Raw genomic sequence first — 230,686 nt, forward strand, 5'->3', positions numbered from 1 at the left:
TCTTTTGTGACAATCCACGACGTACCTACGGAATAAAAATCTCCGAATCGTTGGTTGGCACCAAATCTCGACGATCCGTCGCGGCGGTACGAAAGCTGCATCATATACTTGTTTTTGTACACGTATTGCACATTCGACAAAATGGATAAAAAGGCCGATTTTGATTTACTTCCTCCAATGGATTTTGACTCTGAGGCTCCGTTTAAAATTTCGAGCGAGGGGTAAATACCTTTCCCTTCGCCGTTCATTCCATCAATGTACGACTGCGTATACTCGTAAGCTACAATTCCGAATACCGAATGATCAGTATATTCTCTGTTAAAACGCAGCACATTACTGGTCGACAAATCACGCGTATATCCATAAGCGTTGTATAGAATTCCGGAATCAGCTTCTCCATCCGGTGTACGCGAATCAGAGAGCTGTTCAAATCGCGATGTTCTTGTTTTAATCCGGTTGTTCGAAACAAATGTAAGCCAGTCGGTGAGTTTGTATTCCACTCCTACGTCGTTCATGTACTGGGTGCTTCGGCTTTTAATGTAGTTGTATTGCATTTCGTACAAGGGATTGCCCTGATTTCGGCTATACCACTTAACACCATCGGCTTCTGTCCGGCCAACTTTTATTGTGCCGTCGCTGAAGTAAGGATTATCCCACGGAAGCAGCACATACGAGCCAAACACCAAATCGTTTTCGTTGTTGAAATTATTTTGGAAGATCCCTTCCACTTTCAGTATCAATTTTAATTTATCAGAAGCTTTATAGTCGAGGTTTACGCGGCCCGAGAACTTTTCCCATTGGTGCCCGCGCGCAGCTCCATCTTCGTTAAAGTAGCCCAAACTAGTGTACAACATTGTTTTTTCATTTCCGCCGCTGTACGATAAATTATAATCGTGCACAATGCCGTTTTGAAAGGCAATATCCTGCCAATCGACTCCATTTATTACATTTTCAGAATTGGCCGGAGGAAACTGCCCCGGTAACTTATCGCCATCCATCGACATCACGTAATCGTACAACTCCTGCCCGTTCATCAGGGTTAAATTACCGTGATTCACCTGCGTAATTCCGGTACTGGTTTTTAAGTTAAAACTTGATGAGTTAATTTTTCCGGTTTTGGTTCTAACCATGATGACACCATTTGAAGCCCGCGAACCGTACAAGGCAGCAGCTGCAGCATCCTTAAGTACCGAAACCGACTCAATATCATTAGGATTTATATCGGGCGAAGTGGTGCCGAAAATTACCCCGTCAACCACCCAAAGGGGTTCGTTTGTGTAGTTGATCGATCCTTCGCCGCGAATGCGCAGACTGGGTTTTTCGCCGGGTGTTCCTGACGAACTGGAAACCAGGACTCCTGTTGCTTCACCCTGCAACTGATTCAGCAAGTGTGGGCTGGTTACATTCGCCAACTGTCGCTGGTTAAATGCCTGAACAGAACCGGTAAGCGAAGATGCCGACTGCGTGCCGTAAGCCACAACGATTACCTCATCAATATTGCGGCTCAACTGGTTCATGGTTACAATTAAAAATTGCTTATCGGTATAAGTCACCGTCTGGCTTTCCATACCAACAAACGAGAATTCGAGAATTGCCGGTGTTTTAATTACGTTAAGACTAAAATTTCCTTCAGCATCTGTTACGGCACCCAATATTGTTCCGCGAACGATTACTGTAACTCCCGGTAGTGCTTGCCCCGCCTTGTCAACGACTTTCCCTTCAACAATAATTTTATCGCTATCGATTTCATCCACATCAACAGGAAACAGAATTACGAGCCGGTCTTTTATAGTAAAATCCACATTCTGCCCCTCGAAAAGAAGTTCTACAACTTCAATTATGCTCTTGTTTTGGATATTCAAATCAACTTTTCGTTCAACATCCATTAAATTGTTGTTGTATAGAAAATAATATTGATTTTGATTTTCAATTTCCAGCAAAACTTCTTTAATGCTTACATCAACCAGATTTAGGCTAATGCGCGAATCCTGCGAATTAGCCTTTATTGAGATAAATGAGAGGGCTAGTAATGTTGCTACAAAAATTACCAGTTTCATAATCTAATACACTTAAAATAAAATGGTACCGACAGAATACACCTGCCGATCTTCTTTTTTTATTATTTTTGGCGTGAATTAGATTCAATCAAATTTATTACCTGAGGGCAAATCAGGTAAGTTACACAGGGAAGAGTTCCAATCCTCCCTGTGTTTTTTCCTTAAAACTTAAAAACTACTTCTATTTACTGCGCTCCTTTAATATGATTTTTCTTTTCGAATAAGTACCGTCCTGATCTTTCGATGCCGGATTTATGGAGTATTCAATAGGCGATGAGATACTGAGGTAATCAAGCACCTGATCGATCGATCCGTTAATGAATGTTGCTGTAAATATCAACTCATTCAAACCGTCGTCAGCAAGTTCAATATCCACATTGTACCAATTTTCCAGTTTTTGTACTACCGTTTCAATTCCATCCTCAAAAAATACAATCTTTCCATCTTTCCAGGCATTGTACTTATTCAAACTCTTTTCTTTTTGAATTACGATATTATGTTTCTCGTTATTGTAAATAGCCACTTCGTTTGGTGTTAACGAAACCAAAGCATCCTCATCGTCGGAATTTGCTTTAAGAAGACTTACTTTTCCTTCTTTTAGTGCAACCGTTAACTCAGGTGCATTCTCGTAGGCCGAAACATTAAACGCCGTTCCCAGCACTTTAACATCAAGCGCCGATGTTTGCACAATAAATGGTTTTGCTGCATTTTTTGTCACCTCGAAAAAGGCTTCACCAACCAATTCAATACGTCTTTCTTCCAAATTATCGAAAGAGTTTGGATAGTGCAGGCGGCTTCCCGAGTTTAACCAAACTTTGGTACCATCAGCCAATTCAAGCTGTGTTTGTGTGCCAAAGGCAGTTGATATATCCTGGTACACAACATGCTCTTTCTCGTATGACGAAATATGATTATATAGCGAAGAGATGGCAACAGACACCAATAAAACAGCAGCTACCTGCCTTGCAATTACCAACCACCGTTTCTTTGAATCGGAAAATGAAATTCGCTCTTTAGTTTTTAGCAAAGAAGCTTCCACATCAATAGCGCCACCAACAACCAAATCTTCCGATTTTTTCCATAACTGTTGGTAAGCCTCGTATTCCCGGGCATTCTCTTCCGATTCTGAAATCCACGTGTTGAGCTGCGATTTCTCCTCATCACTCAAACCGCCAAAAACGGATTTCGAGAGCAGGTGTTCGATATTTTTATTCGTATTGGACATTAATTACAATTGATTCCTTTTTATAAGACGTATCCCGCTTGTGCACCCCCTGCATCAAATTTTAAATTTATTTGAGAATAAGGCACAAGTTCTAATCTTTCAGGCCATTAATAATGGCTCAAAATTATAATTCTTAGGCAGAATACTTCAGTCAGCACAGGTATTTTTACCGGGCTGCCTATTTTACGTTTAACTGTCCTTCCGAGTTCGCTTTACCAAGGTTGTGCACTTTAGTTGTACCGCCACCTTTTAACGTTAATTCAACCGGTTTGTTTGTTTTCCAGGCACCGCGGGTAAAATCAGGAACGTCAATCGGTTTCGAACCATTTGCAATTGACCATTCACTTAATGGAGTAATACACGACCATGTAGCTGCATCATAAACATCCATATCCATGGGTAATCCGTTGCGTAAACAGTCGATTAAACGCCAGTCCATAAGGAAGTCCATTCCTCCGTGACCTCCAACTTGTTTTGCCATGGTACCAATTCGTTTTACAATCTCAGGCGTGTATTTTTCTTCCAACTCCTTCATTTTTGCCTCGTCGGCCACCTCGTGCCCGAATGCAATGTGTTGCAGTGGCCATTTCTGTGCGAAACACTTTGTACCGCTCAACATGTGAATGCGTGAGTACGGGCGCGGAGATGAAATATCATGCTGAATCATTATTGTACGCCCCTTAACGGTACGAATCATTTGCATATCCATATTTCCACGCATTTCCACACCTACAAACTGCTGTAAATCCGAACGGTCGGGTGCTAGTTCTTTTATGCGGTTTTTTAACGTAAAGTCGTCCGATATCATTGCAGTAAGGTAATCCAAACGGTCGCCCCTGTTAATATCCATTGCCTGGCAAATCGGGCCTAAACCATGGGTTGGGTATACATTTGCTTTACGTGTGTTTTCGTGCAAACGCCATAATTTATCGTAAGCACCATCGCCACGTGGTTTATCGTCTTGAGGTTTATTAAAGTGCCAGTAATCCAGATCATGAATGTAAGCACCTTCACCATGCACCAGGTCTCCAAATACGCCCTGGCGAGCCATGTTTAAGGTTAACAGTTCAAAGAAATCGTAACAACAGTTTTCAAGAATTACACAGTGTTTTTTGGTTTGTTCCGAAACCTCAACCATTTCCCAACATTCGTCCATGGTTTTTGCAGTTGAAACTTCAACAGCTGCATGACTTCCTCCACGCATTGCTGCTAAAGCAACAGGTACGTGCCACTCCCAGGGGGTAGCAATGTAAACCAGGTCTACCAGTCCGCTCTCGCACAATGCTTTAAACGCGGTATCGCTTCCTGTAAATTCTTTTGCTTTAGGCAAGCCGGATTTTGCCAAAGAAGCCTGTGCACCATCAATGGCCGCCTGACGTGTATCGCAAAGGGCGGTAACTTCAACACCATCAATAAAACCCATGCGATCTACTGCACCAATACCCCTGTCACCAATTCCTACAAAACCAATTCGTACTTTATCCAGTTTTGGTGCGGCGTAACCACACATGTTAAAGTTCATTGCAGGAACTCGATCAGCCGATTTGCGGATAAATTTAACCTGTTCTTTTTCACTAACACTACCCGATGCCATTAGTGGTGTACTGGCAACCACACCAGCTCCAAGTCCAATATTTTTTAAAAATGTTCTACGATTTGTACTCATCTTATTCGTTAATTTTAGTTTTCGTGTAACTGTTTTGAATTATTGACGAATATTTAGTGGCTCTACCCTACACTGAAATGCAGTATATCTTCATTTTAAAATATTGATCTGAGTCAGAATTTCAGCCACCAAATTATCTACATTGCTCCTATGAAATAGCTATGTGAAAGCCATCAGCATCAACTATTCGGGCTTAACAATATTGCTTATGTTTACTATAAGAATTTGAGCTTCATGCTCTGTTTCCGCTTCGGCATAAATCCTGATAATAGGTTCAGTATTCGACTTGCGCAAGTGAACCCAACCCGTAGGAAAATTAATTTTTACCCCATCGATACAGTTACATGGATATTTCGCATATTTTTTGCGAACTCCATCAAGAATTATATCCAGATCAATATTATCTTCCAACTCTAATTTATGCTTTACCATCTTGTAATCGGCATATTGCGCCCTTAATTCTGACGACGATTTTTTTGAGTTTGCGAGGTGAGTTAAAAACAAGGCAACGCCAGCCAAGGCATCCCTCCCATAATGAAGTTCGGGATAAATTATCCCACCATTACCTTCTCCACCAATGGCTGCTTTTTGCTCTTTCATCTCTTTTACAACATTTACTTCGCCTACTGCAGACTCGAAATACCCGACACCGTGTTTTTGGGCAATGTCTTTTAATGCCATAGTTGATGACAAGTTCGCCACTAAAGAACCTTTAGAATTTTCAAGAATATAGTCGGCAACAGAAACCAGGGTGTATTCTTCTCCAAATGGTTCGCCGTTTTCGCAAACTAAAGCCAGTCGATCTACATCAGGGTCTACTATAATTCCAAGATCAAGCTGTGTGTTCTTTACCAGCGAGCATATTTCATTTATGTTTTCAGGCAAAGGTTCCGGGTTATGTGCAAACTCTCCATCGGGTGTGCAATTAATTTCTTTTATGGTTTTAACTCCTAAAGCCTTTAATAGCTTTGGAATTGCAATGCCTCCAACAGAGTTTACGGCATCAACCGCTACAGAAAAACCGGCTTGTTCAATTTGTTTTACATTAACGAGTGGAAGATTTAAGATATGCTCGATGTGCTTATCCAAATAATCTTCTTTTGAATAAGTGCCTAAATCATCCACTTCGTTAAAAGTATATTCCTGGCTTTCCACCATATTTAGTAAATCCTTACCATCTTGGTCAGAAATAAATTCACCCTGCCTATTCAATAGTTTTAAGGCATTCCAGTTTTTAGGATTGTGACTCGCAGTTATTATAATTCCTCCTCCTGCATTGTAATCGGTTACGGCCATCTCAACAGAGGGTGTTGTTGCCAAACCCAGGTCGATCACATCTATTCCTACAGAAAGTAAAGCACCTACAACAAGCTGATTTACCATTTCACCGCTTATTCGTGCATCGCGGCCTATTATTATCTTTTTATTACCACCACTTTTCTTTAACCAAACACCAAAAGCACTTGAAATACTTACGATATCCATTGGTGTTAATGCCTCTCCTGGCTTTCCGCCAATTGTTCCTCTTATTCCGGAAATTGATTTTATGAGTGTCATCTATCAGATCTTATTAAATAATATATTATCCCACAATTTTGATGGGTAGATGCCTTTTTCTACCAGTGCATCTATACATGCCACTGCCTTTTCCTTATCCTCTTTATAGGTAACGCCAAACCACTGTGCATCAGATCTTATCATTTTCACTCTTGTTTCACCTTCACTAATAATTTTACTTACAACAGATGGAATAAAAAACTCTGATTTTAATTCCTGGCCGTACTCTTTAATGAAAGCGGAAAATTGAGAGTCCAAATAACGAAACAAAGCAGGAGTAAAACCCCAAAAATTCATAGAAACAATTGTTTGGGTGTCCATAAAAATCCACTTTTGGAGCTCGCGATAGGCAATTCCGTCATTCTTCTTTTCGATATGCGTTCTTTCGATAACCGACAACAAATGATCGTTCTCATCCGTACTACAAACACCTCTGGAAACAAATCCATTCTCAGATATTGTATTTTGTAACTGATAACCAATCATTCCAAACTTACTATCAGCACATTCATGCTTTAAAAATTCGGCCATTGTAAAAAAGGCCTCCCTCCCGTAATAATCGTCTGCATTAATTACCGCAAATGGCTCGTTTATACAATCTTTTGCCATTAAAATAGCATGTCCGGTGCCCCAGGGTTTCGATCTTTCCGGCGTATATTTGCATCCCACAGGAACTTTTTCTATTTCCTGCGTTACAAATTCTGCCTCAATTTTGCCCTCCAGCTTTTTATTAAAAAGATTTATGAACTCTTCTTTAAAACTTTCGCGGATAACAAAAACTATCTTACCAAATCCGGCATCAATAGCATCATTAATCGAGTAATCAATAATTGTCTCACCGGAAGGGCCAATGGGATCTATTTGTTTTAAACCTCCGTAACGGCTTCCCATTCCTGCAGCTAATACTAATAATGTTGGTTTCATTTTATTATTTTTTGATAGCTGTTTGTTATTAAAGAATTGACTTGACCACTATTTTCATCTCATCATATTGCTTTTCAATACTTTGCAATAATTTGTATTGAGCATGTGTACGCACCAGGTTATGCCCGGCATACTTTATTTTATAGTAATTATCGCCATCGATATAATCCATTAAAAACCTCAACACCTGTTCGTATGTAATGTATTTGGCCGAGAATGCCAGGTGATCTAACTCCACTGGGGTTAAAAATGATTTCGCTTCTGAAAGATACCCCCGGGTATACGCCTCAAAAATTTTCACATCCATTGTAACCTTATCCAGATCTTTATCATCCTCTGATCCGGTATTTGCATAAGACCTAATGGCATCTCCGAAGTCGTTTAAAGCGGTGCTGCTTAACACGGTATCCAAATCAATTACACAAAGCACCTCTCCTTTATCGTCGAATAGGATATTGTTAATTTTGGTATCATTATGAGTAACTCTTGTTGGTATAACGCCAGCTTCAACTTTCTTCCAGAATTCAAGCATCTCCTCCCTTCTTTCTTCAATCCAGGCGATCTCCTTGCCCAGAACCTTTTTACGATTAACCGGATCTTTAGCCAACACTTCGTCCCACTGCTTAAATCGAAAACGTATATCGTGAAAACCAGGTAGGATATCGGATAGTTTTCCTGTAAAGTCCGAGGTCATTCGCTGAAATTTACCAATCCCCTTGCCACCGGAATAGGCTAATTCAGGAGTATCGGCAGCTTCGTATGTTACACTGCCTGCAATAAACAAACAAACCGCCCAGTATTCTTCCTCTTGATCGATATAATAAAGTGCTCCTTCTTTTGTTTTAATTACAGTTAGTGCCTCACGCATTACATCACCTCCCTGGGCGCTAATCTTTTTCTTCAGATGTGAGGTAATCCTTTCAATATTGTCCATCATTGCAGGTACATCCGTGAAGATATTCTTATTCTTTCGCTGCATCAGGTAATTGGGAGAATCATCCGCTTCCGTTTCAATGATATATGTGTCATTGATAAAACCTTCTCCCAGAGGAGTTATTTTTTTCACTTCGCCTTCCAGTTGAAAGTACTTAGCTATTTCGTACAAATTCGCTTCCATATTTATTTATTTTCTGATTGTTATTTTCTGATTTTATATCCTTTTACTGCAAAAAACAGAATGTAGAGGTATGATGGAATGTAAATCCAAAAAGCACTTTTATAATTGGCTACTGTAATCAATTCAGTTGTTTTTACCATATCGATAATAAATCCAAATATGAATGGAATGATGGCACCTCCCACTATACCCATTACAAGTAACGAAGCACCGGTTTTGGTAAATTTGCCCAAATCAGCTATTGCCAATGGCCAAATGGCAGGCCACATTAATGAGTTTGCAAAACCAATTAATGCCATTGCATAAATCCCTAATTCACCTGGTAACAAAATTAGCATCAAAGCTGCCCCAATACCAATAAAACTAAAAGCTTTTAGTGCGGTTGACTGCGACATATATTTGGGTATCATAAACACACCAAATAAGTAACCAATAACCAAGCCTAATGGAACATAAACGGAGAAGCTATCCAGGTTTCTGGCCGTATCACCAAACACAGCTTTGGCATAACCAATTATCGAAACCATTGGAAGTGTTTCAACTCCTACGTACACAAATAAAGCGGCTACTCCCAGCAATAGATGCGGAAACTGAAAAATACTTGACTTAGATGAAGCATCTCCGGTAGATCCATCTGTGTTGTCGTCTTCCTCTCCTTCTGCTTTTACTTCCGGTAATGGAGCCCAAATCATAAAAACACCTAACGCCAATAATATACCGGTTACGATATAAAAAGGCAGTGTGACATCTTCCAGTTTTACATTTTTCAGGTCAAGGAAGATTCCCAAAAATAATGAAGATAGCCACCATGCTGATTTGTTCATTATTCCCATCAAACTCATCCTCATTGCTGCGCTTTCTTTTGGGCCAATTATAGTTACATAAGGATTTACTGAAGCCTGTAATACTGTATTACCAATACCTCCAATAAACAAGGCCAGTAAAAACAACGGAAAACTTAAATATTTTGAAGAAGGAATAAACAAAAACATACCCAATGCCATAATAAAAAAGGCAATTACCATCCCGTTTTTATAGCCTACCTTTTTAATAATGGCTCCGGCCGGGGCTCCAAATATTACAAAGGCAGAAAAAATGGCGACTGTAACCAGATAGGATTGAGAGGTTGACAAATGGAAAGCATCTTGTAAAAATGGTGTTAAGAAACCACTAATTCCGATTCCAAAGCCTATTACAAAAAACAGTATACTAACAATTGCCAATGGCAACAAATAATTACTCCGATTCACTTGTATCGATTTTTTCATGTTTTTATTTTTTAATGTCGGTTATGCTTTAAATTATATTTTGCTGACAAATACATACAACTGATATTCAGGAAGATTAGCACTGGCTCAATTCTGTAACGACAATTGTTTGCCAATTAAATTTCTTCCGTCATTTTCATTCATTAATAAAAATTACGCTGCAAACATATAGATATTTTTTAAATTGTTCACGTGATCATTTTAATTTTATTTAAATGTTTGACTCTCTATCAGACCAACACATCATTATAATATCAGCAACAACAGGCCACTTAAGGCTATTTCACCTGAATTCAAACAACATCAATTGTTCTCGTGATCACATTAATAAATATTATTCTTACGCAAGTACACTCGGAATCGTACAAGTAGTGATATGTTTACAAGGTGATTTTGGAGTTTTGTGTTGGGATAAAACGCTTTCAAAAGCTTCTACCGAATGAAGCTTAACTATTACAGGTTATCATGTAAAAAAAAGGACATGAATTATTCCAGAAAATATGAATAATTTTCTTTCACTATAATTTCTATCGGGAGTAGTTTTTGTTTCGGAACATTTTTGTTAAATGCAAGGTGATCAACCAGCAGGTTGATAGCGCTACTTGCCTGTAACCCCGGATTTTGAAAAATAAGAAATTCAATGTTGCCTTTTTGCAAATGATCTAAGTTGTCCTTTACCAAATCATAGCCAACAAGAACCAAATCAAGCTTATATGCTTCAATTACATCGGCCACGTAGTGTACTTTTGATGTGGTTACAATTACTCCTTTTATTTTAGGAAATTTATCCAGTAATGCCAACAACTGCTTTTCGATAGATCTGCGGTTTGCAACTTTGATAATTTTGATATTATTCAGCTCTATATTATTTGTTGTTAAATAACGCAGGATACCTTTTTCCTTTTCCTGCATGTGTTTTGCATTGGAAATATCCTCATCAATATGAACGATCAGGTATTCATCTTCTTTTTTTAACAGCCTTTTTAGCAAGCTTGCTGCAATCTCACCACTATTCAATAAATCCTGACCTACATGACATAGCGTATTGATTTCTCCAATGTCGGTATTAAAAGTGGCATAAGGAATATTTTTGGCTTTACACTCTTTAAAAAAATCGAGAGCTTCGTTGTAAAATACCGGAGCCACCAAAACTCCATCGCATCCCTCTTTTAAAACCTGCTTTGCATTAAATGTAAAACTTACTTCTTTGAAAGGATTAAATAAATAAACATCAATATTGATACCCAGCGAGGAAATTTCATCAATTGTCTTTTCAACACCCTCAATAGCCCTTTTCCAATACATATCCTGAGATCCGTCAGGCACCAGTACCGCAATTTTAAACAACTCTCCTTTTCGTAGCGATCGGGCAACCAAATTGGGCTGATATTCAATTTTATCCAGAATCAACTTAATTTTATTATACGTTTCTGTAGACACAACACCGCGGCCATGAATAACTCTGCCTACTGTTGCTCTCGAAACTCCTGCCATTTCGGCGATATCTTTTAAAGTATAATTGGATTTTGATTTCATTACTTATTCCGTTGGATGCAAAATTATTTCAACAAATCTCTAGAAAAAATTCAAGGATTGTCCTTTTGGAATTGCAACAAATTTAGTTTAAGATCTAAATACTGCAAATAAAGTCTAAAAGTGAATAAGGAAATAATTATTGTACTTCAAGACTCTTCTCACAGAAATAAAGACAGTTTAGAAGTTCTAAATAGGACAATAATAAGCATCAAAGACTTATCCCCCGATCTCTATTCTTAGCCCTATATTTCACATTTGCTTCCTTTTTAGGTCGTTTCCTTTTCTCGACCAATCGATTCAGATCTCTCGCCCATTGTGCTAACTGAAATTCGTCAATCATAGGCGAAGATATTTGCAGTTCCTGTTCTGCGCTTTGTGTAAGATAAAATCTCGGCCGCTCCTCAAACGCTGAAAGCCGGATAGGATATCGAACCGGATTCCCTATTTCATCTGTGATTAAAACAACGTGCCCCCTTCCCGATCTCCGCACCTCCACTTCAACACTACTTAAGTTCCGGTACAAATTTGATACAAAAACGTTCTAAAAATATACGAAAAACCAATTGCCACAATCAATCATATACAAACAAAAAGCGCAGCAAGTTGGAACTTACTGCGCTTTAATCTATTGATTATTTTACTAATTGAAAACTTATTTCACTTCTTCAAAGTCAACGTCGGTTACTTCTCCGTCGTCTTTTGGTTGGTCTTGTGTACCGGCTTGCTGACCGGCATCAGGACCTGGCTGAGCACCACCCTGCGCTTGCGAAGCGTTGTACATCTCCTGCGAAGCAGCCTGGAATACAGTGTTCAACTCGTTCATTGCAGCATCAATTGCAGCCAAATCTTTTGAAGCGTGTGCTTCTTTCAGCTTTTTCAATGCATCTTCAATCGGACCTTTTTTGTCAGCAGGCAATTTATCACCATATTCTTTCAACTGCTTCTCAGTCTGGAAGATCAAACTGTCAGCCTGGTTGATTTTGTCAGCAGTTTCTTTTGCTTTTTTATCGGCTTCAGCATTTGCTTCTGCTTCCGATTTCATGCGGTTGATCTCGTCATCCGAAAGACCTGAAGAAGCCTCGATACGGATTGACTGCGATTTACCTGTCGCTTTATCTTTAGCGTGTACGTGCAGAATACCGTTTGCATCGATATCGAAAGTTACCTCAATTTGCGGGATACCACGTGGTGATGGTGGAATTCCGTCTAAATGGAAACGACCGATTGTTTTGTTACCCGATGCAATTGGACGCTCACCTTGTAGCACATGAATCTCTACTGAAGGCTGATTGTCGGCAGCGGTTGTAAATGTTTCCGATTTTTTAGTCGGAATAGTTGTATTCGACTCGATCAGCTTGGTCATTACACCACCCATGGTTTCAATACCTAACGAAAGCGGAGTTACGTCAAGCAGAAGAACGTCTTTTACTTCACCGGTTAAAACACCTCCCTGAATAGCTGCTCCAATTGCAACCACCTCGTCAGGGTTTACACCTTTTGAAGCTTCTTTACCAAAGAACTCTTTTACTTTATCCTGGATAGCAGGAATACGTGTTGAACCTCCTACAAGGATTACTTCGTCGATATCGCTTGCTGTCATACCTGCATTTTTCAATGCCTTACGACAAGGTTCGATTGTAGCGTTGATCAACGAATCGGCCAACTGCTCGAATTTTGCACGCGACAATGTTTTCACCAGGTGTTTTGGAATACCGTTAACCGGCATAATGTATGGCAGGTTGATCTCGGTTTGAGAAGAGCTCGACAATTCGATTTTTGCTTTCTCAGCGGCTTCTTTCAAACGTTGCAGTGCCATTGGATCTTTGCGCAGGTCGATGCCTTCTTCGCTGTTAAACTCGTCGGCCAACCAGTCGATAATTACCTGGTCGAAATCGTCACCACCAAGGTGTGTATCACCGTCGGTTGATTTTACTTCGAAAACGCCGTCACCCAACTCCAAAATAGAAATATCGAAAGTACCACCACCAAGGTCGAATACTGCGATTTTCATATCTCTGTCCATCTTATCCAAACCGTAAGCCAACGATGCAGCAGTAGGTTCGTTAATGATACGACGCACTTTTAAACCGGCAATCTCACCGGCTTCTTTTGTTGCCTGACGTTGCGAATCGCTAAAGTATGCAGGAACAGTTACTACTGCTTCAGTTACTTCCTGTCCAAGGTAATCTTCAGCTGTCTTCTTCATTTTCTGAAGTGTCATTGCCGAGATTTCCTGTGGTGAATATTTACGGTCGTCAATTTCAACACGTGGTGTGTTGTTGTCGCCTCTCACAACTTTATAAGGTACACGGTTTACTTCTTTTGATACCTGGTCAAAAGTTTCTCCCATGAATCGTTTAATCGAGAAGATAGTTTTTGTAGGGTTAGTGATAGCCTGACGTTTTGCAGGATCACCAACTTTGCGTTCTCCGTTTTCTACGAAAGCAACGATAGAAGGTGTTGTACGTTTTCCCTCGCTGTTAGGGATAACTACAGGTTCGTTACCTTCCATTACAGAAACACAAGAGTTTGTGGTTCCTAAGTCAATTCCGATAATTTTTCCCATTGTTATATTTTTTAAGTTTTTATTGTTTCAAAAATTTACGTCATGAAATAATCAATGATTGTGCCATGGAAAAATCAGTGGAATGAATGTAAAATCTGACATAGTATTGCCCCGCCACGGTAAAAAACATGTCAGTTGTGGTGACAAAACGACAGAAACGAAGGAAGTGTAACACTCAAATAAATATCTCGTCAGTTTCATCAATCAGAATGTTTACTATTTTTAGAAGCATAAACAATATCCACTATGGCAACTAAATCATTAAGAACTGAACCACAAAAAAGACTTGAATCATTAGACGTACTTCGCGGATTTGATATGTTTTGGATAACCGGAGGCGGTGTTTTGGCAACAGCTATTTCGCAAATTACCGGTGCCGACTGGCTTGGCGAACAAATGCACCATGTTAAGTGGGCCGGCTTTCATTTCGAAGACCTGATCTTCCCGCTTTTTATGTTTATCGCCGGAGTTGCGACACCATTTTCGATAAAAGCAAAAATTGAAAAAAACGTACCTAAAAAACGACTGGCATTAAAAGCCCTAAAACGGATGGTTATTTTAATCATCCTCGGAATTCTTTACAATGGTGTTTTCCAAAACGGATTCGCCAATGGCCGCATAGCCAGTGTGCTGGGGCAAATTGGTATCGGGTACTTTTTCGCTTCGCTTATTGTTATTTATTTCCATTCGTTTAAAAGCCGGATCTACTGGCTGGCGGGTATTCTTGCAGGTTTCGGAATCATCCAGTTGCTTATTCCGGTGCCGGGAGTTGGTGCCGGAGTACTTACTCCCGAAGGTTGTATAAACGGCTACATCGACCAATTGTTTTTACCCGGACGATTATATGGCGGGACCTTCGATCCGGAAGGAATAATGTGCAGTCTATCAGCTACAGGAATTACCCTGATGGGCACCATTGCCGGCAACATCCTTCGAAACCGTAAAACCACCGACTGGCAAAAGATTGGCTACATGGCTGCCACCGGAATTGGGTTGATCGTTCTGGCACTTGCCTTTTCTACCTTCTACCCTATTATAAAAAGCTGTTGGACTTCAACTTTTAATCTGCTTGCCGGTGGAATTAGTTTTCTGCTGATGGCCTTGTTTTTCCTTATTATCGACCATTGGAAAATACGTGGTTGGGCATTCTATTTCAGGGTAATTGGTATGAACTCCATTTTCGTTTACCTTTTTGTGCGCATCATTGATATGCAATTTGTTACCGAATTCTTTTTCGGATGGATTACCAAACCGATGGGCGACGCAGGCCAATTCCTTATGCTACTGTTTGGTCTTGCACTAATTTGGGGCTTACTTTATTATATGTACAAAAAGAAGATTTTCCTGCGGGTTTAAGTTCTAATATTTACTGCGGTAAATCGACAAGGAAAATTCCGGTCCCGGTACAACAAACTGTTCGCCATCGGCAATGCGCCATGCAAAGTTTAGTTTTACCCTCGACTTGCTGTTCAATTGCGTGAAGTAGGCAACATAAGGAATAAAATTATTGCTTAAAGAACCAACTTCATCAAAATTGTTTAGCTGAATACCGGGCACATAGCGCATTCCAAAATCGAACTGTGTTTTTAGGTTGGGGTAATAACTCCATCCCAGGTTAATATCTGCCATTGCCCAGTCGCGGCTCACATTTGAGTTCACAAGGTGCTCATCAATGTATTCCATATTCGTTTTGGTGTAGCGGTTATACACCAACCCGGCCGAGAGATTACGGTTCCATTTTACGTTCACATATTTGGCATTGTCGTATTGAATATATCCGCCAAACAGAAAATCGGGCTCCTGGTTGTAATACTTAAAATGCGGACCAATCTCGAAACGATTTCCCTGGTAACGCGGGTCAAATTCGCTGAAATGCCATTCGGCAGCCATTGATTCAGGAGAAGCCAGCACAAAAGTACTGCGGATAAAATCGACCACTTCCTCCATTTCTTTTTCAGGAACGTGTCCTCCTTTAAAATTGCGGTTGTGTTTAATATTGGCAATAACCTGGGCAAACTGTGCAATTTCATAATCCGAGAACAAACGCCCCGGGTAATATTTTTCGAGCAGATAGTGTGCGGTCATTAAATGGTTCATCGGGCTTAAACGTCCCGCCCCCCAACCTACTTTGGCATTTAAACCATAACGCAGGCGGTCTTTGGTATCACTTACGTCAACCGGCGTAGTTACACCCAGCGAGTCGGTGCTGGTTCCATCCAGGTTTTGTTTATACACTTCGTAACGCCCCCAGGCGCTTACGTCAATTACGGTATAACTTTTTGTATCGTAATAAAAACGGTAACTGTAATCGATATTCGCCGAAGTTCTTACGCCATAAAAATCCTGATCGGCAATAATGTATTCCACTTTCGAGCTGTCGATCCAATCGCCATAACCGCCATACGGACCAACTTCGAATCGCATATTCAAACGTTCCTGTTTGTAATCCAATAAATTCCAATAGGTATTTTCAATTCTGAATTTGCCATTCAGCAAAGTACGATCTTCATCAAAACGGCTTTCGTCGCTTAACAATTCTTCCGTTTCTTTGCTCACTCCCAAAATCAATCCCCAGTTCAGTTCGTGCTTTTTAAACGAAACCACCTCGTTATTGATCTGCTGCTGCTGCGCCCCGGCAATAGACACGGTAAAAACAAAAATAAGGAGCAAACAAATGTGAGGGAATACGCTATTTAGTTTTCTCATTTTCCGACTTTGAAATTAGCCACAAAGAAAATAAACCTTCTGAAAACTACGCGCATAAACCGGTTAATAAAAGTTAAGCACCTACCATTGGCGAGCGAAAAAATGGCTGCTTTTGGGTTAAAATGAAAGGATTGGTTAATTTTGCTGTCTAATTTGAATACAAACAGACATGTCAGTACATAGCGAAGTTCGAAAAGTTACCACGCACCGTTTATCAGAAATGAAACTGCGCGGTGAAAAAATATCGATGTTAACAGCCTACGATTACAGTATGGCACAGTTGGTTGATGAAGCCGGAATAGATGTTATTCTGGTTGGCGATTCGGCCTCGAACGTAATGGCGGGCCATGAAACCACCCTGCCCATTACCCTTAATGAAATGATCTTTCTGGGGGCGTCGGTGGTGCGTGCCGTAAACCGTGCACTTGTGGTGGTAGACCTTCCTTTCGGAACCTACCAGGGCAATTCGCGCGAAGCATTAAATTCAGCCATTCGCATTATGAAAGAAACAGCTGCCGATGCGGTAAAACTGGAAGGTGGCGAAGAAGTAATAGAATCGGTAAAACGTATTCTTTCGGCCGGAATTCCGGTGATGGGACACCTGGGATTAATGCCACAGTCGATTCATAAATTCGGGACTTATACGGTGCGTGCCAAGCAGGAAGCCGAAGCTGAAAAGCTGATCAACGATGCCAAACTGCTGGAAGAAGCCGGTTGTTTTGCAATTGTGCTGGAGAAAATTCCTGCATCACTTGGCGAACAGGTTGCCAAAGAGCTGAAGATTCCGGTAATTGGAATTGGTGCCGGTGGCGGTGTTGACGGTCAGGTACTGGTAATCCACGATATGCTGGGAATTACACAACAGTTCTCGCCACGTTTTTTACGTAGATACCACAACCTGGCAGCCGAAATTAAAGGTGCCGTAGGAAATTATATAAACGATGTGAAATCGCAGGATTTCCCGAGCGATAAGGAACAGTATTAAAAAAACGGAAGACAGAAGTTGCAAGACCGAAGAACAAAATTTGAAGTTCGGTAGAATTTTTCTTACTTGTAGCTTGAAGCTAATAGCTAGCAGCTAATGATGGAAGTAATATACGAAGACAACCATATTATTGCAATAAACAAGGCATGCGGTGATGTTGTGCAGGGCGATAAAACCGGCGACGAAACCGTTTTGGACAAGGTGAAAGATTACCTGAAAGTGAAATACAACAAACCGGGAAATGTTTACCTTGGCCTGCCTCACCGCCTCGACCGCCCAACAAGCGGTATTCTTATTTTGGCGAAAACCAGCAAAGTACTGCCACGGTTAAACAAACTTTTCCAGACTAAAGACGGCATGCGAAAAGTATACTGGGCAGTGGTTGATAAACGTCCGCCAAAATACACCGACACGCTGGAACACTACCTGCGCAAAGACGAAGAGAAAAACCGAAGTTACGCCTATACCGAACCGCGTTCTGATTGTAAATTTGCCAGCCTCACCTACCGTCATGTGGCCAGTATCGACCGCTACCATTTGCTGGAGGTGGAAATTCATACCGGACGTCATCACCAGATAAGGGTGCAGCTGCGCCAGCTAAAAATGCATATTAAAGGTGATTTAAAATACGGTGCACCACGGTCGAATAAAAACAAAGGCATTCACTTGCATGCACGCAAAGTAGAATTGATGCACCCCGTGCGCAAAGAACCGCTTACTATTGTTGCCGACCCGCCAAAAGATCCGGTGTGGGACGAGTTTATGAAAATCTTTAAGGCAGGGAAATTTAGTCCGGTGGAAGTTTAAAGGATTGATGAAGATTGATATTTAGATTGATGGAGATTGAATTAGATTGGTGGGAATGCGTAAATGCTGCAATGCTTTAATCGCTAATTCAATCTTGTTTTCAGCTTTGTGTAACTTTGTGGTTAAAGCGCTTCAATGCAGAAATGCGTCAATACCCTACCATTATTTCTGCTATAACATAAAACTCGCCACTCGTAGCTAGCAGCTCGTAGCTTCTTTTACTCCAAATCACCAGGTTTAAATGCAAAGGGCAGAAGATTATCGGCACCTTCAAAAACCTGAATATATTTACGGCCATCCATAATTATACGAATGGGCTGATTGTAGCGCACCTCAGTTTCAACCATTACCTGGCGGCACGAGCCACAGGGTTGCGCCGGAAGTTCCAGAAATCCATGCGAATTTTGTGCCGTAACGGCAATGGCTTTTACAGCCTGGTTGGGGTATGTAGAGTTAGCATAAAACAAGGCTACCCGCTCGGCACACAGTCCATCGGTAAAGTCGGCGTTCTCCTGGTTGCTGCCGGTAATTACTTCGCCGTTTTCGAGCAAAAGTGCAGATCCCACACAAAATTTCGAATAAGGTGCGTACGCATTTTTACTGGCTTCGCGGGCTGCCTGCAACAATTTCTGATCGCTCTCAGGTAATTCCTCTACCGCATCGTATTCGCAAACCTTTATTGTGAGTTCCTTCTTTCGCATAAACGGGTATTTTTCTCAAATGTACAATTTTATATTAAATGGAAGTATGTTCTTCACTATGGTCGCTTTTTATACTTACAGAAAGAATACGTGAGAGCAGGACACTACCTGATACAAAAAGATTTCATGGCATAGGCAGCCTTTTGTTGTTCTTCTTTTTCTCAATTAAAATCCACATGGCAATGAAAACCGCGTTTCCCAATTCCCCCCACAATAATCCAATTGGTTTAACCAAGTTTAAATCAGCGATTAAACCATTTTACATTTCGGAGTCAAAGCATATTACAATACCAGATCAGAACGCACCACTATCTGGTTAACAAACAATAAAATGAGATTTCAGCAGTGTATTGAATAAGATTTAAACCTAAGTAAATTTAAAAGTATGAAACGAATAGTTAAGGTTATTTTCTTTTTTGCCCTAACAGCCGGATTTTGCTTAACGGCTTGTACGCCAAATCCAAACATCAATCAGCAACCGGTTATAAAAACCACCGCTGGTGATATTTCGGGCAGTATTAACGACAGTGTATACGCTTTTAAGGGAATTCCCTACGCCAAAGCCGAACGGTTTATGCCTCCGCAGGATCCGGATTCCTGGGAAGGAGTTCGCGAATGTACCGAGTTTGGGCCGGTAGCCCGACAAGTGGTACCCTGGTATCCCGATTCTGTTCAAAACGAAAAAGAACTGTTTAGTGCAAATGTTTGGACACAGGGAATACTGGATGGTAAAAAGCGCCCGGTGATGCTTTGGTTGCATGGTGGCGGATTCCACACCGGCGCCAGCAACGATCCGATGACCTATGGCGAAGCAATGGCAAAAAAAGGTGACGTAGTGTTTGTATCCATAAATCACCGTTTAAACATTCTTGGTTTTCTCGACCTCTCGGCATGTGGCGATAAGTATGCAAAATCGGCCAATGTGGGTGTGCTCGACATTGTAAAAGCCCTGGAATGGATTCATAAAAATATTGAGCAGTTTGGAGGTAATCCGTCTGATGTAACCATTTTAGGTGAATCTGGAGGCGGCGGGAAAGTGGGTACCATTATGTGTATGCCGGCTGCAAAAGGTTTGTTTCACAAGGCCATTATCCAAAGTGGAACACTGATAAACACAATGACTAAAGAGAAATCGCAAGCTTTGGGATTAGCCGTACTTGAAAACCTGGGACTTATACCGGATGAGGTTGAAAAACTGGAAACAATTCCTTATAAAGACCTGGTTAAAGCAGGAAACGATGCCATTGCCAAAACATCGGGTCCGAGAATACCGGGCTCGCCAACCATGTTTGGATTTGCACCATCGGCCGATGGCGATGTTTTACTTCAGCAGCCTTTCAGCCCGGGATTTGCAGACATTTCAAAGGATATTCCGCTGATGATAGGTACCACACTAAATGAACTGATGCGTACCGCTTATGGCGAAAAAGACCTGACTTTGGAAGAGGCTAAAGAACGCCTGGCAAAAGAATATGGCGACAAAACCGATGAATACATTTCGCTGTTTGCAGAGGCTTATCCCGATTATACACCTCAGGATCTGCTCTCGGTTGACAAGACTTTCAGGCCTTTTACCATTCGAACTGCCGACGCGCGGGCAAAGGAAACAGATGCCCCGCTGTATGTTTACTTTTTGGCATGGAAAAGCGCTGTTGACAATGCCTCGAAAGGTTCATTTCATGGCCTCGACATTCCATTGGCATTCAATACGGTTGACCTGAGAGCAGACTGGACCGGCAATACGGAAGAAGCCTGGAACTTAGCTGACAAAATGAGCTCGGCATGGATAAACTTTGTGAAAACAGGTAATCCAAATGTTGATGGTGTGCTTCCAACCTGGGAGCAATACACTCCGGAAAACGGAGCTACTATGTATTTTGATAACGAAAGCAGAATTGTAAATAACCACGACAGAGAATTGATGCATTTCATTAAACCTCTTGACTAGTTGGCTCCCTTGTTTATAACCGAATCTTGTTATGGCTCCAAGCTGTATAAATAAAAACAGTTGTCGGAGATTACATAAAAACATAGCGGTACTAATTCGGTTATAAAACACTGAAATTTGAAGATCTTATTCGGATCTTGGTTCTCCATCGAAGTTATTACACCTTAGATGGAGAACCGGCTCCGAATTCCAAATGTTTACAAATTCGACTTCAGACCAAGTAGTAAAACTGCCAATACAGCCATTTACTGACATAATATTGTGCTTCCCTCACCAATTTCTTTTCATCAATAGCCAATAAACCCATCTTACTCACGTTTCATTGTTTATAAAATGCTCTGCATTTGGTAGGCAAATGCCCCAGGGTATTTTATTTTTGGCATCAGCAAACGTTGTAACAGAAACATGAGACACATAATTTCCTTTATCCTTTTTATTTTACTGGCCACAAGCGCAATTTCTCAAAACATTACCCGCGATGAGTACATCAGGCAGTGGCAGCTGGTGGCAATTGAAGAGATGAACCGCAGCGGAATACCGGCCAGTATTACCATGGCGCAGGGTTGTCTGGAGTCGGGCAACGGCAACAGCGAGTTGTCGCGAAAATCGAACAACCACTTTGGTATTAAATGTAAAAGTAGCTGGAAAGGCAAAAAAGTGTATTACGACGACGACCGCCGTAACGAGTGTTTCAGAAGTTACCGCTCGGTAAAAGATTCGTATGAAGATCATACCGACTTCCTCATGAACAATCCGCGCTATGCTTCACTTTTTTTGTTAGATCATACGGATTATAAAGGCTGGGCAAAAGGATTGAAGAAAGCGGGTTATGCAACTGCACACGATTACGACAAACGTCTGATTCGAATAATTGAAGAGAACAAACTGCACCGCCTCGACAAGAAAATGACTTTTAGCCCCATGGATGTTCAAGCGGCACACAATGTGCTTGACACCGATAAAACAGGAGCGCTTACTATCAGGCCATTCTACACACACAAGGTTACCAAAATTAATGGTGTAAAGGCTGTGGTGTCACAAAAAGGCGACACCTACGAAATACTGGCCCAGGAACTTGGATTAAAAGACTGGGAGTTGTATAAATTTAACGACCAACCACCGGCACACCGCCCAGTTCCTAACGAGGTGGTTTACGTTCAGTACAAAAAGAACAAAACAAGCAAAAACCAACTTACACACCGAGCGCAGGAAGGCGAAACCATGCATTATATTTCGCAACTGTATGGTATTAAACTAAAACCGCTTTATCGCCGCAACAACATGAAAAAAGGTGAGCAGCCCCGGGTGGGCCAGGTGGTTTACCTGCGGAAGAAGAAGGATTGAGGGACTGAAGGATTGAAAGTTTGAAGGTTTGATTGGTGAATGGGTAATTGTGTTAATTTGGAAATGCATAGATCCATGAATCATCCTCATTTTCTCCGTGAAACTCTGTTGCTTCTCTGTGTAACTCTGTGGTAAAAATGCGGAAATGCGTTAATGATTAAATGCGTTAATAAATCATCACAGATTTTTCTATTTATCTCCAACTTGTGGCATGCAACTCTATTTCCACAACCATTTCAACCTGCTTCTCGTAAACAGCGATAGATAACCAAAAATCGCTGCTTCAGCGTTCTTTAACCGAAAGGAGGAACCACTATGAGAACATTAAAATTTTACAAAACAGTTTTTCTTATTGCTGCCGCCTACGATTTTATTCTGGGCGTTTCTTTTTTTCTGCTGTATCCAAATGTGTACGCCATGTTTAACATTCCGCTGCCCGAAACAGAAGCTTACCTGCAACTTAATGCCGCTTTTGTTTTTGCACAGGGAATACTGTACTGGTTTGTTTACCGCAACATTAAACGAAATGTCGACATTGTAAAAGTAGCGGTAGCCTACAAATTGGCCTATGCCTGGGTAGCGTTGTACAACTGGGGAATTGGCGAATTGCCACATGTTGTTTTTGCCGTATTTGGCCTGATCGATATTGCTTTTATCGCACTTTTTCTTCTTTTCCTTACCGATTACAGGAAGGTAACCGAGTAAAAGGCGCTTATTTTCCTAAGCACTATTACAAATTGAAAATCGAGGTATTATTCTGTAGATGCCTTGTACATGAAATACCTTAACAGCACCCGATCGGCAAACAAAACGAACACCAGCAAAAGGTTTATGCCAACCACCAGCGAAGCATTTTTTGTAACGAACTCCATCCAGCCCGAAACGGTAACATCGTACCAAACAAAGGCCAGTACTGCAGCAACCAACATAATTCCGAGTATAACGGCCAGGTAAATAGCAAATTCCCTGAGGTATTGTTTCCAGGCAAAACGCCGCTCCACCTGCTTAACAAGGGCATCGGTAAAATTCTCCGACAGCATGAACTCAGGCTCCGAAGTGAATGCCTCTTTCAGCAGTTTGTCTGTGTCAAAATTCCGATCTTCGTTATACATAGTCAACAAATATATTAGTTTGTTCCAAACGGGCAACTTTTTCAATCTTGCCTTTTAATAATTTTCGTGCCCGGCTCAGGTAACTTTTAATGGTTCCTTCGGGCATTCCTGTAATCTCTTCTATCTCTTTGTACGAGAACTCCTCCAGATGAAATAACGTAATCACCGTTCGGTAGTTCACCGGCAACGACTCGATCAGTTGCATGAGATATTTTTTAGCTTCTTCCTTTTCAATACTTTTCTGGTTCAGCCCCGGGTCTTTTTCAGCAAGAATAAGGTTTGGCTCTTCGCTGTATGACAGTTCACCTCTTCGTTTTAGTTTTCGGTAATGCGTAATTGCCGTATTGTAAGCAATGGTTGCAATCCATGTCGACAGCTTCGAATCGCCCCGAAAACGTTTCAGTGTTTTAAACACTTTTATAAAAACCTCCTGGCAAATGTCCTCCAACTCATCTTCCTGCTGAATAATGCGTCCAACCACGTGCGTTACAAGCCGTTGGTACTTCGATACCAAAAACCTGAACGCATGGTTGTTTCCGTTTAAAACCTGTTGAACCAGTTGCGCATCATTCATAATTATCTCATCAGACTAAGCAAGGTAGGCAAATGTTACAATAATTTTTGAAAAGTTTGAAGAATGAAGTCGGAAGACCAAAGCCGGGAGTCGGAAGCGGAAGAAGATGGTGGTTTGCAAATCGTTAATTTCCTTTGCAGGATTTGATTTTGAACGGAAAGCCAACGAATAACACTCAGCATTTTATACATACTCAAAACAAACAGCTTTTCGGGTTTTTCATTTGTTCTTTTTCCCTTTTTCTACACCAAAATTTTAAACCGTAGCTACGGCTATGCTTGAAAATTTTGACTTGAAAAAGAAAAAAATAACTTCGTCAAAATTCCCGAAAAGCTGTCCGCATTGAGTATATTTGCGCAGATTTTTAAGAAACGATTGATTCGATCACGATCATAAATAAATTTTACACTGATGAGTTTTGTACAAGAGCTGAAATGGAGAGGCATGTTGCACGATATAATGCCGGGAACTGAGGAACAACTGGAAAAAGAATTAACTGCGGCTTATGTGGGTATCGATCCAACTGCCGATTCGTTGCACATTGGCCACCTGGTAAGTGTCATGATGTTGAAACATCTTCAGATTGCAGGTCACCAGCCTATTGCATTGGTTGGTGGTGCTACCGGAATGATTGGCGACCCATCAGGAAAATCACAGGAGCGTAACCTGCTCGACGAACCAACACTGCGCCACAATCAGGAATGTATTAAAGCTCAGCTGGCGAAATTCCTCGATTTTGAAAGTAAGGAAGACAACGTAGCACTTTTGGTAAACAACTACGACTGGATGAAGGAATTTTCATTCCTTGATTTTATCCGCGACGTGGGTAAACGTATTACCGTAAACTACATGATGGCAAAAGATTCGGTAAAAAAACGGTTGGGTGAAGAGTCAAAATCGGGTATGTCGTTTACTGAATTTACTTACCAGTTGGTGCAGGGCTACGACTTTTACCACTTGTACAAAAACAACAACTGCCGTCTGCAAATGGGTGGATCAGACCAGTGGGGAAACATCACAACAGGAACTGAGTTGATCCGCCGTATGGACGGAGGTGAAGCTTTTGCTCTAACCTGTCCGCTAATCACCAAAGCCGACGGTACCAAGTTTGGAAAAACAGAATCGGGCAACGTTTGGCTCGATCCGGAACGCACTTCGCCTTATGCATTCTTCCAGTTTTGGCTGAACACTTCGGATGACGATGCCGAACGTTACATAAAAATATTTACGTTGCTGTCGAAAGAAGAGATCGACACATTGGTAGCAGCGCACAAAGAAGCACCACATGCCCGTGCGTTGCAGAAAAAACTGGCTGAGGAAGTAACCATTATGGTTCACTCGCGCGAAGAATATGAAATGGCTGTGGAAGCATCGCAGATCTTGTTTGGAAAAGGTACTGCCGAACAGTTGCGCAAACTAAACGAAAGTACTTTCCTTGCTGTGTTTGAAGGCGTTCCTCAATTCAATATCTCAAAAGACGAATTGGCTACCGGTATTAACGTTATCGATTTGCTGGCTGAAAAAACAGAGGTTTTTCCATCGAAAGGTGAATTGCGCCGTACTATACAAGGTAACGGACTGAGCATTAACAAAGATAAAATCAACGATCCTGAGCTGATTGTAAACAACGACTATTTAATTGGCGGTAAATACATTCTGGCACAAAAAGGAAAGAAAAACTACTTCCTTATTATTGCTGAATAATCAGGTGTTTAGATACTAAAAACAGTTCGGGTGCGTTGAAATTACACGATCAAATTGAAACCACACTTTATGGATAACTTTTTTGACAACCAACGTATCCTGCAACTTATATGGAAACGCAAATTTCATTTTGTACTAATTGGTGCAATTGCTGTTGTTTTATCGGCCATTTTTTCGGGCCCGGCGTTTATTACGCCCAAATTTAAATCAACGGCGCGCCTTTACCCTACAAACATCTGGACGATGAGTGATGAGTCGGAGACCGAACAGATGCTTGAGATACTGAATTCGAACGACATCAAGTTCAGAATGTTCGATTCGTTTGATCTCGCCAAGGTGTACGACATTAAAAAAGACGATCCGCAGTACACTACGTATATGCTTGGCGAATACAACACCAATGTGAGCACCGGCAAAACCGAATACGAAACTGCTGAGATAAGAGTGTTGGATGAAGACCCGCAACGTGCTTCAGATATGTGCGATTCGATCATTTCGTTTTTCAACCAAAAAGTGCAGGAATTGCATAAAACCAAAGAAAAGGAAATGGTTGACATAACCGGCAGACAGCTCGACAGGAAATATAATGAGCTGAAAGCTTACGAACACCAACTGGATAGCATCCGTGATAAATATGGCATTATCAGTTATAACAACCAGGTGAATGAAATTACCCGTGGTTATATGAATGCCCTGGCAGCAGGACGTGGATCGGCAGGCGATACAAAGAAAATTGAACAGCTTTACGACAACTTTTCTAAAGAAGGCTCACGTGCTTACATGCTTGAAAACAAATACAATAAAACTATTCAGGTTATTGATTCACTCTCGATCGTTTACGACACCTACTTAACCGAATACGAAAAAGAAATTACTTACAGCCATGTGGTGGAATACCCGTTTCCGGCTGATAAAAAAGCATACCCTGTTCGCTGGCTGATCGTTGCTTTTACAACGCTGTCGGCAGTATTTTTTGCACTATTAGTTTTCCTGGTTCTCGAGTACAGAAAAAAAGACTAAAGTGCCACAAAAAGCGGTCATACGAATTGCACTTTTTTATCTCATTTCCATTGGATTTATTGCATTGAATCTTTGGTTTATGGTAGAAAAACATATGCTGTATGCCAATGTGCTTCCGCTTGTTTTTGCTGTTGTTTTACTGGCCGTTTATTCGTTTGACAAAGTTATTTACCTCATCGCTTTTCTGGCGCCCTTATCCATTCCTCTTCGGGAATATTTACCTGGGATAGGATTCGATATGTACATTCCCACTGAACCGATGTTGTTTGGGCTGCTGCTGCTTTTTATTCTGAAAGTTTTACAGGAACGTCAATTCGATCGTAAAATATTACTTCACCCGGTATCACTGGCCGTTTACCTGAACCTCTTCTGGATTCTGATTACCAGTGTCACCAGCACCATGCCCATGGTTTCGTTTAAGTTTTTGCTGATGCGCATTTGGTTTGTAGTAGGTCTTTACCTGCTTACCGCCAAAATATTTAAAGACGGCAAAAACATGGAAAAATACGTGTGGCTGTACGTTATTCCTCTGATGCTGGTAATTTTCTATTCTACGTACCGGCATCTCGGTTATGGTTTGTGGGACAAACAAGCTGCGCACTTTGTGGTTTCGCCGTTTTACCGCGACCACACTTCGTATGGTGCTGCCTCTGCCATTTACATCCCGTTTTTGGTTATGTTTATTCTGAGTAAAACCTATTCGAAAAACGTCCGCTTACTGGCAGCCGGAGCGCTTGCCGTTGTAACGCTGGGATTTTTGTTATCGTATAGTCGGGCAGCGTGGTTGAGTATAATCGTTGCTTTTGGCGTTTGGACCATCATAAAATTACGAATACGCTTTAAGCCTCTTTTTATAACCGTGGTTTCTGTAATTGTTTTGTTCTTCACCTTTCAATCTCAAATTGTTATGAAACTGGAACAAAACTCGGAAGAGTCGTCGGCAAATATAATGACACACATTTCCTCGATGTCGAACATCAGCTCCGATGCCTCGAACATGGAGCGTATTAACCGCTGGAGTTGTGCCGTGCGCATGTTTGCCGACAAACCTGTAGTAGGCTTCGGCCCGGGAACCTACATGTTTAAATATGCCAAATACCAGTTGAGCAAAGACCGCACAATTATCAGTACCAACTCTGCCGACGGTGGAAATGCACACAGCGAATACCTTGGCCCCATGGCCGAATCGGGAGTGCTTGGTTTGGCCACATACTTGTTAATTATAATCCTGGTGATTTATACTGCGGTTAACACTTACACGCGCTTAAGCGATTACAGGCTGCGGTCGATAGTTTTAGCGGCGCTTATTGGGCTGGTTACTTATCACATCCACGGATTTCTGAATAACTTTTTAGATACCGACAAAATTTCGGTGCCGTTTTGGGGGTTCACTGCCATGATCGTTGCCATTGATATTCTTTCACGAAAGCAGGAAATGGATACTGAACTGAAACAAGATTAATTCAGGTAAGCACTCAGTTCTGCTATTTTCATTTGGCGGTCCATTGAAAAGGAAATGCTTTCGCGTTCCACCTTTTGTAGAATGAAATATGACTTTCTGAAAAAATCCAAACGTTTATCATCCGAGGCGGCCAGTTCTCCCTGTTCTTTTAGCACAAAAGCCACCATCTCCAATTGTTCGTTTACCAGGTTTTTATCTTTCTCCAATAAATCGATCAAAGCTTCAACCGAAAGTTTCTCCACATCTTCATCAATTTTCAGGTACTCGTAAAAAAACTGAATTTGCTTTTCAGCCTCTTCATCTTCGCCTTTTCTGCGGTGACGTAAAATTTTCTGGATGACTTCAAAAAGCATCATCAGCTGACGCATTAAATAATCTTTCTCAACTCCCATGGTAAAAACTGTGATTCGTGTTCTGAAAGATAAGTCAATTTGGCTACTTTTGAAAAAAATTTGAGAATGGGATATTTCGACGACCTTTTTCCTGACCGATACGAGGAAGAATTAAAGGAAGGGAAAGATTTTTACATGGAAAATGGTTACCGGGTGATGACCGAATCATACCTGACAAACCGCGGCTACTGTTGTGCCAACGGATGCCGCCATTGCCCGTACTGGCCAAAAGCGCAAAAAGGAAATACCAATCTCAGAAAAAAATAGTTATGCAAGGAAAAGACCTGAGAATCGTTTTTATGGGAACGCCCGATTTTGCCGTGGCCAGTTTACAGGCCCTGGTTGAAGGCGGTTACACTATTGTTGGTGTAATTACAGCGCCCGACAAACCGGCAGGACGTGGAAAAAAACTCCACGAATCGGCAGTAAAACAATATGCTGTTGAACAAGGACTAAATGTTCTGCAACCCGAAAAACTTAAAAACCCGGATTTCCTGGATGAACTAAGAGCTTTGGAAGCCGACTTGCAGGTGGTTGTTGCCTTCAGAATGTTACCCGAAGTGGTTTGGGATATGCCGCGTTTGGGAACTTTTAATTTGCATGGATCTTTACTACCACAGTATCGTGGTGCGGCCCCGCTAAACTGGGCCGTAATAAACGGCGAAACAAAAACCGGGGTAACTACTTTTTTGTTGGCACATGAAATTGATACCGGTAAAATACTTTTCCGCAAAGAAATTGACATTTGGGAAAACGACACCGTTGGAACCATTCACGATGCATTAATGGGCATTGGCGCCAAACTGGTTGTTGAAACTGTTGATGCACTGGCTTCCGGCGATTACAAAGCCATTCCGCAGGAAGAGCTGGTTGCCGAAGGTGAAGAAATAAAACATGCTCCGAAAATTTTCAAGGAAGATTGTAAAATAGATTGGTCGGCCGATGCTGATGCGGTTCGTAACCTTATTCGCGGACTATCGCCTTACCCTGCTGCCTGGAGTACCTTAAAACACAAAGAAACGGGGCAAGAAACTGCCACCAAAATATTTATGGCCATGCGTGTTGAAGACAATAAAAACACGCCTCCGGGAACATTGGAAAGCGATGGCAAACACTTTTTAAAAGTGGCCTGCGCCAATGGCTGGCTGCAAATTACCGATCTGCAAATTGCAGGTAAAAAAAGAATGAAAGTTCAGGATTTTCTTCGGGGATTTCAGCAAATAGGAGATTATACATTTCAATAAGCAAAAATTAGTGATAGTATCACTTCCGGTGATACTATCACTAACTAATAAGCTACTTCTTAACGGCTTTCCCGTTCATAATAAAGAAATAGATCAGGAAACCCAATGAAATACAAACCATCAAAATTCCCAGTGGTAAAACGGCATCACGACCTCTAACCATGTCACGGTTAAATAATCCCATCACTTCAATGATTATAAATCCCAAACCTGTCATTAAGGCAACCAAGCCCCATTTCAACGAAGGATAACGGTTCGATTCATCATTTTCAACTTTTGGCTCTTCCAGAATACCAACTCTGTCGTACTGTTCGGCTTTAATCAGTTTTCGTTTTAATAAGTGAGTAGAAAATAGTTTGATAATGTGATATGCTCCAAAAAATACTACGCCTACTGCAATTAATTCTTCCATAATTATTGTTTTAAAATTTATTTTCTGACCGTTTGACTACACGGAAGAATGAAATGTTGCAACTTTTTTAAAATAATTTTCAGAGCACATTAATTGCATCCAGCGAGGCCAGAAGAATAACCGTAAAAAAAACCATGTTATAGATAAACGAGAGGGTGAAGAATTTTAGCACCACCTTACCGATTGATTGCCCGTAAAATTTCTTTAAAGCTATTATAATATAAATGGGAACCGACAAGAACAAAATACCTGACACAGTAGCAAAGTCTTTGTCAAATAACAAATACAGGCCAATTATAGTAGTCATTACCAAAAAAATAAACGAATGGATGTGAATGGAAAAAACCAGGTGTCGCATGTAATTATGGCGCCGGCGAATATAAATAAGCTTTAAAATAAGTGCAAAAAGCGGCAGCAACAGGAAAAATGCATACGAAATGTATTTGAGTATTTTAGCCATGGTAGCTTCGGGCGAGCGCAACATTCGAATATTTTCCTTCAATTCAGCGCGTTTCCCCGGATCTGTTTCCTCTGCCAGTTCCTTTTCCATATCGTCGGCATAATTATTCAGTGCCAGTCTTATATTTCGTGCACCACCCCAACTTCCCAAATCTAATTCATTGGCTGATTTGGCCACATCGATACTATCCAGCTGAATATTTCCTTTACTCAGAACTTTGTCCAGAGCCTGCTTTTCCTGCGGAGAAAGCTCTTGGTTTACCTCGGTTAAAATCGAATCGGCAGCAACTATCGATGTAGAATCAAGTCCAATTTTTGCATCTTCTAAATCCGAGTCCAGTACGGTTGACAAACCACGATTAGTAACAATTTGTAACAACAAAAACAGTATAAAACTCACAAAAATAAAAATGCGCAATGGAGGGGTATAGCGAACTCTGCGACCGGCAAAATATTCTTTGGTAAGAAAGCCGGGGCGCGCAATTAATGCAAAAAGTGTTTGAAAAAATCGGGTGTCGAAGGCAAAAAAATCGCCCAAAAAATTGTAAAAGATAAAACCAAAAGGTCTGTCGTATTCTTTTACCGCCTGGCCGCAATTCGGACAATAATGCCCCGAAAAATTTGTTCCACAGTTTAAACAATCAACATCGATTTGCCAGTTGGAATTGTCTTTCCCCTTAAAACGCTCTGTAAGTTTAGACCACATCTTCATATTCGCGATTCTCTTTCATATCAATTTCCCATCCTTCAATAAACGGGAAGATCGATGGTGCAAACGATCGGATCGGTTCATACATCCGCGAATTTTCTTTGGCTTCGCGCGAAAGAATATGAACGTCCTCATCGATCTTGTCAAAAATAACCAATATTATGCTTAATATCAAGGCCGATTTTAAAACTCCAAAAACCAAACCGGCCAGTTTATTGGCAAATCCCAGCAAAACGGTTTCGGCCATTTTACTTACCGCGCTGCCAACAATGTGCACCAGAATAACAATAACTACAAAAGTGATGACAAACGAAATAATATTCATGTGTTTCGAATGCATGTTGAAATTCTCAATCAGAAATTCGGTGGTCACATATGAAAATTTGATAGCTCCCCAAATTCCTAAAATGAGCGCTGCAATTGATGCTACCTCAGAAATAAGGCCTTTACTAAAACCATTTATTGCTGACAGTATCAACAAAATGCCTAAAATAATATCGATGTAGTTCATACTAAAATTTCTATGGATGTTAGGTTTCCCGAAACAATTTGACGCGGTAAATATAAAAATTCGCGATCAGTTAAAAAACCGGCCAATCGGCCAGCGAACAGATTTTATGGTTAAACGAACTTTTTCCTTAATTTATTTTTCCGGGCGGCGCAATTATTGCCCCTTGCAAGATGATTTTTGATTGTTTATTTGATACAATTATTCATAAATTTGGACTTCATAAAAATAAACGTAACAGATGCCTCTAATAAATTCAGTTATCAAGTGGGTAAATATAAAACGTAACTACCAAATACAGTATTACCGCGAATATCCACATGAAATCCAAAACGAAACCTTATTTGAACTGTTGCAAAGTGCAAAAGACACGCAATGGGGCAAAGCACACAATTTTGATGATGTAACATCGTACCGCGAATTCCAAAAAGCAATGCCTTTGCAAACCTACGAAGATGTAAAACCATACATCGACCGCTTGCGCCAGGGCGAAAAAAACCTGCTTTGGCCGGGCGAGGTAAAGTGGTTTGCCAAATCGAGCGGAACCACCAGCGACAAAAGCAAATTTATTCCGGTTACCAACGAAGCTTTGGAAGAATGTCATTTGCGCGGCCCAAAAGATATTTTTGCCCAGTATATTACCTCTAATCCTGAATCGAAAGTTTTAAAAGGAAAAATTCTGACTTTGGGAGGAAGCCACCGTGTTAGCACTTTAAACAATAATTCGTTTCATGGCGATCTGTCGGCAATTATGATCGAGAATGAGCCTTTTTGGTCAGATCTGTTCCGGACACCGGCTGCGGAGATTGCCCTTATCGAAGAATTTGAAGAGAAAGTTGAAAAGATAATAGATACCACCCTCGACCAGAATGTCACTGCTTTTGCAGGTGTTCCGTCGTGGTACCTGGTACTTTTTAAACGCGTGCTGGAAAAAACCGGCAAATCGAACCTGCTGGAAGTGTGGCCCAACCTGGAAGTTTTTGCTCATGGAGGTGTAAATTTTGAGCCCTACCGCGAGCAATACCGTAAAATTATTCCATCGCCACAAATGCATTACGTGGAAACCTACAATGCTTCGGAAGGTTTTTTTGGCATTCAGGATAACGAGCACCAGGATGACATGCTATTAATGCTCGACTATGGCATTTACTACGAGTTTATACCGATGTCGGAATTTGGCAGCGAAAATCCTACCGTTGTTAATCTTAAAGACGTGGAACTGGACGAAAATTATGCCATGGTAATTTCGACCAACGCCGGATTGTGGCGTTATATAATTGGCGACACCATAAAATTTACCTGCAAATACCCGTTCAAGATAAAAGTTACTGGGCGCACCAAACATTTTATCAATGCTTTTGGCGAAGAGGTGATTATCGAGAACGCCGAACAAGCGCTGAAAGTTGCCTGCCACCATACCGGGGCAATCGTAAATGAATACACCGCCGGCCCGGTATTTATGAGCGACAACAACAAAGGAGCACACCAGTGGATTATTGAATTTGCAAAGGAACCAAAAGACGTTGATCACTTTAAAACTATACTGGATAATTCGCTAAAAACGTTAAACTCGGATTACGAAGCCAAGCGCCATAAAAATATGACCCTTGAAATGCTGCATCTTACGGTGGCGCCAAAAGGAACTTTCTACAATTGGATGAAACAACGCGGCAAAGTTGGCGGGCAAAATAAAATTCCGCGACTGGCCAATAACCGAAAATATCTCGACGAACTTATGAACATTCTGGGGGCCGACAGGTAATTTTTTTATACTTTAGAATTTCAAAAAAAATAATTGAATATGCACATTGCTATAGCGGGTAACATTGGTGCCGGAAAGACTACACTGAGCGAGCTTCTGGCTAAACATTATAAATGGACCCCACATTACGAAGACGTAGACGAAAACCCTTATCTGAATGACTTTTACAACGACATGCAACGCTGGTCGTTTAACCTGCAGATATACTTCCTGAATTCGCGTTTTAAACAGATCATCGATATCCGCAAGTCTGGAAAAACGATTATACAAGACCGTACAATTTATGAGGATGCCGAAATTTTTGCTCCCAACCTGCACGCCATGGGATTGATGAGCACCCGCGATTTTGGCAACTACAAATCGTTGTTCGACCTGATGGCCAGCCTGATTCAGCCACCTGATTTGCTGATTTATTTACGCGCTTCGATTCCAACCTTGGTAAACCAGATTCAGAAACGGGGTCGTGAATACGAAAACTCCATTCGCCTGGATTATTTAAAACAACTTAACGACCGTTACGAGAACTGGATTAGTGGTTACAAAATGGGGAAATTACTGGTGATTAATGTGGATGACCTTGATTTTACAGCTAATCCTGAAGACTTGAGTTTTGTTATCGATAGGATCGATGCTCAGATTCACGGTTTATTCCAGTAATAGATTATTATAAAAAAAACTGTCATTTCGAAGAAAGAATGACTGAGAATTGAAAATCAGCGGAGCTAAATCCGTTACAGATTTTTCTCCGTCAGCCGACTGATCGAAATGACAGTTTTTTTTATGCTTTAATTTTAACCAACAATCTTTGCAATTTCAGCTTTTACTTCCGGCCATTGTTCGTCGGCCAGGTTTGGCCCCATAACTTCAACAACTTTACCTGAAACCAGTGCAGCTATTTTACCACATTTTTCCAGGTCGTAGCCATTTGTAAGGCCATAAAAGAAACCGGCGGCATACGCATCGCCCGCTCCGGTGGTATCCAATGCTTTGGCAGGAATCACTCCAACACGGGATACAGCGTCTCCTTGTTTTATCATAGAGCCGTCTTTACCCACTTTTACAACGGCAATTTTATCGCCTTTTGCAATTTCATGAAGTGCGGCTTCCGGATCCAGCCCGGTGTATGATTTGGCTTCCTCTTCGTTGGCAAAAACAATATCTACATAATCACGGATCAGCTCTTTCAGGAAATCGAGGTTGGCTTCCACTACGTTAAAGCTCGACAGGTCGACAGCAATCTTTACACCGGCTTTTTTGGCAGCTACGGCACAGGCTTTAATCAGGTCGTGATTAAAAACCAGGTAGCCTTCGATGTAAACATATTCATATCCGGCAAACAGCTCTTCGGTCACCTCTTCCGGTAGCATTTCGGCAGCAGCACCCAGATAAGTTGCCATGGTTCTTTCCGAATCAGGACTAACCAGCCCCATCACTCTTCCGGTAGCATTTTCGCTGTGGAACAAGTGTGTTCTCACACCACGTTTTTCAAAGTCGTTACGAAAAAGATCACCCAGTTCATCGCGACCGATTTTCCCCATATATCCGGCATTACCGCCAAGGTTGGCCAAAGCACGAATCGAATTGGCGACGGATCCTCCGGTAGCCACTTCACTCTTTTCGGAGTAAGTAGCATCGTAAATTGTTTTCGACTGATCGGCATCAACCAGCGTCATACTGCCGCGTGGTAATCCAAACTGTTCAAGCAAAGCATCGCTCTCTAAAACAGAGATTACATCAACCAAAGCGTTACCCATACCCAGCACAGCAGGAATATTTTGTTTTGTCATTTTTATTAAATTTTGTGTGCCGCAAATATCAGCATTTTTATCGAAGCGAAAAAAACAATGACTCAGATAAATAGCTCTCCCATTTCCCTTCAACTTTTCCGGGTTCAATAAAATAATCCTGAAAATTTACATCTTTTTGTTATTTTTACAATATCAAATAAAAATATTCATGTTTTAAAAGAAAGGAGTGGTATCTTGCGCCGCTACATAAGCCGAAAGTATCATTAAACCGAAATATATTATGAATTACAAAATCACATTTGTAATGCTTCTTGCAGTACTGCTAGGAGCGTGTACACAGAAATCTCCACAATCAAAAACTTTTACCTCATCGTTGCTGCAGTACGATGAACAAATTGACGGTATCATTTCGCAAATGACACTGGACGAAAAAGTAAACATGCTTCACGGGAAATACATGTTCGTATCGGCCGGAGTTGAGCGCCTTGGTATTGCCGATATGGTTTATGCCGATGGGCCATTTGGTATTCGTGAGGAAATGGAGCCCAAAAGCTGGGCACCGCTTGGCTGGGAGAACGACAAAGCCACTTTCTTCCCTACCGGATCGGCGCTGGCAGCTACCTGGAGTCCGGAGCTGGCTTATGCTTACGGTACAGGAATGGCAAAAGAAGCCCGTTTACGCGGAAAAGACGTCATCCTTGGGCCGGCCATTAATATTCAGCGAATTCCTACCGGGGGACGTACTTACGAGTACATGAGCGAAGATCCGTTCCTAAGCTCGCAACTGGCAGTTCAGTACACAAAAGGTGCGCAAGATAATGGTGCTGCAGCCTGTTTAAAACACTATGCACTGAACAACCAGGAGAACAACCGCGGAACGGTAAACGTAATTATTGGTGAGCGTGCAATGCGCGAGATTTACCTGCCACCATTTAAAGCGGCTGTGCAGGAAGCAGATGCTTACAGTGTTATGTCGGCCTACAATAAAGTAAACGGCTGGTGGTGCGCCGAAAATGACGTACTGCTAAACCAGATCCTTCGTGATGAATGGGGATTTGGTGGATTTGTGGTGTCGGACTGGAACGGCACACACTCTTCTGTTGAATCGGTAAAACACGGACTGAACGTTGAAATGCCCGACAGCAGATATTTAGGCGCTGCCTTGCTCGACTCGGTAAAAGCCGGTGCAGTTTCGGAAGAAGTGATCGACCAGCGTGTTCGCGAAATTTTGCGTGTGCGTTTGGCCATCGATCCGGTTCCTGCCGAAGAGGCCAACCAGGTAGTTACATCTCAACCCGAAAGCCAGCAAATTGCCTATGAAGTGGCTTGTAAATCTGTAGTTCTGCTGAAAAACGAAGGCATCCTTCCGCTCGATTTGAGCAAAAAACCACAGATTGCAGTAATTGGCGAAAACGCCGTTCGCGAAATGGGAAGCGGCGGTATTGGTGCAGGCGTAAAAACGCTGTACGAAGTTACTCCGCTTGAAGGATTGAAAAACAAAATTGGCGACAAAGCCGACATTCAATATGCACAGGGTTATGTTCCGGTAGAGCTGGATTACGCACGTATTTTCGGAGCCAAATCACAGGAAGATATTGACCGAGAGGATAAAGAAAAAGCAGTTCTGAACAACAAACTAAATGAAGAAGCAGTTGCACTGGCCGCCAAAGCCGATATTGTGCTGTTTATTGGTGGCGACAACCGTGCTGTGGAAACCGAAGCCAACGACCGCGAAAACATCTTCCTGCCATCGGGTCAGGATGAATTGATTAAGCAATTAAGTGCTGTAAACGAAAATATAGTTACTGTACTGGTTAGTGGCGCACCTAACGATTTGAACACCGTTAAATCACTGTCGAAAGCGTTGTTGCAATCGTGGTTTAATGGTACCGAAGGCGGAAATGCACTGGCCGATATCCTGGTTGGAAACATTTCGCCAAGCGGACGTTTGCCGTTTACACTACCTATTAAACTAGAAGATTCGCCGGCATATGCGCTGGGCAATTATCCGCAGGGAGCCAAAAAAGGCGACATTTTTGTTGACCTTGTTGAAGAGAAAGAATCGGAAGCACATGCTGCCGATGGCAAGCAGGAGAATGATCCGAACACGGCTTACTATTCGGAAGAATCGCTGGTGGGTTACCGCTGGTTCGATACCAAAAACAAACCGGTAATGTATCCTTTCGGCCATGGTTTATCGTACACCGAATTTGCTTATACCGACCTGAATACAAGCAAAGAAAGTTATGGCGCTGACGAAACGATTTCGTTGTCGTTCAACTTAAGCAATACCGGAGAAATGGCTGCCGAAGAGGTGGTTCAGGTGTATGTGCACCGCATTAACCCATCGGTTGAATGGCCACTTAAAGAGTTAAAAGCATTTACACGTGTGGCACTTGAGCCGGGTAAAAACCAGACTGTAACTTTGGAAATTCCAGGAGAGAAACTGCAATACTGGAACGAAGAGAAACACGCCTGGGACAACGACCTTTGCGATATTGAATTATTGGTTGGTGCCTCTTCAGGTGATATCCGTTTGAAAAAACAAGTTGCGTTGAAATAATATTATTCTCAATAAAATTTCAAAAGCCCGGTTCTGTGCCGGGCTTTTTTCACACCCCCAAATCATTCATTACAAGTCACTTCTACCAAATTCCAAACCACAAATTTCTTAAACCCGTTTAATTTTTAGAACAATTGCCCCTACTTCCTTTGTTACCTTGTGTAAAAGATAAATTCGCGATGAAAAACACAAAAAAGATTGTTGTTGTGGGAGGAGGTTTTGCAGGTTTGGAACTTGTAAAAAGGTTAGGGAATTCAACCGAATACCAGGTTGTTTTGGTCGACAGCAACAACTATAATTTCTTTCCACCTTTAATTTACCAGGTATCAACAGGTTTTATGGAACCGTCGGCAATAAGTTATCCATTTCGTAAAATTCTGCGAAAATTTAAAAACGCCGGTTTTCGACTTGGCTCTCTTGAAAAAGTTGTACCCGAAGAGAACAAAATAATACTGAGCAACGGCGAGATGGAATATGACATTTTAGTAATGGCTACCGGTACCGAGACAAACTTTTTTGGGAACAAAAACATTGAGAGAGATAGTTTGCCAATGAAAACCATAAGCGATTCATTGTCGCTACGAAATGTTATTTTAACCCGCCTTGACCGCGCTACAAGAATACCCGATGAAGAAGAGCGGAAAAAACACCTGACATTTGTTATTGCAGGCGCGGGACCTACCGGAGTTGAACTTTCGGGTATTTTAGCCGAAATGAGAAGTTCGATTATTATAAAGGATTATCCGGAATTAAAGAAAACAGATCTTGGAGAAATTAGCCTGATTGACGGACAAGCATCTGTATTAGCCCCCATGTCGGAACATGCCCAGAAGTACACCGCTAAAAAATTATCGGAACTGGGTGTAAATTTAATCATGAATACAATGGTGAAGGATTTTCACGACGAAACCGTGTATTTATCCAATGGCAAGGAAATTCCATCAAAAAACCTGATTTGGGCAGCCGGAGTTTCGGCAAAAACTTTTCCGGGTTTTTCTGAAGAATGTTTTGGAGCTGGCAAACGATTAAAAACGAATCAATTTAATCAAGTCCACTCCTACGATAATATTTATGCGTTAGGAGACTGTGCACTGGTGCTCGGCGATAAAAATTATCCCAACGGACACCCACAATTGGCACAACCGGCACTACAACAGGCAAAAAATCTGGCAGAAAACTTAATGCGGAAAGACAATAACTGGAAGCCATTTCATTACACCGACAAAGGCTCGTTGGCAATAATTGGGAGAAATAAGGCAGTGCTTGATTTCCCGGGGCAGAAATATTCTGTAAAAGGTTTTAGCGCCTGGCTTATTTGGATTTTTGTGCATATAATGGGACTTGTGAATTTTAAAAACAAAACAAGAACCTTGTATAACTGGTTGGGATACTACATTTACAAAGACCAATATTTCAGAATGATTATTAAACCAACAGAAAGAGACAACAGATAATATATCGATATTAAATAGCTTGGCCTTTTTACCAGAATATTTTCGCAACAAATTTTGTTGCGGTCAACAAATTATTGACAGAATTAGCGAAGCTGGGCCAGTGCTACTCTGCAATACTCAAAAGACAGAATTAAAATGCCAAAAGCCGGGCTCAACAACTTAACAACCTGATGTTTGGGTGTTCAACAAAAAACAATTTATACATTTCGGGGCGGCTCCAAACTGTAAAGTTAGTATTTTCACAACAACTACTTTTCATCCTAATACTGTAACAAAATGAGTAACAAAAGCATCTTCCTGTTAATAGTCGGAATAATTACAATCAACTTTTGTTATGCGCAAACCGATGACAAAATTGAGATAGATGATAATATCCAACTGGTACATCTTCAGGATTCGATCTTTCTGCATGTTACCTTTGATGAACTGGAAAACTTTGGCCGCTTTTCTTCCAATGGTTTGGTAATTATCCGAAACGGACATGCCTTGCTTATTGACTCGCCGATGGACAATGAGAAAACCCAAAAGCTTACAACATACATTCAGAATTCGTTCTCTGCCCAAGTGGAAAAACATATCGCCTGCCATTTTCACAACGATTGTTTGGGGGGTATCACCTATCTTAACAGTATTGTAGTGGAATCAATTGCAAATTCTATGACCATCGAAAAATGCAAAGAATTGGGAATTCCGGTTCCGTCAACTGCTTTCACCGACTCGCTGATTTTTGATTTTTACGGTGCACCAATTGAATGCCGCTACTTTGGTGCCGGACATTCCTTTGACAACATTACGGTTTGGCTTCCCACGGAAAAAATTCTGTTTGGTGGCTGCCTGGTAAAATCGGCCAATTCTCCAAATCTTGGAAATCTCAGCGATGCTGTTGTCAACGACTGGGATGCAACGGTTCAGCGGGTAAAAACAAAATATCCTGATGCAAAAATTATAGTTCCCGGACATGGTGCTTTGGGAGGATCGGAGCTGTTATGTCACACTATAGATTTGGTTGCTATCGAGAAAAACAAATAAATCCACGCCTTAACAAACCATAGCTCTGTTAAAATGTTATACCAATAAATTCCACCAATATAGTTGAGCAGAGGCACAAAGAATGTTTGAAAGACTTTACCATTACCTGAATAAAGGAGACAAACAAGGTGTTTGCACCGACATTACCGAAGACGCCTGCCAATATGTTCCCCACAATTTCTTTTTACAAATTTTCAGTAATGTGTTTACCCAGCTTGGCGATACGCTGAGCAACCCAAAAACCGTTTTAACCTGGTTAATGACCTATGTAAGCGCGCCGGTTTACCTCATTAGTTTAATTGTGCCGTTGCGCGAATCGGGATCGATGGTGCCCCAGGTATTTTTTGCCCCCTTTATTCGCAAACGCTACATCCGAAAATGGGTGTGGGTAATTGGCGCCTTGCTGCAGTTTCTGTCCATCGGGGCCATTGGAATTATTGCGCTCAACTTTAAAGGCTTTACTGCCGGATGGCTGATTGTTGCCGCGGTTGTGCTGTTTAGTTTATCGCGAAGTATGAGCTCGCTAACTTCAAAAGACATTATCGGGAAAACCATTCCAAAAACCCGCCGCGGACGCATGAAAGGTTATTCCGTTTCGGTGTCGGGCGTGTTGGTACTGGCGGCAGGTTTGTTTATGCTATATCAGTCGAATGATGCTACCATAAACTTTTACACCAACATTATCTTTTTTGCCGCCGCAACATGGCTGGTGGCTGCGTTTATTTATTCACGAATTAAGGAATTCCCAGGTCCGTTTGAAAACAAATCTTCTGATAACGACAGCATCCTGGCAAGTTTTAGATTGTTAAAAACCGATAATCATTTCAGGGATTTTATCATTGCCCGCACCTTGCTTTTGTGTACCGCTTTGTCGGCCCCCTTTTATGTTATCCTGGCACAGGAGTATGTGGGAAAAGAAGCCTACCTGCTTGGATTGTTTATTATTGCCAAAGGTGTTGCATCGATAGTAAGCTCGCCGGTTTGGGGAAAATATGCCGATAAATCGAGCAAAAATATTATGGCAGTGGCGGTATTGATCGCATCTGTTTTGGGCATTTTTATCTTTTTAACCATTTCGTATTTCGATACATTACGAAGTGCAAAATGGCTTTATCCTGTTGTACTGTTTATTTTAGGCATTGCTCATCAAGGCGTTCGTTTAGGGCGCAAAACCTATGTTATCGATATGGCCACCGGAAACGAGCGCACCAGTTACGTGTCGGTTAGTAATACCGTTATCGGCATCATACTTTTGATGGTAGGAGGATTAAGTGCTTTGGTTTCGCTGTTGTCGGTTGAAGGCGTGATTTTGCTTCTGTCGCTACTTGGTTTAGCCGGCGCTTACAAAAGCTACAAACTGCCTAATGTGGAGCAAATATAAGAAACTGCCGGATTGAGTTCTTTTTCCCGTCAAAAAAGCATATGTGTTCTGAAAAATGAACCTTTAATAAGCAAAACTACTGCCCCCTAAAAACTCCCGAAGTAGAGAGGTTGGCGGAATTTCCTCGTCACTAATAGGTTTAAAGTACGACAGGAATTCCAGTAAACGAGTCGACTCCATGTACTCCGGCTGGTTTTCGAGCACTAACTTTAATATCGGCTCGGCATATTTTTTCAAAACCGCCAGCTCATATATGGTTGCCGAGTTAAACATTACATCCGCATTTTCCTGGTAAGGGAATATATTTTTCTCCTCGCCTTTTCGCACCGACGGCCAGCGTTTTATCGTATCTGAAGCACGGTATCCACGGTATCGGCTGTCGCGAATCATTCGCCGCAGCAAGCGGTTATCAGCCGTAGAGATGTGCGTATGTTCATCTACTGAGATTTGGGTAAGCGCCGATATGAAGATCTTAAAGGTGTTCTGTTCCTTTACATCGGTCAATAAATTCGGATTCATTCCGTGAATACCTTCCACGATCAGAATATCATCTTTGTCGAGTTTCAGTGTTCGTCCGTTTGACACGCGTTTGCCGCTATGAAAATCGAACCTGGGCAAGCGCACCTCCTTGCCTTCAAAAAGTTCGATCAGCTGATGGTTAAAAAACTCAATGTCGATGGCTTCTAGTGCTTCAAAATCGTATTCGCCATGCTCATCTTTTGGGGTATGCTCGCGATCAACAAAATAATCGTCGAGCGACACCTGGTACGGATGCATTCCGTTTACCGCCAGTTGCACACCAAGTCGTTTGCTAAATGTGGTTTTCCCCGATGCCGACGGCCCGGCAACCAACACCACCTTGGTTCCGTTTCCGCGTGCCGAAATCTGGTTGGCAATTTCAGCGATCTTTTTCTCGTGCAGCGCTTCCGATATTTTTATGATATCGCCACTGCGGTTCTGAAGTGCGAAATCGTTTAAACTGCCAATGGTGGAAACGTTCAGAATTTCGGCCCAGTCTTTTTGTTCCTGGAAAATTTCGAACAGTTTGTCGTTGTACACGACTTTATGCAACTTCTTGAAATGTTTTCGCCGGGGAACCTGCAACAACAAACCATCAAAATACGGCACCAGTCCATAATTCGAAATGTATCCGGTTGAGGGCAAAAGGTTGCCATAGAAATAATCGCCAAGATCGTTCAGGAAATAAAGATACGAGTACATACGCCCCTGCTGCTCGAACAGTTGCGCTTTATCCTCCAGACCCTGTTTTGCCAGCAGATCAACGGCGTGCGACGTAATAATTCCTTTCTTTACAAAAGGAATATCGGCCTCGATTAGCGCATTCATTTCCTGTTTAATGGAAAATATATCAGAGTCGGAAATTTCGCGTTCCAGTCCCTGCAATTCACAAAAATAGCCGTTGCTTATGCCGTTTTGCACTTTGAATGCCACATGCGGAAAAACTTCCTTAACGGCGGCGTACAACACAAAAATCAAACTCCTGATGTACATTCTCATTCCATCGGGATGTGTAAAGTCAATAAACTCGATATGCTTGGGTTTTACCACGCAAAACGACAGCTCCTTAACCTGGTGATTCACAATAGCACCGCAAACCTGGTTTTGGAGTTTTATATTCAAATCTTTACTGATTTCTAGTAATGAGGTGCCCATAGGATAAGTATGGGAGGTATGTGTATTTCGGCAATAAATTTCAATGTCTTTCATAGTAACTGTCATCTGTTTCTACGGGTAAATGTATGAAAATGCGATGAGCAATTACAGTTGAAAACAAAGTTTTTCGCAGATAACAAGCCTTTGCGAAAGAATAAAATTCAAAATAAAAACACGAAGTCATAAAGACACGAAGAAATCTTTTCGAGTCAATTTGCGATACATTCTGACCTGGTGTTCTTTGTGGTAAAATCAGAGAACAGATTTTACAATCCCAACTCTTGTTTCAGATATTTCGCGGTATGCGATTTTTTGTTTTTGCAGACCTCTTCAGGTGTTCCGGTACAGAGAATTTTGCCACCGTGTTTTCCGCCTTCCGGACCAACATCAATAATGTGATCGGCAACTTTTATAACATCCATATTGTGCTCGATAACGATCACCGTATTTCCTTTTTCCACCAATTTATTCAGCACCTCGAGCAGTACACGTACATCCTCGAAATGCAAACCGGTTGTAGGTTCATCCAGAATATAAATGGTTTTTCCGGTGTCGCGTTTTGCCAGCTCGGCCGCCAGTTTTACACGTTGCGATTCACCTCCCGAAAGTGTTGTTGACGACTGCCCCAGTGTGATGTAGCCTAAACCAACATCCTGCAAAGTACTCAGCTTAGTGGCAATCGACGGAATATGTTCAAAAAACTCCACTCCCTGGTTGATGGTCATGTCCAGCACATCGCTGATGGATTTTCCCTTGTAGCGCACTTCCAGCGTTTCGCGGTTGTAGCGTTTGCCATTACATTTGTCGCAATGCACATACACATCGGGCAGGAAGTTCATTTCAATAAGTTTCAAGCCTCCACCCTGACATTCTTCGCAGCGTCCACCTTTTACGTTAAACGAAAAACGACCAGGTTTATAACCACGGATTTTGGCTTCAGGCAATTGGGCAAACAGAGTTCTGATATCGCCAAAAACATTGGTATAGGTAACCGGATTCGAGCGCGGTGTGCGTCCAATCGGAGATTGATCGACACGAATAACTTTATCGATAAGCTCCAGTCCTTCCACCTTTCTGTAAGGCAGCGGATCTTTTAATGAGTTATAAAAATGCTGGCTTAAAATGGGCTGCAGCGTTTCGTTTATCAGCGTTGATTTTCCCGAGCCGGAAACGCCGGTAACGCAGATAAATTTACCCAGCGGAATTTCAACCGTTACATTGTTCAGGTTATTGCCCGAACAACCTGTGATTTTTAAAATATCTGAATTTCCGTTTCTGCGTATGGCAGGCACTTCAATTTTTTTTCTGTCGTTGAGGTAATCGGCCGTCAGCGAGTTCGATTTCAGCACTTCCTGCGGTGTTCCGGCTGCCACTACTTCACCACCATGACGACCGGCATGCGGTCCCATATCAATCAGGTGATCGGCATGTAACATGGTATCGCGGTCGTGTTCCACTACAATTACCGAGTTACCCGAGTCGCGCAGTTGTTCCAGCGCCTGAATTAGTTTCAGGTTATCGCGGTGGTGCAGCCCGATACTTGGCTCATCCAAAATATAAAGCACGTTTACCAGCTGCGATCCAATTTGTGTAGCCAAACGAATACGCTGCGATTCTCCACCGGAAAGGCTTTGTGCAGTTCGGTCGAGTGCCAGGTAATTTAATCCAACGCCTAACATAAAACCAAGACGATCGCGGATTTCTTTAATCACCTCAGCACCAATTTTTAACTGACGTTCTGAAATACGCTTTTCCAAACCATTGAGCCATTCGCCCAATTCGTCGAGATCCATTTTTGCCAGCTCCGAAATGTTTTTTCCATCGATTTTAAAATGCAACGATTCATTTTTCAGTCGCATACCTTTACACTCGGGGCACTCAATGGTTTTTACAAACTGGTTGGCCCATTTCTGTGCCGTTTTCGATGTACTCTCCTCGCGCTGATTGTCGATGTATTTTATCACCCCATCGTAACTCATCATATAGTTCAGACTGTTACCAAGAGGTGTATTTTTTAGCTGAATGCGGTCGTTGGTGCCAAATAAAACTTCGTTCAGTCCTTCTTCCGGAATATCTTTTACCGGCGTTTTTAGCGTAAAACCGTGCCTCTCTCCAAGCGCTTCGATCTGCCAGAAAATGAGCGTGTTTTTATAAGGACCAAGCGGAGCTATTCCACCTTTGTTAATGCTTTTGTCTTTCTCGGGTATAATCTTATCCAAGTCGATCTCGGTAACGCGGCCAAGCCCGTTACACTTTGGACAAGCGCCCTGCGGCGAGTTGAACGAAAAATTATGCGGTGCCGGTTCGTTGTACGAAATTCCGGTAGTCGGACACATCAATAAACGGCTGTAATACTTGGCCTCATTGGTATCGTGATCGAGGATCATCAAAATTCCGTGCCCGTGTTTCATGGCAGTCTGCACACTGTCTTTCAAGCGTTTTGTACTGGCTTCGTCAACCACCAGCTTATCGATCAGAATTTCAATAAAGTGATTTTTGTAACGGTCAACTTTATGGTTGTGCATCAGTTCGGTCAATTCTCCATCGATACGCGCAGTAAGGAATCCTTTCCTACGAATTTGCTCAAACAGCTCACGGTAATGCCCTTTACGGCCTTTTACCACAGGTGCCAGAATATTGATGCGTTTCCCGGCAAAATCACTTTTAATCAGGTTAATGATCTTTTCTTCGGTGTACTTCACCATTTTTTCACCGGTGTTATACGAAAATGCTTCGCCGGCACGGGCATACAACAAACGCAAAAAGTCGTAAATCTCGGTTACCGTGCCTACTGTCGATCGCGGATTTCGGGTGGTCACTTTTTGTTCAATGGAAATTACCGGGCTTAAACCGGTGATCTTATCCACATCGGGGCGTTCCATGTTTCCCAGAAACGAGCGCGCATAAGCCGAAAATGTTTCGATGTAACGACGTTGCCCCTCGGCATAAATCGTGTCGAATGCCAGCGATGATTTTCCGCTTCCACTTAACCCGGTTATAACAGTCAGCTTATTTCGCGGAATATCAACATCAATGTTTCGGAGGTTGTGCACACGGGCTCCCTGAACGATGATCTTCTCTTCCGACTCAAGTTCTGCCAGTTGTACTTCGGTATCTGTTTCTACTTTCTTTTTTGTCATTTTAAGCAATTTCGCGCTGCTAACAGTTCAGCATCACAATCAATACAAGTTTGGGCCAATGTAACTTTAGTAATCTGCTTTTACAATTCCGGAATTTCCACCCAATATCTTTTCCTGCCCGAATAAGTGAGTTCATTTTCACGCAGCCACGGGTTAAAATCCTTCAGCACTTTGTAGCTCACACCGTGTTGTTTTGCATAGTCGGTAAAATTGGCTACCGAACCTTTAATCTCCACTTTTTTGGTTGGAATAATCTGGTATTTATCCTCTTCAGGAATAAAAAACTTATACTTCTCCGGATTTTCAAGTAACAATTTCAAGGCAACGATGCGGTACACATATCGAGCTGTTTCAGTGGTTATCAGCAAATCGTAATAATCATCTTCTTTTTGCCTTTCAATTTGGCGGTTAACCCCCGTCATTCCACGATTATAGGCAGCTGCAACCATTGTCCAGCTTCCGAATTTTTCGTAGGCGTCTTTAATGTACTCGCAGGCTACATGTGTTGCCTTTTCAATGTGGTAACGCTCGTCGACTTCGCTGTTTATTTCCAGCCCGTAATCTTTTCCTGTTCCTTCCATCAACTGCCAGAAACCAGCTGCCCGTGCAGGCGAAATCGCCCGCGGATTCAGACCACTTTCGGCTACCGCCAGGTATTTAAAATCATCAGGAATTCCGTGTTCTTTAAGAATAGGCTCAATAATAGGAAAATAGCGTGGCACCAATTTTATGTAGCGAATGGTTTGAGAATGAAAATAAGCGTTGGAAAGAAGTTCGCGGTCGAGTGCTTCTTTCACATAAAACCGTTCGAGTGGCATTTTTTCTCCGGCAAAACTAACCGCTTCGGGTAACTCAACAGGCTCGTATTTTACCGCACTATTCACCACTACTTCGGTACTCCCCGATTGCGCTGATACCAGAATAACCACTACCACTGCAATGTTCATCACCACCAAAAAAGGTGCTACAAATCTCCTCCAAATTTTCTTCTTCATCCGTCTATTCTTCCTTTAGTTACTCAATCAGCAAAAATACAATTTTGCCTTGATTACTGATTGAATATTACCGATTTGTATTTGAAAAACACCAATAAATTTACGTTGTTGTTTATTGTGTTTCAAATAGCTATCGGCAGATTATTAAATTAAATCAAATCCTTAAACGGTATAACAATAAAAAGGCCCGACAGTTTTGCCGAGCCTTAAGATATCTTAAAAGAGTTGGAGGACCCAAAGTGCCTTCACCTGTCAATCTTCGCGATAAACAGGAATGTGGCTTACCTGGGTAATATTTTGCAAATCAGAATAATCATACTGGTAAAATCCATCGTCGCCAATCATAAAGAGGTAACCGCCCAAAGGAATCACGTCGTAAGTGTTAATGTTGGCAAAATGCGAGATCATATGGTCGTCGATGGCAGTTTTATCCTCGGCATCGTAAACTTTAAGTCCGGCATCACCATCACATACAAAAAGCACATCGCCATCAATTCCCAGCCCGTACGGGCCATGCAGCGGATAGGATGCGATTAAATCGTTGTCCACATAATCATCGGCCAACTGTAGTACATCCAGTCGGTTAACCGTGCTTCCGCAAGTAGTTCCGCCACGCAGGGTAACGTATGCGTAACCATCGGCAATTACCACCGGATCGCAGCTGGTGACGTGCCAAAAATCGCTTACATAAACGGGGTAGGTAGGCACTTCGATATTAAAAATGCGCATGCCCGATCGTGTTCCCAAGAACATATGGTTATCGTATATAAACATAGTTTCGACATTCCAACCAACGTTTTGCTGCCCGATTTCCGATGGACTTCCGGGAACTTTTACATCAAAAACATGAAGGTTGGCTTCATCAACTGCATACAAATAATCGTCGTACAAACCAAAGCGCGCCATTGATCCCCCAACACCAAATGTACTTTGTCCTCCTGCGCTGCTCAATTTCGGAGCGGCATTAAACATCGCATCTTCGGCGTAGCCCCAACGATATATCGGGTAATAATGGTATTCCATTTCCTGGCGTACCCTTTTTATTTCCCAGCCGGTTACCACACCTTTTTCTTCATCCACTTCGGCAAAACGGTAATCTTCGTCGGCAGGAGGCAAAGTATAAGGCAACACATCCTCAACACGGTCAACTTCTTCGGGGTTATTTATATCGCTGATATCGATGGCCACCAGGTCGATGTAACTATCGGCATATAAAATATCCTCTTTTATCGCAATATCCACATTCCCGGGAATTTCGATAAACCCCACATTTTGCGGATCGGCCGGATTTTGATTGTCGATAATATGCACGCCTTCAAATTCTTCAACAATAAACAGGTAACCATCTTTAAAATAGATTTTACCCGGGTTTACAAGATCGCGTGAGTCGACAGATTTAACGCCGGCGCGCAAATCTTCATACGACAGATAAACAGGTGAATTGGCCGTAAACTCTTCGGTGTATTCGTCCATACATGCTGAAAAAGCCAGCGCAATAAACAGTAGCAAGAATATATTTTTGATTGTTCTCATTTTCTGTGGTTTTTTAGTTGAAAATAATACCGATTTTAACGGTTACGCGGTTGTAGTCGATGTCGAGCGAGTAGTCGTTTTCTCCATCATAATTCAGGCGGTGAAACTGGTAGCCCACGGCAAAGTTTATCCCTAAACCATTGGAAAGCATTTGCTGATATCCAAGTCCGGGATTAATAAGCACTCCCCCCTTGCAGTCGAAACCGTTTTGCCCCATATCTTGCGGCCAAGGTGCAAAACTGCTCCAGATGGGGTACACATCGTAATAAATTTCGTTGGAGTCTTCGATAGGAACCTGGTAACCGGCTTTTAAAAATACATAGGGGCTTGATAACTGTTTCTTAAAACGGTATTCGAAATTGGCGAAAACGGGCATATACGACTCTTTCAGAAATTCAACCCCAAAGCCAAGACCGACCGATAAATTCTGATCTACCAGGTAGTTTGCCGATCCGGTAAGGGAAAATGGCGCCGACTGGCTGTTATCCGAGTTTCCGGCTAAAACACCCATTTCGGTTCTGAAAAACCATTTTACATCCGTTACCGTTTCTTCGTCGAACATTGTATTTACTTCGCGCTTTGAGGCGATGTGATCCACTTCGTCGGCATCGAAAATCCATACATTTCCGGCCGACTCTACTTTCAATTGTTTTCCGTCGTTTGTATACGTGTATTTTCCTTTAAGAATGGAACCGTTTTTCAGGTAGACATGACCTTTTTCGGATTGCGCAAAAACGGAAAGCGACAATACCGACATGCACAGCAGCACAAGTAGTTTCTTCATAATGTTTTTTGTTTTTATGAAGATGTAATGTGATGTGTTTTGGTTGCGTTAAACAGAAATTTTTATTCTGTAAGATTGTTTTCGATCAACAGGCGGAGGGCGTTAACCATTGAGAATTCGTTGTTTATGTGTATTCCATTTTGGCGCAGAAGCTTTCGTATTTGCTTCTGATTTTCCGGAAACCGGGAGAGCAAAGCGGCTCGATTAAGTCGTATTTTCGTTAAACCATCGTGCTCGGTATATAAATAATAATCTTTGTGCAACTGGTATTCAACGGCTCGTGTTATCCCGTTTCTATCCTTATAAGGACTAACCGATTGTTCAAAAATATACCAGTTAACCATTAAACTAACGGCTCCTTTATACAGCTCTTCCAAATACATATTGGTTTGCTGATTGTTGTTTTTTGTGAGGCGAACAAACTTGCGCGTTTTGTTTCCGTCCTGAAACGAAAAGCTCTCTACCAACTCTTTCTCAACCTGGTATAAAAAACGTCCGTTATCGTTATACGAAATCAGTTCATCGCTATAAGCCTGGTAGCGCAGTCGCAGGTTTTCGAACACATTGCCGTTTACAAATTTTACCGCGCCCGGAACCCAATCGTCGGGATACAAAAAATAGGAATTAACTTCAGCGTTTAGCGTAAGAACTTCGCCAAGCATTTTACCCTGAAGTTTATTGGATTCGCTATTCAGATTATAGGTGTCGATTCCCATGTCCTGAGCCTTCGCAATAAAAGCAAACAGAACTCCCAAAACCACTCCTGTATATTTTATTAAGCCGCTCATTGTACCGATATTATTTTTGACGTTCTGTACAGTTTTCCCGATTTTGATACCGCTTCAACTTTTATTTCCAGGTCGCCTTTTACATCCGAAAGCTGAAAACTAAATGGCCACTCTTTATCATTATCAACCACCTCGTTTAAAAATTGTCTACGGGTATCGGGTTGTGTTCTGCCCTCAGCATTCGGGCTGTAGTTCGCTTGTTTAGGGAATTCGATACACGGTACTTTTAGCTGAAAAATATTGGGTTGTTGCGCCAGCCAGCCATTCGATTTATCTTTTAACGACACGAAGAGCACGCCATTAAAACGCAGGTCGCCAAAAATACGCTCACTTTTTACCAAATCAATGAAGGTTATATCTGTAGATTTTAAATCCTGAAAGAATGAATTTTTAAACACCGGAATTCCGTTGATAAGGCGTAGCGGCTCTGTGTCGAAAAACCGATCCTGCCCGTAGTCTAACATTCTGAAAATAACCTCATCGTTTCTGTCGCGGTACTGAAACCCTATAAGTAATTCGCGCGATATTTCCTTAAAACTGGGCAAATCGATAAACAGATCGGGAACTATATGATTATCGGGCCTGCCGTAAAATGGCATTCCGTAAGGATTTGGCATCTCGAAATCATCCTTACTTGTGATTGAAACGCCTCTGAAAAGTTTATTAAAGAATGTACCTTTTATGCTGTTCTCAATAATTTCTGCCTGCTTTGGATTAACAAAAGTGGAGTCGAATTTTAGTTGTTCTGCGGCTGACATAAAATTCGGTGTCAGCTCAATATCGAACAGTTTATCGCCAACAGCAAGTGGCTGAAGAATTAGATTGGCATTACCTCTTGCATCAGGCAGGAAGAAATGAAACAGCCCTGTTGAATCGGGATAATAATAATCAAAATATGTTTCGTTTCCGGTAACTGTTAACAATACCAGATTGTTGGCTGCATCACCTGTTTCCCGGTCGCTAAGACTACCACTTATCAATACCCCGTCTTCTTCAGGGAATGGTGGAATACCTGCATTCCGGTCTGTCATCCCGAAGTTCATAAAACCTGAATTTTTATGAGAAAAAGGTTCAATTATCCGCGCACTTGCCACCATGTATACAAACTCGTTATCTCCGGTATTAATACTCCCCTTTACCTCATCGCGCCGGCGGTAATTTTTATCCTCAAGATAAATATCGATCTGGTTATCGGCACTTTCCGGTGTAACAACGGCTGCTTTATCTTCCACAACCGGTAACCGTTCAATGGCTTCCTCAAAACGATTATAAACGTATACCGACCTGCCTGTACATTTCAGAACGCCATTGTTACGTTGCGCATTAAAAAAGGCATGCACAAAATACAATCCGGTCTGCAGGGAATCGGGTACAGCAATAAAACCTTCGGCTTGTGTATTGTTGTATTTTACGGCACGCGAAGCAATTAAATTTCCGGTTTGCGATTCCAGCTGCAAATGAACAATATTACCATATCGTTGCAACTCTTTTGGTACATATGCTTTTAACCATAGCGTATCTCCCGAAATACAAAAATCGCGATCGGTAAAAACTACAAGTTCCCTGTTGGCGGTGGTTTGCGCCATGGATTTTAACCCGGCACATACCATTACAACAAGAAATAATATTTTGAATGCTCTGCTCATTAGTTCTTTATTTAGGGATGCTCCCACCATTCGGGCATAATACTCACTTGTTCCCCCGATGAAGGGATGTGGTAACGCTCCTCAATCTCATGTAATGCAAATCCTGATGTTTCAGAAATATATCGCAAAAAATACCTTGTTTCGCTATTCACTGATATTTCAAAATTTCCGAGTATCTTCTGATCACTGTTGGTTGTACATCTCAAATTACTTCGTGCCTGCACATACAAGGGATCAAATATTTTTCCACCGGCTTCAAGCTGCTTGTTCAAATCATCGTAATAGTTGTAAGCACTTTTAGTTATTCCGTGTTGATACAGGATCACAATCCAACCCGAGAAAATATGTTCCTCTTCGTATTTCACTCTATTTTTTAAAAAGTATAAGGGGTGCTTTTTAATTTCTTTAGAAGCCGAATATTCAGGTGGTGCAGCAATATTAAATGTCTTCTGCGGATAAGAGGATTTCCATCCATACACGGTTTCAGGCATCGTACTGCCAAAAGGCCCGGGAACCTCAATTACATAGTTATATTGCAAAACAAAGCGGGTTGTAAACCGGCAATAAGGATTTTCGTTATTGGGAGTTATATCAGCATACAAACGAACTCCTTCCAACCGATCCACATTGTCAACATCGTTATCACCGCTTTCCTGTCTTATTTCAACTTCCTCAAATCCATAAACACTGTCAATCGATGGTTTTTGGGGCACAACCTCAAAGGCCGATTCATATTCTTCTCCCCGGTATTCAATTTTCAATTTATACTGTAAATTCGGGTTAAGAAGGCTATTTAACCTGTATCGGCCTCCGGAATAATGCGGCAGCTTCAGTTCACTACCGTTATTATCAATAAGCCGAACGACAGCATCGGTAACAGCAGGGCCGGTGCTTGCATTGTCGTAGTAAGCTACCGATTCGTATAAATCAATGTAATTAACCGATTGGTCGGCAGCTATTCGTGCATCGGCTACCAGAACATTGTCAACCACATCAATTTCAGGCCGGTAAACATCCTCACAGCCTGCCAGCAGAATGAATAGTATAAAACTATATGTTACAATGCGCTTCATAAAAACTTAAAATTATACGTTAGCGAAGGTACCGGAATACCGATTACCGACAGTTTAAACAGCGAGTAACGCGTGTAATTATTGCTTTCGCCCGGCACCGATTTTTTGTAATACACCGAATACGGATTATTGCGGCCGTAAACATTGTATACCGACAAGGTCCAGCTGCCTTTCCACATCCGTTTTTTACGCAGGTTCTGATCGAAAGTGATCGACAAATCCAATCGATGATACGATGGCATGCGGTATTTATTTCTATCGGAATAATAAACCAGGTCTTCGCCGGCAAATCTGTATTTAATTTCGGGCAAAGTGGTTGGCCTTCCTGAAACCATAACAAAGTTACCGGAGAAACGCCACCTGCGACTAATATTATAAGTTGCCGTAAGCGAAAAATCGTGTGGTTTATCGTAAATCGACGGATAATAATCGCCGTTCCACAAATTTTCTTCGCCAAAATCGCTGGTATTTTTCCGCATTGTTCGTGAATACACGTAGCTGGCATAACCGGTTAAGCGGCCGGTATTTTTGCGTGCACTCAGCTCAATTCCATATGAATAACCTTTTGTAGGCACAAGTGCCGTTTCAACATGGTCGTTCATAATCAGCTGAGCACCATTTTTATACTCAATCAGATTTTGCAGGTATTTGTAGTACACTTCGGCTGAAAGGTCAACACGCGATAACAAGGAGTTATTTTCAACACCAACTGCCACCTGATCGGAAATGAGTGGTTTTAAATGGTAATCGGCTGCCTTCCATGTTTCGGCCGGCGAGATTACCGCATTATTACTAAGCTGAAAAATATTTTGTCGTGTGCGCTGATAACTGAACTTCAGCGAGGTATTCATATCAAGATCGTAGTTCATTGCCAGCCTTGGTTCAATTCCTCCGTAAGTTGCAGAAGCCTCGTTTTTGCCAAACTGCAGCGAGTCGACCACCGTTCCGGGTTCTTTAGGCTGACCCTCATCGTACAAATAAACAACCGGAGTGCCAATATTACTAAAATGATTATAACGCAAACCGGCCACAATCGAAAAGTTTGGCAAAACCTGAAATTCGTCGCTTATATACACCGACCAGTCCAGTGTTTTTTCCATTGCTAATTTACGACCAACAATTACCGTTGTATCCTGTTTCGGAATAATTTCACCGGGACTGATTTCGTTGTAAACAGCTTTAAAACCGGCTTCGGAATTATGCAGCTCATCGGGATGCCATTTAAAGTTATACGCAACAGAACTGTACTGCAACTGATTATCGAGATAATAAGCTTCAAAAGGTTTATTGTCGGCCAGGTCGGTAAGTCGGTAATCATAACGGCTATAGGCTGCATCCAGCTCGCCGTAAAATTTTTCGCCAAAACGGTTGTTCAATTTTAGGTTGCCCAGCAGGTTTCCGTATTCGGTTATCGATTGCGAACTGGTACTAAACTCATCGAAACTGGTATAAGCCATTACACTTAATTTGTTGTGTTGATTGAACTTATAAGTAAGTTTCCCCGACACATCATAAAAATGGGTAACTCCCTCATTCAGGTCGAGAATAGGAATTTCCTGTAACAACCAGTCGGTATACGAACTACGGCCGCCAACAGCAATGGTAAACTTTTTATTTTTTGTTAGTGGCCCGTCAAGCGCGAGGCGCGAGTTTATAATTCCAATTCCTCCATAAAAGCGTATGGTTTCGTCATTCCCTTCTTTAAAGTCGACCTCCATTACCGACGCCACCCGCTCGCCGTAACGCGCCGGCATGCCGCCTTTAAACAGTCGTACATTCTCCACAACATCGGGATTGATAAGCGACATAAAGCCAAAAAGGTGCGACGAATTAAATACCGGGCTGCCATTTACCAGAATTAGGTTTTGATCGGTGTTTCCTCCACGCACGTTAAACCCCGATGACAATTCGCTTACCGTTTGTACCCCAGCCAAAATGGTAAGCCCTTTTAACACATCAACTTCGCCCATTAATGCCGGCAATTGCTGAATCTGTTTACCACTCATTTGCACCATACTCATTTGCGCGCGTGGCACATCACCATCCGATCCGAGCACAGTTACCTCATCAATATTATGCGACTCTTCAAACAAGCGAAAATCTGCTGTGCCATCTTCTATCAGGCGAATATCTATTAAAGAGCCTTCGAAACCGATGTAGGTGATCGTTAATTTAAAATCACCGGTAGGCAAATCCAGTTCAAAACTTCCGTTTGCATCAGATGTTGTGCCTTTTTGCAGCTTATTGCAATAAACCACGGCACCAACCAGTGGAGTCCCGTCTTTTCCATCAAGGATACGCCCTTTTAACTTTGCTGTTTTGTACCGTCCTAAATTCATTGGATCGCCAACCACCAACGTTTGAGAGTAATCATCAAACTTCGACCGGGTATCAGCCGACCTTCGAAAAATGACAATTCCATCATTCTGAAAGAAATCGTAGCTCAGTTCAGAATCATAAAATACATTATTTAGCGCCTGCAATAAAGGTGTATTTTCAAACTGATTGGAAATGGTAGTTTTATCAACCCACGATTTTTTGTAGTAAACCCGTAAGTTATAATTGTTTTCCAGGTCATTCAAAAATTGCTCAAGTGGTTGATTTTGGTACGAACCAGTTATTTTTATCTCTTCAATTTGCTGGCCATACAAAAAAGTATTATTCCCCAACAAAAGAGCTAAAAACAGGAGCACATAACTAATTAAAGACTTTTTCAATTTTTTTGAACCTTGGTTTAGAATTTATTTGACTTTGATTTCCTCTGTAGGTTTAAGCCTCTAAGAATTTTATACAATTTGTTTAATAAGTTTAATAAACAAAAACAATCATCCATTGCAACAAGGCTTTTTTTAGCATCTTTATTTGAAATGTCTGATATTTTTTCAATCTTCGAAACCAATAAACCAATTACCCTTCTTCTTATTTAACAATAGTATAAAAATGAAGCGATCTGTTACAACAATTTTTATTTTATTTCTTATTATTTTTTCACAAGCGCAGGAAAAACTATCCTACTTTCTACCTGACGACGTTACTTATAATAGTGAAATACCCACACCTGAAGAGTTTTTCGGGCAAAAAATGGGAGAATGGCACCTCTCCCACGACCAGGTTTTGTACTATGCACAAACAATTGCCAAAAGTACCAACCGGGCAATTCTGTATGAATATGCCCGATCGTATGAAAACAGACCGCTGGTTCACCTGGTTTTTACTTCGCCCGAAAACCAGCATAATCTTAACGAACTAAAAGAGCTACATTATAATTTCTCGGAGCCGGGACAAGATATTGCCAAAAGCGATGTGCCGCTGGTGGTTAGTTTAACTTATGGTGTTCATGGAAATGAATCGAGTGCCACAAATGCCTCGGTGCTAACCGCCTACTACCTGGCTGCCGCCGAAGGGGCAAAAATTGATAAACTCCTGGAAAAGAACATCATTATTGTTGATCCGTGTTTAAATCCCGATGGATTTACACGTCACAGCATGTGGGCCAACATGCACCAAAGTGCAACACCCAACGGCGAAAATAATTCCCGCCAGTTTCAGGAAGTGTGGCCGGCCGGACGAACCAATCATTACTGGTTCGACCTGAACCGCGATTATTTGTTGTTGGTACATCCCGAGAGTAGAGGTCGCGTGCAGAAATTTCACGAATGGAAACCAAACATTGTTACCGACCACCACGAAATGGGCGCCAACTCCACTTTCTTCTTTCAGCCGGGTGTACCAAGCCGAAACAATCCGCTTACTCCCGAAAAGAACTACGAGCTTACCCATAAAATAGGCGATTACCACGCAAAGTTTTTGGATAAAATCGGTTCAACATATTTTACTGAAGAACAATTTGACGACTATTATTTCGGCAAAGGATCATCATATCCAGATGTGAACGGAAGCATTGGTATTCTTTTCGAGCAAGCTGGTTTTAGAGGCCGATACAGAAATACATCGAATGGACAAAAGACACTGGCATTTGGTATACGCAACCAGTTTGTAACGAGCCTGTCGACATTGGAAGCCGCCATGAATTTACACGACGAATTGCTTGATATGCAAAAAGAATTTTACAGCTCGGCACTCGACCTTGGGGCGAAAAGCAAAACCAAAGCCTACATTTTTGGCAGCAGCACCGACCGCGTTAAAACGCAACATTTTGTTGATTTGCTAAACCGCCATCAAATTGAAGTTTACGAGAACGAAAGTAAGCAGGAAGTCGATGGACAAACTTTTGAAAGCGGCACTTCTTATGTTGTTCCGCTTAATCAAAAGCAATACCGCCTGATCCATTCAATTTTTGAAGAAGTGCATGAGTTTACCGACACTACTTTTTACGATGTTTCCACCTGGACTTTCCCGCACGCCTACGATCTGCACGCTGCAAAACTCGGTAGTCTTAACGGCGTTTCACTGTCCGACGAGCCGGTTGAAGCTCAAAAAATTGCAGGAAAACTTATTGAAGCAGATAATCCTGTTGGTTACCTGTTCCGCTGGGACGAATATTCAACAGCCGAAGCACTTTATAAAATTCAGAATGCCGGGTTGCGAACCTATGCAGCCACAAAAGAATTCACGATTGCGGGCAATGATAATGAAGAAGCATTTTCGTACGGAAGTATTTTTATTCCGGTTCAGGACCAAATTATGTCGGGCAACCAGGCAAAGGCGTTTCTGGAAAATGTTGCACAAAATACCGGAGTTGATATCTACGCCGTATCGAGCGGATTAACACCCACAGGCATTGATTTGGGAAGTAACAGCTTTGAGCCGCTTACCAAACCAAAAATTTTAACTTTTGCCGGAGGTAGTGCCAGCAGCCGCGATGTTGGCGAGATCTGGCATCTTTTCGATCAACGTTATCATATTCCTTTAACACTTGCCGAAAGCAGTTCGCTAAGCAAAATAAAACTTAGTAGCTACACCACTATTATCCTGAGTGGAAATTTCACGGAATGGGGAACAACAGAGATAAACAAGCTAAAAAGCTGGGTTAGCGAAGGCGGAACTTTAATCGCCTATAAAGAAGCAACCACCTGGGCTGCCAAAAACCAAATCGGCAACACCACTTTTAAAAAGCCCGTTTCGCCCGATTCAACACGTTATTTAAGCTATGCCGAACGCAGTAAAGAAGAAAGTCTGAATTACATTAGCGGCGCTATTTTCGAAACCGACATCGACGTAACACACCCATTATGTTTTGGCTATTCCGATAAACAACTGGCTCTTTTTAAATCGAGTACAACAGTTGCCAATTCACTCGAAAAGAAATATGTCGAGCCGGTTAAATTCAGCCAATCGCCTTACCTCAGCGGATGGGTTTCGGATGACAATATAAACCGGCTAAAAAATGCGCCTGTTGTTACTGTTCAAAATATTGGCAGAGGTAAGCTGATAAGCTACCACGACAATATGACTTTCAGAGGAACATGGCTGGGCACCAATAAACTATTTTCGAATTCAGTATTTTTCGGAGACATAATCCGCTAATTGCCTAGATCCTTTTCAAAAAACCTTAAATCGGTTAATTACAAAGCACTACAGGATTACCTTTTGGCAATTTGCAGAATATATAGTAGAAGGACGTTTTAACATACTTATATAGGCAAATTAATCAGGCACCACCAAAAGTGGAGTTATGATGAGTTAATAGTGTTACGACTGGCTATAGTCGATATCAATATCAATTGGTTCAATACGCTTATTGATACATTTTAATTTAAAAAGATATGAAAGCACTTGCAAAAATCATTCACCAAACCCCCGCATCATACCTCCCTACTGCTTTTCCGGCGCATTATTACGGAATGCCCAACGGAAGGATTTACATCGTTTTCTCGCGTTTCTACGATTTGGCAATCGGACAATCAGGTATTGAGTTTGTGTTTGCCGAGCATGATGACTATACGTACAACTACGAAACCGGTGAAATTATTCCAATGCAAAATGTTCCGCGAAAACTTAAAGTTTTTTCAGAAGAGGTTGATCACCCTGATCTGAAGATTCATATTTTCACCACAAAACGAAACCTGCAATCTTATGGTCAGGCACAGGCCTTTTTAAACGAAGAAGCCATGCGAATGTGCGCCGTTCCTGCTTAAAAATAGTTTGCAGAAAACACTGAACCTGTCTGCTTTCCCAAATTTCCATAAAGTGTTAGCAGCGCCTTTTTACTAATGTCATTTGCCCGGCTTAAGTCAAAGTTCCCGGCACCTCAGCTTTTCAATAAAACCAGAAATCGACTAACCTCAAAACACTTAATTTCAACAAACTGCCACCCCAAACAAACAGATTTTGCCAACCACTCCCCGGCAAAAAATATTATGACGAAAAACTTTTTTCTTTTAAATTGTTATGGTTTATAAATAAAAACAATAGCAAGATGTCGAATCTGCAGATTTTGATCAAAGAACTTGGAAAACCGTATTCCGATCTCAAATTTCTTTTAACCTGTTTCCGCGAAGTACTAATCGAAAATGGCGAAAACGAAGTAGCAGCTGTAATGCCGTGGATTGGTGATGAAAACTCACAAAATGCCGGGCATTTTTCGCAAAAACATTTTAATATGTATTCGGTTTGTTTTCAGCTGTTAAACCTTGCCGAAACAAACGGAGCCGTGCAACAACGGCGAAAAACCGAAGAAGTTAACTCACTACTGGCAACAAACGGACTGTGGGCCAACAGCATAAATCTTTTAAAAGAAAAAGGAATTGCCGAAGAGAAAATACTTGAATCGTTTGATAACATTTCGATTCAGCCGGTTTTAACCGCGCACCCCACCGAAGCCAAACGTCCGGTGATTCTGAAAAAATACCGCGAACTGTACCTGCTTTTGGTAAAACGCGAAAACTCGATGTACAACTCGTACGAACTGCAGGAAAACCGCGAAGAAATGAAACGTGTTATTTCCTCCATCTGGCACATCGACGAGTTTTACATGGAAAAACCAACCGTTGAAAACGAGCTGGATAATGCTATTCACTACTTTGTAAATGTATTCCCCGAAGTGGTTCCGCTGTTAAACCGCCGGCTTGTTCAGGCCTGGGAATTTTCCGGTTTCGACTCAACTCAACTCATTCAGAACAACCATTTTCCGCGATTAAAATTTGGAACATGGATTGGCGGCGACCGCGACGGACATCCGCTGGTTACTGCCGAAGTAACCCAAAAAGCGCTGCATAAACTTCGGTTAAATGCCTTTATTACAGTTAAAAATGAACTGAACAGATTGTCCGACGACCTGAGTTTTTATTTCGAGATATCGGATTTGCCTGAGTTTATGATTAACCGGTTTAAAGAGCTGGTGGCCGAAACGGGTAATAAAACGAAAAAGATTATTTCGGCATCGAAAAACGAAGCGTTTAAACTTATTGTACAGCTTTTTATTAATAAGCTGCCGCTGAATATCGGAAACTCGCAGTTGTTTGAGCTGGATGAAAAAAAAGGCACCTACGATAATTCAAAACAATTGCTCGAAGACCTGGAATTACTAAAACGCGCCTTGCTGGAAGCAAATTATAACGACATTGCCCACCAATCGGTTAACCGCTCGATATATTTTATCCAGTCCTTTGGTTTTCATCTTGCCGAACTCGACATCAGACAGAACAGTCGCTATTACCATCTGGCCTTACAACAGCTGGTTGAAAAATCAGATCCGTTTAACGCCAAAGATACCGAATGGACCGGGGAGGCTAAAAAAGCATTTCTGGAAAAGGAATTACGCTCGGCGCGTCCGTTTACGCACGACTACAGCCAGCTCGATACCGAATCGAAAAACACCATCGAATGTTTTCAGTTGCTAAACAACCACATTTCAAAATATGCGCACTATTCCATCGGCTCGCTAATTATTAGCATGACCCAAAGTGCCAGCGATTTGCTAACGGTTTACATTCTGGCACGCGAAGCCGGCCTTACGCTTTTCCGCGACACCATGATCATAAAACTGCATGTTGTTCCGCTTTTTGAAACCATTCAGGATTTGATTGACAGTCCGGCCATACTGGAAGAATATTTTAGCTATCCTGAAGTTCAGAACAGCCTGGAGTACCAGCGCAAGGCACAAAACCTGCCGGTAAAAACACAGGAAATTATGATCGGTTACAGCGACAGCAATAAAGACGGAGGAATACTGGCCAGTGCGTGGTTTTTATACAAAGCGCAAAAAGAAATTACGGAAGTGGGTAAAAAATACGGTATCGACATTAAATTTTTCCACGGAAAAGGAGGTTCGATAAGCCGCGGTGCCGGACCAATTCATTGGTTTTTGCGTTCGTTACCACACGGAACGCTTTCGGGCAATTTTAAAATTACCGAACAGGGCGAAAGCATTGAAAAGAAATTTGCCAATAAAATAAATGCCGTTTACAACCTCGAGTTAATGATGTCGGGGAATGCATTGAACACGCTGCTACACAAAATGCCAGAAGAAGATGGCGACGATATTGCTGAGATAATGGAATTTATGGGGCAGGAAAGTTTCAACACCTACACCGAATTGCTTCAAAATCAGCATTTCCTTGATTTTTACCAGGAGGCCACCCCCATCGATGTAATTGAGCAAAGTAAAATTGGTTCGCGCCCGGCACGACGAACCGGCAAAAGAAGTTTCTCCGATCTCAGGGCCATTCCATGGGTATTTAGCTGGGGACAATCGCGTTACCACATTACCAGCTGGTACGGGGTTGGATCAACACTTGAAAAAATGAAAAAAGAATACCCAGACAAATATCTAAAACTAAAAAAGCTGATTCCGAAAAACCAGTTTATCCGCTATGTTTTAACCAATGTTGATACCAGTTTGGCCAGTACCGACAAAGACATTATGAAGCTTTACGGCGGCCTGGTAAAAAATGCAGAAACACGTTCTGAGGTTTTAAACCTCTTGCTGCAGGAGTTTGAAAAAACACAGCAAATTATGAATGAATTGCTGGGACGCCCTATGCAGGAGCGGCGAAAAAGTCATTATTATTCCACGCAGTTACGTGCCGAAGCGCTTAATACGCTGCACAACTACCAGGTACATTACATTAATAAGTGGCGCGCACAACAAGATGCCAATGCCGACGAAAACAAAGAAATGCTTAACCAGTTGTTGTTATCGGTAAACGCCATTGCAAATGCTATGGGAACTACCGGCTAATTATTTGTATCTGGTAAGCAGCGCTTAAAACTCTCATAAAACATTTCCTGCTGCTCGCGCGACAGGTTTTGTTCAAAACGGTAACTTTTGCCTGTTTTATCAAACAACACTTTCAGGTAGGTTACATTTCGGTTGTAGGCCGAGTAATCGGGCGAGGTTGTAAGAGTTGAGTTGTTCCAGTTCTGAGTACGGTACCTCGTTTGCGCTCCGGGAGAATTTATTACAACCGGAGATTTGTCAGGTACCAATGAAATGTCTCTACCGTAGAATTCGTAAATCATTTCTTTCCCGCCATCAGCAATGGGAACTGTTTTGGCAGGCTGCCCCAATCGGGCATATATTTCCATTTCACTCTTCCCGATCAAGGTAGATTTAAACACCTCATCGGTTAATTTCCCGGTAGTAGAACACGAAAACAAAAGTGCAAATAACAAAATGACGGATGTGTGTTTCATGACTGGTAGCGTTTTTGGAAAATCATTTTTTATTATAAGTGAAATTACAAAAAAGTTGGAAAAACCAATACATTCATTAACCTACCAAACAACACATTCAGCCAGCCCTAAAGATCGACATAAACCAATTCACAAACCTGTTTGTTGAATTTATACTAACAGAAAAGATGATGTAAGAGTCCGCTTCGGGCAGGAAAAACCACCATCGGAACAAATAAAACAAAAGCTATGAGTGACAAGAAAAAAGGTACCGTGATGCAGTTTGTTCGCTTAAAAACAACATTGTCTGAAGAAGAATTGCTTCAGGTAGCCCACGAAAGAGAACCGCAATTTAAAGCCCTCTCCGGCATTGTTCAAAAGTACTATGTAAAACTTGGAGCCCCCGGCGAATTTGGTGGTGTTTACATCTGGGATTCACATGAATCACTGAATGAGTTTCGTCAATCCGAACTAGCCCAAACCATTGGCAAAGCCTACAAAGTTGTGGAACCAACCTCGGTTGAAATTATCGATATCCTTTTTGAATTAAGAGACTAAATCAAAATATTCTAATCTGTTCTATTCATACCTCAGGCGAACCAGATTCAGAAATATTAAGCAAAAAAAAGCCGCCGGAAACCCCGGCGGCTTTAACAGCTACAGTTAACTATTACAATTTAATGAAGGTTTTACTCACAACATCATTGTCAGTAATAATTTGAATATGATAAGTTCCTGAGGTCAACCCAGAAACGTTGTATTCGAAAATGTCATTGTTCAACTCGTTTAGCAGTTTGCTGTAAACAACAGCTCCCTGGCTATTGAAAATACGCACGGTTTGTTTCCCGGTATTTTCCAATCCACTGATATGGATAAGTTCAGTAGCCGGATTCGGATAAACATTTATTTCAGGTTTATTATTCAAATCGTCGATGTCAGTTACTGTACTGCCCGATTTCAGAACATCTACCTTAATTTCGTGGTAAACAGTGTTATTGTCAGCATCTTCCGTTGCCAGGCTGACAAAATACTCACCTTCAACATTCATATCCGGATCCATCTCTAGCACGATGTCTTTTCCATTCAACCTTGCAGAAACAAAATCAGGACCTTCAGCAATGTAACTCTCTACAACTTCGGCTGATTTTGTTATGGTAACACCAAATGATTCTTCGAAAATACTTCCCGACTTGATTACAATTGCATTCGGATTCCAAACACTTGGCACCCAGGCTTGCTTACCGGGTTTGGTTGAAACAATGAAGCTGGTTTCAGCCGAATCGCCATAGATATCGGTTGCAGTTATTCGTAATACAGTCTCCAGGTGTTTCTCGAACGGCACAATTATAGCTTCCGATCCCATTGTGAAAATTTCAACCACACCATCAACATCAGTGGTTAATGTGTACGTTAACAAATCACCATCAGGATCGGCAAATAATTTACCAAAGTTAAAGCGGTAATCGTAGTTCACATGCAGTGTCTGATCGCTCAAATCAGTAACTACCACGGGTGCACGGTTGGAATTTTCAACCCTTACTTCGCAAGTGTATTCTTTTGCTGCCCCATACTCGTCAGTAACCTTATAGGCAAGTGTGTATGCTCCTGCTGCAAAATGATCAGGCGATAAAGTTACTGTCAGTATTCCATCGGCAAAATTGCTTTTGGCAAAAATAAGTGGTGTAGTTTCTTCAACCGAAACAATATCATCTCCTTCAGAATCCGTAACCGGAATTTCCAGCACTCGAACCTCTCCTTCTGCAATCGTTAAGGTATCAGGCAACTCGATAAGCGGTGCCGAATTGATTCTTAACGCTACCGGAACGTTAAGATTCTTCTGTGTTGGATCGTTGTGAACAATACTCATTCTTGCCTCGTACGAGCGGGCTTCAAACAATGAAGCATCAACCGTAATATTGATGTCTTGGGTTGCGCCGGCAACAATTCCTCCTGTTCTTGGGTCAATAGTCAGCCACTGTCCCGGATGGGCAGAAAGCGCGTGTGTTTTGCAGGTATAAGTAAAAGGCAGCTCTTCCCAGGTTGTCGATCCGTCGTACGATATCCAGTATTTTCCTTCTGTACTTGGAGATCCATAATCGAAACCAAACAACGATTGCATTTCCATTGGGAAATCGATTACAACAAAAAACTGGCTTCCCTGCTCAAAGTAGAAGGATTGAGATAGCGGGATGGTATACACTCCAAATTCCGTTTTATCGGTAAAATACTCTTCCGAGTAGATCGTTTCGGCAGTGCTCAGGTCGTTTCCTTTCAGAATTCGGATCACGTATGGTGTGGTTGTTTCGCCACGTTTAAAGTAGTCTCTGATGTGCGTTAAAGTAAATCCTTCAGGTTGCGATACAGTAAACAAAGTAGCAGTGCTAACTTTTGCTTCGCCACCATTACCATACAGTCCCATTGGTTCGCCTGCCATATCGTAGTTCAGCGAGTCGGCAAATATTTCACCGGTTTGGCTTGCTTCGCTAATTCCATCGGTTCCCCAGCCCTGACGCAGAATTCCCATTGTTATGGAATAATTCAACACACTTTCAGTTCCCTGGTTAGCCAATTGAATAAGGAAATTGTTTTGCTCATTCTCGTTAACCACCAGTTTCATGGTATCGTTTTCGAGTGTTTCCAACAGGTCGTATGCAAATACCGGAGGAAGAACCGCATCGCCGGAAAGCGCTACGTTTAGTTCAGTTCCATCTTCAAAAGTCAGTATCAGTTCAGCCGTATTGGCTTCTGCATTTTCAGCTGCAAAAATCACTTCAAAAGCAATTGTATCGAATGCCGGAACTTCAGCGTTAACAGCCAAATCGGTAGAGAATAACTCAGGATTTGCACCTGCAAATTCAACAGAAATTAATTTTGCCGGTTTGCTTCCGCTGTTGGCCAACAACAATGTTTCTGTTCCGCTTAGCGGATTTGCTGACAAATAACTTACATCATTAAAAACAACTTCGTTGCGGTTGATTGTAACATTTGATTCACCGGTTACGGCAAGCGCCACAACAACAACTTTAGTTGAATTATTAACGTCGTTGGTAAGTATATTCACTTTCCCGGTGTAATCGCCCACCTCTAAACCTTCGGATGTGTATTGCAACTGAATGTTTTTTGATTCGCCTGCTGCAAGTGTTCCTGAAAGTGGCGGCTGAATTCTAATTGCTTTACCCTGGTAGGCAGCATGTCCGTACCTGTAATCTTCGTTCTCTGTTAAACCATAAATTCCGTGAGGTCCTTCAAATCCTACGCGGTAATATGGCAGGTAGATTTCGCCGGTTGTCTCCATGGCTTTGTACTGGAATTTGAGATCGCCATTTGGATACAAAACAGCCTGAAAAGTGAAATCGCCACCATAACCACGGTAGTAGTAGCCAATGTGGTTCCACTGAAGTATAACATATTCGTCGGTTTCGTAAATCAACAGATCCGATTCGTTGCTTAAAAAGGCTCCATTGCTCACCCAAAACGGAGCAACAACAGCATTTGCATAGCTTGAGCCGGCTGAACTGTTAGGAAGATCGTGTGGAGTGCTTCCGAAATACGCTCCTGGTGCCGGATCGAAACTAAACCATCCGTTTCTTGAAACAACAAGAGAAGTGTATTCATTTCCGAAATAAGGAAATTTAAATCCATCGAAGCTAAGCGTAGCATAACGCTGACTTGAATTTGTGAAGTTATCGGCCAAAGACGTTCCCTTCTCTGAAATCTCAATCCATTCGTAATCGGTATAATTGTACGAGTAGCCATATCCGTTATCAAAACCATCGGCTTCTGCTTTTTTACCATCGATTGTTATGAATCCGGGAGCCGAAACCGACCAGTTCAGGTCTTTTTCCGATCCGGTATTGCTAATAGTAATATTGGCCGATTTACCCAGATTATTGCCATAAGCCAGTGTATCCTTGCTAAAATCGCCTGCAAAATTGTATCCGGCTTCAGGCGAAGTACCTCCTGTTCCATTAAGGCTAACAATGTATGATTCAACTACTGAACCACTGCGTTCTGTTAGCAGATTGAAAACAATTTGATCGGTGAATGTTCCAACACTCTGAGGAGCAAAATCAACCGTAAAGGTTTTGCTGGTTCCCGGAGAAATTGACGAATATGCACTAACATATTCGCTGTTCGAGAACGGTGCCGACGGTTTGTCGAGCGTGTAATAAGCGCTTGCAGTTCCGGTGTTTGTAACCGTAAATGATTGTGCTGCAGTAATACCACTACCGGCAATAAAACTACCAAAGTCAAGCGAATTGGTGTCGATTGTAATTTCAGGATCGCCCAAAATTTCAACCTTGAAAGGAATACTTAAACGTTGATTTCCATCGTAATAAACAGTCATTGTTGTATTCGATGAATTTGTGGCTGAACGGTCGGTTAAATCAACAGTAAGATGAACGACTACACTGTCGTTGGCAAGAATAACACCACTTTCAGGAGTAATATTCTTTATGTAGCTATAAGCCGAAATACTGAAGTTTGCAGGATAAGTTCCAATGTTACGAATAACAAAGGTGGTATCGATAATATCGCCTGATAACCGGGCGTTTTCGCCTAACCATTCCATTGATGCAGTGGCTTCCAAAACCGGACCTTCAATAAAATTCGCCAGTACCGGAATTTGCAACTGACCATCGTCGCTGCCAATGGTTAGTGCTCCCTGGTAACTGGCCACTGTATTTTGTGGTTTTGTTGTTAAAGTAACAACTGTTTTGTGTCCCGCTTTCAACGCCGGAATTGAAGTTGGATAAACGGTTACATACTCGCTGTTTAATCCGCTCAGGTTAATGTTTTTCAGGTTTCCTTTGCCCTTGTTCATTAACTCCAGCTCAATTTTTTCTGTAGTTCCGAAGAACTGGGTGCCAAAATCAACTGCACTCAGGTTGGTTTCCAGCTTAGGTTCCTGTCCGCTTATATTAACTTTTACAAATTTCGATAAAGCTCCTTTTTTCGGATCATCGTGTCGCATCATCAGTTCAACCAGATGTGTACCATTATCGAAATAGTTACCGTTTACTTCAATGTCGATCTTTTGAACAGAATCAGGTTGAATATCGCCGTTTCTTGGAGTAAATTTTACCAGATTGCTGTTGCGTACCGACTCGTATGCACGAATCATAAGGTATTTGCCAAAAACAGAACCGATATCGGTCATGTAGTTTTGCTCAGGAGCGACACGGGCATAACTTTTCCCTTTTCGTAGGTAGCTGTATTCTGTTGCATTTTTAGCTCCAAGAGGCAAGTAAACACCTCTTGGCGCAGTTACGGTAACCCAGAAAATGTCGCCTTCGTTCACGGCCACATTTTTCGAAAGCGTAGTGTGGTACCAGCCTCCATCGCGGTAACCGGTTATATAACTTCCTCCTGATGCCACCGGTTCGCCTCCGGGGTATTCTTCACCTCCAACGTGAATAGAAAAATTAAACATCGATCCATCGTACATTTCGGTTGCGATATAGGCTCCCACATGCGAAAGTTCCATATCATGATCTGCCACGAATTTGTTGGCATACATCCAGCTCTCGTAGGTCGTTTCCTGGGCATAACTTAAGTTTCCGGGGCCCACCATTTCATCAGGTGTACTTATATCTTCATGGCTAACCGAGTCGGTAAAACTGTAAGTCGACGTTTCTTCGTTCCAGCTTGGGCTGGCATACATTCCAATACTAATTTGTCCACCGTCGCTTAATTCCTGCATGGCCAGGCGGAATCCGTATGTTGAAGGCAAGGTCTCTGCCGATTTTAACTCTAAAGTTTCGTAACCTTTAACTACCCAATCATAACGCGAAAATGCCTCTCCTTTGTTTCGGAAAGAATAATTATCGTAGCCCAGATTACTTTCCTGAACATCGATATTTACTTCCAGCGTGTCGTTTGACAGTAATTCCACATCGGCAGCTTTCCAGGTTGTTGCTGTAAACAGTTCTGAAAGACCTGATAAATTACCAAAACGGTCTTTGGCACGAACAGCTATTGTATAAGTTGTATTTGGCTCCAGGTTTTCGATATAAAACTGATCGAATGAATACCTGGCTGCTGAATGGAAAGCAGTTGCAGTTGCGGTTGATTTGAAGAAAGTAGTATTGGTGATTTCACCGGGAGCAACTAAAATTTCGTAATCCGTGATGGTGATTCCCTGAATATTTTCTACGAGCATCCAACCAATGTGGAAAGTATTTTCATCAATGCTGTAAAATCCCCAGTCATCAATTGCCGGAACAACTCCTGGGTTATCAACCAATGCGGCGTAGGCATCCAAACGTCCTTTTCCAAGGTAGCCTGTAAATGACGGATTCAGGTGATAAATATCTTTTGCAGTGCTTAACAAACGTTCTGTGATTTCATCAGTAGTAATGTGATAGGCATATTTTGATGCAATAAGAGCAGCTACACCGGTAACGTGTGGCGAGGCCATTGATGTTCCTCCCCAGTGCGGACCACCGTAGCGGTTACCCGGTAGTGTTGAATAAATCTGGTCGCCTGGAGCAGAAATATCAACCACCTCGCTAAAGTACGACGATGTTGATTTCATATCGTAGTGGTTGGTGTTAGCCACCGAAATTCCAAGATCGTATTGTGATGGGTATGCAGCACGGGGCAAACCAATGTAGTCGCTGTAGCTATTGAAGTTACCTGCAGCAAAAATTGGAAGTCCGCCACCTTGTACCGGGCCGGTTGAATTACCGTTTTCGTCGATACCGGCATTATCAATGTAATAGTTGATGGCATCAAGCATTACCTGGCTTGGAGCACCACCACCCCACGAGTTATTCGAAATGGTGGCACCATTATCGGCAGCGTAAATAAACGCTTCTTCAAAACCTCCTGCGTACTCATCAGTACCTCCCGGAACTGCACTAAACACCTGGCACGACATAATGCGAACACCATCGCCGTTGCCACTTCCACCGGCAACACCGGCAACACCTATACCGTTATTGTTTACCGCGGCAATAGTTCCTGCTACGTGTGTTCCGTGTTCGTGCGGAACAATGGTTGGAACACCCATTACAAAGTTCCATCCGTAAAAGTCATCGATGTAACCATTGTTATCGTCATCAATTCCGTTACCCGGAATTTCGTCTTCGTTGGTCCACATGTTGGCAGCCAGATCTTCGTGCTGATAATCCACACCACCATCGATAACAGCAACCACTACATCAGGATTTCCGGTTTCAAGTTTCCAGGCTTTAATCAGGTTAATATCAGCGCCCGGAGTACCGCCGCTTTGTCCAATATTTTCGTAATGCCACTGCGTATAAAGCAGCGGATCGTTGGGTTTTTCATCTAAAGTTCTTTCTGTTGCAGGTGAAGTTTCAACCATTTCACCACCCGAAAAACTAAAGTAGTGGTTCTTTGATTCGGCTGATTCAATAGCATCCAGATCTCCGTATTTCGAAAGTGCATCGCTTAAATTTGTGGTGCTGTCGATATTGATCTCGTACCACAAATGCAAACCATATTTTCGTTGACGTTCGGCAAATTTTCCGGCTACACGAAAAACCGGCTTCATGCTTGTTGCGTTGTATTCTTTGTTCAGAATATTAAACCCGGGAATAGCAGTTTGAAGCGGGTTTAACTGGGAAACATCTGAGTGTCCCTCCATTTGAAGAGCAGCTTCCTGGGTTAGTTTTACCCGGATAACGCCTTTCACCGGACTGGCATCCGGCTCTTGCGCAAATAATTTTCCTGCTACCAGAAACAGCATCAGGAAAACAAAAGCAATTTTTTTAGAGATGTAGAAATTTCGCATTTTTAGAATTTTTATATTTTATGGAACACAAATATCAAATTCACGAGATATTATTATATAAGATGCTCCTTAGCTTGTGCACTACAACCTAAAAAACGACCATAACAATACCACTCACACGAAATTTACCGCCTGAAAACCAGCAGTTATAAATTCGCGCAAAACACTATCCACATGACACTTACACAACACAAGTTTCCAGTTTTTAACGAAAAAGAAGTAAAAATTAAAAGAGAAAATAAGTTCGTTTACAGATTGGCGAGAAATGTGCTTAAATTAACATTGGTATTGGTAAGATTTAGCTTTTTTCGCAACCTCGAGCGGGCAACTTCAACACTTTTTACACTTTGTTGCGACAGCTCTGCAATTTCTTTCGACGACATTCCGAGTCGCAGTAAAGCACACAATTTCTCTTCAGTTGGTGACAAATCAGGGAATCGTTCGCGAATTTTTTCATAAAATCCTTCGTGCACCTGCTGATACCTGGTTTCAAATTCTTCCCACACCGAAGTGTTTAAACTTGCCTTTAACAACTTCTCCGAATCTTCAATTATGGCTTTCACTTCCGCCCTGGCCTTACCCCTGGCATCCGAAAGTTGTTTTATAACTTTTTGTAAGGTTTGGTTTTTCTCCACCAGGTAAAGTTCCTTCATTACCAGTTCTCTTTCGCGTAATTCCAGATCCTTTTCCAGTGTTTTCATGGCCAGATACGCACCTTTGTCTTTGCTTTTATTTAGCCTGAAATACAATACAAAAATGATAAGGCCAAGAAGCAGTCCCAGAATTATTATTCCGTATATCAGTTTTACTCGAGCATTTTGGTTTTTGTATTGTTCCTGCTTCTTTTCAAACTCGTGCGTCATCTCAAGACGCGTAATTTCCTTAATGGTTTGCTCGTTGAAAATGCTATCCTGGCGGGTAGTATAATTTTTAAAATAATCCAGCGCATTGGAGAAATTTCCAGCGGCCTGCTCAATCTCGTATAACAGATAATAGGCTTCACTTTCCAACACAAACGACTTTGTTTTTTCGGCGGCCTGTAAACTTTGTAATGCTTTTGTCAGCGCCTCTGCAGTGTTGTTTTTCTCATAAAGATACTGGCCAATCTGCCGGTTTGCCCGCGATAGTTCGATCATGTCGTCGAATTCCTCGCTAAATTTTACAGCCAGTTGCAAGGTTTGCAGCGCTTCTTCCTCAATATTTAATCGAAAATAATTCTCTGCCATCGAATTATAAATCGAAGCCAGCCTGTTTTGGTAGTTGTATTTGGTCGCGTTTTCAACCGCCATTTCAAAAAACGACTGTGCCTTTTTCAGCTCTCCCCGCTTTTCGCTGATAATTCCCATGCTATTATAAAATACATGCATTTGCGGGAGGTTCGACGAATCGCCACGTGCCAGCAATTCGTTCTGTTTATCAAACAATTCCTGGTATAAAATCCAGGCTTTATCGTATTCTTCCAATTGCAAATGCACCCCGCAGATGTTATTGATCTGCCCAATCAACAGGTTATCTTCGCCGGTATTTTCATATATCTTTTTGCTTTCGAGAAAATGCTCCAAAGACCTGTCGTACCCGCCAATATGATACAAAATAATGCCCATGTTATTGTGCGCCTGTGCTGTTAACAACGGATCATCAAGTTCTTCAGAAGTAGTTAAAGCCTGTTGTGCATAACTCAAACTTTCGGAAAGGTTTTGGGCCCGGGTTTGTCGTGAAAGTTCGATGAGTAACTCGGTCCTGGTCGCATCATCATCAGCCTGCTGAAGTTGCTGCAAAAGCGAACGAAACCCGGTATTATTTTGTGCTTTGAGGGAAAACGAAAAAAGAAGTATCAACAGCAAGCATACAATTTTATTCATTTTATCTCTCTTCAGTTTTATCCGGTACTTCACCTACGAATTCGAAGCAAATATAGTTATACTGTAGTTGTGTAACATCCGAAAAATCGTAATTTAACAAAAAACAAAACAGAAATAATATTAATCACCATTCTGTTAATAAACCACTTAGCACAGCCCCATTTTTTAAACTTAATCCTGAATTTGAAATTATGCGGGTAATCGCTGCTTCGTAAACTAATTCGAATTGAGTTTTATAATCACATCAAAACCACTTTCGCTCGACGAGTTATTTAGCTGAAGAAACAGGAACCGGAACAGTTCGTACTCCAGTTTTACTTCGTACTTTGAAATATCTTTTTCATCGGTTTCGCCAAAACGCTGTTCGTAGCTTACAAACAGGTCGTTGGTAATGTATTTGCCCACAACAACAGTTGCATTTTCAAAATCACCTTCACCTTTTAGCTCAATGTAGTCTACATCAAGTTTCTCGCCCAGTAACTCGGTTAATTGCGACGAAAGCACCGACATGGCAGCCGAACCTGCAATTTGCCCAGCTCCAGAAACGTTCTCTTGTTGTGCAATGCTTAACTCGTTCATTGCCGTACCAAACAAGATATACGAAAGGGCATCACCTTCACTGATTTGGCTACCATCGAGAGTAAAGCTAATCTCCGGCTCACCGGCAGTTCCCGACACCCGGGCCGTTAGTTCCTGCTTCACTTTTTCTGGATTACGAAAAGCATACACTGCCTGAATATTCAGCCGCGGCACCAGTTCTTCTCCGCCCTGAAAAGTGATGCTTCCCTCATCAATTTTGAAGGTTTTTCCAAGAAGCTGATACTGTCCGCGCACCACATTAATACTTCCAAAAAGCTCGAAAAACTCAGGGTTTTTTATAACCTCCAGATCTCCGGAGACCTCCACATACAGCTCCTTATTTCGTATCCATGTATTCTGCGGAATTTTAACAGAAAGCCGCCCGGTTAAGTTAGAAAGCGAACCAAGACTGAGCGTATCATTTACAGAAATCGTATCGTTTACTGCCACGGATACAATTGTTGTGTCTTTTAGTTTTTGTATTTCGCGCATCAATACCGGTTCAGGTAATTCCGGTTTGGTAAACTGCCCGGTTAAATTCATAATTGCCGGCAAATAAATATTGGCTTCAGGTATTTCCAGATCGCCGTCAAAAACCATTTTCCCGCCCTCGGCCTTTAAACTGGCATCGCCCGATAATTCCATATTAAACTGCCGGTGATCAACCGGATTAAAGGAGTTGAAATGAATATTTATTTCAGATTGTTTGATTTTTCCGTTGTAAATGGCAGATCCAAAATCAACAGCACCGGTGGCTTTCAGATTTCCGTCGTCCGTTTTTATGTAAAACGAATCGAGACGGGCAGCATCTTCCGAGAAATGAAGATCGAATACAATGTTTTTGTATTCAATTCCGTATTTTGGAATTAAAACCTCGGCATTGTTCAGGCTCAGATTTCCATCCGGCTCAGGAGATTTTAAGGTACCGCCCAAATTAAGCTGCCCGTCTAAAAATCCTTCCACTTTTTCAGCCTCTTCTAAAAACGGCATTGCCGACAATGGAAAACGCTGCACAGTTACCCCACCACTAACCGCAGCATTTGAGTCTACTAAAAAGCTCATACTGTCGAAACGGGCTTCCAATGGAATATTGGCGTTTATTTCAAGCATGCCTGTATCTAGCGGAACAACTTGTCCGTCAAAATTCAGACGGTCGTCTTTTAAGTTAAACGTTCCGCCTAAATCGGTAAATTTATAACCATAAACCAGGGCCTCATTAATTTCCAAACTTCCATTCAACTCCGGCAACGACGCTGTTCCGTTAAGTCTCGCTTCAGCATTTATTCTTCCGGAAATTTCGGCATTTACCCCAAAACTTTCCAACAAAGCGGCAATATTTACATTGGCAACTTCAAACTCAAAATCTTCATCGTCGTGCTGCGAAAATACGCCACCGGCTTTTATGTACTGGGCTGAATCGGAATCACCGGAAATCATTTTAAGATTACTCAGCCGGTATTCCAACGAATCCAGTTCAAGTACCGCTGGTGTTTCAGCCAGGTGCAGATGTTGGTTTTTAAAATCCAGATCCCATTCCGAAAGAGCAATCCTTATCACATCGTTAAGTGCGATTTCCGACTTCAGTTGCGTTTGAAATTCGTTGCCATTTGCCTGCATCTCCAACTGTAATGAATCGATAAAATAATTGGCAGCGGCACGAATGCTATCCAACTCAAAACTTCCGGCTTTAAAATTTTCTACCTGAGCAATTGCTGAAAAAGTGGTATCACCCGGAGTAAGTTGCCCTGTAGCGTCTATCATAATTTTTTCGGATGAAATATCTGTAAATCCTGCTTTTTGTAATTCTACGTTTGCTGCCAACAACAAAGAGTCTTGTCTACCTGAAAGTTGGGCATTTACATTTCCCTTCCCGTAGACACTATCCAGTGGAATAAAAACTGAAAAATCCTCTAAATTTTCAAATTCTGCCAACAACTCAATAGCTGAACTTCCGGCGAAATTGTAATTCCCCGAAGCGTTTAAATGCAGCGATTCTGCTTTTGCCCAAAGTGAATCGATTTCAATATTTTGCCGGCGGTAATTAACCTGCCCCACCAAAGAGTCAATAGTATAACCGTAGAAAGTTGATTGAATCAGTATCATATTTGCACGAGCCTGCAGTATTTCAGGATCAAAATCTTCACCACTCAAATCGGCTTTTAAGTTAATATCCGATTGTAAAGAATCGTTACCCAACATAGGCGCCAGGTTCAAATTTTTTGTCACCAGTTGCATTTCGTATGTTGGACGCTCCAAAAGATCTTTTATTTCCGGCAGTACGGTAACCGATCCAAAATTTCCTTTGGCATTGATCCTTCCCGAAAGATCTCCATGATTCATCCGGATTTTCATATTTATCCTTTTAACCGGCTTTTGCGCAAAAACACAATTCTTAAAATCCGCAGTTAAGTTTATATCGGCAGTTTTCGGATCAATTCCTTTGCCATCAGCATTAAAGTCGCCATTTATCGTATGATCCAACTCCGGGTTCCCAATCCAGTGCGCCAGATTAATATTTTCTATGTTCCCGGAAACGTTGTATTTCAGCCCTGTTTTATCACTGCCATTGATAAACTGCAACAGATTTTCAGAGAAAAGATCGAGGTTTACCTGCTGATTTTTATCCCGAACGGAAAGTGTTGCTTCAACGCCCTTTTGTGTAGAATTTGCCTTGAAACTAATTTCCGGGTGAGCAGGAAGAGTAAAATTTGGCAACAAAAACTCAAACTCATTAATGGTTATAGGTTTCGTTTGCATTTCAGCAAAAATTTCCTTCGTTTCATCACCGGAGTATTTAGCTGTTGCATCCAACCCATTTTGTGCTGTTTTTAAATGGAAATCGCTAAGCGATATATTTTCTTCTGTGCGTCGGGCGGCAAAGCTTAATTCGCGTAAATCAAAATCAGGACTGTGTGTTTGTAGACCAAAGCGCTTTAAAGTTAGCGTTTGCTCTTTGGAGGAATAAGCGCCGTTTGCCTCCAGATTTATATTTCGCACTTCGTTAGGAATAAGCGAATCGAGCGCCTGAATTTGCATCCGGCCTTCATTTATTTGAAAATTAGATAAAAGCAATCGGAAATTACCGGACGCAGAAGTAGTATCCGTTGAACTTTCAGCTTGTTCTTTCACTAAAGAGTTGAAATTCCAGGTGGAGTCTTTGTATTGCTGAAAGTTTACGTATGGTTCATTTATACTGGCCTTTGCAAGTTGTAATTCACCACGGGTTAGCGGCCACAAACTGTATGATGCAGCTACCGAATTGATGTATATAAAAGTATCTTCCCGGTACGTCCAGAGCACATCCTCCAATGATAAATTGGAGAAAAAGTTGCCGCTTATTTTACCAATCGTCAACTCACCATTTACAACTTTCTCAGCCTGTTTTACAACCATACGCGAGATCTTGTTTTTTACCGGCTGTGTTTGAATCAGCAAGCCGAAAAGGAGCAGCAAAATAATGATGCCGGCCAGCAGCCAAACCATAACGAGCAATATTTTCCAAACTATACTTTTCATTCTTTTCCTTAAAATGCCTGTCCGACACTGATAAAAAACTGCAGGCTTTTTTTCTCGTTCCACAACGGAAATCCAACATCAAAACGCACCGGTCCAATTGGAGTGTCAACACGCAAACCGCCACCGGCAGCATAAGCCAATTCGTTTATTTTGTAGCTAAATGCTTTCTCCCAAACATTACCGCCTTCAAAAAATGCCACACCACTTAAGCACCAAAAAAGCGGATATCGAAGCTCTGCATTTCCTTCCAAAATACTTTTACCGCCCAGGGGAGTTCCGCTTTCGCGTTTTGGGCCCAGATCCGAGCGGCTCCAACCACGGATTGAGTTGCTACCTCCGGAATAAAAACGGTCTTCAACAGGAATAAAACCACTTTCGTCAGAGGAGTGAATTCCCCCGATCATGCCACGAAACGCCAATACCAGATCATCAATTTTTTGATAGGTTCGGAAATCGCCCCAAAGACGCAGATAGCTAAAATCGCCACCAAATTTATAACCGTTCAACTTCATTCCCATCGACAGGTTAACACCTTGATCGGGCGAAAATTTCGGGCGCGCTGTTGAAAAAACCGAACTTAACAATACCCCCGATTTATTGTAGAGATAGTTCTCATCTTCCGGATCGGGAAATTCAGGATCGCCCTCTTCTATTTGCTGTTTCACTTTCTCGTAATAATACGTGAGTGTTGCATCAAGCTCTTTGCTAAAACGATAGGTTACGGGCAGATTTAATCCATAGGTACGCGTTTGGTACCCCGGCTCTTTATTACTCCCCAGAAACGGATTGATGGAAACGCTTCCTTTTTTATCGAACACCTGTGGCTGCGTCCATTTCACACTCAGGTAATAAGGCTCGATTGCCGAATGTTTTGCGTAAATATTGATGCGCGGGGCAGTACCCAAAAATCCGAGATAAGTTAAATCGACAAAGGCACGGAATTTATCCTCGGTACCATAACCGGCACCAAACTCGGTGTTCAATCGTGGCGCTTCTTCAATGTATAAATTTACCGGAATCGGGTCGCACAAAGTTGTTTTATCTTTTTGTGGAAGTACCGAAACCACACTAAAAAGCTGCAAGTGATACAAGGACTCGCGTGTTTTATCTAAAAGCGATTTATTATAATCTTCTCCTTCCCTGTAGTTAAACTGCTTCCGAATAAATTCCTCATCAACATGTTTATTTCCCTTTATGGTTGTGGCTCCAAAATGACTGACAGGCCCGGGATTTATTAAATAAGTAATCCCAACCAGCTGCTGTGTGGTATCGAGCTGAATTTCATAATCCACATCAACATAAGCATAACTCATGTCTAAAAAAATATTTCGGATAGCGACGATGTCTTCCTTCAGGGCCTCATCGCTAAATCGTTTTGAATGATTTAAGGAAAGTTTTCGGATGTTGCGTTCGGCAATGGAATCGATGTTTATCTGAGGATTGGCTTTTTTCAATTTAAAAATTACCGTATCAATGGTGTATGGTTCGCCTTCGTTGATAATAAAACTGAGTTTTACGGTCTGTTTCTCATCGTTTACTTTTAGCGAATCAAGCACTACCCGCGCTTTCACAAAACCTTCGCTTTGATAGGTTTTTCTCAGGCGTTCCAAATCCAAATCCAGTAACTCGCGGCTAAACAACGAAGGATCGTTATCGGTTAACAATTTCTCCAGGTACGATACTTCATCAACCACCATTTTATCGAGCAAATAGCTACTCTCCAACGATCGGTTTCCTTTGAAACTTATCTTTCTGATTTCGTAATTTTCCTGGGCTTGCAGACCGAAGCCAAACAGGTGCAGGATTAATGAAAGGAAGAATATGTTGACTATTTTTTTGATCATAATTATTGCATGGAAAACATAAAACACCTTAATCGGTAAAACTGTTTTCGATAATTGGTTTAACTGCAGATTCGGCAATAAGATTTATACTTTGCGCATGCTGAGCTGCATTAATTGTATCGGGTGTAAATACCATTTGCACATTCAATTCTTCCATTTCCGCAATCAGTTTTTTCATGTGCCGGTCTTTCCTTTTCCGCACCGTTCGAATATAAATGGCCTTAATACGCTGTGGAAATAAACGTGCTACACGGGCATAAATATCGGGGTCGTGCTGTCCGTTATCGCCCACCAGCACAAACGACAGCCGGGGATAGGTTTTAAAAAGCCTGATTATTTTATCAAATTTATGCTCATGATTTCCGCCACCCTGTTTCCATAAATTTAAAAGCCCCGGATTAATTTCGCGAAGCAAATAAACGCCCTTCGGAAACTGGTTGTACGAACAAAAATCATCAATAAGGTCGTACAAATTCCATTCGCTGCTCGACAGGTAAAAAAACGGATTGTTGCTGTTTCCGCTGGCCCCCTTGTGCAGCGCCCGGTAAAAAGCTTCTACACCCGGAAATGGTTTTCGGGTTCGCGAATTATGGGTAAGCATTAACCGCAACTTTCGCAATGTTTGTGTAGAATGGCTGATCATTATCGTATCGTCAATATCTGAAATCACACCAAATGCAGCATCGTTTCCCGGAATTAAAATTTCACCCGGCACCCTGGAATTATTTGTTTCAGGCCCTATCTGATCCATCAACTCGGCCTGATAAGGAATCCATTTTGTTTTCCGTTCACCGTTCATTTCATTTAAGGGCATTGTTACTTTAAAAATACCGTTTTCTTCGGTTAATCGTTGCTTTTGCTCGTTTCCTAAATAAACTTTTATTCGTGCTCCGGGAATCTGATCACCTGAATACCGCTTTAACATGGCCAGTATATTTTCGCGCGATGAGTTTTTCCCTTCAGGTTTTTCCAGTCCTTTATCCTCGTACAATGCCCCGGTAATGATGGCTTCGGCCGATGCGTAAGATCCAAATCCACGATAAGGAACAACCTGTGGAACGCCAAGCCAACCCAGTTTACTTTTTAGCCTGAACTTTTGCTTTTTCAGGAAACCTTTGTTTTTCCGCTCAAAATAATCGGTCATTTCATTTTTGTCTGTCATAGCTGTTTTCGGCACAGAATTTATACTATTTACGGGAAACAAATACATAAGATATGCCAGAAGAAAAGTTACTATTCGTAATAAATCCTATTTCGGGAGATATTAAAAAGGACGATTTACAGGACGAGATTCGCCGTTATATGAAAGAACACGACCAGGCTGTTGAATTCTTTTATACCACCGGAGAAAATGACAAGCAAAAAATTAGTGCTAAAATCGAAGAGTTACAGCCATCGACTGTAGTAGCCGTAGGTGGCGACGGCACCATCAACCTGGTAGCTCAAACATTATTAAACCAACCCACAAAAATGGGTATACTCCCCATGGGCTCGGCAAACGGAATGGCATCGGAACTTAACCTGCCAACAGGCGTTGAAGAAAACCTAAAACTGATAACAAAAGGAAAATCGAAAAAGATTGATGTGCTGCAAATAAACGAAAAGCACATTTGCCTGCATTTAAGCGACATAGGCTTTAACGCGCAACTAATTAGCACTTACGAAAAAAGCGACAGCAGAGGATTATTGGGATATACCAAATCGTTTATCGAGGAGTTTGGAAATGCAGATCCGGCAGCCTTTGAAATTACTTTAGAAGACGCTACCGTATCGAAAAAAGCATTTATGGTGGTTTTGGCCAACGCCTCGAAATTTGGAACCGGCGCGGTTATCAATCCCGAAGGAAAACCTGATGACGGTTATTTTGAGTTGGTAATTCTGCGCCCTCAAAATGTTAGCGAATTTCTGGAGATGCTTGTACCTTTCTACACCCGCCAGATTCACAACCTTGATTTTGTTGATACTTACAAATGCAAAAAGGTAAAAATCAAAAATCCGGAGCTGCAGAACTTACAAATTGATGGGGAAATTATGGGTCAGCCACTACATGTAAATGTAGAAATTTTACCCCGCTGTGTGGAGATGATTATTCCGTAGACAAAATTTTTCGTGGGCAGTTTATCGCCCTGCGTTTTATACTCAACCGATAGCTCTTAGTTATTCCGTAAGGCCTCAATTAACTCTTCCTTATTCATCTTACTTCGGCCTTTAATCCCCACTTGTTGGGCTTTTTCGTACAACTCTTGTTTTGTGCGTTCTTCGTATTTACTGCTTTTTCCGCCTTTTATTCCCGAATCCGGCGTATTGGCTATTCGTGCCGACTTTTGTTTGCTGTAGCCTTTTTCTCGTAAGGCTTCGTATTGTTCTTCGTTTTTCACTTGTGGAATATTGTTCTTTTTTGCCATAACTAATTTGTTTTGATTTAACTAACAAACAGAAAACACCTTGCCAGATTCAAGAAAAACCGGAAAACTGCATTGAAATCATATGCCTGTTTTTCACCAAACGTAATTGCATGCATGGCGAGCTTATAGTAAATCCGAGAATTGGCACAATTATTACAATATATCCTGCAAATACACCAACAGCATGAATAGCACAGGATTAACAAGAACAGCACTTTTTATGGTTATAATCTCACTATTTGTGACTTTTATAATCCTGACCAAAAATATTCTTATCCCAATTGTAATCGCGATGTATTTCGCCTATTTACTTTACCCGGTGGTATGGAAAATTGAACGATGGGGAGTAAACCGGGCTATTTCCATTTTAATGGTATTGCTGGTGGTAATTACTTTTATTGGTGGTATTGCACTTTTATTCTCGTTAAAAGCCTCAAATATTGAAATTGATTTTAATGATGTAAAAGAGCAGTTTGACAAAAAAAGCCTTAATGTACAAAATGTACTAACCGATAAACTGGAAATTGATGTGTCAACAGTGGAGCAATATTTCGACCGGGCAGTAGAAAACTTTATTGACACCTGGCAAGCCGGAATAGGAAATCTTTTTACGACTACAACAACAACAATTTTTCAGATTGGTATTTTGCCGGTCTTCACCTTCTTTCTTTTGTTTTACCGAACAAAAACAGCACACTTCATTTTACGTATTACCCCAAAAGACAAAAAATTTGTAACGCTTACTATTTTACGCGAAATATCGAAAGTTATAACCAAATACCTTGGCGGACTTTTTTTGGTTGTTGCTATACTGGCTGTTCTCAATTCGGCAGGGCTGTTAATAATCGGCATTAAACATGCCCTGGTACTTGGAGTACTGGCGGCGCTTCTCAACCTTATACCTTACATTGGAACGTTTCTGGGTGGTTTTATACCGTTCATGTATGTCTTTTTTACTTATCCGCATCCGTTGCCAACAATGCTAAAAGTTGTGGTATTGTTTATTATTATACAATTTATTGAGAATAACTTACTAACACCAAACATCGTAGGAAACAGTATTAAAATAAATCCATTGGCGATTATAGTCAGTTTACTGTTTGCCAATATAATCTGGGGTATAGCAGGTATGTTGGTGGTAATTCCGGTATTGGCCACGCTCAAAATTATTATGCGGCAAATCGATAGCTTAAAACCTTATGCATACCTGATAAGCGATAGAGGAACCGAGCAATATCGGCTCAAAATTTTTAAACGAAAAAATAAGAATAAAAAATGATGCGAATACTCAGAGATCACCTAAAAATAGTTTTGAAAGCAATAAAAAGATTCGCGGCGAATAATCCGGTTGGAATTGCCGCGACAACATCGTTTTTTGCTATTTTTTCCATTGCTCCTATGCTTATCATCATCATTTCGGTGTTTGGTATGTTTACCAACGATGCCATTATCCGGGCAAAACTTTTTAACGAAGTATCGGGGCTGATTGGTAACGACAGCAGCCGGCTTTTACAAACCGCCATCGACAATTACAACATCAGCGAAAAAAGCGGTTTGGGAGCACTTATCGGAGGCGGCCTTTTTCTGATTTCGGCAACAACACTTTTTAGCATTATGCAAAACTCGATTAACTATATCTGGCGAATTCGGGTAAAATCGAAACTTAAATTAAATGTGCTGAAATTTTTAAGAGACCGCCTGTTCTCGTTCGGACTGATTTTAAGCCTTGGGCTGGTATTGCTTATTTCGCTGGTTATCGACGCATCGATGAGCATTTTTCAGGACTGGTTATCCAGCACCTTCGATCCAGAGTTTATTACCCTCTTTAATCTCCTGGAAATGAGTGCCGCTTTATTAATTACGGTGGTCGTATTTACGCTAATCTTTCGTTATCTCCCGGATATTGAGGTAAAATGGAAAGCAAGTTTATTTGCTGCCGTTTGTGCTTCGGTGCTGTTTTTTATTGGTAAATACCTCATTAGTATTTTTATTGGTAAAAGTCAACTTGGAGTAATTTACGGGGCTGCCAGTTCGTTTGTAGTTATTCTTCTTTGGATCTATTATGTTTCATTAATCTTTTATTTTGGGGTACAACTTAGCCATCAGTATTCGGTATATTATAAGCACGACAATAAACCATTAAAATTTGCCGAACCTTTTAAAATAAGTGCGGCAAACGACTAGCTTTACAGGTATTAAAACAGGAAGTTCTTTTTACATATTCTGCGCCAATTAGCACCAGGAACTTTAAACATAAAAACGCAGTTGCAATGCTTGTTGCAACTGCGTTTTTATGTTTAAATGAGTAAGTGTATATATTGAAAATTTACGCCAATTTTTTCTTTTTCACCGATAGTAAAACAATCCCCAACACCGCTACGGCGCCACTTATAATTACAGGTGTCCAGTTAGCACTGCTTAAGGCAACATCAACGCCTAAGAAGCTAAATGTTTCTGAGTTATTTATGGCCTCTATTCCAAAAAATACTGTTCCTGCTAATCCAATTAAAAGTAAAATAGTTCCTATTGCTTTCATAATTTTCATATTTAATGTTTCGCTTAACAAGTGGGAAAATTGTGCCATGCACAAAAAAGCTTTAAAAACACAATGGTTCAACACTTTTGCACCTGAAACAATTCTACACAATACACAAAAACTGTAGAATATTCTCAACAATGCCGGCATGCAACCAAACTACACGAAACCTCGTACACCTCTTTAAATCTGGCCCTTATATCAATTCAAAACATTAGACTGGCACAGTGGAATGGAATTTTCTATCAGGGAGTACAGAGATTAGAAACAATTTAATAATAACCTTAAAAACTTTTATCATGAGTAAAGCAACAAATGTATTGATGGGATTTATTGCCGGAGCAGCAGCAGGAACTTTAACCGGAATTTTAGTAGCTCCGGACAAAGGCGTGAAAACACGTAAGAAACTAAACAAACAGATCAGGAGAACGTCGAGAGATGTTTCAGAAACTATTGGAGACAAAGTAGAAGAAATTAAAGAAAAACTAAACGACGTTGTTTCAGAAATGCGAACGAAAGCCGAAGAAACAGAAGAAAAAATTAAAGAAAAAGTGAATTCGAAGGCTAAAACAACGAAAGATGCAGCCGCGAACTAATAATTGTAATTAATAACAATTAGAAGTAAAAAAATGAGCGACCATTTAACAGAAAGTATAGCAGGGCTTAACGAAGCCGTTAAACAATATGTGCAAACAAGAATCGACTTAGTTAAGCTCCTGTTTTTAAAGAAAACATCGAAATACATGAGCATTCTGTTCGGGATGCTCATTATAATTTTATTGTGTACGCTAATACTGGCTTCCGCCGGGGTTGTGTTCACCTTTTGGTATGGCGAAACCTACGGCAGTTACCTTGATGGTGCATTTATCGTGCTCGGCAGTTTAGTTGTACTTCTTATCGTTTTTCTTTTATTCCGAAACAAACTATTGACCTCGTTCTTCATTTCAAATTTCTCGGAAATATTGTTCGAGGATGATGAAGTAGACCATAAATAAACTAACCGGGAAGAAAAAATTTGCATAAACCATTACAAATATGAAGCGAGTAAAAAATATGCGGGAACTGGAGCTGATGAAGGAAAACCTGGAGTACCGCCAGAAATTAAACGAAAAGCAGCTGTTGGGTTCGTCGGTGGGGATAATTAATAACTTTACCGATGGGCTAAAAGACTGGGCATTTGAATTTGGCACTCACTTATTTCTTGATTTAATTCGCGGCCGCAAAAACAGTGCTCCAGAAAGCGAGGAAGAAGAATAAATCCATCACATCATTTCATCAATCATAAGCTAAAACAGCATTTAGCCGGCGCATCTCTCCTTAACAAGGGCAATTCGTTAAAATCGTATAAATAATAGACACTTTATTCCTTAATCCGCAAAAGTATCTTTATCTTATGCTTTTAATAACAGTGTATTTCAATTATAATCAATGCCCGACAACTCAAATAATTTCAAACTTTCCCTTAGTTCACTTTCAAAAACGATTAACAGTTTACTGAATAAAAAGGAACTGAACGAAGAAAACCTGATTCAGATAGAACAGTGGCTGTCATTTCATCTCAATAAAATACGCATAAGAAAACTCGAAGATGTTTCCATTGTTGGGGAAAAGGAAACCGAAGAACGCACAAAAAAAGATGGCGTTTTTATTTTAAATACTGCCGGAGATATACTTCTCGACCCCGGATTTCAGAATTATCATAACGACTATACCGAGCGTCCGGAGAAACTGAATCTAGCCGATTTGGTTGAAGAAAGTACGCTAAACGAATTTAATTCAGCATTTCTTGAAGCTTTGAGCGAAAAAAAGAACACAAAAGCCGAAGTGCTGCTTAAAACGGGTATAAACCGGCAGCGCGAATGTGTTCTTGAATTTGATATGTTGGCCAGTAATACCGATAACAACCGGGTTATTGTTTATTATTCGTTCAAGGATCTTCAGCATGTGCACCTGGCCGATTTCCAATCAATTGTTTTAAATAACCTGCCTGGAATGGATGTATTTCTGTTCGACCCGGAATACCGTTATATCCTGGCGGGTGGCAAAGAAAAAGAGAAGTACAATTTAACCAACTCTAGCTTTATCGGGAAAACACTTTTTGATGTGTATACCAAACAAGACCAACGCCGGTATTTTCCGTTTTACAACAAAGCAATAAACGGCGAATTTACCGAAGGAGAAGTTCGTTATAAAAAAGATGTGTATTACATTGCTGCAGCTCCGGTAAAAGACATTGAAGGGAATACAGTGGCCGGAATTCTTATATCGCAGAATGCTACAAAAGACAAAATACTGGAAGAAAAGCTGATTAAAAGTAAAGAGGAAGCGCAGCGTGCCAACAAGGCAAAATCGATATTTCTGGCCAATATGAGCCACGAAATCCGCACTCCGCTTAATTCAATTATCGGATTCACCGATCAGCTAAAGAAAACAAAACTGGATGCACAGCAGCAGAAATTTATTTCGCTAATCAATAACTCATCCGAGCACCTCCTTTATTTGGTTAACGAAATTGTATTCCTTTTTAAACTGGGAATGGATAAGGTTTACATTGAAAAAACCAGCTTTTCGATTAAAGAATTACTCAACGAGCTGGCTGATGATTATACCAAACAAGCTGCCGCGAAAAACCTTGAATTTAAGATGGCAACCGACAATGCACTCCCCGAATTTGTACAGGGAGATCCTTTCCGCTTACGTCAAATACTGATGAATTTGCTGGTTAACGCATTAAAATATACCGAAAAGGGTGAAATTAAATTTAGTACAACGGGTACCCGAAAAACAAAAAAAATGGTTGAACTGGTTTTTGAGGTAAGCGATACGGGAATTGGAATTGATGAAAAAGACCTGCCTTATATATTCGATGTTTTTGAGCAGGGCAACAAACGAACAGAAAAAATTCGCGGCGGTGCCGGGCTGGGTTTGGGAATATGCAAAAAGCTTGTTACTCTTTTTAAAGGCGACATTACCGTGAGTAGCAAAAAGAACGAAGGCAGCACATTCAGAGTAAACATCCCTTTGGAAATATCAAAGGCAAAACCGCGGAAAGAAAAAGTAAAATCGTACGATCTTGACGAAAGTCTTCTGCGTGGAAAAAGAATTCTTTTGGCCGACGACGACAAGCATAACCGCATGTTATCCGAATTGATTTTAAAAGGCTGGCAAACTGATTTCACGCTGGTAAAAGACGGAGCAGAAGCTTTAGAAGAACTAAAAGATAAACAGTTCGACCTGGTATTGCTGGATATTCACATGCCACGAAAAAATGGCGTTGATGTGGTAAAAAAAGTACGCGCTAATAAAGGGTTGAATGCCGATACACCATTTGTTGCATTAACGGCAAATGCGTTAAAAGCCGATATTAATACCTATCTGAAAGTGGGTTTTAACGATTATGTTATTAAACCTTTCTACGAGCTTGATTTATACAATAAAGTTTGTAACATTTTGCAGATTGAGCATAACGAGAAACCGAGTGCGGTAATCAGCGAAACCATTGTTGAAGAACCGGAAACTGGCGATACATTTAATGTACACGACCTGGAAAAAACAGCTGCCGGCGACAAGCAGTTTTTTAATTCGATGATTGACAATTTTACCGATAATGCAGCAACATTGCTGGCAGAATTTGAAGTTGGATTGAAAAACGAGGATTGGGAAACTATTGGAGAAAGAGCACATAAAGCCATTCCTTCGTTTAAATTTTTTAAACTAAACGGCACAGCAAACGTACTGTCAAAAATCGAGGATCTGGTGTTAAGAGACCGGCAGTTTGATGCAATGCCCGATACGGTGCTAAAGGTTTCCGCCCAAATAGAAAAGATAGTAAAACAGGCAAAAGCAGCTAAAAAATAGACACCAGGTCGGGTAAACTTTTTAGTTACACTTTTGTATAAACTTATACCAACATAAATTCAATATATGAAGAAGATATTGATTATTGACGATGATACATTCATCTGTGAGCTATTAAAAAAACATCTTCAAAATAATAAGTACGGTGCCGAAATTGCTTTTAACGGAAAAGGCGCACTCAAACTTTTTAAGGAGAATAAATTCGACCTTGTTTTATGCGATTTCAGGTTGCCCGACACCAGCGGGCTCGACCTGATGCAACAACTAAAATCGATAAAACAGTCGGTTCCGGTAATTATAATGACAGCCTACGCCGATGTAAGAATGGCTGTAAAATTAATGAAACTGGGTGCCAGCGACTACATTACAAAGCCCATTCAGCAAGAGGAACTTTTGGGGCTGATAAAAAAACTATTGTCAAAACCTGAGCCTTCAGTGGCAAAAAAAAGCCGGAGAACGGTTTATTCAAACGGCGATTTTATTATTGGCGACAGCCCAAAAATAAAGTACGTAATTAACCTGGCACGTAAGGTAGCACCTACCGATATGTCGGTAATTGTTTCGGGCGAAACCGGAATTGGAAAAGAATATATTGCGCGTTTTATTCATGAAAACAGCCTGCGAAAAGACAAACCATTTCTGGCAATCGATTGTGGTGCCATTCCGAAAGAGCTGGCAAACAGCGAGCTTTTCGGACATATAAAAGGGTCGTTTACAGGTGCAATTTCCGATAAAGTGGGTGTTTTTCAGAAAGCCGATGGTGGCACTCTTTTTCTTGATGAAATAGGGAACCTGAGTTATGATGTTCAGTTAAAACTTTTACGGGCCATCCAGGAACGGGTTGTTTCGCGTTTGGGAGATGACAAGCAAAAAAGTATTGACATACGCATAATTGCAGCAACCAACGAAGATTTAAACCATGAGGTAAAAGAAAACAAATTCAGAGAGGATTTGTATCACCGCTTGAACGAATTTAAAATTACCCTGCCCCCACTGCGCGAACGCCCCGAAGATATAAAGGTTTTTTTGAGCCATTTTATCGACAGTGCCAATAAAGAACTTAAGCGAAATATTAGTGGCGTTACGCCCGAAGCCGAATCGGTTATTTTAAAATATCCGTGGTACGGCAACCTCCGCGAACTGAAGAATGTGATAAAAAGAGCGGTGTTAATGGCTGAAGGAGAACAAATTGACACCGAATGTTTCCCCTCAGAGATTTTACATCCGGAGACCAGCAGCCACCATACTCAAACCGTTACTGTACAAAACATTAACACCGATTCGAAATTAAAACATGCGTCTTCGGAAATTGAAAAAAAGCTGATCATTGAAACCATCCAGGAAGCCGGTTACAATAAATCGAAGGCGGCAAAAATTCTGAATATCGACCGCAAAACACTCTACAACAAAATAAAATTGTATGATATAAAACTATAGTTTAAATGCATTTAATAATGAAGTTTGCTGCTTGGTTTTTGGAATAGTATTTGGATTACCAATAGCAAAACAAATTATAAAATGGAGATGAATACAGGATATAAGAAAATTATATTCATAGATGACGATACGGAGATGGTGCGTATTTATAACTCTATTTTGGAACAAAAAAAACTATCGGATTATCTCATACATTTCGAAAACGCTCAGAAAGGTATCGACTATTTAAAACAAATAAAAAACAAGGAAGATCTACCGGATTACATTCTTTTAGACCTGTATATGCCGGTTATGGACGGATTTAAGTTTCTGCAATATTTTAACGAGCTGAAAAAATTGAAAAAATCGATAGAGGTTTTTGTGTGTACATCTTCACAAAAACAAGACGACCGGAATAAGGTTATGCAATATCCATTTGTAAGTGCATACCTTGAAAAACCCTTGTCGACTGATTTTCTTGAACTGTTGATTGAAGATTGCGAGCACTAGAAGCTGTTTCCTCAATTTGTATAAAAAAATCTACAACACCTCCTCTTGCCTGAAAACACCGAGGCAATTTTTTATGCTGAAATTTTCCCGATATACACTGCTATTGATTCCCGGTGGCTTTCACAAAAAAAGGCAGAACCAATTGTCTGCCTTGAACGATCGTACTATTCAATCTATATATTACTTCCCCATCTCAAATTGTTTCTGGGCCACATGATTCATAAACTTCGAAACGGTTTCCGAACCGTCAACACCGAAGGCATCTACCACTGTCCCCTTTGCTCCTGTATCGGTTTCAACAGCATATAAAATGCTCATGTCTGATGGATTTGTTGCTCCTTCGAATCGGTGCAACTCATGCAACACAACACTCGATGGCAAATATTTTCGCGAACTTTTCCCTTCAGAAAGTACCCCGTTCGACTCAACGTTAAAGTTGTGCGTAAACCCTCTTAATTTTAAATCTTCAATGGCTTCCACCATTGTATCGTAATTATTATTTACTCGTTTCATTTCTTTAAATTTTATAGTGTTACTATTCGAGAGAATTCCTACAGCTTCTTATGTTCATCAAATTCCGTAACTCTCTCTTACTGTACTATATGGTAAAATCCTGCCATTTTGGTAATACAAAAATTTGAGCATTGTTTTTAAATAACAAACAAGCCATTATATCTTGAGTTTCAATGCAAAGCCAGACATAACAGACTAGTTATCTGACACTTTCAATAGCAATCCTCTTTTAATTTCAGAATACAAATCATTCAGGAATAAAAAACGGAGATACTTTCGGGCAGATAAACGACATTAATTAATTCCCCAAAATGAGTAAACAAATCCACAATTTAACCCGGCAAATTATCCGGTATTATGAGACAGAAGCACTTGGGATAAATCGGAGAACAGAATAAGCCCACTCCATCTAAGTTTGCACAAAACAGAATCTAACAGTTTTATTTACAATTATATAATACAAAAAAAGCAACCATCAATTCCGGAATACGTTTACAATTTTGATTAGTTGAATTTTGCTACTAAAAAAAGTAGAATTATAATGAAATAAAACTGAAAACAGAAAGCCTGAAATGAGATGTAATGACTCAACGAACTAATAAGATTGCCTCAAAATAACAAGACACTCTTTTATCAATTCTAATGACTACGATTTAGCCTTAAAATTGAATGCGAAAATTCATCTGTTAAAGCATTTAATTTCAACAACATGAAAACATTTTTACACACTTTTAAATTCATCGCCATTTTTATAATTGCCATAACTCTTTATGGCTGCCCGGTGTTTAAGTCGATTAAGTACCCAAAAACGGTTTACCTTGGCGATACAGTAACCGTTCGAGTGAATGTCGACGTTAGGGAGGCTCCCAACAATTATGGAGCCCTCCTTGAAGTTTTTCTCCCCGAAGGATGGGAACTTACTGACAGCGTAATTGAGCTTAATGGACTAAATTATCCGACTAAAACCTTAAGACATCATCTGTGGGATGACGACGGATACTGGAGCGTAACGGTTTCGGATGAAATTATAGCAGATAACGTTCTATTTGATCTGGAAATGCGAAATACAAAATCAACTCCATCAGTAGATACATTTCGTATAAGTTTTATAACCGAGGATATGTTCTATCAACGCGAAAAGGAATTTGCAATTCGTTCCGTAAACGATGATAATGTTCCCACTCAACTGATTTGCAATGACGGTATGCTTGAATGGAAGAGTCCGAATAATAATACAGATACGAAAGGTTATTTTGTTTACGATAACTACAATTCGTGGTTTACTAACGATACTAAAGTTAATGTAGATGCAGGAATGCAGCTGCACCGTTATTCAGTATCAGCAGTAACGAACGACAACACGGAACATGCAATGAATGATACCCTGTTCATATTTCATGGAGATACACTTTTTGTAGCCGAATCGGGAAATTACATAAATGAAGGAACGGCAGTCAACCCACTGAGATCATTAAAAATGGCCTTGAATATAATTGATGAAGACTATATTCTGGACAAGGATAAATGCATTCGCCTGCTGGATGGTGATTATTATCTTAATCATAGTGTAGAGTTGCGCGACCGGATTTCTCTTATTGGCAACGGCCCGCAAAACTCTCAAATTTTTTGCACAAATACAGGAAATGGCATCATTTCAATGGATGTGAACAACGGATTCACGATTGCAAACCTAAGTATCCTTTCTCAGCAAAACCATACTATCCTCGACCTAAGTACCTTATTCCCAGCGGAACCTAAATTAACACTAAGCAATGTTCAGCTTTACAATACCGGAAGTGCATCATTTGGATTAAGAAGTATTTCCACAAATTTGATTCTTGATCATTTTCTGGTAGTAGGAATGGATAGTATCGGAGTTATAAGTTCATCAGGTCAAATTACAAACTCTGTAATTGTAGAAAATAATATTGGGTTATCTCCAATCGGTAACATATTAGTAACCGGCTCAGTACGAATTGTAAACAGTATATTTTTCGACAATCAAACCTCCATAACAGAGAGTCCTTCACACCTTACAATCGATAACACGATTATAGATCAGAAATGGACAAGCTACGGAGAAGGAAATTTTTATGCTGATCCACTATTTATCGATGATGAGAATTACCCTTATTTACTTGATCCGAACAGCCCGGCCGTTGATGCTGCCATTGATTCGGCAAAATACTGCGATCCTTCCTCTTTGGAAGACGTTCAAATGGCGCGATTTCCCGCGCGTGGAACCATTGTTGGTGACCTTGGCATATATGGCGGTGGAGGAAATGACTATCGCACAAATATTATTTCACATCGTGTATATCATGATTTGGAAATTTATCCCAACCCTGTAAAAGATGTTTTAACAGTACGTTGGCCAAATAACAAAAACCCGGATAGAATGTGGCTTTCGAATGTTAATGGCATGAAATTAAAGCTCATCTATCAGAACAATCAAATTGATTTAAACACTTATGCTCCGGGATTGTACATACTGTTTGCCGAAATTGACGGGAAGTATTACAGATCGAAAATCATTAAAAATTAAACAAGCTTATTCGTTAACGCGATGTTAAAGTTTATTTTTTGTGCCTCACATCACAACATTTCAAAATCAAATTGTGTTATATAGTACTGTTTTTTGATTTTACGGTACCGATAATAGAACATAATGATTAGGAATTTACTATATAGTCTGTCCCCCAGGCGCTTATTGATATTAAACCGATATTACCGCATTACGCAGTTTTATCCGTTTCTGAAAAGCACTGCCTACAAAGCTGCAACAATAGCAGCAGTTTTTGTGCTGTTGCTGGTTAGCCTCGAAATTTTTCTGTTGGATTTCAATTTAATTCTCAATAATCTGGTGAATACCTATTCGCCGAAAATTATTTATTCGGTATTTCTGTTATCCGAAACATTTTTAGGATTGGTACCACCTGAAATGTTTATCGCCTGGGCATCGAAACTGGAAATTCCATGGGGAGCGCTGTTTATTTTAGCAACCTTATCGTACATTGGCGGCGTAATTTCGTACTTCCTGGGAACACGCCTGTTTCTCATTCCTTCGGTTAAAAATCACATCGAAAATAAAATTCAAAAACACATTGTCAATCTGCGAAAATGGGGTGGAATTTTCGTTTTTCTTGGGGCTGTTTCGCCTGTTCCCCACTCTGTTGTAAGCCTGGCATCTGGACTTATCGGATACAATTTCAAAAACTACTTGCTGTGGTCGCTCTTTAGGTATTTTCGCTTTGTAATTTATGCGTTCGTAATTTTCGGGATTTTCTAAGCATTTCTTAGCCTGTCCCGTTTATCTGGTGAATCGAATACGTTGAGAGTTTCCAGATTCATTGCCATCGAACAGCTTCGTATCAGATTAATAATAAACATTCCATTTCGCTTTATTTCATTAATATAAAACGAAACTACACAGCTCCATTTTCCTTTTTTTGTTGAGAATTTATTTTACTTCTAGGCTGTTCAAATATCTGTAACCAGATAATAACTTAATAATACAACCACTACTCTTTTACGCGTTTTATTCGGGTTTATAAATTTCTAATTGTGTTCAGAAGCAAGTCGGGATTTTAAAATTATCAACTAAACTTTCAATGAATAAAGAATCCAATTGTGTTTTAATCCATGAAAGGATATGCAAATCCCAAAAAACGGCTTTATTTTTTGAACCTATATGATTACAGAAATAGTTATTCTGTTTTCGAGATTTACTGTGAACAAAGAAATACGCTTTGAACATAAGCATATATCTTTTCTTTTGGTGTTCATTTATATATTTCTATATTTGACATTATTGATATGGACAGACCAACAGCCATACTAAACCTAAAAGACCTTAATCTCACCGAATTAAACAATTTGATGAGTTTGTATTCTGATTCATTGTATCTTTTTGTATATGGAATTACAAAACACAAAGAGACCGCAGAGGAATTGGTAAGTGATGTATTCGTAAAACTATGGAACAATCGAGATGAATATTCGTCAATTAGAAATATTCGCTCGTATTTGTTTGTTTTAGCCCGGAATGAAAGCATTTCTTTTCTTCGAAAGAAGAAACAACAAACAATAAATATTGATGAATTTGGCGACTATTGGGTAACGCCATTGGACACCGAGGATTCTGAGACTTTCCCTCCAGAAGTAATCGAAAAAATTAATGAGGCAATTGAGTTGCTGCCTTCAAAATGTAAAATGGCATTTAGTTTAGCCAAAATTAACGGGCTGAAATATAAGGAGGTAGCTGAGATAATGAAAATATCTCCGTGGACAGTAAAAAATCATGTGGCTTATGCTCTCGAAAAGATTTGCAAACATGTTGGAATTATCAACAATAATCAAACCGTTTCGAGCTCAGATATATGTCTTTTTATGATTTTATTAAACCAAAAGGAAGTAACTCGTTAATGTTTTACCCCATAAAACTAACTTCCGCCAAAAAAAACATTTTTTTTTATAGCCCATTTTTTTGCTTCCGCGTCATATGAGTATATGATGCTGCACAACCATCTAATCAAAAAAAAGCAAGAAGCTAAGAATTTATTAATTGGGCTTAACTTAAAATGACGGAGAACAATCAAAATCTACATAAAATATCTGAATACTTTTCAGGAGAACATGAACAGGAAACGGTGAAAAGTGAACTTGACCAGCATCCGGAATCTTCTGAATTATTTAATTGGGTTAGTGCATTCTGGACAAAACTTCGTCCTCACTCACCGGAAAGTTCTGAAACAATCAGACAATTAACATTGCAAAAAATTAATCAGAAGAAGAAATCGAAAAATCTTTTGTTCTGGAACTTCGCAAAGTATGCTGCAATATTTATACTTCTGATATCCACTGGCACTGCTACCTATTATTTTATCAACAAGGAAACAAATCCAAATATAATCACTGTCTACAGTGGTATTGGAGAAATTAAAAGTGTGAGTTTGCCTGATGGATCTGTGGCCTGGTTAAATGCTCAGTCGCAAATGAGTTATCCGGAAAAGTTTACGAACAAACGAGCAGTTAAAATTACCGGCGAAGTATATTTTGAGGTTGAGCACGATGAAAAAAATACATTTACTGTTCATTCAAAATATGTAAACATTGAAGTTTACGGAACCAAATTTATGGTGAGTACATACGGTGATAATCCGAATGTTTCTACCTGCCTGTTTGAAGGGAGCATTGCAATGGAAGTTCCGACAATTAAGAAAACTTTGGAGTTAAGACCTGGCAATTTGGTTACTCTGGAAAAATCAACAATGAATATTACAAAAGAAGAGAATGGTGCAGAAGGGCTAAACAAGTGGATTTCAGGAGGCATATCATTTTATAATGAGCCGCTTAGCGAAATTGCCAAAAAGCTACAGCGCAAATTTGGAACAGAGATTGCAATCGAGGGAAGCAAAATTCAATGCATGAAACTAACTGCTGATTTCGAAGAAGAGAATCTGCATCAGATTCTTACTTATATGTGCAGTTACGCAGGATTAAAATTCGAAAAAACGAAAAAAGGATATTTAATAAAACTAAACTAATTGCCTATGTAAAACGCCAAAAAAGGGCAACGATAAATGCGCCACATTTTCGATGCCCTGATTCCTAATTAACGATAAAGGTATAATCGCTAATCAAACAAATTTATGAAAAAAATTAACGTATGGAAGGTGTACCATTGGAGTATACCTTGCAAATTGCTACTAACAATGAAACTAACGTTTGCATTTACATTTTTCTTAACATTTGCACTAAATGCAACTACAATTTATTCGCAGGGAATAAAGATTGATACAGATGTTGAGCAGACGACACTTAAAGACCTGTTTGAACAAATTAAAGCTCAGTCTGAATACCGCTTTTTATACAACAATGACCTGGTTAACGACGAGCAAAAGGTTGACATTAATTTTGAAGAGGGAACAATAGAAGAAGTTCTGACAAGTTCACTGAAAAAGTTAAATCTGTCGTATCGCATATTCGACAAGCAAATAATGGTTTATCCTACACCACTACAGCAGAAAGAGCTACAACAAAAACACGTTGTAAAGGGAATTGTAACTGACGCTTCAGGAGCTCCATTGCCTGGAGTAACGGTTGTAGTTGTGGGAAGCAGCAGAGGGGTTATCACCGATGTTGATGGAAATTTTGAAATAGATATTGATCCTGCGGGTCAGCTTCTTTTCTCGTTTATTGGAATGTCCGATCAACAAATCGAAGTAAGTAACAGAACGGTTATCAACGTAATTCTGCAAGAAAAATCAGAGGAACTTGAAGATGTTACCGTAGTTGCTTTCGCGAAACAAAAGAAAGAAAGCGTTTTAGCATCTATCACAACAATTGATGCCGGAGACTTAAAAGTTCCTTCAAGCAACCTTACTACTGCCTTTGCCGGTCGTGTTTCGGGATTGATTTCCTATCAACGAAGCGGGGAACCTGGCCAGGACGACGCAAGCTTCTTTGTGCGTGGTGTTACTTCTTTTACTTATGCACGCGGGCCACTTATTTTGATTGACGGAGTTGAAATGTCCTCATCAGATTTAGCGAGAATTCAGCCGGATGACATCGCCAGTTTCTCGATTATGAAAGATGCAGCTGCAACCGCACTTTATGGCGCCCGAGGTGCAAATGGTGTAATCATGGTTACAACAAAGGAAGGAAAGGAAGGAAAAGCACAGATATCTTTCCGTTATGAAACATCCTTTTCCATGCCTACCCAAGAGGTAGATTTAGCAGATCCGCTTACCTATATGAGATTAAACAATGAAGCGGTTTTAACACGAAATCCACTGTCTCCGATTCCATATTCAATGGAAAAAATAGAAAGTACCGAAAGAGGTGCTAACCAATTGGTTTATCCTGCAACTGACTGGTACAATACATTATTTAAGAATTACACTATTAACCACCGGGCCAACTTCAATGTAAGTGGTGGTGGAAAAATTGCCAGATATTACATTGCTGCGACGTACAACCAGGATTACGGTATTCTCAAAGTAGATAAGCAAAATAATTTCAATAACAATATCGACCTGAAACGTTACCTGCTTCGTTCGAATGTGAATATAAATATCACGCCAACAACAGAAGCTGTTGTCAGGTTGCATGGAACGTTCGACGACTACACCGGACCTATTGACGGAGGATCTGACCTGTACCAAAAAGTAATGCGAACCGATCCGGTACTGTTTCCGGCTTATTACCCACATACCGAAGAAACATCGCATATAAAACACATCCTTTTTGGTAACTACGATCAAGGCCAGTACATAAATCCATACGCTGATATGGTAAAAGGATATAAAGACTATACAAAATCTCTTTTCCTTGCTCAGTTTGAGGTAAAACAGAAGCTCGACTTCATAACACAAGGGTTAAATATTCGAGGTTTATTCAGTACAAACAGGTATTCATTCTTTGATGTATCTCGTTATTACAACCCGTTCTATTATAACATCACAGGTTACGACAAATACGAGGATACTTATCAACTTTACAGTTTAAATCCCGAAAGCGGAACTGATTACCTCACCTATAACGAAGGAGATAAAAACATTACAACTACTACTTATTCTGAAGTGGCGATCAATTACGACCGTACGTTTAACGATAAACACTCCATAAGTGGTTTGTTGGTTTCAACCATGAGAAACTATCTTGAAGCAAATGCCGGTTCTTTGGCCTTGTCTCTTCCTGCAAGAAACATGGGAGTCTCTGGTCGTTTTACTTATTCTTATGACAGTAGATACTTTACTGAATTCAACTTTGGTTACAACGGTTCAGAAAGATTTGCAAAGAAAGAGCGTTTTGGTTTTTTCCCATCGATGGGTCTGGCATGGATCGCATCGAACGAGAAATTTTGGACAGACGGCCTCAAACGAATCGTCTCGAACTTTAAATTAAAAGGTACGTACGGTTTGGTGGGAAATGACGCCATTGGCGATAAAGATGACCGTTTCTTCTACCTATCAGAAGTTAACATGAATTCTGGAAACCGGAATTTTGTTTTCGGAGAAGACCTTCAGTACTATTCGAATGGCGTAGAAATCAGCAGATACTCTAACGACCTGATTACCTGGGAAACGGCAAGAAAACTTAATCTGGGTGCAGAAATCGGACTGTTCGAAAAAATGGATATCATAGTTGATGTATACCGGGAACACCGAAGCAATATATTAATGAACCGTTCCAGTATTCCAACAACAATGGGACTAAATGCAACTCCTCAGGCAAACATTGGAGAGGCAATTGGCCGTGGAATAGACTTCTCTCTCGACTATAACCAAGCATTTGATAATGGATGGTGGCTAACCGGAAGAGTAAACTTTACTTATGCAAAAGCAGAATATAAAGTTTACGAAGAAGTAGATAATACCTTAACTCCATGGTTGAGCCATATCGGACGCCCTGTAACACAACAGTGGGGATATGTTGCCGAACGTTTGTTTGTTGATGAATATGAAGTAGAAAACAGCCCTACGCAAACTTTTGGCGAATACATGGGGGGAGATATTAAATACCGAGATATAAATAACGACGGTATTATTTCAAGTTTAGACCGTGTTCCAATCGGATATCCAACGGAGCCGGAAATTATCTATGGATTTGGATTTTCTTCCGGCTACAAAGGCTTTGATTTCTCCTGCTTCTTCCAGGGCCTTGCACACGAATCATTTTGGATCGATGCAACGAATACTTCGCCTTTTATTGACACCGACGGTAATGGCAGCGTAGTATCGAAAAACTCGTTACTTCAGGTTTATGCCGATGATTATTGGTCGACATCCAACCGAAACATCTATGCCTTGTGGCCAAGATTATCCGACCATATTATACAGAATAATATGCAGCGAAATACGTGGTTTATGCGCGATGGCTCTTTCCTTCGTTTAAAATCGATGGAGTTTGGATACACTATTCCCCAGCGAATCTTAGATCGATATATGATCAGAAACCTTCGCTTTTACGTAAGCGGAACAAACTTACTCACCTTTAGCAAGTTTGATCTTTGGGATCCGGAAATGGGAGGTAACGGCTTGGGATACCCCATCCAGAAAGTGTTTAATTTAGGAGTTCAACTTTCATTCTAAAATGCTAAAAATGAAAAAGATACAATATATATTCATATTAGTGATACTGACAATGTCGTCGTGTAATGATTATCTTGATGTTGTTCCGGATAATGTGGCGACATTAGAATATGCATTCCTTGACAGAGTTGGAGCTGAAAAATTTCTCTTTACCTGCTATTCATATTTGCCCGATTTTGGTAGCCCGGGAGCTGATCCGGCAATTTTAAGCGGAGATGAGTTGTGGATACATGCCGAAAATGAGTGGTACAATAGCCACGTTGGTAATTTTCACACCTACCACATTAAACTTGGGCAACAAAACATAACCAACCCGTTGGCAAATTATTGGGATGGCGGCTACAGTGGAATTAACCTTTATAAGGGCATCCGCGACTGTAACATCTTTCTCGAAAATATTCATTTAGTTGGAAAAGACCTTGATAGCTTAGAACGCGCAAGATGGATAGCCGAAGTTAAATTCTTAAAAGCCTACTATCATTATTACTTACTAAGAATGTACGGGCCTATTCCTATAATCAAAGAAAACCTGCCGGTTTCTGCCAGCATTGACGAGGTTCGCGTGTACAGAGAGCCTGTCGATGAATGTTTTGATTACATCGTTAGTCTGCTCAATGAAGCTGTGCCCGATCTGCCGCTACAGATAAGCAATGTTGCTACAGACTACGGGCATATAACACAACCAATTGCACTTGCAATAAAAGCAGAAGTTCTCGTAACTGCTGCAAGTCCGTTGTTTAATGGCAATCAGACATACGAAAATATGGTAGATTCTAGAGACATCCACTTATTCAATTCTACCTATGATGAAAATAAATGGAAACTAGCAATGGATGCCTGTAAAAACGCGATAGACACAGCTCTGCTTGCAAACCATAAACTTTATGAGTTTAATGACAGCAGGTATCCTGTTACCGACTCAACAAAATTGATCATGTCGTTGCGAAATGCATTTACCGAACGCTGGAATCAGGAGGTTATTTGGGGAATGCCGGCAAACACTGCTCAAAGCTTGCAACATTTGTCCTTACCTTATTTCACAACCAACGACATCTCAGGCTCCAGAACACAGCCAATACTGTCTCCAACCCTAACAATGGCAGAACTTTTTTACTCAAACCATGGAGTACCTATCGATGAAGATACCGAATATGATTTTGAGAATCGATACAAAACGTCAATATCAACCGACGAAATGTATTACATCAACAAGGGCTCTTTAACTGCCAATTTGAATCAGCACCGTGAACCTAGATTCCATTCGAGCCTGGGATTTGACAGCGGAATTTGGTTTGGAAACGGTCGCTACAAAGATGTTGGACAAGGAAACTCAAGTGAAGTTTCATGGGTTCTGCAAGCAAAATCAGGAGAAGTATCCGGAAAAGCTTCGTCGATTAGATACTCGGCAACAGGATATTTTGTAAAGAAATACTCACATTTCGAAACAGCTACCAATTCAACCGGAATTACTTATGTGAGAATGGTTTTCCCGATTATGCGTTTAGCAGACTTATATCTTTTATATGCCGAGGCACGTAACGAATACATGGGGCCTGATGCTGAAGTTTATCAATATCTTGACTTGGTAAGAGAGCGCGCAGGATTGAATGGCGTTACTGAAAGTTGGTCGCAATATTCGAGATTCCCCGATAAACCTTCCACAAAAACAGGATTACGCGAGATAATTCAGCAAGAAAGAAACTCTGAATTAGCTTTTGAAGGAAAACGATTCTGGGATTTAAGAAGATGGAAAATTGCCGACCAGACAATGAACACTGCGATTAAAGGTTGGAATGTTGAGGGTAATACCGAAATTGACTATTACAGCCTCGTTACCTACGATATTCTTTCATTTACAACAAAAGAATATCTCTGGCCTCTGAAACAAGCAACGATCAGGGTTAATCCGAATTTGATTCAAAATCCTTTCTGGGAGAATTAATATGAAAAATCGAAAAGGAATTTAAAGATGAAAAAACAATATACAATATACTTACTTTTATTTTTGACATTCGTTCTGCTAAATAATTGTAGTGAAGAATCGATCGGGCAATACCCGGTTGATGACACCCCTCCTCTACCGGTGTCAAACGTCGTTGTAGAAAATATTCCTGGAGGAGCAATATTAGATTATGATCTCCCTGATGAAGAAGATCTGTTATACGTTCAGGCAGAATATGACCTCCCGAACGGAACAAAAGGGATCATGAAAACCTCTGTATTCAGTAACGACATGACGATTAAAGGTTTTGGAAGGTCTGAAAAACGAACTGTGAACCTGATTTCGATAGACAGAAGTCGTAATGAATCTACTCCTGTTTCCGTTGAGATTGAACCAGAAGATTCTCCGATATACGGAATTCTTGACAGTCTTGAAGTTCAGGAATCGTTCGGTGGTTTTAAGTTAAACTGGCCCAACTCTGTTGAAGAAGACATTGTTTTAGGTGTATTGAGGAAGAATGAAGAAACTCAAGAGTATGAATACATCGATAACTTCTATTCCTCTGAAAAATTAGCTCAAAAAGCAGTTCGCGGTTTGGATTCAACCAGGGCAACTTTCGGCATATGTGTTAGAGATACCTACGGAAATAACACTGACACCCTGGAACTAAGTCTTAAACCATTTTACGAAGAACAAATTCCTAAAGATGGATTTGTTGGCCTTAGACTATCTTCGTGGTTTAAACTGCATAGTTACGGTGGTGGAATGGATCGTATGTGGGACGGAGTTACCAACGTTGACAACAACATCTATTACATTCAGAACGGCAATGAAATTATGCCATTCTTCACTTTCGATATGGGAGTAAAAGCAAAATTATCCCGATTTAAAATGTGGCAAAGGGTTAACTTCTTGTTTGCGCTACACAACCCACAACTATTTGAATGGTATGGAACAAACGATGCAGCATTGGCCGCAGATTCTGAAACATTAGACTGGGAAAACAATCCTGCGTGGATTAAAATTATGGACGGCGAATCTAAAAAACCCTCAGGTTTACCGGCAGGAGCTACGCTTACACCTGAAGATGACGCATACGGACGTGCAGGCGAGGAATTTGAATTTCCACTGGATGCTCCAGCCATTAGATACTTAAGATTTAAAGAGCTTAGAACCTGGAGCGGCTCGTCAGGCTGTTGTATTGGAGAGTTAACTTTCTGGGGACAAATTGAAAAATAATCATGATAAAGAATAATACCATGAGAAAAACATATCTATATATATTCTCCATTATATCGATCGTCGTTCTGTTTTCCAGATGTTCTGAAATGAACGATATCCACGATATGTACCTTGAAGACGGAGAACGCATTTATATCGGAAAAGTAGATTCACTAAAGGCTTATCCGGGAAACGAACGCGTGAAACTTGTATTCTGGGCTGCCGACCCAAGAGCAAAAACAGTAGGATTTTACTGGTACCCGAATAACGATTCTATGTTTGTTGATATTGAACACACCTCAGGTCTGGATTCGTTTGAAGTATTTATTGGAGGTACAGGCAGCGACAAATCAATTCCGGAAGGGAACTATACGTTAAGAGCTATCACAAGAGATAACAAAGGTCACTTCTCTGTTCCTTATGAAAAGATCATGTCGATCTATGGCCCTCAATACCAGTCTTCACTTACTAATAGAATCATCAAATCGTTAGTTTTTGAAGAATCAGAAGGATTGCTTTCTGTTTTCTTTTCCGGCCCGGTTAACGACAACGAGATTGGACTTGGAATCAGCTATACCGACAAAGATGGCATTCCACATAATCTTTATATACCGGAATCATCAATAGGCGATCAAACTGATATAACAAATGTTGATCCGAGTAAAGGTGTGAAGTATCAAACTTACTTCCTACCAGATCCTACAGCAATCGATACATTTGTTACCGAGTTGGAACGCATAGAAATTGTACAAACAGTAAATGTTGCACTCAATAAACCGGTAATCGTTAGCGATATATTGCGTGAAGACTTCCCCGGCACAAACGCCGTTGATGGTGTAATCGCAGATAACTCAAGATGGGTAAGTTCTGCATCCGGAGAACATTGGATTGAAATTGATCTGGAAGGCGATTATCCCGTTCATTCATTTGAAGTTTGGAATGGTTCAGGAGGCCAGGTAAATACGCCGCTTCCCGATTTAAGGTTTCAGGTGTTCGTAAACGACGAGTGGCAAACCATTGTTGAGGAAACCGCAAATACAAATGCAAACTATCTTGCAGTATTTGATGAGATTACAACTAGCAAAGTTAGATTCTTAACAAATACACAAACGCGAATATTTGAGCTCGCGGTTTATGTTACTTTCAGATATTGATACGTATTCCTTAACCAACTAAGTAATGGCTGCAAGCATCTCGGCATGAGCTTTCTTGCAGCCATTTCCATTTAAAGACGATCAGTTATCGAAAACGATAACTAACTTGGAAAATCAGAAAAATTATCGTTATGAAAATTCAGATTCAACTACTCGTCCTCGCGCTTTTTATTTCTTTTAGCGGAACAGCCCAGTCACAGCTGGCAAAAAACCTGCAAGAAGGCAAAGATCAGACAGTGGTAGTATACGGAACCAGTTTATCGAGTGGCGGACATGGAAAAGCCTGGATGCAATCAGTTGCCGATTATTTTAATGGCCAATACGGAGATCACCTTAACTATTATCTCGCAGGAAAAGGCGGTATGTGGTCAACCTGGGGCGTTCAGCATTTAGAGGATAGCTTAATTGCCAAAAAGCCAGATGCGGTAATTATTGAATTTGGAATTAACGATGCATTCTACAAATACGAAACGTCTCCTGAATTGGCACAATTAAACCTTGAATACATGATAGACCGGATTCATCTGGCCTATCCAAATTGCGAAATTATTTTACAGGTTATGAATATGCCAATCCGCAAGTCTGCCGGTTATCGACCAAATCTGACAGCTTATTACAATATGTACAGAAAAGTAGCTAAAAAGCGAAAACTCTTACTGATTGACCACTACCCCAACTGGCAGAAAATTTTGGATAAAGGCGAAACAGAATTTCTGAAACATGTGCCCGATGGAATTCATCCAAACGATGCCAGCGGAAGAGAAATAATTGCGCCGTTTATTATAGAACAACTGGAAAATGCAAAATAACCAGTTAGTACTAAAACTCAAATTGAACAACCATGAAATTTCACAAAATATCAATTTTTATATTAAGCATTTTGCTGTTCTCATGCAGTAGTAAAACAAAGCAGAACGAATCTGAAACGGCAGACATAGAATTGCAAAGTGCTGATGTAATTATTTATGGAGGAACCTCTGCAGCTGTTACTGCAGCCGTTGAAGTGGTCCAATCTGGCAAATCAGTAATCGTGGTATCACCCGACACACACCTTGGCGGACTTTCTTCCGGCGGACTCGGTTTTACTGACACTGGTAATAAATCAACAATTGGCGGACTTTCCCGCGAATTTTATCATCGGGTTTGGCTGCACTACAATGATGATGTTGCCTGGATTTGGGAAAACCATTCGGAGTATGGAAACAAAGGACAAGGCACTGTTGCCATGGACGGAGCAAACCGTACCATGTGGATATTTGAACCACACGTTGCAGAACAGGTGTTTGAAGACTTCATTGCTGAAAACGAAATTACTGTGCTCAAAAACGAGTGGCTCGACCGCGAAAGTGGTGTAAAAATGGAAAACGGAAAAATCGTTTCAATAACTACACTTTCAGGTAAAGCATTTACAGGTAAAGTATTTATAGATGCAACATACGAGGGCGACCTTATGGCTGCGGCGGGAGTTTCCTATCATGTAGGCCGTGAGTCATGTTCTGAATATAACGAACAGTGGAATGGCGTTCAGGCGGGAGTGTTTCATCACGGTCATCATTTCAAAACCAAAATCGATCCGTATGTTGTTCCTGGCAATCCTTCCAGTGGCTTGCTACCAAAGATTTCTGCAGAAAAACCGGGACCAAACTGCAGTAGCGATAAAAAAGTTCAGGCCTACTGTTTCCGTTTGTGTATGAGTAACCATCCTGATAACAGGATTCCATTTCCAAAACCGGATAACTACGATCCTAAAGACTATGAATTACTTGCACGTGTTTTTCAATCGGGTTGGAAAGAGTGGTTTAATAAGTTTGATATGATTCCCAATAAAAAGACGGACACCAACAACCACGGACCGTTTAGTAGCGACAATATTGGCATGAACTACGATTATCCCGAAGCTTCGTATGAAAGAAGACAAGAGATAATAAAAGAGCACGAAGACTACCAGAAAGGATTACTGTATTTTGTTTCTACCGATTTACGGGTTCCTGCTGATATCAGGGATAAAATGAAAAATTGGGGTTTGGCAGCCGACGAGTTTGCGGACAATGGAAACTGGCCACATCAATTGTACATTAGAGAAGCCCGCAGAATGGTTGGCGAATACGTAACCACCGAAAATGATGTATTGGGCAAACGAGCTGTTCCAAGCCCTATTGGAATGGGTTCTTACACTATGGATTCGCACAACATTCAACGCTATGTTACCGCTGAAGGATATGTGCAAAATGAAGGCGATTTGGGAGTTCACCCGCATGATCCCTACCAAATCTCGTACGGATCAATCATTCCACAAAAAGAAGAATGCACAAACATGTTTGTTCCGGTTGCCGTTTCATCCAGCCACATAGCATATGGCTCAATACGAATGGAACCTGTATTCATGATTTTGGGTCAGTCGGCGGCTGCAGCAGCTTGTATATCTATCGACGAAGAAATCGACGTTCAAAGCGTACAATACGAGAAATTAAAAGAAATGCTGCTTTCAAAAGGACAGGTACTAAGTTCTGATGGATCAATTCAATAAACATACATTTGCATACTTGATCCGGGGTTGAGATCAACTCTGAGGTCAAGTACTAGCATTACATAGTCAATTTTAGTTTTTCAGAACAGTTCGGGTGCAATCTTTAAGATCATGCACCCGATCTTTTTATGTGTACTTTTTAGTTTTGGTCTTCCTCTTCAAGCTGGTGTAAAAGCCGTGCATATTTGCCGCCGTATTCCAGAAGTTGTTCGTGATTACCGTGTTCGATGATTTGTCCGTCTTCCAGCACCAAAATCATATCCGAATTTTTAATGGTACTTAGGCGGTGTGCCACTGCAATTACCGTTTTTTTGGAGAAAATATTGGCAATAGCTTTTTGTATGTACTGCTCGGTAATTGAATCAACCGCACTGGTAGCTTCATCAAGAATGATCAACTCGCTGTTTCCGGCAATGGCACGTGCAAACGAGATCAACTGTGCCTGTCCTTTCGAGAGGTTGTCGCCATTATCCTGAATAACAAAGTTGTAGCCTTCGGGCAACTGGTCGATAAAATAATTCGCATAAACAAACGATGCCGACTGTTCCACATCGCCTCGGGAAATAGATTTCCTTCCGAGCGAAATATTGAATTCAACCGTATCGTTAAACATGTAAATATCCTGCTGCATTATGGAAATCGTTTCGCGAATTTGCCCAATCGGGATCTCGGACAATTCGGTTCCGTTAATTTTTATGCTTCCGCGATAACCGGTGTAAGTTTTTGCCAATAAACGGATAATGGTAGATTTTCCCGATCCGGTTGTTCCAACCAAGGCCAGCCGATCGCCTTTTTGTAATTTAAACGACACATCTTTCAGCACGTCGGGAGTATCTTCGGAGTAACGGAAAAACACATTTTTGAACTCGATTTCCTGCAAAGCAATTGCCTCGGGAACTGTGTCTGACGATTCTGCTTTAGGATCTTCCACCTGCTGATCGAACATTTCGCTGATATGCTCAAGCGCCGACATGGCCCGCTGGATGGTTGAAATTTGCTGGGCAAACTGTTTTACCGGCACAAAAAGGCGCTCTAGGGTGGTTACAAAAACAATCAGGATTCCAAGCGTATAACCGTAATCCCAAATTTGCACAGCGCCGTACCAAATCACCAAAGCCGTGGCCACCGAAGTAATTCCTTCCACAATCGAATAAAGAAACGAATCGTAAACATTCGATTTGTTTTGAGCGTCGCAAAATTGTTTGTTCATGTCGTCGTACTTATTCAGCACTTTATCCTCAGCGGCAAAAAGCTGAACGGTTTTCATTCCGGTTAATGCCTCCTGCAAATAGGCGGCCGATTTTGCCAGACTCGTGCGTGATGTGTTGTATGCCTTTCTGATTTTTTTCCGTAGAAAATTTATTGCCAGAACAATTACCGGAACGACCAGTAACAACACCAGTGTAAGACGCCAGTTGATGTAAAAAAGATAGCCCACCAGCGCCAAGGTTTTTATACTGTCGGCCAGCAAACCAAGCACTCCGGCAGCAAACGAATCCGAAACAGCTTCCATGTCGCTCGTAAGGCGCGACAAGGTTACTCCAATAGGCTTTTTATCAAAATAACTCAACGGAAAACGCAGCGATTTGCCAAACAAGCGCCGGCGCAAATCAACCACTGCCAACCCTCCAGCTTTTGAAAAAGAGTAACTGTAAACACCGTCGAATAATATATTTAGGACCAATGCCGCAGCCAGAAAAAGACTTTGTCTGATCAGGCCGTCCACATTGCCCGGAACGATATAATTATCAACGATATCTTCAATCAACCAAAGAAATAGAATGCCTGTTCCGGTGGTAACCGGAATGGAAGCAAGACTCAGAAAGAACCATTTTTTGTGCGGTTTAAAATAGCCGGCAAACTTTCGGAACAGCTGCCAGTCGACATTTTTTATAATATTGTTTTTGCCTCTGTTCATTACTGCATTTCTTTTTTCGTTTCACCTTCCTGTTGCAGTTTTGCAATGTCGCGGTAGAAATCCGATCGTTTTAACAATTCCTCGTGATTTCCTATGGCCGCCATTTTACCATCTTCCAGCACAATAGTAAAATCGGTTTTCTCCAACACACTCACCCTGTTCGAAATCACAACCATACTTTTCACCGCATAGTTTTCCACAATTTGTTTGATCAGAAAACGCTCGGTATCTGTGTCGACAGCTGAAAACACATCGTCGAGAATCAATAATTCGCCCTGTGTATAAAGTGCCCTTGCCAGGCTAATTCGCTGTTTCTGTCCACCCGAAAGCATAATACCTTTTTCGCCCACCATAGTTTTCCCTTTTTTAGGGAAACGCAACAGTTCGTCGGCAAAAGCACTTTTGTAAATCACATCGTCAAAACGTTTCTCGTCAATCGCTTCGTTCGATGTTAACCCAATATTGTTTTCGATGGAATCGGAAAACAGAAAAACCTCCTGACTTACCGTATTTACCACCGACCGGATGTCTTCGCTTCGTATTGAATCGGCATCAATATCGCCATAAAAAATCTGTCCTGCTCCGGGTCGTAGGTAACCATTTAAACACTGAATCAAGGTGGTTTTTCCTGATCCAACTTTTCCGGTGATTCCAACTATCTGACCGGGTTTTATCGAAAATGATATGTCTTTCAAAACCGGTTTATCGCCGTTATGATAGGTGTAATTCAGATTTTCTACGCGAATTCCTTCTTTAAAAAGTCCTTCCTTTTTGGATTCGGGCAGCGATTTCCGTTCATCATCGGTTCCTTTTCGGTCCATAATGGTTTGAATACTGCTGATTCCCACAAATCCTTGCTGAAAAATTGTGAGTACCCAGCCCAGCCCCATAATCGGATGGGCTAGTAGCGCGGCGTAGGCAATGTATTCGGTTAACTCACCTATAGTGAATTTGCCGTTGATAACATACATGCCACCCACAAAAAAGATGATGATTTTTAAAATCTGCCCTAGATTACCAAGCAAGGGAATAACAAATGAGCGAATCCACGAAATTTTTAGCGAGGCCTCGTAATAAGAAATATTATCGGTCTCTACCTTATTTTCGGCATGCTCGTAAATATTATAGCTTTTTATCACACTGTTACCCGAAAGAAAAGAGATGATCTTTCCGGAAAGCATTTGCAAGGTATCCATTCTGGCGTGTGTGTTTTTAACCATCACCTTCATGCCATAACGAACAATAAAAAAAACCACCACCATTGGAACGATACAATACAACGTGAGCATCGGCGACAGCTTCCACATCATGTATGGCGTTAGCGACAAGGACAAGAGTATATTACCGATTTGCAAAATGCCAAACCCGGTAATCATTCGAACGCCGTTAATGTCGTTATTCACCCTCGAAATGATATTTCCGGTAGAGTTTTTATCGTAATAATCCTTTCCGAAAGAGGCCAGCTTTTGGAACATTTCGCCTTTTAACTGCCGTTCAATAAGGCGGGCCGGGAAAAAGATCAAAATCCGCGAAAGTGTTCTTACCAAAATCAGTCCGACAGCCAGAGCTACAATGATCAATACATTTTTATGAAACTCACTTTCATTTCCTGCGCGGCCGGAGGCTATCAGGTCAATGGTTTTCTGTATAAATCCGGGTATCGTAATCGAAGTCCAGACGGTGAGCACCAGAAAGAGAATTCCGCCTGTGTACCACCACCGGTATTGATGGGTGTATTTTAATAAGAATTTTAGTTTCGATAACATGATCCGGTATCCAGTTTTTGCCGTTTAAGCATCAATATATTTTTGCATTTGTTCGTTTTGCCAGTTGTACACCAGTTCGGGCAAGGTCTCTCTGCCTTCGTGGTAGCGTTTCAAAAGCTTTTCGGCCACCGTTATTCCGCTTTCGGTAATTTCGCGAACCGGAGCCAAAAACCGGCTTTCATCCTCCGAACACCTTACTTTCGCACGTCGGGTAAGTCCATCCGAAGCAATCCGGCAAATTTGTTTTGCTATGGTTCCCGCATGCAAATTACCACTTTCTGCATTAAGTGCTTTTACAGGCACCTGCGCACGAAGCTCCTGCATGCTGTCAACGTCCCATTTCGAAATTAGTTCATCGGCTTCTGCCAGACTATCACCGTCGTATAACAAGCCAACCCACAAAGCCGAAACTGCTGCAATATGCGACACACAACTGGCATCGGCACCTCTCATTTCAATAAATTGTTTGAGGCGTACATCGGGGAAAGTCGTTGAAACATGCGTCTCCCAATCTTCCTGCGTTGGTTTTAGCGGATGTTTACCCTCAAAAAATCCACGAAAGGTAAGGCCATTTGCCGAAATATATTCGCCATCGCGCAAAATGTAATACATCGGAACATCCAACAAGTAATCCACCCAGCGCTCAAAACCAAAGCCCTCATTAAAAATAAAGGGTAAAAACCCGCAGCGATCCGGATCGGTATGGTTCCAAATATGCGAACGATAAGTTAAATAGCCGTTCGGCTTTCCGGCTGAAAATGGTGAGTTAGCAAAAATAGCCGTAACAACAGCTTGCAGCGCCTGCGACACGCGCATCTTTTTCACCATGTCTCTTTCGCTGCCAAAATCGAGATTTACCTGCGTTGACGCAGTGTTTGTCATCATATGCAGCCCAAGCTCGCCTCTTGTGGGCATGTAATTGCGCATCCAACGGTAGCGTTCTTTGGGCACCCACGGCACATCGGCAACTTCCGACAACGGATCAACGCCCATCGGCAGACTAAAAAAATTGTAGTGCTGACTTATGGTGTTAAGTTCCTGAAAATGCTTTTTGGTTTCGCGGTACGTTTCGTGAATCGTGCTAAAATTATCGCCCGAAAGCTCAAATTGCCCACCGGGTTCCAGCGTAATTGATGCACCATTTTTCCGTAGACCGATTGCGATATTGTTTTCAAGAATTGGCTCCCAGCCGTCCTGTTGCATCTTGTTCAGGATCTTCAGAATTCCGCCGTCCTGATCAAAACAAAGGCGCCCGAAATCTTTTCTTCTAAATAAAAACTTTTCGTTTTCTGTACCGATTCCCCATCTTTCCGGCGGTTTGCTCCCCCGTCCAAAATAGTCGACCAGTTGTGATTTATGGTTTATTTCTACTCTTTTCTCTTTTTCTGTCATCTAATTGTTTTTTGCTTTCAGCTTTTACTTTGCATTTAAAATGCTGTCGAGAACATATTTTTCCACATGGCGGTTTTTCCCGATGTACGGGTAATCGTGCATCGACAACATTGCAGGAGCATTCAGCTCAACCACAATGTAATTATCATGCGAGGCTGGCTGCTCCATATCTTTGATTATAATATCGATTCCGGCAATTTTCAGGCCTGCCGATTTTGCCGCGTCGACGGCTACATTTTTGTAAAAATCCGGAATATCATCGGTTACATCAATGCTGTCGCCGCCGGTACTCAGGTTTGAATTTTTACGCAAGTACACCTTCTCCCCTTCTTTCAAAATCGTTTCCGTAGTCATCGACTGCGCATTCAAATGCCTGATCACTTCCTCATCAATATTTATTTTTAATAATGGGTGCGTGTAATCCGTTCCGCGCCCTTTATTCTTTTCATTTACCAATTCCTGAATGGAAGATTTCCCATCGCCTGAGACGTTTGCCGGTTCGCGCCAGGCAATGGCACGCACCACATAATCGATTACCAGAAAGCGGTATTCCTGCCCCGGACAAAATTCTTCAACAATTACTTTATCCGAAAATTTAAATGCATTGTTGATGGCGGCAATTTGCTCCTCGCGGCTTTGGATATTTGTACTTACTGCAATTCCATGATCGGTGTTAGCCGGTTTTACCACAGCGGGCAAAGGAATCGCATCCAGCACATCGGCTTTATAACCGGATTTCAGCAAAATGCCTTTTGCCTGGTGAATACCTTTTCGCTGAAGGAACTGCCTGGTCATCCATTTATCATCCGATATCCAAAAGGCAATCAAGCTGTTGGCATCCGAAATGGTTCCTTCGTGAATAATGTATTCTTTATTATTGTACTGCACCGAAATGAGGTTATTATCGGCATCAATAATCTCAAAATCCAGTTTGCGACGGAGAATTTCAGCAATAATAATCTGAGTGGTGGCTTCAAAATGCTCATAACCAGGTAGCGGTTTAAAATTATAGTTGCTTTTATCCATCATAACAAATTGCTTTTCGGGAAATATTCCAATGCGGCGAAACATCCCTCTTCGTAATAACATTTGAAATTAACACATTGTGTTTAGAATAGTTTTCGAAAGCACGAATTATTGCCTGTAATTTAAAGTTGGGTTGAAATGTGAAAGGAAATCCAATCCAGATCCGTTTGGTTATGCTTACTGGATAACAATTCACAAATTAATGTTATAAAAAAAGAGGCCTTATAGTAAGGCCTCTTAAATATTTTGTGCGATAATTTGCAGAAAGCTGCAACTTTCTAGTTAACCGCCGGAGTAACAGTAAATTTACGGAATTCCACCGGTCCGTGGTCACCCTGAATCTGAAATGGACCAGGTTCTCCTTCATTGCTATCCAACGAGCCACCTGTAATTCCTGGAATAGGACGGTTAGAAATAACTTCTATTCCATTAAGCAAAACGGTAACATGGCGCCCAACAAGTGTCACGTCATAAGTTTGCCATTCGCCCGGGGCATTAGCGGCATAAACCGCAGGTGCAATAAAACCGTAAATACCACCAATACTAACATCATCAGTTCTTCCTTTTGAATCTTCGATCTGAAGTTCGTGACGGCCGCGAAGATAAATTCCACTGTTACTTCCTGCCGGATAACGGAACTCAACATGGAGTTTGAAATCGTCAAATTTATGGATACTAATCAGGTTACCACCCGATTCGGTATTCACCATTACACCGTCAATCATCTGGAACTTGCTGTTCTGTGGAATAACCCATTTTTCCATGTTATTGGTTATCATCTCAATAGGATTTCCCCAAATCGGTGGTTCTGTTCTTTCCAGCGAAGGAGCACGAACACCTGTCCATTCCAGTTTATTACCATCAAGCATTTGATAACCTGTCAGTTTATCATCTTTCAATGAAAACTCAAAATACAGATCATCAATATCCATCCATTGCGGTGGAATGGTAAAATGATATTTATCCGTAGCTTCATCGTAAACCACTTCCGAAATTGGTCGGGCACTTCCCTCATAACCAACGTAGTATCCGGTTAGCGTAGAGAAACCTGATAATTTAACCATAAGCCACCCTGGGAAACCGTTGGAAGTCATTAATCCATGGCGGAAAAGACCTAGATTCTCGATCTGCTTTTCAGTCATATTTATCGTAAGATCCCACTTGCCAATTAATGGCGAGTCGCTTTCAACACGCTGTGCCTGTGCCGGCACAATAGCCGTAAATGCAATTGCAATTAATAAAATAATAGGTTTTAGTTTGTTCATTGTTATTTATTTTGATGATTAAACTTGATCATCTTGTTTCTAATAAACACAAAACTACTTAAAAACAGTGTTCGTTAAAAAACAAATAGGAAAATTATCTCTCCAAAATAGCGGGAACACTCTTATTCAACTATTTATGCAGATACGCATTGGCAACAGGAAGAAGTTGTTCCCAGATTTGCAGAAACAGGTTATCAGTTTCTCAACAGGCTATATACATTTTCAATTCAACAAATAGATATAAATGACTGTTTTCTACCTATATTTCATACAATTTTTTTATTCGTGCCAATTAAAAACTAAATTGGAAGGAAATACCTGCATGACTAATTAAGATAAGATATGACTGTTGTTTTAAATATCGGAATTGTACTCTCATTCTTTTTGGGTATTCTCCTATTTTCGAAAAAAGACAAAGTGCTTACCGACAACATACTATCGTTGTGGCTGGTCGTTATCGGAATTCATCTTACCGGGTATTTTCTAAATTATAAGGGATACTGGGATTTATATCCTCACCTGATTGGAATTACCGCGCCTTTCCCGCTTTTATACGGCCCTTTTTTGTACCTCTATGTTCGGTATTCGTTAAAGAGTAAAAAGCACATACAAAAAAGAGATTATATCCATTTTGCCCCGGCACTGGTTTCTTACTTGCTAATGATGCCCTTCTATTTTACATACACCGCCGACGAAAAAGTTCAGGTTGACAAAGGCCTGATTGACGATTACGGCCTTTTTTCAACAATTCTTCTCCTATCCTTCATTATATCAGGAATCGCCTATGCAATTTTAGCCTACAGAATGTTGCTGAAAAGACATAAAATTGTTGAGGACAATTACTCGTACAGTAACCGCATCGATATGAATTGGCTGCGTTTTGCCATTCTTGGAATTGGCTCTGTGTTTATAACGGCTGCTGCAGTTACTATTATGCGCGAAATGCTGGGCCTTCAGTTTCCGTTTAACGCCGACATTTTATTTTATTCAATTATCGTAGCATTTGTGGTATTTATCGGATATTCGGGAATTCGCCAACAGGATCTTTTTACCAATACTGTGAAAAATGAAATTGACTTGCTGAGAACGGAAAGCGAATACAAAAGATCGGGATTAAAACAGGAATTAGCTATCCAGAAACACAGTGAATTGCTGGAATTAATGCAAAAAGAAAAACCCTATTTAAATCCCAAATTAACTTTAAGCGAACTGGCGAACACTTTATCATTGTCTTCGAATCATCTGTCGCAAATCATTAACCAATATGAGCAGGTAAACTTTCACGATTTTGTAAATAAATACCGTGTTGAAGAATTTATTCAGCGGGTTCAATCCAATAAAAATTTTAGTCTGCTGGCACATGCGCTCGATTCGGGGTTTAATTCAAAATCGTCGTTTAACAATGTTTTCAGGAAACACAAATCAGTCACTCCTTCGCAATACATTTCAGAATTAAAGTCCTGAATCACATTTTTCAGTCTAAAAATTACATTTTAGCAGAAACCAGCCAAAACACTCATTCACAACCTATTTAGGGTACACTCCTGTATGTTTGTACCTCAAAAAAGTTCAGCCTTTCACGTTTGGGCGATGCGCCTTTGTTTTTGATAAATCTTTGCGTCAGAAACAATTTTAAAACGCGAAATTATGAACACCAGGATTTACAACAAAACAGCTTTATTTTATGGTCTGGCAACACTAATTCCATGGATATTATGGTTCATGGCAGGCCATATAAGTCACATCGAAAACAATGGTTCAACACCACAGTCATTGGCCAGCATTATTGCATTTTTGGGTTTACTGGCTCCGATTGTTACTACGCTCATTATGGCCAGCCACAATAAAAAGCTGGCACACGATTTAAGCCGAAGGATTTTTAATTTTAAAAGAATCCGTTCAACCTACATCGTTCTTACAATCGTATTAATGCCATTTAGCATTTTACTTGCACAGGCTGTATCGCTTTTATTTGGTTACAGTATTGACCAGTTTCTATTTGCAAAATCTTTTTCGTTTACATCTGGCGTTTTCCCTGTATGGGTGATGCTGATTGTTGCACCGCTACTGGAAGAATTGGCCTGGCATTCGTATGGGACTGATTCTTTGCGGGTTCGTTTCAATCTATTTACAACATCATTATTATTCGCTTTATTCTGGGGAATATGGCATGTACCACTCAGTGGCATTAAAGATTATTACCACAGTAATCTGGTTGAGGCAGGTTGGATTTATTCGCTCAATTTTATAGTAAGTCTTTTCCCCTTTGTACTTATTATGAACTGGATTTACTACAAAGCCAACAGAAATATCATTTTGCCCATCATATTTCACATCGCAGCCGGTTTCTTTAACGAAATATTTGCCACCCACCCGATGAGTAAGGTCATTCAAACGGCATTATTAATAATGTTTGCACTTTATATTGTAGCAAACGACAAATCTTTTTTCTTCTCAAAAGAAATAAGAACAGCAAGTCAAAAAAACAGAACAATTTGGTTAAACAGGACTTCGAAATTGATCGTCGCCTTTATGTTTCTGGGATTGCTTTTAGTTGGATCAACCGGCCGTTTGTCGGCACAGAATCTTACGCAAACCATTAATGGGGAAGTGTTTGATGACATCACAAACGAATCGTTGCCTTTTGCAAGCATTGTAGTTAATGGAAGCGAACCGTTAATCGGCACTGTTTCAGATACAGAAGGTAACTTCATTCTGGAAAACGTTCCGGTTGGGCGCCAAACCATAAGTATTTCAATGGTTGGTTACGACACCTATGAGATGAAGGAGTTATTGGTGAGTTCGGGGCAGGAGATTAACCTGAATATCGGGATGCAACAAAGCAATGCTGAACTTGATGAAGTTGTGGTTCGGGTGAACAAATCAACACCACTAAACAGCATGGCAACTTTAAGCAGCCGACAGTTTACAGTGGAAGAAACGCAGCGATATGCAGGAGGATTGGATGATCCGGCGCGTTTGGCAGCTTCGTTTGCCGGTGTGGTGAATCCTTCCATCAGCGATAATGGTATTTCGGTTCGCGGAAACAACCCTGATGGTTTATTGTGGCGCATCGACGGCGTGGAGGTACCGAATCCGAACCACTTTGCCAACCTTACCATTGCCGGCGGGGGGTTAATGTCGGCCATTAGTAACCAAATGATGGCAAACAGCGATTTTTACACCGGTGCTTTTCCGGCTGAATACGGAAATGCCTCATCGGGTGTTTTCGATATAAAACTACGCGAAGGAAACCGCAACAAACGGCAATATGCTTTCGAAGCCGGAATTTTAGGTGTTGGCGCAATGGCACAAGGGCCGTTCAAAAAAGGTTCAGATGCTACTTATATTGTCAATTACCGCAATTCAACCATGGCACTTTTAGCCCCGCTTTTACCCAATGATGCAGGAGTTTTACGGTACCAGGATCTGTCGTTTAAAACCAACTTCCCAACTAAAAAGAGCGGAACTTTTACGCTTTGGGGAATTGGAACAATCGATGACGTTAATATGGACGCTGCTGATAGTATTGATTGGGAATCAGACTTTGATCGCGACAACTCTGAAACATCAATTTATATGTTTGCAACAGCCCTTTCGCATAAAATAAACTTGCCCGGCAATGCATTTCTGAAAACGGCTGTATCGTATTCGGGAAGCGGATTAGAGTTTGAAGAGGAGCGTTTGGACTTTAACCTGCAGCCTCATCCGCAATCGAAAGCCCAAAACACCACCAGTCAAATTACGGTTCAAAGCGATTTAACCAAACGATTTAACGAAACACACAGCAATAAAACCGGCGTTCGGTACAGTCATCTTTCTTTTGATATTGATGTGGCAGAATCGCTTGCCGAAGGAGAAACTCCTACCCAGATTGCTAACCAAACCGGCAGCACCGATTTTGTTCAGTTCTATACGCAATCGAAAATTAACCTGTCTCAAAGCCTTGTTCTGAATGCCGGTGTTAACGCCCAATACCTACTACTCAATGATAATTTTTCGATTGAACCACGAATTGGATTAAAATACAACATCAACAAAAAACACAGCTTCGGAATGGCTTATGGATTACACAGCCGCCTAGAGCAATTGCCCGTATATTTTGTTTTGCAAAATGGTAACACAGCAAATAAGGATCTCGACTTTATGAAATCTGCCCATTATGTATTTTCTTACCAGGCAAAACTCTCCGACAACCTTCATCTACGAATTGAACCCTACTACCAGCAATTAAACAATGTTCCGGTAAGCCCCAACGGTTATATTTCAACCTTGAATAATAACAACACACTTTTCTTTAACGAAGTGCTGGTTAGCAAAGGAAAAGGACGAAATGTAGGAATTGATTTTACACTTGAGAAATTTTTAAGCCTCGGATACTACTACATGCTAACCGCTTCGGTTTTCGATTCGAAATACACAGCAGCCGATGGTATTGAACGAAACACCCGTTTTAACCGAAATTACGTTTTTAACCTGATGGCCGGAAAAGAATGGCAAACCGCTAAAAACAACATTTTCAGTGCCAACATGAGGCTAAATTACCTGGGAGGAAACCGCATTGAACCAATTGATTTGGATGCCTCGCTGCAGCAACACGATGTGATTTATGGTGAAACAAACAGGAACATTGCTTTTAGCAAAAAACATGATGATTTGCCGGTTGTATCGTTTACCCTTTCGTATCGAAAAAATAAAGCAAAATACTCATCCGTATGGTCCTTGCAGGTGCTCAATGCCAATGGCAGCGAAGAATATTCAAACGATTTCTACAACCTGAAAACAAACCAGATTGATACAAAATATGATGGACTTGTTATTCCAAATCTTAGTTATAAGATTGAGTTTTAAGTATAAACATTTTTCTTACGATACAAAAGGTCGTCAATTTTGGCGACCTTCAAATTTGTCCTTCTTATCACTGAATCAAATTTTCGAAACACGATAATGCAAAACCTTTACAATTAAAAGAAGTGTCATATTTTGAAATTTATCTTGTTCGTAATCGATTTGTCGATTCATATTGCAAATTGAAATTCTCAACCAGATTATAGCTATCTGAAATTTGAGGGCTGTCAGATTTGAAACCTCTCTGTTTAAAGCGATCGATCCATTCTTCATTAGTAATTAAATATTACTATTTTCGTTTAAATACTATTTTTATTCAATGGAATTAAACTTCTTAAATATCGCCTCACTGTTTTACATTTTTGCATCGCTAATTTTAATTGTATTTCTGCTTTCTTCAGATACAAGAGGCCGACTTAGTAATATTATGCTTTCTTTATACCTGTTGCTTACCATTCAGGATAATGGTTCGCAGTTTACGAGCATATATATTTACGAGCAGTGGCCAATCATTGGCATGCTAATCAGTCAAACAACTTTTCTAATTATTCCCTCTCTCTATTTATTTGTAAAATCATCGGTTTACAGTGACTTTAGATTAAGATACAGTTCCTTGCTGCATGCGGGGCCGATGATAATTTTTAATTTATTGCTCATTCCCGTTTACTACAAACCATTGATTGACAATCCAGAACAGAACTGGGTCGATCTTGTATCAACCGCGTATTTTGTAAAACTGATATATATATCGATACATACCCAGATTTTTGTTTATTATATTTTTATTTTCAGAATGTTATTGAAATATCGAAACATCCTTCTCGAGAATTATGCAAGTCCAAAACTTGATAACTACAAATGGTTGTTTCAATTCATTTCCATTCTATTTTTTGCTGAATTAATCGCCACCGTTAAAAATATTTATCGGTTTGGAGATAATGAATTTCTGTATTCCGTATTTGTTGTTATCGTAAATATTCTGGTTGTAATTATCATTTTTTGGCTGGTAATAAAAGCATTAAAAAAACCTGAATTATTTATTGGTGTAAATGCGAATACGATACCGGTAAATCAAATGATTAAGGAAATTGAAGAAAATACGGACGACAATTTTGATGAGGAACTCTCAGGCTATAAAGAGATTATTAAAAAACTTGAAAACCATATGAAGGTAAATGAACCTTTTATGGATTCCTCATTAAGTGTTTACGATTTGGCAAAACAGATAAATGTTCCATCCAGAGACTTATCCATTGCAATAAACCATATCGTGAAAAAGCATTTTTTCGATTATGTAAATGAATACCGGATAAAAAAAGCGATGGAAATTTTCAAAAATACCAACGATGAAAAGCTGACCGTGCTTGAAGTTTTGTACGAAGTTGGTTTTAATTCCAAATCATCGTTTAATACCGCCTTTAAAAAATTCACCGGAACAACACCTTCCGAATTCAAGAAAAAGGCCTCGAATTCAGCTGCTTAACAAAAAGTCGAACTAATCTTGAATAATAGTCGAACCAATTCCCTTCTCTAAAAAACGTTTGACTTTACGCAATCGGTCGCACAGGTCTGGTGACTTCCGCAATTTTGTTTTCATAAATCGCAACACAATTAAAAAATCATAGTTATGAAAACAATTAAACGTTCAGCACACAGATTCAGAAAAAAAGACACAAGTTTATTTAACCTTCTTTTTTTAGCGATCATGTTTATACTATTTGCGAATAGCAATGTGAATGCAGAAGGATTGGAAATTAAGAAGGGAACATTATCAGGAACCATTACTGAAAGTGGGACAAATGCTCCCCTGCAATATGCACAGATTGCAATTTTTAACACGACAGATTCTTCTCTTGTAAACGGTACCATTACAAACGAAGAAGGGAATTTCAAAATTGAAAAAATACCTTTTGGACAATATTATCTGGTTGCTGAATATATTGGATACGAAAAAGAAGTTCAAAACGATATTATTATCGATAACGAAAGAAATACGATTGAACTAAACAATATCCGCTTGGCAGAAAAGAATACCGAAATTGATGAGGTAAATGTTGTTGGTCAAAAGAGCAATATGAATATCAGAGCGGACAAGAAAGTAGTGAATGTGGATAAAAATTTATCGGCAACTGGCGGAACAGCCATCGATGCACTCAAAGTATCTCCTTCAATAACCGTCGATCAGGAAGGCAAAGTTTTACTGCGTGGTAGTACAAGTTTTAAAGTACTTATTGATGGTAAGCCAACTGCCTTAAAGCCAAATGAGGCCCTTAAACAAATTCCGGCCGGTAGAATCGACAACATTGAAATTATTACTAATCCTTCAGCAAAATACGATTCGGAAGGCACCGCCGGAATCATCAACATTATTACAAAAAAAGGAATGGGTGCAGGCACCAGTGGACAAATTAATGCAGCAATTGGAACTGGTGATAAGTACAACGCCGATTTGAATTTAAATTATACAAGCGATAAATTAAGCTTTACGGTTGGCGCCAAATGGAAAGACAACAAGCAGTTTTATGACATGGATGAGATTCTTGAAACAATAAAAGATGGCAAAAAACGCAGGAACGATGTTGTTTTCTACCGGCAACAAACTGACAAAGATTTTGGAGGAAACATTACATTGGATTATAATTTCAATTCGAAAAACAACTTGTCGTATTCAGCCGAACTGGGTTACGCCGATTTATATATCAATGCTAATTTTAAATACGATGAAACCATTGAAAATCAAACCGGACATACTTATGTTTATGAAGATTTAGGGGGAGCATATTTAGCCGATTATTTTACAAACAACTTAGCACACACATACAATTTTATCGATAATTGTAATTGGACAAATTCTGTTTTTTATTCGAAAATAAATTATTTTATGGATAATAAACAGGACAGATATTACACCGATTCTGACTTTGATTACAATGTAACAACACCTTACTATTCCATGCGTTACGAGAACGACAATTTTAGTACAGAAATAAGGGCAAAAACAGATTACACAAAAACGTTAGAAAACAGTTCGAAATTAGAGTTGGGTGGACAGTACCATAAATACCACCGCTATTTGGACCTGCAGGCAGAAAATTTTGATTTTGATTCTAATAATTGGCAACCTGACCCAATATTCACCAATGAATTTGATTTCAACGAACAAATTTCCTCTGCTTATGCAAATTTGAGTGGCGAAAAAAATGGATTTTCGTACAATTTGGGATTACGTATAGAATATACCAACCGCCTGATTGAAAGCTTCACAATTAATAAAAAATACGAATACAAAAAACTAAACTATTTTCCTACGCTATCCATCTCAAAAGCTCTTGGCGAAACCAAACAGCTGGCTTTCAATTATTCGCGGAGAATCGATCGCCCCGATGAATTTTTCCTGAATCCTTTCCCGGATGTAAGTAATGAATTTCAGGAAGCATACGGAAATCCATTGTTGCGCCCTAATATAACCGACTCTTACGAATTCAGTTTTCAAAAGCACTTTGAGAAAGGTATGTTTAGCTCACAAGCTTATTGGCGTGCTACAAACGATGCTTACACACAGGTAATTGGGACAGATAAAGATGGAATTATGATATTAACTTTTGACAATATTTCGGATGACAAAGAATTCGGGATTGAAAATATGTTGAATCTGCAAGCCCTAAAATGGTGGAGTTTGAATGCCAGCCTTAATTTTTTTGGACAAAATTCAAAAGGGAGAATGAACGAAGAAGCTTTTGACAGAAGTGCTTTTACTTTCGACACCCGATTAATAAACTCATTTACTATTGGAGAAAAAACCTCGGCGCAGTTAATGGCCTTTTACTTTCACGACCGGCTTGGAAATTCGATTGGAAATGTGGAAGGATTTTACTGGATCGATGCATCGGTGCAACACAATTTTTTAAACGACCGTTTATCCGTAACTCTGCAGGCAAAAGACATTTTTAATACCAACCAGTTAAAATTTGATATTAATCGTTCGGACTACCGTTTTTACGTTCACCAAAAACCTGAATATCCTACAATTATGCTCAACCTAAGTTATAAATTCAATAACTACAAAGACAACATTAAAAAAGTAAAAACAAAACTGAAGATTGGATAACCCTGATATTTTAAACTTTCTCTATCGTGTTGGAAGCTTTAGGTTTTGATGAAGAATGAATCAAATGCGGAGGCGGGTTTATTAGTCTTCCCAAAAATGAAAAAAGATAAAGTCGACCAAATTTCTATTCATGAAACAGTTCGACTTTATTTATTCGGTCGTACAGAAAAACTTTTTGATGCACTTTTATCAAATCAAATTAAAAAAGGGTTTTTAAAATGACGAAAAAGAAAAAAATTAACTGGCTCTATTATTCGATTGAACTTCTGGTAGTTTTTATTGGTGTAACAGCAGGTTTTCTGTTAAACAACTGGCGCGAAGATAACTCGAATTCAAAACTTGAACAAAAGTATTTAAACGGCTTTTATGCCGACCTTTTATCGGATAAAGACGATCTGGATTCTTTAATACAACGTACTCAGATAAAGACGGATGGTTTATTGGAAGTGCTGAAGAAAGCAGACTACGATAATAATGCTCTCACCCGAGAAATGGCTGATGAAATTATCGGTGAGATCTTGTTTTTGGAATGGTTCACCCCCGCTGACGATACCTACGACGATATTATTAACAGTGGCAACCTGAATTTAATTTCAGATTACCGGGTTAAAGAAGCCATTAGCTCGTATTACAGCCTCCTGAACGAAGTAAAAAACGTGGAACAGTTTTACCTGAACCATATGAACGATTACGGTTTCCCTATTATCTATAAAAATTACCACATTCTTAAACGCGAATTTATCGATGATAAATGCTACAAAAGTTTGGAGTTCACCAATATGTACCTGGGGATAATTTCTTTTTATCAGCAAAACATAAAAATATACAAGCAGGCACTTGAAAACAACCTGGAATTAGTACATGAAATAGAAAAAATAATAAAAAATGGAAACGAATAAAACGAATACCTTAACATTGCGAGAACGGCTGGCAGCGGTTATGACTTCGCCATTTACAGTAATAACTGCAACCTCGGTAATTTTCACTTTATCAGTAATCACAAGCAACTACGGAACAATTTTAGGATTTGTAATTGCACTTTTCACACTTTGGGCAATAAAATGGAAATGGAGCTATTTTGGCTTTCAACGAAATCCATTCTTTAAAACATTGGGAAAAGCAGTGATTTACACGGGTATAATAATTCTTGTAAATGATTTTCTGTTTCAACCTGTTATCGAACTTTATTACGGTTCAACCGATCTTTCTTCGTTTGAAGGAATTAAGGGAAACGTAGCGAATTATGTCATTTTTATATTGATAATGTGGGTGGTTGCCGCTTTTGGAGAAGAGTTTCTTTTTAGAGGATACATGATCAAAAGGCTGGCAATAATATTTGGCGAATCAAAAAAAGCCTGGTTTGCAGCCATTATCGTATCGTCGGTAGTATTTGGTTTTGCGCATACTTACCAGGGAGTCTCAGGTATTGTATCTACCTTTTTTGTAGCGCTTATTTTTGGATTTATTCTGTACAAAAATCCGAAGAATCTTTGGGCAGGCGTACTTACCCATGGAATTTACGATATGTTTGGCATCGCCATGATCTTTCTCGACAAAGAACGGGTAATAACGAACTGGGTTCTCGAAAATCTGCTAACATTCCTCTAAATGACTCAAGCAAACTATTTTATTTTAACAGGGTGAAGAAATTGCATTAACTAAACAAATTTCATCCACAATGCATTTATTTGTATTATTGTAGATAGCTGACAGCAATTGACAAATAAATGGAAATAACACTTTTACATGCCATTGAGTTATTGGCCGGATTTCAGGCCTTTTTATTTGCCATTTACCTCGTTATTAAAAAAGACGGACAAAAATCGAGTAATTATTTTATTGCCCTGTTTATTGCTCTTTTGGCTTTAAATGTGCTCGACTATTTTGCCAAGTTTATATTAAATCCTTTCTCCGAAAATATTACAGTATTTATACAAACCTCCATTTATCTGGCAGCACCTGCTCTCTACTTTCATATCAAGACTTTCCTGTTTCCAGACAGTAAATTTGAGGCGAAGGATTTGATGCATTTAACGGTATTTGTAATTACCAATATCGTTATTATTATTTTGATTATTACCGAAGTTCAAAAGGGCGACATACCTGAAGAGATTGAATATAAAGTGGGATTAATTTTTTATTCCATTCTTTATATTCAAATGTATACTTACCTGTTCTTATCGTTTCGCGAGTTACAAAAGCACAAACAAATATTCTTCGAGAATTATTCAAATACAAACACAACGCGATACGCCTATCTCAGAAACCTGATAGTTGGAGTTGGTATTTTATTTCTTTTATCGTTCATAAATATTCTTACCAAGCTTGTACTGCAAATACAGAGCTTGTCCTTTTTCTCTTATGTAGTAATCAGCACTGTTCTGTTTCTATTTTGCTGGCTGATATTCAGTGGCCTTCGTTCTCCCGAGTTGTTTATCGATGAACTAAACGCCCAGCCACCGGTAAAAAAACTGGTAAAAAATTCACAGTTCCAGAACGAATTGGATTTTGAACCGGAAATAAAGGCCCAAATTGAACAGGTTCAAAAAGTTATGGCAAGCGATGAGCCATTTTTGGATCCCGCCTTAACACTTCATACGCTTGCCAAAGAATGCCATATTCCCAGTCGCGAACTCTCGATATTGATCAACCACCACCTCAACAAACACTTTTTTGATTTTGTTAATGAGTACAGAATTGAAAAAGCAATGGAATTACTGGCTGCTCCCGACCGGAAAGAATACACCGTTTTGGAAATATTATATGAAGTAGGATTTAATTCAAAATCGTCGTTTAATACAGCTTTCAAAAAATATACAGGATTTACACCGACTGAATACCGTCGAAAAAGCTCCATGGCAGTCGCATAAAACAAACTTTATAGCTGAAAACTTATGGAAATAATCATAACAACTTTAATTTGGGCTGCTGTCTTTCAGGGATTTCTTCTGGGCTTCATCTTCATCTTTTCGAAAAAGCACAAAAGTTTCTCAAACAAGTTGTTAGGATTGTTCCTGATTGCATTTATTTTCGGCGCCATAAGCGACCTGATACCCTTTGATTTTATAGGAAAATACAACATCGCCCAGTTGTTCTCCTCGCCGGAAGTCAAGATGCTTTTTCCGGTGCTGTTTTTACATTATGTTCTCGAAAAAATTGGGAGATCCGGGCACTTCAAAATCTTCCTTAGAACAATGTATATTATTGCCTGCGGAATACTCTCGATTACAGTCATCAACATTGCCATATTTGTGATTGGAAAAATAACCATCTATGATATTTTCGAATCCGGATCAATTGAGTCGTTCTATATGTTCCAGCAATATTTAGCCTATCTGCTAACCATCGTTGCTGTTGTAATTTCTATTGTTGAGCTTGTTAAGTTTCAAAACATGGCAAGAAATGAATATTCCGACATCACCATGTTATCCATAAACTGGCTCTGGCAATTTGTATTGATCTTTATTCCTGTTGTTCTTTTATGGGGCGCTGAGCTGATACGCATTTTAACAGGAGGATTAGGCCAGTCGGATATAGTTTATATTATTTGGGGAATTGTTTCCATCATTATTTACATAGTCAGTTATAAAGCATTTACTCAACAGGATTTATTTTACCCGAAAGCTGAAACCACTGAAATACAGGCTCGAAAAGCGATATCCGAAGAAGACAAATCCAAATCATCGAACACAATATGTCAAACCGTTAAAAATTCGATGGAAAGCGGACAATACTATTTGAACCAGGATTTGTCGATTCACGATTTTGCGAAAGAAATTCATGTTTCGGCTCGCACCATTTCAACCTGCATCAATAAGAGTTTTGGCTACAACTTTAACGAATGGGTAAACAATTACCGGGTTGAAAAGGCGCTGGAAATTCTGAACGACAAGAATAACGATCATCTATCGATCGAAGGAATCGGTTTGGATTCCGGATTCAAATCGCGCTCGGCAATGTACATTGCATTTAAAAAGAAAACCGGAAAAACACCCGGCAATTTCCGAAACAATTAAAAACATCCTCCTTTTCACCATATTCCCATGTCCTGATTTCTGCAGACACGATTTTCCATTGTCCTGATTCCTGCATTTCAAACCCCCTTTTGTCCTGAATTCTGCATTCCGGTGTTTAGCTTGTTCTGATTTCCGAATGCGCGACACCAAAAACTTTCATAAACCACTGATACACTTGATATTTGCATTAACGATTTTTCAATGCAAAAATATTTAATGATGAATCAGAAACAGGAAATACAAGAAACAAAGTTGCAACAGACAACGAAAAAGAACAGAATAAACTCTGTTGATGCCTTGCGCGGATTTGCCTTATTAGGGATAATAATTGCCAATATTCCTTATGAGTATAACACGCCGGTAACTGGAGAACTGGATTCATTAATGACTTTCCTGTATCACTTTTTAGTAGATAAAAAGTTTATTACCATTTTCTCCATTTTGTTCGGTTTTGGATTTTACATTCAAATGCAACGGGCTGCCGAAAAGAGTGTAAACTTCAATAAGTATTTTATCGTACGAATGCTACTTTTATTCGGAGTGGGTTATGCACACGGCCTGTTGTTGTGGAATGGCGACATTCTACGCGCCTATGCTCTAGGTGGTATATTTCTTTTAATACTGCGAAAAGTATCGGTTAAAAAACTGGTTGTTTTGACGGTACTGCTAAATGTAGTATTAACCGGAGCCATTTATATCGGTTTAACTGCTTTGGGCTGGGCTTCGCGTAATTTCGATTTTGAACTGGCTCGCGAATTACCTGTAGCCACATCGTTTCTGCGGTATTTGAAGTTAAATTTTATGTTCGACCCGTGGACTAATTTCCTTAGAGATATGCCCTTAACACTTGTATTTGCTTTTGGGAATATGCTAATTGGGTTTATCCTGGCAAAAATCGATTTCTTCAAACACCCGGAGAAACATGCTAAACTAACAACATGGTTTATCACACTTGGTCTTACTTTTGGCCTGGCAGCAAGTTTTATATTCTATAAGATATCAGTTGGCGATCTGGAATTGGATTATTCATTAATCTGGGTGCCGTTTGTTCTTGTAGCAGGAATGATTTTGCAAAGCCTGTTTTACATTTCGGCATTCCTGAAATTATACCAGTATAAATCCTTTCGAAAAGTATTACAATTTTTTAATCCGGTTGGCCGCACAGCGCTGAGCAATTATATTTTGCAATCGTTTCTCTACGTTTTTGTATTCTATCATTGCTTCAACCTCTTTAATCTTTTCGGAAAGCTCACAAATTTTCAATCGTGGATGATTGCCATCGGATTTTATGTATTCCAAACCATAATCACTCATTTTTATTTGCAACGATTTAATCAGGGGCCCATCGAATACATATGGAAAAAATACAGCTATAAAATGGCCTTACCAAAAAATGAACGCTATGAAAACGAATCTATTCAAGACAGCAGAATATACATTAAACACCAGGAAAACTAACTGTTACAACATAGTCGAACCAATTATGCAACGATGAAACAGTTCGACTTTATGCAGTCGGTCGATTACAGGCCTTTAATACCCCAAATTTGACCAAGAGATTTAGAACTTAAAACAGAAAACTTAAACAATATCATTAGTAACAATTAAAATTTAAAGTCATGAAAACAAAAGTATTTTTATCAACAATTTTAGCAATCGGAGTTTTATTCACTTCATGTGAAAAAGATCATTTAGAAGTAGTTCCATCATCAAATGTTACCACCATCGATTTTTCGTCGTCAGGTGTTAACCAGTTGGCCGTTTCAGATGTCTTCCATGTGTATGTTAGCTTCTCGGAAACAGAGGAATCAGTTCGTATTGAGGCCAATGAAAACTTACACTCAGTTATCGAAACAGATCAAACGGGCGATCTTTTATCGGTAGGATTAGAGAAAAACACCAACATTCGCGGGGTTCCGGTTTTAAACGTTTACATTACAACCTCTTCCCTTTCAAAAGTTATGGCAGAGGGCGCCACAACCGTTGAATTCAACGATGTTTTACAAAACGATCAGTTTGAAATAGAATTGATTGGAGCCAGCCAGTTTAAAGGATCGATCGAAACCGGAACAGTAAGCGCATACCTTGAAGGTGCCTCAACAATGGAAATCGATGGCGCTTGCACCAATTTCCATATCGATGCAACAGGAGCTTCTGAAATGACCAGTTTTGATTTTGTCAGCGATTACCTGAATGCCAACCTGGATGGGGGCTCTGAAATCTCGCTAAGCGTTCAGCAAAAACTTGATGTTACTGCCAAGGGTGCTTCAAAAGTTTATTACAAAGGTAGTGGAGTCATCGAAGAGCAGGACTTGAAGGACGCCTCCGAAATCATCAAAGTAAACTAGAAACCAGGCGACAGAAAACAGAACCCGATTGAAAACAAGAAACAAAAAGCTATGAAAACAATACTATTAACCATTTTGATATGCATCCTACCGGCGTTTATATTCGCCCAGGAATTATCTCAAACCGTTAAAGGAAAAGTAATTGATGTGGATACAAGAGGACCGCTACCGGGGGCAAATATCATTTTGCTTTCGGGCGGAACTATGGCAAAAGCCACCTCATCGGATGCCAATGGGAACTTTAAACTCGAAAAAGTTCCTGTTGGCCGACAAACCTTTAAAATTTCATTTCTCGGATACGAAGAGATTTTTCCTAATGAAATAATGGTTGGCTCGGGTCGCGAGGTTGTTCTAAATATTGAAATGAAAGAATCGGTTGCCGATTTGGACGAAATTACAGTTTATGCGTACGACGATAAAAGCGAACCGATCAACCAGATGGCAACCATAAGTGCCACTCAAATCACTGTGGAATCAACGTCCAGAATAGCAGCCGGAATAAACGATCCCGGAAGAACAGCACAATCATTTGCAGGCGTTTCATCAGCCGACGACGAAAACAACGAACTGGTTATCCGGGGTAATTCTCCGCGCGGGATGCTGTGGCGGATGGAAGGAATCGAAATTCCGAATCCCAACCACTTTACCAATGGCGAAGGCGGCTCCGGAGGTGGTGTTTCGGCACTAAGCACTCAGGTTTTATCCAATTCCGATTTTTTCACCGGAGCATTCCCTGCAGAATATGGCAATGCACTTTCGGGGGTGTTCGATTTAAAATTACGGAATGGTAACTACGAGAAACACGAATATGCTTTTCAACTGGGCGTGCTGGGAGCACAGGCAGCTCTTGAAGGTCCGCTAAAAAAAGGCAGCGAAGCTTCTTACCTGCTAAACTATCGTTATTCAACATTAAAAATTTTAAGCAAAGCTGGTATTGATATCAGCGGAGGCGACATCACTCCCGAATGGCAGGATTTGTCGTATAAATTTTATATTCCTACAAAAAAAGCCGGGTACTTTTCGGTTTGGGGATTGGGAGGAATTAGTTCTGCAGGTTCCACTGTTGCTCCGGATACTTCGTACTGGAATTACAGGTCTGATCGTTTTCGGGATACCGAAGATCATCAACTTGGAATTGCCGGGATAACACACAATTATCTTTTCCCCAACTCGAAAACCTATATCAAAACGGTGGCTGCCTATTCGCACACCAAAAATGAAGCTACGGTTGATTCGCTGGATTACAACCTGCAACCGGCAACCACAGAAAACGAAAATTTCGCCTATAACACATTTAGTTTGAATTCATTCATCAATCACAAATTCAATGCGCAGCACGTGTTGATGGGCGGTTTCATTTTCCATAACCGCGGCTATAATCTCGATGCTTTAAGTTTGAATTTTGATACAGGCAATCTGGAACAACAAGTAAAAAGTAAGGGAAGTACCCAGGTTTTTGAATCGTACGTTCAATGGAAATATCGCCTGAATGAGAAAGTTGATATCAACTCTGGGTTACATTCTTCCTTTCTGGCACTGAACAAGGATTACAGTATTGAACCTCGTTTGGGAATCCGCTGGGATATAAATAAACAGCACCGTATTAATTTTGGAGCCGGCCTGCACAGTAAAATTGAACCGGTCTCAGTATATCTGGCAGAAAGGGAATTAAACGATGGCAGTATTATTCAACCCAATAAGGACTTAAAAATAACGAAAGCAGCCCACGTGGTTTTGGGGTACAACTGGAATTTTGCACGCGATTTCCGATTAAAAGCAGAAGTGTATTATCAGCATTTGTATGATGTTCCGGTTGACCCGAATGACTCGACAAATACTGTAAGTTCCCTTAATTTTAGCAGCGGCTTTACCAACGAAAAACTGACTAACCAGGGAACCGGGAGAAATTACGGATTGGAACTGACACTTGAAAAGTTCTTCTCCAACAACTGGTATATGCTTACAACGGCATCGCTCTTCGAATCGAAATACACCATGCCCGATGGAGTTGAGCGAAACACCGCATTTAACAGCAAATACATTTTAAATGTGCTTGGCGGAAAAGAGTTTGAAGTGGGTAAAAACAAACAAAACATACTTGGATTAAACGTGAGAACCATGTGGCGAGGAGGTTACCGCACCACCCCTCTTGATTTGGAAGCATCCCTTGCCCAAAACCGCGAAGTGAGGGATTATTCTCGCGCATTTGAAACAAAAGTACCCGACTACTACAGGGTTGACTGTGGAATCAGCTACCGGAAAAACAAACCTTCCTGGTCGTGGATCGTTTCGCTCGACATTCAAAATGTAAGCGGCCGTTTAAACGTGTGGGATGAATTCTACAGCCCGGAAACCGGAAAAGTTGAAAGAAACTATATGAATGGAATGATTCCGATTTTGAATTACAGGATTGAATTCTAGAGATTAATAGTTTACACCGATAGAACAAAATAGCAGATCACTGAAGTTGCTATTCAGTTTAGACGAGAGCACCCATAAAAATTAGGAATTAAAAGAGACCTCTGATTCAGAGGTCTCTTTTAAACTTCTGGTTAAGTCTATTTTTTGTCGTAAACCATTGTAGTGGTTACGTTATCTCCGTCTCGGTTTTGCCTGGTTGATACTATTGAAAGCGTTTTAGCATCGTTCAATGTCCAAACCTGAGTTGATATTCTTTCGGTACCGTTGAAGTTCATTTTTGTAACGATAGTTAGCGATTTTCCATCGTCAGACCACTTGGCTGTCGACTTGCTTTCGCCTCTTCCAAAAGAATTTACACTTTCTTTACCATCAAGTGTGTACTTACTTGTAAAACTCTGATCGTTAAACGATCTTTCAACCGAAATAAGATTGGCCTCTTGTTTTACAACAAAGTCGCCACCTCCAAATCGGCGGCCGCTATCGTCCAATTTACTTTTCGATTCATTGAAAGCCCAACTGCCTGCAAAGTCAGCTTTACCCTGTGCATTTGACATTGCCGGAACAATAAGCAATAAGCACATTACAACTGAAAACATCCGCAAGAAACTCATTTGTTTGATTGTGTGATTTCTTTTCATGACAATTAAATTAGTTTGAATGATTGAATTGATTTAATTATTAATTAGGCGCGATCCTGGCATAAAAAAATACAGCATGCATTTTCACCAATTTCATTCCCCATTATATTATCGAGTTTAACTTTTCCATCCGATTCAGAGAACAACACCACAGCTTTGGCAGAGCAACATTTTTTTAGATAAACAAACCACGCCACCCAACGGAAGATGTCATTATTTGTTTGTTTTCAAATACTTGGTGTTTGACTATTAAAAACATAAAAAGTAAAATCGTAAACTAAAGAAAATAAAATGATGCTCATAATCCGGCTTAATTGTAGAAACCATCGATCCGATTACAGCAATATTGAAATCTGCGGACAAAAGAAACAGGCCGAAAAAAAACAATGCTTTAGAAAGGGCATTGCCTAGCTGATGTATAAAGACCTTTCCACATAATCTGCTGATTCAGAAATGAAATTGGATACCACCAAAAGAGGCACTACAGCTGCCAAAGAGTCTACATTCGGGAAAGTATTAACAAAACGACTTTTGGCAGAAATCAAACGCAACTTTTCAAGTCGATTTCAGTACATATAAAAAGAGTAATTACTCCGTTTTATTAATTTAAAATGGATACCCATTTAATAAATCACGCCATGACTTATTATTAATCATTAAAACAGACAGAAATGGAAACAGTAATCGAAAAAAATGGCGTAAATGTTGACCAACTATTTGGTACAATTGAGTCGGTAAAAGGGGATGCAGAAGTTGCAAAATTTCAATTTAGGTCGCACACCGATTGGATAAGCGGGGGACACTGCAAAACAGAAATTAAAGATTTTTACGGGGCAAAAATGGAAGATACATCGCGCGAAGAACCTTTTGTTTTTGAAGGTGACGAACCTCCAGTTCTACTTGGCCAAAACCATGGAGCCAATGCAGTTGAGGCAGTTTTACACGCCTTAGCTTCCTGTTTAACAGTTGGCTATGTCTACAATGCATCTGCAATGGGAATTACGATCAATTCCCTCGAATTTGACATGGAAGGCGATATTGATCTACACGGTTTTCTGGGATTATCAGATACAATCAGACCGGGTTATCAGGATATCAAGGTTGTTTATAAAATAAGTGCAGATGCCCCAACGGAAAAACTGGATGAGCTGTGCAACCATGTTCAAAAGACATCGCCAGTTCTTGACATTATCAGAAATCCGGTTCAGGTATCAATCGAAAGAGTAAGTGCTTAATAGTCAATTTTTGGCACCGGTTCAGAATTTATAATGCAAAAAAAATGAGGTCATTTTAGACCTCTTTTTTTTGCTCCCCTAACTGTCAGAAGTTGCCATCTATTCAATTTTATGTAAAAATATTTAACCTATTCATTATTCGGAAATATAAAATTACCCGAACAACTAATGCGTTTGAATAAATGATTTCGAGCATTCAATAAATAAGTCATTACATATCAGTAAATTTGTTTCAGCAAAGAGTGTAACGTTCCATATATTATACTTTAATAATGAACGTTGAAAATAAATATCTGGGGATTGATGTCGGGTCGGTTGCCATATCAATAGTTATTTTGGACGATAAAAAGGAAATAATTGATACGGCATACGATTTTCATGAAGGAAAAATTGCCGATAAATTAATTGAACTTCTATCTCCATTAAACCTCAAAAATATACGTGGAATAGCCACAACATCTTCTACTCCTTCTTATATCAAAAGTTCTGCAGTTTACGATAGTCGCGTAACGTATATTACAGCGTCGAAATCAATGCACAAAAAGGTTGGTTCGATTCTGATTGTGGGAGGTGAAAGATTTGGCCTTGTTTTGTTCGATGACAAACAACAGTACCGGACATTTAAAGGCAACTCATCCTGTGCTGCCGGAACAGGTAGTTTTTTAGATCAGCAAGCCAAACGCCTAAACCTGGATAGCATTTCCAGTTTTAGCGACCTTGCAAATCAAAATCAGGGAGACTTTCCGAAAATCGCATCGAGGTGCTCCGTTTTTGCAAAAACCGATCTTATTCATGCCCAGCAGGAAGGTTATTCGCTTTCTGAAATTTGCGACGGATTGTGTCACGGCTTGGCTAAAAATATTGTGGATACATTATTTAATGCCGGTAATATAGCATCTCCAATGATTTTTACAGGAGGAGTTTCATTGAATGTAGCAGTAGCCCGGCACATTGAAAACCTTACCGGAATTAAACCGGTGATTGGAGAACATTCGCATCTTTATGGAGCAATTGGTGCAGCTATTAATCTTATCGGTGATAAAAAGGGAAAATTAAGTTTTGATTTTAAGGTACCGGGTGATATTCTCTTGGAGGATAAAAAGGAAAGGACCTATTTCTACAAACCTTTGAAACTGGAGTTATCCGAATATCCTGATTTTACAGCTTTTGACAAATACAATTTCGAATCCAAAATAGTAAAGCATGTTACAGAAGTTGAAGTTGATATTTACACTGAAATTAAAAACCGGGAATATGACGTTTTTATGGGTATTGATATTGGTTCAACGAGTACTAAAGCACTTCTTCTGAATGAAAATAAAGATGTTCTGGCAGGTTTTTACACACGTACTTCCGGTCAGCCCGTAAATGCGGTTCGCGCCATATTTGAAACCATTCAGGACATTATTTCTAAAACGAACTGCCAGTTAAATATTTTAGGAGTTGGCACAACCGGTTCAGGCAGAAAGTTTATCGGTAAAATTATTGGTGCCGATATTATTCCTGATGAAATTACTGCACATGCAAGGGCTGCCATTGAGTTGGATGCCGAAGTGGATACCATTATTGAAATTGGCGGGCAGGACGCAAAATTTACCACATTAAGTAATGGAAGAGTCACTTTCTCGATAATGAACAATGTTTGCGCTGCCGGTACAGGTAGTTTTATTGAAGAACAGGCAAAAAAACTGGGAGTGAACCTGGATGACTATTCAGAAAGAGCCATGAATACAATTGCCCCGATTGCCAGTGACAGGTGCACTGTTTTTATGGAGCGCGATTTAAATCATTACCTCAACGAAAACTACGCGACCAACGAAATACTGGCATCTGTCCTACATTCGGTTCGCGAAAACTATCTGCTCAAAGTTGCTATTGAAAAAAATATCGGGAACAAAATTTTCTTCCAGGGAGCAACGGCGAAAAACCAGGCATTGGTTGCCGCATTCGAGCAAAAACTAAATAAACCGATTCTGGTTTCGAAATATTGCCATTTAACCGGTGCATTAGGAGTTGCACTTGAATTATCCGACAAAAAAATAAACCAAACAAAATTCAGAGGAATAAAACTTTATAAGAACGAAATACCTGTACAAACTGAAATTTGTGACATATGTACCAATCATTGCAAATACAAAATTGCGGAAGTGGAAGGTGAAAAAGAGGCATATGGATTCTTATGCGGCAGAGATTACAACTCCACCAGTTTTGTCGACAACAATACCTCCGATTTCAACCTTGTAAAAGAGTACAACAAACACTTCAGGTTTAAAGCCCTGAATAAAGGAGAATCAAAAATAGCAATTGGAATTCCGGCCGGTTTATATCTATTCGAAGACCTGTTGCTGTGGCAGCGATTTTTCGATTTGTTAAATATAAAAACGGTTACCAGCGCAAACTTTCGTGATGCAGTAAAGACAGGAAAACGAATTTCCGGTGCCGAATTCTGTTCCCCGATGAATGCGATACAGGGACATGTAAAGTATCTCCTCGACAAAGCCGATTACATATTTTTGCCAACCTATCTTGAAGAACGTCAGAAATCTAAAAGCTTACGCCGGCAATATTGCTACTACAGTCAGTTTGCTCCTCCTGTTGTGGCTTCGATCGATGAGATTGCCGAACAGAATAAAATTATAAACCCGGTTCTTTTCTCCCTTCAAAATGAAGTGCTTTTAAAAAATGAATTGTTCAATTCCCTAAAAAAGGCCGGGTTTACAGGTATAAATCTGATAAGCATTTCAAATGCTTTTAACAAAGCCAAACGAGAGAAGGAGGAAAAATTAAATTCATGGAAAGCTAAATTCCAAACTAAATCGTCCACAGATCCGAACCTAAAAGTTATCTTACTGGGAAGGCCTTATACGGTTCTCACACCGGTTATGAATAATAATATTCCGGATATTTTTGCGAAGAAAGGAGTGAAAATCTTTTATCAGAATATGTTGAACGTAAATGAAAATGAGATTGATAGCATCAGTGAAATTTTAAGCTCTACAAAATGGAAATTTGCATCAGCCATTCTGACTGCTGCCGATTATGTGGCCCCGAAAAAGGATTTATACCCCGTATTTATTTCTTCTTTTAAATGTTCTCCCGATTCGTTCACGATTGAATACTTCAAACAAATAATGGATTTTTATAAAAAACCTTATTTGATTTTACAGCTGGATGAATACAATTCTAATGTAGGTTATGAAACGCGGATTGAAGCTGCGCTCCGTTCTTTTCAAAATCATTATCATTCTATCGAAACAGTGAAAAGTAACAGCGCTAAATCGACTAACAATTTGATAACCGACGCTGCTGAACTTAAAGGTAAAATCCTGCTAATGCCATCTTTGGGCGAATATGCCTCGAAATTGCTTGAGGCCAATTTACGCCGGATTGGAATTGAAGCACATACCCTTTTTGATTCAGAAGATTCGATAAAAAGAAGCCTTAATTCGAATACCGGTCAGTGTTTGCCTCTAAATATTATCCTTCAGGATGCATTCGATTATATCGAGAAAAATAACCTCGATCCGGCAAATACAGTTTTATGGATGATCGAATCTCCGATTTCCTGTAACCTGGGAATGTTTATAAATTACATGGCTAAACTTCTGAGAGAGCAAAAGGAAGAATTCCAACAATTGCGGATTTACTGCGGGCAAATAACTTTTGCCGATATTTCAATAAACACTTCCATAAATTCCTACCTGGCATTTCTGTTTGGTGGTTTTCTTCGCAAAATAGAGTGTAAACTAAGACCATACGAAATACAAAAAGGCCAGACCGATATTTTTATAAAAAAGTCGATGGAACTTCTTTATCAAACTTTCATGGATGGAAGCTCGAAAGAAGAAGCTTTGAAACAAGTTATTACATGGAGTAAAACAATTAAAACAAAAAAACAACACCGCCCAAAAGTGGCAATTTTTGGAGATTTGTATGTCCGCGACAACGACGTGTTTAATCAGAATTTAATCCGCTTTATTGAGAAAAACGGGGGAGAAGCAATTACAACTCCGTACAGTGAGTATATAAAAATTATAGCTTTTGCTTCGAACAACCGTTTAATAAAAGAAGGTTTTTATATGAAAGCATCGTTACAACGTTTCCTTATAGCACTAGCAACTCAGTTGGAAGAGAGATATTTGAACCTTTTTAATGAAATTTTACACGAACCTATTTCCAAACCACTAAAATCATACAACGAGAATCTGAAAAAATTAAACCTTACGACCTCCTACAATGGAGAATCACTTGAAAACGCACTTAAAATTATACATCTGATAGAGTATTACCCGGATATTGCTTTATTCGTACAAACAAATCCATCGTATTGTTGTCCGTCACTTGTAACGCAGGCAATGAAATCGAAAATGGAAAAAATAACCGGGATTCCCATTGTTACGATAGAATATGACGGCACGAGTTCGTCTAAAAATGAAGATATAATTCCTTTCTTAACGTATACAAATAGAGCAAAATAAAAACAGAGCCGTCGGAAGTTGCACGCTAATCTGTAATTTTCTTGCGTACCAATCAATTAGGCATACACTCGTTTTGATAATCTGTAATTTATTTCAAGTCAAATTTTGATATTCCAAGTTTTATTAGAGGTTTTTCTAACAATCTATTTGCCAAAACTATGTATTCTAAGACATATTATTATATTTATGCCTTCTGAAAAGCTGTATAGCTTTATTATTTAAAAACCAATAACAATTACCTATTTCATTATGGCTAATATTAAATTTTTTTTAGGCGAAGAACTTCCATTGGAAATGCATAAAGTTAGAATGGTTCAACGCCTTGATTTAGTTCCGGTTGAAAGAAGGCTGAAAGCCATTGAGGAGGCCGGCAATAATACATTTCTCCTCTACAATAAAGACATTTACCTTGATATGCTTACCGATAGCGGCGTAAATGCAATGAGCGACAAACAAACTGCTGCAATGCTCACTGTGGATGACAGTTATGCGGGTTCTGCAACATTCACCCGGCTACAAGACAAAATAGCTGAAATTTTCGGAAAAGAATATTTTTTACCTGTCCACCAGGGACGCGCTTGTGAGAACTTGCTATCGTTGGCCTTTGTAAAAAAAGACACCTACATTCCGATGAACTACCACTTTACCACAACAAAAGCCCATATAATGATAAATGGTGGCAAGGTGCTGGAACTGTTTTTACCCGACGCTTTAGATTCGGTTAGTTCGAAGCCTTTTAAGGGGAATATTGATTTAAATCAGTTACAGAAATTAATTGATGAGGAAGGTGCTGATAAGATTTCATTTATTCGTATTGAAGCCGGTACCAACCTGATTGGAGGACAACCTGTTGCTTTGGACAACTTTATTGAAACAGGTAAAATTGCAAGAAAATACAAGATTCCGTTTATTGTTGATGCAAGTTTGTGGGCTGATAACCTGCATTTCATCAAAACACGTGACGAAAAGTATAAAAACCATTCCACCCGTGAAATTACCAGGATTTTATCTGATTCTGCTGATATCGTTTATTTCTCAGCACGTAAACTCGGACACGTAAGAGGTGGAGGTATAATTACCAATGATGAGGCTGCCTACAAAAAACTTTTGGAAATGCTACCGCTTTACGAAGGCTTCTCTACTTACGGAGGTATGTCAACCCGCGAGATGGAGGCAATGGTAGTTGGACTGGATGAAACCATGGACGAAGAAATGATCAACCAGGGGCCTATTTTCATTAAATATATGGTTGATGAATTGGTTAAACTCGGAGTTCCGGTAATAACTCCTCCGGGAGGACTGGGAGCCCACCTTGATGCCATGGCTTTTCTTGATCATGTGCCACAAAAGGAATACAGGGCAGGTTCATTAGCAGCCGCTTTATACATTGCCAGTGGTGTACGAGGCATGGAAAGAGGTACAATTTCGGAGGAAAGAGAGGAAGATGGCAGCGACCATTTTGCAGCTGTTGAGCTTTTACGACTTGCTCTTCCCCGTCGTGTTTTCACCTTATCGCAGGTAAAATATACCATCGACCGGATTGCATGGCTTTACGAAAACAGAAAGCTTATTGGCGGACTCGAATTTTACGAAGAGCCAAAAGTGCTTAGGTTTTTCTTTGGTAAGCTAAAACCAACCTCCGACTGGCAGGAAAAGCTTGTGGAGAAATTTAAAGCCGATTTTGGTGATAGTCTGTAGTTAATATTGATTATTAAATATTCTAAATCCTGTTCAAATAGAACAGGATTTTTTTTATCTCAATATTTGACAAACTGACCTACCTTCCAAAAAATAAGATATCAAAAAGGTCAACCGAATTCGATTGACCTTTTTGATTTATGTTGTGCAAATCCCGTGAAGATTAATGAACTGATACTTGAACATCAGTCGGATTAATCAGAGAATTATATACAGGTGACTGTTTGGCAAAACTTATCAATTGTTCTTTTTCTTCATCGCTTGCTCCCTCGATTTCGAAATTAACACGAATCTGACTGAACGCTTTCGGCACATTTGGATCCATTCCTAAAAATCCCTGAAGATCGACATCGCCTTCGATACTTGAAGAAACTCCGGAAACTTCAATTCCTTTCCCTGCCGCCAACAAAACCATTGCCGTTGTCATACAGGCAAGCAAACCATGTAATAGAATCTCGCCCGGATTAGCTCCCTTGTTTTCACCCAGTAATACCGGAGGCTCATCATTGTCAAATACAAAAGGAGTTTCACGCGAAGTATCTTCATGGCAGGCGCCATAAAAACCCTGAACAAAACTTCGGTTGTGTCCACCAGATATCCAGGTATTTGTTGCTCGCAATTCAAATTTTGCAATTTCCGGATTACCCTGAATTGCAGTAACTGTGTTCATAATTCCTTCTGCATTGAAGCCGTTAATCGTTTTTACTTTTGTTTCCATTTTAATTATTTTTTAAGGTTAAAAAATCAAGTAACAATGCAAAGATAGAGGCGAACAATGCCTTAGAGATAGACACTTTGGTCCATAAAATCTACAAAAAAGCCCAAATGGTCTTTTTTATAGTTTTATGAAGGATTTTTAAGTTGAAAATAAAGGATATCGTGTGGTTCAGGCTTTAACTGATCGATACTGCAGCGGAGTACAATTAAGTTTTTGTTTGAATACACGAATAAAACTGGAAGGTTCTTCAAAACCGCTTTCAAAAGCAATCTGACCTACTGTTTTATCCGAGGTTTGCAAAAGATGGGCAGCAAGGTCGAGCCGTTTTTGGGTTAGCCACTTCCCGGGGGATGTATTATAAACGGAGTTAAACATTCTTTTAAAAGAGCTCAAACTCATGTTGCACAGTTTTGCAAATTCCTCCAGCTTGAGATTAAAAGCAAAATTGTCTTCCATTACCTGTCTCAGTTGTGTGCTTTGATCTTTGCTGAGTGAATGAAGGTATTTGGCAACATTTTTATGCAATGGGCGGGTAAAAATATTTAGCAACAATTCTTCCAGTTTGTGAACCAGCAAATTTTTATCGGGAACGAACTCAGCCCCTAGAAAATGTGCCAGGGAATTGACGTATGCTTCCAAATACTCATCAAGCTGGATGCGAATTACAGAATCTAACTCAGATATGTCTTCGGATGTTTTACGAACGACTTCAGTAAAGCGGGCCATGAATTTTTTAATAAAATCGTCGGGAATAAATATCATCAATGCACAGTAGTCCTCCTCAAAATACTGATGAACTAAGTTGGCCCCCTTTTTTACAAATAACGAATCACCTGTTTCAACAACATACTCATTATATATGCTTTTCCACATTTTTTTCCCGCTGGTAACAAACACAAAATAATTTGTATCCGACCAAATACCCGCCCTGGTCTCTTCATATACACATTTGTATTCAACAAATAGCAAGTCATCTATAGTTAGCTTTTTATAGTGGCTGTTATTTCTGATATATGAATGCAAATCAAGCATGTTTATAAGGTATTTATTCGTGCTAAAACTGATTATGAGAGCTATTCAAATTTCAGTTTATACATTAAGGCATAATGATTTAGTACAAATAACATGATTATTTGTTCAATCTTGAAGAGTAGTTTTGTGTAAGTTTCAAACTAATGAGGAAGAGATAATTGTAACCTGCTAATTCACGACAGTATTCAATATTCTCATCCATTTCGGTATGGGTTTTCAAAAATCCGGGTATAAAAAAAGAGGTCAAAAAAAATTGACCTCTTTAATTTTGGTGGCTCCCCAGGTTGGACTTGAACCAACGACCTACGGATTAACAGTCCGCCGCTCTAACCAACTGAGCTACTGGGGAAGGTTTAATTCCCTTTGTGAGAACGTTTGCTTTTCAAAAGCGATGCAAAAGTAATAGCTTTTCTTAAAAGTCAAAACTTTTTTCTAAAAAAAATCAATTAAAAATTCTATCCCCCATCAAAGGAAAATATGGAACAAACTCAAACCATATTCTTCTTTTATTGTTATACAGACAGTTATTAAATACAAACATTCAAAATAGAGAAATGAAAAAAATTACAAAACTTTTTTCCGCGGCCTTAATCGTAGGCATTATAGCATTTTCAAGTTTCCAGGCAAAAGCACATTGCGAAATTCCTTGTGGTATTTATGGCGACTCGGTTCGCATTGCCCTGTTATACGAACATATTGAAACCATTGAAAAATCGATGAACCAGATTAACGAATTATCGAAATCAGAAAACCCCGATTACAACCAGTTGGTTCGCTGGGTAATGAACAAAGAAGAGCACGCCAAAGAAATGCAGGAAATTGTAAGCCAGTATTTTTTGCATCAACGAGTAAAAATTACCTCATCGGCTGATGAGGCTGCTTACCGCAAATATGTAAAACAACTGGAACTGCTGCACCACCTTTCGGTATTTGCAATGAAAAGCAAACAAAGCACCGATTTAAGCATTATAGATGCACTGCGCGAAAAGCTTCACCTTTTTGAACACGCTTATTTTGGCGACGATCATTAAAAAGCACGACAGAAAAAAAATAGAAAAAGGGCCTTAATTAAGGTCCTTTTTTGTGTCTGCTAACCAACATTCAATCTTTAAAATCGTTTGAACAGGAAAGGTTCTCCGGTGAATTAACACTCCGCTGTCAACTGTTTAATTTGTTTCCGTCAAAACAACTTGTTTTTAATCGTTATTTTAGCTTAAAATTAGAAACTATGATCCCAAAAATATCCATTACCTCAAAAATAGCGGGCGAGCATTCGCTGGCCTGCTTATGCACCGACTTAAAGGAAACAGCTACTATTCAACTCTCGGAAACAGAAAAGTCGTTTCTGCAAAAGAAGTTTGAAAAGGAAGATACCTGTGTGATTCCCCGTATTCCACATATTCTTTTTTTTGGCAAAATAAAAACCGACAAAGAACCCTACCAGCAAGCCGAAATGGCAAGGATTGCCGGCACTAAACTTTACGATGCCCTAAAATTAGCCGGCGAAACATCCGTTCAACTTACCAATTTTTGTGAAGCCGGGTTTTTACCTGATTTTTTAGAAGGATTGCTGCTTAACTCTTACACATTCGAGAAATACAAAAAGGAGAAAGAGACATTTCTTATCGAAAATATTTTAATCGTTGATGAGAAGATCACTAATGAGAAGATCAACGAGATTATAAATACAACAAAGGCAACTTTCGTTGCGCGCGATCTGGTTAACGAACCGTTGTCGTTTCTTACGGCAAACCAGTTCTCAAAAGAAATTGAAAAACTGAGTGACGAAGCCGGTTTTTCACTCGAAGTTTTTCACAAGAAAAAAATTGAAGCGCTAAAAATGGGAGGACTGCTTGCCGTAAACAAAGGCAGTATCGATCCGCCAACTTTTAATATACTGGAGTGGAAACCTGAAAATGCCTCCAACAAACAAGCCATTGTTTTGGTAGGAAAAGGAGTGGTTTACGACACCGGCGGACTAAGCCTGAAACCAACTCCCAACTCGATGGATTACATGAAGTCGGACATGGGTGGAGCTGCAGGAATTGTGGCAGCCATATACGCCGCCGCCCTCAATAAACTTCCCTTGCATATTGTTGGTCTGGTTCCGGCAACCGACAACCGCCCCGATGGAAATGCTTACGTTCCGGGCGATATCATAAAAATGTTTGACGGAACCACGGTGGAAATAAAAAACACCGATGCTGAAGGTAGGCTCATCCTGGCCGATGCATTAAGCTATGCAAAAAAATACCAACCGCAACTGGTAATTGATTGCGCTACCTTAACCGGATCGGCCGATATTATTGCAGGCCCACACGCAGCAGTGGTTATGGGAAACACCACTGAAAACTTGGAACAACTAAAACAATCGGGATTAAACACCTACGAACGTTTGATAGAAGTACCGCTTTGGGAGGAATATGCCGCGCCGTTAAAATCGCCGATTGCCGACCTGAATAACCTTGGCGTACGTGAAGGACAAACAACCATTGCCGGAAAATTCCTGGAACATTTTACTGATTACAAGTGGATACATGTTGATATGGCAGGACCCGCTTTCAGAAAAGAAAAGGAGGCATACCGCCCTGCCGGAGGAACAGGTTTTGGCACACGGTTACTTTATGATTTTCTAAAATTGCAAACAAAATAACAAACACTCCGCTTGAGCACAAACAGCATGGTAATCACTCAGAAATAAGATCATGCTTATTTAAATTAAATAAATTAACTTTGCGACACCTTATAAAAAAGGGCAAATTTTCTGAAATAAAATACAATGGCAAAACAAGATACAATACGCATAGGAATTACTCACGGAGATATAAACGGAATTGGATATGAAGTAATCTTAAAAACACTTTCGGATCCTCGTATTCTCGAAATGTGCACACCGGTTGTTTATGGTTCACCCAAAGTTGCGGCTTACCACCGTAAAGCACTCGATATAAACGACGTAAGCTTTAACCACATTCGCAGCACCAAAGAATTACTCCCCAGAAAAGCGAACATAATAAATTGTGTTGACGAAAACATTCGGGTGGAATTGGGTAAATCAACCACTGAAGCCGGAGTTTCGTCGTTTGAAGCGCTTGACCGTGCTACCAACGATCTTCAAAAAGGATATATTGATGCACTGATTACGGCACCAATCAACAAAGACAACATTCAAAGTGAAGAATTTAATTTCCCCGGACATACTGAGTTTCTGGCACAAAAATTCGACACAAAAGACTACGCCATGTTAATGGTGAGCGAATCGCTGAAAATTGGTGTGGTTACTACACACATTCCTATTTCGAAGGTGTCTGAAAGCCTGAATAAAGATCTAATCCTTTCAAAGATCAGGATCATTGCCAAATCACTTCAGCAAGACTTTGCCATTACCAAACCGCGTATTGCCGTTTTTGGATTAAATCCGCATGCCGGCGACAATGGTTTAATTGGAAAAGAAGACAAGGAAATCATTCTTCCCGCAGTAATTCAGGCCAAAAAAGAAGGCATTATGGCACTCGGACCATACCCTGCCGACGGATTTTTTGGGTCGGAAGATTACCGGAAATTCGATGCAATTTTAGCCATGTACCACGACCAGGGTTTAATTCCGTTTAAGCTGGCCTCGTTCGAACGTGGTGTAAACTACACCGCCGGACTTCCTGCCATTCGCACATCGCCGGCTCACGGTACCGCTTATGCCATTGCCGGAGAAGGCAAAGCATCGCCCGAATCATTCCGCCAGGCTTTGTACCTTGCTATCGATGTTTATAAAAACAGAAGTATTTACAGCGAAATCAGTAAAAATCCGCTGAGAAAATACGACATCAACCCCAACCAGGTTGATGAAAGTGTTGATATTGAAGCATCAGAGGAGGAAGATACAATCTAAAAAAGCGTTGCTATGTACGAATTCATTAAGGGTAACATTGCCGAAATAAGCGCAACGCATGTTGTGGTAGAAGCTTCCGGCGTGGGCTACTTTGTTCATATTTCGTTGAACACTTACAGCACTCTAAACGGTAAAAAGGAAGTGAAAGTTTTTTTGCACCAGGTAGTTCGCGAAGATGCTCATATATTGTATGGTTTTGCCACCACCACCGAACGTGAATTATTTCGTAACCTGATTTCGGTAAATGGAGTTGGTGCCAGCACAGCAAACATGATGCTTTCGTCGTTAAATCCTGAAGAATTAAAAGCAGCAGTAACCACCGAAAATGTGGCGGTATTAAAAGCCGTAAAAGGAATTGGTGCAAAAACGGCGCAACGTATCATAATAGATTTAAAAGATAAACTCGGAAAAATACCCGATTCGGGGCAAATTTTAACCGTGGCAGACAATACTATAAGGAATGAATCGTTATCTGCATTAGTCATGCTTGGTTTTGCAAAGAAAGATGCAGAAAAGGTAGTAACGAAGATACTTCAGGAGCAACCTGATGCAAACGTCGAAAGCGTTATAAAACAAGCATTGAAAAGGTTATAAAATTTACCATTTTCGAAAAAGAAAACCTAACGGGAAGTAGCAACCATTTTTTTCGAAAAGCCTTTGTTGTAGTAATTTTAAAGAAATGACACTTAGCCGAAGTTTACCTAAAATATGCTTCATTCTATTTGTATTTTTTGCCCTTTCAGTTCCTTTCAACGGAGAAGCTCAGGAAGTGCCGGAAATAGATACAACAGGCACATTACCCTATCCTTTTAAAGACCAGCCGGCTTTTGGATATACCGATCAGGATTCAGCGAAATTATACCTCAACAAGCCCAGCAACATAAAATACGAAATTGAGTACGACCCGATTACGGGACAATACGTGTTTTACGAAAAGGTGGGATCGCTGAATTACCGTCTGCCTCAAAGTATGTCGCTCGACGATTACCTTGAATATGATTTCGACAAATCGATTCAGGATTACTGGCGAATGAGAACTCATCAGGAATCGGTTGATGCCCGCGGCGGACTGCTGCCCAAACTGACAATTGGCAGCGAGGCCTTTAACCGTATTTTCGGAGGAAACACCATCAATATTCAGCCGCAGGGTTATGTTGAAGTAAGTTTTGGTTACCAGGTAAATAAAACCGAAAACCCGTCGATTCCCGAACGCTTGCGAAAAGTTCCGACTTTCGATTTCGACGAGAAAATTCAAATGAACGTTACCGGCCAGATCGGTACAAAAATGAATATGCGGGTGAACTACAACACCGAGGCTACTTTTGATTACGAAAACAAAATGAACCTGGAGTACACCGGCGACGAAGATGAAATTCTACAACGTATTGAAGCCGGTAATGTGTCGTTGCCCTTAAACGGTTCGTTAATAACCGGAGCCTCGAACCTGTTTGGTGTTAAAGCCGAAATGCAGTTCGGCAAACTTACACTTACCACACTGTTTTCGCAACACCGCGGCGAATCAAAAACCGTGGAAACCGAAGGAGGCGCCCAGGTGGCCACTTTCGATATGTCAGCAGCCAATTACGATGCCAACCGCCACTTTTTCCTGGCTCAATATTTCCGCGATCACTACAACGAATGGTTGCAAAGCACGGCTGTTCCGCGTTCGCCCATAACCATCAACAAAGTAGAAGTTTGGGTAACCAACAAATCAAACGATTTCGATGATTCGCGAAACATTCTGGCCTTTCAGGATTTAGCCGAACACGATCCGCATATTTACAATCCTATTTCGCAGTTTCAGCAAAATAACGGGCTGCCCTACCCTCAAAATATTTTCCCAAACAACGAGGCCAACGGCCTTTACAATGAAATGAACACCACCTACAACAGTGTTCGTCAGGTACAGAACATTACTAATGTAATGTCACAATTTGGAGAGAATTTTAAAGGCGGAACCGACTTTGAAAAAATTGAGCAGGCACGAAAACTGAACGATTCTGAATTTACCATCAACAAACAATTGGGATATATTTCGTTAAACAGTGCTTTAAATACCGATGAAGTTTTGGCAGTAGCCTTTAACTTTACCTACAACGGGCAAACTTTTCAGGTGGGTGAATTCTCAACCGATGGTATTGATGCGCCGCAAACACTTTTTATGAAGTTGTTGAAAGGCACCAATTTGTCGCCGGGAAAACCTACCTGGAACCTGATGATGAAAAACATTTATAACCTGAATGCCTACCAGTTAACCAGCGACGATTTTGAGTTGAATGTGGTATACCAAAACGACTCTACCGGAACCTACATCAATTACCTGCCCGCATCACGAATCCAGGGACATATTCTTTTGGAGGTAATGCGGCTGGATATGCTTAATTCGCAGCTCGACCCAACAAAAGACGGGGTGTTTGACTTTGTTGAAGGCATTACGGTTAACTCAAACTCGGGGCGTATTATTTTCCCAGTGGTTGAACCATTTGGCAGTCATCTGGCCGATTCCCTTCAAAATCCGTCCGACATTGAGCAATTCACTTTCCAAACGCTATACGATTCTACCCAGGTAAAAGCAGAACAAGATGCCGAGCACAATAAATTCAGGCTTACCGGTAGTTACAAAGGTTCGTCAAGCTCCGATATTGCGCTGGGAACTTTAAACCTTACGCAAGGTTCGGTTACCGTTACCGCCGGTGGACAGGTACTTACCGAAAATGTGGATTATACGGTTGACTACACGTTGGGCCGGGTAAAAATTATTAACCAGGCACTATTGGAAGCCGGAACTCCGATTCAGGTAGCAACCGAAAGCGAAGACCTGTTTACCATGCAGCGCAAAACCCTGATGGGAACACATGCCAACTATGCTTTCTCCGATAATTTTAACATTGGAGCAACCATGTTGTGGATGAACGAACGCCCTTTAACTGAAAAAGTGGATTATGGTGAAGATCCGATTTCGAACATGATATACGGAATGGATGCCCGCTACAACACCGAAGCGCCTTTTATCACAAAAGCATTAGACGCACTGCCTTTTTATAGTACAACTGCCACTTCATCAATTGATGTTGAGGCAGAATTTGCCCAACTGATTCCGGGAAGTTCAAAATCGATTAACGGAGCTGTTTATATTGATGATTTTGAAGCCACTAAAACAGCTATTGATATGCGAACCCGTTCAGCGTGGATGTTGGCAAGTACACCGCAGAACCAAAACAATATGTTTCCGGAAGCCAACCTGAGTAACTCGCTCGAGTACGGTATGAACCGTGCAAAGTTGGCGTGGTACAATATAGATCCCTTGTTTTTGAGAAACAATTCGCTGACTCCCGATTATATAAAAGATGACCGAAATTTACAATCGAACCACCTGGTGCGTGAGGTGTTCGAACAAGAGATATTTCCGGAACGTGAATTTACAACCGGCGAGCCAACAAACATTGCAGTACTCGATCTGGCTTTTTATCCAACAGAGCGTGGTCCGTATAACTACGATACCGGTAACTCAAGTAATGCGGCAGGTGTAAACCCCGATGGTACTTTACGCGATCCGGAGTCGCGCTGGGGGGGTATTATGCGCGAAATACAAACCAGCGACTTTGAAAATGCCAACATCGAATACATCGAATTCTGGATGATGGATCCATACGTTGATCCGGATGATGATTGGGGCCCACTTGAACCGATGGAAAATGAAGGAGAACTGTATTTCAACCTTGGAGAAATTTCGGAAGATGTATTAAAAGACTCGCGAAAATCTTTTGAGAACGGATTACCTACAACTGCCGAACCGACGAATGTCGACACCACCATTTGGGGACGCGTTTCAACACAACAATCGCTGGTAAATGCTTTTGATAACACAGTAAATTCGCGCGAGTATCAGGATATTGGTTTTGACGGACTGAACGATGACGATGAACAGTCTCACTTCCAGCAATACCTGCAGGAACTTGAACTAAAAGTAAATAACGCGGTTTACCTGAAAGCATTGGACGATCCATCCTCAGATAACTTCCACTATTTCCGCGGATCGGATTACGACAGGGATCAATTAGGCATTTTAGCACGTTACAAACAATACAACGGCCCCGAAGGTAACTCGCCAACTACGGAAATGTCACCGGAAAGCTATCCTACGTCGGCAACCACACTGCCTGACATCGAAGACATTAACGATGACAATACGCTCAATGAATACGAACGCTATTTTCAATACAAGGTTAGTATTAGAAAAGAGGACATGGTTGTTGGACAAAATTACATTGTTGATAAAAGAAGCCGGCCTGTTCAGCTAAAAAATGGGAAAACAGGAGAAGCAGCGTGGTATCAGTTTAAGATTCCGGTAACTAAACCTGATGCAGTAATTGGCGGTATCAACGATTTTAGTTCCATTCGTTTTATGAGGATGTTCTTACACGGTTTCCAGGATTCTGCTGTTATGCGTTTTGCCACACTCGACCTTGTTCGTGCGGATTGGCGTCGTTACACCGGCGATATTTTGGAAAATGGCGGAACTCCTTCACCAAATGCGCAATTCGATATTTCGGCAGTAAGTATTGAGGAAAATTCAGGCCGCTCTCCGGTTAACTACATATTGCCTCCTGGAGTATCAAGGGTAATCGATCCGGCCAATCCACAGTTGCGCCAGTTAAACGAGCAGTCGATTGAAATGAAAGTAACCGAACTGGAGCCAGGCGACGCACGTGCGGCATACAAATCGTTGTACATGGATTTCAGAAGGTACAAAACCCTGAAAATGGATGTGCATGCTGAAGAAATTGAAGAATACCCGCTGGAAGACGATGAACTGTATTTCTTTATTCGTTTGGGTTCAGATTATAATTACAACTATTACGAATACGAAGTACCATTGACCTTAACTCCACCCAGTGATAAATATGATGGTAACGTTGAAAGCGACCGTTATATAGTCTGGCCCGATCAGAACCGGATCAATATTCCGCTCGAACTGTTTACCAACCTGAAACTGGAACGTAACGATGCGATGAGAGTCGAAGGCTCAGCCATTTCGATGCAGGATGTTTTTGAAGGTTCGCACAAGGGATGGAACGACGGTAAAAACCGGGTAAAAGTGAAAGGTAGCCCAAACCTGGGTAATGTTGAGGTAATGATGATGGGTGTTCGCAACAAAAGAGGCCAGGTAAACACCGGACCAAAGTCGGTGATTGTTTGGGCCAACGAATTACGCCTTACCGATTTTGATGATGAAGGCGGATGGGCGGCTAATGCACGTGTTTCAACACGTTTGGCCGATTTGGGTAGCGTGGTGGTTGCCGGACGAAAACGTACTGCGGGTTTCGGAAGTATTGATGAAAATATTAACAACAGGATGATCGACGATCTGGATGAAATCGATGTGTCGGCATCAATCGACTGGGGACGCTTCTTCCCTGAACGGGCCGGTGTTCGTATTCCGATGTATTATGGTTACTCCAACAGTACAGCAACACCAAAATATGATCCGGTAAATCCGGATATTGAGTTAAAAGAATCGCTGTCTCATGCACGAACCAGCAGCGAGAAGGATTCGATAAAAAATATATCGCAGGATGTAATTGAGCGAAAAAGTCTCAACTTTACCAACGTGAAAGTGGAGCCACAGCGCCAAAAAGAGAAAACACATTTGTGGGATCCGGAAAACTTTGCTGTTACCTATTCGTACAATGAAACTTCGAAACGAAACATTACTACGGAGTACAACGTGAACAGAACGCACCGTTTTATGTTCTCGTACAACTACAGCAGCCGGCCAAAATTGATTCAGCCGTTTAGCAAAGTTCAGTTGCTGCAAAAAGGGCCTTTAAAATTGATTGGCGACTTTAACTTTTATCCGCTGCCAACACAAATTTCGTATCGTACCGACCTCTTCCGTAAGTACCACGAGCGCCAATCGAGAAATATTACCAATCCAAACCTGATTCTCCCGTCTACCTTCGACAAGGATTTCCTGTGGAACCGTTACCTCGATATCCGATATGATGTTACCCGTTCGTTGAAATTCGATTTCTCATCACGCGGAACTTCGCGAATTGATGAACCAGAAGGCCGGATCAATAAAAATGACGACGATTACGAATGGAAACGCGATTCGATTCTCACAAACCTGTGGGATTTAGGACGGCCAACAATATACAATCACAGTTTTAATGCCACTTACCAGGTGCCACTCCGAAGTATTCGGGCATTAAATTTTATGAGTGGAACAGTTCGCTACGCGGGAACTTACGAATGGGCTGCCGGATCGTTAACCAACGATGACATTAACGTTGGAAATATAATAACCAACTCGCGTAACCTTACTCTTACCGGTAACGCCAACTTCCAAACCCTGTTTAACAAAGTGCCTTATTTTAAAGAGGTTGACCAAAAATTCAGGCGAACAGGACGTGGGCGTGGCAGCCTCAACAGCCGGAGTACAAGAGGAGGTGCAAACCAGCAAACCGAACCACTGCAACGGAAACAGGAAGAAACATTTAGCCGAAGTGCAAAATTTACAGCCGACCAGGGCCAACAATTTGCCCACAAGCTAAATACCAAAAAAGTAAAAGTTCTGGTTACTGATGTGGACGGGAAAACTGTTCCCGGACGAACAAATATAATAGATGCTAATACCATCGAGTTTGTTCCATCGGTTGATGTGCAGCAAGCAATGCTTACCGTTACAGGAAAACGAGGCGATCAGTCATTCATGAAAGACATGTTGGACCTGACCACAAGAATGGTGATTGGAGTGCGGACCTTCACTGTAAACTACAGCAAAAACGGAGGTACTGTTTTGCCGGGATTCCTGCCTGAACCAACGTTGTTTGGAACCGGTAATTTTAGTGGCGATCCGGAATGGGGAACACAAACACTCGATCCGAAGCTGGCTCCGGGACTTCCATTCCTGTTTGGCTGGCAAGACCGAGATTTTGCAATAAAAGCTGCAGAGAACGGCTGGCTGACCATCGACTCAACGTTAAATCAACCGTTCCAGATTATGGAAAACGAGCGGATTAATCTGCGTACATTGTGGGAACCGCTGCCCGATTTGCGAATTGACATCAATGCCAACCGCTCGATATCGAAAAATATCACTGAGTTCTACAACTACGATACAAACTCCGGTAGTTTTGTTGCCAACAGTTATTCCGAAAGCGGAAACTTTAGTATGTCGACTCTGACATTGGGAACTGCCTTCTTTAAAATAGGAAAAGAAGAAGTATCCAGCTCGGATGCTTTCGAAAAAATGAAAGAGAACCGCCTGACTATAGCCAGACGTCTGGCTCAACAGCGTGGCACAAGTGCAGGTTATGATCCGAATGCTCAGAACGAAAACTATCCGGGATACCCCGATGGTTACGGGCCAAACTCGGTGGAAGTTCTTGTTCCGGCATTCCTGGCGGCATATCAAAATAAAGATCCGGAAAGTGTGTCTTTGGGCTTGTTCCCGTCATTAAAATATATCCGTCCGAACTGGAGCATTCGTTACGAAGGAATGGTATCGCGTATTCCGGGGCTGAATAAAGTAATGCGTTCGATGAATTTCCAACATACCTATCGCTCAACCTACAACGTTGGGTCGTATGCCACCAACCTGAATTTTATTGCTGCAGAAGATGGCTACACCATGGTGCGCGACCTGGCCGATAACTTTGTTCCTGCATACGATTTTAATACGGTAAGTATCGTTGAAGCTTTCAATCCGCTGATCAATATCGACATCATGTGGCTTAGCGACCTCACTACACGCGGAGAGATCAAACGTGCTCGTAACCTGAACCTGTCGTTATCGAATAACCAGCTTACAGAGATACTGAGCAACGAATATACTTTTGGATTAGGTTACCGATTTACACGAATGGATTTGATCATTAAAACAAAAAATTCGCAACAGGCTTACTCTAACGATTTAAATGTTCGTGCTGATATTTCGTACCGGAAAACAAAAACACTTTTACGCCAGTTGGACGATGACAGCAACCAGATTACTGCAGGACAAGGTAACTTTACCTTAAAAACCTATGCCGACTACCGCTTGAGCGATAAATTTGAAATGCGTGTGTATTACGATCGTATTATTAACGATCCGTTTACCTCGCTATCGTACCGTACAACCAATGCGAATTTTGGGGTAAGTTTCCGTTTCACACTGGCTAACTAATTGTTAATCCAACTTTATTTGAGAAATAGTTTTTTGAAGCTTCTGCCAACAATATTTTGATATTTCAAAAAAAACGTTTTTCTTGCAGAAGATTAAAATTAAAAAATGCAAAAAATAAATACAATATGGCTTCCGTGGTGGGGTCTTCTTACGTAAGTTAGGAGTTAAGAGCCATATTGCTATTTTTAAAGATATGACAGGCCTGCTTCTAACAAAAGCAGGTTTTTTTGTTTTATAGATAAATTATTATGAGAACAAACAATAACATTTGGTGGTGGCGTAACAACTTTTTACAAATATCGTGAAGAGAGGATACGTCATTGCATAAACTTAAAGCGGCTCATCGGATTTCACGGTGAGCCGTTTTTAGTTTAAACCAGAATATAACAACACCCCTCCTGACCTCCCCGAAGGGGAGGAAATCTCCCCCTTCGGGGGATAAAGGGGGTCAAAAAAATAAACAAAGAACAAAACATAAAAACAAAATGGAAAAACTCAATTTTAAACCTGTCGTACGTAAAATACTTGCCGACACCGTAACTCCGGTTAGCATTTATTTACGACTTCGCACGCTTTATCCTAAGTCGATATTGCTGGAAAGCTCCGATTACCACGGAGTTGAAAACGCTTACTCATTTATTGCTTTTAACCCAATTGCCAATTTTAAAGTCACAAACGGCGAGGTTGGCATCGATTTGCCGGGCAGAGCGCAAGAAAACTTTAGCCTTTCTCCCGAAAAGAAATTGCATGATGAGCTGGACAAGTTCTTCAAAACATTTAATGTTGATTCGGATGAAATTGAATTGCCGGCCAACGGTTTATTTGGCTACCTGAATTTCGATGCCATTCAACATTTCGAAAGCATTCGTTTTTCGTCACCAAAAACCGAAGAATATCAGACGCCGGAAGTACACTACAGCTTTTATAAATATGTAGTGGCCATCGATCACCACAAAAACCAAATCCACATTGTAGAAAACTTGTTGGAAGGCGAAGAGTCGCAAATGGATTACGTTCATCATTTGTTGGTGAACCTCAACTTTTCAACGGCAAGTTTCGATGTACGCGGCGAAGAAAAATCGAATATCACTGATGAAGAATACATGCACATGGTAACCAAAGGCAAAGAGCACTGCTACCGTGGCGATGTTTTCCAAATCGTTTTGAGCCGCCAGTTCTCGCAGGAATTTGTTGGCGACGATTTTAATGTATATCGCGCACTTCGTTCAATCAATCCATCGCCGTACCTGTTCTACTTCGACTACGGCACTTACAGTATTTTCGGATCGAGTCCGGAAGCTGAAATCAGAATAAAAGACAACAAAGCATACATTCACCCCATTGCCGGAACGTTTAAACGAACCGGAAATGATGATCAGGATCGTGAGCTGGCTGAAAAGCTGAGCAAAGACCCCAAAGAAAATGCTGAGCACGTGATGTTGGTAGATCTTGCCCGTAACGATCTGAGCAGAAATGCCAATAATGTAATTGTGGAAACCTACCGCGAGGTACAATTCTTCTCGCATGTGATTCACCTGGTTTCGCAGGTTTCGGGAGAAATTACCAGCGATACCAACCTGATAAAAGTACTGGGAGAAACGTTCCCGGCCGGAACACTTTCGGGTGCACCAAAGTATAAAGCCATGGAACTGATCGACAAATACGAAAACCAGAACCGGGGTTATTACGGCGGTTGTATTGGTTATCTTGGTTTTGATAATTCGGTGAACCATGCGATTATGATTCGCTCGTTTTTGAGCAAAGACAAAAAGCTGTTTTATCAGGCGGGTGCAGGTATTGTCGCCGACTCGCAGGAAGAGAGTGAACTGCAGGAAGTGAATAACAAACTGGCTGCCTTGAAAAAGGCTATTGAAATGGCTAAAGGAATTAATTAAAAACTTGAAACGATGAAGATATTAGTTATCGATAATTACGACTCATTTACCTACAACCTGGTACATGCCATAAAAAAGATTTCAGGCCAGCCGGTTGATGTATTTCGCAACGACCAGATTGCGTTGGAAGAGATTGACAAATACGACAAAATCGTTCTTTCTCCGGGTCCCGGAATTCCTGAAGAAGCAGGTCTTTTACTCGACATTATCAAAGCTTATGCACCAAAGAAAAGTATGCTGGGCGTTTGTTTGGGGCATCAGGCGATTGGAGAAGCTTTTGGGGGCAAACTACATAACATGAATCGTGTGCTGCACGGAATTGCCACCCCCGTAAAACAAACCGGAATTAAATCGCCGTTGTTCGAAGGGCTACCCGAATCATTCGATGTGGGCCGTTACCACTCGTGGATCGTTCAGGATGAACAACTGCCCGAATGTTTTGAAGTTACCAGCTACGACGAAGATGGACTGGTAATGTCGATGCAGCACAAAGAATACGATGTACAGAGTGTGCAGTTCCACCCGGAATCGGTACTTACCCCGCTGGGCGAAAAAATGATCGAAAACTGGTTGAATCCGAACAAGTAGTAAATCAAATTCAAAAAACTCAACTGCTTAAAAATGAAAGAAACATTACAATACCTATTTGAAGGTAACACCCTCACGCGCGAAGAAGCAAAAGCTGCCTTAACCGGCGTTGGGAAAGGCCTTTATTCTGAAGCCGAATTTGCCGCATTTCTAACCGTTTTTAAAATGCGTCCGTTGCAGTCGGAAGAACTGGGAGGTTTTCGCGATGCCATGGCGGAACTCAGCAAAAAAGTTGATCTGTCAGACTACAACGCAATCGATATTGTGGGCACCGGCGGCGACGGCAAAAACACGTTCAACATCTCTACACTCTCGTGTTTTGTTGTTGCTGGTGCTGGTGTGAATGTCACCAAACATGGCAATTATGCCGCCACTTCAAACAGCGGCTCATCAAACGTTTTGGAATTTCTGGGCTACGAATTCAGTAACGAAACAGACAAACTAAAAAGCGACCTGGAAAAAGGAGGATTTTGCTTTTTACATGCTCCGCTTTTTCATCCGGCAATGAAACACATTGCTCCGGTACGCAGGGCCTTAAAAGTGCCAACTTTCTTTAATATTCTTGGGCCGATGATCAACCCCTCGGAACCAAAATACCAGCTACTTGGAGTGAATAACAGTTTAAATTTCGATTACTACAAGAACGTGTATAAAACACTGAATGTTAACTTTGCCATTGTGAACAGTATTGATGGCTACGACGAAATTTCGCTGACTGCCGACACACACTTTGCCACAAAATCAGAAGAAAAACTGGTGTCACCGTCAGAATTTGGATTGCCACAGGTTGCTCCTGAAAAACTTTTTGGTGGAGAATCGGTGGAAGACGCTGCAAAAATATTTATCGATGTTCTGAAAGGTAACGGAACAACAGAGCAAACAAATGTTGTTCTTGCAAACGCGGCCGTTGCATTGCAGGTTGTTTTTTCGGATAAAACATTAACGGAATGTGTTGAAATGGCGCGCGAATCTTTACTCAGCGGAAATGCGTTGAAAAAGTTGGAAGCAGTTACAAACAAGTCCTTTTAAGACAGAGCAAATAAAAGACAATGAATATTCTTGATAAAATAGTAGCAACAAAAACACAAGAAGTAGCTGCCCAGAAAAAAGTGGTTAGCATTGAGCAGCTTGAAAAATACCCGGCTTTTGCGAGAAAATGTAATTCGCTAAAGGAAAACCTGCTTAAAGAAGATGCTTCAGGTATTATTGCAGAATTTAAGCAAAAATCGCCATCAAAAGGAGAGATTAACTTTTCAGCAAAAGTGGAAGAAGTAACTACAGCATACAACGCCGCAGGCGCTTCGTGTCTTTCGGTCCTCACAGATTTTGAATACTTTGGTGGCACATTGGCGAACCTGGCAAAAGCACGTGAAGCCAATCCCGATATCCCGATTTTGCGTAAGGATTTTATGATCGATACTTACCAGATTGTGGAAGCTAAAGCTTATGGCGCGGATGTGATCCTTTTAATTGCCGCGTGTCTTTCAAAAGAAAAGGCACTGGAACTGGCAAAAAAAGCCAAAGAATTGGGATTGGATGTGTTGATGGAAATCCACAATGCCGAAGAGTTGGAGATCGTTAACGACTATGTTGATGTTGTGGGCGTAAACAACCGTAACCTGAAAACTTTTGAGGTGAGCGTTGAAACTTCGGTGGAGCTTTCGCAACTTATTCCGGCGAAATTTGTAAAAATATCGGAAAGTGGTTTGGCAGGAGCTGCCGAGATCAAATACCTGAAAGAGCATGGTTTTAAAGGCTTTCTTATTGGTGAGACCTTTATGAAAACCGACGATCCCGGTGTGGCTTGTAAAAAACTGATTGAAGAGATTAGAGATTAAAATCACCCCTTTAATCCCTCAAGGGGGCAATTATCCCCTTGAGGGATTAAAGGGGTGAAACTTAACAAGTGAATAGATGACAAAAAACCTAAAAATAAAAGTTTGCGGGATGAAATTCACGCAAAATCGTGAACAGGTGGAAGCGCTTGGCGTTGACCTGCTAGGCTATATTTTCTATGGCCCTTCGAAACGATTTGTTGGTGATACACCCGATGCCGGACTCTTTCAATCTGACAAACCCAAAGTGGGTGTTTTTGTAAACGAGAATGCATTTGAAATTCTGGGTTTGGCAAAGAACTTTGGTTTCGAATACATTCAATTGCACGGCAAAGAAAATCCAAAAACCTGCGGATTATTAAAAAATCAGGGTCTAAAAGTACTAAAGGCCTTTCCTATGGATGATGATTTTAAATTTGCGACAACAGCAGCCTATGAGGAAAACGTGGATTATTTCTTATTCGATACCAAAACCAAAGAGCATGGTGGTTCGGGTAAAAAATTCAATTGGCAGATACTGGAAAACTACACCGGGAATACACCCTTTTTTCTCAGTGGCGGAATTGGCCCTGACGACGCTGCAGAAATTAAAGAACTAAATCATCCGATGCTTGCCGGATTAGATCTGAATAGTGGGTTTGAGGATGAACCCGGATTAAAAAACATTGAAAAACTAAAACATTTTATTGCGCAAATGAAAGCAGAATAAATGCTGTTTTTTTTGCGCCAAAGCAATACAGATTATGAAATATCAAGTAGATGAAAAAGGATATTACGGCGAATTTGGCGGGGCATGGATACCCGAAATGATGTTCACCAATGTTGATGAACTCAAGCGCCGCTACCTTGAAATTATAGAATCAGATTCGTTCAAAAAAGAATTCGATCAGCTATTAAAAGATTATGTGGGGCGTCCGTCACCGCTGTATTATGCCAGCCGCCTTTCGGAACATTACGGCAGCAGAATCTACCTCAAAAGGGAGGATTTGAACCATACCGGATCGCATAAACTGAATAACACCATCGGGCAAATTCTATTGGCACAACAACTGGGCAAAACCCGCATTATTGCCGAAACGGGTGCCGGACAGCACGGCGTGGCAACTGCAACTGTTTGCGCCCTGAAAGGTATTAAATGTATCGTTTACATGGGAGCACTGGATGTTTCACGCCAGGCACCAAACGTAAAAAAAATGAAAATGCTCGGTGCCGAAGTAATTCCTGTGCACAGCGGTAACAAAACACTTAAAGATGCCACCAACGAAGCCATGCGCGACTGGATCAACAATCCGGAAGATACGCATTACATTATCGGTTCAGTGGTTGGGCCACACCCCTACCCCGACATGGTTGCTCGTTTCCAATCGGTTATCAGTGCCGAGATGAAAAAACAACTGCTGGAACAAACCGGATCGGAATTCCCGACACGTATTTTGGCATGTGTAGGCGGAGGAAGTAATGCCGCCGGAGCTTTTTATCATTTCCTGGATGACGAGCAGGTGGAACTAATCGGAGTGGAAGCTGCCGGAAAAGGAGTTGACACCAACGAAACTGCAGCAACTTTAACTGTTGGAACTCCCGGCGTCTTACACTCGAGCCGAACTGTATTAATGCAAAATGAGGACGGACAAATTACCGAACCATATTCCATCTCTGCCGGACTGGATTACCCGGGAATAGGGCCGTTACATGCGCACCTTTTTAAAACCGGTCGAGCAAAGTTTCTGGCTGCCACCGACGAGGAAGTTTTACAGGCAGTGTTGCTGCTAACACAAAAAGAAGGCATTATTCCGGCACTGGAATCAGCTCATGCGCTTGCGGCACTGGATAAAATAAAAATGAATCCTGACGATGTGAATGTGATTAACCTTTCGGGCAGTGGAAACAAGGATATGGAAACTTACCTGGATTATTTTGGATATTAACCTCGGACTTCCGACTTCGGGCTTCCGACTATTTCAATAAAAATGAACAACAGAATCAATCAACTTTTCGAAAGAAAAAAAGAAAACATACTCTCGGTATATTTTACTGCCGGGTTCCCCAATCTGAACGATACCGTTGAAATTATTCAGCAGCTGGAAAAAAATGGCGTCGACCTCATCGAAATTGGTATGCCTTTTTCCGATCCTACAGCTGACGGTCCAACCATTCAGCGCACCAGCGAAATTGCCTTAAAAAACGGCATGTCAATCAAAGTACTTTTCGAGCAATTAAAAACCATTCGTGAATCGGTTTCTATACCACTGGTTTTAATGGGATACTTAAATCCTGTATATCAATATGGCGTAGAAAAGTTTTGCCAAAAGTGCAACGAAATTGGCATAGACGGAACAATTCTGCCCGACCTTCCGTTGGATGAGTTTGAAGCAAACTACAAAACTATATTTGAACAAAACAACCTGCACAATATTTTGCTGATTACGCCACAAACGTCGGAAGCACGCATTCGACAGATCGATGATGCCAGCGAAGGATTTATTTACATGGTGTCATCGTCGTCGACAACAGGTGCCGGCAAAAAAGTGGAAGATTTCCATGCGGACTATTTTGAGCGCATTCAGGCAATGAATCTCAAAAATCCGCGCCTTATCGGGTTTGGAATTTCGGATAATGCCACATTTACAAATGCCTGTAAATATGCCAGCGGAGCCATTATCGGAAGTGCCTTTGTAAGTTCATTCAGCGAGGAAGTAAAAACTGCCGATTCGGTTGCCCAATTTGTAAAAAACATGCTAACGGCCGACTAATGTGTGACTGCTAAAAGTTTAACAAAAATAAATGTTCTGAAACATGATTTAGGTAGAACCGATCTAAATAACACATGCTCAGCGTAATAGAATGTGGTCGCTGAAAAAGACTCGTTAATTAGTGTTAAAGGATATTTTACAGCATACTTTAATTCAATTTTGGATGTTATTTTTAGTAACGAACAATAAAAGAAGAAGCCATGTTAGAATACGCAAAAGTAATTCTACCCAAAGTTAGTTTTAGCAAAGAATTGTTCAGTAAAGAGTTATCCAAATGCATTAACTGGGTAGAGCCCGATCAGTTGCAGAACTTACGCAACTGGTGCTATGAAAATTTTAAAGAGATGTACCCCGATGTACTGGCAGAAGCATTTGCCGGCATCGCGGCTTAAAGTATTAACCGGGCGGGATTTTATCCCGCCTTTTTTATGCTTCAAAGTTTTTTAATCATCCAAATATCGCAGCCCGTATGCCCCGAATCACCTAATGGCTTATCCAGTTGTTCAAATCCTGCCCGTTCGTACATTCCCACCGCATTATCAAACTCTGGCAAGGTTTCAATGTATATTTCGGAATAACCCAGTTCTTTTGCCGACTCGATACTTTGTTCCATTAATACCGTGCCCAAACCTTTTCCCCGGGCTTTTGCCAACAGGTAAAACTTTACCAATTCAGCGCAGCCTTTGGGCAAACCAACGGTAGGGTAAATGCCGCAACATCCTAAAACATCGCCATCCTTCTCTGCTACCCAGAGAACCGATTTCTCATTCTGAAACAGCTCATACAAGTTATCGGTAGTTGGATCGGAAAAGACAGTTCCTTGCCGCGGAGCATCGTACTCAATAAAAGCTGCTCTTATTAAATCGGCTAGGTGTTTATTATCTGATTTTTGGACTTTTCTAATCTTCATTTTTCAATCATTATCGGATATGTACCCCTGAAGTTCAACACCTTCAATATACAGGATTATCGAAGTGTGCGTTTACGACAAACGCTTATTTTGCACTATAATTCATTATGGATTTAAAAATAATGGATTTTATGATACATCAAAAAATATTATCAGCATACATTTCGCAGGTTCGGTAAATCTATATGAATCGTTAATTTGGCTTATCCATTTAAAATTGATCACGAAACGCACCCGTTTTACGGTTACCAACATTCTTTCGTCTGCCAATACCCCTTTTATGTCAGCCAACAACATCCTTTTCGGCTTTTGTTCTCATATCTACCGTTTATTTCCATTTATCGCTTTGTGCTTACCGTTGGTTGATAAAAATTACGGCGTATCGCAGCATTCTGTAAGTTTGATCAAAAAGCTAAAAATCCGGCAAACGCTAAACAGCTCAAACCGGCACGTAAACAACATTAAACAGGGGATTCGGGGAATTAGAAACGTTAACAGCGGCACTCCATTTTTTTTACATAGAAACAGAATTAAACAGCATTTAAAATGTAAAAAGTGCAATTATCTGGCCGGCTGGCAGATAATAAACTCCCGTTTCCCCGACGGGAGTTTTCTTTTGGAAATCACAAAAGCGAAGGGTAATAACGCTTGAGTATGAATATAAGTTTTATCGGTGAAACGAACACGGAAATTCTTACCCAAAAGTAAGGAGAGAAATGCACGTTCCACATGATAGTTTAACATCTACAATTTGAATCATATGAAAAAACTACTTCTATTAGTTGTGGCTTTGTTTTGTGGAGTGGGAATACTATTCGCCCAAACAAAGCAAATTAGGGGAACGGTTACTTCATCCGAAGATGGACTACCCATTCCCGGTGTTTCGGTTGCCGTAAAAGGAACTACTACCGGAACCACTACCGACCTGGACGGTAACTATACGTTAACCGTGCCTGTCGATGAAATCCTTATTTTCTCCTTTGTTGGAATGAAACGCGAGGAAGTCCCCGTCACCGATGCTATGGTTTACAACGTTACACTTGAACCTGATGTAATTGGTGTTGACGAAGTTATGGTTGTGGCCTACGGTACTGCTAAAAAGGAATCGTTTACAGGCTCGGCCCAGGTGGTTGACAACGAAATGCTGCAAAAGCGGCCCGTTGCCGATATTTCGAAGGCTTTGGAAGGACAGGTAGCCGGTGTTCAAACCACCTCCGGAACCGGACAACCCGGCGAAGGAGCGGAAATCGTTATTCGAGGTTTTGGCTCCATTAACTCCAGCAACAATCCGCTGTATGTAGTTGATGGTGTGCCTTTCGATGGTAACCTGAACTCGATAAACCCGGGCGATATTGAGTCGATGACCATTTTGAAAGATGCTTCGGCCGGTGCGCTTTACGGATCGCGTGGTGCGAACGGAGTTGTGGTGATTACCACTAAAAAAGGCCAGTCGAAAGAATTGTCGGTGGAATTAAAAGCCACTTACGGATTTTCGAACCGTGCTATTAAACCATACGAAACACTTGGCACAGCCGATTTTATCGAAGCTTCGTTCCAGGGTTATAAGAATGCGTTGATCTACACCGATGGTGTTCATCCTGATTTGGCCGGCCCGATGGCCGTTGACGCCTTAAGAGGAAGCAGCGGTATTTTTGGTGCCAACGAAATGTACAATCCATACAACATGCCGGTTTCTGAATTAATCGATCCGCAAACCGGCCGGGTTAATCCTTCGGCTAAATTGCTTTACGAATCAAACTGGCTTGATGAAGTGACCAACGACAATGCAACACGTCAGGAATATCAGTTGTTTATTAATGGTGGCTCCGACAACTCACAGGTTTACGCATCAGTAGCATACCTAAAAGATGAAGGTTTGCTGAAAACCACCGATTTCGAACGTATCTCCGGAAGGATTGGCGCAGAGCTGACTCCAAAAAACTGGTTTAAATACGGCGGTAATGTCAACTTCTCAAAAACAGAAACCAATTACCTGGGTTACGATGGTACCACATCCAACTCAAACGTTTGGTATTCGGCGCAGTTTATGGCACCTATTTACCCGGTTTATCTGCAAGATGAAAATGGCAGTCCTATACTCTCGGAAACAGGCGAGAAACAGTTCGACTATGGTTTAACCCGTCCGTCGGGTGCCAACCCGAACTGGAACCCTGTGGCAACTTTGTATGAAGATGCTTACGAAACTACTGCCGACAACCTGTCGGGAAGATTCCATTTAAATCTGTTGGGTAGTGGACTTGGCAGTTCTTTCGACGGAGTATCATTTACCACAAACGTAGGTTTCGATTACATAAATACCAATCAAACCGTATACTGGAATCCTGATTTTGGTAATGCAGCCAATATTGGCGGTTACCTCGATAAAACGAACACCCGTAGCCTGTCGTACACCATTAACCAACTGTTGCGTTACGAAAAAGACTTTGGTAAACACAGTATTAATGTGTTGGCTGGCCACGAGTTTTATAAACTTACCATTAACGAACTGGAAGGTTCAAAATCGGGCTTCCCCTACTCAGGAATTAAAGAACTGGCTCCGGGATCAACCACTTCGGGACTTACTTCGTTCGAGGATAATTATTCCATCGAATCGTTCCTGAGCAATGTTACTTACGACTTTGCTGACCGATATTACCTCTCTGCAAGTTTCCGTACCGATGGTTCATCGCGTTTCCACAAAGATTTCCGCTGGGGTAACTTCTGGTCGGTTGGTGGATCGTGGCGTATCAGCGAAGAAAGTTTTATGCAAGAAATGACTTTCATCGACAACCTGAAACTGAAAGCCAGTTACGGAAAACAGGGTAACGACAATATTGGTACTTATTATGGCTGGCAGTCGCTTTATAACCTCGACTGGGCCAATGCCAACCTCAATGGAGCACTACTTTCATCGCTCGAAAATACATCGATTAAATGGGAAGAAAACAACAACTTTAACGTAGGTGTTGATGCCGTTCTTTTCGATCGTTTTGATATTAGTTTTGAATATTACCGCCGCCGCACCGTGGATATGCTTATGGAAAAACCAATGGCTACATCGCTTGGTTTCGACAGCTACTGGGCCAATGTTGGCGAGATGCTGAACACAGGTTTCGAGTTCAATGCGAACCTGAACATCATCACCAATCCGAACTTTGTTTGGAATGCCAACCTGAACCTTACCACTTTAAGCAACGAAATTGTTGAGCTGGATGGCGAAACAGATCAAATTGTTAACGGTAATATTATTCAGCGAAAAGGTGCAGAAATTAACTCGTACTACCTGGCACAATCTGCCGGAGTGGATCCTGCAACCGGAGCGCAGCTGTACTGGGTTTACGACCTTGATGCTGATGGAAAACCGGGCGACTCCTATCTTTCTGATGATTTCCAGAAAGCGTCGCAAAGTAAACGGATATCGGGCAGCCGTATCCCCGACTTTTACGGTGGTTTTGGCAGTAACTTCAAAATTTACAAAAACTTTGACGTTTCGTTCATGACCACTTTCTCGGTTGGAGGAGAAGTGTATGAGAGTGTTTATTCAAACCTGATGAACCCGATTTACATCGGTACCAACTACGCAGCAAATGTAGAACGTGCCTGGAGAAAGCCCGGCGATGTAACCGATATTCCACGTATTCAGAACGGAACCGGTTTCTCGCGTCCGTTTACCGACAGCCAACTGATCGATGCATCGTACTTTTCAATAAAGAATATTACGGTAGGTTATACACTTCCTAAATCCATTCTGCAAAATGTGGGTATCGAAAGTGTTCGTGCTTATGTGGCAGTGGACAACCTGGCCATTTTCTCTCATCTCGATGGAATGAATCCGCAGTTTGACTTTACCGGAACTACAGATTTTTCATACACTCCTGTGAGAACGAGTCTTTTCGGAATTGAATTAAAATTTTAAAACAAACAGATCATGAAAATAGATAAAATCCTTATCCTGTTATTTCTGGTGGTTGCAGGATTTGCCTGCCAGGATGAACTGGACACAAACCCTACAGACAGTACATCGGGAGATGTTTTATTCTCCGATGTTCAGAAAGCGAATGTGGCGCTTAACGGAATTTACCGCGCCATGTACGTGGCCGACGAGTGGTCGGTAAACTGGGCCGACGAAGAGTTCGGAGTTACAGCGTTTTTGCTTACCTACGACCTTATGGGCGACGATATGGTACAAAACGAAGGCGGTAGCGGCTGGTTCTGGTTCGATTATATGTACAATGTAAAATCGGATTATACACACAAAAGCGGCCGTCCTTATTCGGTGTGGTTTTTCTACTATACAGTAATTTCAAATGCCAACTCAATTATTGCATCACAGGAAGTTTTAACCGGTGCACCATCGGAGATCAGCAGCCTTATCGGGCAGGCCTACGCTTTGCGTGCTTATGCTTATTTCAGCCTTATCCGTTTCTATCAGCAAACTTATGTAGGTAACGAAAATGCTCCAGGAGTTCCGATTTATACCGAACCAACTACCAACGCTTCGGAAGGAAGTCCGAGAGGAACGGTAGCAGATGTTTACACACAAATTGATGCTGATCTTCAGCAGGCACTCACCTTGCTCGATCCAGATGTGGCAGCACCACGTATTCATCCGTCGCATATCGATTATTACGTGGCCAACGGATTAAAAGCACAGGTTGCCCTGGAAAAACAAGATTGGCCAACCGCCGAATCGGCAGCTACAATGGCCATGAGCGGAGGTACAACAATGCTTTCGCGCGAGAATCTGGCAAACGGTTTTGGATTTAACGATGCCAACGCAGGAGCAGTGCTTTGGGGCCTGCAAATTATTGCCGAGCAAATATCTGACACCGAATCCTTGTTTGGACACATGGATGCCAGTACATCATCGTATGCCGAAAACGCACGAAAATGTGTGAGCTCGTGGTTATACGACCAAATGGCGGACTCCGATGTAAGAAAACAAATGTGGTGGAACGGCCCGCTGGAAGTAGATGAACCACTGGGAACTCAGTTGAGTTACAACCAGTTTAAATTCCGTTTCTCAGATCCTACAAATGCTTTGGGCGATTATATTCTGATGCGTCACGAAGAAATGATGCTGATAAAAGCAGAAGCACTTTGTATGCAAAACCGATTTGGTGAAGCACGAACCATTCTTACTGAACTGATGGAAGAACGCGATCCGAATTACGATATTACGGGATTGACAGATGCCAGTACACTAACCGTAAACGATGCAAACGGCCCAACAACTCCGCTTGGAGGTTCATCAACCTTACTCGACGAAATTATCCTGCAACGACGCATTGAATTGTGGGGCGAAGTAGGCCGTATTCTTGATATTAAACGTTTAAAAACGGGTTTCTCGCGCGATTTCGAAGGCAGTAACCACACACAAAAACTACTGTCGCGCAATACACTCGATCCGGAATATCCTGATTTTGTGATGTCGATACCACAATCGGAATTTGACGGGAATAAAAATATGGACGAGGTGAGTGATCAGAATCCATGGGCTGACAATTAAAAATTACGATTATGAAGAAAATACAATTAGCACTATTGGTTTTTGTTCTGGCCTTAACAGCATGCGACCAGGACAATATCGGAGAACTCTACGAGACCGATGCGTATGTAGCTTTTAGCTCTTCCATCGTGGTCAACAATCTCCTTACATCCGAAAATAATTATTCAGTAAGCGTACAGGTTGTGCGTACTGATGGAACCGGAACAGAAACGGTTGGCATCAGCCTTGAACCAAACGATAACATTGATGGCATATTTGAGCTGGAAAGCAATACGGTAACTTTTAACGATGGTGAAACAGTTGCTTATGCCAAAATTGTTCCGCTGGTACCTCCTACCGGAATTGCACCGGGTGTTACTTTTAATTTTAACCTGAGTTTAAGCGATGCAACGGTATCGGAGTTTTTTGGAACAACGACATACAAAGCTACTTTGAAACTTGATTTCACAGCCATTGGCACCGGAACATTCGACTCGCCATTTTGGGGCGAGGTATTGCAACCCGAAATGTACGAAGCCAGCCTTGGCACAGTGCAGTTGTACAAAACAATAGGCTTGTACGAAAGTGGTTATGATATTATTTTCATTGTAGATGGAACAACAGTAACCGTTAATGCCCAGCCGGCATGGTACTACGACGATGAATACGGCGAAGTATATGTTGAAGGTAGCGGCACCATTGACGGCAATGTTATTTCGGTAACGCTAACACACTTTATTCCTGATGTGTATGCCTGGGATTCATCGGTTGAGGTTTTGACTTTACCATAACGAATCTAACCAAAGATAAACACTTAAAAGGGTTGCCTGACAGGCAGCCCTTTTCTATTCCGGAAATTCGTGTATCCGGCTAAATTTTCGTTCTACAATGTTTTCTGAATTTAATAACTGCAGGGTAATTCTATTCTTGTTAAAATCGATTGTCCAAAAAGCTCTGTTCACATTGTCTCCGTATGGTATTAACTCCACTTCTGGCTTGTGACCATGAACATTGTAAACGCCGTTAATTCTTCCCTTATCCGAACGAATAACAAATTGTCCATCCCAACGAAAGAAAATGCTGGCTTTACCAACTTTTGCATCCTCTGTTCCGAAATAATCGCCATCGCCAACCGCATCCTCCAGTTTCCATAAACCAAGAAGTTCGTCGCCATACGTTGCGGGCAGATGATCCGAGCGTTTTAAAGTTACGTCAACACTCTCCCCATCTTCACTTCTTTTCCAGGTCATCCGATCGTTTTCCAAAGTAACTTTAAACGGTTCGGCCGGATCTTTTATGCCGTTTTCATTAACAACCGATAGTTCGTTTGTTTCGGCGTTAAGGCTCCAGGTTCCGTAAGAATGTTGCAACCATCCGTTCCCTGATTGCTGTGAGGAATCAGAATTAAAACGCATCCACCTTGCATTTGGAGTCATTTCCTGATCGCCGACTTTTACCCGTTCAACTATCCAAAGCCCTTCAATGGTGGGTTTATCTGCACAGCTAACAAATGCAAGTAGTATAACAATAGCTATAAATTGAATCGTCTTTTTCATTGCCCTTTCTTAGTAATCTATAAGCTATAACCCTTAAGGACAAGCATTTGTTGTGATTCGATAAAAGTTCAGGAATTAAAGAGGTGAATGTGTTTGAAACAAGCTTTCTTTAATGTGCGGATTGAGTTACCCTAATGCCGTCAAAATAAGCACCGGCTTCAAGACCGATAATCAACACCCTCTCATTATCACTTAGGTTTTCGCTCATTGAAATATGAATTTCGGTGGCATTTTTTCGCTCAATCTTAAATTCAGGCTCTTCAATCACGAAGTTATCAGCGGTAGTGACCATGTCATCAATATTAATATTTGAACCGTTAAGCTTAAGAGCATCAATCCACCACCACTCTCCTTCCGTGGTTATAACAATGGTATTTTCCTTAGCATCAAATTCAACTTCTTTTTGAGACAGTTTTATGTTATCGTCCCACAAACCAATCGGGGTGTCTTTTGAGCACGATAGAATGGCAATTAAACTCAGAAGCAAAAGCAATTTTTTCATACGGGCTAATTGTTGAGATTTATGTTTATTAGACGATGGAGGCAAAACCGGAATGGTTGCGTATACCTTTAAATGTTTTCAATAATCGCGCTGATCGTCTTCAACAATGGCGTAATGGAAATTATCTTTCCACTCTCCGCGTATGGGCAAAATTTTTCGGCGCAATCCCTCGCGGGTCATTCCAATTTTCTCGAGCACTTTTACTGATTTTATGTTTTCGGTGGCTACACCGGCTTCCACCTTATGTAAGCCAAAAGTGTTAAATCCCAGCAACACCAGTCTTTTTGCCAGTTCCGTAGCATAACCGTTTCCCCAATATACCGGATCAAGTTTATAGTAAATTTCACCCAACTTAAACCTATTGTTCGACAATGAAAATCCGGCCACGCCAATAAAATCTTCGGTTTCTTTTAATACAACTTTCCACATGTAAGAACTGCGTGGCGTTTTGCTTTTGGCCTCCAACTGTTGCCGCAAAAATTGCTCAGTGTCTTTTATCGATTCAGGAATTCCAAGCGTATTAAATTCATCCACTTCGGGTATAGAATGCAGGCGATGTAGCTTTTCAAGATCTTTCGCTTCGATCTCGATCAAACTTAGACGTTCGGTTTCCAGAGTATTTATTTCTGCGTTACTCATCCTTGCTATTTTACTGCACCCGCATTTCTTTAATCCTTACTTTCTCCACAAGCGTTTGCTGCTCATCCTTTTGTTGCTGAATTTTACGCACCACCTCCATTCCCGAAACCACTTGTCCGAAAGCGGCAAAACCCTGCCCATCGGGATTTCGTTTGCCACCAAAATCCAACTCAGGCTGATCGCCAACACAAATAAAAAACTCGGTTGATGCTGTGCCCGGCTCCATTCGCGCCATCGACAGTGTGCCGTCAAGGTGTTTTATTCCGGTGGTTTCGGTTGTTTCGTGTGCAATTGGTTTTAAGGTCTCAAAACGTGGTTCGGTGTATATTCCTCCCTGTATTACTTCAATTTTCACATCATTATTAGGCTGGTTATCCATTCGCACCACACGGTAAAACCAGGCATTTTCATAGGTATTGGCCTTAGCGTGCTGTAGAAAATTTGTTGCGGTTAGCGGCGCATTTACGGTATCAATTTCAACCACAATGTTTCCAAAATCGGTTTTCATTTCAACGCGGGGAAGTTCCTGAGCGATGGTTTGAAACACCAACACCAGAGCAGGAATCAAAAAGATTATGGCTTTCCTCATAATTTAATTTGAATATTATTTTTTAATTGCAATCAAATGTACAAAAAACGGTTTTGGATAACCAGAGCCAATGCATAATTCAAAAAACTCATGAAGAAATTTCAACTGTTACTGGTTCTGCTGTTGCTTTCGGCAGTAACTTTTTCGCAAACCACACTAAAAGCTTTTCTCGAGAGTCAACCCGAGATTAAAAGTATTGAACAAATGAACTGCACCGATTTTTTTGCAGTTAAATACAAAATAATGGTGGAGCAGCCTGTTGATCATTCCGATCCATCGAAAGGAACATTTTTGCAACGGGTGCTGATCGCCGACAAAGGAGTTGACCAGCCCGTAGTTTTTATTACTGAAGGCTACAACGGCGGATATTCTGAAAACCCAAATTACATAAACGAGCTATGCCCGATTTTAGGGGCCAATCAAATTTGCATGGATCATCGTTATTTTGGCGAATCGATGCCGGAGCCTTTAAACTGGAATAACCTGACCGTGCGTAATGCCGCTGCCGATCATCACCACATTATTCAAATGATGAAAAAATATTATTCGGGGAAATGGGTTAACACAGGCATTAGCAAAGGTGGACAAACAACAGCTTATCACCGCTGGCTTTACCCCAACGATGTTGATGTTTCGGTACCGTATGTGGCGCCACTTAACTTTGGTGTTGAAGATGGCCGGCATGAGCCGTTTATTGCCCATACAACAGGAACACCGGAAGGCCGGGCAAAAGTACAGGCATTCCAACTGCACATTCTTAAAAACCGCGAAACGTACCTGCCACTTCTTCAGCAATATTGCAAGAATCAGAAGCTGCATCCGTTACTGGATAACAACGAGATGCTGGATTATGTGGTGCTGGAATTCTCTTACGGTTTTTGGCAGTACGACAACTCATTGGATGATATTCCACCATTGGATGCACCGGCAAAAGATTTGTTTACGGAGTTGGTTAAAGTATCGTCGCCCATGTACTTATCGAGTGAAGGCGTGGATATCTTTAAGTCGTTTTATGTGCAGGCGGCGCACGAATTGGGTTATTACGGTTACGATGTAAAACCGTTCAAAGATTATTTGTCGATTAAAAGTGCAGAAGGCTGGCTGAACCGCATTTATCTGCCCGAACTGGCCATTAAATACAACAAAAAGACCGCTAAAGAGGTAGAAAAATTCATCAAAAAAACCGATTCCAAGATACTGTTTATTTACGGGGAGTGGGATCCGTGGTCGGCTTCGGCATTTGAAGTTCCGAACAAACCCAATTTCCTGAAAATTGTAAAACCAAAAGGGAGTCACAGTACCCGAATCGGAAATTTGCCTAAAGAACAAAAACGGCAGGTAAAAGAAACGCTTGAAGATTGGCTGGATATGAAAGTAAATATCGAGATTTAGTAGTTTTCAACCTAAAAAAGTCACACTGAGCGAAGTCGAAGTGACATCTCAATAGTCTTCTACTTCGCTCAGACTGACGATCTACAAAAAGAACATGGCCACACCCCCAACAGTAATTACGGCCCCCAGAATTTCCTTCCAGTTTACCTTTTCTTTAAACAATAATATTGAAGGCCCGATAATCAAAACCGGAACAATAGCCATCAGTGTTGCTGCAATTCCGGCCTGCGTATGCTGAACTGCCAATAACGAAAAGGAAACACCAAGGAAAGGACCGAAGAAAGCACCAAGTGTAATTCGTTTCATAGCCGGCCCGTTTTTTAAGGCCGCCCAAACGCGTGGCCAGCGTTTTAGAAATACAAAGAGAATAGAAAAACCAACAGTTCCCGCCAGAATTCGTATTTGGGTAGCCGAGAAAGCATCATAATCGCCCATTCCCTTTTTGCTGATTACCAAACCGGCTGCCTGCCCCATGGCACCACCCAAAGCCAGTAAAATTCCCTGAATAGGGTACGACGATTTAAACCTTCGGATTTTAACACCATTCTCTTCCGATTTTTCGCGTTTCAGAATAACAATAATAATTCCGGTCATGGTAATGGCCATTCCCAACCAACTTTGTGGAGCAAGTACTTCGCCCAAAAGCAGCCAGCCAATAAGCGCGGCAAAAGGTGGTGCCAGCGCCATTAACAACATGGCAATTCGTGCACCTATCAAAACGAAGGACTGAAAAAGTAATAAGTCGCCGATGACAAAACCAACCAATCCGGAAAAAGCCAGCCATTTCCAGGCATATAGGCTTGCGTCGGAGGGGAAGAAAAAACCACGGGCTATCCAACTGTAGGCACCAACCAGAAAGAAGGCAATTACCAAACGAATGAGATTAACCGCAAGCGAACCAACCTTTTTCCCGGCCGATTCGAATGCCAGTGATGTTACTGTCCAAAATACGGCAGTCAATACACCGGCTATTTCTCCAAAATGATTTTGCATGCGGCAAATGTACTAAATACAACCAATGTATTTACCGATTTCTTTTAGCCGAAAAAATCAGGCCTAACATAAAAAAAGATCCTGACAAAAATGCCAGGATCTTTTCCTCCTCTCTAGCCTTAAAAAGCAACTTTTAATTGGTCACACATTCATAATTGGTCCTCCACCTCTTCCTTCTATCACAACTTAACCAATTACCTCAACAATTCAACTCTTCAATACTCTTATGGTTTGTGCTTACAAATGTATATTCAAAATAGAAACCCGCACCAAAACTATTGCTGAATAAGACAGCGTAAAAAACTGAATTTTAACTTCCCTTTTACTGACCCATTTTATTGCCAACTGATTATGAAGCACAAAAAAACCGTTTTAAGCAGTTATCCTTAAAACGGTTTTCCTTTATTGAACTTCAGCTCGTTTTATTTGCTAAGGAACTCAGCAACAGTTTGACCCAGTTCTTCGCCTCTTTTGTTTTTAGCAACAATCTTTCCGGTTTTGTCAACCAACAAACTTGATGGGATGGAGTTTACACCATAGATTTGTGCTGCTGCATTATTCCAGTAAGCCAGATCGGAAACATGAGCCCAGGTTAAACCATCATCCTCGACAGCTTTTAACCAGGCATCCTTATCCCGGTCGAGCGAAACGCCAAACACACTAAATCCCTGATCTTTGTATTTGTTATACGTTGCAACAACATTCGGATTCTCGGCACGGCAAGGTCCACACCACGATGCCCAGAAGTCGAGCAAAGTCAGCTCATTCTGTGAATAGATATCCGAAAACTTAACCGGATTTCCATCTGCATCGTTTTGAGTGAAGTCAGGAGCTGTTTTTCCAACGGCTACGGTTTTCAGTTTCTCAATTTTTGCTTTTAAATCCAGAATAGCAGGAACTGAGTCTAATTTTGCATCCAGATTACTCACTAAAGCTTCCAGTTCGTCAACTTCTTTTTCGTACTGAATTTGGCTTAACAGCAGCGGAGTAACATACGAAGCCGGATTTTCTTTCACAAAATCTTCCTGAATTACACCAACGCTGGCGTACAGGTCTTCAACCTGTTTCATCAATTCACTGGCTTTGGCCGTATCGCCTGAAGCGCTTGCTGTACGTGCTTCCTGGTAAATTGCCATGTACTCTTCGCTAATTTTCTGAATCTTATCGTTTATCGTTTTAAACTCATCGTGCGAAGCAGAACCACTAACCTGGATACCTGCAATTGAATCGGCTTTTCCGGTAATCGACATGCTCGTATTTTCAACAAACACAACAGCCTTGTTACGTTCTCCGTTTACCGACAAATAATATACACCCGGGAAATCCACTTCTCCTTCCAAAACAGCAACTCCATCAACCACCTCGGCAGTATCAATGCCAATCCACTGGCTGGCTCCACGTTGCTCCAACATCACATTTCCGTCAGCACCATCCAGTTTAACGGTAATTTTAAAACCATTCTGCGGCTGCGAACAGGCAAACAAGGCCAAACCTATAATAACAACTAATAATTTTCTCATCGTGCAGTTTTTTCTATTTATTGAATTTGGGTCGAATATAATCATTCTGTACATTCCTTAAAAATGATTAGTTTGAATTATACTCCGGAATTTAATTAATTTGCGTAGCTTAACTAAAAAGCAAAATGAGTAAAAACGTTGCCTTGGTACTTTCGGGAGGAGCAGCCCGCGGAATGGCACATATTGGTGCAATTGAAGAATTAGAGGCCCGGGGGTACAACATCACCTCAGTAGCCGGCACATCGATGGGTGCACTGATTGGCGGAATTTATGCTCTGGGTAAATTGCCGGAGTTTAAAGAGTGGGCCATATCGCTGGAGCGGCATGATATGTTTCGTATGGTAGATTTTTCGTTTGGCGGAAACGGACTGATAAAAGGTGAAAAGGTACTGACCAAAATTCAGGAATTCATTCCCGATGCGCTTATCGAAGATTTGCCTATTCCATTCTCGGCAACTGCCGTTGATTTAAAACACCGTGAAGAAGTGGTGTTTACCAAAGGCAGTTTGTTTAATGCCATTCGTGCTTCAATATCAATTCCTTCTGTTTTTACGCCAGTTACCAGCGAGAACGCCATTTTGGTTGATGGTGGCGTTATGAACAACCTGCCTATTTCGAATGTAAAACGCACGGAGGGCGATGTGCTTATTGCCGTTCATGTAAATGCAGCCATTCCGCTTCCACAAAAGTTTTACGAGAAAGAAGACGAGACGGAAAAGGAATCGAAATACAAAAAATGGCTGAACGAGTTTTACGATTTTTTGAATATTAACCATCCGAAAGAGAAAAAGGAGCAACTCGGAATGCTTTCACTAATGGATCAGGCGTTAGCTACCGGAATGCTGAAACAGGTAGACTATGCCATTGAAAAAGGAAAACCCGATGTGGTTATTAAGGTTTCGCGCGATGTTTGCGGAACCTACGACTTTTACAAGGCAAAAGAGGTGATTGAAATCGGGCGCCATTCAGCTGTTCTTGAACTCGACAAAGCAAAATTTAATGGCTAAAATAGTTGTAGTAAATAATGCCGAGCCCGGAATTAGGGAGTTTGCCGAACCAATAGTGCAAATTATTTCAGATGCAGGATCAACACCCGCTTTTATTGAATACGCCGGGTGCCCCGCTATAAATTTGAATGCTTTTGACGGTATAATTTTAAGCGGATCGCCACAAGGCGACGATATCGTGGAGCACCACGCCCCCTATTTTCAATGGATTAAGGACTTTGAAAAACCGGTACTTGGTATTTGCGCCGGACACCACGTTACCGGTTATTTATACGGATCGGAATTGCTGCGAAGCCAGGAACCGGAGTCGGGCGATTTTGAGGTGGAAATTGTTAAGACCGATCCGCTTTTTAATGAGCTGGCTCAAATGTTTACCGTGAGGCAAATGCACAACGACTCAATAACTCTACCCAACGATTTTGAATTGCTGCTTACATCGGCAACATGCAAAAACCAACTGATGAAACACAAAAACAAACCTTTATATACCTGCCAGTTTCATCCCGAGTTTTATAACCACCGGCTAATCCTGAATTTTATTGCCTTGTGTGGCTAATCAGATCACGACTCCTGTAATCTGATAATTCAGACTTATATTTTGTGCGCAAAATGCCCATCCTGGCGGTTCAGATTCATATTTTCTGCGCAAAATGTCCATCCTGATGATTTTTTTTCATGTTTTCTGTGCAAAACATCCATCCCGACGGTTCAGATTCATGTTTTCTGCGCAAAATGCCAATACTAACGGTTCAGAAGCCTGTTTTCTACGCAAAATGCCAATCTTGATGATTTTTTTTCACGTTTTGTCCGTAAAACAACAATCCTGATGGTTCAGATTCACATTTTGTGTGGAAAATGCCCATTCTAATCATTTTTTCACGGTTTGTAAGCAAAACAACAATCCTAAAACTTCGTCCGGGACAACGAACTGCCTCCATCCAATTTTCTTCGCCGGACTTGCAGATGCAGATTCTACTTCCCTAAACCGGGGCGATGTAATTCTTTGATTTACTCTGCACCGGGCTAAAATAAAACGCACTTTCAGCGCTCTCATAGATAGCCCCAATGGGGCGAAGGCAATTGCCCGGTGCGTAGCGCCGGGATGAAATGTCCGAAGGATAATCGTCCGGCGAAGAAAGCTCATCAATGCTTGTTTCTTGTCCCGGACGAAAAACGGCTGTCTTTTCCTTTATCGACTTTAAGAAAAAACATTCATGATTTATGGGATCACCAACAGGATTGAAAGGATATCAATATTGTTTCACGCAAAGAAAAGAAGAAGCGCAAAATTCGCAAAGGTATTGAATCTGTTTTGCGAGCTTTGCGAAAACTTAGTGATCTCTGCGTGAACTTTTTTGTTTTTACCAAAGTGACTTTCAACAAAAAAGCCATCCGTATAAAACGAATGGCTCCCTGAGTTGATTGATAATAAATTAAAATTATTTCTTCTTAATGTCCCTAAATGTCGCTCCTTGTGCATGAACCGTGTTAACCGCACGACCTGATGGGTCGGCATTCCCCTGGAACGAAGCATCCCACTCAAGAGCAGCAGCGGTACTACATGCAATTGAAGCCTCAGACGGTACACAAGCTGCAGCCGCATCCGACGGGAAGTGTTCGCTGTAAATTTCGCGGTACACATACTCTTCTTTGTTTCGTGGTGGGTTTACCGGGAAACGATATTTCGCATTTTCCATCATCTCGTCGCTCACCTTGTCTTCTGCAATTTGTTTCAGCGTGTCAATCCAGCCATAGCCAACACCGTCGGAGAATTGCTCTTTCTGGCGCCATGCCACTTCTTCGGGCAGGTATTTGGCAAATCCTTCACGCAGACAATGTTTTTCCATTTTACCGTCTTTGGCCATTTTGGCCTCCGGGTTAAAACGCATTGCCACGTCAACAAATTCTTTATCAAGGAATGGCACACGACCTTCAACGCCCCATGCAGCCAACGATTTATTGGCACGCAGACAGTCGTACAAATTCAGTCGGCTCACTTTACGCACACTTTCTTTGTGGAATTCTTCAGCATTTGGTGCTTTGTGGAAATACAGATATCCTCCAAAAATTTCATCTGCACCCTCGCCGGTTAGCACCATTTTAATACCCATCGATTTTATAACACGCGACAGCATGTACATAGGTGTTGATGCACGAACGGTAGTTACATCGTATGTTTCGATATGGTAGATTACATCACGGATGGCATCCAAACCTTCCTGGATGGTATAATTAATTTCGTGGTGAACCGTTCCGATATGATCGGCAACTTTACGTGCAGCAGCCAAATCGGGCGAGCCGTCCAAACCAATTACAAACGAGTGCAACTGTGGCCACCAGGCGTCTTTTTCGCCACCATCTTCAATACGTTTTGATGAGAATTTCTTAGCCAGCGCCGAAGTTATCGATGAGTCTAAACCCCCCGAAAGCAGCACTCCATATGGCACATCCGACATCAATTGACGATGTACAGCATCTTCCAGAGCTTGCGACAACTCTTCAACACTTGCCGGATTATCTTTAACATTTTCAAATTCCACCCAGTCACGAACATACCATTTTTTTAGTTCGCCATCTTTGCTGTATAAATAATGGCCCGGAGGAAATTCCTCTATCTTGGTACAAAATCCTTCCAACGATTTTAATTCGGACGCAACATAGTAGTTCCCCCACTTGTCCCATCCCTGGTACAACGGAATAATACCAATATGGTCGCGACCGATCAGATAGGAATCGTTTACCTCGTCGTAAAGGGCAAAAGCAAAAATACCGTTCATCTCGTCCAGGAATTTTTCCTTTTTGTCGTTATACAGGGCTAAAATTACCTCACAGTCCGACTTGGTTAAGAATTCGTATTTCCCTTCGTAACGCTTACGAATTTCACGGTGATTATAAATTTCGCCGTTAACACCCAAAATAAGATTTCCATCTTTACTATATAAAGGTTGTCCACCCGACTCCGGGTCAACAATTGAAAGACGCTCGTGAGCTATTATCGCTTTTTCGCCACAATAAATACCCGACCAGTCCGGTCCGCGGTGACGAACTTTTTTACTCATCATCAGCACCTGAGGGCGGAGATCCTCAGCTTTAACTTTTAAATCAAATGCTCCAACAATTCCACACATATTCGTAAATTTTCTTAGCTGTCAAATATTTTGTGTCAAAAATAATCACTTTGTCAATACTGCAAAATTATTATTGACAAATTTCTACTTAAATTAACATTTAGCTATCTTTTTAGGACTTTAATAGCAGTTAATAAAACATTTTAATAATCTTATATTATACAATCACCCCCTTCTCGACAAGGCATGTTCTTCATGTTTTATTTCTTTTTTCGTTTACCCCCTAAAAAATGACAGCATAGCGATTAAAAAAAGTATATATTTCCACAACACACCCTAACAGGGATCACAGATAAAAAGTTTTAACAAACACCCCTGTATTAATCAAACTGTTAACAAATCGGCAACATTTATGACAATTCAATTGTCGGCAAGTAGCAATATTTTCGAATATGTAAGAAAATTACGTCGTTTTAGCCCGATATATTATTGACCAACCGTGTAGAATTGGTTGATTTGCAGCTATAAAAATCGAATTTGAATGTTGTCTCCAACCTGCTCAAAATTGTATGCTCCCTCGCGCAGAAGTTCGCATTTACGTTTTTCGGTCTCGTTTTTTAGGTTGGCAAAAATCGTTGCAGCATCTTTTGCAATACAATCTTCATGAAAGTAACAATGTAGTTTATCGGTGCTTTCTTCGTTAAACTGTATAATAAATGCGCCATGCTCCGGAAAAACAAGATCTTCGTAAGCATAGCTAATATCTAATCCGGTTGCTTCGTTTACAATTTGCCTAACGGCTTCCAGGTCTCTGTAATTCATAGTATAAATTTTTTGTCCGAATACAGCTGCTCCGTTATTCGGGTTCATTAAATAATTATAGGGATAAAAACCACATGCGTATCTGCTGATACACTTCGGCCTGCTCGTAGGTTTGGCATTTTACCAGCTGCATATTTATAGCATCGTCGAACTCTACCTCAGTAAAACCTTTTTCTTCCAGTAAGCTCTCTCTCGACGGGGCCCGGTAACAAGCTTTCCGAAAATCGCTTTCGGAAGTTGCCCGTTTTACAAATGTTATTGCTTTATCGATTGCCATAAGCCTCTAATTTTTACACGATGTTGAACTGCATGAACTACAACCACTCTCGCAGCCCCACAATTCGCGTGCTGCCTGCGAGGTAAACGATTCCAATTGGTTTTGGGTAAAAAAGCTGATGTTTTCGTGTACATTTCGGCCGCGTGCTTTTAATACTGAAAAACCATTACGTGTAAAAATTTGCAAAACCATGGGCGGAATATAGCCGCTGATAATCGTATTTATTTGCAAACGTTTTAACTCGTGGGTCAGATCGCCAGGGTTGGGACTGATCTCTGATGTCTCTTTCCACTCAAAAGCTTTTGACTCCGAATCGTAGATACACACCAATTTAGCATTATGAAAACCTCGTGCGATTTTCTCTCTTCCTGTTTCTTTTCCGGCAACGGGTAATAGCACTCTCATATCCTGCACATTTAAATTGTTTGGCTTGAACCGGGCAAATGAAATACCAAAAAAATCAGGTTACTGGAAACCAGCGATTTGAAAAACTGAACTGCAGCTCAACATTTCTTTTTTGTAAGAAAAATGTGGCGATCCTACAAAAATGTAGTGTTTTCTGCTCCCGATAAGTTTTGCTAAAACGTATTTGGAATCGACTTCCTTTTTTGCCACTCATCCTGAAGTGAAACAATCGAAATTGATTAACTTTATTGGAGAAGATTATTGAAGAAGATTAATCGTATGAAAAAACATGTAATTGTAACCGGAGGCACCCAGGGAATTGGCAAACACCTGGTTGTTGATTTACTAAACAACAATTATGCGGTATCGGTTTTTGAAATTGACGAAGAAGCCATTGCTGAATTTCGTGAGGAATTTACCGATGAAACAGTTCAGGTTTATCAGGTAGATGTATCCGATGAGAAATCGGTTGAGGCGGCGGTAAAAGAATCGGAGAAACAGCACGGAAACATTTATGCACTGGTAAACAATGCGGCAATTAGTATCGACAAACCATTGGAGAAACTTTCTTTCGGGGAGTGGAACAAAGTAATAGGCACCAACCTTTCCGGCGCCTTTTTGTGCTCGAAATATGTAACACCGTTTATGAAACCATATGGAGGCAGGATTATTAACATGGCATCCACCCGCGCTTTACAATCGGAGCCTGACACAGAAGCTTACTCAGCAAGCAAAGGCGGAATTCTTGCACTTACACACGCACTGGCGGTAAGTCTTGGCCCCCAAATAAAAGTAAACGCCATCAGCCCCGGATGGATTGATGTATCGGCAACAAAGAAGCGCTCCCTTGCCCATCAGGAGAAACTAACAAAAGAAGACCACGCACAACATCCGGCCGGGCGGGTTGGCAAAGCAGAAGACATTGCCGGCATGGTTATTTTCCTGTTAAAAAAGGAAAACGACTTTATTACCGGACAGAATTTTGTAATTGACGGAGGAATGACCAAAAAGATGATTTACGTTTAGCTTTATTTCGCGGTGAGCGTAACCTCGTATAAACCATCGGTATCCTTGTACGAGAAATTGGTTTTCATGTGGTTGGCAACCGTTTTTAACAGTCCGTCGGAGCAGGCCAGAAACTCGTTATACGAAATTCCGTAAGCCGGTCCCTGTATAAAAAGCTTATTCATATTACTCATTGTAAAGCGAATCATCTTTTCGTTTTGCTCAACAATTTTCATTTCGCTGTACGGATTTACTCCCTGCAAAATAAACATGATCTGGTTAACGAAAAACGGGAAACCTGCCTCCGGATCCCAAAACACCTGAAACTGCTCGCCAATATATTTTCCATACGCTTCAGTCGAAACGCCTTTTTCTTTAGCCATGTTTAGCCCCGCCGCAAAATAAGCGTAAACATGATTATAAAGCACTTCCGTTTCCTGCTCCGGAGTAAGTTGAGGAACAGTAAATGATTCCTGTGCACAAAGTGTTGAGGCGGATAATAATGCCGCAAAAATGATAGTCAGAATTTTCATAGGTGTGGTTTTAATTTGAAATTGTAACGAAGAAACCCGCCCTGCGCGCTACAGGACGAGTCTCATGTTGCGATTTTTATAAACATGGAGGAATACGTAATCCATTAGTAAAAGTTATACTATTGGACATTTTGCGCTTATTTTTTTGTAATTCCGAATCCCAATCGTGCAGTATTCTTATACGCCGGTATGGTTGAAAAAGGAAATGGAGGTTCCCCGGTTTTCACACACTGAACCAAAATTAGTTGGGTCCAGTCGTTGAAAATACCTATTTCTTCATCGTTATTGTTATACCACACACCTACCGGATACCACTCTCCTTCTGTTTTTAGCTGATCATCGTGATTTGCTGCAACCATTTTCTGGAATTGCGACCACTGCTTACCATTCTCATCTACTCCACTAAATTGAAAGGTAATCCATGCATCCGAACCAATCCATTCGTCGAGGCTGCCAGGATAAACACCTTCTTTTGAAATTAATGCCTCATTCCAGCGCATATGTAAATTAACATCTCTTAAATACCAGGCAATACTCCACAAATCATACATAAGGTCACCGGGATCGGCCGGAGTAATCTCATCATCTACGCCCATGTAAGGCGTTGTATGCGACCATGGAGCAAATGCATATAAATTGTCGCCAACAATAGCATTATAAAAACTTCCATTAAAATGATGTGCGTTCCAGTTATAGCCGTACTCATCAACTCCGGTTACTTTATCAGAATTTGCACTTTTTAGTTCCATGTTGCCAGTTGGTTCGTCAACAAAGTCTTTTTCGCACCCGGCAAAAACCAGTGCTATTGCAAGTATTAGAATTAATTTTTTCATGATTGTTTTTTTATAGAATTATGTATCAACTACCTCTACCATGAGGTACAGTAAAAAGTATATTCTCCGGTAACTGCATTCCATTGCATGTAAGTAACCAAACCCTCTTCTCCAATTACTCTGAAAATGACCAGCTTGCCAATACTTTCAACATATACAAACCGGTATTTTTCATGAGAAGTTTGTCCGGTCATTTCTCCAAACTGCACGTTCCAATGCTCACTATTCTTATTTACAACATGGTTCCATGTTACAGTACCTACAAGTAATTCTCCGGCACATAAGCATTGTATCTGTACTTCTTCTTCGATTCTTTCTGATTTAGCCTGCGATTTTTCGCTCTGTGCTCCCGATGTATATGTAAGGAAACACAAACTAAAAATGATTAAGATAATTTTGAGATTTTTCATGACAATTAGTTTTAAAGTTTATGCTACAAAGTTCCTGTGAAAAGGCTTTTACAACTTATCAGCGATGAAGCATAAACTTTAAAATTTGACGCACCCTTTGCAATTTTGAAGCATACAAAGGAAACCTTATGGTAGTTCGAGAATTTTAGAAATAAATTAAAGCGGATTGGATTGTGGAAAAACAACACCAACATCATTCACCAATTCCTGAAATTCGGGATGATTATGCAGCGGATAATAAAGCGGATACGACAAAACAAAAGGCAGGTCTTCATTCCGCACTTCGTAGGCAACTTTAAGGTAATCGATGGTGCCTTCAATATCATTAACCATCATAAATAAACCCGATACCACCGACTGGTTACAACAGTATTTATCCTGTCCGGTTAATGCCCCTTTCATATAAAACCTAATGCAGTCTTCAAACGAAGGGCCGGTTCTGTAATACTCGGCAACTGCCTCATTTCGCATCAGGTCTTGCAGTTGGGTCCATATTTCAATCGATTTTTCAGGGAAACCTTGTTGCAGATATACATAACCCAAACTATGCATGGCAAAACCAAAGGTGGGAAACAACTCAAGCACCTCGTTGTAGGTAGCAATCGACTTTTCATATTCGCCCACAATGTAATAGCGTTCGGCTAAAAAACTCAGCGTTCGCGGATTCAGCGGGTCCAGCAACTTTGCAGTCAGTGCCTCGCTTATCGCATTTTTATAGTCACCCTTCACCGTAAAATAGTTCGAGAGAACAAGGTGTGCATCCGAGTTACTGGGTTGTAATTCCAGCGCCTTTTCAGCAAGCTGTTTCATTTGTACCCAATCCCAGTCGAGTTTTCCCACCAGGTTGGCTTTTGTAGTGTAGGCATCGGCAAGCGTTGCATCCAATTCCAAGGCTTTATCAACGGCAGCCCTTGCATTTGTGCGGTAAACCTGTTCTTCTGCATGGTCGTACACCAGCCGGTCGAGTGCCATGTAACATTCAGCCAGCGTTAAATAGGCCGGAGCAAAATCCGGATCGATCGTTACCGATGCTGTCAGGTACTCAACAGCATCTTTCATTTTATCTTTCCTGATATCCTGCGTTAACCACAACATCCTTCCTTTTTGGTACAACTCGTGGGCTTGCCCATCAACTGCCGGCAATTCTTGTGGCGCTGCCGGCTGAGTGGCATTCAGAATTTCAGTGGCGATATTATAACTCAGGTCGCTAACTACCTGTAATATTTTTGTTGTTCGTTGATAATATTGATTGGCCCAAATGTGGTCTTCCTGCGGAAAAGGATTTATCAGCTGCACATTCACCAGCATACTGTCGTCTTCGGTTAACACACTTCCTTCCAGCAAGAGGTCGGCCCCGAGGTATTCTGCAATCTCGGAATAAATGCGTACCGAGTCGCGAAAAATCATTGCCGAACCACGTGAGGTTACCCGAAATCCTTTCATTTTCGACAGTTCGGTGATCAGATTATCGGTCAATCCCAAAGCCAGGTGCGACCGGTTATTCATTTCCGAAAGATCGAGAAACGGCAAAACAGCTATCGCGATTTCTTCCGTTTCGGCTTCACCGGGTTTTGCCAGTTTGGCTCCCCAATAACCAAACCCAACCGTTACGATTATAAATAGCAGAAACATTCCGGCCACCTTCATTCGGTTATTTGGTGTTGAAGCTGCTTTTGTTTCAATCGCCGAAAATCCTTCCTCCCCGGCTTGCTTTTTATATTCGCCCGGTGTACATCCGTATTTATCGTGGAAACATTTATTGAAATACGACGGACTGCTAAAGCCCACTTTATAGGCAATCTCGGAGGCTGTATGATCGTCTTTTTCGATAAGCGAAATGGATTCTTCCAATCGAATGTCGCGAATAAACTTGTTGGCAGATTTTCCGGTTTCGGACTTTATTTTGCGAAGAAATTGCGAACGGCTCAATCCCATTTCGGCAGCCAGTTCACTAACACCAAATTTATCATTCTCGAGGTTATCGAGGATAAATTGTTTGGCTTTAGTAATGAAAAGCTCAGGCATAAGGCTCAATTCATTTTGGTTTTCGAACGTATCACAATCACCTAAATATACAACTTTTACAACACATTGAAAAACAATTGCCTAAAGCAACTTTTTGCTACAAAACAATTTCGAACGTATGTAATATAATCGCAAATAATAAGGGGAATATTATCCTACATTGTGTCAATGCGTTCTTTTTAAAGTGTAATCTCCGTAGGAATCTTCAATTCCCTGAAGATTCACAAGCATTTCATCATCACGAATAGTGCCTTTAACTTCCAGTATTTTACCCGATTTTGTTTGAAAGGTAAAACAGAATTGATGTCCTGACATTCTGAGATTATCGACATTATATGGCGCATCCCCGGAATCCGGGGAAATAACAGCGGTAACGGCATTGCCTTTCACTTCAAAGTTTATTAAAAAGCGCGGTTCATCTTCATCTCCTGTTCGACTGCTTTCCCAGGTTCCCATAAAAAAGTGATTCGTACTGTCGGTGTAAGAATCGGTATGATTAACAATCCGATCAGTAAACTGCCTGGCGGATAAGTCGCCAAAAGTATAAAAATCCTTGGGCAGAACGGGTAATAATTCAAACCGGAGAAAATGCTGCATGATATTTTTAGAATAGGGCTTAAACACCGACAGAATATTGCCACTAAAAGCGGTGGCCATATTCAATACCAGCGCCGGTTCGCTGTTGTTAAAATCAATTTCATCCATTATCAGGGTCTTTCTTTCGGGATTGATACGGGTGCGAAAATGAACCGTTCGATTTTGGGCATCGAACAGGATCGACCACTCAGGATCGTTGAAAACACGCAAGGTTTTAAGCATGTAAAAACCATAATCAATGGGGTCATCTTCTTTTTGGTAGTTATCGATCATCACCGCTGTACGCACAAAACGGGGCACATTCGGATCCGTTTCGTCGGGCTGGTATTCGCCACCAAAACCACGGAAATATTTCGACAATTCCAGCTCACGATCATACGGAGAATTAAAAAGTGCCGGAACCGGCATTTCATCTCCGGTGTGCACTACCACTTCGCCATTTATAAAGGCAATTGCAGCCGTATTTCCCTCGGCATCGCCAACAAAAAAGTGACAGGCCCAGCCATCGATCTCAAATTCCGAGGCACAACGAATAGCCTCTTCAGTAGTTGAATAGTTATCGAGAATGTACTGCATCCAGTTCATTTGGTTCAGTTTGGGCAGGCTGTCGTTTTTCGGATAATCGGCTTCTTCGTTCATCTCCCAAATAAACAAACCCGCTTCGTTCATTCCGCCATCGGGGAAATCTTTCCCGAAATTATTGAAAGTAACCGAGCCGTAGCGCGAAATCCAGGTGTGCGAAGAAGGATTTATCCGCCCTCGAGTAATGATCTCGCTCCAGGTTCGGCCTGTTTTAAACATTCCGCGTTTGTTGATGAACACCAGACCCGGCACACCGATATCACCTTCGTTGAGGTTGTGCCCGTAAATCAGGGTTTTCCCTTTTTGCAATTTAAAGGTTGACGATGCCAGAACGCCGCTGTGTTGCGGCAGAAATAAAAACCAAGAAGTAACAAACAGCGCAATTATAGTTTGTTGAATTCTCATTTTTCCCGGCATTGAATTATTTGTTTTATAACGCGTAAATCCTTAGGTCGTTACGCTTGTCTTCTTTAACAAATAACGAATGTGGCTTGTTCGACTTTTGTTTTGCGGCTCTTTTGGGAGTACTCCCAAAGCTCCACCAACGCATGTTTCTTGCTTTGGGAGTACTCCCAAAGCTTCCCTACTACAGTTTTCTTGCTTTGGGAGTACTCCCAAAGCCTCCCTAACGTAGTTTTCTTGCTTTGGGAGTACTCCCAAAGACTCCCTAACGCAGTTTTCTTGCTTTGGGAGTACTCCCGAAGGCTCCCTAATGCAGTTTTCTTGCTTTGGGAATACTCCCAAAGCTTCCCTAACGCTGTTTTCTTGTTTTGGGAGTACTCCCAAAACAAATAGGGTTTGAAAGTGGCCCTACCCTTTTGTCCCCGACGTAAAGTACGGGATTTGGCTATGGCCGATTTTCAATTCGCAAGCTTAACTGTCGACATTACTGCCTTCCAGTAGGCAAGGTTCCCTTACAAAGGGAAAACTGGATCACATGAAATATCTGGTGGGGATTATTTCACCGACGTCAGAGAATTACGGCGCAAGCCATCATTGCATTTCAAAGAACTTACCGGTTGCGCCTTTGATATATTTTCACATCTACCCCGGGTTTCACCCGCGGTTATTAATATTTCATCCCTTCGGAATGTTGAAACGATTTATAGGTAAAGACCAATTCCTTGTGCTATCGTTTTAATAAGCTTTGTGGCGCTGAAAGCGGCGAATGTGAATAACCCGGTGCATAGCGCCGGGGTTAAACCACCGAAGAGAAATCGTCCGGCGAAGTTAGCCAATCGAAGCCAAGCGGTTCTTCCAGACGAAATTCATACAGCAATACACATAAAAAGATGGGAGTACTCCCAAAAGAAAAAGGGTTTGAAGGTGGCCCTACCCTTTTGTCTGTCGACATTTTCCCTTACAAAGGGAAAACATCATTGATGTAGGGCAACGAATAGACTGAACCGCCTTCGAACCTCCCAACAGAAAAAGCCACCCTCTGTCAACTGACAGAAAGTGGCTTTACTATTTTGCTAAAAGCGATGAGCTTACGGCTCGAAGCTTTTATTACATTTCAAATTTGTAATCACCTACGTCGCTTAATTCCGAAGCACGGATAAACTCGGCATGTGCTTTCACCTGTGCTTTTGCAAAGGCGATATAGTTTTTCGTCGATTTCAGGAACGAAGCCTCGCGGTTGGTATCCAGCAACAACAGGTAGCTCATAATAATGTGGCCTGCCATTTCAACCAAACGACGTGCGTGGAAATCAACAAACTCGTTGTCGCCTGCAGCAGTTACTTTCTTAACCGCTTCTTCGTAATCGGCAGTTAAAATAATAAGCGTACGTTTCAGGTGCTCTAATGTTGGCGAAACTTTTTCAGCTTCGTATGCACGAATCTGGTTCAGGTAACCGCCGGTAGTAACACCACGGATGGCAGCCACAACCTGCAGCTGTGTAGTTCCTTCGTAAATTGAAGTAATACGCGCATCGCGGTAAATCCGTTCAACCGGGTAGTCTTTCATAAAACCGGATCCACCATGAATCTGAACCGCATCGTAAGCCAGCTGGTTACTGTATTCGCTCGCCATACCTTTTACAAGCGGAGTAAAGATATCGGCCAAACGCTGGTATTTTTTCATTTCGTCGCGCTCTTCTTTCTCCAGTTTACGCTCTTCGGCAATGTGCATGTAAGTTTTGTACATATCAACAAAACGTGAAGTTTCGTACAACAAAGTACGCGATGCATCCAGTTTGGCTTTCATCAGCGAAAGCATTTCGTAAACAGCCGGGAATTTGATGATCGCTTTACCGAACTGCATACGTTCTTTGGCGTATTCCAAAGCTTCGCGGTAAGCTGCTTCACACACTCCCACCGACTGCGCTGCAATACCCAAACGGGCACCGTTCATCAACGCCATAACGTATTTGATCAGTCCCATTTTACGCGATCCAACCAATTCGGCCGGGGCATCTTTGAATACCAGCTCGCAGGTTGGCGAACCAATAATACCCATTTTGTGCTCGATACGACGAACGGTTACTCCGCCCGATTGTTTGTCGTAAATATACATCGACAAACCACGACCGTCAGATGTTCCGGCTTCCGAACGGGCCAAAACAAGCGAAATATCGCCGTCGCCGTTGGTGATGAAACGTTTCACACCATTAAGCAACCAAACTTGTTTCTCCTCGTTCCAGGTAGCTTTTAACTGTACCGCCTGAAGGTCGGAACCGGCATCCGGCTCGGTTAAGTCCATTGCCATTGTGTCGCCGTTGCAAACACGTGGCAGGTATTTTTCTTTTTGCTCTTCCGAAGCAAATTCGTTAATGGTTTCGGCACAATCCTGCAAACCCCAAATGTTTACAAAACCGGCGTCGGCGCGCGATACAATATCGGCAGCCATAATATAAGGCACAATCGGGAAGTTCAAACCTTCGTATTTGTAAGGCAACGACATTCCCATCAAACCGGCCTGGTTTAATGCTTTGATGTTTTCCTCGGTTCCGCGGGCATATTTTACGTGTCCGTCGATTACTTCCGGTCCTTCAGCATCAATACTTTCGGCATTTTCAGAAACAATGTTTCCGCAAATTTCGCCAACAACCTCCAGTACACGATCGTAACTGTCAATTGCATCTTCGTAATCCAGTGGAGCAAAATCAAATTCATCCTTGAAAGTATATTCACGTTCTTTTAAGCGAACGATCTCTTTCATTAAAGGGTGATTCAGGTGAAATTTTAACTCGCTGTTATCTGTATAATAATTTGCCATTTTTTCAATTTTAAGTCGTGACTATTTGCTGTTCTTTTTATAATACTTGATCATTTTAGGAATGACCTCTGCCACATCTCCGGTAATTACATAGTCGGCTATTGCATTAATAGGAGCTTCAGGATCGGTATTGATCGCGATGATCTGTGCCGATTCTTCCATTCCGGCACGGTGCTGAATTTGCCCCGAGATACCGCAGGCTATGTACAGTTTCGGACGAACAGTAATACCTGTTTGCCCAATCTGACGCTCGTGACTTGCCAAACCAGAATCAACCGCAGCACGCGAAGCACCAACTTCGCCACCAAGTACTTCTGCCAAATCGTATAACAACTTGAAGTTCTCTTTCGATCCTACACCGTAACCACCGGCAACAACAATAGGTGCACCTTTAACGTTCACCTTGCTTTTTTCCATGTGGCGCTCGATGATCTCAACCACGAAATCTTCGTCGCTTACATATTTAGCCACATCAAGTTTTACAACTTTTCCTTTGTATTTCGGATCAAGAATTTCTTTTTTCATTACTCCCTCGCGCACGGTTGCCATTTGCGGACGGCAATCGGGGTTGATAATGGTTGCAATGATGTTACCTCCAAATGCCGGACGAATCTGGTAAAGAAGGTTTTCGTAATTCTTGTCTTGTTTTTTATCGTAATGATCGCCAATTACAAGGCTGGTACAGTCGGCAGTTAAACCACTGTGCAATGCCGACGAAACGCGTGGTCCTAAATCACGACCGATCGACGAAGCACCCATCAAAGCGATCTGAGGCTTTTGCTCTTTAAACAGGTTCACCACAATTGATGTATGCGGCAAAGTCTGGTAGGGGAACAAACGCTCATCGTCTGCAATGTAAAGTGTATCTACACCGTAAGGAATTATTTGATCGCCTACTTTATCGAGTTTGCTCCCGATAGCAATGGCTTCCAGTTTACATTTTAATTCATTTGCCAGGGTACGTCCCTTGGTTAGCAGTTCCTGACTAACATCAGCTACCTGGCCATCTTCTATTTCGCAATAAACAAATACGCTGCTCATTTCTTCAAATTTTTAACTATTCATTTAATGGCCTTAGCCGATTGTGTGACTCTTAATTAACTCAACCATCATGGCTTCAATTTCGTCGTCGGCTGCCGAAATTACTTTCGAATCTTTAGCCTGAAGAACAACATTCTCAACCGTTTTTACTTTGGTTGGCGAGCCGGTAAGACCAAGCTGCGATGCATCAGTTTCAATATCGTTAACGGTCCATTCCTGAATCATCAGGTCGGGGTGTTCGTTGTACAATGCAGTATAATCTTCATTCTCTTTTTGAAGTTCGGTAACTGTACGTGCCTTTTTGAATTTCATGATTCGTTTGGCATTACGTGCGCGGCAATCAGGAGCTGATCCGTTAACAGTCATTACCAATGGCATCGGACATTTTGCTGTTTCCACACCATTCTCTAAACGGCGTTTTACGGTAACCGTTTTGTCTGTTACCTCCAGCACCTCTTCAACGTATGTTATCTGCAACATACCCAGCTTTTCGGCCACCTGAGGGCCAACCTGGGCAGTATCACCATCGATCGCCTGACGACCTGCGATGATCATATCAATTTTACCCATTTTTTTCAACGCCTGTCCAATGGCATACGATGTTGCCAAAGTATCCGAACCGGCAAAAGCACGGTCGGTTAGCAGAATACCACCGTCGGCACCGCGATATAAACCTTCGCGAATAATGTCGGCAGCCCTACCCGGCCCCATGGTTAGAATATTGATTTTTGATTCAGGAAATTGATCTTTAATGCGTAGTGCTTGTTCGAGGGCGTTCAAATCCTCGGGATTAAAGATGGCAGGAAGCACAGCCCTGTTTATCGTCCCGTCAGCCTTCATCGCATCTTTCCCCACATTTCGTGTGTCGGGAACCTGCTTCGCCAAAACAATAATGTTATAAGCCTTCATTCAGTAAGATTTTTTATTGATTGATATATAATTTCTTTATTTTTTCGATCTATTGCCGTAGCAATTTAGCTACTCCTGCAATTTCAAAGCTAACAAATATAAAAATCGGTATAAAACTAACCAAAGAGATTAGGACTCAGAGACCTTTAATATTTGTTAAAGAGCAGAGCAGTCAAGGCATTCAGCACTCAGGTACCCGTCCAAACGCAATGCTGACAATGCTTTAAAACAATCAACCTCAATATTCCAAAATTCTGAGCTGAAAAAGTGACAATTAATTTAAAACCATTTTAATTAAAAACAGAAGGTTTTAGGCTGTTTTCAGGCGTTTCAACCAGCCATTTTTAGTAGAAAAGGTCTCACTATGTGATTTGAATACACCTCCCTTTTCTTCCGGTGTTTTGTTACTTTTCATCCAGAAGAAACTTTAAGTCAAATATTGAATGCTTCAAGTTAAGCCAAAACTCCGTTTTCAAATGATTAAGGAACAACAACATCGTTCATACCAAATTGTATAATTTACTGATTGTTGCATTTGGATAATTTTATTACCTTCATCGGCGGATTTCAAACCAAATCTAACCAAATTAATTCAGAGAACCGGTTCGTTAATTACGGGCCGGTTTTTTTATGCCCTGGCAATCCTCAATCTGTTTTTCTGATGAGTTTCAAGAATGTTGCCCGTTTAATTTCATCGCCCTTACGGACGATGCTATTATGTGTCGGGGCTTTGCCCCTATTGATTTCACAGGACTGAAAGTCCGATATGTGATAGCGTAGTCAGTGAGGACAACAGATTAATTAGCCTATAAGTATTAACCCGATAATGATATAAAAAAAAGAGGAACCACTAATGATTCCTCTTTTAATATTATGCTTGTTAAATACTAAGCCTGAGCTGTAGGTCCACCAAAGTTCATTGGTGGCAAGTTCGGATCGGAACCCGGCGTAACGTTTTTAATGGGGCCATGCTGAGCTTCAAATTTTGCAATATTGTCCTGCAAAGCCATTAATAAACGTTTGGCATGTTCCGGTGTAAGAATAATACGAGACTTTACATTCGCTTTTGGAATACCTGGCATAATCCGTACAAAATCAACTACAAATTCAGAAGTTGAGTGAGTAATAACAGCAAGGTTCGAATAGGTTCCCTGAGCTACTTCCTCGTTCAATTCAATGTTTATTTGTTGCGATTTATGCTTTTTATCTTCCATGGTACTCCTTTTTAGCTATTAATCCGTATGTCTCATATCAACCAACCTGTCGTATTCTGATTTAGAACCAACAACAAGGTTTTTGTATTCTTTCAATCCGGTTCCTGCCGGTATCAGGTGACCACAAATTACGTTCTCTTTCAGTCCGTCAAGGTAATCCATTTTACCATTGATAGCGGCTTCGTTAAGAACTTTTGTTGTTTCCTGGAACGATGCAGCAGACAACCAGCTGCGTGTTTGTAACGCTGCTTTTGTAATACCCTGAAGAATCTGGCTTGATGTTGCAGGAATTGCATCCCTCGACTCTACCAGTTTTTTATCTTTTCTTCGGAGTTGCGAATTCTCATCTCTCAAACGACGTGAAGATACAATCTGTCCGGCTTTCATTCCTTCAGCGTCTCCCGGATCAACTACAACTTTTTTGTTGTAGATCCAGTCGTTTTCAGACATGAATTCGTTTTTGTCAACCACTTGCTTTTCAAGGAAACGAGTATCACCCGGATCAACGATTTCTACTTTACGCATCATCTGACGGATGATAATCTCAAAGTGTTTATCGTTAATTTTTACCCCCTGCATACGGTACACATCCTGAACTTCGTTCAAAATATATTCCTGAACAGCAGTAGGCCCTTTAATTGCAAGAATATCAGAAGGAGTTGTTGCTCCGTCAGATAAAGGTATACCTGCTCTGATGTAGTCATTCTCCTGAACAAGGATCTGTTTCGACAGCGGTACAAGATATTTCTTCACATCGCCGTTTTTAGTGGTTACAATGATCTCGCGGTTACCACGTTTGATCTTACCTAATGAAACTTCACCGTCTACCTCCGAAACAACCGCAGGATTAGATGGGTTACGTGCTTCGAATAACTCGGTAACACGTGGCAGACCCCCTGTGATATCGCCTGCTTTACCAGCAGCACGAGGAATCTTAACCAAAATCTTACCTGCTTTAACCTCTTGTCCGTTATCAACAGAGATGTGACCTCCAACCGGAAGGTTGTACGAGCGGATCATTTCACCGGCATCGTCCATAATCTTCAATGTTGGGTTTTTGGTCTTATCTTTTGTTTCAATAATTACACGCTCGCTATAACCGGTTTGCTCATCCGATTCCTGGCGGAAAGTAATACCTTCGATCAGGTTCTCGAACTCTACTTTACCATCGAACTCGGTAATAATTACACCGTTAAATGGGTCCCAATCACAGATCATAGTTCCTTTACGGATTTCCTGACCGTTTTTCACATACAATTTACAACCGTATGGAAGTGGGTGGGTAGAAAGCGGAATATTTGTGTTTTTATCGATAATCTTTAATTCGGCCAAACGACTTACTACGATCTCAACGTCATTTCCATCGTCATCTTTGTGCGTTACCGAACGAAGTTCTTCAATCTCACAGTATCCATCGTATCTTGATTCAACTGTTGATTGTGCTGAGATGTTACCCGCGATACCCCCTACGTGGAAGGTACGAAGTGTAAGCTGTGTACCAGGTTCACCGATCGACTGTGCTGCAATAACACCGGTAGCTTCACCTTTCTGAACTTTCTTGCCGGTAGCCAGGTTACGTCCGTAACACTTGGCACAAACACCAACTTTCGATTCACAGGTTAATACCGAACGAATTTCAACGGTTTCAATTGGCGAGTCTTCGATTACTTTAGCAATCTCTTCAGTAATTTCATCACCCGATTTGATGATCAATTCACCATTTAACGGGTGGTAAATATCGTGTACTGTTGTACGACCAATAATTCTTTCGAATAATGACGCAACAACCTCTTCGTTATTTTTAACATCGCTGGCTACCAAACCACGTAATGTTCCACAGTCGTCTTCCGAGATGATAACATCCTGGGCAACGTCTACCAAACGACGTGTTAAGTAACCCGCATCAGCTGTTTTAAGTGCGGTATCCGCCAAACCTTTACGAGCACCGTGAGTAGAAATAAAGTACTCAAGTACCGAAAGACCTTCTTTAAAGTTTGCCAAAATCGGGTTTTCAATAATCTGAGAACCTGTAGAACCAGATTTTTGTGGTTTTGCCATCAAACCCCTCATTCCGCACAACTGGCGAATCTGCTCTTTAGAACCCCTCGCTCCGGAATCAAGCATCATATAAATTGAGTTGAATCCCTGACGGTCGGTACTAATTGTTTTCATTACCGAATTTGTCAGCCTGGAGTTTGCATGTGTCCAAATATCAATAACCTGGTTGTAACGTTCGTTATTGGTAATGAAACCCATGTTATAGTTGTTGATTACCTCTTCAACTTCCTTGTAACCGTTACCAACAATTTCAGCTTTATCATCAGGAATGATAACATCGCCAAGGTTGAACGACAGACCACCGCGGTAAGCCATTGTGTAACCAAGGTTTTTAATGTCATCAAGGAATTTTACCGTAATTGCGTTACCACTCTTATTAAATACGTCGGTAATAATGCTACGTAACGATTTTTTAGTCAAAATCTGGTTTACGTAACCTGCCTGACGTGGCACGTATTCGTTGAAAAGAACACGACCTACAGTTGTTTCGATGATATGGTTAAAGTATTCTCCATTCTCATCGATATCTTCAACTTTAACTTTAATAATGGCGTGAAGATCGATTGCTTTCTCTTCGTATGCAATAGTTACTTCTTCTGCTGAATAGAAAATCATTCCTTCGCCACGACCACCTTTACGTGGTTTGGTCATGTAATACAGACCCAAAACCATATCCTGCGATGGTACCTGAATAGGTGCTCCGTTAGCAGGGTTCAAAAGGTTGTGCGAAGCAAGCATTAACAACTGAGCTTCCAAAATTGCAGCATTACCTAATGGTAAGTGAACCGCCATCTGGTCACCATCGAAGTCGGCGTTAAAACCGGTACATACCAACGGGTGCAGCTGAATTGCTTTTCCTTCAATAAGAACAGGCTGGAATGCCTGAATTGACAGACGGTGCAGAGTAGGTGCCCTGTTTAACATTACAGGGTGTCCTTTCAGCACGTTTTCAAGAATTTCCCAAACTACAGGATCTTTTCTGTCAACGATTTTCTTTGCCGATTTTACAGTTTTTACAATACCTCTTTCAATCAACTTACGGATTACAAAAGGTTTGTAAAGTTCTGCTGCCATATCTTTTGGAATACCGCATTCGTGAATCCTTAATTTAGGACCAACAACGATTACCGAACGTGCAGAATAGTCAACACGTTTACCCAAAAGGTTCTGACGGAAACGACCTTGCTTTCCTTTCAAACTGTCAGACAGTGATTTTAAAGCGCGGTTGTTTTCTGTTTTAACAGCATTAGATTTTCTTGAGTTATCGAATAACGAATCCACAGCTTCCTGTAGCATACGTTTCTCGTTCCTTAAAATTACCTCAGGAGCTTTAATCTCGATCAATCGTTTCAAACGGTTGTTACGGATAATTACTCTTCGGTACAGGTCATTCAAATCTGATGTTGCGAAACGACCACCATCGAGCGGCACTAACGGACGCAAATCAGGAGGAATTACAGGCACCACCCTAACGATCATCCATTCCGGACGGTTAAGGTTTTTACTTGCCCTGAAAGCCTCAACAACCTGCAGGCGTTTTAACGCCTCGTTTTTACGCTGCTGCGATGTTTCGGTGTTTGCTTTATGACGCAATGTGAATGACAAATCATCCAACTCCAAACGACTTAGAATATCAAACAGTGCTTCAGCACCCATTTTGGCGATAAACTTGTTTGGATCGTCATCGTCAAGGAATTGATTTTCTTTTGGAAGCGTATCCAGAATATCCAGGTACTCTTCTTCAGTAAGGAAATCTAATTCTTTAACGCCATCCTGATGTTTAACACCCGCCTGGATAACAACATAGCGTTCGTAATAAATAATGGTATCCAGCTTTTTGGTAGGTAAACCAAGCAGGTAACCAATTTTGTTAGGCAACGATTTGAAATACCAAATGTGAGCTACCGGTACCACAAGTGAAATGTGTCCCATACGCTCACGACGTACTTTCTTTTCGGTTACTTCAACACCACAACGGTCGCAAACGATACCTTTATAACGGATACGTTTGTATTTACCACAGTGACATTCGTAGTCTTTTACCGGTCCGAAAATACGCTCACAAAACAAACCATCACGTTCTGGTTTATATGTTCTGTAGTTAATTGTTTCTGGCTTCAGTACTTCACCATACGATCTTTCCAGAATTTCTTCAGGAGAAGAAAGGCTTACTGAAACTTTTGAGAAACTAGTTTTTGCTTTATTATCTTTTTTGAATGCCATAATTCAAATTAACTAACGTTTTAAAACTGCACCTAACTTATTCTACTCCATTCTCACGCTCAGACCAAGTCCGCGTAATTCGTGAAGCAGTACATTCAGCGATTCAGGAATTCCCGGTTGTGGCATTGGCTCACCTTTCACGATAGCTTCGTAAGCTTTTGCACGTCCCATTACGTCATCCGACTTAACGGTAAGAATTTCCTGAAGGATATGAGAAGCACCAAATGCCTCAAGTGCCCAAACTTCCATCTCACCAAAACGCTGACCACCAAACTGTGCTTTACCACCTAATGGCTGCTGCGTAATTAATGAGTAAGGTCCGATTGAACGGGCGTGCATTTTGTCTTCTACCATGTGGCCCAGTTTCAGCATGTAAATTATACCAACTGTTGCAGGCTGGTCGAATGGTTCTCCGGTTTCACCGTTAATCAAGCGTGTTTCTCCATAACGAGGAACACCTGCTTTATCGGTATATTCAGAAACCTCATCCAAACTAGCACCATCAAAAATAGGTGTTGCGAATTTCAAACCAAGCTCTTTACCGGCCCAACCCAATACAGTTTCGTAAATCTGTCCAAGGTTCATACGCGATGGTACACCAAGTGGGTTCAATACGATATCAACCGGTGTTCCGTCTGCAAGGAATGGCATATCTTCGGCACGTACAACACGCGAAACAATACCTTTGTTTCCGTGACGTCCCGCCATTTTATCACCAATTTGCAGTTTGCGTTTTTTAGCAATATAAATTTTTGCTAACTGGATAATACCTGCAGGAAGCTCATCACCGATAGTTACATTGTAACGCTCGCGGCGTGATACTGCTTCTGCTTCTTTCTGCTTCATAATGAAGTTGTTCACCAATCTAAAAATCAAATCGTTTTTAGCTTTATCGGTGGTCCATTTTGAAGGATCAATATTCAGGTAGTCCAGTTCCTGTAATTGCTTCAGTGTAAATTTAACGCCTTTCGGAATAAACTCTGTTCCGTAATAGTCTTTTACTCCCTGCGAAGTTTTACCATTAACTAACGTGAATAGTTTATCCTCGAGCTTTATACGAAGTGCTGCAATATCTTTTTCCAGTTTCTCATCGATTTGGTCAAGCAAAGTTTTTGTTGCTTTACCTTTTTTGTCTTTCGCTACACGCGAGAACAATTTTTTATCGATAACAACACCTTTTAAAGATGGAGATGCTTTTAATGAAGCATCTTTTACATCACCAGCTTTATCACCAAAGATTGCACGTAAAAGTTTTTCTTCCGGTGAAGGATCAGATTCTCCTTTTGGTGTAATTTTACCAATAAGAATGTCGCCAGGTTTTACGTTGGCTCCAACTCTGATCAAACCATTTTCATCCAGGTTACGGGTAGCTTCTTCACTTACGTTAGGAATATCAGAAGTAAATTCTTCAACTCCACGTTTTGTGTCGCGCACTTCCAAAGTATATTCATCAACATGTACCGATGTGAATACATCTTCGCGAACGATACGCTCTGAAATTACAATCGCATCCTCGTAGTTATAACCCTGCCAAGGCATGAATGCCACCTGCAGGTTCCGACCAAGTGCCAGTTCTCCTTTATCGGTTGCGTAACCTTCGGTAAGGATTTCACCTTCTGTTACACGCTGACCTTTTACTACAATTGGTTTCAGGTCAACCGTAGTTCCCTGGTTGGTTTTAGTATATTTTTGCAGATTATAAGTTACCACTTCCGGATCGAAGCTCACATAGCGATCTTCTTCCGTCATATCGTAACGAACAATAATCTGTGTTGCATCAACAAATTCGATAACACCATCGCCTTCGGCACAAATCATTACCCCTGAGTCTTTAGCTACACTTGCCTCCAAACCGGTACCAACAATAGGCGCTTCCGGACGAAGCAGTGGTACAGCCTGGCGCATCATGTTCGATCCCATTAATGCACGGTTAGCATCATCGTGCTCAAGGAACGAAATAAGTGATGCAGCAACCGAAGCAATCTGGTTAGGACCAACGTCCATCAGTTCAACTTCACCTGCATCAACTACAGGATAATCACCATCCAGACGTGCTTTAACCTTTTCGTTAATAAATTTTCCGTCTTCGGCAATTGGCGCATTCGCCTGTGCAATAATTTTACCTTCTTCCTCTTCAGCAGTAAGGTAAACAGAACCTGTTTCTGACAGGTCGACTTTACCATTTTCTACTTTTCGGTATGGTGTTGAAATAAATCCGAGATCGTTAATTTTTGCGAAAACACACAAAGAAGAGATCAAACCAATGTTTGGACCTTCAGGTGTTTCAATCGGACATAAACGACCGTAGTGCGTAAAGTGAACGTCACGAACCTCGAAACCTGCACGTTCGCGCGACAGACCACCAGGACCTAAAGCCGACATACGACGTTTGTGCGTCATTTCAGCCAGTGGGTTGGTTTGATCCATAAACTGCGACAATGCGTTTGTTCCGAAGAATGAGTTGATAACTGAAGACAATGTTTTCGAGTTAATCAAATCAATCGGAGTAAACACTTCGTTATCGCGAACATTCATACGCTCGCGAATTGTACGTGCCATACGCGCCAAACCTACACCAAACTGGTTATACATTTGCTCGCCTACCGTACGTACCCTACGGTTACTTAAGTGGTCAATATCATCAACATCGGTTTTCGAGTTTACCAACTGAATCAGGTTTTTGATAATCTCAATGATGTCGACTTTTGTTAGGACACGGTTTTCCATGTCCACATCGATTCCTAATTTTTTATTAATTCTGTAACGACCAACTTCTCCAAGGTCGTATCTCTTATCCGAGAAGAACAGTTTATCAATAACGTCGCGTGCAGTAGCTTCATCGGGCGGTTCTGCGTTACGCAACTGACGGTAGATGTGAAGAACGGCTTCTTTCTCCGAGTTACATGGATCTTTTTGAAGCGTGTTGTAAATAATAGCAAAATCTTGCTGGTTTTGATCTTCTTTGTGTAACAGAATGGTTTTTACACCTGATTCAAGAATTTCTTCAATGTGATCTTCTTCAATGTCTGTTTCACGATCAATGATTACTTCGTTACGCTCGATCGATACAACTTCACCGGTATCTTCATCAACAAAGTCTTCTACCCATGATTTAAGTACACGGGCTGCCAGTCTTCTACCGACTACTTTCTTTAAACCTGACTTCGAAACTTTTACTTCGTCAGCCAGATCGAATATTTCTAGAACATCTTTATCGCTTTCGTAGCCAATCGCACGCAATAATGTGGTTACAGGTAATTTCTTTTTCCTGTCGATGTACGCAAACATCACACTGTTGATGTCGGTAGCAAATTCAATCCACGATCCTTTGAAAGGAATAATACGTGCAGAATATAATTTTGTACCGTTAGCATGTAAACTTTGGCCAAAGAATACACCCGGAGACCTGTGCAGCTGAGATACAATAACACGTTCGGCACCATTGATAATAAAGGTACCTCTGTTGGTCATGTATGGCACAGTTCCTAAATATACGTCCTGAACCACGGTATCGAAATCTTCGTGTTCCGGATCGGTACAGTAAAGTTTCAGTTTTGCTTTTAGCGGCACGCTAAAAGTCAGACCACGTTCTATACACTCGTCTATTGAGTATCGAGGAGGATCGACCTGGTAGTCGATAAATTCCAACACGAAATTGTTTCGAGTATCCGATATTGGAAAGTTTTCTTCAAAAACTCTGTATAAACCCTCCCCTTTTCTTTTGTCAGGTGTGGTTTTTAACTGAAAAAAATCTTTAAATGATTTAACTTGTACTTCTAAGAAGTCAGGGTAATCAAACCTGGTTTGTGTTGAGGAAAAATTAATCCTCTCTTTTTTTGCTTGTACTGACATGCATTTATACAGGTTAATTATATAAAATATAAATACACAAAAAGGTTTAGAACCCAACTTACGTAGGGTTCTAAACCGTATTACCTATAAATAGGCATTTTGCTTATTTTACTTCAACTTCAGCTCCAGCTTCTTCTAACTGTGCTTTTAAAGCTTCAGCTTCGTCTTTCGAAACTTTTTCTTTAAGCGCTTTTGGAGCTTCATCTACAACTGCTTTGGCTTCTTTCAGACCAAGGCCAGTTAGTTCTTTAACGAGTTTAACAACTGCAAGTTTCGATGCACCAGCAGCTTTTAAGATCACGTCAAATTCAGTTTGTTCAGCAGCAGCCTCTTCGCCACCACCTGCAGCTGGTCCTGCAACTGCTACTGCAGCAGCAGCTGGTTCGATACCATATTCGTCTTTTAGAATACCAGCTAATTCGTTAACCTCTTTAACAGTCAAGTTTACTAACTCTTCTGCAAGCTGTTTTAAATCTGCCATTTTTATTTCTTTTTAAATATTATTTCAAAAAAATTATTCTTTTTCCTTCAGTGTATCAAGAACACCGTGAATGATATTACCACCAGACTGCAACTGTCCGAGAACTGTTTTCATTGGTGATTGTAACAGAGCAACAACATCAGCAATAAGCTCGTTTTTAGATTTAACGGCTATTAATGCCTCCAATTGGTCGGCTCCCATGTAAACTGATTCTTCAACATAAGCTGCCTTTAAAACAGGCTTTTTATGCTTTTTAGCGAAGTCTTTAATCAATTTAGCAGGAGTGTTACCACTTGAAGAAAACATTACTGTGGTGTTTCCCTTTAGTGCATCAAAAATCTCTTCAGCCTCTTTATTAGAGTTCTCAAGAGCTTTTCGTAGTAGAGTATTCTTAACAACAACCAGTTTTACATCTTGGCTGAAACATAGTCTCCTTAAATCACTGGTATTTTCAGCATTTAAGCCGGCAATGTCGGTCAGGTAAAAATGGTCGTATGAATCTATCTGTTCTTGTAACTGATTAATAATAACTTGTTTCTCTGAACTCTTCATAATTCTCATTTTTATTCTGCAAACGACTTAGCTTCTACTTGAATACCAGGGCTCATGGTACTTGATAAATAGATACTCTTAATGTAGGTTCCTTTTGCAGCAACAGGTTTTAATTTGTTGATCGTGTTGATAAATTCAACGGCATTTTCTTTAATCTTATCAGGAGAGAATGAAACTTTCCCGATTGAAGTATGAACAATACCAAATTTATCAACTTTAAAATCAATCTTACCCTGTTTTACTTCGGAGATAGCTTTTCCAACTTCCATGGTTACTGTACCACTTTTTGGGTTTGGCATTAAGCCACGAGGACCTAAAATACGTCCTAACTGCCCAACTTTCCCCATTACTGGAGGCATGGTAATAATAACATCTACATCGGTCCAACCACCTTTTATTTTCTCAACGTACTCGTCAAGTCCTACATAGTCGGCTCCGGCATCTTTGGCTTCCTGCTCTTTGTCAGGAGTAACCATTGCCAAAACACGTACCTCTTTACCTGTCCCATGGGGTAACGAAACTACGCCTCTAACCATCTGGTTAGCTTTTCTAGGATCAACTCCAAGTCTTACATCAATATCAACTGATGCATCAAATTTGGTAAATGTAATTTCTTTCACCAACTCTGCTGCTTCATCGATAGAGTAAACTTTTCCTTTTTCGAGTTTATCCGAAGACGCTTTTTGATTTTTCGTAATTCTGCCCATCGTAAAAGATATTTTTAGTTATTGAATGGTGAAGCACCTTTTACAGTGATTCCCATACTTCTGGCAGTTCCAGCTACCATTTTCATCGCTGATTCAACTGTAAAGCAGTTCAGGTCAGCCATTTTGCCTTCGGCAATAGACTTTACCTGATCCCAGGTTACCGAACCCACTTTTTTAATGTGAGGTTCTGGTGAACCACTTTTCAGTTTCGCAACTTCTAATAATTGAACAGCCACAGGAGGTTGTTTGATTATGAAGTCAAAAGACTTGTCTGCATAAACAGTAATAATAACAGGAAGTACTTTTCCTGCCTGGTCTTGTGTACGACCATTAAACTGTTTACAGAACTGCATAATGTTTACCCCTTTGGCACCCAATGCTGGTCCCACCGGTGGTGAAGGATTAGCTGCACCACCTTTGATCTGTAATTTAATTAATCCAGCAACTTCTTTCGCCATAACAATAAATTAAAGCGTTACTATTCCTTTTCAACTTGCATAAAGCTAAGTTCCAAAGGAGTTTTACGTCCAAAAATCTTCACCATCACCTGCAGCTTCTTCTTCTCCTCATTGATTTCTTCAATGGTTCCGTTAAAGCCGTTGAATGGTCCGTCGATTACTTTCACAGTTTCTCCTACCACATATGGGATATTGATTTCTTCGTCGGTTTCTGCCAATTCATCCACACGACCCAAAATCCTGTTTACCTCGCTCTGCCGCATCGGCACCGGATCTCCACCCTTGGTGTCGCCTAAAAATCCGATTACGTTAGGAAAATTCCTTAGTGTGTGTGTAACTTCACCCACTAAAGCAGCTTCGATTAAAACATACCCCGGAAAAAAGTTTCGCTCCTTACTGATTTTTTTACCATTTCGGATCTGATAAACTTTTTCGGTTGGTATTAAAACCTGATCTACATACCCTTTGAGGTCTCCTACCGCGATTTCGTTCTCGATATATTCTTTAACCTTCTTCTCTTTGCCGCCAATCGCACGCAGAACATACCATTTTTTACTATTTTCGCTCATAAAGCCTTAAGGGTTTTGATTAATAAAATAATCCATAAATAAAATCCATTATGTTTCTGAATGACAGATCCATAACGAAAATAACTAATGATATTATAAAGGAAGCAATCATTACTACCAAGGCGCTACTTTGTAGCTCTTTCCAAGTTGGCCATGTAACTTTATGCATCAGTTCATCATAGGCCTCTTGTATATATACTTTTAGTTTCATTTAGTATAACTTATTTTGCTCGGAAGGTAAGGTTCGAACTTACTGTTTATCCAACCACTCCCACTATTGAGTTTCAACCGAAATTAATCCCGGGCCGTAACCCGGGATTAAATCTATTTCTTTATATCTTAATATTAAAGAATTTCAGTTATCTGACCTGCACCTACTGTACGACCACCTTCGCGGATTGCGAAACGAAGACCTAAGTTCAATGCTACCGGATAAATCAAATCTACTTCAATAGTTACGTTATCACCAGGCATAACCATTTCGCGACCTTCTTCCAGGTGAATTTCGCCAGTTACGTCAAGAGTACGTAAGTAGAATTGAGGACGGTATTTGTTATGGAATGGAGTGTGACGACCACCTTCTTCTTTTTTCAATACATAAACCTCAGCTTTAAATTTGTTATGAGGAGTGATTGAACCAGGTTTTGCCAAAATCTGTCCACGTTTGATTTCTTTCTTGTCAACACCACGCAACAACAAACCTACGTTGTCACCTGCCATACCTTCGTCCAAAATCTTACGGAACATCTCAACACCAGTACAAACAGTCTTACGACCTTCAGCACCCAAACCGATCAACTGCATTTCATCACCTGTGTGAATAATACCAGTTTCGATACGACCAGTTGCTACTGTACCACGACCAGTGATTGAGAATACGTCCTCAACAGGCATCAGGAATGGTTTATCAATATCACGTGGAGGAAGTGGAATCCAAGTATCACAAGCATCCATCAACTCAAGAATTTTTTCTTCCCACTCTGGCTCTCCGTTTAAACCACCAAGAGCAGATCCCATTATAACAGGAGTGTTGTCGCCGTCGAATTCGTAGAAATCAAGAAGCTCACGAACTTCCATTTCAACAAGTTCTAACAACTCTTCGTCGTCAACCATATCCACTTTATTCAGGAATACAACCAAACGAGGAACGTTTACCTGACGTGCAAGAAGAATGTGCTCGCGAGTCTGAGGCATAGGACCATCAGTAGCAGCAACAACGATAATAGCACCGTCCATCTGGGCAGCACCAGTTACCATGTTCTTTACGTAGTCGGCGTGACCCGGACAGTCAACGTGTGCATAGTGACGTGTTGCTGTTTCGTACTCAACGTGAGCAGTGTTAATTGTAATACCCCTTTCTTTCTCTTCAGGAGCGTTATCAATTTGATCAAATGCTTTTACTTCGCAAAAGCCTTTTTTTGCTAAAACAGTAGTAATAGCAGCAGTTAAGGTAGTTTTACCATGGTCAACGTGGCCGATAGTACCAATGTTCACATGGTCCTTGTCCCTGTTAAAATGTTCTTTAGCCATAATTGCAAAATTTTAATTTATTATCTTTTAAATCATCTGAGCCGAAGACGAGAATTGAACTCGTGACCTCATCCTTACCAAGGATGCGCTCTACCCCTGAGCTACTCCGGCCTTAAACACACAAAGAGACGGGAATTGAGAACAATTGCTTGTCCAAAATTCCAATCTCTGTTCTGAGCGGGAAACGGGACTCAAACCCGCGACCCTTAGCTTGGAAGGCTAATGCTCTATCAACTGAGCTATTCCCGCTTATAGTCTACTGGCAAAAAATGCCGTGCAAAATTACAACTTTTTTCCAAACAACCGAATATTTTTCACTACTCGTGTGCTTTTTTTCAATTTTTCTCATTTTTCTTTTTGCAAAGCGAAATTCAAAAAACCATTTCAAAAGCTTCAATTCTCTGCAAAGCACTCTATTTTCAGCTGTCTTCAGAACGCCCCTAAAAAGGGTGTGCAAATGTAAAAATATTATTTTAAAAAACTAAGATTTAGACTTTAATTTTTAAATATTATTTACTCTTCAATTTTTCCTTGTATTTAACAAGCTGTTTCTTAATAGCATCGATAGCTAAATCTGTCGCTTCTTCAAATGTATCTGCCTGCTTTTTGGCAAAAAGATTCTCCTTTGAAGGAATGGAAACTTTTAACTCAGAAACTTTATTATTTGCTGCCTCGGGCTTTGCAACCTTAAGGATTACCTCAGCCTTTAATATACCATCAAAAAAAGTATCCAGTTTGCTTACTTTTTTATTTACGAATTCCACCAACTTCTGGTCGGCGTTAAAATGCACTGAATTAATTTTTACTTCCATAATTAATCGTTTTTACCACCACGGGGGTGGGCTTGTTTATAACTCTGTTGCAGCTTCTCGAATGTGGTATGTGTGTACACCTGAGTTGCTGCCAAATTTGCATGTCCCAGCAATTCTTTTACTGCATTAAGATCGGCACCATTATTCAACAAATGTGTTGCGTAAGTATGCCTCAAAACATGCGGACTCTTCTTTTCTAGAGACGTTACCCTTGCTAAATTATTTTTCACAACGCGGTAAACCAGTTTTTCGTAAATCTGCTTTCCTTTTTCCGTTACAAATAAATAGCCACTATTGTTTACGATTTCGTCGTTTCTTATTTCTAAATAATCATTAAACAATTGGTTAATTTCTCTTGGATATGGAACAATCCTTTCTTTATTACGTTTCCCCAGCACCTTTATCAAATATTCGACGGTGTTAAAATCCCTGTCTTTTAGGTTAATTAACTCTGCCAAACGAATACCGGTCCCGTAAAATAACGAAATAATCAGTTTGTCTCTCCTCCCCCTGAACCCATTATCAAAAAGATCATCATCTAACAGATGGTTCAGGTTATTCTCCTCAACAAAATGCGGCAGCTTCTTCCTTATTTTCGGAAGTGGAACTTTTATAGCCGGATTGATATCAACAACCTGCTCGCGAAGCAAAAAGTTATAGAACGACTTTACCGCTGTCATCATTCTGCTTACCGAACTCGGATTATAATCGTGCTCCATTAAGTCTACCACCCAAGAACGCAGTAGTTTGAGGTCAACATCATTAACAACAAAATCCCCGACCATTTTTGTGCAAAATTCCACAAACCGATCGAGGTCTTTTTCATATGCTTTCACCGTATGAGGAGAATACCTCTTCTCATACTTCAAAAAATTGATAAACGATTCCTGATAACTCATTGGCCATCTAAACTAATAATTCAGGAATCACCAAAGAAAACTTTAGTCTTCCTGTTGCTGCAGACCTTGTACGTATGCTGCCTTTTTCAATTCTTCCCTTCTTCTCACAGAAGGCTTGGTGAACTTCTGACGATCACGTAACTCTTTAATAACGCCAGTTTTCTCGAATTTTCTCTTGAACCTCTTCAAAGCTCTTTCAATATTTTCGCCTTCTTTAACCGGAATAATAATCATATCTTTCGGATTTACATTTTAAAAATTGAGGCGCAAATTTAGAAATAATTCATAGTATATCAAATTTAAAGCAAAAAAATAATAATTCCTATCGAGAAAAAATAGTTTTCACTTTTTTAACGACAGGTTATATAGGGCCTTATTTTATCAATAAACTCAGCATCAATTGATTCAAGTGCTTCCAGTTCCGATAAATTTTTTATGGGTCCGTTTTTATCCTTTTCATTTAGTATTGCGTTTACCTTCGATTTATCAAAATAAGGATGACTGATCATTTCTGAGAATTCGGCATAATTAATTCGAATTGGTTTTATTGCTGTTGTATCAATAGTAACAGAAGGTTTAATGGACGTGAGAAGCTCTTCTGAAAAACCATAAACTTCCATTAATTGATTGGTCATGTAAAAGCCACCAAGCAGGTTGCGGTATTTTATAATGCGCGATGCGTAAACCGAACCAATCCCATTTAACTGAATCAGGTCGGAAGTATCGGCACTATTTAGTTCAACAATAAACAATTCTTCTGGCGACACCTTTTGCGGCTCTATAACCACTTCGATTTTCAGGTAAGGGGAAATCTGTTTATAGGTAGCCGAATCGACTCCATATATCTTTAAAAGGTCCTCTGGCCTGCGATAACTTCCGCCGCTTTCTCGATACGACACAATATTATCGGCCTGATAGGAAGTAAAGCCAAACTTTTGCAATTCCTCCTTGCCCGCCGTATTCGGATCGAAGAATCCTAACGGTTGTGTTGTTTCTGGCTCGTAGGTTCTTTTTGTTTGCTTTTTTGAAGTGGCTTCAGGTATAACAATGTATGGGGCGACATACTGAAATACCGAATCGCTCATGCCGTAAAGTTTCCGCAAATCGTTTTTCGATTTAAAACTTCCGCCGGCAGCACGATATTTCATGATGTTCCGTTTAATTTGTTCGGGCAAATCCAACGAATCGAGCGCACTTTCATCTATGATATTCGGATTAAAAGTAAAAAGACTTAATACCTCTCCATTTTCATCTGGCTGCCAGGCTGCGTCCCACTGCGCCTGTATCTCCTGAAATTGTTCCGGAGTATAATAAGGTTTAGGCGCTATTCTTTTCACGAAAGCATTAGCGCCAAGCAACAGCAAAATCAAAATTGACAAGATAATGATACCTACCCGGTCGCCTCTGGTGTAGGAAAGAAATCCATTTTTTATTTTAAGCCAGGCTTTTCTCATTGCATCTGGGTTAAATAGTTGACATTGATTGACGTTTTGCTAAGTTACAATATTGAAATTAAGTAAGCAAAACAATACAATCGTACCAGGACATTCTTATACACAATGCAACAACCGAATAATGGAGTTCTAAAACTCCTGTTCGAAAAGCAAAAACGGATACCGGGCAGTTAGAATTTTAACAGCCCGAAATTATTCAACATTACAATGGCAATTGCTATTGGAGCAATAAATTTCACCAGGAACATAAATATAGACAGAAGCGCTCCCGAAAGTGTTCCACCCTGCGATACTTCTTCCTGAACTTTTTTACGTCCGAAATACCAACCAATAAATAAGGCAATAAACATACCTCCAATTGGCAGGAATAAGTTAGCCGAAATCCAGTCCATTAAATCGAAAATATTCAATCCAAAGAATGTATATGGCGATAATACGCCCATTGAAAGTGAGCACAAAACACCTAATATTGAAATAAGAACTGTTGCCAAAATAGTTGATGCCTTCCGGCCCATATTGAATTCTTCTTTGAAATAGGCCACAACAACCTCCAGAATTGAAATGGAAGATGTTAGTGCAGCTACCGACAGAAGTACAAAAAACGCGATTGAAAATATATAACCACCCGGCATTTGATGAAATACGTTAGGTAGTGTAACGAAAATCAAGCCGGGCCCCTGGCTTGGTTCGATACCAAAAGCAAACACAGCCGGAAAAATTGCAATCCCTGCCATTATTGCAATTACGGTGTCAGCAACCGTTACATTAATAACAGTATTTACCAGGTTATTATCTTTCTGTACATACGATCCGTAGGTTATAAGTGTACCCATTCCTAGGCTAAGCGTAAAAAAGGCATGACCTAATGCACTTAAAATACCATCGGCAGTAAGTTTTGAAAAATCAGGTTTAAACAAAAAGTTAAGGCCGGCTTTTGCTCCTTCAAGCGAAACAGATTTAATACACAAAAAGACAAGTATAATAACCAGCAATGGCATTAAAATTTTAGTGTACTTCTCAATCCCTTTTTGAATACCAACAATAACAATTGCAGCACTCAGAATCATAAATATTAGCTGATATATCACCGGTTTAACAGGCGATCCGATAAGTGTAGTAAATAACATTCCTATCTCATCGGGGCTTTTAGTTGAAAATCCATTCTCCAGAGACAAGACAATATATTCCAGGCTCCAACCGGCAACAACACCGTAAAACGATAAAATCAGAAATGCAGCCCCCACGCCTAAAATACCAATATACCGCCACGGTGTGCCCGGAGCAAGAACTTTAAACGCACCAAAAGCATTCTTCCTCGAACTTCTACCAATAATTAATTCTGATAACATAACCGGAATTCCAATTGCAAGGATAAAAGCGAGGTAAACAAAGAGGAACGCAGCACCGCCATAAACTCCGGCGATGTAAGGAAATTTCCAAATATTACCCAGACCAACTGCCGAACCCGCAGCTGCTGCTATTACACCAAATTTTGAACTAAATGAATCGCGGTTACCCGAAGGAAGATTTGACATAGAAACTAATATTTTGAGAGCTGTTCTCTCCTTTAACTAACAATATGTAAAAATTTAAGCCCCAAAAATGCAAAAAAATAATTCATAACCAGCAAAGCTCACAAAAAACATTCGTGTTTGGAGCCATTCACCATCAAGAATTAAAATTCGGCTCCCAAACAGTCTTCCTCACACAAAAAACAGCCGTCCTACGCCGGGAAAACACGCTCCTACACTCAAAAAACCCATCCTACGACGAAAGAGGTGTTTCCTACACCGAAAAGTATGCGTCCTTCGACGTCAAAAACTCGTCCTTCACATCAAGGACGAGATTTTTACAACAAAGAACGGTCGCTTTATAGCATTTATCCACAATATCTTCATTTCATCCAGGTTTTCTTAAAAAAAGAACCAGTCATGCTTGTTGGCAACGTATAGAAAAATGATTTTGAACTGCCGGGATGAAGTATTTCTTCCGGCTTGATCTGAGAAGCTTAAAACGGGTAACCAATGGCGAACGAAAAAGTAAAGTCACTTCCTTTATAGCCCCGGTTACCAATAATCCATCGCTCTCCCTGAGGCGCCGCGGGGTCTCGAAGTTTCATACCAATATCAGTACGGAGAATAAAATACGATAAATCGAAGCGGAAACCGGTTCCGGTACCAACAGCAAACTGCCTGTAAAACTTGTCCACTTTAAAAACAGCCCCTTCGCGGTTATCACTACTGTTAATTGCCCAAATGTTTCCGGCATCCAAAAACAGTGCACCTTCCAGCGATCCTAACAAACGAAAGCGATATTCGATATTGGCCTCCAGTTTAATATCCGATGATTGGTTTGGATAAGCATTCTCATCTTCCGGGGTGTAGGTACCCGGCCCCAATGATCGAACCTGCCACGCCCGAATTCCGTTCGCACCACCGGCAAAATATTGTTTTTCAAATGGCAAAAAGGGTGAGTTTCCGTAAGGTAATCCTACGCCGCCGAACAATCGCCCCACCACGTAATTGTACCGGTCAATCTGGATTGCCTTCCTCAGCTCCAGGTCGGCTTTAACGTATTGGGCAAAACGTACATTAAATACTTTGTAATATTCGGAAATTTTCTGGGTAACGGAGTCTTGCTCAAAGGTTAGATCGCGGCCTGCAAGTTCCGATATTGCCCAAAGTAAATTTCCCGACGACTCGACATTTAATCGTGCATACGTATAATTTCTACTTGACGAAAGCCGCTGATTGTTGAATATCAACGAGTAGTTCATGGCAAAAATCAGGTGGTCGGTAAAACTACTCTTAATATATAAATCCTGAATGGAGTTGATAAACTTCGGATCGAATTCATACAATCGAACCACGTTCATATCCATGAAATTCCAGAGGTGCTGATAGTTTTGAGAGGTCTTCCAATCGTAACCAAATTTAAAGTTGGTAATGGTTCGGGTGTATTCGGGCCGGCGCTGAAAGTTATAACCTATATTAAAAACGGTTTTCGGCAAATACTTCCCAAAACTTTTTATGTATTTACCCGGCCCCAAAAGTTTTGGTACCATTAAACTGGTTTCAACACCAAATTCGCGAGTGTTAAAAGCTTCCGAAGTTCCGTCGCCTACCGACCTGTGCAGGCGCTCAGTTGCCCCTTTTAACCGCACCTGAAATACCTCGGCACCTTTAAACAGGTTTCGGTGCTGGTAATATATATTTCCAGCCACACCCAAATTACCAGATGTGTTGGTCCCCTCAATATCAAACGAAGTGGATTGTTTATTTAATGGTGCCAACCGAATATTGCAGTCGAGCAAATTGGTATCTTGTTCCGGGTAAGTCTCTTCAAACTGAATATCGACAAACCGAAACTGACGCAATCGGTTCAATGCATTAAACGTGTTTTCAACCTCGGTAATATTATAAAGGTCGCCGCTTTGCATTTGGTTTGTCCGGATAAAAAGCCCGGGTGGATACGAAACCTGTTCGTTGGCATAAAGTGTTGAGTTATCCCAATACAGGGTGTCGGAGAAATTATACTCTTGTTTTCGGTTTGATGTAACCGGTGTATTTCCGGGCATTACCGAATAGTAAAAATTATTCAGGTAATAAGGCTTTAATAACTTTGTGCTGTCAACCTGGCTCGACCGGGGTTCTCCAATAAAAAGATCGAGAATTACCTGTTTGTCATACAGTGTAGAATCGGCAAGATAGCGTACCTGGTTGTTCGAGAAATAATAATAGCCGTTGTTTTGGTATAAATTTACGATTCGTTTCTGCTGCTTCTCCAGTTCGTAAATATCGAAAGCGGTGCCGGCCTGCATTTGGTATTTAGCCGAATCGTTAAAAAATATCTTTTGTAACTCAGTAGTTTCAAAGTGGTAATTTACCCGTCGGATTTTATACTGATCGCCTGATTCGACCGAGAATTTTAGTTTTGCCTTCCGTTTCTTTTCATTCAACTGAATATCCTGGGTAACTTTAGCCTGGTAATAACCACGTTGCCCCATGTACCCTTCCAGTTGTTCGGCCGACCGTTCTGCCATAACCTTATCGTACAGCTGAGGGGCCTCCCCAATTCGTTTGAGCCAATCGTCGGTCTTTTTCTTTGACGACATATTGTACAGCAACAAATAGAATTTAATAAACCCAAGGATCTTGTAATTTTCTTTTTGCCGTAAAACAGATTTGGCTTCTTCCCTGCTCACCTCCTGGTTGTCAAGTTCGAGTTCCACCTTTTGCAACAAATACTCTTGTTCGGCCACAAAACGAGTTTGAGAACACGATGCAAGCAGCATTGCAGATAAAACAAATATCCACTTGTAGCTTCCTATCTTTTGCCTGTAATACTTCTCTGCCAAATCCTACAACTTTTATTGATCAAAAATAACCTCGTGTTTTCCAGAAACAGTAACTTTACCACAAATATTATATGAATTCAGTTCAAAAATAAATGATTGGTAAAAGTACAACAAAACTTATTAATTCGCTGGCTTTAAAAAAATACCGTACAAAAGAAAACTGCTTTCTTATTGAAGGGGATAAAATGGTGAAAGAAGCGCTGGATTCAGACATGAAGATCAAACTATTAATTGTTACCGATCAATTCTTAAACCGTTTCCCGATTACACAAAACGATGCAGTAAGAATTATTGAAACGGATGCCAACGAACTAAAAAAGGTGAGCCTGTTACAACATCCGCAAAACAGCCTGGCCGTTTGTGAAATTCCTGAGAAGCCGGATTTTCCCGATTCTCTGCCCGATGGGTTATCCGTTTATCTTGATGGAGTTCAGGACCCCGGCAACATGGGAACCATTGTGCGAATTTGCGATTGGTACGGTATTCAGCATCTTTTTTGTTCGCCCGATTCCGTTGATCTGTACAACCCCAAAGTAATCCAGGCAAGTATGGGCTCTTTCAGCCGGATAAAACTGCATGAATGTGATTTTGAAGAACTCGCCAACTTAGCACATAAATCAGAAGCACCCTTGTTTGGTGCATTTATGAATGGCGATAACATTTACCAAAAGCAACTACCTAAACAAGCCGTGCTTGTAATGGGCAACGAAGGAAACGGAATAAGACCTGCAGTTGAAAAACGAATAACGAACAAATTGAGCATTCCTAATTTTTCAGAAAATGAAATAAAAGCCGAATCATTAAATGTATCGGTTGCGACTGCAATACTTTGCTCCGAATTTAAACGTGCTTATTCAAAGTGAAATGAAAGGGTAAAAATCTTTGACCGCAGATTTTTTATCGACTGTGCGTAATATAAACGTTGTGTTGGTGCCGGAAGGTCGCCCAGCTGATCATTCAATCCAAAACTAAATTTGGCTTCCAGCGAGAACCTGAAAAATGCAAAATAATGATCCCAGCCACCACCAACTTCCGCATAAAAACCACCGGTCTTCAACTTAATCAAGTCTTCTTGCGCGGTTCGCGAAATATCGTGTCGATAGGCTCCACCAAAAATCACATAAGGCCGGTCGTTGTTAATGCGTCGGGCCTTGTATTTTACCAATAAGGGAAAATCGAGAAAAGTAGATCGAACGGTGTAGAAAGAAAGATCTTCGTCGTAAACATTAATATCTTTTACCGGTACATTAAAAGTTAACTGCCGTTCGCCAAACGACAAGCCCGGTAGAAAACGTAAGTTGAAATCTTTTGAAAGCCTCATACTTGTTACAATTCCAACGGTAAATCCGGGAACTAAGGTAGCCACATCTGAACGGATTTGACTATCCCAGATTATTCGATCGAGCGGATAAGGTACAAAATCAGGATTTTCGCCGATAGGATTGTAATTCACCACATTAAAATCGAGGGTATTCATCCCTATAGTAAAACCAAAATGAAAAAGTTTATCATCAAATGTAGTCAGGTAGTTAATTTTTTGCTTTTGCCCAAAAACACTACAAGCTGCAATAAGGAATATGATTGAGATTAAAACTTTTTTCACCTTCTTAAAGTTGCTTTTATGAAAAACAAAAAAACAAATAATTTATTGTTTGCTTTGTTTTAATTGTTGGGTTTATGTGCCATATAAATTGAGGCAATTCCAAAAGTTTGTCGATAACATTCATTCTGAACAAAACCAACATCAGCTAAAATAGTTAAAAATCTGTCACCATCAGGGAATTCATTTACCGATTCGGGCAAATAAGTATACGCCCTGCTGTCTTTCGATACCATTCGGCCAATTAAGGGCAAAATGCGCATGAAATAAAACATGTAAATCTGTTTGAAAGGGAAACTCACCGGTTTCGAAAATTCGAGAACAAAAAATACGCCTCCGGGTTTTAAAACACGTTTGATTTCGGAAAGCCCTTTTTCCAGATTTTCGAAATTACGAACGCCAAAACCAACAATGGCGGCATCAAAAGTTCCATTGCCGAAAGGCAGGTTTTCGGAATCGGCTTTTTGAAAGCTGATTTTGTCTTCCAGTTTTTTTGCCCTTATTTTTTCCCGTCCAACATTCAGCATTCCTTCTGAAATGTCGATACCGGTAACTTTTACATCGCCCAGTTTTAAAGCGGCAACAGCAAAATCGCCGGTACCCGTTGCAATATCCAGAATATTTTCGGGCTGATATGGCCGTAGTTTATTAATGGTTTTTCTGCGCCATATTTTATCAATATTCAACGATAGTACATGGTTCAGAAAATCATAACGGTGAGAGATATTATCAAACATCTCCTCTACCTGACCTTTCTTGGATTGTTTTGATTGCTTATAAGGAAGAGCTGCCATTAAGATCCAACCGTCATTTTATCGATGTAACCCAACGACTGATCGTCGATTCTGATCTCTCCTTTGGTAACATGCCCTAAGGTAAAGAAAGGCACATTTATTTCCGACATTGCATCAACGAACTCATCCTCTTTGTCAGGATTTACACCAACAATTAAACGGCCCATCGATTCGCCAAAAAGGAATGCATCGTTTCTGGTCTCTGCATCTGGTGTGATATCAAATCCTAATTCATTTGGGATGGCAGCGCGTAATAAGGTAAAGAAAAGTCCTCCTTTGCCAACCGGGCTGGCACTTTCTATCAGCTTTTTACCGATTAAGGTTTTTATTGCTTTCTGAACCGCAATTTCATCCTCGATATTAAACGCAGGTAGAGGTGACTCAGAAATACCGTGGTAAAACTCGAGATATTCCGATGAGTTGATGTCGTCGAGCGACCGGCCAATTACAAATATGTGGTTACCTTTCTTTTTAAAGCTATGGGTTATTAAATTTTCGCCTTCGGGCACCTGTGCCATAATACTGATGATAATAGTTGGAGGCACCGGACCGTGTTCCGAGAAATGGTCAAAGCGAATTTTCCGATCAGAAATTTTAAGCCCGAACTTTGCCGCAGCATTTTCGAGGCCTTTTTTGGCACCTGAAGCAATAAACTGACCGTTTGGATCGGCAAAATCGATGTGATACAAAAATGCACTAACTGCAAAAGGCTGAGCGCCAAAACACAACATTTTACGTGTAGCACGCGAGATTAAAATTTCGGTTGCTTTCTGAGGATCGCTTTCCAAATGGTGATGAAAAGCGTGCGTGCTCATGGCCATTCGTGTGCCATTACCTTCCAACTCAAAAATTCCTATTTCATCGGTTTCGCTTTCACCAATTGACTCGGGCGAAATACCCTGATCGCTAAAATCATTGAAATAGTTAATGGTTGATAAGTTTGGATTAACCATTAAGGAATATACTATCTCCTCCAGGTTCTCCGGTTCAGGAATCATATCGATCGAGAACTCTTTTTCAGTCTGAACAGCATTACTCATACAGCATTTCTTTTCTTGTTAACCTTAAGCAAAGGTAATTAAGTAGCCGATTCTACCATAGATTTTAAAGTATTTTTTAACGCTAGTTGCCGTTGACATAAACCGGATATAGAATTTTTGATACATAAGTTTAAATAACCTGACAAAGGAAGACCGGTTTCATTGTCCCCTACTTTTCAAAAGCAATGTTCTGTTATTTAAAGGACAATAATTTAATTAACTTTGCAGTTCAATTTCAAAAAAATGTCAGAAGCTATAGTAATTACTCCGGTTAAAGATTCGTTGCACACGACTCAACGAACAATTAAAGCTATAATGGAAGCCGGTGGCAATTTTTCGTATTATGTATTTAATGATTTTAGTCAACCCGAAACGAAACAGTATCTTGATTCGGCGGCTAAAGAACTTGGATTCACGGTAGTTCACCTTGAAGATATTACCGATACACCGTCGCCAAACTACAAGATCGTACTGCAGAAAGCCCAGCAACTCGCTCTCGAGGCAGGAGTTCCTTTGCTGATAATTGAATCGGACGTGGTGGTTAAAAAGGATACCATCCAATCGTTACTGGATATAATGAAAGCAGAGCAAAAACCGGGCTTGGTTGGCGCCATTACCGTTGATGAAAATGGTGATTATAATTTCCCGTATAATTTCGAAAAAATGAAAAGTGACGATGTTGTCGACACTTCGCATAGTTTAAGTTTTTGCTGTACGCTTATTTCGGTTCCTTTTCTTGAAAAATTTGATTTTAAGGAGTTAGCTAAAGATAAAGATTGGTTTGATGTTTTTATTAGCCGTCAATCGAAAAAAATTGGCTTTACCAATTACCTGGCAAAAGGTGTAAGAGTTTTGCATCTGCCCCACTCAAGCAGGCCCTGGAAAAATCTAAAATATAAAAACCCGGTGCTTTATTATTTAAAAAAGATATTTTTAAAGCGCGACAGAATTTAAATGCGAAAACACCTGCTAAATAAACGTAACAAGATTTTCGGGCACATTCTTTTTTGGATGGCCAGCGTTGTGTTTTTGTGTTTCCTGTTTTTCATATATAGCCGCGAGTTTAATTTAACCTCCATTGCAAAATCAGTGGTTATAAACGCCGGCTTTGCGGTAGCGGTTTATCTTAACCTAAATATTCTTATCCCCCGGTTCCTGATTCGAAAACAATACATTTATTACATCTTTTGGCTGGTGGTTCTGCTTTCGTTCAGCAGTTTGTTTGTGCAGGTCCTCATTGTTTATCCTTTACGGCAATTTCTCGAAGTATCGGAACGATTACAATCATTAAGTACCGAAACCCACTCGGCCTTTTTCTTTGCCACACTTTTTTATATCGGGATAACCACATTTTTAAAGCTGTTTAAAGATTGGTTGTCGCTACAGGATTTAAACTACAAACTGGCCAAAACCGAAAAGGGGAAACTTGAAGCCGAGCTAAAATCGTTAAAAGGACAGTTAAATCCCCACTTTCTATTTAATTCGCTTAACAACATTTACTCCTTGTCGCTTATTAACTCCGAAAAAGTTCCTGACTTAATTTTGCGTCTTTCCGACCTTATGCGTCACATTATTTACGAATCGAAGGATAACTTTATTAGTTTGCGAAAGGAGATTGAGTTTGTGGATAATTTCATAGCACTTCAGCGAATCAGAGTAGCAGAAAATACCGCTATTAATTACGAAAAACCAAATATTACAAACTCTTCTTACATTGCTCCGTTGCTTTTTGAACCTTTCATCGACAATGCCTTTAAACACGGTCTTCCCGGCACCGAAAATGATTATATAAACATCTCCATAAGTACAAACGAAGACTGGTTAAATTTTAATCTTGAAAACAATTTTGCGGAGCCGGAGAATTTTGACTCAAAAAATTCCGGAATAGGAATCGCTAACGTAAAACAACGCCTTAAACACCTATACCACGCCAACGAATATCAGCTCGATATAAAACAAGAAGAATTTACCTATTCTGTTCATTTAAGACTAAAACTTAAAGACCATGGCAATTAAAGCACTAATAATCGACGATGAACCCCTGGCCCAGAATGTTATCAAACAATATGCGCTAAAAATTCCTTCGCTTGATATTGTTGGGGCATGCAACGACGCCATTTGTGCCCAGGAGTTTCTACTTAAAAATAAGGTGGATCTCCTGTTTCTTGACATTAACATGCCAAAACTTTCAGGCATTTCATTTCTTAAAAATCTGAATAAAAATGTATTAGTCATCTTTACAACGGCCTATTCGGAATATGCCCTCGAAGGTTATGAACTTAATGCTTTGGACTATCTGAAAAAGCCTTTCTCTTTTGAACGCTTTTTTAAAGCTTTTGTAAAAGCCGAAGAAATGTATTGGCTAAAAAACAAAGCCGAAAGTACATCAGAAAATGAAACAACTACAGACTTTCTGTTCATTAAATCGAACAAGAAGACGATTAAAATTAAATTTACGGATATACTTTACATCGAAGGTCTAGGCGATTACATAAAAATACATGTTAGTGATAACAAATTTGTTACCAACCTGTCGATGAAAAAGATTCATTCACTTCTGCCCCAGGACCAATTTTATCGAACGCATAAATCATTTATTGTTTCGGTAGACAAAATTGAATCGCTTGAAGGCAACCTGGTTTCTATTAACGGTGAGAAACTTCCTATCGGCAACAGTTACCGCCAGGACTTTTTTGCTTACATAAATAAGTTTACCGCCGATTAATCAGCTAAAAATCCCTGAGCTTTTATTGTTTCCAACATCTTTGCGGAAAAGAATTCATTATCCGCTTTTTTATATCTCACATCGGTAAATACCTGCGCTAATGTTTGTTTACCATTTTCGGCTACAAAAGCTTTCGACGATTCCAGACTTTCTTTAAACGCATACAATTCGTTGATTCTCTCCTGATCATAATCCTGGTATACTTCGTCATGAATAATACCTTCTACGGGAATCCTATCTGTTAATTCCGGAGTCTCTTCAGGATAGCCGATGGCAACAGTCGTGACAGGAAATGTTAGTTTTGGTAAACCAAGTACCTCGATGTGTTCTTTTGCATTGTAGGCTGTTGTACCCAGGTAGCAAATTCCCAGTCCATTATTTTCGGCAGCTATACACACATTTTGTGCGGCCAGCGAAGTATCGATTACCGCATTGGTAAAAGAGATTAAATTGTTGTAGCCCGGTTGCGCTTCGTTATGCAGGCACCATTTGGAAAAACGATTAAAATCGGCTACAAAAGTGAGGAGTATCGGAGCATTTTTGGCAACAGGTTGATTAAAATGTAATGGAAGTAGTTTTTGCTTCCTTTCAGCATCTTTAGTTACAATTACACTATACAGCTGCATATTTCCCGTTGTAGAGGCTCTTGTACCTGAGTAAATGATACTTTTCAACAAATCAGGATCAATTACTTTCTCCGAAAATTTCCTGATGGACACGTGCTTATTTAATAACTCCATATAACCTGTTTATTTAAGAATTACGAGATCACAAAAGTATTGAAAATAAAAAAAGGGAAGCTAAAAGCTTCCCTTTTTAATCAATCAATTCGGTATTATCTTTTAATCAATCTTACTGATTTAACAATTTCGCCATCAGCGGTTAATGTGATTATATAAACACCGGCATTCAGATTTCCGGTAGGTATTTCATAATCCGGAGATTCAATATCAAGCACACGTTGACCAGCAATGTTGGAAATAACTACACGGTCAAGTTCTGTTGCCATGTCAATTCTAATGAACTCATTAAATGGGTTAGGATAAACTTTAAAGTCAGCAACTTTAAAATCAGGTTCAGTTCCCAACGGATAATCGTCACCTGTTGTGAACGACCAGTTTCCTGTAACTCCATCCCAGGCCATTCCGTCGCCCATAACAATACCGCTATCGACAGAAACGGTATAAGTAGTGTTAATTGCCAGGGCACCAAGTACCAAATAATCGTAGTCAATTGTAATTGTATTTCCATCAACCATATCAGCTGTAATTGGTATTACAAGCGTAGCTTCAGTTGAGTCTACTGCTGTTACAGTTAGGAATCCACTTACTGATTCGTTAAATGTAATCGGAACCTCATTAGTAAAAACAATTGTAAAGACGGCATGATTTGTTTCTATTGTAACACCATTCGGACTTACAGAGTCAAGAACAGGCATTGCTCTTTCTCTGGCATCAAGTGTTAAAACCACTTCTTCAACGCATGCTGCCTCAATGTCATTATATAACATATGACTTGTTTGGCCTTCAACTTCAGCTACCAGCATCGTATCAATTGTACCGTACACAAACTGTGTTGTATCGCCAACATAAACGCTTAGCAAGGTGTCCATGCTTATTGGGTAAGCTAACTCCAATAAAGTATCCGTCATGCAACCATGTGCATCCGTTACACTAATATCGTGAACTCCTCCGCCTAAACTTAATTCTGTTCCGGTGGTTGCTTCGCCGTTAAGCATGAAAGTATAAGGAGCAACACCCCCTGCAGCGGCAAGAGTAATACCTGTTGTACAGCCATCAACACTGCCTTCTGTAACGGTTAATTCAAGTGGAGTTACCTGATCGAATTTCATCGTTTGAATAACAGCCTCACAGCCTTTATCATCAACAACAGTAAATTGATAAAAAATATCATTACCATCAGAACTGAAGGCAAACTTCTGGTCTAATTTTATTGGTTCGTTAAACCATGCTGATGTATCGGTATAATCACCAGCTGCTGTTTCAATTTTTTGCCAAAGCACCTGGTACATTCTACCCTCTTCAAAAGCTACTTCAACCCATGCTGAAGCCATTGTATCATCAGAACAAGTAACATCAGAAAGTACAAATTCAATTGGAGGCACAGGATCAATAGTGATTACATTAGAAGTATCGGTACATCCATTGGCGTCCTTCACAATAACAAAGTAGTCATTATCAATTGCTACCAAAAATGAATTAGATGTCTGAAAATCTGTCTTAAGAACTGAATTCTGCCAAAGCTGGTACATAAAACCTGTGCCTTCAGTACCTCCGCTAACTGCTGTTTCGATATAACCAATGTTATCTCCCGGACATGTAAATTCACCTTCGGCTTTATCAAGAAGCGCTTCTAAAACCTGAGGCTCTGTAAAAGTAACCGTATCACGTCCTACACATCCATTTTCATCTGTAACAACAATATAGTATGTACCGGCACCCAGGTTGGCAAGAGTATTTGTTTCATCATCGTTAATCGTCACTGTATAAACAGGATTTTCAACAACTACTCCATCCTTATAAATCATTACATCATCAGCGTTTACACTGATACTTCCGGTTAAATCGCCGTTACAAGCCGGCGCATTCATTACAGTCACGTCAACAACAACTTCCATTACCGGTTTTTGAATTTCTACGTTCCAGGCATCGACCGAACTTCCAAGATCATCCTCTTCTCCTCCAATCACACATCCGTTGGCATCCATTGCCCAAACAAAATATGTTCCGGGTTCAGTAACCGTAAAAATACTGTCTGTTTGCCAAGCTGAACTATCTGCATCCGGTACGGTAATATATTCGGGTAATTTAGACAACTCCGCGAAATACTTATAACCACCTGCTCCGCCAGATACCTGCACCGAAAATTTACCATCTTCTATACATACTATATCTTGTATATGCGTAGTATTTAACATTAATGCTGTTGGTTCTTCAACCATTATATCATCAATAGAAAAGTCGCAACCAGCCGCGTCTTCAATTCTAACACTGTAAGTGCCGGCCACCAGACCTGTAAAAGTGTTTACACCAGCCGCATCGTAAGCCATATCTGCAGTAACTGTACCTGTTAAGTACAAATGGTATGGTGCAACACCTCCGGTAACTTCGCTTATCATGATTTCGCCATTGGCACCGCCGTTACACAATACGTTTTTGGTAACAGTAGCTATACCCGAGATTGCCGCAGGAGCAGTTATTACCGCTGTTGCGAATCCTTCGCAGGAATTGTCTACTCCCCAGTTTTCAATAACTTTTACGTTATAAGTACCGGCGGGTAAATCAGTATAGGTAACAGAAGGCCCACTAATATTGGAACTCCATAACTCGTCGTTTACATATACATTATAATCGACTGGATATGCCCCCAAATGACCTCCGGAAATTGTTACAGTGAACGCTCCATCGGGACTACATACACTATTAACATTATCAACGGCTGTTGTTACAGCGACAGGTGCCGGCTCACTGATGATGAAAGTTACACTCTCGGTTGTACAATCCGGAGCCAAAGCGTCGCGAACCTGAATCACATATTCTCCTGCCTCGGTAACAACGATATCTTTATAATCGGAACCATCAGGGAAATCTCTCCAGTTATTGTTATTAATCTTGAACTGGTATGTCCCGCTACCTCCTGCAGCCCAGATCTCAATTAAACCATCACTTGCCCCATTACACGACATATCTTCAAAGTTATGGTTGCTGATAACCACCGCGTCACCTGGTGCAGCTCCAGCTACATCAATATTTGCTGTTTCCGCCCAACAACCTTCAGTATCAGTAGCAATTACTTTATAAGTTCCGTAAGGAAGACCGGAATATACCGTATCAGCTACACCAACATAAGGAGTAACGTTTACCCAAGCTGCTGCCTCCCATACTTGTAAAGTATAAGTATATACTCCAGTACCTCCTTTAGCAGAGAATACTGTAATTTCTCCGGTGCTTTCTCCACCACAGGCGATATCTGTTACAGCTGCTGCAGCATCAGTAATAGTGACATTACACTGAGCCTTTAGCTCCGTAACAAAGCCCACCATTAAGAAAAGTAACACCAAACTAAAAATCCTTGTAAACATTTTTCTCATAGAACTTCTTTTAAATTGAACTTAAGCGATTGGTAGATTCTAATATCTCTAATTTTATTATTCCTTTAGGAAAATTGGTTTCAATTTGCGCTATATATCTTTGATATATGCCTAAATTTCCGTCAATGTACAAAATATAACTTGCAAAAAAGACATTCTCCGGCACTATGTTTTCAACACGACTAAACCAAATTTCAGGCTTAGTCGTTAATATCCTGCTATTTTTTGGGTTAAAATGCCGTCCAAATTCTGCATTTACCTACAATTTTAAGCTTATTTTTTTAAATTCATATAATAAAAAACCTATTTTTTCGCTTATAAGTAATGAGACCAGTTTTCGCAATGCAAAGAATCGACCATAAATATACCAAAAACCACTACTTTTCAAGACATTACATTACAGGAAAATCCAATTTATCTTTCAAAATGAAGGCTATTGCCAAAGCATTTTTAACCGGCTTACTCCTGTTCATTCTGACGCTATTTATTGGCTCATGCAAAACGTGCAAATGCCCTGCTTACAGTTACCAACAATTACCGCAAACAGGAATTACCGCACCTTCAAATTCGTAACTTCAATTTACTACATTCTATTTGCGATTTGGCTGCAAAATCGTTCCATTTGACGATCCATCCATTTTATACCTTATTGAAGGACCGGAAATCCGTTTTACTAAAAATTCCCTGTTTTTTTAGCCAATACATATTTATCTGCCAAAATTTTTGGGCAATCTCCTTCCGGTTTATCATATTGACAACCTGCTCTTTAATCAATTTTCAAACCGGCGAGAATGCCATATTCACAATCTTCCTTTAAAATAGGCCGCAAAATGCCACTTATTCCATGCAAAACACTTTAAGTAAATATTAAGGTTCGGACGAAAAAAAAAACAGCGCTTGACTCAATAAATAATTTGTACTTACTTTGTGGGGCTAAAAAAATACAGGCAGTTAAAACCTGAAAGCGAAATAATTACAATAAATTTCTTTTAAATAAATTTAAACTTTCTCAACTATGATTAAAATAGGTATTAACGGATTCGGTAGAATCGGACGTTTTGTATTCCGTCAGGCAGTTGCCAAAGGAACTGTACAAGTAGTTGCTATCAACGACCTTATCGACGTTGACTATATGGCTTACATGTTGAAATATGATTCAACTCACGGTCGTTTCGACGGTACTGTTGAAGTAAAAGACGGTGCTTTGATTGTTAACGGAAACGTTGTTCGCGTTACTGCTGAGCGTAATCCTGCTGACATTAACTGGGGTGCTGTTGGTGCTGAGTACGTTGTTGAATCAACTGGTCTTTTTTTAACTAAAGAATCAGCTCAGGGTCACATCGACGCAGGTGCTAAAAAAGTTGTAATGTCTGCTCCATCAAAAGACGACACTCCAATGTTCGTTATGGGCGTAAACAACAAATCATACAGCAATGATATGACTTTTGTTTCTAACGCATCTTGTACTACAAACTGTTTGGCTCCTATCGCAAAAGTATTGAACGACAACTTCGGTATTGTTGACGGTTTGATGACTACAGTTCACGCTACTACTGCAACTCAGAAAACAGTTGACGGTCCTTCAGCAAAAGACTGGAGAGGCGGACGTGGTGCTGGTCAAAACATCATCCCTTCATCTACTGGTGCTGCTAAAGCTGTTGGTAAAGTAATTCCTGAACTGAACGGAAAACTTACAGGTATGGCTTTCCGTGTTCCAACTCCTGACGTATCAGTTGTTGACCTTACTGTAAACCTGGCTAAAGGTGCTTCATACGCTGAAATTTGTGCAGCAATGAAAGCAGCTTCAGAAGGTGAATTGAAAGGTATTTTAGGTTACACTGAAGATCAGGTTGTTTCTAACGACTTCATCGGTGAAACTCAAACTTCTGTTTTCGATGCAAAAGCAGGTATCGCTTTAACTGACACTTTCGTAAAAGTTGTATCATGGTACGACAACGAAATGGGTTACTCAGCAAAAGTTTGCGAATTGATCGAGTACATGGATTCAGTAAAATAATTTTACAATTATATACTGTATGGAAAGGGATGTCGAAAGGCGTCCCTTTTTTTATTTACTGAAGTTGGAAGGATTGAAGGACTGACGACTTGAAAAACTATTGACTGAGTTTTTCTGTTGATGAGATTGATGCAGATTGAATTAAGATTGATGGAGATTGATGGAGATTGAATTCGTATAAGCACTAACAGATCCTCTCGCTTCGCTTCGAGATGACAAACACTTTTGCTACCGACGCTACGGTCGGGATTTGGCTTTGGCCGATTTTCAATTCGCTACGCTCAACTTTTGCCTTTCAACTTTTTACTTTTGCCTTACGTTTACTCGTAACGTAACGATTCGATCGGATCGAGCTTTGAAGCTTTTTGTGCCGGATAATAACCGGAAATAATTCCCACAATAAAACACAACACAACACCCAGAATGATCCAGGTCCAGGGGATAAAGAAAGGTGAATCGATAAGGCGGGCAACGCCATTTCCGGCCAATATTCCAAGGATTATTCCTACAAATCCGCCCATTTGCCCAACAAGAATTGCTTCCATTAAAAACTGCTGTTTTACGGTAGTACTTTTGGCTCCGATAGCTTTCCTGACCCCAATTTCGCGGGTACGTTCGGTTACCGTTACCAGCATAATATTCATTAAGCCAATAGCCGCGCCGAACAACGTAATCAACCCGATTATTGTTGCCACCAGCGTAATATTCTTAATGTTTTCCAGAAGCATGTTGGCCAGGTTATCACTTTTTTCGATGCTAAAGTCCGAATCGTCGAGTGGATCCAAATTTCGCACCACCCTGAAAATGGCTTCTGCCTGACCGACTGCCGCATCCATCAACTCCGGACGATCGACTTTTACCTGCACATCAAAATTCATGTTTGGACGCGAGAAATAAGCCCTCGAATTCGTAAAAGGGATAAAACAAATCCTATCGCTGTTCATTCCAAAACCACTCCCCTTTTCTTTTAAAACACCAACAACTTTGTATTTTCCGCTACCTATACTCACCACTTTCTGCAAGGGATTTTCGCCTCCTTTAAATAAACTTTTTGCCAAACTACTGCCCAAAAGCACCACATTTCGGCCATCCTGAATGTCGTGATTACTAAAACTTCTGCCCGTTCCGATTTCGTAACCCGCTGTTCCCAGATAATTTTCGTCGATTCCACGAACAGCAATATTCGGATTTGTTTTTTCCGACTGGTATTTTATCGTGGCTGCCCCGGTTGACGAAACCGAAATAGACGTTGTTGCCGGAAAATCGAAAAGCTCCTTAAATTCCTTTGCCTGATAGTACGAAATGTACGAGTAGTTTTTTGTACGATAGCGAATATTTCCCTGCGTGCGCAATCCTCCGCTTGTAATCGAAAAAGTGTTGGCACCCATCACGGCAAATTCTTTGGTTATCGAGTTTTTTATCGAATCGATAGCTGTTAAAATTCCAACCAATGCTGTTATTCCTACGGCAATAATCATAACGGTAAGCGTGGTGCGCAACAGGTTGCTTTTCACCGAAGAGAAAGCTACTCTCAAATTTTCGAAAAATAATGTGGTCGATCGCATAAGACTAATGTTGTCTGTAATTATAGCATCAATACATTTGTAAAGTTAATCAGCTTATAATTACCATAAAAGACTATTTTTTTTGAATTTAAATTCTCCGCCAAATTATAAAACTTCAATTACCTTATTACCAAAAAATTACTTTATCTTCGCCCACTTGAATTCAGAAAAAAATAAAATGGCAGATTTCGAATTAAAAGACGATTTACAAAAATTTAGTTATGCCCTAGGAATGAGTATTTCTGCAAATCTCATCCAATCAGGAGTTAAAACCGTTCATCCAACCGCTTTTATTACAGCTTTGCAGGATGTTTTTTCAGGTGTTCCACCAAGAATGAAACCTGAAGACGCCAATCAGATTCTCGAGTCATTCATGGCCGAGTCGCAAGCTGCCGATGGCAATAAAAACCTTGAAGAAGGCAATGCCTTTTTAGCCGATAACGCTAAAAACGAAGGTGTGATTCAATTGCCCAGCGGATTACAATACGAAGTAATAACCGAAGGAGAAGGCGACATTCCAACCGCCGGCAACCAGGTAAAATGTCATTACCACGGTACATTGGTAGACGGTACTGTTTTCGATAGTTCGGTAGAGCGCAACCAACCAGCTGTATTCCCTGTAAACGGTGTAATTCCGGGATGGGTTGAAGCCTTACAACTGATGTCGGTTGGCTCAAAATGGAAACTGTATATTCCTGCCAACCTGGCTTACGGGCCAAACGGAGCAGGCGGAGTTATCGGACCAAACGCAACACTCATTTTCGAGGTTGAATTGTTAGAAATTGTAGAATAATAAAAATACGGTCGTTTACGGCCAAAAAAAAATTAACAAATGAAGAACAGTATTATTTATGTATTTGTAGTAGCATTGATTGTTGCTGCTACTTCGTGCCAGCAAGGTGGCCCGGCAGCGGTAAAATTGGAAACCAGTGCCGATTCAGTAAGTTATGCAATTGGAGTCTTGGTTGGTGCCAACAATAAACAACAACTTGAAACTGCTCCCGGAAGCGAAGAGATGAATCTTGAAGCAATGGCTGCAGCTTTCCGTTTAGCATCGTTAGGCGAAGAAGTGGAAATTACAGAAGCTGATGCAAACGCAATTGTACAGCAGTTTTTCCGCGATGCCAGCGAGCGCGAAAATCAGGCAAACCTTGAAGAAGGCAACAAATTTTTGGAAGAGAATGGAAAACGCGAAGGGGTAACAACTACCGAAAGCGGTTTACAATATGAAGTACTTACAGAAGGAACTGGCGAAAAACCAGGTGAAACAGATAAAGTGCGCGTACACTACCACGGAACTTTAATCGATGGTACTGTTTTCGACAGTTCAGTTGACAGAGGTGAGCCAGTTGTATTCGGTGTTACTCAGGTAATTCCGGGTTGGACTGAAGCATTGCAACTAATGCCGGTTGGATCAAAATGGAAAGTTTATATCCCATCTAATTTAGCTTATGGTGCAAATCCACGTCCTGGAGGAGCAATTGAACCAAATATGGCTTTAATTTTCGAAGTTGAATTACTGGAGATAGTAAAAGAATAAAAAGTTGTCATTCCGAAAGAGGAACGACTGAGGAATCTCAAACAACAGAGCATTCCTGTAGCAGATTTCTCTCCGTCAACTGACGGATCGAAATGACAAAAACTTGTTGAAAAAAACCCTTTGTCTGTTTTTAGGCAAAGGGTTTCTTTTTTTATCTTCGTTCCTGAAATAAAAAATTAGGAAATGGCATTAAGCGTAAAAGGAAAAGTTGATCAGATTTTAAAACCTGAGTCGGGTGTAAGCCGGGCAGGAAAAGAATGGAGCAAACAGGAATTTGTAATTGAAACAGACGAGCAATATCCACGTAAGGTATGTTTTACTTTATTTGGCGATAAAGTTGATTTGGTAAAAGGACTGTCTGCCGGAGAGGAAGTTGAAGTATCCTTTAACATGGAATCACGCGAATATAACGGTCGCTGGTTTCACAACATTAATGCCTGGAAGATTGATAAAGTGAGTGCTGACGGTAATTTCCCAGAGCCTCCACCGGAGTTCGGAATGGATGATATACCACCTGAACCATCGGAAGATTCGGCCGGAGATTTGCCGTTTTAAAGGATGAAGGATGAACGATGAAGGATTAATAGAAAATGCCAGCTGAGTTTTCAGCTGGCATTTTTGTTTGTTGTCATTTCGACGAGTTTTTGCTGTCATTTCGACGAAGAATGAGGAGAAATCTGTTACAGGTTGCAGGTTACAAGTTCTCAGTCGCAGTATGCAGTCTCAGTTCCTGCCTCCGGCGCCAACAATTTAGCAATTCAACAGTTTGACAATTTCTCACCGTCGCAGTTCTCAGTGACTGAACCCCAATGACTAATGACCAGTGACCAGGTTACCCCCGCGTAAACACCGGATTCCCAACCTTCGACAACCTCGGATTATAAACATACCCCTCAGCATCAAAAGCCTGCAGGTCGTTCACATTATCAATGTCATTTTCAATGATAAAACGTGTCATCAGGCCACGGGCTTTTTTGGCAAAAAAGGAGATCATTTTATACTCTCCGTTTTTCATGTCTTTAAACTGTGGCGTTATTATTTCGGCATCGAGTTTTTTGGTATCGATACTTTTGAAATACTCGTTTGATGCCAGGTTAATCAGCACCTTACTCCCCGACTCATCAATGGCTTCCTGCACTTTTGGTGTAATCTTGTTCTTCCAGAAAGCATACAGATCAGCCGAACGTTGTATTTTGATTTTTGTCCCCATCTCCAGACGGTAGGGTTGCATCAAATCAAGCGGACGTAAAACGCCATAAAGACCGGACAGAATCCGCAACTTCGACTGTAACTTCAGCAGTTGTTCTTCGCTCATTGAAGGTGCTTCCAGTCCCTGGAAAACATCGCCGCTAAACGCCAGCACAGCCTGTTTGGCATTTTCGGGTGTAAACGGCTGGTGCCAGGTTTGATAACGATCATAATTTAATTGCCCCAGGCTGGCAGAAATCCCCATTAACTCCGAGAGTTGTTTGGGTTTCATCTTCCGCAGTTTCGGAAGTATCTTTTCCGACTCGTCGAGCATGTCGGGCATGGTGTACGTTCTGGTTACCGGCGGTGTTTTATAATCCAGCGATTTTGCCGGCGATATTACTATTAGCATCTATTCTGATTTTATTTTTCAAAATTAACAGCTTTTCTTTTTTAATGTTCAGTACGATGGTATTTATTCGGCTTTAAAAGCTCCACTCAAAGCTACCCTTTATACACAAATATTTTAAGCCCCATTTCTGATAAAAGGTTTCAATATGAGGCGCCTGCCTACCGTCAGGCAGGCATGATACGTTTCATTTTCAATTTGCTTTTGCATTTGCACCTTTTCTAATGCTTAACATTAACCCCGGGCGACACTTTCCGCCTTAAGGCAGTGCGTTTGCCCCGGACTAAATTGTTACGGACTTTTCAGCCCTATAACATATTTTCTGTTGGGTTATAGTAATAAAAAGAGCGCTGAAAGTGCGTTTATAGCCCAGGACAAAGTAATTCAGCGAATTACGTCGCCCTGGGGCAGGATGATTTGATTTGAATCGTCCGGCGAAGTATGCCTATCGAAGCCAAGTGGTTCTTCCGGACGAAATGCAAAGAGCAATTCTTATAAAAAGATGGCGAATTTTCAGAAAAAAATACAACATTAACAGAACCTGATTGTGGCTTTGGAGAACTCTCGAAGACCGTTAAATTAAACCAACGCTGCGAAGTAATTAATTGTAGTATCTTTGCGCCGGTTTAGAACAAAAACAGAGGGGAAGCGTTTTGGTAGCAATGTGCTCTTTAATCACGGTTATTATTTTGTGAGCCCTTGTTTACCATAGAAAACAATAATGAAATTTGAAGATTTAAAATTGCATCCTGCCATACTAAAGGCATTAAGGGATGAAAACTACTCGGAACCAACGTCAATTCAGGCGCAGGCTATTCCACTGGTATTAGAACGAAACGATGTTTTGGGAAGTGCCCAAACCGGCACCGGTAAAACGGCCGCTTTTGCCATTCCAATCATTCAGCATTTAATAAACACTGCCCAACACGAAAAGGGTAAACGACGGATAAAATCGCTGGTGGTTACCCCTACCCGCGAGCTGGCCATACAAATTGGCGAAAGTTTTAACGCCTATGGCAAATACAGCAACCTGCAAAACACGGTTATTTTTGGCGGAGTGCCGCAAAACCCGCAGGTACGCCAACTGCAAAAAGGTGTTGACATACTGGTTGCCACACCCGGACGCTTGCTCGATTTAATCGATCAGAAACATATTTCGTTGCGCGATGTAAAGTATTTTGTGTTAGACGAGGCCGACCGGATGCTCGATATGGGTTTTATTCACGACATTAAAAAACTGCTGCAGATATTACCCAAACAGCGGCAATCGTTGTTCTTTTCGGCTACTATGCCAACCAATATATTGAAGCTTTCGCAACAAATTCTGGTGAACCCGAAAAAGGTGGCGGTAAACCCGGTTTCGTCAACTGCCGAAACCATACAACAGCACATCTATTTCACCAACAAAAGCGATAAAAAGGACTTGCTGTTGCACATTCTTAAAAACGAAGACATAGAGCAGGTACTGCTGTTTTCGCGGACCAAACATGGTGCCGACCGTATTGTACGCAACCTGCGGAATAAAAATATTGAGAGTGCGGCCATTCATGGCGAAAAGAGCCAGAACCAACGCCAAAAGGCCTTACTGCGGTTTAAAAAAGGAGAAATACGCGTGTTGGTAGCCACCGATATTGCGGCACGAGGAATTGATATTGACAAACTGCGGTATGTAATTAACCACGACATACCCAACGAGCCCGAAACCTATGTACACCGTATTGGCCGTTGTGGCCGGGCCGGCGAAGAAGGGGTGGCCATATCGCTGTGCGAACCGGAAGAAAACACCTATGTAAAAAGCATTGAAAAGTTGATAAAACTACGAATTCCGGTAGCCAACAACAATCCTTTTCCGCAGACCGAAAAGCCGATGAACGCCAGCGAAAAGAAAGAGTTTGAAGCAGAAAAAAAACGTAAACGACAGGAGTTTTTCGAAAACCGAAATAAAAAGCGCGGAAATCAAAATCCAGGGTTTAGACGGAAGAGAAGGTAAGGGGTGTTAAACCATTAAACACGCTATACAATATGCACAATGTTAGCAATAGTAATTTAACAATTCGGATTACAAAATGGGAATGTACCAGGGTATTCGCTACAACATGGTCTAGCCAATTGAATCTCATCATACCTTTTTAGCGCTTGAGTTAATTCGGTCTTATCGTATTGCTGCAATTCATTTAAACTCATATTTTGAGAAGCCAATTCTAGTAAAATGCTCTTACGAGTCTGAAGTTTATAAGCTCTAAATGACTTTGCAATTAGTCTTTTTGAGGTCCTTGGAACGAGTTTTCCTTG

Annotated in this window: 170 protein-coding genes and 3 tRNA genes (2 of these 173 cut by a window edge); 83 read left to right on the forward strand and 90 right to left on the reverse strand. The window is 40.8% G+C overall.

Features of this window, described 5'->3' with window-relative positions; all coding sequences use genetic code 11:
- The 9 genes from G4420_RS01890 to dnaK all read right to left on the reverse strand — a co-directional run.
- Nucleotides 1–2,057 carry the 5' portion of a TonB-dependent receptor gene (locus G4420_RS01890; RefSeq protein WP_163321911.1) on the reverse strand. 1,153 nt of this gene lie to the left of the window's left edge, so only the first 2,057 of its 3,210 coding nucleotides appear in the window; its start codon is at nucleotides 2,055–2,057; the stop codon falls past the left edge of the window.
- A 181-nt stretch (nucleotides 2,058–2,238) separates the two neighbouring features.
- Nucleotides 2,239–3,282, reverse strand: coding sequence for a FecR family protein (locus G4420_RS01895; protein ID WP_163321912.1), 1,044 nt, complete (start codon nucleotides 3,280–3,282; stop codon nucleotides 2,239–2,241).
- Between the two features lie 178 nt (nucleotides 3,283–3,460).
- The gene (locus tag G4420_RS01900) at nucleotides 3,461–4,948 is read right to left on the reverse strand and encodes a Gfo/Idh/MocA family protein (RefSeq protein WP_163321913.1); all 1,488 of its coding nucleotides are present in this window, start codon (nucleotides 4,946–4,948) and stop codon (nucleotides 3,461–3,463) included.
- Between the two features lie 183 nt (nucleotides 4,949–5,131).
- Nucleotides 5,132–6,505 carry a phosphoglucosamine mutase gene (gene glmM / locus G4420_RS01905; protein WP_163321914.1) on the reverse strand — a complete coding sequence of 458 codons (1,374 nt, stop codon included), beginning with the start codon at nucleotides 6,503–6,505 and terminating at the stop codon, nucleotides 5,132–5,134.
- Nucleotides 6,506–6,508: 3 nt separating this feature from the next.
- Nucleotides 6,509–7,429: a nucleotidyltransferase family protein gene (locus G4420_RS01910; RefSeq protein ID WP_163321915.1), complete on the reverse strand. Its 921-nt coding sequence runs from the start codon at nucleotides 7,427–7,429 to the stop codon at nucleotides 6,509–6,511.
- 28 nt (nucleotides 7,430–7,457) lie between these two features.
- Nucleotides 7,458–8,546: a phosphotransferase enzyme family protein gene (locus tag G4420_RS01915; protein ID WP_163321916.1), complete on the reverse strand. Its 1,089-nt coding sequence runs from the start codon at nucleotides 8,544–8,546 to the stop codon at nucleotides 7,458–7,460.
- A gap of 20 nt (nucleotides 8,547–8,566) precedes the next feature.
- Nucleotides 8,567–9,814, reverse strand: a complete 1,248-nt coding sequence (locus tag G4420_RS01920; RefSeq protein WP_163321917.1) for an MFS transporter — start codon at nucleotides 9,812–9,814, stop codon at nucleotides 8,567–8,569.
- 486 nt (nucleotides 9,815–10,300) lie between these two features.
- Entirely contained in the window at nucleotides 10,301–11,350 is a 1,050-nt protein-coding gene (locus tag G4420_RS01925; protein ID WP_163321918.1) for a LacI family DNA-binding transcriptional regulator, read from the reverse strand.
- Between the two features lie 652 nt (nucleotides 11,351–12,002).
- The gene (gene dnaK, locus G4420_RS01930; RefSeq protein WP_163321919.1) at nucleotides 12,003–13,916 is read right to left on the reverse strand and encodes a molecular chaperone DnaK; all 1,914 of its coding nucleotides are present in this window, start codon (nucleotides 13,914–13,916) and stop codon (nucleotides 12,003–12,005) included.
- Nucleotides 13,917–14,162: 246 nt separating this feature from the next.
- On the opposite strand from dnaK, the gene G4420_RS01935 reads away from it, so the two are divergent.
- On the forward strand, nucleotides 14,163–15,272 hold the full coding sequence (locus tag G4420_RS01935) for an acyltransferase family protein (protein ID WP_163321920.1): 1,110 nt from the start codon (nucleotides 14,163–14,165) through the stop codon (nucleotides 15,270–15,272).
- Between the two features lie 3 nt (nucleotides 15,273–15,275).
- Here G4420_RS01935 and G4420_RS01940 read toward each other — a convergent pair whose 3' ends face one another.
- Nucleotides 15,276–16,622 (reverse strand): hypothetical protein, encoded by a 1,347-nt coding sequence (locus G4420_RS01940; RefSeq protein WP_163321921.1) that lies wholly within the window; start codon nucleotides 16,620–16,622, stop codon nucleotides 15,276–15,278.
- Between the two features lie 169 nt (nucleotides 16,623–16,791).
- On the opposite strand from G4420_RS01940, the gene panB reads away from it, so the two are divergent.
- Together panB and G4420_RS01950 are read left to right on the forward strand one after the other, a co-directional pair.
- Nucleotides 16,792–17,607, forward strand: coding sequence for a 3-methyl-2-oxobutanoate hydroxymethyltransferase (gene panB, locus G4420_RS01945; RefSeq protein ID WP_163321922.1), 816 nt, complete (start codon nucleotides 16,792–16,794; stop codon nucleotides 17,605–17,607).
- 96 nt (nucleotides 17,608–17,703) lie between these two features.
- Nucleotides 17,704–18,414, forward strand: a complete 711-nt coding sequence (locus tag G4420_RS01950) for an RluA family pseudouridine synthase (protein WP_163321923.1) — start codon at nucleotides 17,704–17,706, stop codon at nucleotides 18,412–18,414.
- 218 nt (nucleotides 18,415–18,632) lie between these two features.
- Here the strand turns inward: G4420_RS01950 and G4420_RS01955 are convergent, their stop codons facing one another.
- A complete protein-coding gene (locus tag G4420_RS01955) occupies nucleotides 18,633–19,115 on the reverse strand; it encodes a cytidine deaminase (protein WP_163321924.1) in 483 nt (160 codons plus the stop codon).
- Nucleotides 19,116–19,500: 385 nt separating this feature from the next.
- Between G4420_RS01955 and G4420_RS01960 the strand changes: the two genes are divergently transcribed.
- The 3 genes from G4420_RS01960 (at nucleotide 19,501) to G4420_RS01970 (ending at nucleotide 23,112) form a co-directional block, all read left to right on the forward strand.
- On the forward strand, nucleotides 19,501–21,063 hold the full coding sequence (locus G4420_RS01960; RefSeq protein ID WP_163321925.1) for a carboxylesterase/lipase family protein: 1,563 nt from the start codon (nucleotides 19,501–19,503) through the stop codon (nucleotides 21,061–21,063).
- 405 nt (nucleotides 21,064–21,468) lie between these two features.
- Nucleotides 21,469–22,407, forward strand: coding sequence for a glucosaminidase domain-containing protein (locus tag G4420_RS01965; RefSeq protein ID WP_246241510.1), 939 nt, complete (start codon nucleotides 21,469–21,471; stop codon nucleotides 22,405–22,407).
- A gap of 315 nt (nucleotides 22,408–22,722) precedes the next feature.
- On the forward strand, nucleotides 22,723–23,112 hold the full coding sequence (locus G4420_RS01970; protein ID WP_163321926.1) for a hypothetical protein: 390 nt from the start codon (nucleotides 22,723–22,725) through the stop codon (nucleotides 23,110–23,112).
- A 47-nt stretch (nucleotides 23,113–23,159) separates the two neighbouring features.
- On the opposite strand, the gene G4420_RS01975 is transcribed toward G4420_RS01970, so the two are convergent.
- Nucleotides 23,160–23,519, reverse strand: coding sequence for a hypothetical protein (locus G4420_RS01975; protein WP_163321927.1), 360 nt, complete (start codon nucleotides 23,517–23,519; stop codon nucleotides 23,160–23,162).
- Entirely contained in the window at nucleotides 23,512–24,093 is a 582-nt protein-coding gene (locus G4420_RS01980; protein WP_204273569.1) for an RNA polymerase sigma factor, read from the reverse strand. The genes G4420_RS01975 and G4420_RS01980 overlap by 8 nt, the downstream gene beginning before the upstream one ends.
- A 411-nt stretch (nucleotides 24,094–24,504) precedes the next feature.
- Between G4420_RS01980 and tyrS the strand changes: the two genes are divergently transcribed.
- The 3 genes from tyrS to G4420_RS01995 all read left to right on the forward strand — a co-directional run bounded on the left by tyrS (nucleotide 24,505) and on the right by G4420_RS01995 (nucleotide 28,279).
- Nucleotides 24,505–25,797, forward strand: a complete 1,293-nt coding sequence (tyrS, locus tag G4420_RS01985) for a tyrosine--tRNA ligase (RefSeq protein ID WP_163321928.1) — start codon at nucleotides 24,505–24,507, stop codon at nucleotides 25,795–25,797.
- Nucleotides 25,798–25,866: 69 nt separating this feature from the next.
- Nucleotides 25,867–26,817: a GumC domain-containing protein gene (locus tag G4420_RS01990; protein ID WP_163321929.1), complete on the forward strand. Its 951-nt coding sequence runs from the start codon at nucleotides 25,867–25,869 to the stop codon at nucleotides 26,815–26,817.
- A gap of 79 nt (nucleotides 26,818–26,896) precedes the next feature.
- Nucleotides 26,897–28,279: an O-antigen ligase family protein gene (locus G4420_RS01995; RefSeq protein ID WP_163321930.1), complete on the forward strand. Its 1,383-nt coding sequence runs from the start codon at nucleotides 26,897–26,899 to the stop codon at nucleotides 28,277–28,279.
- Here G4420_RS01995 and G4420_RS02000 read toward each other — a convergent pair.
- Complete coding sequence (locus G4420_RS02000) at nucleotides 28,276–28,671, reverse strand: hypothetical protein (RefSeq protein WP_045026560.1); 396 nt, start codon at nucleotides 28,669–28,671, stop codon at nucleotides 28,276–28,278. The two genes, G4420_RS01995 and G4420_RS02000, sit on opposite strands and share 4 nt — an antisense overlap.
- Before the next feature lie 66 nt (nucleotides 28,672–28,737).
- Between G4420_RS02000 and G4420_RS02005 the strand changes: the two genes are divergently transcribed.
- Both G4420_RS02005 and fmt read left to right on the forward strand, forming a co-directional pair.
- On the forward strand, nucleotides 28,738–28,938 hold the full coding sequence (locus tag G4420_RS02005; RefSeq protein WP_045026558.1) for a DUF5522 domain-containing protein: 201 nt from the start codon (nucleotides 28,738–28,740) through the stop codon (nucleotides 28,936–28,938).
- A 2-nt stretch (nucleotides 28,939–28,940) separates the two neighbouring features.
- Nucleotides 28,941–29,915, forward strand: a complete 975-nt coding sequence (fmt, locus tag G4420_RS02010; RefSeq protein ID WP_163321931.1) for a methionyl-tRNA formyltransferase — start codon at nucleotides 28,941–28,943, stop codon at nucleotides 29,913–29,915.
- A gap of 52 nt (nucleotides 29,916–29,967) precedes the next feature.
- On the opposite strand, the gene G4420_RS02015 is transcribed toward fmt, so the two are convergent.
- The 3 genes from G4420_RS02015 to G4420_RS02025 form a co-directional block, all read right to left on the reverse strand.
- Nucleotides 29,968–30,327 carry a DUF6249 domain-containing protein gene (locus G4420_RS02015; protein WP_045026552.1) on the reverse strand — a complete coding sequence of 120 codons (360 nt, stop codon included), beginning with the start codon at nucleotides 30,325–30,327 and terminating at the stop codon, nucleotides 29,968–29,970.
- Between the two features lie 79 nt (nucleotides 30,328–30,406).
- Nucleotides 30,407–31,498 (reverse strand): DUF3667 domain-containing protein, encoded by a 1,092-nt coding sequence (locus tag G4420_RS02020; RefSeq protein ID WP_163321932.1) that lies wholly within the window; start codon nucleotides 31,496–31,498, stop codon nucleotides 30,407–30,409.
- Nucleotides 31,482–32,006, reverse strand: coding sequence for a CvpA family protein (locus G4420_RS02025; protein WP_163321933.1), 525 nt, complete (start codon nucleotides 32,004–32,006; stop codon nucleotides 31,482–31,484). Before G4420_RS02025 ends, G4420_RS02020 begins: the two co-directional genes overlap by 17 nt.
- A 238-nt stretch (nucleotides 32,007–32,244) precedes the next feature.
- Between G4420_RS02025 and G4420_RS02030 the strand changes: the two genes are divergently transcribed.
- Both G4420_RS02030 and G4420_RS02035 read left to right on the forward strand, forming a co-directional pair.
- Nucleotides 32,245–33,765, forward strand: a complete 1,521-nt coding sequence (locus G4420_RS02030; protein ID WP_163321934.1) for a GH3 auxin-responsive promoter family protein — start codon at nucleotides 32,245–32,247, stop codon at nucleotides 33,763–33,765.
- Nucleotides 33,766–33,804: 39 nt separating this feature from the next.
- The gene (locus G4420_RS02035; RefSeq protein ID WP_163321935.1) at nucleotides 33,805–34,422 is read left to right on the forward strand and encodes a deoxynucleoside kinase; all 618 of its coding nucleotides are present in this window, start codon (nucleotides 33,805–33,807) and stop codon (nucleotides 34,420–34,422) included.
- A gap of 134 nt (nucleotides 34,423–34,556) precedes the next feature.
- Here the strand turns inward: G4420_RS02035 and G4420_RS02040 are convergent, their stop codons facing one another.
- A complete protein-coding gene (locus G4420_RS02040; protein ID WP_246241511.1) occupies nucleotides 34,557–35,552 on the reverse strand; it encodes an adenosine kinase in 996 nt (331 codons plus the stop codon).
- Between the two features lie 241 nt (nucleotides 35,553–35,793).
- Here G4420_RS02040 and G4420_RS02045 point away from each other — a divergent pair, with 241 nt between their 5' ends.
- The 4 genes from G4420_RS02045 (at nucleotide 35,794) to G4420_RS02060 (ending at nucleotide 41,940) form a co-directional block, all read left to right on the forward strand.
- Nucleotides 35,794–38,076: a glycoside hydrolase family 3 C-terminal domain-containing protein gene (locus G4420_RS02045; protein ID WP_163321936.1), complete on the forward strand. Its 2,283-nt coding sequence runs from the start codon at nucleotides 35,794–35,796 to the stop codon at nucleotides 38,074–38,076.
- Nucleotides 38,077–38,255: 179 nt separating this feature from the next.
- Nucleotides 38,256–39,530, forward strand: a complete 1,275-nt coding sequence (locus tag G4420_RS02050) for an NAD(P)/FAD-dependent oxidoreductase (protein ID WP_163321937.1) — start codon at nucleotides 38,256–38,258, stop codon at nucleotides 39,528–39,530.
- A 276-nt stretch (nucleotides 39,531–39,806) separates the two neighbouring features.
- The gene (gene bla / locus G4420_RS02055; protein ID WP_163321938.1) at nucleotides 39,807–40,559 is read left to right on the forward strand and encodes a subclass B1 metallo-beta-lactamase; all 753 of its coding nucleotides are present in this window, start codon (nucleotides 39,807–39,809) and stop codon (nucleotides 40,557–40,559) included.
- An 82-nt stretch (nucleotides 40,560–40,641) separates the two neighbouring features.
- A complete protein-coding gene (locus G4420_RS02060) occupies nucleotides 40,642–41,940 on the forward strand; it encodes an MFS transporter (protein WP_163321939.1) in 1,299 nt (432 codons plus the stop codon).
- Between the two features lie 63 nt (nucleotides 41,941–42,003).
- Here the strand turns inward: G4420_RS02060 and G4420_RS02065 are convergent, their stop codons facing one another.
- From G4420_RS02065 to G4420_RS02105, 9 genes are all read right to left on the reverse strand, one after another.
- The gene (locus G4420_RS02065; protein WP_163321940.1) at nucleotides 42,004–43,668 is read right to left on the reverse strand and encodes a nucleoside kinase; all 1,665 of its coding nucleotides are present in this window, start codon (nucleotides 43,666–43,668) and stop codon (nucleotides 42,004–42,006) included.
- A 212-nt stretch (nucleotides 43,669–43,880) separates the two neighbouring features.
- Nucleotides 43,881–46,754: an excinuclease ABC subunit UvrA gene (uvrA, locus tag G4420_RS02070; protein ID WP_163321941.1), complete on the reverse strand. Its 2,874-nt coding sequence runs from the start codon at nucleotides 46,752–46,754 to the stop codon at nucleotides 43,881–43,883.
- Between the two features lie 80 nt (nucleotides 46,755–46,834).
- Nucleotides 46,835–47,749 carry a lytic transglycosylase domain-containing protein gene (locus tag G4420_RS02075; protein WP_163321942.1) on the reverse strand — a complete coding sequence of 305 codons (915 nt, stop codon included), beginning with the start codon at nucleotides 47,747–47,749 and terminating at the stop codon, nucleotides 46,835–46,837.
- Nucleotides 47,750–48,001: 252 nt separating this feature from the next.
- Entirely contained in the window at nucleotides 48,002–49,282 is a 1,281-nt protein-coding gene (locus G4420_RS02080) for an LVIVD repeat-containing protein (RefSeq protein WP_163321943.1), read from the reverse strand.
- Nucleotides 49,283–49,295: 13 nt separating this feature from the next.
- Entirely contained in the window at nucleotides 49,296–50,066 is a 771-nt protein-coding gene (locus G4420_RS02085) for an outer membrane beta-barrel protein (RefSeq protein ID WP_163321944.1), read from the reverse strand.
- Between the two features lie 62 nt (nucleotides 50,067–50,128).
- Entirely contained in the window at nucleotides 50,129–50,854 is a 726-nt protein-coding gene (locus G4420_RS02090) for a hypothetical protein (RefSeq protein ID WP_163321945.1), read from the reverse strand.
- On the reverse strand, nucleotides 50,851–52,500 hold the full coding sequence (locus G4420_RS02095; protein ID WP_163321946.1) for a hypothetical protein: 1,650 nt from the start codon (nucleotides 52,498–52,500) through the stop codon (nucleotides 50,851–50,853). Before G4420_RS02095 ends, G4420_RS02090 begins: the two co-directional genes overlap by 4 nt.
- An 11-nt stretch (nucleotides 52,501–52,511) precedes the next feature.
- Complete coding sequence (locus G4420_RS02100) at nucleotides 52,512–53,573, reverse strand: DUF4249 domain-containing protein (protein ID WP_163321947.1); 1,062 nt, start codon at nucleotides 53,571–53,573, stop codon at nucleotides 52,512–52,514.
- A complete protein-coding gene (locus tag G4420_RS02105; protein WP_163321948.1) occupies nucleotides 53,570–56,290 on the reverse strand; it encodes a TonB-dependent receptor in 2,721 nt (906 codons plus the stop codon). The genes G4420_RS02100 and G4420_RS02105 overlap by 4 nt, the downstream gene beginning before the upstream one ends.
- A gap of 223 nt (nucleotides 56,291–56,513) precedes the next feature.
- Here G4420_RS02105 and G4420_RS02110 point away from each other — a divergent pair, with 223 nt between their 5' ends.
- The 3 genes from G4420_RS02110 to G4420_RS02120 all read left to right on the forward strand — a co-directional run bounded on the left by G4420_RS02110 (nucleotide 56,514) and on the right by G4420_RS02120 (nucleotide 62,715).
- Nucleotides 56,514–59,060: a M14 family zinc carboxypeptidase gene (locus tag G4420_RS02110; protein ID WP_163321949.1), complete on the forward strand. Its 2,547-nt coding sequence runs from the start codon at nucleotides 56,514–56,516 to the stop codon at nucleotides 59,058–59,060.
- A 239-nt stretch (nucleotides 59,061–59,299) separates the two neighbouring features.
- A complete protein-coding gene (locus tag G4420_RS02115; protein WP_045026495.1) occupies nucleotides 59,300–59,671 on the forward strand; it encodes a hypothetical protein in 372 nt (123 codons plus the stop codon).
- A 281-nt stretch (nucleotides 59,672–59,952) separates the two neighbouring features.
- The gene (locus G4420_RS02120; RefSeq protein ID WP_163321950.1) at nucleotides 59,953–62,715 is read left to right on the forward strand and encodes a phosphoenolpyruvate carboxylase; all 2,763 of its coding nucleotides are present in this window, start codon (nucleotides 59,953–59,955) and stop codon (nucleotides 62,713–62,715) included.
- Here the strand turns inward: G4420_RS02120 and G4420_RS02125 are convergent.
- Entirely contained in the window at nucleotides 62,712–63,170 is a 459-nt protein-coding gene (locus G4420_RS02125) for a hypothetical protein (RefSeq protein ID WP_163321951.1), read from the reverse strand. The genes G4420_RS02120 and G4420_RS02125 overlap by 4 nt on opposite strands.
- A 228-nt stretch (nucleotides 63,171–63,398) precedes the next feature.
- Between G4420_RS02125 and G4420_RS02130 the strand changes: the two genes are divergently transcribed.
- On the forward strand, nucleotides 63,399–63,707 hold the full coding sequence (locus tag G4420_RS02130) for a hypothetical protein (RefSeq protein WP_163321952.1): 309 nt from the start codon (nucleotides 63,399–63,401) through the stop codon (nucleotides 63,705–63,707).
- 112 nt (nucleotides 63,708–63,819) lie between these two features.
- Here G4420_RS02130 and G4420_RS02135 read toward each other — a convergent pair whose 3' ends face one another.
- The 5 genes from G4420_RS02135 to G4420_RS02155 all read right to left on the reverse strand — a co-directional run bounded on the left by G4420_RS02135 (nucleotide 63,820) and on the right by G4420_RS02155 (nucleotide 79,871).
- Nucleotides 63,820–70,908 carry a S8 family serine peptidase gene (locus tag G4420_RS02135; protein WP_163321953.1) on the reverse strand — a complete coding sequence of 2,363 codons (7,089 nt, stop codon included), beginning with the start codon at nucleotides 70,906–70,908 and terminating at the stop codon, nucleotides 63,820–63,822.
- 248 nt (nucleotides 70,909–71,156) lie between these two features.
- A complete protein-coding gene (locus G4420_RS02140; protein WP_163321954.1) occupies nucleotides 71,157–72,770 on the reverse strand; it encodes a tetratricopeptide repeat protein in 1,614 nt (537 codons plus the stop codon).
- Nucleotides 72,771–72,986: 216 nt separating this feature from the next.
- Nucleotides 72,987–76,865 carry a translocation/assembly module TamB domain-containing protein gene (locus G4420_RS02145; RefSeq protein WP_163321955.1) on the reverse strand — a complete coding sequence of 1,293 codons (3,879 nt, stop codon included), beginning with the start codon at nucleotides 76,863–76,865 and terminating at the stop codon, nucleotides 72,987–72,989.
- An 8-nt stretch (nucleotides 76,866–76,873) separates the two neighbouring features.
- Entirely contained in the window at nucleotides 76,874–78,709 is a 1,836-nt protein-coding gene (bamA, locus tag G4420_RS02150; RefSeq protein WP_163321956.1) for an outer membrane protein assembly factor BamA, read from the reverse strand.
- 28 nt (nucleotides 78,710–78,737) lie between these two features.
- Complete coding sequence (locus G4420_RS02155) at nucleotides 78,738–79,871, reverse strand: App1 family protein (RefSeq protein ID WP_163321957.1); 1,134 nt, start codon at nucleotides 79,869–79,871, stop codon at nucleotides 78,738–78,740.
- A gap of 53 nt (nucleotides 79,872–79,924) precedes the next feature.
- On the opposite strand from G4420_RS02155, the gene G4420_RS02160 reads away from it, so the two are divergent.
- On the forward strand, nucleotides 79,925–80,806 hold the full coding sequence (locus tag G4420_RS02160) for a diacylglycerol/lipid kinase family protein (protein ID WP_163321958.1): 882 nt from the start codon (nucleotides 79,925–79,927) through the stop codon (nucleotides 80,804–80,806).
- Nucleotides 80,807–80,862: 56 nt separating this feature from the next.
- Here G4420_RS02160 and G4420_RS02165 read toward each other — a convergent pair whose 3' ends face one another.
- Nucleotides 80,863–81,114, reverse strand: a complete 252-nt coding sequence (locus G4420_RS02165; RefSeq protein ID WP_163321959.1) for a DUF7218 family protein — start codon at nucleotides 81,112–81,114, stop codon at nucleotides 80,863–80,865.
- 184 nt (nucleotides 81,115–81,298) lie between these two features.
- On the opposite strand from G4420_RS02165, the gene G4420_RS02170 reads away from it, so the two are divergent.
- Nucleotides 81,299–82,393 (forward strand): AI-2E family transporter, encoded by a 1,095-nt coding sequence (locus G4420_RS02170; RefSeq protein WP_163321960.1) that lies wholly within the window; start codon nucleotides 81,299–81,301, stop codon nucleotides 82,391–82,393.
- Nucleotides 82,390–83,298 (forward strand): YihY/virulence factor BrkB family protein, encoded by a 909-nt coding sequence (locus tag G4420_RS02175; protein WP_163321961.1) that lies wholly within the window; start codon nucleotides 82,390–82,392, stop codon nucleotides 83,296–83,298. Before G4420_RS02170 ends, G4420_RS02175 begins: the two co-directional genes overlap by 4 nt.
- 142 nt (nucleotides 83,299–83,440) lie before the next feature.
- On the opposite strand, the gene G4420_RS02180 is transcribed toward G4420_RS02175, so the two are convergent.
- Nucleotides 83,441–83,650, reverse strand: a complete 210-nt coding sequence (locus G4420_RS02180) for a transglycosylase (RefSeq protein ID WP_163321962.1) — start codon at nucleotides 83,648–83,650, stop codon at nucleotides 83,441–83,443.
- Nucleotides 83,651–83,949: 299 nt separating this feature from the next.
- Here G4420_RS02180 and G4420_RS02185 point away from each other — a divergent pair, with 299 nt between their 5' ends.
- The 6 genes from G4420_RS02185 to G4420_RS02210 all read left to right on the forward strand — a co-directional run bounded on the left by G4420_RS02185 (nucleotide 83,950) and on the right by G4420_RS02210 (nucleotide 89,434).
- A complete protein-coding gene (locus G4420_RS02185) occupies nucleotides 83,950–84,246 on the forward strand; it encodes a YtxH domain-containing protein (RefSeq protein WP_163321963.1) in 297 nt (98 codons plus the stop codon).
- Nucleotides 84,247–84,279: 33 nt separating this feature from the next.
- A complete protein-coding gene (locus G4420_RS02190; RefSeq protein ID WP_163321964.1) occupies nucleotides 84,280–84,645 on the forward strand; it encodes a hypothetical protein in 366 nt (121 codons plus the stop codon).
- A gap of 40 nt (nucleotides 84,646–84,685) precedes the next feature.
- Complete coding sequence (locus tag G4420_RS02195; protein WP_163321965.1) at nucleotides 84,686–84,907, forward strand: hypothetical protein; 222 nt, start codon at nucleotides 84,686–84,688, stop codon at nucleotides 84,905–84,907.
- Nucleotides 84,908–85,078: 171 nt separating this feature from the next.
- Nucleotides 85,079–87,508 (forward strand): ATP-binding protein, encoded by a 2,430-nt coding sequence (locus tag G4420_RS02200; RefSeq protein ID WP_163321966.1) that lies wholly within the window; start codon nucleotides 85,079–85,081, stop codon nucleotides 87,506–87,508.
- Between the two features lie 66 nt (nucleotides 87,509–87,574).
- A complete protein-coding gene (locus G4420_RS02205; protein ID WP_163321967.1) occupies nucleotides 87,575–88,945 on the forward strand; it encodes a sigma-54-dependent transcriptional regulator in 1,371 nt (456 codons plus the stop codon).
- Between the two features lie 81 nt (nucleotides 88,946–89,026).
- On the forward strand, nucleotides 89,027–89,434 hold the full coding sequence (locus G4420_RS02210) for a response regulator (RefSeq protein WP_157493573.1): 408 nt from the start codon (nucleotides 89,027–89,029) through the stop codon (nucleotides 89,432–89,434).
- Nucleotides 89,435–89,614: 180 nt separating this feature from the next.
- Here G4420_RS02210 and G4420_RS02215 read toward each other — a convergent pair whose 3' ends face one another.
- On the reverse strand, nucleotides 89,615–89,947 hold the full coding sequence (locus G4420_RS02215; protein WP_163321968.1) for a phosphoribosylpyrophosphate synthetase: 333 nt from the start codon (nucleotides 89,945–89,947) through the stop codon (nucleotides 89,615–89,617).
- Between the two features lie 709 nt (nucleotides 89,948–90,656).
- On the opposite strand from G4420_RS02215, the gene G4420_RS02220 reads away from it, so the two are divergent.
- The 10 genes from G4420_RS02220 (at nucleotide 90,657) to G4420_RS02265 (ending at nucleotide 105,886) form a co-directional block, all read left to right on the forward strand.
- Complete coding sequence (locus tag G4420_RS02220; RefSeq protein WP_163321969.1) at nucleotides 90,657–92,492, forward strand: T9SS type A sorting domain-containing protein; 1,836 nt, start codon at nucleotides 90,657–90,659, stop codon at nucleotides 92,490–92,492.
- A gap of 123 nt (nucleotides 92,493–92,615) precedes the next feature.
- Nucleotides 92,616–93,236 carry a YqaA family protein gene (locus tag G4420_RS02225; RefSeq protein WP_163321970.1) on the forward strand — a complete coding sequence of 207 codons (621 nt, stop codon included), beginning with the start codon at nucleotides 92,616–92,618 and terminating at the stop codon, nucleotides 93,234–93,236.
- A gap of 527 nt (nucleotides 93,237–93,763) precedes the next feature.
- Nucleotides 93,764–94,372, forward strand: a complete 609-nt coding sequence (locus tag G4420_RS02230; protein WP_163321971.1) for an RNA polymerase sigma factor — start codon at nucleotides 93,764–93,766, stop codon at nucleotides 94,370–94,372.
- A 155-nt stretch (nucleotides 94,373–94,527) separates the two neighbouring features.
- Entirely contained in the window at nucleotides 94,528–95,493 is a 966-nt protein-coding gene (locus G4420_RS02235; RefSeq protein WP_163321972.1) for a FecR family protein, read from the forward strand.
- A gap of 168 nt (nucleotides 95,494–95,661) precedes the next feature.
- Nucleotides 95,662–99,042: a TonB-dependent receptor gene (locus tag G4420_RS02240; protein ID WP_204273570.1), complete on the forward strand. Its 3,381-nt coding sequence runs from the start codon at nucleotides 95,662–95,664 to the stop codon at nucleotides 99,040–99,042.
- Nucleotides 99,043–99,052: 10 nt separating this feature from the next.
- Entirely contained in the window at nucleotides 99,053–100,984 is a 1,932-nt protein-coding gene (locus G4420_RS02245; protein ID WP_163321973.1) for a RagB/SusD family nutrient uptake outer membrane protein, read from the forward strand.
- 27 nt (nucleotides 100,985–101,011) lie between these two features.
- Nucleotides 101,012–102,223 carry a DUF5000 domain-containing lipoprotein gene (locus G4420_RS02250; protein ID WP_163321974.1) on the forward strand — a complete coding sequence of 404 codons (1,212 nt, stop codon included), beginning with the start codon at nucleotides 101,012–101,014 and terminating at the stop codon, nucleotides 102,221–102,223.
- An 89-nt stretch (nucleotides 102,224–102,312) separates the two neighbouring features.
- Nucleotides 102,313–103,359 carry a DUF4998 domain-containing protein gene (locus tag G4420_RS02255; protein WP_163321975.1) on the forward strand — a complete coding sequence of 349 codons (1,047 nt, stop codon included), beginning with the start codon at nucleotides 102,313–102,315 and terminating at the stop codon, nucleotides 103,357–103,359.
- 131 nt (nucleotides 103,360–103,490) lie between these two features.
- Entirely contained in the window at nucleotides 103,491–104,168 is a 678-nt protein-coding gene (locus G4420_RS02260; RefSeq protein WP_163321976.1) for an SGNH/GDSL hydrolase family protein, read from the forward strand.
- A 32-nt stretch (nucleotides 104,169–104,200) separates the two neighbouring features.
- Nucleotides 104,201–105,886 carry an FAD-dependent oxidoreductase gene (locus tag G4420_RS02265; protein WP_163321977.1) on the forward strand — a complete coding sequence of 562 codons (1,686 nt, stop codon included), beginning with the start codon at nucleotides 104,201–104,203 and terminating at the stop codon, nucleotides 105,884–105,886.
- 139 nt (nucleotides 105,887–106,025) lie between these two features.
- On the opposite strand, the gene G4420_RS02270 is transcribed toward G4420_RS02265, so the two are convergent.
- The 5 genes from G4420_RS02270 to G4420_RS02290 form a co-directional block, all read right to left on the reverse strand.
- Nucleotides 106,026–107,804: an ABC transporter ATP-binding protein gene (locus tag G4420_RS02270; protein WP_163321978.1), complete on the reverse strand. Its 1,779-nt coding sequence runs from the start codon at nucleotides 107,802–107,804 to the stop codon at nucleotides 106,026–106,028.
- A complete protein-coding gene (locus tag G4420_RS02275) occupies nucleotides 107,804–109,570 on the reverse strand; it encodes an ABC transporter ATP-binding protein (protein WP_163321979.1) in 1,767 nt (588 codons plus the stop codon). The genes G4420_RS02270 and G4420_RS02275 overlap by 1 nt, the downstream gene beginning before the upstream one ends.
- A gap of 24 nt (nucleotides 109,571–109,594) precedes the next feature.
- Nucleotides 109,595–110,962: a glutamate--cysteine ligase gene (locus G4420_RS02280; RefSeq protein ID WP_163321980.1), complete on the reverse strand. Its 1,368-nt coding sequence runs from the start codon at nucleotides 110,960–110,962 to the stop codon at nucleotides 109,595–109,597.
- 24 nt (nucleotides 110,963–110,986) lie between these two features.
- A complete protein-coding gene (locus G4420_RS02285; protein ID WP_163321981.1) occupies nucleotides 110,987–111,991 on the reverse strand; it encodes a glutamate ligase in 1,005 nt (334 codons plus the stop codon).
- Nucleotides 111,992–112,266: 275 nt separating this feature from the next.
- Complete coding sequence (locus G4420_RS02290; protein WP_163321982.1) at nucleotides 112,267–113,253, reverse strand: 3-keto-disaccharide hydrolase; 987 nt, start codon at nucleotides 113,251–113,253, stop codon at nucleotides 112,267–112,269.
- A gap of 342 nt (nucleotides 113,254–113,595) precedes the next feature.
- On the opposite strand from G4420_RS02290, the gene G4420_RS02295 reads away from it, so the two are divergent.
- From G4420_RS02295 to G4420_RS02345, 11 genes are all read left to right on the forward strand, one after another.
- Entirely contained in the window at nucleotides 113,596–114,717 is a 1,122-nt protein-coding gene (locus tag G4420_RS02295) for a helix-turn-helix domain-containing protein (protein ID WP_163321983.1), read from the forward strand.
- Nucleotides 114,718–114,900: 183 nt separating this feature from the next.
- The gene (locus G4420_RS02300; RefSeq protein ID WP_163321984.1) at nucleotides 114,901–118,104 is read left to right on the forward strand and encodes a carboxypeptidase-like regulatory domain-containing protein; all 3,204 of its coding nucleotides are present in this window, start codon (nucleotides 114,901–114,903) and stop codon (nucleotides 118,102–118,104) included.
- Nucleotides 118,105–118,420: 316 nt separating this feature from the next.
- Nucleotides 118,421–119,584: a helix-turn-helix domain-containing protein gene (locus tag G4420_RS02305; RefSeq protein ID WP_163321985.1), complete on the forward strand. Its 1,164-nt coding sequence runs from the start codon at nucleotides 118,421–118,423 to the stop codon at nucleotides 119,582–119,584.
- 144 nt (nucleotides 119,585–119,728) lie between these two features.
- Complete coding sequence (locus G4420_RS02310) at nucleotides 119,729–122,209, forward strand: outer membrane beta-barrel protein (protein WP_163321986.1); 2,481 nt, start codon at nucleotides 119,729–119,731, stop codon at nucleotides 122,207–122,209.
- A gap of 218 nt (nucleotides 122,210–122,427) precedes the next feature.
- Nucleotides 122,428–123,108 carry a hypothetical protein gene (locus G4420_RS02315; RefSeq protein WP_163321987.1) on the forward strand — a complete coding sequence of 227 codons (681 nt, stop codon included), beginning with the start codon at nucleotides 122,428–122,430 and terminating at the stop codon, nucleotides 123,106–123,108.
- On the forward strand, nucleotides 123,095–123,817 hold the full coding sequence (locus G4420_RS02320; RefSeq protein WP_163321988.1) for a CPBP family intramembrane glutamic endopeptidase: 723 nt from the start codon (nucleotides 123,095–123,097) through the stop codon (nucleotides 123,815–123,817). Before G4420_RS02315 ends, G4420_RS02320 begins: the two co-directional genes overlap by 14 nt.
- Before the next feature lie 119 nt (nucleotides 123,818–123,936).
- A complete protein-coding gene (locus G4420_RS02325; RefSeq protein WP_163321989.1) occupies nucleotides 123,937–125,079 on the forward strand; it encodes a helix-turn-helix domain-containing protein in 1,143 nt (380 codons plus the stop codon).
- A 24-nt stretch (nucleotides 125,080–125,103) separates the two neighbouring features.
- Nucleotides 125,104–126,225 (forward strand): helix-turn-helix domain-containing protein, encoded by a 1,122-nt coding sequence (locus G4420_RS02330; RefSeq protein WP_163321990.1) that lies wholly within the window; start codon nucleotides 125,104–125,106, stop codon nucleotides 126,223–126,225.
- 201 nt (nucleotides 126,226–126,426) lie between these two features.
- Nucleotides 126,427–127,683, forward strand: a complete 1,257-nt coding sequence (locus G4420_RS02335; protein WP_163321991.1) for a DUF418 domain-containing protein — start codon at nucleotides 126,427–126,429, stop codon at nucleotides 127,681–127,683.
- A 161-nt stretch (nucleotides 127,684–127,844) separates the two neighbouring features.
- Entirely contained in the window at nucleotides 127,845–128,573 is a 729-nt protein-coding gene (locus G4420_RS02340) for a head GIN domain-containing protein (RefSeq protein ID WP_163321992.1), read from the forward strand.
- Nucleotides 128,574–128,624: 51 nt separating this feature from the next.
- The gene (locus tag G4420_RS02345) at nucleotides 128,625–130,994 is read left to right on the forward strand and encodes a TonB-dependent receptor (protein WP_163321993.1); all 2,370 of its coding nucleotides are present in this window, start codon (nucleotides 128,625–128,627) and stop codon (nucleotides 130,992–130,994) included.
- Between the two features lie 137 nt (nucleotides 130,995–131,131).
- Here G4420_RS02345 and G4420_RS02350 read toward each other — a convergent pair whose 3' ends face one another.
- Nucleotides 131,132–131,632, reverse strand: coding sequence for a hypothetical protein (locus G4420_RS02350; protein ID WP_163321994.1), 501 nt, complete (start codon nucleotides 131,630–131,632; stop codon nucleotides 131,132–131,134).
- Nucleotides 131,633–132,303: 671 nt separating this feature from the next.
- On the opposite strand from G4420_RS02350, the gene G4420_RS02355 reads away from it, so the two are divergent.
- The 3 genes from G4420_RS02355 to G4420_RS02365 all read left to right on the forward strand — a co-directional run bounded on the left by G4420_RS02355 (nucleotide 132,304) and on the right by G4420_RS02365 (nucleotide 139,043).
- Nucleotides 132,304–132,867, forward strand: a complete 564-nt coding sequence (locus tag G4420_RS02355) for an OsmC family protein (protein WP_163321995.1) — start codon at nucleotides 132,304–132,306, stop codon at nucleotides 132,865–132,867.
- 272 nt (nucleotides 132,868–133,139) lie between these two features.
- Nucleotides 133,140–137,345 carry an acyl-CoA dehydratase activase gene (locus G4420_RS02360; RefSeq protein ID WP_163321996.1) on the forward strand — a complete coding sequence of 1,402 codons (4,206 nt, stop codon included), beginning with the start codon at nucleotides 133,140–133,142 and terminating at the stop codon, nucleotides 137,343–137,345.
- Nucleotides 137,346–137,594: 249 nt separating this feature from the next.
- Nucleotides 137,595–139,043, forward strand: a complete 1,449-nt coding sequence (locus G4420_RS02365) for a tryptophanase (RefSeq protein ID WP_163321997.1) — start codon at nucleotides 137,595–137,597, stop codon at nucleotides 139,041–139,043.
- A gap of 163 nt (nucleotides 139,044–139,206) precedes the next feature.
- Here G4420_RS02365 and G4420_RS02370 read toward each other — a convergent pair whose 3' ends face one another.
- The 3 genes from G4420_RS02370 to G4420_RS02380 form a co-directional block, all read right to left on the reverse strand.
- Nucleotides 139,207–139,761 (reverse strand): OsmC family protein, encoded by a 555-nt coding sequence (locus G4420_RS02370; protein ID WP_163321998.1) that lies wholly within the window; start codon nucleotides 139,759–139,761, stop codon nucleotides 139,207–139,209.
- A 168-nt stretch (nucleotides 139,762–139,929) separates the two neighbouring features.
- A complete protein-coding gene (locus tag G4420_RS02375; RefSeq protein WP_163321999.1) occupies nucleotides 139,930–140,793 on the reverse strand; it encodes a helix-turn-helix domain-containing protein in 864 nt (287 codons plus the stop codon).
- A 272-nt stretch (nucleotides 140,794–141,065) separates the two neighbouring features.
- Nucleotides 141,066–141,142: transfer RNA gene (locus G4420_RS02380), tRNA-Asn, on the reverse strand.
- Between the two features lie 205 nt (nucleotides 141,143–141,347).
- Between G4420_RS02380 and G4420_RS02385 the strand changes: the two genes are divergently transcribed.
- The 13 genes from G4420_RS02385 (at nucleotide 141,348) to G4420_RS02445 (ending at nucleotide 160,309) form a co-directional block, all read left to right on the forward strand.
- Nucleotides 141,348–141,824, forward strand: a complete 477-nt coding sequence (locus G4420_RS02385) for a superoxide dismutase [Ni] (RefSeq protein ID WP_163322000.1) — start codon at nucleotides 141,348–141,350, stop codon at nucleotides 141,822–141,824.
- Between the two features lie 197 nt (nucleotides 141,825–142,021).
- The gene (locus G4420_RS02390) at nucleotides 142,022–143,446 is read left to right on the forward strand and encodes a leucyl aminopeptidase family protein (RefSeq protein ID WP_163322001.1); all 1,425 of its coding nucleotides are present in this window, start codon (nucleotides 142,022–142,024) and stop codon (nucleotides 143,444–143,446) included.
- A 126-nt stretch (nucleotides 143,447–143,572) separates the two neighbouring features.
- Complete coding sequence (gene pdxA, locus G4420_RS02395; RefSeq protein ID WP_163322002.1) at nucleotides 143,573–144,679, forward strand: 4-hydroxythreonine-4-phosphate dehydrogenase PdxA; 1,107 nt, start codon at nucleotides 143,573–143,575, stop codon at nucleotides 144,677–144,679.
- A gap of 12 nt (nucleotides 144,680–144,691) precedes the next feature.
- Nucleotides 144,692–145,273 carry a Holliday junction branch migration protein RuvA gene (gene ruvA, locus G4420_RS02400; protein ID WP_163322003.1) on the forward strand — a complete coding sequence of 194 codons (582 nt, stop codon included), beginning with the start codon at nucleotides 144,692–144,694 and terminating at the stop codon, nucleotides 145,271–145,273.
- 85 nt (nucleotides 145,274–145,358) lie between these two features.
- Nucleotides 145,359–152,849 (forward strand): T9SS outer membrane translocon Sov/SprA, encoded by a 7,491-nt coding sequence (gene sov, locus G4420_RS02405; RefSeq protein WP_163322004.1) that lies wholly within the window; start codon nucleotides 145,359–145,361, stop codon nucleotides 152,847–152,849.
- Nucleotides 152,850–153,334: 485 nt separating this feature from the next.
- Nucleotides 153,335–154,744 (forward strand): anthranilate synthase component I family protein, encoded by a 1,410-nt coding sequence (locus G4420_RS02410; protein WP_163322005.1) that lies wholly within the window; start codon nucleotides 153,335–153,337, stop codon nucleotides 154,742–154,744.
- 12 nt (nucleotides 154,745–154,756) lie between these two features.
- Nucleotides 154,757–155,332 carry an anthranilate synthase component II gene (locus G4420_RS02415; protein WP_163322006.1) on the forward strand — a complete coding sequence of 192 codons (576 nt, stop codon included), beginning with the start codon at nucleotides 154,757–154,759 and terminating at the stop codon, nucleotides 155,330–155,332.
- 33 nt (nucleotides 155,333–155,365) lie between these two features.
- Complete coding sequence (gene trpD / locus G4420_RS02420; RefSeq protein ID WP_163322007.1) at nucleotides 155,366–156,361, forward strand: anthranilate phosphoribosyltransferase; 996 nt, start codon at nucleotides 155,366–155,368, stop codon at nucleotides 156,359–156,361.
- A 20-nt stretch (nucleotides 156,362–156,381) separates the two neighbouring features.
- The gene (gene trpC / locus G4420_RS02425; RefSeq protein WP_163322008.1) at nucleotides 156,382–157,170 is read left to right on the forward strand and encodes an indole-3-glycerol phosphate synthase TrpC; all 789 of its coding nucleotides are present in this window, start codon (nucleotides 156,382–156,384) and stop codon (nucleotides 157,168–157,170) included.
- A 76-nt stretch (nucleotides 157,171–157,246) separates the two neighbouring features.
- Complete coding sequence (locus G4420_RS02430) at nucleotides 157,247–157,876, forward strand: phosphoribosylanthranilate isomerase (RefSeq protein ID WP_163322009.1); 630 nt, start codon at nucleotides 157,247–157,249, stop codon at nucleotides 157,874–157,876.
- 34 nt (nucleotides 157,877–157,910) lie between these two features.
- Nucleotides 157,911–159,092 carry a tryptophan synthase subunit beta gene (gene trpB, locus G4420_RS02435; RefSeq protein ID WP_163322010.1) on the forward strand — a complete coding sequence of 394 codons (1,182 nt, stop codon included), beginning with the start codon at nucleotides 157,911–157,913 and terminating at the stop codon, nucleotides 159,090–159,092.
- Between the two features lie 42 nt (nucleotides 159,093–159,134).
- Complete coding sequence (trpA, locus tag G4420_RS02440; RefSeq protein ID WP_163322011.1) at nucleotides 159,135–159,917, forward strand: tryptophan synthase subunit alpha; 783 nt, start codon at nucleotides 159,135–159,137, stop codon at nucleotides 159,915–159,917.
- A gap of 200 nt (nucleotides 159,918–160,117) precedes the next feature.
- Complete coding sequence (locus tag G4420_RS02445) at nucleotides 160,118–160,309, forward strand: hypothetical protein (protein WP_045026390.1); 192 nt, start codon at nucleotides 160,118–160,120, stop codon at nucleotides 160,307–160,309.
- Nucleotides 160,310–160,350: 41 nt separating this feature from the next.
- Here the strand turns inward: G4420_RS02445 and G4420_RS02450 are convergent, their stop codons facing one another.
- On the reverse strand, nucleotides 160,351–160,827 hold the full coding sequence (locus G4420_RS02450; protein ID WP_163322012.1) for a GNAT family N-acetyltransferase: 477 nt from the start codon (nucleotides 160,825–160,827) through the stop codon (nucleotides 160,351–160,353).
- Nucleotides 160,828–161,587: 760 nt separating this feature from the next.
- Between G4420_RS02450 and G4420_RS02455 the strand changes: the two genes are divergently transcribed.
- From G4420_RS02455 to G4420_RS02465, 3 genes are read left to right on the forward strand one after another with little or no spacing between them, the layout of a single operon-like run.
- Nucleotides 161,588–164,743 carry a SusC/RagA family TonB-linked outer membrane protein gene (locus tag G4420_RS02455; protein WP_163322013.1) on the forward strand — a complete coding sequence of 1,052 codons (3,156 nt, stop codon included), beginning with the start codon at nucleotides 161,588–161,590 and terminating at the stop codon, nucleotides 164,741–164,743.
- Nucleotides 164,744–164,755: 12 nt separating this feature from the next.
- Nucleotides 164,756–166,336, forward strand: a complete 1,581-nt coding sequence (locus G4420_RS02460) for a RagB/SusD family nutrient uptake outer membrane protein (protein ID WP_204273571.1) — start codon at nucleotides 164,756–164,758, stop codon at nucleotides 166,334–166,336.
- Nucleotides 166,337–166,347: 11 nt separating this feature from the next.
- Nucleotides 166,348–167,106 carry a hypothetical protein gene (locus G4420_RS02465; protein WP_163322014.1) on the forward strand — a complete coding sequence of 253 codons (759 nt, stop codon included), beginning with the start codon at nucleotides 166,348–166,350 and terminating at the stop codon, nucleotides 167,104–167,106.
- A gap of 54 nt (nucleotides 167,107–167,160) precedes the next feature.
- On the opposite strand, the gene G4420_RS02470 is transcribed toward G4420_RS02465, so the two are convergent.
- The 4 genes from G4420_RS02470 to G4420_RS02485 form a co-directional block, all read right to left on the reverse strand.
- Nucleotides 167,161–167,871: a hypothetical protein gene (locus G4420_RS02470; RefSeq protein ID WP_163322015.1), complete on the reverse strand. Its 711-nt coding sequence runs from the start codon at nucleotides 167,869–167,871 to the stop codon at nucleotides 167,161–167,163.
- 109 nt (nucleotides 167,872–167,980) lie between these two features.
- On the reverse strand, nucleotides 167,981–168,373 hold the full coding sequence (locus G4420_RS02475) for a hypothetical protein (protein WP_163322016.1): 393 nt from the start codon (nucleotides 168,371–168,373) through the stop codon (nucleotides 167,981–167,983).
- A gap of 78 nt (nucleotides 168,374–168,451) precedes the next feature.
- Nucleotides 168,452–169,012: a GNAT family N-acetyltransferase gene (locus tag G4420_RS02480; protein WP_163322017.1), complete on the reverse strand. Its 561-nt coding sequence runs from the start codon at nucleotides 169,010–169,012 to the stop codon at nucleotides 168,452–168,454.
- Between the two features lie 10 nt (nucleotides 169,013–169,022).
- Entirely contained in the window at nucleotides 169,023–169,601 is a 579-nt protein-coding gene (locus G4420_RS02485) for a peptidylprolyl isomerase (RefSeq protein ID WP_163322018.1), read from the reverse strand.
- Nucleotides 169,602–169,691: 90 nt separating this feature from the next.
- On the opposite strand from G4420_RS02485, the gene G4420_RS02490 reads away from it, so the two are divergent.
- Entirely contained in the window at nucleotides 169,692–170,993 is a 1,302-nt protein-coding gene (locus G4420_RS02490; RefSeq protein WP_163322019.1) for a S28 family serine protease, read from the forward strand.
- An 81-nt stretch (nucleotides 170,994–171,074) separates the two neighbouring features.
- Here G4420_RS02490 and G4420_RS02495 read toward each other — a convergent pair whose 3' ends face one another.
- Both G4420_RS02495 and G4420_RS02500 read right to left on the reverse strand, forming a co-directional pair.
- Nucleotides 171,075–171,986 carry a DMT family transporter gene (locus tag G4420_RS02495; RefSeq protein ID WP_246241513.1) on the reverse strand — a complete coding sequence of 304 codons (912 nt, stop codon included), beginning with the start codon at nucleotides 171,984–171,986 and terminating at the stop codon, nucleotides 171,075–171,077.
- 422 nt (nucleotides 171,987–172,408) lie between these two features.
- Nucleotides 172,409–173,506: a TlpA disulfide reductase family protein gene (locus G4420_RS02500; RefSeq protein ID WP_163322020.1), complete on the reverse strand. Its 1,098-nt coding sequence runs from the start codon at nucleotides 173,504–173,506 to the stop codon at nucleotides 172,409–172,411.
- A gap of 125 nt (nucleotides 173,507–173,631) precedes the next feature.
- Here G4420_RS02500 and G4420_RS02505 point away from each other — a divergent pair, with 125 nt between their 5' ends.
- Together G4420_RS02505 and G4420_RS02510 are read left to right on the forward strand one after the other, a co-directional pair.
- Nucleotides 173,632–174,513 (forward strand): patatin-like phospholipase family protein, encoded by an 882-nt coding sequence (locus G4420_RS02505; RefSeq protein ID WP_163322021.1) that lies wholly within the window; start codon nucleotides 173,632–173,634, stop codon nucleotides 174,511–174,513.
- On the forward strand, nucleotides 174,506–175,069 hold the full coding sequence (locus tag G4420_RS02510; protein ID WP_163322022.1) for a type 1 glutamine amidotransferase: 564 nt from the start codon (nucleotides 174,506–174,508) through the stop codon (nucleotides 175,067–175,069). The genes G4420_RS02505 and G4420_RS02510 overlap by 8 nt, the downstream gene beginning before the upstream one ends.
- An 883-nt stretch (nucleotides 175,070–175,952) precedes the next feature.
- On the opposite strand, the gene asnB is transcribed toward G4420_RS02510, so the two are convergent.
- The 4 genes from asnB to G4420_RS02530 all read right to left on the reverse strand — a co-directional run bounded on the left by asnB (nucleotide 175,953) and on the right by G4420_RS02530 (nucleotide 179,085).
- Complete coding sequence (gene asnB / locus G4420_RS02515; protein WP_163322023.1) at nucleotides 175,953–177,641, reverse strand: asparagine synthase B; 1,689 nt, start codon at nucleotides 177,639–177,641, stop codon at nucleotides 175,953–175,955.
- Nucleotides 177,642–178,103: 462 nt separating this feature from the next.
- Nucleotides 178,104–178,403 (reverse strand): hypothetical protein, encoded by a 300-nt coding sequence (locus tag G4420_RS02520; RefSeq protein WP_045028727.1) that lies wholly within the window; start codon nucleotides 178,401–178,403, stop codon nucleotides 178,104–178,106.
- A gap of 55 nt (nucleotides 178,404–178,458) precedes the next feature.
- Nucleotides 178,459–178,680, reverse strand: coding sequence for a hypothetical protein (locus tag G4420_RS02525; RefSeq protein WP_045026376.1), 222 nt, complete (start codon nucleotides 178,678–178,680; stop codon nucleotides 178,459–178,461).
- 6 nt (nucleotides 178,681–178,686) lie between these two features.
- The gene (locus tag G4420_RS02530) at nucleotides 178,687–179,085 is read right to left on the reverse strand and encodes a hypothetical protein (protein ID WP_163322024.1); all 399 of its coding nucleotides are present in this window, start codon (nucleotides 179,083–179,085) and stop codon (nucleotides 178,687–178,689) included.
- 279 nt (nucleotides 179,086–179,364) lie between these two features.
- On the opposite strand from G4420_RS02530, the gene G4420_RS02535 reads away from it, so the two are divergent.
- A complete protein-coding gene (locus G4420_RS02535; protein ID WP_163322025.1) occupies nucleotides 179,365–180,111 on the forward strand; it encodes an SDR family oxidoreductase in 747 nt (248 codons plus the stop codon).
- A 2-nt stretch (nucleotides 180,112–180,113) separates the two neighbouring features.
- On the opposite strand, the gene G4420_RS02540 is transcribed toward G4420_RS02535, so the two are convergent.
- The 26 genes from G4420_RS02540 to tamL all read right to left on the reverse strand — a co-directional run bounded on the left by G4420_RS02540 (nucleotide 180,114) and on the right by tamL (nucleotide 211,405).
- Nucleotides 180,114–180,623 (reverse strand): hypothetical protein, encoded by a 510-nt coding sequence (locus G4420_RS02540; RefSeq protein WP_163322026.1) that lies wholly within the window; start codon nucleotides 180,621–180,623, stop codon nucleotides 180,114–180,116.
- A 137-nt stretch (nucleotides 180,624–180,760) separates the two neighbouring features.
- On the reverse strand, nucleotides 180,761–181,456 hold the full coding sequence (locus tag G4420_RS02545; protein ID WP_163322027.1) for a hypothetical protein: 696 nt from the start codon (nucleotides 181,454–181,456) through the stop codon (nucleotides 180,761–180,763).
- A 35-nt stretch (nucleotides 181,457–181,491) separates the two neighbouring features.
- Nucleotides 181,492–181,866 carry a hypothetical protein gene (locus G4420_RS02550; protein ID WP_163322028.1) on the reverse strand — a complete coding sequence of 125 codons (375 nt, stop codon included), beginning with the start codon at nucleotides 181,864–181,866 and terminating at the stop codon, nucleotides 181,492–181,494.
- A gap of 156 nt (nucleotides 181,867–182,022) precedes the next feature.
- A complete protein-coding gene (locus G4420_RS02555) occupies nucleotides 182,023–183,891 on the reverse strand; it encodes a helix-turn-helix domain-containing protein (protein WP_163322029.1) in 1,869 nt (622 codons plus the stop codon).
- Nucleotides 183,892–184,056: 165 nt separating this feature from the next.
- A complete protein-coding gene (locus tag G4420_RS02560; RefSeq protein WP_163322030.1) occupies nucleotides 184,057–185,475 on the reverse strand; it encodes a hypothetical protein in 1,419 nt (472 codons plus the stop codon).
- Between the two features lie 1,104 nt (nucleotides 185,476–186,579).
- Nucleotides 186,580–188,289 (reverse strand): acyl-CoA dehydrogenase family protein, encoded by a 1,710-nt coding sequence (locus G4420_RS02565; RefSeq protein WP_045026368.1) that lies wholly within the window; start codon nucleotides 188,287–188,289, stop codon nucleotides 186,580–186,582.
- 21 nt (nucleotides 188,290–188,310) lie between these two features.
- Nucleotides 188,311–189,330 carry an electron transfer flavoprotein subunit alpha/FixB family protein gene (locus tag G4420_RS02570; RefSeq protein ID WP_163322031.1) on the reverse strand — a complete coding sequence of 340 codons (1,020 nt, stop codon included), beginning with the start codon at nucleotides 189,328–189,330 and terminating at the stop codon, nucleotides 188,311–188,313.
- Between the two features lie 33 nt (nucleotides 189,331–189,363).
- The gene (locus tag G4420_RS02575; protein ID WP_163322032.1) at nucleotides 189,364–190,239 is read right to left on the reverse strand and encodes an electron transfer flavoprotein subunit beta/FixA family protein; all 876 of its coding nucleotides are present in this window, start codon (nucleotides 190,237–190,239) and stop codon (nucleotides 189,364–189,366) included.
- 887 nt (nucleotides 190,240–191,126) lie between these two features.
- Nucleotides 191,127–191,453, reverse strand: a complete 327-nt coding sequence (locus G4420_RS02580) for a DUF3467 domain-containing protein (protein WP_045026365.1) — start codon at nucleotides 191,451–191,453, stop codon at nucleotides 191,127–191,129.
- 18 nt (nucleotides 191,454–191,471) lie between these two features.
- The gene (gene rpoC / locus G4420_RS02585) at nucleotides 191,472–195,734 is read right to left on the reverse strand and encodes a DNA-directed RNA polymerase subunit beta' (RefSeq protein ID WP_163322033.1); all 4,263 of its coding nucleotides are present in this window, start codon (nucleotides 195,732–195,734) and stop codon (nucleotides 191,472–191,474) included.
- 42 nt (nucleotides 195,735–195,776) lie between these two features.
- The gene (gene rpoB, locus G4420_RS02590) at nucleotides 195,777–199,586 is read right to left on the reverse strand and encodes a DNA-directed RNA polymerase subunit beta (RefSeq protein WP_163322034.1); all 3,810 of its coding nucleotides are present in this window, start codon (nucleotides 199,584–199,586) and stop codon (nucleotides 195,777–195,779) included.
- 103 nt (nucleotides 199,587–199,689) lie between these two features.
- Complete coding sequence (gene rplL / locus G4420_RS02595) at nucleotides 199,690–200,067, reverse strand: 50S ribosomal protein L7/L12 (protein ID WP_045026362.1); 378 nt, start codon at nucleotides 200,065–200,067, stop codon at nucleotides 199,690–199,692.
- Between the two features lie 33 nt (nucleotides 200,068–200,100).
- Nucleotides 200,101–200,619 carry a 50S ribosomal protein L10 gene (gene rplJ / locus G4420_RS02600; RefSeq protein WP_163322035.1) on the reverse strand — a complete coding sequence of 173 codons (519 nt, stop codon included), beginning with the start codon at nucleotides 200,617–200,619 and terminating at the stop codon, nucleotides 200,101–200,103.
- Between the two features lie 11 nt (nucleotides 200,620–200,630).
- Entirely contained in the window at nucleotides 200,631–201,326 is a 696-nt protein-coding gene (gene rplA / locus G4420_RS02605; protein WP_163322036.1) for a 50S ribosomal protein L1, read from the reverse strand.
- Nucleotides 201,327–201,340: 14 nt separating this feature from the next.
- Complete coding sequence (rplK, locus tag G4420_RS02610) at nucleotides 201,341–201,784, reverse strand: 50S ribosomal protein L11 (protein ID WP_163322037.1); 444 nt, start codon at nucleotides 201,782–201,784, stop codon at nucleotides 201,341–201,343.
- A 20-nt stretch (nucleotides 201,785–201,804) separates the two neighbouring features.
- Nucleotides 201,805–202,353 (reverse strand): transcription termination/antitermination protein NusG, encoded by a 549-nt coding sequence (nusG, locus tag G4420_RS02615; RefSeq protein WP_045026358.1) that lies wholly within the window; start codon nucleotides 202,351–202,353, stop codon nucleotides 201,805–201,807.
- A 19-nt stretch (nucleotides 202,354–202,372) separates the two neighbouring features.
- Nucleotides 202,373–202,564, reverse strand: a complete 192-nt coding sequence (gene secE / locus G4420_RS02620) for a preprotein translocase subunit SecE (protein ID WP_163322038.1) — start codon at nucleotides 202,562–202,564, stop codon at nucleotides 202,373–202,375.
- 134 nt (nucleotides 202,565–202,698) lie between these two features.
- Nucleotides 202,699–203,883, reverse strand: a complete 1,185-nt coding sequence (gene tuf / locus G4420_RS02625; RefSeq protein ID WP_163322039.1) for an elongation factor Tu — start codon at nucleotides 203,881–203,883, stop codon at nucleotides 202,699–202,701.
- 39 nt (nucleotides 203,884–203,922) lie between these two features.
- Nucleotides 203,923–203,994 (reverse strand) — tRNA-Thr (locus tag G4420_RS02630).
- A gap of 65 nt (nucleotides 203,995–204,059) precedes the next feature.
- Nucleotides 204,060–204,132: transfer RNA gene (locus G4420_RS02635), tRNA-Gly, on the reverse strand.
- 260 nt (nucleotides 204,133–204,392) lie between these two features.
- A complete protein-coding gene (hpf, locus tag G4420_RS02640) occupies nucleotides 204,393–204,695 on the reverse strand; it encodes a ribosome hibernation-promoting factor, HPF/YfiA family (RefSeq protein ID WP_163322040.1) in 303 nt (100 codons plus the stop codon).
- A gap of 2 nt (nucleotides 204,696–204,697) precedes the next feature.
- Nucleotides 204,698–205,594, reverse strand: a complete 897-nt coding sequence (locus tag G4420_RS02645; RefSeq protein WP_163322041.1) for a tyrosine-type recombinase/integrase — start codon at nucleotides 205,592–205,594, stop codon at nucleotides 204,698–204,700.
- Nucleotides 205,595–205,636: 42 nt separating this feature from the next.
- Nucleotides 205,637–205,828, reverse strand: a complete 192-nt coding sequence (gene rpsU, locus G4420_RS02650) for a 30S ribosomal protein S21 (protein WP_038556031.1) — start codon at nucleotides 205,826–205,828, stop codon at nucleotides 205,637–205,639.
- A gap of 116 nt (nucleotides 205,829–205,944) precedes the next feature.
- Nucleotides 205,945–207,048, reverse strand: a complete 1,104-nt coding sequence (locus G4420_RS02655; RefSeq protein WP_163322042.1) for a helix-hairpin-helix domain-containing protein — start codon at nucleotides 207,046–207,048, stop codon at nucleotides 205,945–205,947.
- Between the two features lie 170 nt (nucleotides 207,049–207,218).
- Complete coding sequence (locus tag G4420_RS02660) at nucleotides 207,219–208,583, reverse strand: sodium-dependent transporter (protein WP_163322043.1); 1,365 nt, start codon at nucleotides 208,581–208,583, stop codon at nucleotides 207,219–207,221.
- Between the two features lie 473 nt (nucleotides 208,584–209,056).
- Complete coding sequence (gene tamL, locus G4420_RS02665; protein WP_163322044.1) at nucleotides 209,057–211,405, reverse strand: translocation and assembly module lipoprotein TamL; 2,349 nt, start codon at nucleotides 211,403–211,405, stop codon at nucleotides 209,057–209,059.
- A gap of 92 nt (nucleotides 211,406–211,497) precedes the next feature.
- Here tamL and G4420_RS02670 point away from each other — a divergent pair, with 92 nt between their 5' ends.
- Nucleotides 211,498–212,268 (forward strand): RNA methyltransferase, encoded by a 771-nt coding sequence (locus G4420_RS02670; protein WP_163322045.1) that lies wholly within the window; start codon nucleotides 211,498–211,500, stop codon nucleotides 212,266–212,268.
- Here the strand turns inward: G4420_RS02670 and porT are convergent.
- Genes porT through G4420_RS02685 form a run of 3 tightly spaced genes read right to left on the reverse strand, consistent with a single transcriptional unit; the run spans nucleotide 212,256 to nucleotide 214,839 of the window.
- Complete coding sequence (gene porT / locus G4420_RS02675; RefSeq protein ID WP_163322046.1) at nucleotides 212,256–213,008, reverse strand: type IX secretion/gliding motility protein PorT/SprT; 753 nt, start codon at nucleotides 213,006–213,008, stop codon at nucleotides 212,256–212,258. The genes G4420_RS02670 and porT overlap by 13 nt on opposite strands.
- A 59-nt stretch (nucleotides 213,009–213,067) precedes the next feature.
- Entirely contained in the window at nucleotides 213,068–213,799 is a 732-nt protein-coding gene (gene ubiE, locus G4420_RS02680; RefSeq protein ID WP_163322047.1) for a bifunctional demethylmenaquinone methyltransferase/2-methoxy-6-polyprenyl-1,4-benzoquinol methylase UbiE, read from the reverse strand.
- Nucleotides 213,799–214,839, reverse strand: coding sequence for an AIR synthase-related protein (locus G4420_RS02685; protein WP_163322048.1), 1,041 nt, complete (start codon nucleotides 214,837–214,839; stop codon nucleotides 213,799–213,801). Before G4420_RS02685 ends, ubiE begins: the two co-directional genes overlap by 1 nt.
- Before the next feature lie 243 nt (nucleotides 214,840–215,082).
- Here G4420_RS02685 and G4420_RS02690 point away from each other — a divergent pair, with 243 nt between their 5' ends.
- From G4420_RS02690 to G4420_RS02700, 3 genes are read left to right on the forward strand one after another with little or no spacing between them, the layout of a single operon-like run.
- Nucleotides 215,083–215,793 (forward strand): glycosyltransferase, encoded by a 711-nt coding sequence (locus G4420_RS02690; protein ID WP_163322049.1) that lies wholly within the window; start codon nucleotides 215,083–215,085, stop codon nucleotides 215,791–215,793.
- The gene (locus tag G4420_RS02695; protein WP_163322050.1) at nucleotides 215,794–216,855 is read left to right on the forward strand and encodes a sensor histidine kinase; all 1,062 of its coding nucleotides are present in this window, start codon (nucleotides 215,794–215,796) and stop codon (nucleotides 216,853–216,855) included.
- Entirely contained in the window at nucleotides 216,845–217,564 is a 720-nt protein-coding gene (locus tag G4420_RS02700; RefSeq protein WP_163322051.1) for a LytR/AlgR family response regulator transcription factor, read from the forward strand. Before G4420_RS02695 ends, G4420_RS02700 begins: the two co-directional genes overlap by 11 nt.
- On the opposite strand, the gene G4420_RS02705 is transcribed toward G4420_RS02700, so the two are convergent.
- Both G4420_RS02705 and G4420_RS02710 read right to left on the reverse strand, forming a co-directional pair.
- Complete coding sequence (locus G4420_RS02705) at nucleotides 217,561–218,304, reverse strand: nitroreductase family protein (protein WP_163322052.1); 744 nt, start codon at nucleotides 218,302–218,304, stop codon at nucleotides 217,561–217,563. The two genes, G4420_RS02700 and G4420_RS02705, sit on opposite strands and share 4 nt — an antisense overlap.
- A gap of 95 nt (nucleotides 218,305–218,399) precedes the next feature.
- A complete protein-coding gene (locus tag G4420_RS02710; protein WP_163322053.1) occupies nucleotides 218,400–221,675 on the reverse strand; it encodes a T9SS type A sorting domain-containing protein in 3,276 nt (1,091 codons plus the stop codon).
- 1,015 nt (nucleotides 221,676–222,690) lie between these two features.
- On the opposite strand from G4420_RS02710, the gene gap reads away from it, so the two are divergent.
- Nucleotides 222,691–223,692: a type I glyceraldehyde-3-phosphate dehydrogenase gene (gap, locus tag G4420_RS02715; RefSeq protein WP_163322054.1), complete on the forward strand. Its 1,002-nt coding sequence runs from the start codon at nucleotides 222,691–222,693 to the stop codon at nucleotides 223,690–223,692.
- A 320-nt stretch (nucleotides 223,693–224,012) separates the two neighbouring features.
- Here gap and G4420_RS02720 read toward each other — a convergent pair whose 3' ends face one another.
- Nucleotides 224,013–225,257, reverse strand: a complete 1,245-nt coding sequence (locus G4420_RS02720; protein WP_045026339.1) for an ABC transporter permease — start codon at nucleotides 225,255–225,257, stop codon at nucleotides 224,013–224,015.
- Between the two features lie 178 nt (nucleotides 225,258–225,435).
- On the opposite strand from G4420_RS02720, the gene G4420_RS02725 reads away from it, so the two are divergent.
- The 3 genes from G4420_RS02725 (at nucleotide 225,436) to G4420_RS02735 (ending at nucleotide 227,352) form a co-directional block, all read left to right on the forward strand.
- Nucleotides 225,436–226,050 carry an FKBP-type peptidyl-prolyl cis-trans isomerase gene (locus G4420_RS02725; protein WP_163322055.1) on the forward strand — a complete coding sequence of 205 codons (615 nt, stop codon included), beginning with the start codon at nucleotides 225,436–225,438 and terminating at the stop codon, nucleotides 226,048–226,050.
- A gap of 39 nt (nucleotides 226,051–226,089) precedes the next feature.
- Complete coding sequence (locus G4420_RS23360) at nucleotides 226,090–226,797, forward strand: FKBP-type peptidyl-prolyl cis-trans isomerase (protein ID WP_163322056.1); 708 nt, start codon at nucleotides 226,090–226,092, stop codon at nucleotides 226,795–226,797.
- 183 nt (nucleotides 226,798–226,980) lie between these two features.
- Nucleotides 226,981–227,352 (forward strand): DUF3127 domain-containing protein, encoded by a 372-nt coding sequence (locus G4420_RS02735; RefSeq protein ID WP_163322057.1) that lies wholly within the window; start codon nucleotides 226,981–226,983, stop codon nucleotides 227,350–227,352.
- Nucleotides 227,353–227,629: 277 nt separating this feature from the next.
- Here the strand turns inward: G4420_RS02735 and yaaA are convergent, their stop codons facing one another.
- Nucleotides 227,630–228,397, reverse strand: coding sequence for a peroxide stress protein YaaA (gene yaaA, locus G4420_RS02740; RefSeq protein WP_163322058.1), 768 nt, complete (start codon nucleotides 228,395–228,397; stop codon nucleotides 227,630–227,632).
- Between the two features lie 718 nt (nucleotides 228,398–229,115).
- On the opposite strand from yaaA, the gene G4420_RS02745 reads away from it, so the two are divergent.
- Complete coding sequence (locus G4420_RS02745) at nucleotides 229,116–230,384, forward strand: DEAD/DEAH box helicase (protein WP_163322059.1); 1,269 nt, start codon at nucleotides 229,116–229,118, stop codon at nucleotides 230,382–230,384.
- Between the two features lie 56 nt (nucleotides 230,385–230,440).
- On the opposite strand, the gene G4420_RS02750 is transcribed toward G4420_RS02745, so the two are convergent.
- Nucleotides 230,441–230,686: the 3' portion of a hypothetical protein gene (locus tag G4420_RS02750; RefSeq protein WP_163322060.1), read on the reverse strand. Its footprint extends 156 nt past the window's final position; 246 of the gene's 402 nt are visible here — the last part of the coding sequence; its start codon lies beyond the right edge, outside the window; the stop codon is at nucleotides 230,441–230,443.

The organism is Draconibacterium mangrovi (genome assembly GCF_010586825.1).
Classification (GTDB): Bacteria; Bacteroidota; Bacteroidia; order Bacteroidales; family Prolixibacteraceae; genus Draconibacterium; species Draconibacterium mangrovi.

What these genes read in the sequence shown, in the direction of transcription:
- G4420_RS01895 (WP_163321912.1), bottom strand. Translation starts at nt 3,282, where the DNA reads ATGTCCAATACGAATAAAAATATCGAACACCTGCTCTCGAAATCCGTT.
- G4420_RS01900 (WP_163321913.1), bottom strand. Translation starts at nt 4,948, where the DNA reads ATGAGTACAAATCGTAGAACATTTTTAAAAAATATTGGACTTGGAGCT.
- glmM (WP_163321914.1), bottom strand. Translation starts at nt 6,505, where the DNA reads ATGACACTCATAAAATCAATTTCCGGAATAAGAGGAACAATTGGCGGA.
- G4420_RS01910 (WP_163321915.1), bottom strand. Translation starts at nt 7,429, where the DNA reads ATGAAACCAACATTATTAGTATTAGCTGCAGGAATGGGAAGCCGTTAC.
- G4420_RS01915 (WP_163321916.1), bottom strand. Translation starts at nt 8,546, where the DNA reads ATGGAAGCGAATTTGTACGAAATAGCTAAGTACTTTCAACTGGAAGGC.
- G4420_RS01920 (WP_163321917.1), bottom strand. Translation starts at nt 9,814, where the DNA reads ATGAAAAAATCGATACAAGTGAATCGGAGTAATTATTTGTTGCCATTG.
- G4420_RS01925 (WP_163321918.1), bottom strand. Translation starts at nt 11,350, where the DNA reads ATGAAATCAAAATCCAATTATACTTTAAAAGATATCGCCGAAATGGCA.
- dnaK (WP_163321919.1), bottom strand. Translation starts at nt 13,916, where the DNA reads ATGGGAAAAATTATCGGAATTGACTTAGGAACCACAAACTCTTGTGTT.
- G4420_RS01935 (WP_163321920.1), top strand. Translation starts at nt 14,163, where the DNA reads ATGGCAACTAAATCATTAAGAACTGAACCACAAAAAAGACTTGAATCA.
- G4420_RS01940 (WP_163321921.1), bottom strand. Translation starts at nt 16,622, where the DNA reads ATGAGAAAACTAAATAGCGTATTCCCTCACATTTGTTTGCTCCTTATT.
- panB (WP_163321922.1), top strand. Translation starts at nt 16,792, where the DNA reads ATGTCAGTACATAGCGAAGTTCGAAAAGTTACCACGCACCGTTTATCA.
- G4420_RS01950 (WP_163321923.1), top strand. Translation starts at nt 17,704, where the DNA reads ATGATGGAAGTAATATACGAAGACAACCATATTATTGCAATAAACAAG.
- G4420_RS01955 (WP_163321924.1), bottom strand. Translation starts at nt 19,115, where the DNA reads ATGCGAAAGAAGGAACTCACAATAAAGGTTTGCGAATACGATGCGGTA.
- G4420_RS01960 (WP_163321925.1), top strand. Translation starts at nt 19,501, where the DNA reads ATGAAACGAATAGTTAAGGTTATTTTCTTTTTTGCCCTAACAGCCGGA.
- G4420_RS01965 (WP_246241510.1), top strand. Translation starts at nt 21,469, where the DNA reads ATGAGACACATAATTTCCTTTATCCTTTTTATTTTACTGGCCACAAGC.
- G4420_RS01970 (WP_163321926.1), top strand. Translation starts at nt 22,723, where the DNA reads ATGAGAACATTAAAATTTTACAAAACAGTTTTTCTTATTGCTGCCGCC.
- G4420_RS01975 (WP_163321927.1), bottom strand. Translation starts at nt 23,519, where the DNA reads ATGTATAACGAAGATCGGAATTTTGACACAGACAAACTGCTGAAAGAG.
- G4420_RS01980 (WP_204273569.1), bottom strand. Translation starts at nt 24,093, where the DNA reads ATGAATGATGCGCAACTGGTTCAACAGGTTTTAAACGGAAACAACCAT.
- tyrS (WP_163321928.1), top strand. Translation starts at nt 24,505, where the DNA reads ATGAGTTTTGTACAAGAGCTGAAATGGAGAGGCATGTTGCACGATATA.
- G4420_RS01990 (WP_163321929.1), top strand. Translation starts at nt 25,867, where the DNA reads ATGGATAACTTTTTTGACAACCAACGTATCCTGCAACTTATATGGAAA.
- G4420_RS01995 (WP_163321930.1), top strand. Translation starts at nt 26,897, where the DNA reads ATGGTAGAAAAACATATGCTGTATGCCAATGTGCTTCCGCTTGTTTTT.
- G4420_RS02000 (WP_045026560.1), bottom strand. Translation starts at nt 28,671, where the DNA reads ATGGGAGTTGAGAAAGATTATTTAATGCGTCAGCTGATGATGCTTTTT.
- G4420_RS02005 (WP_045026558.1), top strand. Translation starts at nt 28,738, where the DNA reads ATGGGATATTTCGACGACCTTTTTCCTGACCGATACGAGGAAGAATTA.
- fmt (WP_163321931.1), top strand. Translation starts at nt 28,941, where the DNA reads ATGCAAGGAAAAGACCTGAGAATCGTTTTTATGGGAACGCCCGATTTT.
- G4420_RS02015 (WP_045026552.1), bottom strand. Translation starts at nt 30,327, where the DNA reads ATGGAAGAATTAATTGCAGTAGGCGTAGTATTTTTTGGAGCATATCAC.
- G4420_RS02020 (WP_163321932.1), bottom strand. Translation starts at nt 31,498, where the DNA reads ATGAAGATGTGGTCTAAACTTACAGAGCGTTTTAAGGGGAAAGACAAT.
- G4420_RS02025 (WP_163321933.1), bottom strand. Translation starts at nt 32,006, where the DNA reads ATGAACTACATCGATATTATTTTAGGCATTTTGTTGATACTGTCAGCA.
- G4420_RS02030 (WP_163321934.1), top strand. Translation starts at nt 32,245, where the DNA reads ATGCCTCTAATAAATTCAGTTATCAAGTGGGTAAATATAAAACGTAAC.
- G4420_RS02035 (WP_163321935.1), top strand. Translation starts at nt 33,805, where the DNA reads ATGCACATTGCTATAGCGGGTAACATTGGTGCCGGAAAGACTACACTG.
- G4420_RS02040 (WP_246241511.1), bottom strand. Translation starts at nt 35,552, where the DNA reads ATGACAAAACAAAATATTCCTGCTGTGCTGGGTATGGGTAACGCTTTG.
- G4420_RS02045 (WP_163321936.1), top strand. Translation starts at nt 35,794, where the DNA reads ATGAATTACAAAATCACATTTGTAATGCTTCTTGCAGTACTGCTAGGA.
- G4420_RS02050 (WP_163321937.1), top strand. Translation starts at nt 38,256, where the DNA reads ATGAAAAACACAAAAAAGATTGTTGTTGTGGGAGGAGGTTTTGCAGGT.
- bla (WP_163321938.1), top strand. Translation starts at nt 39,807, where the DNA reads ATGAGTAACAAAAGCATCTTCCTGTTAATAGTCGGAATAATTACAATC.
- G4420_RS02060 (WP_163321939.1), top strand. Translation starts at nt 40,642, where the DNA reads ATGTTTGAAAGACTTTACCATTACCTGAATAAAGGAGACAAACAAGGT.
- G4420_RS02065 (WP_163321940.1), bottom strand. Translation starts at nt 43,668, where the DNA reads ATGAAAGACATTGAAATTTATTGCCGAAATACACATACCTCCCATACT.
- uvrA (WP_163321941.1), bottom strand. Translation starts at nt 46,754, where the DNA reads ATGACAAAAAAGAAAGTAGAAACAGATACCGAAGTACAACTGGCAGAA.
- G4420_RS02075 (WP_163321942.1), bottom strand. Translation starts at nt 47,749, where the DNA reads ATGAAGAAGAAAATTTGGAGGAGATTTGTAGCACCTTTTTTGGTGGTG.
- G4420_RS02080 (WP_163321943.1), bottom strand. Translation starts at nt 49,282, where the DNA reads ATGAGAACAATCAAAAATATATTCTTGCTACTGTTTATTGCGCTGGCT.
- G4420_RS02085 (WP_163321944.1), bottom strand. Translation starts at nt 50,066, where the DNA reads ATGAAGAAACTACTTGTGCTGCTGTGCATGTCGGTATTGTCGCTTTCC.
- G4420_RS02090 (WP_163321945.1), bottom strand. Translation starts at nt 50,854, where the DNA reads ATGAGCGGCTTAATAAAATATACAGGAGTGGTTTTGGGAGTTCTGTTT.
- G4420_RS02095 (WP_163321946.1), bottom strand. Translation starts at nt 52,500, where the DNA reads ATGAGCAGAGCATTCAAAATATTATTTCTTGTTGTAATGGTATGTGCC.
- G4420_RS02100 (WP_163321947.1), bottom strand. Translation starts at nt 53,573, where the DNA reads ATGAAGCGCATTGTAACATATAGTTTTATACTATTCATTCTGCTGGCA.
- G4420_RS02110 (WP_163321949.1), top strand. Translation starts at nt 56,514, where the DNA reads ATGAAGCGATCTGTTACAACAATTTTTATTTTATTTCTTATTATTTTT.
- G4420_RS02115 (WP_045026495.1), top strand. Translation starts at nt 59,300, where the DNA reads ATGAAAGCACTTGCAAAAATCATTCACCAAACCCCCGCATCATACCTC.
- G4420_RS02120 (WP_163321950.1), top strand. Translation starts at nt 59,953, where the DNA reads ATGTCGAATCTGCAGATTTTGATCAAAGAACTTGGAAAACCGTATTCC.
- G4420_RS02125 (WP_163321951.1), bottom strand. Translation starts at nt 63,170, where the DNA reads ATGAAACACACATCCGTCATTTTGTTATTTGCACTTTTGTTTTCGTGT.
- G4420_RS02130 (WP_163321952.1), top strand. Translation starts at nt 63,399, where the DNA reads ATGAGTGACAAGAAAAAAGGTACCGTGATGCAGTTTGTTCGCTTAAAA.
- G4420_RS02135 (WP_163321953.1), bottom strand. Translation starts at nt 70,908, where the DNA reads ATGCGAAATTTCTACATCTCTAAAAAAATTGCTTTTGTTTTCCTGATG.
- G4420_RS02140 (WP_163321954.1), bottom strand. Translation starts at nt 72,770, where the DNA reads ATGAATAAAATTGTATGCTTGCTGTTGATACTTCTTTTTTCGTTTTCC.
- G4420_RS02145 (WP_163321955.1), bottom strand. Translation starts at nt 76,865, where the DNA reads ATGAAAAGTATAGTTTGGAAAATATTGCTCGTTATGGTTTGGCTGCTG.
- bamA (WP_163321956.1), bottom strand. Translation starts at nt 78,709, where the DNA reads ATGATCAAAAAAATAGTCAACATATTCTTCCTTTCATTAATCCTGCAC.
- G4420_RS02155 (WP_163321957.1), bottom strand. Translation starts at nt 79,871, where the DNA reads ATGACAGACAAAAATGAAATGACCGATTATTTTGAGCGGAAAAACAAA.
- G4420_RS02160 (WP_163321958.1), top strand. Translation starts at nt 79,925, where the DNA reads ATGCCAGAAGAAAAGTTACTATTCGTAATAAATCCTATTTCGGGAGAT.
- G4420_RS02165 (WP_163321959.1), bottom strand. Translation starts at nt 81,114, where the DNA reads ATGGCAAAAAAGAACAATATTCCACAAGTGAAAAACGAAGAACAATAC.
- G4420_RS02170 (WP_163321960.1), top strand. Translation starts at nt 81,299, where the DNA reads ATGAATAGCACAGGATTAACAAGAACAGCACTTTTTATGGTTATAATC.
- G4420_RS02175 (WP_163321961.1), top strand. Translation starts at nt 82,390, where the DNA reads ATGATGCGAATACTCAGAGATCACCTAAAAATAGTTTTGAAAGCAATA.
- G4420_RS02180 (WP_163321962.1), bottom strand. Translation starts at nt 83,650, where the DNA reads ATGAAAGCAATAGGAACTATTTTACTTTTAATTGGATTAGCAGGAACA.
- G4420_RS02185 (WP_163321963.1), top strand. Translation starts at nt 83,950, where the DNA reads ATGAGTAAAGCAACAAATGTATTGATGGGATTTATTGCCGGAGCAGCA.
- G4420_RS02190 (WP_163321964.1), top strand. Translation starts at nt 84,280, where the DNA reads ATGAGCGACCATTTAACAGAAAGTATAGCAGGGCTTAACGAAGCCGTT.
- G4420_RS02195 (WP_163321965.1), top strand. Translation starts at nt 84,686, where the DNA reads ATGAAGCGAGTAAAAAATATGCGGGAACTGGAGCTGATGAAGGAAAAC.
- G4420_RS02200 (WP_163321966.1), top strand. Translation starts at nt 85,079, where the DNA reads ATGCCCGACAACTCAAATAATTTCAAACTTTCCCTTAGTTCACTTTCA.
- G4420_RS02205 (WP_163321967.1), top strand. Translation starts at nt 87,575, where the DNA reads ATGAAGAAGATATTGATTATTGACGATGATACATTCATCTGTGAGCTA.
- G4420_RS02210 (WP_157493573.1), top strand. Translation starts at nt 89,027, where the DNA reads ATGGAGATGAATACAGGATATAAGAAAATTATATTCATAGATGACGAT.
- G4420_RS02215 (WP_163321968.1), bottom strand. Translation starts at nt 89,947, where the DNA reads ATGAAACGAGTAAATAATAATTACGATACAATGGTGGAAGCCATTGAA.
- G4420_RS02220 (WP_163321969.1), top strand. Translation starts at nt 90,657, where the DNA reads ATGAAAACATTTTTACACACTTTTAAATTCATCGCCATTTTTATAATT.
- G4420_RS02225 (WP_163321970.1), top strand. Translation starts at nt 92,616, where the DNA reads ATGATTAGGAATTTACTATATAGTCTGTCCCCCAGGCGCTTATTGATA.
- G4420_RS02230 (WP_163321971.1), top strand. Translation starts at nt 93,764, where the DNA reads ATGGACAGACCAACAGCCATACTAAACCTAAAAGACCTTAATCTCACC.
- G4420_RS02235 (WP_163321972.1), top strand. Translation starts at nt 94,528, where the DNA reads ATGACGGAGAACAATCAAAATCTACATAAAATATCTGAATACTTTTCA.
- G4420_RS02240 (WP_204273570.1), top strand. Translation starts at nt 95,662, where the DNA reads ATGAAACTAACGTTTGCATTTACATTTTTCTTAACATTTGCACTAAAT.
- G4420_RS02245 (WP_163321973.1), top strand. Translation starts at nt 99,053, where the DNA reads ATGAAAAAGATACAATATATATTCATATTAGTGATACTGACAATGTCG.
- G4420_RS02250 (WP_163321974.1), top strand. Translation starts at nt 101,012, where the DNA reads ATGAAAAAACAATATACAATATACTTACTTTTATTTTTGACATTCGTT.
- G4420_RS02255 (WP_163321975.1), top strand. Translation starts at nt 102,313, where the DNA reads ATGAACGATATCCACGATATGTACCTTGAAGACGGAGAACGCATTTAT.
- G4420_RS02260 (WP_163321976.1), top strand. Translation starts at nt 103,491, where the DNA reads ATGAAAATTCAGATTCAACTACTCGTCCTCGCGCTTTTTATTTCTTTT.
- G4420_RS02265 (WP_163321977.1), top strand. Translation starts at nt 104,201, where the DNA reads ATGAAATTTCACAAAATATCAATTTTTATATTAAGCATTTTGCTGTTC.
- G4420_RS02270 (WP_163321978.1), bottom strand. Translation starts at nt 107,804, where the DNA reads ATGAACAGAGGCAAAAACAATATTATAAAAAATGTCGACTGGCAGCTG.
- G4420_RS02275 (WP_163321979.1), bottom strand. Translation starts at nt 109,570, where the DNA reads ATGTTATCGAAACTAAAATTCTTATTAAAATACACCCATCAATACCGG.
- G4420_RS02280 (WP_163321980.1), bottom strand. Translation starts at nt 110,962, where the DNA reads ATGACAGAAAAAGAGAAAAGAGTAGAAATAAACCATAAATCACAACTG.
- G4420_RS02285 (WP_163321981.1), bottom strand. Translation starts at nt 111,991, where the DNA reads ATGATGGATAAAAGCAACTATAATTTTAAACCGCTACCTGGTTATGAG.
- G4420_RS02290 (WP_163321982.1), bottom strand. Translation starts at nt 113,253, where the DNA reads ATGAACAAACTAAAACCTATTATTTTATTAATTGCAATTGCATTTACG.
- G4420_RS02295 (WP_163321983.1), top strand. Translation starts at nt 113,596, where the DNA reads ATGACTGTTGTTTTAAATATCGGAATTGTACTCTCATTCTTTTTGGGT.
- G4420_RS02300 (WP_163321984.1), top strand. Translation starts at nt 114,901, where the DNA reads ATGAACACCAGGATTTACAACAAAACAGCTTTATTTTATGGTCTGGCA.
- G4420_RS02305 (WP_163321985.1), top strand. Translation starts at nt 118,421, where the DNA reads ATGGAATTAAACTTCTTAAATATCGCCTCACTGTTTTACATTTTTGCA.
- G4420_RS02310 (WP_163321986.1), top strand. Translation starts at nt 119,729, where the DNA reads ATGAAAACAATTAAACGTTCAGCACACAGATTCAGAAAAAAAGACACA.
- G4420_RS02315 (WP_163321987.1), top strand. Translation starts at nt 122,428, where the DNA reads ATGACGAAAAAGAAAAAAATTAACTGGCTCTATTATTCGATTGAACTT.
- G4420_RS02320 (WP_163321988.1), top strand. Translation starts at nt 123,095, where the DNA reads ATGGAAACGAATAAAACGAATACCTTAACATTGCGAGAACGGCTGGCA.
- G4420_RS02325 (WP_163321989.1), top strand. Translation starts at nt 123,937, where the DNA reads ATGGAAATAACACTTTTACATGCCATTGAGTTATTGGCCGGATTTCAG.
- G4420_RS02330 (WP_163321990.1), top strand. Translation starts at nt 125,104, where the DNA reads ATGGAAATAATCATAACAACTTTAATTTGGGCTGCTGTCTTTCAGGGA.
- G4420_RS02335 (WP_163321991.1), top strand. Translation starts at nt 126,427, where the DNA reads ATGCAAAAATATTTAATGATGAATCAGAAACAGGAAATACAAGAAACA.
- G4420_RS02340 (WP_163321992.1), top strand. Translation starts at nt 127,845, where the DNA reads ATGAAAACAAAAGTATTTTTATCAACAATTTTAGCAATCGGAGTTTTA.
- G4420_RS02345 (WP_163321993.1), top strand. Translation starts at nt 128,625, where the DNA reads ATGAAAACAATACTATTAACCATTTTGATATGCATCCTACCGGCGTTT.
- G4420_RS02350 (WP_163321994.1), bottom strand. Translation starts at nt 131,632, where the DNA reads ATGAAAAGAAATCACACAATCAAACAAATGAGTTTCTTGCGGATGTTT.
- G4420_RS02355 (WP_163321995.1), top strand. Translation starts at nt 132,304, where the DNA reads ATGGAAACAGTAATCGAAAAAAATGGCGTAAATGTTGACCAACTATTT.
- G4420_RS02360 (WP_163321996.1), top strand. Translation starts at nt 133,140, where the DNA reads ATGAACGTTGAAAATAAATATCTGGGGATTGATGTCGGGTCGGTTGCC.
- G4420_RS02365 (WP_163321997.1), top strand. Translation starts at nt 137,595, where the DNA reads ATGGCTAATATTAAATTTTTTTTAGGCGAAGAACTTCCATTGGAAATG.
- G4420_RS02370 (WP_163321998.1), bottom strand. Translation starts at nt 139,761, where the DNA reads ATGGAAACAAAAGTAAAAACGATTAACGGCTTCAATGCAGAAGGAATT.
- G4420_RS02375 (WP_163321999.1), bottom strand. Translation starts at nt 140,793, where the DNA reads ATGCTTGATTTGCATTCATATATCAGAAATAACAGCCACTATAAAAAG.
- G4420_RS02385 (WP_163322000.1), top strand. Translation starts at nt 141,348, where the DNA reads ATGAAAAAAATTACAAAACTTTTTTCCGCGGCCTTAATCGTAGGCATT.
- G4420_RS02390 (WP_163322001.1), top strand. Translation starts at nt 142,022, where the DNA reads ATGATCCCAAAAATATCCATTACCTCAAAAATAGCGGGCGAGCATTCG.
- pdxA (WP_163322002.1), top strand. Translation starts at nt 143,573, where the DNA reads ATGGCAAAACAAGATACAATACGCATAGGAATTACTCACGGAGATATA.
- ruvA (WP_163322003.1), top strand. Translation starts at nt 144,692, where the DNA reads ATGTACGAATTCATTAAGGGTAACATTGCCGAAATAAGCGCAACGCAT.
- sov (WP_163322004.1), top strand. Translation starts at nt 145,359, where the DNA reads ATGACACTTAGCCGAAGTTTACCTAAAATATGCTTCATTCTATTTGTA.
- G4420_RS02410 (WP_163322005.1), top strand. Translation starts at nt 153,335, where the DNA reads ATGGAAAAACTCAATTTTAAACCTGTCGTACGTAAAATACTTGCCGAC.
- G4420_RS02415 (WP_163322006.1), top strand. Translation starts at nt 154,757, where the DNA reads ATGAAGATATTAGTTATCGATAATTACGACTCATTTACCTACAACCTG.
- trpD (WP_163322007.1), top strand. Translation starts at nt 155,366, where the DNA reads ATGAAAGAAACATTACAATACCTATTTGAAGGTAACACCCTCACGCGC.
- trpC (WP_163322008.1), top strand. Translation starts at nt 156,382, where the DNA reads ATGAATATTCTTGATAAAATAGTAGCAACAAAAACACAAGAAGTAGCT.
- G4420_RS02430 (WP_163322009.1), top strand. Translation starts at nt 157,247, where the DNA reads ATGACAAAAAACCTAAAAATAAAAGTTTGCGGGATGAAATTCACGCAA.
- trpB (WP_163322010.1), top strand. Translation starts at nt 157,911, where the DNA reads ATGAAATATCAAGTAGATGAAAAAGGATATTACGGCGAATTTGGCGGG.
- trpA (WP_163322011.1), top strand. Translation starts at nt 159,135, where the DNA reads ATGAACAACAGAATCAATCAACTTTTCGAAAGAAAAAAAGAAAACATA.
- G4420_RS02445 (WP_045026390.1), top strand. Translation starts at nt 160,118, where the DNA reads ATGTTAGAATACGCAAAAGTAATTCTACCCAAAGTTAGTTTTAGCAAA.
- G4420_RS02450 (WP_163322012.1), bottom strand. Translation starts at nt 160,827, where the DNA reads ATGAAGATTAGAAAAGTCCAAAAATCAGATAATAAACACCTAGCCGAT.
- G4420_RS02455 (WP_163322013.1), top strand. Translation starts at nt 161,588, where the DNA reads ATGAAAAAACTACTTCTATTAGTTGTGGCTTTGTTTTGTGGAGTGGGA.
- G4420_RS02460 (WP_204273571.1), top strand. Translation starts at nt 164,756, where the DNA reads ATGAAAATAGATAAAATCCTTATCCTGTTATTTCTGGTGGTTGCAGGA.
- G4420_RS02465 (WP_163322014.1), top strand. Translation starts at nt 166,348, where the DNA reads ATGAAGAAAATACAATTAGCACTATTGGTTTTTGTTCTGGCCTTAACA.
- G4420_RS02470 (WP_163322015.1), bottom strand. Translation starts at nt 167,871, where the DNA reads ATGAAAAAGACGATTCAATTTATAGCTATTGTTATACTACTTGCATTT.
- G4420_RS02475 (WP_163322016.1), bottom strand. Translation starts at nt 168,373, where the DNA reads ATGAAAAAATTGCTTTTGCTTCTGAGTTTAATTGCCATTCTATCGTGC.
- G4420_RS02480 (WP_163322017.1), bottom strand. Translation starts at nt 169,012, where the DNA reads ATGAGTAACGCAGAAATAAATACTCTGGAAACCGAACGTCTAAGTTTG.
- G4420_RS02485 (WP_163322018.1), bottom strand. Translation starts at nt 169,601, where the DNA reads ATGAGGAAAGCCATAATCTTTTTGATTCCTGCTCTGGTGTTGGTGTTT.
- G4420_RS02490 (WP_163322019.1), top strand. Translation starts at nt 169,692, where the DNA reads ATGAAGAAATTTCAACTGTTACTGGTTCTGCTGTTGCTTTCGGCAGTA.
- G4420_RS02495 (WP_246241513.1), bottom strand. Translation starts at nt 171,986, where the DNA reads ATGCAAAATCATTTTGGAGAAATAGCCGGTGTATTGACTGCCGTATTT.
- G4420_RS02500 (WP_163322020.1), bottom strand. Translation starts at nt 173,506, where the DNA reads ATGAGAAAATTATTAGTTGTTATTATAGGTTTGGCCTTGTTTGCCTGT.
- G4420_RS02505 (WP_163322021.1), top strand. Translation starts at nt 173,632, where the DNA reads ATGAGTAAAAACGTTGCCTTGGTACTTTCGGGAGGAGCAGCCCGCGGA.
- G4420_RS02510 (WP_163322022.1), top strand. Translation starts at nt 174,506, where the DNA reads ATGGCTAAAATAGTTGTAGTAAATAATGCCGAGCCCGGAATTAGGGAG.
- asnB (WP_163322023.1), bottom strand. Translation starts at nt 177,641, where the DNA reads ATGTGTGGAATTGTTGGAGCATTTGATTTAAAAGTTAAAGCTGAGGAT.
- G4420_RS02520 (WP_045028727.1), bottom strand. Translation starts at nt 178,403, where the DNA reads ATGAATTACAGAGACCTGGAAGCCGTTAGGCAAATTGTAAACGAAGCA.
- G4420_RS02525 (WP_045026376.1), bottom strand. Translation starts at nt 178,680, where the DNA reads ATGGCAATCGATAAAGCAATAACATTTGTAAAACGGGCAACTTCCGAA.
- G4420_RS02530 (WP_163322024.1), bottom strand. Translation starts at nt 179,085, where the DNA reads ATGAGAGTGCTATTACCCGTTGCCGGAAAAGAAACAGGAAGAGAGAAA.
- G4420_RS02535 (WP_163322025.1), top strand. Translation starts at nt 179,365, where the DNA reads ATGAAAAAACATGTAATTGTAACCGGAGGCACCCAGGGAATTGGCAAA.
- G4420_RS02540 (WP_163322026.1), bottom strand. Translation starts at nt 180,623, where the DNA reads ATGAAAATTCTGACTATCATTTTTGCGGCATTATTATCCGCCTCAACA.
- G4420_RS02545 (WP_163322027.1), bottom strand. Translation starts at nt 181,456, where the DNA reads ATGAAAAAATTAATTCTAATACTTGCAATAGCACTGGTTTTTGCCGGG.
- G4420_RS02550 (WP_163322028.1), bottom strand. Translation starts at nt 181,866, where the DNA reads ATGAAAAATCTCAAAATTATCTTAATCATTTTTAGTTTGTGTTTCCTT.
- G4420_RS02555 (WP_163322029.1), bottom strand. Translation starts at nt 183,891, where the DNA reads ATGCCTGAGCTTTTCATTACTAAAGCCAAACAATTTATCCTCGATAAC.
- G4420_RS02560 (WP_163322030.1), bottom strand. Translation starts at nt 185,475, where the DNA reads ATGAGAATTCAACAAACTATAATTGCGCTGTTTGTTACTTCTTGGTTT.
- G4420_RS02565 (WP_045026368.1), bottom strand. Translation starts at nt 188,289, where the DNA reads ATGGCAAATTATTATACAGATAACAGCGAGTTAAAATTTCACCTGAAT.
- G4420_RS02570 (WP_163322031.1), bottom strand. Translation starts at nt 189,330, where the DNA reads ATGAGCAGCGTATTTGTTTATTGCGAAATAGAAGATGGCCAGGTAGCT.
- G4420_RS02575 (WP_163322032.1), bottom strand. Translation starts at nt 190,239, where the DNA reads ATGAAGGCTTATAACATTATTGTTTTGGCGAAGCAGGTTCCCGACACA.
- G4420_RS02580 (WP_045026365.1), bottom strand. Translation starts at nt 191,453, where the DNA reads ATGGAAGATAAAAAGCATAAATCGCAACAAATAAACATTGAATTGAAC.
- rpoC (WP_163322033.1), bottom strand. Translation starts at nt 195,734, where the DNA reads ATGGCATTCAAAAAAGATAATAAAGCAAAAACTAGTTTCTCAAAAGTT.
- rpoB (WP_163322034.1), bottom strand. Translation starts at nt 199,586, where the DNA reads ATGTCAGTACAAGCAAAAAAAGAGAGGATTAATTTTTCCTCAACACAA.
- rplL (WP_045026362.1), bottom strand. Translation starts at nt 200,067, where the DNA reads ATGGCAGATTTAAAACAGCTTGCAGAAGAGTTAGTAAACTTGACTGTT.
- rplJ (WP_163322035.1), bottom strand. Translation starts at nt 200,619, where the DNA reads ATGAAGAGTTCAGAGAAACAAGTTATTATTAATCAGTTACAAGAACAG.
- rplA (WP_163322036.1), bottom strand. Translation starts at nt 201,326, where the DNA reads ATGGGCAGAATTACGAAAAATCAAAAAGCGTCTTCGGATAAACTCGAA.
- rplK (WP_163322037.1), bottom strand. Translation starts at nt 201,784, where the DNA reads ATGGCGAAAGAAGTTGCTGGATTAATTAAATTACAGATCAAAGGTGGT.
- nusG (WP_045026358.1), bottom strand. Translation starts at nt 202,353, where the DNA reads ATGAGCGAAAATAGTAAAAAATGGTATGTTCTGCGTGCGATTGGCGGC.
- secE (WP_163322038.1), bottom strand. Translation starts at nt 202,564, where the DNA reads ATGAAACTAAAAGTATATATACAAGAGGCCTATGATGAACTGATGCAT.
- tuf (WP_163322039.1), bottom strand. Translation starts at nt 203,883, where the DNA reads ATGGCTAAAGAACATTTTAACAGGGACAAGGACCATGTGAACATTGGT.
- hpf (WP_163322040.1), bottom strand. Translation starts at nt 204,695, where the DNA reads ATGGAAGTAAAAATTAATTCAGTGCATTTTAACGCCGACCAGAAGTTG.
- G4420_RS02645 (WP_163322041.1), bottom strand. Translation starts at nt 205,594, where the DNA reads ATGAGTTATCAGGAATCGTTTATCAATTTTTTGAAGTATGAGAAGAGG.
- rpsU (WP_038556031.1), bottom strand. Translation starts at nt 205,828, where the DNA reads ATGATTATTATTCCGGTTAAAGAAGGCGAAAATATTGAAAGAGCTTTG.
- G4420_RS02655 (WP_163322042.1), bottom strand. Translation starts at nt 207,048, where the DNA reads ATGAGAAAAGCCTGGCTTAAAATAAAAAATGGATTTCTTTCCTACACC.
- G4420_RS02660 (WP_163322043.1), bottom strand. Translation starts at nt 208,583, where the DNA reads ATGTCAAATCTTCCTTCGGGTAACCGCGATTCATTTAGTTCAAAATTT.
- G4420_RS02670 (WP_163322045.1), top strand. Translation starts at nt 211,498, where the DNA reads ATGATTGGTAAAAGTACAACAAAACTTATTAATTCGCTGGCTTTAAAA.
- ubiE (WP_163322047.1), bottom strand. Translation starts at nt 213,799, where the DNA reads ATGGCAGCTCTTCCTTATAAGCAATCAAAACAATCCAAGAAAGGTCAG.
- G4420_RS02685 (WP_163322048.1), bottom strand. Translation starts at nt 214,839, where the DNA reads ATGAGTAATGCTGTTCAGACTGAAAAAGAGTTCTCGATCGATATGATT.
- G4420_RS02690 (WP_163322049.1), top strand. Translation starts at nt 215,083, where the DNA reads ATGTCAGAAGCTATAGTAATTACTCCGGTTAAAGATTCGTTGCACACG.
- G4420_RS02695 (WP_163322050.1), top strand. Translation starts at nt 215,794, where the DNA reads ATGCGAAAACACCTGCTAAATAAACGTAACAAGATTTTCGGGCACATT.
- G4420_RS02700 (WP_163322051.1), top strand. Translation starts at nt 216,845, where the DNA reads ATGGCAATTAAAGCACTAATAATCGACGATGAACCCCTGGCCCAGAAT.
- G4420_RS02705 (WP_163322052.1), bottom strand. Translation starts at nt 218,304, where the DNA reads ATGGAGTTATTAAATAAGCACGTGTCCATCAGGAAATTTTCGGAGAAA.
- G4420_RS02710 (WP_163322053.1), bottom strand. Translation starts at nt 221,675, where the DNA reads ATGAGAAAAATGTTTACAAGGATTTTTAGTTTGGTGTTACTTTTCTTA.
- gap (WP_163322054.1), top strand. Translation starts at nt 222,691, where the DNA reads ATGATTAAAATAGGTATTAACGGATTCGGTAGAATCGGACGTTTTGTA.
- G4420_RS02720 (WP_045026339.1), bottom strand. Translation starts at nt 225,257, where the DNA reads ATGCGATCGACCACATTATTTTTCGAAAATTTGAGAGTAGCTTTCTCT.
- G4420_RS02725 (WP_163322055.1), top strand. Translation starts at nt 225,436, where the DNA reads ATGGCAGATTTCGAATTAAAAGACGATTTACAAAAATTTAGTTATGCC.
- G4420_RS23360 (WP_163322056.1), top strand. Translation starts at nt 226,090, where the DNA reads ATGAAGAACAGTATTATTTATGTATTTGTAGTAGCATTGATTGTTGCT.
- G4420_RS02735 (WP_163322057.1), top strand. Translation starts at nt 226,981, where the DNA reads ATGGCATTAAGCGTAAAAGGAAAAGTTGATCAGATTTTAAAACCTGAG.
- yaaA (WP_163322058.1), bottom strand. Translation starts at nt 228,397, where the DNA reads ATGCTAATAGTAATATCGCCGGCAAAATCGCTGGATTATAAAACACCG.
- G4420_RS02745 (WP_163322059.1), top strand. Translation starts at nt 229,116, where the DNA reads ATGAAATTTGAAGATTTAAAATTGCATCCTGCCATACTAAAGGCATTA.